We start from the raw sequence: 230,686 nt of genomic DNA, 5'->3' as shown, positions 1-230,686 counted from the left end.
GGCAATGACAATGGTTTGTGCGCAAGTTTTAGGAAACGACACCACGATATCTTTCGCGGGAACGCAGGGGAATTTTGAACTGAATGTTTTTAAACCTGTTATGGCGTACAACTTTCTGCAATCTGCACAATTGTTAGGCGATGCGTGTATTTCATTCAATGATCATTGTGCGGTTGGAATTGAACCGAACGAACCGAGAATTAAAGAACTTGTTGAGAAATCTTTAATGTTAGTAACCGCTTTGAACACGCATATCGGATACGAAAACGCGGCAAAAATCGCGAAAACAGCCCATAAGAACGGAACAACTTTAAAAGAAGAATCTGTAAATCTAGGCCTGCTAACTGCAGAACAGTTTGATGAGTGGGTGAAACCGGAGGAAATGGTTTAGTCTGGATTTCTAGATAATAGACTGACAGATGATAGACATTTAATGCAAAAACTCTGGAAAAATTTTTCCAGAGTTTTTTTTGATATGAAAATGAAAGAAATTTATAATCCAAGTCCTAAGCCGATCACCAAAGCTTTATCGTTTTTGAAGTTGTTCTTCTCGAAGAAATTGCTGAAATCCTTCTTCACAAATAAACTCCAGCTGTTATAAGAAAAAGTCAGTTGAGCTCCGTAAATAAAAGGATTTAGCTGATAATTCTCCCGGTTTCGAAAATCTTCGCCACTACCGCGAACAATATTATTGGTCGACATTTTTACACCACCATAAGCATTCGCAGCAATTCTAAACCCATCGGAATAGCTTCGGTACTGAATATCCATTCCGACATTTTTCATTTTAGAAAAATTATATTGGAAGCCGATCGGCACCATCAAATATCCGGTTCTGAGTTTATTTTTATCAATGTTTCCGGGGTAATCGGCCACGTAAACATTTGCACCAGGATCTTTTGCGAAATATTTATTATTATCCAAACGAAGCGTTCTCCAGGAAAATCCAATTCCAGACGTAAATCCCCACGGACTCGTTCTGCTGAACTGGTAATTGTATTTCAAACCGACTTCCAGATTACTGTTATAACCAATGTTTTTATCGAGTTCATTATCCGGCAGATCATCCGTAAGCATCATAATTCCGTACGTAAAATAACCGCTGAGTTCGTTGGTGGCACGAAACTTTTTCAGGAGATTGGCTTTTAACTCTTCATCGGAACTAACATCAGAATTCAATAAAGAATATCTCACCTGCTTCTGAATCACTGAATCCAGATCGAAACCTAAAGCTTCAATTCTCTCGTCGATTTTCGCCGAATAGCGATCGGCGATTTCTGCCTTTTGTTTATCGAAGTCACTTTTTTCTAAATTTTTTGTGGAAAGATTTTGCAGTTCTGCTTCCATGAGCTTTTTTTCTTCCTGAATAAGCACATTTATTTTTGCTGCGTATTCTTCTACTTTCTCCTTAACGATCGGACTTACCTCGGTATTTTCTTTCGATTGAAGATTAATTTTCAGTCTTTTCTGTGCGATGACAGCGGTAGTTACGAGGCACAGAAATCCCGCCATGATAATTTTCTTGATCATATTTTTAGTTTTAAAAGTTGAGAAATGGTTTATTTAGAATTCAGGTCAATAGTCGCGACATTACTGCCGTCTTTTGAGTTTTCGATCACATCTTTGTGTTCCACAGAAAATAAAAGGGTAGAAGCGTCGACATATTTTTTTCTTTTCTTCGGAATTTTCACGGAATCTGTGGCAGCAAGAATTTGGGTATTTACAATTAAATCATCCCGCGTTTCAGAAGCGATCTGTTCTTTTGTTTCTATTTGCAAACGCGATTGAACTTGTTCCGGGAACGAAGTTGGTTTAGTGTTTTCGATTTTTTCAGAAGAAACCAGATTTTTATTATTAGTATTGAAATGTTCAAATTTTTCAGACTTCAAGGGAGATATTTCTTTCGTACTACTCTTTTCTATAATTTTATTTTGAGGTTGAATTTCAGTTTTAACAATTTCCGGCTCGATCGTTTTTTCTTTATTAAAGAAAAGAACCAGACTTAAACTTGCCAGTAAAAGGAAGCAGGCAGCAACCAAAAGCCAATTCATCTTTGGTTTTGTTGGAAGAGTATTCACTGTTTTGATTTCAATTTCAGACCACAGATCTCTCGTGGGCGTAATTTCCCGCGCTTCGATCTGTTTTTTGATCTGTTCCTCCAGATTATATTTGGATTCGTTCATCACTCAAATTTTGTTGTTGCTGTAAATAGATCTTTCTCAATTTTTCCTTTGCCCGAAAAAGTTGTGTTTTGCTTACAGAAATAGAGATATTCAATGTTTCCGAAATTTCCTGATGCGAGTAATCTTCCAAAACATAAAGGTTAAAAACCATTTTATAAGCCTCGGGAAGCTGATCTAAAAGTTCTTGCGCATCGAAATCAAATGCGATAATTTCCTCTTGAATTTCTTCTAAAAAGGCCGGATTTACTTCATCCAGATAAAAAACCGTCTTGTGACTTTTAATAAAATTAAGACATTCATTCACCACAATTCTCCTTGCCCAACTTTCCAGATTACCTTCGCTGCGGAAAGTGTTGATGCTTTTAAATATTTTACAAAAAGCTTTAATAACACAGTCTTCAGCCTGATAAAGATCCGAAATATAGCGCCGACTCACACTCAGAAATTTTGTTACATTCTGTTCGTAAAAGATTTTCTGCGCAGTCGCATCCTGTTTGATCAGGAGACTTAGCAAATCATCTTTTTTATTTCCGAACAGCAGGTTCATATAATTTCTATTTCTATTTTAAAGACAAGGATAGTATGAAAAGGTTACAGTTTGATATTCTTTTTTAGAATAATAAATCGCAAATGACTGATAATGAGATTAAAAAACATCTTCTTCTTTGGAAATGAATGTTACTTTTGGATCTGTTTTAAATTTCGACAGAACTGGCAAAGAAATCTTCTAATTCCTGCAAAGTTTCTGGGGTCGTAATAATATCTTTCACGATTTCGCCTTTATCCAGCAAAACAATTCTGGTACTCACTTCCGTGGTATGCGCTAAATCATGACTGGAAATTAAGAAGGTGACCTGTTCGTTTGACCAGTTTTTAATGAGTTTTTTCAGTTTGATTTGAGAGGAAGGATCTAAGTTCGCAAAAGGTTCATCTAAAACAATAATTTCCGGAGTTCCAATTAAAGCGCCTACAATACCGACTTTTTTCTGATTTCCTTTTGACAGATCCCGAATGTATTTTTTACTATTAAGAATTTCCCCATTGAAAAAGTCGTGAAATTGTTTTAAAAATTCATCAACATTAGCTCCGTTTTCTCCGCGAAGTTCCCCTAAAAAGTAAAAGTATTCTTCCGGAGTTAAATATCCGATCAGAAAAGTATCGTCAATAAACGCAGAAACTTTCTTTTTCCAGTTTTCATTTTCGTGTACTTTGTTGCCATCGATTTTTATAAAACCAGTGGTAGGTTCTATCAAATCTAATAAAATGCTGAAAAGTGTCGTTTTCCCTGCGCCGTTATTTCCTACGAGACCAAAACTTTCGCCTTTCGGAATCTCCAAATTTTCGATGTTAAGCACTTTTTTTACGCCGTAAACTTTTGATATATTTTGTATTGAAATCATTTTTTACTTTTTTAGGAAATTAATTGATGTAATTTTTTTATACAGCAAAAGAGTCAAAAGTTTTTCTTTTAACTAAGTCAATCAAAAGTTTGCAAGAGGATTGATAAAACATACTTCCTATTTTGCATTCTTTTGATAATCTTTTACTCGAGTATTTTTTGCATTTTTTGCGGTGAAATAATTTTAATTATTTAGACTTTTTTGAAAGCATCAAGCGTTGAATATTTCTCAGTTTTGTAAACTTTAACAATAATATCAAAAACTTTATCTCTCAGCATAAAACCAATGATTCCCAAAACCGCCAAACTTCCAACTGCTGGATAAATCCCAAAGAAATATTTGACTATTGCAAAAACGCCCATTGGTAGAATCATTTGCGGAAGAATGATCAACATTATTTTTAAATTAAAGTTATTTCCGCCCCCGCCGAAAGATTTACCTTTGGAATTTAAGTCGATGGGTTTTTTATTGAAGGCTCCGGCTAAAAGCGTGATATAAGAATTTACCCCTAAATTATAAAGTCCGGCCGCGAGAATCGTTAAATAAAATTCTAAACTAATGAAAAGATAAGCAGAAGCTAAAATGATAGAAGCACAAATGGCGATCACGATCAGCGCCCATTTCCCTTTTAAATATTCTTTGTACGGAACATTTTGCGTTATCATCAACGGATAGTAGGAACTGTCCCAACTTGGAACGCGTTGCCCAAACATCAGCATGAATCCACCCGTGACGAAGATTCCCATAAACACTCCCATAAAACTACTATCATAACCTTTGCTGAAAGTAAGAAGTCCATAGAATAGAAAGAAAACACTTGCAATAAGCGCAGATTTTGCGGCTTTACTTCTTTTTAATAATCGAATATCATTGTTAATAAAAGTGCCCATTACGCCGTATCGGTTTAGAAATGCGATGTTTTCGGTTTTACCTTCTGCGACTTTTAATTCTAAACCTTTGTCCAGATAAAAATTCTTATAGATTTCCTGATAGGCGAAATAAGCCAATAAGATTGCTAAAATCACCGGAATTAAAAATACGCCTTCATATTGATAAAAACTGTAGAATACGTTCTGCGAATAATAAGAAAGTTCGATGACATTATAATATTCCAAACCGGCAAAAACAGCCATTAAACCAAAGATTGTATAGGCAAAAATTTCTCTGCCGTTCAGCAAAATGTTGAGGAAATTATTAAAGTAAAAGATCGCAAAAATTCCGGTCGTGAACATGATCAAGTTCACAGTAGAAAATCCACCATGGAAGATCAGTAAAGCCGCAAAAGGCAGAAGGAAAAGCAAATTACCCCAGTTAAAAAAATTGAAAAGAACTTTGAGAAGCGTGTAGTTGATCAGTTTTTTCTTCGTAATTCCCAAAGTGAGAAAGGGCTTAATGTTTTGCGTTGGCATTTGTTGTATAAAATACCTCAGTAACAGATCGAATGTCCAATAATAGATGAAATACTTGCAGAAGAGTAAAAGTGGATCAGTGTGTAATTTCTGCCTGGCGTAAAAATAAAGTAAAAAAGTCGCTGCGACAAAGATCGCACTGAAGTATGCCATTCCAAAGAACATCATAATCTTCATTATCAGATTGGTGCTGAACTGTGGATTACGAATGAAGTTTTTGAATTCGAACTGGAGGAGTCTGCGGTACATTTCGTCTTCGTTTTTAGATGAGTCTAAAAATAAGAAAAAAGTTACAGAATTTACTTCATCAGTTCCTTTGCCTGAGAAACGGCAGCTTCCGTAATTTTACTTCCCGAAAGTAATTGTGCGATCTCCTGTAATTTATCTTCGGTGTTCAACGGAATAATGGTGGACTGCGTTTTACCGGAAACTTCGCGTTTTATAACTTTATAATTGTTGTTTCCTTTTGCAGCAACTTGTGCGAGATGGGTAATAACGATAAGTTGCAGGTTTTCTGCCATTTCCTTCATTACATTTCCCATTTCTTCGGCTACTTTACCGGAAACTCCAGTGTCAATTTCATCCAGAATTAAGGTTGGTAGCTCTGCATTTTCCGCCATTAGTTTTTTAATAGAAAGCATTACTCTGGATCTTTCACCGCCTGAAATTGCTGTTTGAATAGGTTTTAAAGGAAACCCAGAATTTGCCTGAAATAGAAGCTGAATATCTTCTTTTCCGAAATTGTTGAAGACAGGAACTTCTGAAAGCTGAATTTCAATTTTAGCTTTTTCTAAACCTAACTGTTTCAGTAGTTTCTCAGTTTTCTTAACAAAATCGGGAATTGATTTTTTACGGTTCGTGGATAATTCTGTGGCTAGTTTATGTAAACTTACTTCAGATAAAGTGATCTTTTTTTCAAGAACCGCAATAGTATTTTCCAGTTCTGCAAAACCTGTTTGTTCGCTTTGAATCTGATCGCGGATCTCTCGTAATTCTGCTACAGAATCAACTTTATGTTTCAGAAATAAAGAATTGATCGTACTTAGTTGTGTATTTAGATCGAGAAGCATTTCGGGATTCGTCTCCATTTTCTCGGCTTCATCCTGAAGTTCAAAAAGAAGGTCTTTCAATTCTAAAAAATTCTCCTCAAACCTTTGATTCATCCTCGAAAATTCGTGAGATAAAGCAGCAACTTTCGACAGTTTGTTTTTCACATCAAGCATAGAATCGAGCACGCCAATTTCTTCCTGATCCATCTTGTTGAAGATCAACGACAAATTTTCCGTAATAGATTCGGCGTTTTCCTGACGATTGAGTTGATTTTGAAGATCCTCAAGATCCATCTCATCCAGATCCGCTTCTAATAATTCCTCTAAAAGAAAGTTTTTATAATCGTTTTCCTTATTTCCTTCTAAGAGTTGTTTTTTGAAACCTTCAACTTCCCTCAAATCTTTTTTGTATTCGGAGAATTCCTTTTGATATTTGAGGATCAGCGTTTTATTCTTTGATAAACCATCGATGATTCGAAATTGATATTCTTCATCAAAAAGATTAGAGGTTTCAAACTGGGAATGAATATCGATGAGTTTTGAAGATAACGTTTTCAGCACTTCTAAAGTGACGGGAACATCATTTACAAAAGCCCTGGATTTCCCTGTCGGGAGGATTTCTCTGCGGATAATGGTTTGATTTTCAAAGTCTAGATCGTTCTCTTCAAAGAAAGTTTTAAAATGGTCATGCAACGTAAATTCTGCTTCAACAACACTTTTAGAATCTGCTTTCTGGATCGATTTTGTATCTGCTCTCTCGCCCAAAATTAACCGCAAAGCTCCGAGAATAATAGATTTCCCGGCACCTGTTTCACCAGTAATTACTTGTAAACCTTGGTTCAAAGTAATTTCCAGGGAATCGATAAGTGCGAAATTTTGAATAAAAATTCTTGAAAGCATACTTGGAAAGACGAATTACGAAATTAGAATAACGAATTGAAGTCTGCAAATTTAGGACTTTAAAAGGGAAATCGAAAATGAGATTTCAGATGCGTTGATGACGTGGCTTGCAGAACTATTTCCACTTATTCCACTTGGAGTCGATATCTTTCGGAGACAAAGTAATAAGCAGCGATTTTAAATCGGCCATATTCACGTTCGCATTGTTTCCTGTATTGAAAATATCAAAAATTTCCTGCTTTTTCGTATCAATAAAAATATTGACCGGATAATTCATCTGGAAATTGTTTTCGTACGTTTTCAACTGCAAAACTGCATCGGCAATAATCTTTTTTCCTGCACCTTGATCCTGTTTTCCTAAATTGTCTAAACCGGCGCGGTGGTAGGTGTAATAGAGATTTCTAAGCGTGTTCTGTTCAGGTTTCAACATATTGTCGATCAAAGCGCCACGTGTTTTCGGCCCTTCGATTACAGACCAGCCAGGGAAACTTTGATTCTGGGAGTTATTAGAAATTTTCTGGGCTTTTTCAAACCACTGTTGACCGCCTTTTACTTTGAAACTGTCTGCATCGTAGCCTAAAATGGTGTACACATAAAAACTAATGACATCGATCAAGTTTTTTCCGGAAAACTGTCTTTCGTTAAAAACAAGGTTCTCATTTTCTGCATAATCAAAAGAGAAATTGGTGTCGTTAAGGTTTAAAAGTGGCGTGTCGTACGAAGTATTAAAAACGGGACGAACCGCCTGTATAACGATACTCCCTTTGTAATTATTACCGGCTTTTTCGAATAGTACGATGGCGAAATTGCATTTTATCTTTTCGAAATTCTGAAGTTTTTTTCCCGTCCAGCTTGTATTGTTGATAAAATCCCGCAGATTTTTTTCTAAAGTTTTGTAAACCTGATTGTTGCTTCCGCCTAATTGCTGTGCGTTAACCTGAACCGTTGCCAAAAGTTCCTGCGAAAAGCTCAGTTGAAAAGTGAAAATAAGGAGGAATATTGTAAAAAGTTTCTTCATGTTTGATGTAAAGTTTGAAAACGGAAATTTAGGAATATTATTTCAAAATCTGTTCTTCCACAAAATTTAAAATGTCCTTTGCCACTTCATTTTTTGATTTCAAAGCAAATTCTTTCGTTTCTGTTTTCGTAATGATTTTAATTTTGTTGGTATCGCTCTTAAATCCGGCACCTTCATCCCTTAAAGAATTTAAAACGATCATATCGAGATTCTTTTTCTCCAGTTTGCCTTTTGCATTTTCTTCTTCGTTTTGCGTTTCGAGGGCGAAGCCTACCAAAAACTGATGGCTTTTTTTCTCGCCCATCGTTTTCAGAATATCAGGATTTTTAACGAGTTCAATCGTTAGGGAATCATCACTTTTTTTAATTTTTTCTTTTGCAATTTCTTTTGGAGCATAATCTGCAACCGCCGCACTTGCTATTGCGATATCAACATTTTGGTAGTGTTTGAAAACTTCGTCGAACATTTCTTTCGCGGAGGCAACTCTATGAACTGTAATGTTTTGATTGTTCGTAATCTGCGAACTTGGACCGGAAATCAAGATCACTTTTGCACCACGGTTTGCCGCTTCTTCTGCTAAGGAAAAGCCCATTTTTCCAGAGGAATGATTTCCAATAAAACGAACGGGATCAATTGCTTCGTAGGTTGGTCCCGCTGTAATGAGGACTGTTTTGCCCACCCAGCTTTTAGATGGGTGATCGGTATTGAAAAACGCTTCTATCTTTTCCGCTATGGTTTCCGGTTCTGCCATTCGACCCTGTCCCGATAATCCGCTTGCAAGCTCGCCACTTTCAGCAGGAATAATAAAATGTCCGAAATCCTCCGCCATTTCTAAATTCTGTCTTGTTGTAGGATGTTGATACATATCTAAATCCATCGCAGGAACAATAAAAACGGGGCATTTTGCCGACATATAAGTCGCGATGACCAAATTATCACACATTCCATGAACAATCTTCGCTAACGAGTTCGCAGTACAAGGTGCGATTACCATTAAGTCTGCCCAAAGTGCAAATTCAACATGATTATTCCAGCTGCCATTTTCTGAATAAAAATCGGAGTAAACCGGATTTTTAGAAAGCGTAGAAAGCGTTAGTTTGGAGACGAAATTTTCTGCAGAAGGCGTCATCAAAACTTGAACTTCCGCGCCTTTTTTTATAAGGTTCCTTATCAAAAAATTAATTTTGTAAGCAGCGATTCCGCCGGAAATGCAGATGAGAATTTTTTTACCTTCAAGGGTCATTTCTGTTCGGTTTTAATGTGTAACGAATTTAGTTAAAATTTTAGAAAGATGAATTGTAGAAAGATCAATGAGCAACGTAGAGAATTTTTAAAAAACAAAAATCACAAAAGCCTGAACTTTTGTGATCTTTATATTTTCGTAAAAACCAGCTAACTAGTTTCTTTCGTCGGTATTTCTAAAATAAATCTCTCCATCTAACCATTCCTGGATAGCGATAGAAGTTGGTTTCGGAAGTTTTTCGTAATGTTTTGAGATTTCGATCTGCTCTCTGTTTTCGAAAACTTCTTCCAAAGTCGAATTATGCACTGCAAATTCGTCCAATTTATTATGAAGTTCTGTGCGAATTTCTGCATTGATCTGCTCCGCTCTTTTCCCCATAATTACGATGGCTTCGTAGATAGAACCCACTTTTTCTTCGATTTTATCTTTGTCGTACGTTATTGTACTTAATTCCGCTTTAGAATCTTTAACGCTCATATTCAGTGAATTATTATATTGATAAGTTTGCAAATATACGGGTTATTTTTGGATTTGGAAAGTCGCCGCAGGTGGAGGCGTTGCAATTGCTGCACTGTCTCTTCTGATCTGATCGCTGTTTTGCTCGGCACTCTTCTGATCTTTTTCCGCATTCAATTTCGCTTCTTCCGATTTCTGCAGCGTCATAAGGTCTTTTTTACGCTCTTCTACTTTTTTCTCAAGAATCAAAAAATCTGCTTTTTCTTTTGCAAGTTTATTTCGTAAATCAAGAGCTGTTTTAGCATTTTCCGTGTCTGGCATTTCTCTTTCGACTTGTTTTGTGAAAGATATTGCATTTTCGATCCTATCCTTTTTCAATTCGTAAACAGAATTTGTAGCAAGTTCATATCTGGATCTTAAGATATAATCATAAATTTTCGGACGAAGTTTCGTACTCGGAAAATCATTTAAAACATTTTCAAAAGAAACATTCGCAGCTTTATAGTCGGCGATTTTATAGTATTGTTTTGAATTTTCGTAGGCCTTAAACTCTAGTTTATAACTCAACTCTTCAATCAGCTCATTAATATTTTTAGACTTTTCTGAATCCGGATAAGTATTCAAAAAATTCTGTAGTTCGTTAATTGCAAGTTCTGTATTGGTTTGATCAAGGTTGTAATCCATAGAACCTTCGTAAAAACATAATGCCGACATGTACGAAGCATCTTCTGCCCGCTTATCTTGTGGAAAAGTCACTGCAAAGTTTTTAAATTGATGGCCGGCTAACTTGTAGTTTTTGTCGTAATAATTAGCATAGGCAGAATTGTAAACTACGTTCGGAGCATCGTCGGTTCCTGCTACCAGATTAGAAAGTCGTTCGTAAAGGACAAGTGCGTCGCTCCACTTTTTCTTTTCGAATTTTTCGTTGGCAACTTTCAAGATATAATCTTTATCTGCACTTTTCATTGCTAAATCTTGCTGTCTGTTACACGCAGACAAGAGGAGAAATGCAAGAATTACTATCAAATATTTTTTCATAAATCTATTATAGCAGAAAGATAAGTTTCTATCATTTTCCGCGGTTCAGTTTGCAAAAATATAACTTTTTTATCAATAGATTTTTTTTTATGATTATTTAACTAATAAATTAAGAGGAAATCGGTTTTTCACATGAAGATTCATTCCATTTTAATAAGCGGTGTAACCAATAACAGAAAATACCGTCACTAAAAGATTGGCTTGAATTTTCTTTTCAGCTTCCTGCAAATAATTTTCTTCTTTGCCCGAAACGTACAATTCATAAAAATTCTTGTTTCGGATCACAAATAAAGAAGAACCTACGATTACGGTTAAAATATCTTCCGGCTTTGGCGTATTGGTGAACACTCCGGAAGCAACGCCTTTCTTAATAACTTCATCTATTTTGGTTGTGAAAGTGGTGTAAAATTCCAGCAGATCATCCTTCAAATGTTCGGTATGACGAAGTTCCTGCGTAACAAAACCATGAAAATAATTATATTTAAATAATTGATTTACAACGTATTTTACCAGTTCTTTCATTTGCATCTCCGGTTTACCGTCTTTTATTATTTCTGCAAATTCTGCAAAACTTTCTCTGGTTTTCTGGACTCTGTAACGATACAAATAAGACATCATTTTCTCCTTGGAACCGAAGTAATAAGAAATCATCGCCACATTAATATTGGCGTTCGTCGAAATATCACGGATGGAAGTTCCTTCAAAGCCCTTCTTCGCAATTAATTTCTCCGCGACATCCAAAATATGGATTTGCTTTTCGGAAAATTTCTTCTTCATTCGTGTTATTTTTAGTAAAGTTAAGAAAATTTTAACACAATTTAAAACAAATGTTTAATCATCTGTATTCAATTTTTGATACTTTTGGGTATGAATTTTTTCGATTTTCATCATCATCACCGGAACAAAGAATTCGGCATTTACAATTTGAAATTTGAAGAAGAGATTCCTAAGAGTTTTTTTTCTGCCGGAATTCATCCTGATTCTATTGCCGATGATATCGATGAACAATTTAGGTGGTTGAAGTCTATTTCAAAACTCGAAAAGTGCCTAGCAATAGGCGAATGCGGTTTAGATGGTCGTATAGATGTGGAGGAGAAACTGCAGGAGGAAGTTTTTGAAAGACAGATTTATTTAGCAAATGAAATTAATAAACCTGTAATTATTCATTGTGTACGAAGGTTCTCTCGCCTACATTATTTTCAAAAACTTTCGACAGTTCCGATGATTGTGCACGGTTTCAATAAAAGAAAAACAATCGGCGAGGATTTGTTAATAAATGATTTTTATTTAAGTTTTGGACAATCCGTTTTGTATAATGTAAATTTGCAGGATTTTCTGAAATCATTTCCTCTGGAAAAAATGTTTTTAGAAACTGACTCTGCGGAATTTAATATCGAAGATTTATATGAAAAAGTCGCTTCAATAAAAAATATAGAAATTGCAGATTTAACTCAGAAAATTAAAGAAAACCTCCAAAATTTGAAAATTTCAATCTAAAATGGATAAAAACTGGCTTGAACGTACAGAACTTCTTATCAAGGAGAAGGGCCTCGAAAAACTTCAGAATGCCAATTTACTCATTATTGGTTTGGGTGGCGTTGGATCTTTTGCTGCAGAATTTTTAGGGAGAGCCGGAGTCGGAAAAATGACCATTGTTGATGGCGATACTGTAGATATTACGAATATTAACCGGCAACTTCCCGCACTTCACTCCACCATTGGACAATCGAAAGTGGAGCTTGTAGCAGAAAGACTTCTGGACATTAATCCAGCTCTGGAGTTGATTAAGATCAACGAATTTCTGAATCCCGAAAGAATGGCAGAAGTTATTGATTCTCAAAAATTTGATTATATATTAGATTGCATCGACAGTGTTTCGCCTAAGGTTGAATTGTTGAAAATGGCGAAGCGCAAGAGGGTTAAGGTGATTAGTTGCATGGGCGCCGGCGGAAAAGTAAATCCTGCGAAAGTAATGGTACGCGACATCAGCAAAACGTATAATTGTTTTCTCGCGAAACAGGTGCGAAAACGGCTAAAAAAAGAGAAAATAGATAAGGGAATTAGGTGTGTATTTTCAAATGAAATTCAAAGTGAAGGCAGTTTAAAAATGACCGATGGATCGAATTATAAGAGATCTTTCTACGGTACGATCAGTTATATTCCGGCAATTTTCGGACTTTACGCAGCTGCGGAAGTAATCGCTTATCTTACTAAGGAAACAGTAGTCGATTAAAAAATGCTTTCAATTAAGATTGGAAAAATAGCTATCAAAAAAATCAAAGAAGTTTTGAATCAAAAATATCCGACACGGGAAAAACTCAAACAGAAAAAAGAAATTGATTTTCTTTTCGGAAAGGGGAGATGGCAAACCTGCGGGAATTTGCGCATCATTTCCGTTGATTTAGATAAAAAACCTTCAGAAGATTTTATCATTCCTAATCAAAGATTTGGCGTTTCGGTTTCGAAAAAGTTTTTTAAAAAAGCCGCGGACAGGAATAGGATCAAAAGACTGCTTCGTGAACTTTACCGCTTGAACAGAGATTTGTTTACAGACTATTTCGGAACAAATTCAATATCCATGATCTTTTGGGTTTCCGCCGAAAAACCAAGTGATTACAAATCGCTGGAAGAAAACTTCATCACCCTCTGTAAGTCAAAAAAATAATTTACTAAAAATATCTGCGTACTTTTTGTAAATTTGACTGAATTCATCATCAAATAATTACAAGAATGTTAGATCAAATTCCCTATTTACCTTACGCAATAAGTGCTTTTATTGGAATTGGACTTGCTGCAGCTACAGGTTTCAGAATTTTTCTGCCCATGTTCGTAGTGAGTTTAGCTTCTTTTATGGGTTGGATTCCAATGAATGAAAGTTTTCAGTGGTTGTCGGGTCTCCCTACACTAATCGCAACAGGAATTGCAATGATCGTCGAAATTCTGGCGTACTATATTCCATTTGTGGATCATCTTCTAGACACGATCTCAATTCCGGTGGCCACTGTTGCGGGCTCGGTGATGTTTGCGAGTCAGTTTGCTGATATTGGGACTTTTCCACAATGGGCGTTAGCCTTAATTGCAGGTGGAGGAACGGCTGCCGCAATAAGTTCTGGATTTGCCGGAACGCGCGCTGCATCAACGGCAACTACCGGTGGATTCGGTAATTCGATCGTCGCTACTACCGAAACTGCCGGAGCAGGAATCATGTCGGTTCTGGCATTGGCGGCGCCCATAATCGCTTTTATCGCAGCGGTCATATTAATGATTACGGTGCTGATTTTAGGACGAAAAATATGGCGAAAATTCCGTAATTTTAATTCTGGCAAATCTTCGAAAGTTATCGATGTAGAAGCTGTTGATACCAGATATTTGGAATAAAAAAAACGCTCAATAAAGAGCGTTTTGAATTAATTATTTTTGCGAAGTTCTTTAATTTCCTGAATTTTATCTTTGAAAATTGAAGTTTTCTTAGGATGCTTTGTTATTAAAGTTTCATAGGCTTTGATCGCCTTGGCGTAAAGTTTCTGTTCCACATAAAGATTGGCTAAAGTTTCCGTCATCAAATGTGAAATGTTCGAACCTTTTTCTTTTACTACGAAATCCGATTCCTCTTTCAATTTAGAGATCCGTGGTTCCTTCTCTATAAATTTTGCGATGACTGTATTTTTGACCTCAACTTTTGAAACTGGAGTTTCTTCAATAACAGGTTCTATTCTTTCAATTTTTAACCAATTTTGCCAGGTATTAATGAAATTTGGAACATTGCTGTCTGGGGCAATAGCTTCAAGTTCGGCAACTTTTTGAATTTTCACGGCAGGTTTTTCTCCTTTCTTAGATTCGATGGCTGATACATTTTGGGTGAAAAAAGAAGCATTGAAAACCGGTCTTTCTTCCGCTTTTTCTGTGCTTTGTTTCTGATCAGAAGTCTGGTCGAAATGCTCTGCAGCGTTACTGTTAGAAATTGACTTATCTTCTGTTTTAGTTTCAGGTTTTTTATCAATAAGCGAATCCGGAGTATTACCAGAAAACTGCATGGGTTTCCAGGAGGTGTTTTGAGGAGCAGAATCTTGTTTAACAGTTTCCTCTTTTAATTGAGGTTTATTCTCAATTTGTACATCGGGTTTAAGGGTTTTTTCTGATAATTCTTTTTCCTCGGAAATTGTTTCTACAGGTTTTTCGGCAGGAGGAATAATTTCTTTTAAAAGATCAACCGAAAAATTTTGAGTCTGTGAGAAATTGACATCGTGATTCTCTACACGTTCCACTTCCTGAACTTTTTCTTTTTTTGAAGCTTTTACTTTAGCTTCTACTTCAGCGATCAGGCGCTGCATTTCAGTTTCCTGTTTATTCGGTTGTGGTTTTGGAGCTTCGTATTTTGTTGATTCAGTAATGTTTGGCGTAATTTTAACGTCCGGTAGAAATTCTTCAAGTCCATGAAAACTTATTTTAGAGGAATCGATCTTTGGTTCTTCCTCTTCAATTTTCAATTCATTGATAACAGTTTCTTTACTAAAGCTTTCTGCGTCTTTCGATTCAATAAAAATTTCAGCTTCAGAATTTTCAGCTTTAACCTCAGGCAAAAATTCTGCAACTTCATGAAAACTTTTTTCAGAAAGGTCTTCAATCAAAGGCTCGTCTTTTAAAATTTCATTTCCCTTGATGATTTTTTCTGGCGTAAATGTTTCTGCATCTTGCGCTTCTTGAAAATCCACTCTTTTTGGACTGTCAATTTCAACCTCAGGCAAAAATTCTGGAATTTCGTGAAAACTTTTTTCGGAAAGATCTTCAATAACAGGCTCTTCTTCGGAAATTTTATCTTCGTTGATGACGATTTCGCGGCTAAAAGTTTCCGCATCTTTTGCTTCAGTGAAATTTGATTCTTCTGAACTTTCCGAGGGTTTTGAAGCTTTCACCTCATCTTTTAGTGAATTACGGGTAACGATCGTTCCAGATTCTAAGGTAGATTCCAGATCAATGTTTTCAGTTTCTCTTTCCAGAAAATCTTCTTCCCCTTCAAACAAAATTCTATTCAAAACGCCTTCTACAAAAACAGGTTTTACAGTTGGTTTTGGAATAAATTCTACTTCATTAAAAATGTTTGGAATGGATTCTTCCTCATCATTTGAAACAGTCCCCTCATTAGAAATTACTGGAATTTCCTCCGTCTCGATAATTTCTGTTTTCTTGTTGATGAGTTGATATAATATTTTCTTATCCGTAGTGTAAGCTGCGGTTACCGACAATTCTTTTTGATAATTCTCCGGATCAAAAAGGTGAGTTCCGTATAAATGTATCGCCCGGATATTCTGTAAATAAGGATGTTTTTTTATCTCAGAATTCAGCAGCGCTAAATCTTGATTTTGAATGATCTCCGGGTTCTTTATTAAGTCTAAAATTCTTGCGTTCATTTTACCAGTTGGCTACAATATCGTTAAAAATTTTGTTGATGATTCTTTCGTTCACCACTTTCACCTGTGTTGCTTCGATGGTGTTAATATCGAGATCACTGCTAAAAACAGCTTCGTCGGAATAATTCCTGTCGAAATTTTTTTCAGGTTCAATCTTGTTTTCGTAATGCACTTTTACAGTGATCGTTAATTTGTTCTGGGCTGCCTGAATATTTCCGCCAGGCGCATTTACAGCAGTCGAAATAGTAGTTGGCGAAATCACATAATCCGTAATTTCCCCTTCAATTAAAATATCCGGAGTTTCTGTAGATCCTTTCAACGTGGTGCGTTGCAGAAATCTATTTTGAATATCGGTGGAAAACTGTTGCGCCAGATTGGGATTCATTAATGCCGAATTATTAGGAAAATCCCTGATCTGAATTGTTTTGGTTTCAGGGCTTAAAGAGGAACCTGTAAAACTGTAGCAAGAAGTTAGAAGAGCCAGGGAAAAAGAGCCAAGGACAAAGAGCGCAAAGAGGCGCAACTTTTCAATCCTAAATCTTACATCTAAAATATGAAATCTTTTCATTAGTCCTCTAAATTATATTGTTTGATCTTTCTGTAAAGCGTTCTTTGAGAAATCCCCAATTCATCTGCCGCCTTGTTTCGTCTGCCTTTGTGTTTGTCTAAGGCTTTAACAATCAGTTCTCTTTCATTGTTTTGAAGAGAAAGAGAATCCGGTTTTGTTTCCTCGATCTCAATATCTTCAACATCTTCGTATTCTTCATTTGAATTAGAGATGTTCGCGGAATTTTGATTCCCGCTTTCGAAATAGAGCAAAGAGTTGGCTTTCTGGTTTTGGGTTTCTGGAGTAAAAACGCGGTTAATTAGATTTTTTTCCTGATTGCTTAAATCTCCGTTTTCCCGATTTTTGATGAGTTCTGAAGTTAAGGATTTTAAATCATTAAGGTCATTCCGCATATCGAAAAGGATCTTGTACATGATATCTCTTTCGGAATGAAATTCGTTGGAAGACACGGCGTTTCCTTTCTGAACAACAGCCGGAAGCTGCGTTTGCATCGGAATATATTCTCCTAATTTAGTAGAATTTACGGTTCTTTCCTGCTCAACTACCGTCACCTGTTCGACAAGGTTTCTCAGCTGGCGAATATTTCCGGGAAAAGGATAGTTTTCCAAATAATGCACGGCATCTGGGGTAAGAACTAATTCGGGCATTCTGTATTTTTCCGCAAAATCGATGGCGAACTTTCGGAAAAGCAAATGAATGTCTCCTTTTCTCTCGCGCAATGCAGGCATATCTATTTGCACCGTGTTCAAACGGTAATATAAATCCTCGCGAAATCTGCCGTCGTTAATGGCATTCATCATATTTACATTAGTTGCTGCTACGATGCGGACGTTGGTTTTCTGAATTTGAGAAGAACCTACTTTAAAAAATTCTCCACTTTCCAGAACCCGAAGTAAACGAACCTGAGTTTGCAAAGGCAATTCGCCCACTTCATCTAAAAATATAGTTCCGCCATCTGCGACTTCGAAATAGCCTTTTCGGGTAGAAGTTGCGCCTGTGAACGCACCTTTTTCATGTCCGAAAAGTTCAGAATCTATCGTTCCTTCGGGGATTGCCCCACAGTTTACCACGATGTAAGGTTGATGTTTCCGGCGGGATTCGCCGTGAATGATCTTCGGAATAAATTCTTTTCCCACACCACTCTCGCCCATCACCAAAACAGAAATGTCCGTCGGCGCGACTTGAATGGCTTTTAGCAGCGCACGGTTGAGCACCGGATAATTCCCGATAATTCCAAAGCGCGTTTTTATAGATTGTAAGTCTGTCATTTTTAATTTGTATAAGGTACACGGCGGCGAGTACACTGTGTTTTTACTTAAATATTTTCTAAACTTTTTGGGAGCATTAACAAAAATGAAAGTGATTTGTTCCAGATCAAAGTATCATATTCTAAGCCCAATTTTCTTATATTTTGATAATAATCCTGATGATTTTGATAATACATTTTTTCACTTTGTAAAAACCAGGCCTTTTCGCCTAGTTTTTCTGCAATAAACCACTTCTCTAAAAGTCTTGCCAGTCTTCCGTTGCCATCATTCATTGGATGAATTTTTACGAAAGCTAAGTGGAGCAGTGACGCATAAAAAAACACTTCGTCAATTTCGAGATCTTCCGAAAGCAAAATATTGAGTTCGCGGAAAAACTCTTCCATTTCATTTTGAACTAGGAAAGGTGATGCTGCAACATATTCAATTTGTCCATCCGTTGTTAAAACATACATCTTGGTATTGCGGTAAACTCCCTGCAGATGAGATTTTAAAATATTTTCCGTCAAAATTTGATGAGCTTCAAGCAATTTTTTTTCGGTCAGTTTATTTTCTTTTGCGAAACTGTAAGCTGCATAAAGGTCATCAATTTTCTTTGTATAATCGGGCTGATATTCAATTCCGAAATTTTTATGTTTGATGTAACTGTCTAAATCGATTTCTTCACCTTCGATCTTGCTCGAAAAAACGGAAGAAACAGAAGTATAAAAGCTGAAACTTGCCGTTGATATTGGAGCGTCTTTTAATAAACTAAAACCACCAAACCGATCTTTTGTTTCCAGAAAATATGCTGGAAATAGTTCAGATTTTATGGATTTAAAGTTGATCATTCTAATTTTCTATAAAAAATACTTTCGATTATCGCTTTAATTGCAGCCCGACTTGAACGGTGCTCTTTTTATACGAAGCGAAGCGCAGTGTAAAAAAGCTGGAGTGGAAGGCGGAAATGTCTGCCCAAATAAATCCTAAACCGTTTGCCCCAAAAGCGTTCCCTGCGTATTCCCGTGAACAAATACAGTCACAATATCGCCTAATTTTTGGCCCTCTAATTTATCGAAAACGCAAACTGCATTTTGGGAATTACGTCCTTTCCACTGGTTTTCGTTTTTTCTGGAGGTTCCTTCAATTAGAACTTCGTGATTTCTACCGACATAACCCACCATTCTTTTGCGGGAAAGTTCCCCTTGTAGCGCGATCACTTCCGCCAGTCTTCTTTGTTTAACATCTGCCGGAATATCATCTTCCATTTTTTTATGAGCCGGAGTTCCCGGTCTTTCAGAATAGGAAAACATGTAGCCGTAATCGTATTCAACTTCGCGCATTAAGCTTAAAGTTTGCTGATGATCTTCTTCGGTCTCGCCACAGAATCCGATGATCATATCCTGGGAAAATGAAATTTCGGGAACGATTTCTTTCCCTTTTTTTATTAGATCTAAATATTCCTGTCGCGTGTGTTGCCGGTTCATTTTCACCAACATTGCGTCGCTGCCGCTCTGTACAGGAAGATGCACGTAATTACAAATATTTTCGTGTTTTGCGATCATGCGGAAAACTTCTTCCGTCATTTCATGTGGATTATTCGTAGAAAAACGAATTCTCATTTGCGGAACTGCCGAAGCAACCATGTCGAGAAGATGAGAAAAGGTGACCGCGGTTAACCGCTGCATTTCTGTGGCATTTTTGAAATCTTTTTTTGGTCCACCGCCATACCAAAGATAGGAATCAACATTTTGGCCAAGAAGCGTAATTTCTTTATATCCACTTTCCCACAAATTCATACATTCCTGAATAATTGAATGCGGATCACGGCTTCTTTCGCGGCCACGAGTAAAGGGAACTACGCAAAAAGTACACATGTTATCGCAACCTCGAGTAATGGTAACAAAAGCTGTAACACCGTTTCCGCCTAAACGGACCGGATTGATATCAGCATACGTTTCTTCTTTGGAAAGTATAACGTTAATGGCATCTCGTCCATCGTCGGTTTCTTTTAATAAATTGGGTAGATCACGGTAGGCATCAGGACCAACAACCAGATCGACGAGTTGTTCTTCCTCTAAAAATTTAGTTTTTAAACGTTCCGCCATACAGCCCAAAACGCCAACCGTAAGATTCGGTTTTTCTTTCTTTAAATTTTTAAATTGAGAAAGTCGCATTCTCACCGTTTGTTCGGCTTTTTCCCGGATTGAACAGGTATTGAGCAGAATCAGATCTGCTTCTTCGGGCTTCGTGGTTGTGTTATAACCTTGCTCATTTAAAATTGAAGCAACAATCTCGGAATCTGAAAAGTTCATTTGACAACCATAACTTTCTAAGAAAAGTTTCTTAGAATTAGCTGGTTTTTCTGCGATGGCGAAAGCTTCGCCCTGTTTGGTCTCGTCTATATATTTTTCTTGCACGGAATTCGATTTAAATTTCAAGATTAAAATCGAGCTTTTCAGCAATGATCGTTAAACTTTGAAAAGTTGAGGTGCAAAGATACAAATTCTATGACAGAATGGCAGAGAGAATTGAGCTCAAATTATTTGAGAAATCTTTTTTTTGGAGGATGCGGTAAATCAATGCAGGCGATGAAAAGAATTGAAATATTATAAAATTATAAAGGGTCAGTAATCGCATTAATGGTTAATCGATAGCGGTAATCTACGGGTTTTCCATTGATGGTTGCGGCTTTCCACCTTTTTTTTGTGCTTTTAATTCCGGCGACGATCTGATTGTCGAATTGCACCATGGATGATGATTTGATAACAACAAAGTTTTCAATTTTGGATTCCTTAGTAATGATAAAATCGACGATCACACTAAATTTATCATTCCAGCTAAATCGTCTTACATCGATCCTGTTGATGATACCTTTTCTAAATTCTTCTGCGCCATTTCCCTTATAATCGCCATATATTGGAGAGGTAAAGTTTGGAGTATAACCTTCCGTATAATTTTCAAATAAATCAGCTGGAAACACGCTGAACTCAGCAACTGCATCAACCGGAGTTCCATCGACCAATGCCGGATTCCAGTTTTTTTGATATTGCGCAACTTCTCGCGCAAGATCGTAGGCACATTTGTTTTTGGCAATATTATGGTCGTTATGATCCTTGATAAAACTCACAGAACTGTCTTTATTAATGAGTAATTTAAGCTGGTAAAATTCCGCTTTTTCTGAGCACGACTTTAATTTTTTTGCCGTGATGATGTCATGAAAATCTTTATAATAGGCTTCGTATCCGCCAACGTAAGGAACTTGATAGCGCGGAAAATGTTCCAGAATTTGAGCAGAAACGAAGAAGGGAACAATTATAAATAGAAAATATATTTTTTTCATAAGGAAGAAAATTAGGAATTATTCTGCACTGAAACTAGGCGGCATTTTGAATCTTTGTCGGATGGGATGACCATGAATTCGCTAATGTACAGCACTTATATTATTTTTATTAAATATAAAAAAAACTTTGTAATCATTACAAAGTTTAATTTTTTTAAAGGTCAAAATTTTCGTTGTAGAATTAACTTTCTGCCGCAATCTGGGAAATATAGATTCACCGTTACAACTTGCAGAAATCCATTGTGAATTCATCTTACGCAACTCCAGTTCCAGCTGAAGCAATTCATTGAATTGAATTTTGATTAAAGTTTCTAATTTTTCAATCCCGATCAAATGGTATAAATCATCTTTAGTCCTTAAAATTTACAACACTTCAATCTGGTTTCTGAGCAGATCTTCGAACTCATCCCGCGTTCTGATCAAATGCGCTTTACCATCCAGAAATAAAACTTCTGCAGGTTTTAATCTCGAATTAAAGTTAGAGCTCATTTCGAAACCATAAGCTCCGGCATTTCTAAAGACTAAAATATCACCTTCGCGAACTTCATTTATTTTTCTATCCCAGGCAAAAGTGTCTGTTTCGCAGATGTTTCCAACTACAGTATAAATTCGTTCATTTCCTTTAGGGTTAGAAAGATTTTCGATAATGTGATAAGAATCGTAAAACATAGGACGAATCAAATGATTGAAGCCCGAATTGATCCCGGCAAAAGTTGTAGCCGTTGTTTGTTTAATGACATTTGTTTTTACGAGAAAGTGACCACTTCCACTCACCAAAAATTTACCAGGCTCAAACCAAAGTTCAAATTTTTTACCCGAAGATTCCGAAAATTCCGCGACCGCTTTCTCTACTTTTTTACCGAGAACTTTTACATCGGTTTCTAAATCGCCATCCTGATAAGGAACTTTGAAGCCGCTTCCCATATCCAGATATTTTAAGTTCGGGAAATGTTCTGCCAGATCAAACATAATTTCTAAACCCTGCAGAAAAACGTCGGGATCTTTTATTTCGCTTCCGGTGTGCATGTGCAACCCTTCAACATTAAGATCTGTAGTTTTCATTACGCGTTCGATATGTCGCATCTGGTGAATTGAAATCCCGAATTTGGAATCGATATGCCCTGTAGAAATTTTGTGATTTCCGCCCGCATAAATGTGTGGATTAATTCTTACGAAAATCGGATAAGAATGACCGTATTTATTTCCGAACTGTTCTAAGATCGAAATATTATCGATGTTGATATGAACTTTCAAAGACATTGCTTCTTCAATTTCCGCCAGATCAACGCAGTTTGGAGTAAAAAGAATCCTTTTTGGCTCAAAACCTGCCTTCAAACCCAATTTGACTTCGTTAATAGAAACACAGTCTAAACTTCCACCCAAACGGTTTACATATTTTAAAATATTGATGTTGGAAAGTGCCTTGCAAGCATAGAAAAAGCGCGTACTTTTATGGAAGGAAGAAGTTAGTTTTTCATACTGCATTTTGATAGATTCAGCATTGTAAACATAGGTTGGAGTTCCGAACTGGTCGGCGATTTTTAGCAGATCTTTATTGGTCATTTTATTATTATTTAAAATTAAAAAAAGCACGCTCGAAATGAGCGTGCTTGATATTTGGTTATCTAAAATTACAGCTCTTAATCCACAAAAATTACCTTAGAGAAAAACTTTTTCCCTTTAGCAGTAATTTGTTTTATTGATGTAAGAGCGGTCATATTGTATCGGTCTTCGAAATTTTTTTCAAAAATAATTTATTTTATTTAAATCGGCAATACTTATTTTGATGGCGAAGAAATGATTTCAAAATCTTCTCTCAAAAGTGCTAACTTTAAATCGTTTTGCAAATCTTGCGGAACTGAATCTATGTCAATTTTCAATTTTGAAAGTTTAGAAATGGTATTTATTTGAGTGTGAAGATCGTAAAAACCAAATGCAGTTAAATGTCCTTTTTCAAAGATCAAAAATGATTTTTCCCCCAGACTTCTTCCCTCAGAAAGCCAAAGTTCATTGCGGTCCTTCAGGTCGATCGTCTTTTTCAACTCTTCAACATCAGCGTACTTTTTTTGAGCGTTGATGAAGCTTATAGCCTTTAATCCCTGTGTAAAGGATTTGAATTTAAGAAGTGCTTTATCGTCTTTTTGGTTGGAAATTTTATCTGCAAAATACTTCCCGTTCGTATGATACAAGCCGAACTGAAGGTGATCACGTTTATGAACGCCCTTTGTTTTCATAATGAGTTTTGCCAAAATATCATTTCCGGTCAGGTCATAATGAATTTGTTCTACATCATCCTGAATCTGCTTCCATTTTTTGGATTTAGAATTGAAAAGTATTTTCGAAAACTTACTCAAATCATCTACAAAATCAAAGAAAATTATTTTACCGGCTGCATTTTGAAAGTAGATAATTCCCCTTTCAAAGGGCAGATCCTGAGTCAGCTGCTTCACTTTATTCAGATAGGTTTTAGAATTGATCTCCTCGTGATGCTGTTGAATGATCTCGGAATCTTTATCCTTAATCATTAATAATTTAAAAAGTTCTAAAGTTGCTCGGGCATCGCCAGAAGCACGGTGCTGATCTACTAAAGGAATGCCCAAAGATTTTACGAGTTTACCCAAGGAATAACTTTCCGCTTCCGGGATCAGTTTTTTGGCTAAAGGGATCGTGTCTATCGTATTGATCTTGAATTCATAACCCAGTCTTTTAAATTCCTGACGAAGCATACGGTAATCAAATTCAATATTATGACCGACTAAAGTGGTACTGTTGGTCATTTCTACAACTCTTTTTGCAATTTCTGGAAATTTCGGGGCGCCCTTCACCATTTTCGGAGATATGTTGGTAAGTCGCTGCACAAAGGGAGTGATGTCACTTTCGGGGTTCACCAACGTAATGAATTGGTCGACAATTTCGTGACCATCGTATTTATAAATCGCAATTTCAATAATACTTTCCTTCCTGAAACCGGCGCCGTTACTTTCTATATCAATTACTGAATACATTTTTTCTTGTTCTGTCATTAATCAACCTGCATCTTTAGAAAAATTATTATTTTCTGCCACCCAGACCGAACATTCCTAATACAAATTTTGCACCTTCTCTCGCCAGCGTTGTTGTAAACGTTCTTCCGGCTTTTGATTTCATTACCGATTCAAAAACACCGGGTTCTTCTTTTACAGTTCTGGCTTTTACCGTTGGAGCTGCATTTTGTACCGCCTGTTCCATTCTGCTTGTGAGCATTTCGTAGGCAGAATCTTTGTTCATTGGTTCTTCATATTTCGCGACCAGTGCAGAACGACTCGTTAGATCCGCAACTTCGGCATCATTCAAAACATCCATTCTGGATTCTGGAGAAATTAAAAAGGTATGAACTAAAGGAGTCGGAATTCCTTTTTCGTCTAACGCCGTAATAAACGCTTCGCCAATTCCCAGATTCTGGATCAATTCGTTGGCTTTATAATATTCGGTAATTGGATAATTTTCTACCGCTTTTGAAATTTCTTTTCGGTCTTTCGCCGTAAATCCACGAAGTGCGTGCTGAACTTTCAAGCCTAACTGAGACAAAACATTTTCGGGAACATCGCCCGGAATCTGAGTGACAAAATAAATACCGACTCCTTTGGAACGGATCAGTTTCACCATTGTTTCGATCTGATTTAGTAAAGTTTTGCTGGCCTCATTAAAAATTAAATGGGCTTCGTCGATGAACAACACCAATTTCGGTTTCCCGGAATCTCCTTCTTCCGGAAAAGTCATATAAATTTCCGCAAAAAGAGAAAGCATAAACGTTGAAAATAATTGAGGTTTGCTTTGAATATCTGCAACGCGCAGAATATTTACGACTCCTTTTCCGTCTCTCTGCATCAATAGATCTTTCACATCAAAACTTGGTTCACCAAAGAACGACGCTGCACCCTGCTGTTCTAAAGCGACAATTGAGCGAAGAATTGCGCCTAAAGACGCTGGTGAAATCGAACCGTAATTATTAGACAAATCTGCTTTTCCCTGTGCGTTATCGGTTACGTATTGCAGGACTTTTTTCAAATCTTCAAGATCGATGAGCGGTAAACCTTTATCATCGCAATATTTAAAAACGATGGACATAATGCTTTGCTGGGTATCGTTTAAATCTAAAATTTTAGACAGCAAAAGCGGACCGAATTCGGTAACAGTCGCCCGCAACTTTACGCCTTTTTCTCCGGAGATCGTCATCAATTCCACCGGGAAAGGTTGAGGTTGATATGGCAATTTTGTTTTGCCATAACGCTCGGTGATAATAGAATTTTCTACGCCCGGTTCTGCAATTCCAGAAAAATCACCTTTAATATCTAAAACGAGGGAAGGAATGCCTTTGTGCGATAACTGCTCAGCAAACACCTGCAGCGTCTTGGTTTTTCCGGTTCCTGTTGCTCCGGCAATTAAACCGTGGCGGTTAATGGTTTTCAATGGAATGGTCACATCTACTTCTGTCACTACTTCGCCATCTAACATTGCTTTTCCTAACGTAATAAAATCCCCTTTTGGCGTATATCTCGTAGAAAGTTCCTTAATGAATTTCGCTTTATCTGCCATTTTATAAAATATTTGAAAGGTTAAAGGTAAAAAATATTGCCACATTTCTAATTGACGGCTAAAAATTTTTTGCTGAATTGCTGATGAATGTCATTTTCAATGAAGACAAAATTGTCTTAATTTTGAATGATAAATGAGAGCCATCTTTTCAATCATATTATCCGCTATAATTTTTACAGCAAGTTTTCAAAACTCGCTTTTTATGATTGATTATGAGATTAACCGAAATTTTTACGAGATCCATTGCATCAATAAAGCCAAGCCAGAAATGGATTGTCACGGGAAATGCCAGATGCAAAAAGAAAGTGAAAAAACTTCAAACCCATTTAATCTGGTGAAGTATTCTTTTGAGTTCAATATTTTACCTTCTAAAACTGCAGATTTTTCTTTTAGGAAAGAAGAAACTCTGATTTTTGCTGCTGCGGATTTTTATTTTCGGAATCATGATATTTCGGAAGTTTTTCTGGATATTCTACCACATCCGCCCCGAGTTTAATTTGATTCTTTAAAATCATTTCTTCTTTTTCTTTAATGAAATGGAAGCAATAAACTTTGTCTTTTCTCAAAGATGAAGAACAACTTTCAAATTATAATTTAAAACAAAAACAATGAAATTTTCATTCAAAACTATAGTTGCCGTTCTGGCAATGGCGTTCCTGATCATATCATGCAGAACTTCAGATTCCGACGAACCAAAGATCCCAATCAATCCGAATACGGAACTAGAAGGACTCAAAAAAATTAAAGAAATTACAAACGATACGCACGTGATTGAGCTCTTTTCTAAATCAGGAACTATTAATTTAGGATACAATGATCTGAAGTTAAGGATCAAAAATAAAGCGACGAATCAATATGAACGTAACGCAAATATATCCTGGACTCCGCTCATGCACATGACAATGATGTCGCATTCCTGTCCGAGATCATCAATAGAAAAAGTGGGAACAGACGGAACGCTTTACTCAGGATACATCGTATTTCAGATGCCCGGAAATTCCGATGAATATTGGGATCTAAAAATCGATTATGCGATCGGTGGGACTAATTACACTGCTACAAGTCTTATAAATGTTCCCGTTGAAAATAAAAAAACTGTCAATTCTTTTCTCGGAACCGATAATGTTAAATATGTCGTGGCTTACATTGAGCCGAAAGCGCCGAAAGTTGCCATTAATGATATGGTTTTAGGGTTGTGGAAAATGGATGATATGATGAATTTTTCTGTCGTTGATGGTTACACCGTAAAAGTTGATCCAAGAATGCCTGGAATGGGAAATCACAGTTCGCCAAATAATACAGATGCGAAACAAGCAGCTGCCGGAAAATTATACACCGGAAAACTGGCTCTTACGATGACCGGTTACTGGAAAATTAATCTTCAGATCGCAAAACCGGATGGCATTGTTGTAGGTGGGGAAACCGTTACAGAAACTAATCTTGCAAGCAGTTTGTTTTTCGAAATCGATTTCTGATCATCTCAAACCAATACTTAAGCTAACTTTTTTTAAGAAGTTAGCTTCTTATTCTTTTCAGATGCTTTTCTTTCAGTTTTAAAGGTTGAAAAGGAGCATCCAATCTCAAAAAATATTTAAAATGAAACGAATCATTTTTCTAGGTTTCCTCGTTCTTATCTCTGTAAAAAATTATGCTCAGATAAGTTCAGTTGATACCACGAAATTCCAGCATATTCAGGAAGTTATTGTAATCGGAACGGCTAAAATTTCACCCAAAGAAGACAAACCGTTGGGTTCTATTGATGAATATCTGCAAAAATCTGCGAAAGTCGATATGATAAAACGGGGCGCTTACGCCTGGGAACCGCTCATTAATGGTTTACCTACCGAAAGAACTTTGGTCACGATCGACGGGATGCGAATTTTTGGCGCCTGTACCGACAAGATGGATCCAATTACTTCTTATGTCGAAGTTTCTAATCTTAAAGAGGCCACCATTACTTCGGGTCAGGAAGGTTCCTGCCACGGAAGTACGATCGGTGGCGCGATTGATTTAAAAAGAAACAAAGCACTATTTGGAGAACGAAATTGGAACTTCAATATAAACAGCGGGTTTGAAACCGTGAATAATCAAAAGATTTTCGGAGCTGGAACTACTTTTAAAACGGAAAAATTTTATACGGATGTTAATTTTATGTCCAGGGATGCCGATAATTACAAAGCGGGTGATCATGTAGAAATTCCTTTTTCGCAGTTTAGAAAAATCAATATTTCAGCAATTTCTGGAGTGAAGCTGGGCGAAAACAAATTAGTAGAAGGTTCGGTTATTTACGACAAAGCCAATGATGTTGGTTATCCTGCGTTACCAATGGATGTTTCTTTGGCTGAAGCATTAATTACTTCTTTAAAATTTCAATTATTGCCGGAAAATAATTATCTTAAAAGTTGGGAAACGAAAGTGTATTTCAACACGATCATGCACAGAATGGACGATACCAAAAGACCCAACATTCCTATTCATATGGATATGCCGGGTTGGAGCAAAACTTTCGGCTATTATTCTCATTTAAAAGCGGCGATTAATCAACATCGCTTGCTACTGAATATTAATGGATTTTACAATAAATCCCGCGCAGAAATGACGATGTATCCGCAAGATATCAACGAGAATGTAATGTTTATGCTGACCTGGCCCGATGTAAGAACCCTCGCTCAGGCAATTTATTTAGAAGATCAGATTGAGCTGACTCCGAATTCTAGTCTGAAAATATCAGGTTCTGCAACCTATCATCAAAATAAAGTAGAAAGTGAATTTGGTTTAAACAGTTTGCAGATCTTTTATCCAGAGATGAAAGCGGAAAAATCCAGAGTCTTAAAAAGTTTTGCTGCTAACTATGAATGGAATAAAAATTCCGTTCAGGCTGGTTTCGGTTTGGGTTACGGCGATCGTGCGCCTTCAGTTTACGAAGGATATGGTTTCTATTTATTCAACAGTTTCGAAAGATATGATTACATCGGAAATCCCAATTTAAAAAATGAATCTTCCTTAGAAGCTAATGCTTTTATTGCGGTCAAAAAGAAAAAATTCAACGCGAAGATTTCGTCCTCCTATTTCCATATTTCTGATTATATCGTAGGTAAAATATTAGATGATCTCGTTCCGATGACCATTGGTGCGACTGGCGTTAAAGGTTACACTGCACTCGATTATGCAACGGTTTTCAACGTGAGTTTATCCACAGAACTTCAATTAGCAAAACCTTTAAAATGGACTACTCAATTAGTTTATACGCGTGGGAAGGATAATGAAAACAAAAATCTTCCTTTTATGAGTCCTTTCAGTTATCAAACTTCTTTACGGTTTGAGAAAAATAAATTCTCCACCGATTTATCTCTTCTAGGAAATACAAGACATAAAGAGTTTGCGGCCATTTACGGCGAATCTTCAACACCAGATTATTTTATTATGAATGCAGGTTTGGGTTATCTCTTCAACGTGAACAAAAGCAGGATTCTGGCGAAAGTTGGCGTAGAAAATCTCTTCGATCGTTTTTATACGACGTATTCAGACTGGAATAAAATTCCCAGACCGGGACGGAATTTCTATGTCAATTTAAATTTTAACTGGTAAATGTGAGAATGATTCTATGCGAAATGTTAGCTTTCAGGAGTTTAGACTCAAGTAAATTTTCAGTAAATTTGTTAGATATCAAAATAAATAAATATGAACAGAATAGATATTCTCACGAAAATTATTGAGGAGCAAAATAAAGTGATCGAAAGTTTGCAACAATCAGTAGACCGCTACAAAATCGCATCAGATATTGATGAAGAAAGTACGCACCAACCCGAAGATTTTTCTAATCAATCGGTCGCAAAAGATATGCAACTGCGTTTCGAAAAAATGATGACCGAGGCTGAGCAGAATCTCAGTTTTCTGGAAAAAGAGAAAGAACTTTCGCATACGGAAATTGAGAAAGGCAGCTTGATAGAAACCGATAAAAACTTTCTGTTTGTGGGTATTTCGGTTCCTGTTTTCACAGTTGACGAAAAAGAAGTAATGTCCTTTTCGGAAAAGGCTCCGATTTTTGAAGAAATGAAAGGTAAAACTTCCGGTGATAAAGTAAAAGTAGGCGATGATTCTTTTAAAATTCAGTCCATCAATTAGTCGGCGATTAATGCATTTGTGTGATTCTGGTTACATAGTTTCTATTTTTAAAGGGTTAATTTTGCCATAAATATTTTCATGGAATTATTAGGATACTTTTCAGCAATAATTATTGGTCTCGTGATGGGCTTAATTGGCGGTGGAGGAAGTATTTTAAGCGTGCCGATCTTCGTGTATATTTTTGGCTTTGATGCTGTTACGGCGACTTCGCTGTCTTTATTTGTAGTTGGTGTTACGAGCGTTGTGGGTTCAGCCGGATTTATCAGACAGAAACAAATCGATTTTAAAACGGCTTTTATATTCGGGATTCCCTCCATTTTAGGAGTTCTGTTTTCCCGAAGACTGGTTGTGCCTTATTTACCGCACTATATTATTAACCGATGGGGAATCGTATTTACAAAAGATATGTTTCTGCTTCTTCTTTTTTCGATTTTAATGTTGATCGCTTCTTACAAAATGATCAGAAAAATTGAAAGACCAAGATTAAAAAAAGATGACGAGATTAATTATACGATCCTTATTTCCCAAGGTCTTTTAGTAGGAATTATAACAGGATTAATAGGAGCCGGCGGTGGATTTTTGATCGTTCCGGCTTTGGTAATGCTTTTAGGTTTAAACATGAAGAAGGCGGTTGCAACTTCACTTTTCATTATATCGATGAACTCCATAATTGGTTTTTTGAGCACGATGCAAATGGTAAAACAGGATTGGGGATTTTTATTAAAGTTTAGTGCGCTTTCCGTGATCGGAATTTTTATAGGAATCAGAATTGCCAAAGAAATGGATGGCCGTAAACTTAAACCTCTTTTTGGGTGGCTCGTTCTGGGAATGGGTTTATTTATAATCGTTAAAGAAATATTTTTAAAACAACAATTTTAATTATGAAAAATTTATATATCGCAGTTTTCGCTCTATTTGTGTTGAATTCCTGCAGCAAGACTGAGAATGATTCGTCTAAGTCTCCGGAAGTCACCAAAACTTCCCCGACCGAAATAAGTCAGGTTCAGGAACCGATGAAAATGAAGAATGACAAAGGCGAAGAAATTAGCGTCACTTACTTTGCAGAAGGTGACGTGGTTGCCGTTAAAATTCAGAAAAATGGAGAAGAAGAGCAGAAGCTTTCCGCGAAAACCAGTAACAATGCTGGAAATCCCATATTCACTAATGACAATTATATGTGGGAAATGACACAGGAAGGGAAAGGCGGTAAACTGTCTGGTAAAGATGGTATTGCAGAAGAATATAAATAAATTCAATTGATGCCTATCAATCTCATTGATTCAGTAACTAGGAGAAATGGCCTTTTGAAATTTTAAATCACGAAATTTGACAAAATTGTTAAATCACAAATAATGAAAATAGAACAAATATATACAGGATGTCTTGCGCAGGGAGCTTATTATATCTTCTCCGGCAACGAAGCGGCGATCATTGATCCGCTTCGGGAGACAAAACCGTATATCGATCGGCTCGAAAAAGATGAGGTGAAACTCAAATATATTTTTGAGACCCACTTTCACGCAGATTTTGTGTCCGGACATGTAGATCTGTCCAAAAAAACGGGTGCTCAAATTGTTTATGGTCCTACCGCAAATCCAGAGTTCGAAGCCATTATTGCAAAAGACAATCAGATCTTCGAAATAGGAAAGATCAAAATTAAAGTCCTTCATACGCCCGGTCATACCATGGAAAGTTCCACCTATCTTTTAATTGATGAAGATGGTAAGGAAACCGCAATTTTTTCTGGCGATACTTTATTCTTGGGAGATGTCGGAAGACCGGATCTGGCTCAGAAATCTGCTCACATGACGCAGGAAGACTTAGCAGGTTTGCTTTATGAAAGTTTACAAAGCAAAATTTTGCCCCTTGCCGATGAAATTACCGTTTATCCCGCACACGGAGCCGGTTCCGCCTGTGGAAAAAATATGCAGAAGGAAACGGTAGATACTTTAGGAAATCAAAAGAAAACAAATTATGCTCTAAATCAGCCCAACAAAGAATCTTTTGTAAGAGAAGTTTTGGACGGACTTTCCGCGCCACCGCAATATTTTGGAATGAACGTGGCCATGAACAAAGGGGGTATTGCAAGTTTTGATGAGGTGATGGAGAAAGGAAATAAACCGGTTTCTGTAAACGATTTTGAAGCCGTTGCAGAAAATACCGGAGCCTTGATCTTAGACACAAGAAATGCTGAAGATTTCTACAAAGGTTATGTTCCAAACTCCATTAACATTGGTTTGAAAGGTGATTTTGCACCATGGGTCGGCGCGATGATCGTAGATGTTCAACAGCCGATTTTATTGGTTGCCGATTTAGGAACAGAAGAAGAGGTGATTACCAGACTTTCCCGCGTTGGCTTCGATCACGTGGTCGGCTTTTTAGACGGAGGATTTCAAAGCTGGAAAAATTCGGATAAAGAAGTTGATACAGTGAACAGGATCTCTGCGGAAGAATTTGCAGATCAGTATAATAAAAACTCGAAAGTGATCGATGTTAGAAAAGAATCAGAATACGAAGCAGAACATGTAAATGATGCTTACCGACGACCACTTGCCGACATTAATGAATGGATAAAAACGCTGAATAACGAAGAACACTTTTTTGTGCATTGTGCCGGCGGTTATCGAAGTATGATCGCATCCAGCATTTTGAATTCGCGTGGAATTAGAAACTTTACCGAAATTGAAGGTGGATTCGGTAAAATTAAAGAAACTACTATTCCGAAAAGTAATTTTGTTTGTCAGAGTAAACTTTAAAAACAATAAAAAATGAAATATTTCCTTAGTTTATTAATGATTGCGATGTTATTTGGTTCGTGCGCAACCGCAAATCCTGCTGAAAATTATACGCAACCGAACTTAAAAGAGATTGTAAATAATCCCGAAACTACTTTGGTAGATGTTCGCATTCCCGAACAGTTCGGAGAAAAGACAGCACCAAATGCCGTTAATATTCCACTAGCCACTATCGAAGATAATATCGACTTTTTCAAAAAGCAAAAAAAGGTCGTTATATTTTGTAACAGCGGTGCACAGGCGACAAAAGCGGTAGAAATTTTAAAGAAAAATGGCGTTGAAAATGTGTATTACGGAAAGACCTTAAAAAATATTGAAGCCATTCAAAATCAAAAATAAAAAAAGATGAATATATTAGATAAAATCGAATTCAGTTCTGAAAAAGCAAATGTTTGCCCGATTAAAAAAAGGGAAAAACTTAAATATTTTGCAGTGGCTTTAGGAAAAGGCGGCGTTTTGAAAAAACATACTGCTCCGGTTCCCGCGACATTGGTAGTCTTAAAAGGAGAAATAAATTTTGTGATTCAGGGTGAAACCATTAATATGAAACCATTCGATATTTACGAAATTCCCGTAAATGTTGAGCATGAAGTTATTGGAGTTTCTGATGAAAATTTATTTTCGGTAGCGCAGGAACTGTAATGAAAGAAGTGCTTTCTTGTGGAACTGTTTCCAGCCAGGCCGATCTGGACCAAAATTATTGGGACCACCAGTGGGAAAAGAAAGAAACCGGTTGGGATATCGGTTATTCTTCTCCGGCAATTGAGGAATATATGCTTCAATATGAAAATAAAGAAGCCAAAATTTTAATTCCGGGTTGTGGTAACGCTTACGAAGCTGAATTTCTCTGGGATCTCGGATTTAGAAATATTACGGTGCTGGATTTTGCCCCGACTGCCGTTGAGCTCTTAACAGAGAAGTACAAAGAAAAGGAAGGGGTTTCTGTGATCTGCGAAGATTTTTTTATCCATCAGGGAAAATATGATCTGGTGATCGAGCAAACTTTCTTCTGTGCGATCCCAACATTATTAAGAAATCAGTACGCAGAAAAAATGCATGATCTACTGACGGAAAATGGTCGGATCATTGGCGTAACTTTCAACAGGAATTTCGAGCAGAAAGGGCCGCCTTTCGGTGGGAGTATTCCCGAATATCACTTCATTTTCAAAAAACGTTTTGACATTCAGAAAATGGAAGAATGTTACAACAGTATCGAAAACAGAAGAGGCAGCGAGATTTTTATCAATCTCAAAAAACGATAAAATGAAAGCATTTATAACGAAACATCAGCTAGGAATTATCGGAATATTCGCCGGTGGATTATTAGGATTTGCCTACTATCATTTTATTGGGTGCGAAAGCGGTACCTGTGCAATCACTTCAAAACCGCTCAATTCTTCCGCTTATGGAATGGTAATGGGATATTTGATGTTTTCAATGTTTAAAAAACCTAAAGAAAAAAGCAATGTTTGATTTTATAAAAAAATTGTTAGGTAAGGAAGTGGTCAATTATAAAGAACTACAAAATCGGGGAGCGCAAATCATTGATGTAAGAACGCCTGCCGAATTTAGTAATGGAAATATTAGAAACTCCAAAAATATTCCTTTACAAGAACTTGCAGCGGAAATGAAGAAGCTGGATTTAAAGAAACCCATTATTACGTGTTGTGCAAGTGGAATGAGAAGCGCTTCGGCAAGGTCAATTTTGAAAGAGAATGGTTTCGAAGCGTATAATGGCGGTGGTTGGAGCGCTCTTCAAAATAAATTAAACTAATGAATGATTTGCTAAAAAACTGGAATTTAAGAAGAGTCATCTACTTAGCAGGTGGTATTTTCTTTGTCCTTATTGCTGTAAATGACAGAAGTTGGTGGATGATCCCATTCGGACTTTATTTTATCGCAATGGCAGTTTTCAGATTTGGCTGTGCCTCCGGAAATTGTGAGGTTCCCATTTCAAAAGACGAATCCAAAGTCCGGAACTAATTGTTTAGGTGTCTAAATTTTAACGAAATAACTTTTTAATATGTCTCAAAAATTTCAAGAATTAATCAATTCCGAGCGACCTGTTCTGGTTGATTTTTTTGCAACCTGGTGTGGTCCGTGCAAAGTACAGTCTTCTGTTCTTAATACTGTTAAGGAAAATATTGGTGAATTAGCCAGAATTATAAAAATTGACATCGATCAATATCCGGCAATTGCTTCCGAATACGGAGTTCGTGGAGTACCAACTCTAGCGGTTTTTAAAAATAGCGAATTGCTTTGGAAGGAAAGTGGAGTTCACGATGTAAATACTTTAACAAAGCTCCTGACCGATTTTTCTAAAGCGTAATTTTACGTTATTTCAAAAGTGTCACGATCATTCAAGAACTGGAATTTTTGTCTGAATTCATTCAGCTTTTCCATATTTAATTCTGCGGAAACAATATTTTTCGATGTTTCGGAAACATTACTTCCATCTGGAAAAAAGCAATACGAACTTTCGGGATAGTGCAGATTATTTCCATCTGTGCCGATTCTGTTCAGGCCGAAAACATAAGCTTGATTTTCAATAGCGCGAGCCTTTAATAAAGTCGTCCAGGCGTCGATCCTGCTTTCCGGCCAGTTTGCCACATACAAAATAGCATCATAATCGTCATTATTTCGAGAAAAAACAGGGAAACGCAGATCGTAACAGACCTGCAGCAGAATTCGCCAGCCTTTGTAATTTACGATCACTCTTTCTGTTCCTGCAGTGTATTTTTTGTCCTCCCCAGAGAAAGAAAATAAGTGGCGCTTGTCATATTGATGATATGTTCCGTCGGGAAGTACAAAATAAAAACGGTTGAAGAATTGATCATTTTCACAAACAGAAGCACTACCCGCAATGGCGGTATTCATTTTTTTAGAGAAAGTTTTCATCCAGTTTAGGGTTTCCTCTCCGCGATCTGCAATTTCTTCCGGCTTCATGTAAAATCCTGTCGAAAACATTTCTGGTAAAAGAATGAGGTCCGATGTGCTGTCTTCTAGTTCTTTATCAATTCGATCGAAATTTATGCTTTTATCTTTCCACAGGATATCAAAATTTAAACCCTCAATTTTTAAAATGTTTTTCATAATTTTTCGTAATACATGATTAAATATACAAATTTTCTCTTAAAGGAGTTGCGTAAATGCAAAATTTGGTCTTATCTTTGCTTAGTGGAAACTATAACGTTAAAAACAAAATAAGATTATGAAAAAGTTACTTTTAGTGTGCTCAATGTTCTTTTTAGGACAAATGGCTTTTGGACAAGCATGGAGTGGAAAAGGAGATCAGAAAATACAGGTTGGTTTCAACGGTTGGGGTTATGGAACCGGTATTACTGCTACTTACGATTACGGTTTATCTAAAATTATTTCGGTTGGAGCAGGAGCAAATTTCTTCTTCGATCATAATAACGATAAATACGCTAACGATGATTTCGGAGTATTTGGTCGTTTGAATTTTCACTTACAGGATCCTTTAGGTCTGCCTTCAAACTGGGATATATATCCAGGTATTGATTTAGGTCTTTTGGGTGACAGCGGAACTTATTTTGGAGCGCACGTTGGAGTAAGATATTTCTTCAATCAGAATTTTGGTATTTATCTTGAAGCAGGTAACAACGGAAGCTTAGGTGTTTCGTTCAACTTGTAAGATTTACAATATATAAGACAAAAGGTTCTCATTTGAGAGCCTTTTTTTTTGTTGGCATACTTTCGATAATTCGTATCTTCGCAAATCTTAAATAATTTAAACATTTTCAATGACATTAATACAGTTATTTCAATTTATATTGAGCATCTCAATTCTCGTTATCCTTCATGAATTGGGGCATTTTATACCCGCGAAACTTTTTAAGACTAAAGTAGAAAAATTCTACCTTTTTTTTGATCCCTGGTTTTCTATTGCGAAGAAAAAAATTGGTGATACAGAATATGGAATTGGATGGCTGCCGTTTGGTGGCTATGTGAAAATTGCCGGAATGGTTGACGAAAGTATGGATACTGAACAACTTAGTAAACCTCCTGAACCTTGGGAATTTCGTAGCAAACCAGCTTGGCAGCGACTAATTATTATGTTGGGAGGAGTTACTGTAAACTTCTTTTTAGCCTGGTTCATTTATTCCGCTTTAAGTTATTTTAAAGGAGAAACCTTTCATGAAAACGCCAAATTCGAAAATGGTGTTTCTGTTTCAGAACCCGGTAGAAAAATGGGTCTGAAGAATGGTGATGTCGTTTTAAGAATTGATGGTAAGCCCGCTGACCGTTTAGAAACCTCTACGATTAATATGCTTTTTGCTAATGAAGCAACCGTAATCCGGGATGGAAAAGAAGTGACCTTTCCTGTAAATGAAGATGGCGTTGCGGCGGTTTTAGCACAGAATGAAGCCAAAGCTTATTTCGGGCCACGTTTTCCAGCTGTTATTGATAGTCTAACTGCTGACGGAGCTGCAAAGGGCGCCGGATTATTGAAGGGCGATAAGATCGTTGGAATCAACGGGAAACCCATTCGGTTCTTTGATGAGCTACAGACAGAAATCGCTCAGTATAAAAATAAAGATATTGTTGTAGATGTAGAAAGAAGCAATGCGCCTGTTCTGGATGGGGAAAATAATAATGAGTTAAAAAAAGTTAACTTAAAAGTAAGTGCAGATGGTAAACTTGGGTTTTTAGCAGATACCTCAATTGCTCAAAAAGAATTTGAAAAAACACAGGTTACGAAACATTATACTTTTGCTCAGGCAATTCCACGTGGATTAACAAGAACAATTGATGTTTTGACCATGCAGATCAAACAATTTAAAATTGTTTTCAATACCAAAACGGAAGGTTACAAGAAAGTTTCAGGACCAATAGGAATTATTAAGCAAATGCCGGAAACCATCAACTGGGAGTTTTTCTGGAGCTTTACAGCCATGTTTTCTGTATGGTTGGCTTTCCTTAACTTAATTCCAATTCCGGGATTAGACGGTGGTCACGTAGTTTTCACGCTGTGGGAAATGATCACAGGTAAACCTGTTCCACAAAAAGTTTTAGAAAGTGCACAGATGATCGGAGTTATTTTCTTACTGGGATTAATGGTCATAATCTTCGGAAACGACATCCTGAAATGGATTACAGGAAAATTTTAGAAAATTTCTCCTAAAAGTTTTGGCAAGAATAAAAAAGTTTTTATATTTGCAGACGCTTAGCGCAAAGAGCAACACTCCTCTTTAGCTCAGTTGGTTAGAGCATCTGACTGTTAATCAGAGGGTCCTTGGTTCGAGCCCAAGAAGAGGAGCAAAACCATCACAGAAATGTGGTGGTTTTTTTATGTTTGAATTTCAAGTATAACTTATATTATAACTTTCAGCTAAACAATGATTTGAATGCTTTTTTGGGGATTTTTAAATATTGATTTCAAATTTTTTGATGCTCCATTTTCAGTATAAAGAAGAAATATTTTATTCTAAAGTTTTAATGAGATGTTTTTTTTTGCGTTTGAAAAAGGAAGTTTTTAGAATAGACGCGATCGTAATAATTAAATTTTTTCATCAAATCTAAATTTTGAGTTTGAAAAGAATTTTCGATCCTTCCCTAATAGCAAAAAACCACCGCTATTAAAAGTGATGGTTTTTTAAATTATGTTTTTAAACTTACTTTTTCTTCTTCGCCTTCGCAATATTTACAATCACTTCAACTGCTTTTGCCATTGATTCCAATGCAACATATTCATAAGGTCCGTGGAAGTTCATACCGCCCGCGAAAATGTTCGGACAAGGTAATCCCATATAAGAAAGTTGCGCTCCGTCTGTACCACCGCGAATGGCCTTAATATTGGGTTCAATATTCGCCTCTTTCATCGCCTGTTCTGCAATGTCCACAATATGCATTTTCCCTTCAAATTGCTGCTTCATATTGCGGTATTGCTCTTTAATTTCAATTTCAGCAATTCCATCCCCGTATTTTTTATTGAAAGCTGCAACTTGATCAGTGATGTGTTTTTTTCTTGCTTCGAATTTATCATTGTCGTGATCCCGGATAATATATTGGATCTTTGCTTCAGAAACATCGGATTTTAAATCAGTCAAGTGGTAGAATCCTTCAAACTCTCGGGTAGTAGAAGGAGTTTCGTTTTCCGGAAGCATTTTTATAAATTCTGATGCGAGTAAAGAAGCATTCACCATCTTTCCGTACGCATAACCCGGATGAACACTAAGTCCGTGAATTTTCACTACAGCTCCTGCGGCGTTGAAATTTTCATATTCCAATTCTCCCACCTCGCTGCCATCCATCGTATAAGCCCATTCGGCACCAAATTTTTTCACATCGAATTTGTGCGCGCCTCTTCCAATTTCTTCATCTGGGGTAAATCCAATCGCAATTCTTCCGTGTTTAATTTCTGGATGAGCCAATAAAAATTCTGCAGCAGTAACGATCTCAGCAAGACCGGCTTTATCGTCGGCGCCTAATAAACTCGTTCCATCAGTTGTAATCAGTGTTTTACCTACATGATCTTTTAAAGTTTCAAATTTCGAGGGTGAAAGCGTAAAGCCGGTTTCTTTATTAAGAATTAGATCCTGTCCATCGTAATCCTCCCAAATTTGAGGATTAACATTTTTTCCGTTGAAGTCTGGTGAGGTGTCGTAATGGGAAATAAATCCAACCACAGGTTCATCGTCGTTTTCTATATTTGAAGGAACATAAGCGTAGATATATCCATGATCATCCATTGAAACATCACTTAAACCCAAAGTTTTTAATTCTTCGAAAATATATTTTGCAATGTCCCATTGTTGTGGTGTAGATGGTGTAGATTCACTTTCTGGATCGCTTGTAGAATAAATTTTTACATAATTTAGAAAGCGGTTTTGTAATTTCAGTTTCCAGTCGGAATTAAAATCTATGGTAGTCATAAAGTAGTATTTTTAACAAAGTTAAAATTTTAGCTTGAGGATAAGGCAAGGATTTCGGAATTATTTTTGAAGTTTCTAAGAGTGTTTAAGTCTTAAGTGAATGGAAATCAATAATTTATAATTTAAAGACTTTTTTTTAAAGTTTTGTTATATTTGATAAAATCAAAATCAAGAAATGTTTTTAACCGAATGTCCACGAGATGCCATGCAGGGTTGGGGTGAATTTATTCCCACTACCAAGAAGATTGATTACATTAATTCCTTAATGGCGGTCGGTTTTGATGTTCTGGATTGTGGCAGTTTTGTGTCGCCAAAATCCATTCCTCAGATGGCTGATTCCGGGAAAGTGATCGATGAGATCGACAAAGGAATTTCCAATACAAAAATATCGGTGATCGTAGCCAATTACCGCGGTGCTGAAAAAGCTTTGCAGCATGCGCAAGTTGATATTTTGGGATTTCCGTTTTCAATATCCGAAACTTTTCAGCATCGGAATACCAATAAGAGTCAGGAAGAAGCATTCAAAGCTATTCAGAAGATCAACGAAATTTTAAAAACTGATGGCAGAGCTTTGAATATCTATTTTTCCATGGCGTTTGGTAATCCTTATGGCGAAATGTGGAAATGGCAGGACGTTGATTTCTGGGCAAAACGTTTCAACGAAATTGGCGTTAAAAACATACTACTCTCCGACACTTCCGGGACTGGAAGTTTAGAACAGATCGAACTTTTGTTTGACAAGATCCCCGCGAAATATCCGGGAGTTGATTTCGGTGCCCATTTTCATAATCGGTACGAAGACTCGTACTCTAAATTAAAAGCGGCATACGACAATGGTTGTAGACGATTTGACTCTGCAATCAAAGGAATTGGCGGCTGTCCCATGGCAAAAGATGAACTGGTGGGAAATATGCCGACAGAACAGGTCATCAATTTTATGGCGGTCGAAAAGATTGATCATTCTCTTAATTTACTCAACTTTGAGAGTTCCTACAATCGCGCTAAAGATATTTTTCATTTCTAATAAGTAAAGCATCATAGAATTAAATTAAGATTATCAATAATTTAGGCAAAATGATATTAATTTAATAACGTGTCGTTGGACGAAATTTAAATATTATAGTATTATAGCTTTAATTGATTGCATATTTCATAATTTTATCTCTATCTTTGATGATAAATAAAATTGTAGGTTATGACTTCAATAATTACTTATTTAGGAGATTTTAAAATAGTTTCTCAACACGGGAAATCTGGCGCCGAAATTACCACGTGCGCACCTTTGAGAGAAGGCGGAACTTCAGAATATTTCTCTCCCTCCGACATTTTTGGAATCTCGTATGGGCAATCGATGTTAATGGCAGTTGCAGTTTTAGGAAAATCAAAAGGAATCGACATTACAGGTGCAACATGCGAATTAAAAAAATCCACCTATCCTGAACCCAAAAGAATCGGAACCATCTTTTGTATCGTGCGAATTCCAGGAACATTTACAGACGAAGAAAAGAAATTTATTGAGGAAACTGCTTTGAACTGCCCGGTAGCATTATCAATGCATCCAAGTATTCAAAAAACGATAATGTTTGAGTTCGAGGACAAAGTTTTTAAGCTTTGATTTGAGGAAATATATTTAGAACATTCCCAATTCAAAACGGGCTTCTTCGCTCATCATATCCTTGTTCCAGGAAGGTTCGAAGGTAAGTTCCAGATCCACTTCTTTCACATCTTCAACCGTTGTTACTTTTTCACGAACTTCTGCCGGTAAACTTTCTGCTACAGGACAATTAGGAGTTGTTAGAGTCATAATAACTTTCACTGCACCTTCTTCAGAGATCTGTACATCATAGATCAGACCGAGTTCATAAATATCAACCGGAATTTCGGGATCGTAAACTGTTTTTAGAGCTTTTATAATATTTTCGCCGATAACAGCAATTTGATCGTCAGTATATGCCATAATTTAAAATTGGAGATTGGTAAAATTGAAATGTCTATTTTGAATTATTATCAATAAAGACTTTGATTTTCAGGTTTCTACCATCAAATTTCTATTCACTTTTTTCAAGCAGATCTTCCTGACGCATGCGCCGGAAAACATTTGCCAAAGTTAAGACATCTTTTTCACAATATTGAACAATTCTAAATAAGTCTTTTTCTATATAGTAAATCGATGCGACCATTGAGCCGTCAATATCATCTTTCGGAGTTGGAATTCCAAAAACGTTTGCCAGTAATTCTAAGGAGACAAAGGATTTGTAATCTCCAAACTTCCAGAGTTCCATGGTATCGAGATGTGGAATTTCCCAAGGTTTTTTTCCAAACATTTGAAAAGGCAAAGGTGGATGCATTCCGTTAATTAAAAAACGTCTCGCAATCCAGGGAAAATCGAATTCCTTGCCGTTGTGCGCACAAAGAATAACATCGCGCAGTTTCGGTCGGTTAAAAATTTCTCCAAATTCTTCCAGAAGCTTTTTTTCATCATGTCCAGAAAAACTCTTGATCATCAACTTTTCGCTTTTTTCGATGATCCCTACCGAAATACAGATAATTCGACCAAATTCTGCCATGATTCCGCCTCTTTCTGCATAAAATTCCTCCGCACTAAATTCTTCCTTTCGCTGCATGCGGGTTTTTTTGTCCCAGAGCTTTTGAGTAGGTTCGTCCACTTCTTCCCAGTTTCCAAATTGTGGAACGGTTTCGATATCCAGAAATAAAACTTTTTCTAAAGGAACATTTTGAAGCATAATTTAATAATTTTATGAGGATGGAAAATAGTGATTACAATTTAACCTACGGGAAAACCATTTTTTACTTGTTTTGAAGGTGTTAGAAGCGTTACCTCCTTTTGGTCGCCATACAAACCAAGGACAAGACATTCGCTGAAAAAATTGGCGATCTGTTTTTTTGGAAAATTGACGACGGCCAAAATTTGAGTTCCGATCAATTCTTCTTTTGTATACAGTTTGGTGATTTGTGCCGAGGTTTTTTTTATTCCTAGATCACCGAAATCGATTTCTAATTGGTAAGAAGGATTTCTGGCTTCAGGAAAATCCGAAACACTTAATACCGTGCCGCTTCGGATATCGATTTTATCGAAATCCTGCCATGTTATTTCAGGTTTAATGATCATCACTTATAAAATATCAGTTTTTTGTAGACACGATATAATCGAAAACAGCTGAATGCTGCTCCTCGTTTAATTTCGCTTTTGGCGCCATTTCATTCATAATTCCAACCCAATCACGTGCAGAATGCTCGCTCGGATTTGGCAAGTCATGACATTTACCGCAAGAGTTATCGTAAATCGTTTTTCCTAATGCAAGGCGTTCTGCGGTATTCATTTTTGTTCCTTCCACAACCGCGGGGTTTGGAGTGCAGGAGGTTAAAAAGATAAATCCTGTTATTGCTGTTGCAGATGTAAATAGGTTTCTTAAATTTTTTTCTTTGCCGTAAAAAAGTCCCTTCATCATTTTTAAAAATAGTTTTACTCAAAAATAATCAAATTTATTTTGAAATTGTTCATGTTCGATTTACAGTGCCACTTTGATTTTAGGAATGTGCTTATTTAAAGTTCAACTTTAGGATCTGAAATCGAATTGAGTTCCTAAAAAGATTTGTATTTTTGAGTTTATGGAAAATTATTCTACCCAAGATTTGTTAACAGGAATAAAGTCCGGCGATAAACGCATGATCGGCAAGGCGATTACTTTGGTAGAAAGTAAAAAAGCGGAACATCGGAAACAGGCAGAAGAGTTGCTGAAGGACATTATGCCGTTGACTGGAAATTCTGTAAGAATAGGAATAACAGGCGTTCCCGGTGCCGGAAAATCCACTTTCATCGAAAATTTTGGCAAACTTCTTCTCGAAAAAGGAAAAAAAGTGGCTGTTTTAGCTATTGATCCAAGTTCTTCGCTGAATAAAGGCAGTATTTTAGGCGACAAAACCCGAATGGAGGAACTTGCTAAAGAAAAAAATGCTTTTATAAGACCTTCGCCAACTTCTGGATTTTTGGGCGGTGTTGCGAATACGACTTTCGAAACTTTACTGATTTGCGAAGCCGCAGGTTTTGATTTTATTCTTATTGAAACTGTTGGAGTGGGACAGAGCGAAGTTCTGGTTTCTGATATTACAGATGTTTTTCTGTTTTTAAAAATTATCGGCGGTGGCGACGAATTACAGGGGATCAAACGTGGAATTATGGAAATGGTAGATGTTATTTTTATTAATAAAGTAGAAGACGACAATACCATTAAAGCTAAAAATACAAAAGTCGAGTTATTAAGAGCACTTCACTTCCTGCCATCAAAGGAAAAAAACTGGAAGGTTCCTGTTTTGCTTGGTTCTGCCCTAAAAAATATGGGTTTGGATGAGGTTTACGAGAAGATCGATGATTTCATCAAATTAAAATTACAAAATGGAACCTTTGATGAAGTTCGGCAATATCAAGCAGAAAAACGCTTTGATTACTGGGTTCAGGAATATATCCTTCAAAAAACAAAAGAAGAAAAATCCAGCGAAAACTTTTACAAACTTCACAAAAAAAATGCTTCTGACCTGAAATCTAATCCAAGTTCGGAAGCAAAAATATTTGTAGAAAAATTGCTGAAGAAATGATTTACTTTTTCACCGGCATGTTTTCCATAATATAACCATCGTAGGAAATTGGCTGTCTGTCATTAGCGTCAATGGATAAGTAGGATTTGCCATTTTTATAAACTTCGAGAATGATCTTGCGAATATTCTGTTGGTCTTTCGGAAGGATCGTATAAACGGAACTTCCTTTTCTTCCACTTTTTTCATCAATACTAAAATCCTTTGAAGTGACGCGGAAAGAATTTTTTGTCGTATCATAACTGGGATTGAACATTCGACCGAAATATGGCAATACCAATTTTACTTCATTTTTTTTGATCTCCATCGTATAGCCATAATCCAGATTCAACATTTGCGATGCGCTGGAGTTTGGGAGAGAATTCATCACATTTACCACATCAATATTCGTTGGATTTGCCCGTTGTGCCATAAACGTGAATTCGCCACTTTGTAATAATGAAGTTACTTTTGCCGGAGCAATATTGGTCTGCGTGCTACAGGAATTAAAAGTGATCAAAAAAAGACTTGAAGTTATGATTTTGAATATATTTTTCATCTTGAATTTTTTAATGGTATTGCAAAAATTATGCTATTGAATACAGGGTTTATTTTAATTGGAATAAAAATTGATTTATGAGGAGAAATCGAAATTTTACAGCTATGAAAAATGTTAACAGATTATTAGGAGCCTGCGCAATATCTTTTGCAATGGTATCATGTACTACGAATCCAATCACGGGTAGATCATCGTTACAACTTGCCAACAATCAGGAAATCTCTGCGATGGCACTTCAACAATATAGACAGACTTTATCTGCATCGAAAGTTATTAAAGGAACTACCGCTGCCAAAAGCATACAAAATGTAGGTCTTCGGATAAAAAATGCCGCGAATAATTACTACAGGAGTATTGGTAGAGAAGGCGATCTTACCAACTATCAGTGGGAATTTAATTTGATAGACGACAAGCAGGTTAACGCATGGTGTATGCCGGGTGGAAAAGTTGCAGTTTATACAGGAATTTTACCTATCACAAAAAACGACACTGGTTTAGCGGTGGTTATGGGACATGAGATTTCCCACGCACTTGCGGGTCACGGAAACGAAAGAATTTCTCAGGCGATGGTTGCACAATATGGTGGAGCGATTTTGGGAAGCACTATTTCAAACGGGCAAATGGCGTCGATCTTTCAACAGGTTTATCCGATAGGAGCACAGGTTGCTTTATTAAAATATGGTCGAAATCAAGAGTTAGAAGCGGATGAGATGGGATTGTATTTAATGTCGATGGCAGGTTACGATCCTAGAGAAGCACAACCGTTCTGGCAAAGAATGGAGGCATCGTCAAAAGGCGGAACTCCACCAGAATTTCTTTCTACTCACCCAAGTCCTGCAAGCAGGAGAGCTGATTTAGAAAAAGATATGCCGAAAGCACTGGAGTATTACAAAGCTTCTGGAGGTAAAATCTAAGCTTCAACAATATAAATTACTAACCTTCCCAAAATTTGCTTAAATTTGGGAAGGTTTTTTTAATGATACAACTATGAAAAATTTAACATTTATTGGTTTTCTACTTTTAGGACTGGCATTTTTACTCTATTATTTACAACCTCAGTTTTCTGCGGTGAAACTTTTTGAGCCGATGACTCTAATGGGAATTCTGGCCGGAATTGGTATTGGATTAATAATCGGTGGAATTGTAGGTTATTCAAGTAAAGGTTCTGCAGTTCGGGAAGATCAGAAAAGAAAAGAACTTAAACAGCTTAGAAGAGAAAAAGAAGATTTAGAAAAGCAAGCGGCAGAGTTGGCTAAACAACAAACTGTAACTTACATACCGGAAGAAAATAAAGATCCTCAGAACTATTAATTCTGAGGATTTCTTTTATATCAATGTAAATAGCGTTTAGAATTTATAACCTAAACCGAGCATAAATAAACTTGATCTGTTGTCGTAATTAATTTCCTGATTAGATCCAGCAACAGTATTAACGAATTTTCTTTGGTCTTTCGAAAAAGCACCTTCGTATTTTGCAGAAATAATTAATTTTTTGATCTCACTTTGTGCTCCAATTTGGTAGCCTAAAGTAAATTCTTTTGCATTAACTTTCTGTACAAAACTGTCGAAATTATCATCTTTCGCAAGATTGAAACTTGCAACCGGTCCAACATAAGCACTTAGCATATCGCCCAGCAAATTGTATCCCAACAAAACAGGAACATCAACTCGACTTGTTTTTGCTTTAATGGTGGTTACTTCAGAATTGGTGTCGTTTGAAAGCGTTACTTCATTGCTGAAATTAGTGTAATAAATTTCAGGCATCACATATAAAGCAGACGGCACGTCTATCTTCATAGATAAGCCTGCGTTGAAGCCTGTGATATTTTTTCCGTTTTGTTCCACTGCATTTGCGATTCCAGTTTTAAAATTTTGCCAGGTTGCAGAACTGGTCGGAATTATTACGTTTGCTTTTGCAGCAAAAGAGATTTGTGCAGAAGCACTAATAGTTGCGGACAATAAAACAATGCTAAGAATTTTATTCATTAGAATGGGGTTTAGTAATAATATTATCGATTGAGGTCTTTTTGGTTTCGAGAAAATATTCCCGTAATTCTTTAAATAATTCTGATGAATAAACGAAATCGATGAGGTTTTTATTGCCTGCATTGATCAGGATGTCTTTGTTGCCTTCCCATTCCTTGATTCCCATTCGAAGATAAAGAATCTTTTCGCCGATGGTCATTACGGAGTTCATATCGTGGGAATTAATTATGGTGGTTGTATTATACTCCTGAGTAATTTCTAAGAGCAGATCATCAATAATATTAGAGGTGTAAGGATCTAGACCTGAGTTAGGTTCATCACAAAAAAGATATTTTGGATTGTTCACGATCGCCCTTGCTATCGCAACTCTTTTCTGCATTCCACCCGAAATTTCAGACGGATATTTTCTGTTGGCTTTTTCCAGATGAACTCTGCCGATAACTTCAAACGCTCTTCTTTTCTTTTCCCGAAAGGAAAGGTTTGTAAACATATCCAGGGGAAAAGTGATGTTTTCTTCCACGGTCATAGAGTCAAATAGCGCACTTCCCTGAAATACAGTTCCAATTTCAGAACGGAGCTGCTGTTTATCATCACGGTTCATTTTATTAATATCCCTGCCATCAAAAAGAATTTCTCCGGAGGTTGGCTGATAAACATTGAGCAAACTCTTCAGAAAAACTGTTTTTCCCGAGCCACTTTGTCCAATGATGAGGTTTACTTTTCCGGTTTCGAAAGTAGTTGTAATGCCTTTCAAAACTTCCACAGAGCCATCGAAACTTTTCTTTAAATCTTTTACTTCTATCATTAGCTAAGGAACATTTGGGTTAATATTAAGTTCATAATAATAATGGCAACAATGGTCCAAACTACTGCTTGGGTGCTTGCACGACCAACTTCTAACGAACCACCTTTTACATTATACCCGAAATAAGCCGGAATGGTAGCAATTAAAAATGCAAATGCTGCAGTCTTAAAAAATGCGTACCAAATAAAATGCGACGGCATGTACATTTGAATACCTGTGATATAATCGGCTTTACTCCAGCTTCCGGTTGCAATTCCTGCAAGGTAACCACCCCAAATTCCGAAAACAATACTAATCGCAATAAGCAAGGGATTAAAAATAACACTTGCTATGATTTTAGGCAGTATCAGAAAATTTGGCGAGTTTACGCCCATAATATCTAACGCATCAATCTGTTCCGTAACCCGCATTGTACCGATACTCGATGCAATATACGATCCCACTTTTCCGGCTAAAATTACCGAAATAATTGTAGGAGCAAATTCTAAAATCAGTACCACCTTGGTGGCATAACCAATAAAGGAATTAGGAATAGGAAAGGATGAGGCGCTAAAGTTATTGAACATTTGTATCGCAACAACCGCCCCAACAAATGTTGAGGTGAAAAGAACCAATCCGAAAGAGTTAACTCCCAGATCGTAAATTTCGCGCATAAATAGCTTACCGAATACAGACCTTTTCTGCGGTCTCTTCAAGGTCTTAGATAATAGGATGAAGTATGCTCCTATCTCGCTAAAAAGTCTTTTTAACATTCTGCTAAATTAGTGTTTTATTTTTTTCTATCTTTTTTTAATTGGCATTTTTATCACCACCGATAACTAAAAAGATGGTCTTCAAAATAATGATGAAATCCAGACTTAAACTCCAGTTCTTTACATAAAAAGCATCTGCCAAAATTCTTTTCTGCATTTTAATGTCCATGTTTCCTGTATCGCCCCGAAGACCGTTTACCTGGGCAAGTCCCGTGATTCCTGGCTTTACCAAACTTCTAACAGAATATCTTCCTATTTTTAGTTTGTAAAAATCATCAACCAGAAGCATGTGCGGTCTTGGACCAACTACAGACATTTCGCCTTTCAACACATTAAGGAACTGTGGCATTTCGTCTAAACTGGTTTTTCTTAAAAATCTGCCTATTTTTGTGATCCTTTTGTCATTTTCGGTTGTTGTTTTCTTGGTGCAGTCATCGTTTACATTCATGGTACGAAACTTTACGCAATTAAAAACCTGATCGTGAAAACCATATCTTTTCTGTAAAAAAAAGACAGGACCTTTGCCGTCTAATTTTATTAAAACGGCAATTAAAGGAAAAAGCCAAGAACAGATCAGTAACAGGATTACAGTAGAGAATAAAATGTCAACCGTCCTTTTAATGGTGATGTTGGTCAAATAATCCAGTGGGAATTTAGCCCGGACCAAAACAGGTTGCATCTCGATATAGCCTAGATCGTACCGAAAGAAATTGTTTTTTACGATGCTTGGGATTAATGATATCCGCACTTTATGGATCTCCGCAAAACGGTAAATTTCCTGTTCTTCGTCTTTGTCAAATCGGTGCGAGGATAAATACATGGTGTGAATTCCTTTGTCTTTCCAGAATTCAATTAATTTTTCTGTATTAAATAAGCAGTCTGTGGGATATTCAAATATTTTAAAACCGTAATCTTTTCTTTCTGTCAGAATGTTTTTGAGGAGTTCTGTGGAAGAATCTTCGCTCAGAAACATGATATTTCTGTAATTTATACCAAGAGTTCTTAAATATTTTAAAGTAAAGAAGACGATGGATTTTATCAGAAACAATAATATAAAAAGAAAAATCGCAATTAGAAAGCGGTCTTGCTTCAAAAAATCATTTTTACTAACTTTTGCAAGTAAAATTACGCCAAATATAAAAATGAAAATATGTGTAACAAGACGCTCCAGATAAATGGTGTAGGTTAAATTCCGCGCTACAGAATATAATTTTGTACGACCACTTAGCAAGATCCAAAAGAAAGCGAGAAGAATTAACGAAAGACCGTTTTGTTCCCAAATCTCCTGCTCATATTTAAATTCATTATTTCTAACAAAAAAAAACAGAAATACTCCGGCAATAACCAAAACGTCAAGCAAAATAAAAGTGGCTTTGAAATACCTGGAATATCGAATTTTTTGCATAAAGCCGAATTATATAAGAAGTAAATTTAACATAATTTACGGAATATTCAAATATTTGTGCGTTTGGACCGATGCCTGCCATTTCGGGTTCGCCAAAATAAAATCGGTAATTTTAGGATACATTTCATCGCGTTTGCTCCATTCGCTTTGTAAATAAAGCCTGCAGTTTTCGGAAACTTTCGCAGCCTGTTCTTCTGCAAATTTAAAATCGTTATTGTTGAAAATGATCATCTTTAACTCGCTGGCTTTGGAATAGATCGTGTCTTTTGGCAACCCGGTTTTTTTCGGAGAAAGCGTGATCCAGTCCAGCGTTCCGCTCATTTCGTAGGCACCAGAAGTTTCGATGTGAATTTCGCAACCCAGTTGTTTTAATCTCATTGTTAAGAAATCGAGGTTCCACATCAAAGGTTCACCGCCGGTTAACACAATGGTTTTGCAATGACTTGCTGCAGTGGTTGCAATTTCTTCTGCAGATAGTAGAGGATGAAGGTTTGGATCCCAGCTTTCTTTCACGTCGCACCAATGGCAACCCACATCGCAACCGCCTAGTCTTATGAAATATGCAGCTTTTCCCGTGTGTGCGCCTTCGCCTTGTATCGTGTAAAAATGCTCCATCACCGGGAGCATTTTACCTTCTTGCAATAGAATATTTTCTTTTTCTTTAGTCATTATATACGGAAGTTTTATAAGCTAAAATCGTATTTTTCAGCAACATTGCTCTTGTCATCGGTCCAACACCGCCAGGAACTGGAGTAATTGCTTCTGCTCTGTCTTTGCAGCTTTCAAAATCTACGTCGCCCATTAGTTTGTAGCCTTTTTCTGTGTTATCTTCGACTCTTGTAATTCCAACATCAATAACGATTGCTCCTTTTTTAATCATATCTCCTTTTAAGAAATTAGGATCACCAAGAGCTGTTATTACGATATCAGCATTACGCGTAAAATCCTCAATATGAGGAGTGTAGGAGTGCGTTAAAGTAACCGTTGAATTTCCGGGGAAATCTTTTCTTCCCATTAAAATACTCATCGGTTTTCCTACGATTCTGCTTCTGCCGATAATTACGCAATGTTTTCCTTTCGTATCGATTTGATATCTTTCTAAAAGGGTCAATATTCCAAATGGAGTTGCGGGTAAAAATGTGTCCATTTCCAGAGCCATTTTTCCGAAATTTTCCGGGTGAAAGCCATCTACATCTTTCCTCGGATCAATTGCCATAATGATCTTTTCCTGATCGATTTGCTTCGGTAAAGGCAACTGAACGATAAACCCATCTACGTCTTTCGCTTTATTCAGTTCGTCGATCTTTTCTAAAAGTTCTGCCTCCGAAACGGTACTCGAAAATTTTACCAGAGAAGATTTAAAACCAACTTCTTTGCAGTCTTTTATTTTATTATTAACGTATGAAACGCTGGCGCCATTATTACCGACCAAAATAGCCACTAAATGCGGCGGTCTTCTTTTTCCTGCAACGATCTTATCAACATCGACGCGGATTTCTTGCTTAATTTCTTTCGAAACCTTCAATCCATCAAGAATTTTTGCCATTTTACTTTTACTTTAGATTTATTTAGGATTTACTTTTTATTTTTAAAATAATTCATCAAACCATTGGTCGATGAATCGTGGGAAGCTATTTCTTCGTTACTTTCAATTTCCGAAAGGATTTTTCCGGCCAGAACTTTTCCCAGTTCCACGCCAAACTGATCAAAACTGAAAATATTCCAGATCACGCCTTGAACAAAGATTTTATGTTCATATAATGCAATTAATTGCCCCAGTGAAAAGGGATTTAATTCGTCGATCAATAAAGAATTCGTGGGTGTATTTCCATGGAAAACTTTATAGTTGACCAATCTCTCGACTTCTTCTGTAGAAAGTCCAGCTTTTTCTAATTCTAATCTTGCTTCCTCTTCTGTCTTCCCAAAAGCCAGTGCTTCTGTTTGTGCAAAAAAGTTCGCCATTAATTTTTCCTGATGGTCCGAAACCTTGTTGCAGGATTTTACATAAGCGATAAAATCAGCCGGAATTAATTCTGTTCCCTGATGAATGAGCTGATAAAAGGCGTGTTGACCGTTTGTTCCGGGTTCTCCCCAAATAGTTGGCCCCGTTTTATATTCCACAAAATGACCATTTCTATCCACACACTTTCCATTACTTTCCATATCGCCCTGTTGAAGATATGCTGGGAAACGATCTAAATATTGAGAGTAGGGCAGAATTGCATAAGTTCCGGCATCGAAGAAATTACGATACCAAATTCCAAGAAGCGCCATTAAAACAGGAACATTTTCTTTAAAATCTGCGGTTTTAAAATGATGATCGGTTTCATTTCCACCTTTTAGCATCTGCTCAAAATTCTCATACCCAACAGCCAGAACAATGCTTAATCCGATAGCGCTCCACAAAGAATATCGTCCGCCGACCCAATCCCAGAATTCGAAAATATTTTCCTCCGCAATCCCGAAATTTTTCACCGCTTCGGTATTGGTAGAAAGCGCGACGAAATGTTTTGAGACATCTTGCTGACTTCCACTTTTCAAGAACCAATCTTTTGCAGAAGCTGCGTTGGTCATTGTTTCCTGCGTAGTAAATGTTTTGGAGGCAACAATGAAGAGCGTAGCTTCTGGATTTAGATCTTTTAAAACTTCAGCAATGTGATTTCCATCAACATTAGAAACGAAATGAACATTAAGACGTGTTTTAAAATGTTTCAAAGCCGAGCAAACCATAACTGGTCCTAAATCAGAACCTCCAATTCCAATATTTACAACATCAGTAATTTCCTCGTCGGAAAATCCTTTATGCGCGCCGGAAATAATTTTCTCGGAGAAGGTTTTCATTTGATTCATAACTTTCCGGATCCCAGGTTTTATATTCTGCCCGTCAACCAGAATTTCTTTATCAGAAAAATCTCTCAAAGCCGTGTGTAAAACTGCGCGATCCTCTGTTTCGTTGATTTTATCTCCCGCAAACATTTTTCCGATCGCTGCCTTAACTTCGCATTCTTCTGCTAAATTTTGCAGTAGATCGAAAGTTTTTTGATCTATTAAATTCTTGGAATAGTCGAAAAGATAATTTTCTCTTTGAACAGAAAACTGCTTAAAACGGTCAGCATTATATTGAAAAAGCGTCCGAAGTTCGAAATCATTTTGTGCAAAATGGTCATTCAAAGCTTTCCAGGCTGCAGTTTGGGTAGGATTTATCTTAGGCAACATTTTTTGAGATTTTAAATTTCAGATCTTAACTTTTATGTGAAATTAAAACCGCTGCAAATTTACGGAAAAATGAGGGGATGGAAAACTTTGTGGTCAATACATTTTTGAGTGAATAAAAATGATTATTTTTCAAGAGAAATTTTAAACATATTAACAGGTCATTAAATGAAATTATTGAATGATATTTTTCAGAATAAAGAAATTGCTGATTACAATAAATTTGTGAATTCGTTGCAAATTACTACTGCAAAAGCGGTTATCATTCAAAATAAATAAAACAACAAAAAACCTCCGAGATAATTTCGAAGGTTTGATTTTATATAAACATCAATTTAAGGTTGTTGCTTGGAATCGTTGATTAAAGCATTTCCCTTTCTTTTCCTAAAAAAATAAAGAACAATTCCTCCGATCAAAACAAGCGGCCAGATCTGAAGTAGTCCTAAAATAATTTTCTGGATCAAATAAAATCCTTCTACAAGAGCATTTTTAGCATCATAAAAGATATTATATTTAAATTGATCATCAATATTTTGCGTGTTGGTCACTGCAATTTGAGCAACTCTGGCTTGTGGTTCTTTTAAAAAAATTTGTACCGTACTATATTCAACCTGATCTTTTATATCGAAATTTGCAATTTGTTGGTAATTACTTTCACTTTGATTATCGTCGGTCATTTTAACTTTGTTCTTATTCAGATTTAGTTTTGAAATATTTTTCCCGGTATTTGCATTTCTCTCAGCTTCAAGTTTCGACAGCTTAATGTTGGCGGTAACATCTTCTGCGAGAATAACGCGGGAGTTGAGAAACACTTTCTTATCATTAATGATTTTCAGAAATTCGCCCAGCTTCATATTTGGAACGCGGACTTCCATTTTATTTTCAGTTTGAAATTTCCGAACTATCATGGCATTCTCATCAGAAATAGTAAAAGTTTCCTCCGAAATAATTTGGGAATGCAACTGGCTGGAAGTTACAAAGCCGCCAAGATCCTTTAAAGATTTCTCCATAAAAATAGTTGCATCGTAAACGTCCTTTACTTCCATATTTACTTCCGCAGATTTAATGAACTGTTTGTCTTTGATCTGCAGATCAGCTACGGAAGAAATACTGTCAGCTGTTGGTGAAGATTCTGTTTTCATGGAACTTACCTGATCGTACGAACCTGTGCTTTCTCCTTTTTTGCAGGATAAGACAGATGTTAAAAGAAGTAATGAAAATGTGGTGGTAAGAAATTGTGATTTCATAACGGAATAATTTAAGGGGTTTATTCCATCAAATTTCCTTCTGAATTCTTTGTAAAGCTTGTAGATTCGTTTTTTACTTCTTGTAAAAGTAGTTTTGCGGTGTAAACTGCTGTAAAATAGATATTTAGATGATTTACTCTTTTTCCTGCAAGATTATTTTCTTGGTGATTTTGTACTTTTTGCGCACTTTCGTTTTGCTTTCTTCGCCTAAAAGTTTGCCCCACGGTTCTAGATCTTCGATCCTTTCAAAGATAATTTTCAGAATCGCTAAAAAAGGAATACTTAAAAACATTCCGGATATTCCCCACAATTCTTCACCGACCAAAAGACCGATAAATGTGAACAGTGCATTGATCTTCACTTTTGAACCTACCACCAATGGAAGCGTAATATTAGCATCGATCAAATGAATTGTAATGTAGCCGAAGAGTACCAAAAGCGTATGATTCCCGCCAGTTGCAAAGGATATTAAACACGCCATTAAACCTGAAAAGAGAATGCCGATGTAAGGAATTACATTGAGTAAACCCGTTAAAACGCCTAATAAAATCGCGTATTTTACACCGAGAACGGACAATAAAACAGTACTTAAAATGCTTACAATAAGAATCTGAATCAAAAGTCCGGAAATATATTCTTTAATTATTTTTTGAATTTCTAAAATGGCGTCGTTGACTTTGGAAAAATGTCTTTCGTTAAAAACAGAAGTGATAAAACCATATAAAATGCGACGATAGTTTAAAAGAAAGATAAAAAACAAAGCACTAAATACAAAAAATGCCATGGTTGAAGAAAACATCGCCACGGTGAAACCTAGAATGATTCCGGTGGACGAGAGCAAGTTTTCCAGAGCCTGATTAATGTAACTCATCTGTTTATCGAAGTTTACATGAAAGTTTTTGGAAACCCAAATTTGCAGTTCGTTAAAGGATTTTGAAACCTGCGTTTTCAGTACCGGAAAATCACTCGCAAAATCGCTCAGTTGTGTGCTGAAAAAATAAATAAGTCCAGACAGAAAAATCAACATGATCAGCAGGGAGGAAAAGGTAGAAATTGTTCTCGAAAATTTAAATTTTCTCTCTAAATAATTAGCAAACGGAAGAAATAAAAGTGCCATTAGAAAAGAAAAGAAAAGCGGTGCTAAAACGCCTTTACCAACTTTCGCTAAATATCCGATCGCCAAAATACTTACAAGAATTAGTGCAAGTCTGACCACAAAAGGAAGTTTCATTTCTTTCATAAAACAAAGTAACAATAAAAATGTTTTTGGAAAAGAAAAACGCTTCAAATATTTGAAACGTTTTTATCATTTTATTTTTCGATTGCCAGATCGATCACCTCGCTCATCCGGCTTACGTAATTAATTTTCAGATTCTTTAGATAATCCTTCTTAATTTCTTCCACATCTTTTCTGTTGGCTTCACAAAGAATAATTTCTTTGATTCCGGCACGTGCTGCAGCGAGTAATTTTTCTTTAATTCCACCTACAGGAAGCACTTTTCCACGTAAAGTAATTTCACCCGTCATCGCAAGATGAGATCTTACTTTTTTATTTTTGAAACTCGAAACGATAGAAGTCAGCATTGCAATTCCGGCAGAAGGTCCATCTTTCGGGGTTGCGCCTTCGGGAACGTGAACGTGAATATTATTTTTCTGAATATCTTCAGAAGGAATGCCGAGCTCTTCATGTTTTGCCTTAATGTATTCTACAGCGATCGTGGCAGATTCTTTCATTACATTTCCGAGATTTCCCGTCATCGTAAGATTTCCTTTGCCTTCGCTTAAAATACTTTCGATAAACAAAATGTCTCCACCAACCGAAGTCCAGGCTAAACCGGTAACAACGCCGGGAACACCTGTGATTTCCGATAAACTCTTCATTCTTGGAACACCTAAGATCTCATCAATTTTATTGACTGTTATTTTCGGATCGTATGTTTTTTCCATGGCAGTTTGCAAAGCGATCCATCTTGCAACAGAGGCGATTTGTTTTTCTAAGCCACGAACACCACTTTCAGAAGTATGCGCATCGACAATATGTTTGAGCTCTGCGTTTCCCAGTTTGAAAGATTTCGCGTCCAACCCGTTTTCTTCCTGCTGTTTTTTGATGAGATGGCGTTTTGCGATCTCTACTTTTTCCTCTAAAGTATAGCCTGCAATTTCGATGATCTCCATTCGGTCCAAAAGTGGTCGCTGTACGGTTGATAGGGAATTAGCAGTAGCAATGAACATTACTTTCGATAAATCATAGCCCATTTCTAAAAAGTTGTCATAGAAGGAATTGTTCTGTTCAGGATCCAAAACTTCGAGCAAAGCTGAACTTGGATCACCGTGAATTCCTGTTGCGATTTTATCGATCTCATCTAAAACGATCACCGGATTTGAGGTTCCGGATTTTTTAATGGATTGTAGAATTCGTCCAGCCATCGCTCCGATATACGTTTTCCGGTGTCCGCGAATTTCGGATTCGTCGTGTAATCCACCTAAAGAAACCCGAACGTATTTTCTACCTAATGCATCAGCAATTGATTTACCAAGCGAGGTTTTACCAACTCCCGGAGGACCAACCAAACAAAGGATCGGGGATTTCATATTGTTTTTCAGTTTTAGAACTGCCATGTGTTCCAAAATTCTTTTCTTAATATCTTCTAATCCAAAATGTGCTTTGTCTAAAACTTTTTCGGCTTTATGAATGTCAAAAACATCTTTAGAATATCTTTCCCAGGGTAAATCGGTAAAGAAATCTAAATAATTTCGCTGAACATTATAATCTGGAGAATTTGGATTTTGGCGTTGTAGGCGGTTGATCTCTTTTTTGAAATGCTCCTCAACTTCCTCATTCCATTTTACCTTCTTTGCTTTTTCTAAAAGTTCCTCAACATCGGATTCGGGACCGCCACCCAATTCATCCTGAATTGTTCTCATCTGCTGATTCAAGAAATATTCCCGTTGGCTTTTGTCTAATTCTTTATTCGTCTTTTGATGGATCTGGTTTCGCAATTCTAATTTTCGGAAATCGTCGTGCATCAATTCATAACATTTCTGTGCACGAATCATGAGGTTTTTTTCTTCCAGTAATTTTTGTTTGTTCGAGGAGGAAAAGTTGGCGTTCGTACAGATAAAATTCAGCAGATCTTCCGGATCATTCATATTATTGATGGCGAAATTTGCCGCACTCGGAATATTTGGATCAAGCTCAATAATTTTTAAGGCCAGATCTTTAATGTTTTCTAAAAGCGCATTGTATTCATCTGTTTTTTTAGAGGTAACATCTTTCAGTTTTGTGATCTCCGCTTTGAAATAAGGTTTCGTATCAGTGAAATTTTTAATTTTAAACCTTTGGAAGCCTCTTGTGATCGCAGTGACATTACCTTCCGGAAGTTTGATGATCTTAATGATCTTCGCTAAAGTTCCTGTAAGATAAAGGTCTTTTTCTGTAGGATTTTCGATGGCGGAATTATTCTGGCTTAAGATGCCGATAAACTCATTGTTTTTCTGAGCTTCTTCTAATAGTTGGATCGACATTTCTCTTCCGGCAGTGATTGGAATTACTACTTTGGGAAACATCACCATATTTCTTACCGGTAAAATGGGAAACGTTTTTTGATCCTTGCTTTTGGATTCGTCGAGGATGTCGGCAATGTTAATTTCTTCGGCTACAATACTGAATCCATCATCCATAATTTCGTCAAATGCAATATCTTCAAATTCTGTCATAATATTTTTGGAATGACAAATTGTCATTTAAATTAATTAGTTAATCAACAAATCGCGTGATTTGCTTTAAAAGTGCTTTCAATAAAAAGTTCTTTTTAATTTCGCAAGCACTATGCCAACGAAATATTTAGACAAAATTTCCATTATCTGTAAATAATTCTGTTTAAAACCTTTAAAATTTTTCTCAATCTGTTAAAAATGTGTATTTTCGCACACTGATAAAATTATACAAAAAATGGCAGTTTTAGGAGAGATTAGAAACAGACCTTGGCTTTTAATGGGAATTATCGCAGTTGCGATGTTGGCATTTGTCGTGAATCCCGATAGTTTAGAAAAACTATTTGGTGCAAAACAGGGTGTTTACGGAAAAGTGAACGGTGATGAAATTACAAAAGAAGATTTCGACGATCAACTTTTTTTGCTTCAACAACAGGCACAACAACAAGGTCAACCTGCAAAAGGATTAGAGGAACAAGCATGGCAAATGGTTGTGCAATCCAAACTGATCGAACAGCAGTTTGATAAAATGGGGCTTACTTTAACCGACGATATGTTCTGGAATCAGATCCAGTTCGATCCTATGTTTGCTCAGAATAAGGAAAACTTTGATGCGAAAGGCAACTTTAAAGTTCAGGAAATTAAAAAGCAGATCGAAGAACTACAGTCAAGTGGCAATGCAGAAATGTATAACAACTGGTTGAAAACAAGAAAAGCCATACAATACAGAATGATGGCCCGACAGTTATTTGCAAATGTTTCTACTGGAATTACCGTGAGTAAGAAAGAAGCGGAAGAAATGATGAAGCAGAAAGATCAGGTTGCGGATATCGATTTTGTTAAAGTTGATTACAACGCATATGCAAAAAAAAATCCTGTAAAAATTTCTACTCAGGATTTAACAGATTATATTAAGAAGCATCCCGTAATGTACAAAAGAGATGCAAGTAGAAATATCGGTTTGGTTTATTTTCCTGCAGCTCCGAGTTTAGAGGATGATGCAACTGCTCAAAAAGACATTAACAAATTATTCTCTGAAGGTAGTGAAGTGAGTGGCGGAAAAGAAAATTTCCAGAACACGACGAACGATTCTATGTTTGTGGCTTTGAATTCCGATATGCCTTACAATGCACAGTATTTTTCGGCAAGTCAATTACCTGCTGCGATAAAAGACAAGGTGGCTGCTTCAAGTGTTGGAACGACTTTCGGTCCTTATAAAGAACAGAATTTTTATGTTGTTTCTAAACTTTTAGATAAAAAACCTTCAGATTCTACACTTTCCCGTCATATTTTAGTTTCCTATAAAGGAAATCAGGCTGCGGGAGATGCAACAAGAACTAAAGAAGCTGCAAAAAAATTAGCGGATTCGATTAGTACTGTTGTAAAAGCTGATCCTGCTAAGTTTACAGAATTCTTAAAATACTCATCTGATCCAGGTTCTGCTGCACAAGGTGGAAGTGTGGGCTGGACCACTCCTGCAACACCATTTGTTCCGGAATATTTAAGTTTTCTTGCCAACAACGGAAAAGGAGCAACTGCAGTTGTTGAAACGCAGTACGGATTTCATGTTATTAATATTGAAGATAAAAAATCCGGCGCAATGACTTATAAAGTTGCGAACTTGGTGAAAGCGATCAAACCTTCTGATAAAACAGAGAATGAGATCTACACCAAAGCGACCAAATTTATTCAGCAGGTTCAGGGGAAATCATTCAACGATTTTTCAAACGTAGCTAAGAAAAGCAATTACTCATTCTCTAATCCAAAAGAAGTAAGCCGATTCCAGGGTCAATTGCCAGGTTTAGCAACAGATAAAGATGAAGAAATTATCGCCTGGGCTTTTGATAAGAAAAGAGAAAAAGGTGATACCGATATTTTCACTGTAGACGGAACTGGAGACAGAATCGTTGCCTTCTTAAACGGAGTGCAGGATGCAGGAACAGCAGATCCGGAAGCTGTTAGAGATCAAATTGAACCGATTATCAAAAATAAGATTTTAGCAAAACAAATTACAGATAAAATTTCTGCTGCAAATGCTACTAGTTTAGATGCGATCGCTAAATTGTTTGCTACTACAAAACAATCTGCACAGGTTAATCTTTTGAGTCCACAAGTTGCGGGTGCGATGGAGCCGAAAGTTGCAGGTGCTGCATTTGGTGTTGCGAAAGGAAAAGTTTCTAATCCTGTAGAAGGAATGACAGGCGTTTACGTTTTGGTGAAAAAATCTGAAACCACCAACAAACAGCCCGGAGATGTGAAACAGATCACGCAGGCAATTGCAAGTCAGAATTCTCAGCAATTCGGTCAGTCATTGCTAAAAAGTCTTCAGGATAATGCTAATATTAAAGATTACAGAATCGAAGTCTATAATAAAGCTGCACAACAGCAATAGAATTAATTCCGATTTATATACAAAAAGCGACTTCAACAGGTCGCTTTTTGTGTTTTCAGATCTTACATAATTTAATGATGTTTATTTAAAATGTATTATATTTGTTCCTTAAAAATTACAGAAAAGTGAAGTTCACAAAAGAAATAAAGGCAGGATTAATAGCCCTTTTAGCGATTATAGGATTTGTAATATTGTTTCAGTTTATGAAGGGCAAAAGTCTTTTTACGAGCGATAATGCATTTTATGCAAAGTTTGATAACGTTGAAGGCCTGGCTGCTTCAAATCCGGTATCTATTAATGGATTAAAGGTTGGGCAGGTTGACAAAATAATTCCAATTACGGCAAGTGACGGCAAGATTCATTTCGTCGTTAAGGTAATGATTGACGATGGTTTTGAATTCTCGAAAAAATCAACAATAGAAATTTTTGAACCTGGTCTAATGTCCGGTAAAGAGATGCGTGTAAATCTGGCTTACGGTCAGCCTATGGCTAAAGACGGTGATACATTACAAGGATCTTTCACACTATCAATGCTGAATAATATCTCTTCGCAAGTTGGTCCGGTAAAAGACCAGTTGCAGGTTGTTTTAAAGCGGGTTGATTCCTTAACGAGCAACGCAAATCAAATTTTGAATGATCAGAACAGAGAAGAAATTCGTTCTTTACTGATCAATTTGAATAGAACTGTTGCTTCTTTCGAAGGAACTTCTAAACAAACAAATGCGCTTTTAGCGAACAGTGATCCTAAACTTCAGAAGGTTTTAGATAATGCTAATCTTGCGACCATAAGCGCCAGAACAGCTATCGATAAATATGGAAAAGTTGCTGATGATGTCGATGTTCAGAAATTGAATACGACGATCGATAAACTAAGCATGACTGCAGACAAATTAAACGGCGTGATTTCCGGAGTGCAGAATGGGGAAGGAAGTCTGGGTAAATTGACTCAGGATGACCAACTTTATAATAATCTGAATACCGCTTCAGACAATCTGAATAAATTGATCGAGGATTTGAAAACAAATCCTAAACGCTATCTTAACTTCTCTGTTTTTGGAAAGAATATAAAAGACTAAAACCTTTGCAATATGCAATATATTGACAATATAATCTTCTTTATTGCCCTGATCGTAGGGTTTGGACTTTTTTTTAAAAGTTTAAAAGAGATTTACCGAAATATTAAACTCGGAAAAGCAATTGACCGAACAGATCAACCTGCCGTCAGATGGAAAACCATGGGAAAGGTGGCGCTGGGACAAAGTAAAATGGTCAAACGACCCATTGCCGGATTTTTGCACATCTTAGTTTACGTCGGTTTTATTATCATCAATTTCGAATTATTAGAAATTGTAATTGATGGTATTTTTGGAACACACCGATTTTTAGCGGGTATTCTGGGAAGCGGTTTCTACAGTTTTTTTACTGCGACTTTAGAGATTTTAGCGATCCTGGTAGTTATAGCAGTTGTTCTCTTCTTTATCCGACGAAACTTTTACGGGATCAAAAGATTCCAGATGAAAGAGTTATTCGGCTGGCCGAAACACGATGCGAACTGGATCCTGATCATTGAGTTTGCTTTAATGGCAGCATTCCTAATGATGAATGCCTCTGATTGGGCTTTACAGCAAAAAGGAGATTTTCCCGCGCATGGCAGTTTTCCGATTTCAACAACTCTATTGGGTCCGCTATTACAAAATTTCAGTTCTGGTACTCTGGTTATTCTGGAAAGAGGAGCTTGGTGGTTTCATATTTTAGGAATTTTGTTCTTCATGAACTATTTGTATTATTCAAAACATTTACACATCATTCTAGCCTTCCCGAATACGTGGTTTGCCAATTTGAAACCGAAAGGACAATTCAATAATTTAGATTCAGTTACGAAAGAAATTAAGTTGATGATGGATCCGAATGCCGATCCTTACGCTGCAGCACCAGAAGCTGATCCAAATGCAGTTCCCGATAAATTTGGAGCGAGCGATATTTTCGACCTCAATCAACATCAGTTATTAAGTGCTTATTCCTGCACGGAATGTGGAAGATGTACTGCTGTTTGTCCGGCGAATATTACAGGAAAAAAATTATCTCCACGTAAAATTATGATGGATACAAGAGACCGCATGGAGGAAGTAGGAAAAAACATCAATAAAAATGGAAAATTTGTCGATGATGGTAAAAAATTACTCGATGATCATATTCAGAAAGAAGAGCTTTGGGCATGTACCACTTGTAATGCCTGTGTAGAAGCTTGTCCGATCTTGATCGATCCACTTTCTATCATTGTAGAAATGCGCAGATTCCTGGTCATGGAACAATCTTCTGCACCAAGTGAATTAAATGTGATGATGGCAAATGTGGAAAATAATGCCGCTCCTTGGGCTTATAACCAAGCGGACCGTTTGAACTGGGCTAACGAAAATTAATATAACAAGGTAATAATCTAGCAATGTAACTGTTTTTGATAAAATGCTGCATTGATAAACTGGTAAAGTATAAAATGGATTTCACTATAAAAACAATGGCAGAATATGCTGCCGAAGGAAAAGCGCCCGAAGTTTTATTTTTCGTGGGATGCGCCGGAAGTTTCGACGACAGAGCGAAAAAAATTACGAAAGCATTCTGTAAAATTTTAAATAAAGTAGGCATCGAATTTGCCGTTCTTGGTAAAGAGGAATCCTGCAACGGTGATCCTGCAAAGCGTGCTGGGAACGAATTTGTTTTCCAGATGATGGCGCTTACGAACATCGAGATCATGAATGGTTATGGCGTTAAGAAAATTGTAACGACCTGTCCGCATTGTTTCAACATCATTAAAAATGAATATCCAGGTCTGGGTGGAAATTACGAAGTTCTTCATCATACCCAATTCCTGAAAAAATTGATGGAAGAAGGCCGTCTGAAAATAGAAGGCGGAACTTTCAAAGGAAAAAAAATAACCTTCCACGATCCGTGTTATCTCGGACGAGGAAATGGCGAATATGAAGCACCAAGACAGCTTCTGGAAAAATTAGATGCCGAACTGGTAGAAATGAAACGCTGCAAATCTAACGGATTGTGTTGTGGAGCCGGTGGTGCGCAAATGTTTAAAGAACCTGAACCTGGTAACAAAGACATTAATGTGGAGAGAACGGAGGAAGCGCTGAGTATGAGTCCAAACATCATTGCAACAGGTTGTCCGTTTTGTAATACCATGTTGACCGATGGCGTGAAACATTTTAATAATACAGAAGTTGCGGTAAAAGATATTGCCGAACTGTTAGCAGAAGCAGAAGATTTGTAATGAGAAAAAATATGCTTTACTTTCTAATGATTGCAGGCGTTTTATTATTCGTTCTTAATATTTGGTCTGCTGATTTTGATACCACGAAAATAAATTTTTGGAGCGCAGGAGCGAGTTTGCTTCTGGTCGTTTTAGGATTTATTGAATTAAAAAAGTTACAGAAAAATGAAAATTGAAGAATCAACAATAGTAGAAACAAATGATTACCGCGTAATTATTTATCCGGCATCAAGACCGTTTACTTCCAAAGAAAGCAAAGTAATTACCGAAAAATTATACGACTTTCTCGCAACCTGGGCTGCTCACGGGAAACCGCTTTCTTCTTCATTTAAAATTGAAAAAAATCAGTTTATCGTAGTTTGTGTAGATGAAGACAAAGAAGCCGCTTCAGGATGTTCTATCGATTCTTTAGGACAGATTATGCGCCAGATTGATGCGGAGTTTGAATTAGGTTTATTTGACCGAATGAAAGCCAGCTTTGTAGAAAATGGCGAGATTAAAACAATGAAATTACAGGATTTCAGAAAAGGTCTAAAAGAAGGAACGATTACAAACAATATCGAAGTTTTCGACTTTTCTAAAAATTCTTACGTTGCTTTTCTAAGTGATTTCTTACTTCCTTTGAGAAGAAGCTGGGCTGGAATTTATGTTGATTAGTTTCCATAAAAATTAAATTCTTTGTTTTGATGAAAAGGTATTAAGCCTTTAAAAATGATTTTCTGTAACAGTGTAGATCGAGAAATAGATGGCAGAAAAAATACTTTTTTTAACAACAGCGCATCATTACAACGATGACAGGATCTTTTTTCATCAGGTAAAAGAACTTAAAACTCAAGGCTACGAAGTTAAGATCTGCAGTTTATCTTCCGAGTTCAAAGGATTTATTGAAGGAATTGAAATTGAATCATATTCTATACTCCATCAATCAAACCAAGAGAAAAGTCAGGTCTTCCAAAACGTGATCAATTCTTTCGGACCGGACTGCATTATTTGCTCCGAACCTCTTGCAGTAATCGCTTCCAACAAATTCAAAAATAAAAGTACAAGTTTAATTTACGATATTACAGAATGGTATCCTTCCACAAGAATGGTGCAGAGTTATAATTCTGTTTTTAAACTCAACAAGGCTTTTAAATTTTTTCTTATTAATTTGTATGCAGGATTTCTAAGCACTCATTTTATTTTTGGGGAACGATCGAAAAAATTTCCATTAGCATATCTTTTTCCTTTCAAGAAAAAACTGATGTTGCCTTATTTCCCAGATGATAACTATATTACAAAAAGCATCAAGAAATTAGAAGATAACAAACTTACCGTTTGCTACACCGGACAAATATCAAAAGAAAAGGGAATCGAGAATTTCTTTAATGCGATCGACAGTTTGCGCTCAAAAAAGCCAGAATTAAAAATTTCAATTCTCATCGTTGGATCCTCAAGAAATCGGGAAGATGAACAATATTTTTCCAGTCTGCTGAATAAATATTCCTGGGAAGATATTACAATTGCTCAACCGAGTTCTTTTGAACATTTTACTGAATCTTTTAAAAACGCCGACGTTTGTTTTGACTTGAGAGATGCGAGTTTCGAAAATAACAACTGTTTGCCAATTAAGTTGTTTTATTATATTGCTGCTGGAAAACCAGTTATTTACACGGATCTCAAAGCCATCAGACAATTTATAGATGTTTCTCCATTTGGATTTTTGGTCGATCCGGAAAATTCAGATTCTATATCAGATCTGCTTATCAATTACTTTGATAATCCAGAAACCTACGATAACCACGCAAAGAATGCCCGAAAAGAATATAAGAAAAAATACAATTGGGGGATTATTAGCGATTCTTTTCTTACATTCATAAACCAATCTATTTATAAGAATTAAAATGAAACAACTTACCGTTGTTCAAACGTTTGTTTCCCGGTTTCTCATCCTGTTTCTAAGCTTCGGTTTGGTGATTTATTCCACAAATATGTGGGGAAGTGAAGGCAAAGGATCCATATCGATCGTTATTGCAAACTCTGCGATTATTGGATTTTTCAGTAATATATTTGCAGGAAGCAGTATTTCTTATTTCGCCTCTAAATATAAAACGGAAAAGGTTTTACTCTACGCTTATCTTTGGTCAATCGTTGTTGGAATAACAGTTCCGCTGGTTTTTAGTTTTTACATTAATGAAGACTACTTATATTACTTGATTGGAATCTCGATTTTTTCTGCTCTACTTTCCGCAAATATTAATTTATTCATCGGCAGAAAAAACATTCAAATGTTTAATCTATACACGATTCTACAGCAAGCGGTTCACATTATTTTTATTTTGGCGATTGTTTATTTACTGAAAATTACCGATGTCACCACCTACTTTATCGCGCAGATCAGCTGTTATGCCTTGCTTTTTTTAATCAGTTCTTATCATCTTTTATCGAATTGTGATTTCTCCGATATTGGTTTTTCTAAGGTAGTTTTGTTAGATATGTTTGAGTATGGCTGGAAATCGCAACTCAGTGCTTTCATACAGTTTTTAAATTATCGACTTTCCTTTTATTTTTTAGAGTATTTTCAAGGTTTGGCTTACGTTGGAATATTTTCGATTGGAGTTACTTTTTCTGAAGCGATCTGGACTTTAAGCAGAAGTCTCGCCGTGATTCTTTACTCAGAAGTCATCAATCAGGAATGTCCGGAAAAAGCAATTCAAAAAACAAAGACATCGCTCAAAATAACGTTTTTAATCACGTTACTATTCATGATCGTGATTCTCATCATTCCTTCTCAGGTATATGTACTGATTTTCGGGAAAGATTTTTATCAGACGAAGGAAATTATATTTTTACTTTTCCCGGGAATAATGGCAATCGCAGTGAGTAATATTATTGGTTATTACTTCAGCGGAATAAATAAACTGGGAATTTTGAATCTCAAGTCCATTGCTGGATTAATTATTACGGTGGCCTTTTCATTTTACGCGATTCCACGCTGGGGAATTTACGGAGCTTGTGTTGTAACGACCATTTCCTATTGTTTTTCTTCCGGAATTCTTTTCTGGAAATTTTATCAAACGACCGAGTTTCGGGTAAAGGACTATTTAACTTCTCGGGAAGAACTCAATTTTTATTATCGAAAATTATTTAAAAAGTGATTTCATTATTAAGCTATATGACGCTTCTTTTTTATTTCTCTTAAAAATTTAAAATAAATTATCTTTGCATTCATGAAAAATGTATTTTTCTATCTTATACTAAGTTCTTTTGCGTTTCTGTCCTGCAGAAATGATGAAATTCCTGTGCAGCAAATTGATCAGATTCTCAATATTTATATCGATTCTGCGGGGCAGGATCTTTTAAACAGTAAAATCCCGGGTTCCTACACTAATATTCGATGGAATGATATTAATGGTTTTAAAGATGATGCTCCTGTTAGTTTCAATAATAGAAAAGATGCTGATACCATTAATTATTTAGAATATCTTGCGGGTGCAAGGCGAATTGCAATTGATTCGGCTGGAAATTCTAAAACCTATGAATCGAAAATTGATCTTTTTTTGACCAGAAGGATCAATGATTCTACGAATTCAGTTTCAAAAGAATTAATGATAATTCATTACACTCAAACTCCGGAATTGTTTCAGGTTTCCAAGGTTTGGTATAATAATGTACTTGAATTTACAAAAGTTCAAGGCCAACCCAACATCGTGAAGATCACGAAATAATCATTAAATTTACATTTTAAAATCAAGAGTCAACGTTTTTAATGAACGTTTGACTTATAAATATTTTACATAATATGTTACAAGTTCAGTTTTTGCGCGATAATAAAGAGCGCGTTTTAGAAGGTTTAGCAAAAAGAGGTTTCAAACATAATGATCTGGTTGACAAAGCCATTTCATTAGATGACGAAAGAAAAAAATACCAGTTCGAATTAGACCAGAATTTATCGGAGATGAATAAGATTTCCAAAGAAATTGGTATTCTAATGCGAGAAGGTAAAAAAGAAGAAGCAGAATCTGCAAAGTCTAAAACAGCTGAGTTTAAAGAAAATTCTCAGGATCTTCAGCAAAAATTGAAAACTTCAGAGGCGCAACTTTTAGAAGTTATGTATCAAATTCCAAATATTCCATACGAGAAAGTAAAAGCCGGAACAACTGCAGAAGAAAATGAAATCATCTACCAATCCCATGACGTTGAAGGGTTAGGAGAAGGAGCGATTCCACATTGGGAACTGGCAAAAAAATACAATTTGATCGATTTTGAATTGGGTGTAAAAATCGCCGGTGCAGGTTTTCCTGTTTATTTTGGGAAGGGAGCGAGATTACAAAGAGCTTTGGTGCAATATTTTTTAGATAAGAATGTTGATGCAGGTTATCTGGAAGTGAATCCGCCGCACGTTGTGAATGAAGCTTCCGGTTATGGAACCGGACAATTGCCCGATAAAGAAGGTCAAATGTACTATATCAACGAAGATAAATTGTTTTTGATTCCGACGGCAGAAGTTCCCGTTACGAATTTATACCGCGATGTTTTGTTAGATGAAAAAGATCTGCCCATTAGAAATACAGCATTTTCGCAATGTTACAGAAGAGAAGCCGGAAGTTACGGCGCTCATGTTCGTGGTTTGAACAGACTGCATCAATTTGAAAAGGTAGAGATCGTTCGTTTGGAAAGACCTGAGAATTCTTACGCAGCTTTGGAAGGAATGGTAGAACACGTAAAATCTATTTTAGTTGATCTGGAATTGCCTTTCCGTATTTTGAGATTGTGTGGTGGAGATACCGGTTTCGCCGCAGCAATGACCTACGATTTTGAAGTTTGGAGTGCCGCTCAGGAAAAATGGTTAGAAGTTTCTTCAGTTTCAAATTTCGAAACCTTTCAGGCAACGCGGTTGAAATGCAGATTTAAAAGTGAAGGAAAAACCCAGCTTGTTCATACTTTAAACGGTTCTGCGATGGCTTTACCGAGAATTATGGCCGCGTTGTTAGAGAACAATCAAACGGAAGATGGAATTAAAATTCCGGCAAAGATCGCAGAATATGCGAAATTTGATCTGATCAATTAAGCAACATCTTAGAAAAAATTGAAAACCACCGAAGTTCGGTGGTTTTTTCTTATTCTGTCGTGATAATTATCTTCTTGTCCTTGTTCGTTAATGCTTTTCCATCGCCCAGTAAATCATTACTCCGAACATTGATCTGAATGGTTTTATTATCGATCTGTTTCACGAAATCATGTTTTCCAACGATACTTTTAATGGGTTTTTGAAACTTCATGGTACTGGTGAAATTCATGTTGAACATTTTCATCATGCCAATCATTCCCTGCGCCATTTGCTTGCCGTAAACTTCCAAAGAATCGCTTTTACTCGTTGGAGTAGAAGATTTTTCATTCTCCGTATTTTTTGCGATGTCTTTTAATAAATCTGTATTATTGAATTTATCGGTGTCGATGGTGAGAACATTGCCATTCCAAGTAGCGACATTTTGTAGCGGTAAACTTTTGAGTTGCTTGCTTTGTGAAAACAGCTTGGTGATTTCACCGGGTAAAAGTTTATCGTATTTTAAAGATAAGCCGTAAACTTCGCCTTTATCTTTGTTCAACTTCATGAACATTTTTTTCAAAACTTTCACTGAATCCTGGTTCAAAGTTACTTTCTGATCTTTTTGGAGATCGTATAAACTTTTCCAGTCGGTAGAAAGATTGATGAATTCCTTCGATTTGGTGAGAACGTCGGTTTTATTTCCCATCATGCTCATCATTCCAAGCATGCTTTTATCGAGGAGAATATTCGATTCCATGCTCGTTGCGGAATCTTTAAAATAGGTGGTTTCTGTATTGATAGAACAGGATTGTAAAGCGAAAGTTGCCAACAAGATCCAAAGGCCAAATTTTTTGATCATCTCTTAATTTATTTAAGGGTTTGATTTAATTTGGAGACCAAAGTTAATTATGGATATCAAGGAAGAGCTTTTACTAATGGCAGGTCGCGTGATCTCCCATCTGATGTTTTTTCGAATTATTGTGAATGATCTGTAATGAATCATGCGGCGGCGAAATGTAAGGTATTCCCAGTTCCAGTCCGCGAATTATAAATAGTCCACCTAAAAGGATCATCATGACTGGAACGAACTTTAAAATTTTAATTCTAAAAGCCGTGGTCATTAAATTTCCTACAAGAACAATGGCAAACATGAAAGGTAAAGTTCCCAAACCAAAAAGTGCCATGAATGTTGCGCTTTGCCAAATTCCGCCAGAAGCTAAACTTGCGGTTAACGCCATATAAACCATTCCGCACGGTAAAAATCCATTAAGAATTCCGGTGCTGAAACGGGAGCGATAATCTGCTTTTTGGAGAAGACGGCCCAAACTCATTTTTACTTTCAACAAAAATTTAGACATAAAAGGAATTTTCGAGGCGAAGTCTTTTCCACCAAAAGAAAATACCGCCATCAAAATTAGAAGAATTCCAACGCCAATCGTTAAATATTGCTGAAAACCAGCCATTTGAAAACCTTTCCCCACAATACCAAGTACGGCGCCTAAAAAGGAGTAAGTAACAATTCTGCCGAACTGATAGGTTAGATTTTGAAGGTAATAATTGGTTGCCTGTTTTTTAGTTAAACCCAAAGAAAGCGCGATAGGACCGCACATTCCGATGCAGTGAAACCCGGAAGCGAAACCTAAAGCGAGTGCCGAAAAAATGAGTGCTATTTCCATTGAACGTCGTAATCGAGTTGATACGGTTTTTTATTAGATTTCCATTTTAATTTCAAAGTATAAGATCCTGCAGAAAGAACTTTAGCGGGAATTTGAAAGGCATTTTTACCGTCGAGTGTAATTGATTTATTGATGTCCAGGTTAGCATCATTCGTCCGGAACATTTGAAAATCTACTTTCGACTGATCTGGTTCGATACTTTTCGGGAATGTAATTGTAATTCCCTGAGCGCGTTGATCATAGTTCGGTTTTTCTGCCAAAAGATCTGCGTTTTTCTTCGCATCTATAACATCTTGATATTGTAACTCTTCATTGTAATAGTGATCCGTAACCAGTTCAGCACCTTGCTGCCCATTCGGGAAGATTAAAATCATAAACAAAATGAAAGCGATAAATGAGCCGAGTGCGAGAACGATCCCGTGACCCCATGTAAATTTTTTGAACATTATTTTTAAAATTGCAGTTTGAAAGGTCCTTCGAAATAAGTTTTAAACGTGTCTAAAAGTTCACCTTTATCATCATAAACGCCAATACTGATGTTTTGTTTGGAGAGTTTGATCTCTTTTTCCGGGAAACTAATATTCACCGTTCCTTTTGTAATTTCGCCTTTCTTAATTTTTATTTTGTTGGATTCGCTTAAAGTAACTTCGGCATGTTGCGGCTCCAGTACTTTAATCGTGATTATTGCGTCTTTATTGCTTTTATTTAAAAACGTATAACTGTAGGTATTGGTGATCTTAGCATCTCTTACAAAGAAAGATGAACCTGCAGGTTTGATGAATTTTGCTTCAACATCACTTCTGTTGTAAAGTAGAAATCCTAAGAATCCTATCATTAATAATAAAACCACAGTGTACGCTTTGGTTCTGTTCGTATAGGTAAAAGGCAATTCTTTTTCGATCTCATCTTCCGTCGCATATCTGATCAATCCTGGTGGAAGTCCGGTTTTCACCATTACTTCGTCACAGGCATCAATACATGCGGTACAGTTTACACATTCAAGCTGTTGTCCGTCTCTAATGTCAATTCCAGTTGGGCAAACAACAACACATTGGTTACAATCGATACAATCGCCCTTTCCGTTGGCTTTTCGATCTTCGCCTTTTCTCCATTTTGAGCGGTTTTCTCCTCTTTTAAAATCGTAATAAACATTTATAGTTTGTTTATCGATCAGCACACCCTGCAATCTTCCGTATGGACAAACCAACGTACAAACCTGCTCTCTAAACCAAGCAAAGGTGAAGTAAAATGAGGCGGTGAAAATGATCATCACCAGGAAACTTGAGAAGTTGGTGAAAGGACCTTCTTTGATCATTTCGAAAACTTCATTATAACCAACAATGTACATGAACATCCAGTGGGTAATGATCAAAGAAATAATAACGAAGATGGACCATTTCAAAGCACGTTTCCATATTTTTTCTGCGTTCCATTCCTGGCGGTCGAGCTTCATTTGTTTATTTCGGTCACCTTCGATCATGTAATCGATCTTGCGAAAAACCATTTCGAGGAAGATCGTTTGTGGACAGATCCAGCCGCAAAAAATTCTACCAAAAACTACGGTAAACAGAATAATGAAAACGATCGAAGTAATTGCCCCTAAGGCAAGGATAAAGAAATCTTGTGGATAAAAGGGTTGTCCGAAAATGTAAAAATGCCTTTCAACAACATTGATAAGGAGAAAAGGATTGCCATTGATCTTAATGAAGGGAATCACGAAAAACAATACTAAAAGAAAATACGCAACTAAAGATCTGTAATTGGTGTACTTTCCTTTTGGTTTCCGTGGAAAGATCCACTTTCGTTTCCCGGATTGATCCATAGTCCCAACAGAATCTCTAAAAGTTTCTGCATCTACCACCTGTCCTTGTCCCCCTCTGAAATTATTATCTAAATCCGCCATTTGTTACAACACTTTTTAAACAAAAAACATAATCCCTATTCTTGTAATTTACCAGAATAACGGATTATGTTTTCAAAATTATTATTGTTTTTTAATTTTATTTCTCCCAGTTTGCAGGTGTTCCTTGTGGAGCAGCCCCGCCTTGTGCTTGAGTAATTGGATTTTGTTCCTGATTAATATGATAAACATAAGCAGATACATTCTGAATGTCGAATCCGGTTAGAACTCCGTTTTTCCCCCATGCCTGCATGGCTGGATTGTTTGGACTTCCGTTCTCAACCATATAGAAAACATTTTTGAATAAAGTTTTTTCTGGTTGATTGATCCAGTCATTATCAGTAAGGTTAGGTCCAATTCCACCTTTACCACCATCGCTGTGACAAGATACACAGTTCGTTTTAAATACTTCTTCACCTGCTGCAATATTGTCCGGAGAATACATCGCGTCTGCTATTGTTGGTGGAGGAGTGTTCTTAACATATTCTGCGATACTTGCAGTTTGCGCTTTGTACTCTTCATCATACTCTTTGATTGGATGTGCGAAATCGGTCAGCCAGTAAGAAAGCATATAAACGATACAGTACGCTACACCGAAGTAGAATAAACCAAGCCACCATTTCGGCAACTGATTATCCAACTCCATAATCCCATCGAAACCATGATCAATAAGCAGGTCTTTTTCTGTACTTGCCGGTTGTTTTTTAAATGCACCTTCATATAAAGATTTAAGAAAAGGTACTTTCTTAGCTTCTAAGTACGACGCTTTTTCAACGTCGGTTAAACTCTTGAATTTTTCATTTTCAATTAAATCTCCAATGGTATTTTGAATGAGTGCCAAAATTGAACTTATTACTACCGTCCCCCAAAAATAAGGCGAAGATAAGAATGAGCTATTCTGAATGAACATGAAATACATAATGAAAATAATCACAAGTATTATGGCAATCGTTACGTAAACGGGAGTTCTTTGTTTCATTTTATTTAGTTTTTATATAAAATTACAAGTTTCTATCATCGATGTCATCATTCAAAGGAGCGTTTGCTTCTTCTTCATAATGCTTTTTGGGACGAGAAAAAACCCAAATTACAATACCTAAGAAAAAGATAAGAAAAAAGATCATAGACAAAGTTTGCAGGAGGCCTACATTTTCGCCATTAGCCAGAATATCTTTTATATTTTGAGGTATCATAACTGTTATTTTTTTAGTTTAGTTCGTACTTGCAGTTTTAATTTCGGTTGTTTTAATATCAGTTCCCAGTCTCTGCAAGTAAGAAATAAGTGCTATAATCTCTTTTTTCTCTAGCGGAACAAAGTCTGCACCCTGTTGCGCTTTCCTTTCTGCGTATGCTGCTTTAACGTCAGCTGCTTCAGAATAAATTTGTTTCACAATAAAACTTGCCTGGTTATCTGCCCAACTGTCTGCTGAATCAATCTGTGCCTGAGTGTAAGGAACATCAAACGTATTTTTCATCAGTTTGATTTTATCCACCATTTGGCTTCTGTCTAAGTCCCTGGCGATTAACCATGGGTATCTAGGCATAATGGAACCTGCCGATGTTACTCTTGGATTCAGCATGTGCTTGTAGTGCCATGAACTTGGATTCTTACCACCTTCTCTATGTAAATCCGGTCCAGTTCTTTTAGAACCCCAAAGGAATGGTCGGTCATAAACAAACTCTCCAGCTTTGGAATATTGTCCATTCTTTCCGTTAAATCGTACGATCTCATCCCGGAATGGTCGGATCATCTGGCTATGACATGCATTACAACCTTCTCTAATGTAGAGATCCCGTCCTTCTAATTCAAGTGGAGAATAAGGTTTTACTGCAGCGATTGTAGGTACGTTTTCCTTAATAGTCAGCGTTGGAACAATTTCTACAAATCCACCAATCGCTACTGCAATAAATGACAGTACTGTTAAAAGCATTGGAGTTCTCTCCAACCAAAGGTGAAAACCTTCGCCTTCTTTTCTTTTCTTTGTGATCGCAGCCAATGCAGGTGCTTCTGCAGGAACATTCTTTTGGAAAGATCCGCTTCTTACCGTTGCAACTACGTTTACACACATTAAGATGGCTCCGGAGATATATAATAATCCACCCACAAACCTCATTTGATAATAAGGAATAATTGCAGTTACGGTATCTAACCAGTTTTTGTAAAGTAATGTTCCATCTGGATTAAACTGTTTCCACATTAATCCCTGTGTAAATCCAGCGATATATAAAGGAACGGCGTAGAAAATAATTCCTAAAGTTCCTAACCAGAAATGCCAGTTCGCTAATTTTACAGACCATAATTTGGTTCTCCACATGATTGGAAGAAGATAATAGATCATCCCAAAAGTCATAAAACCATTCCAGCCTAAAGCTCCAATGTGAACGTGACCAATAACCCAATCGGTGTAGTGACCAATTTTATTTAAAGTTTTTGTTGCCAATAAAGGTCCTTCAAAAGTAGCCATTCCGTAACAGGTAATTGCCACTACGAAGAATTTTAATACCGGATTCTCCCGCACTTTATCCCACGCTCCTCTTAAAGTAAGAAGTCCGTTAAGCATTCCACCCCAAGATGGTGCGATCAACATAATGGAAAATCCTGTTGCTAATGCTTGAGCCCAACCCGGAATTGCAGTGTACTGCAAGTGGTGAGGTCCTGCCCAGATATATACGAAGATCAAAGACCAAAAGTGAATGATCGATAATTTATAAGAAAATACTGGTCGGTCTGCAGCTTTTGGTAAGAAGTAATACATCAAACCCAAAACAGGTGTCGTCAATACAAATGCTACGGCATTGTGACCGTACCACCATTGTACTAAAGCATCTTTTACTCCTGCATAAGCAGAATAAGATTTCCAGCCGGTAAATGATAATGGAACTTCTAAGTTGTTAAAAATATGAAGCATTGCGATCGCAACCCAGGTTCCTAAGTAGAACCAAATTGCAACGTATAAATGTCGTACTCTTCTAATGAAAATGGTACCGATCATGTTTGCTCCGAAAATAACCCAAACAACCGTGATTAAAATATCAATTGGCCATTCGTGTTCTGCATATTCTTTAGAGGTGTTTATCCCCATTAAGAAAGTGATAATGGTAACAACGATCATAAACTGCCATCCCCAAAAATGAATCCACGATAGCGTATCGCTCCACATTCTCGTTTTTAGTAGTCGCTGCAAAGAGTAATAAGCTCCCGCAAAGAAACCATTACAAACGAATGCAAAAATTACCAAACTCGTGTGAACCATTCTAATACGCCCGAAACCGAAAGCTCCGTGAGTATTGATAAGTCCCTGTAGATTTCCGCTTCTTAAACTAACAATCGTTGCATCGTCAGTTCCAAAAAAATATTCAGGTAGTTCCGGATAAAATAAAAGTAAGGCAGCTGTTAATCCCATTAAGAAACCGAGAAGTCCGAAAACTACGGTCGCGTAAAGGAATGCACGTACGATACTGTTATCATAACTAAATTTCTGTGTTTCCATATTAATTAATCACTTTTTTCTTCTGTAGGTATATCTAATTTTTTGTCTGTCTCAGGTTTTTCTTTAATAATTTCCGAGTCCAGAAGTATGCGGACAGCAGGCGATTCGTCATCTTCAAACTGTCCATTTCTTGCACTTACTATAAAAATGATCAGAAAAACAACAGCCAGTAAAACGCTGCAGAGAATCATTAAGTACAGTATATCCATGTCTGTGCAAATTTATTATAAAATTGACCCAAATTTACTTAAAAAATATGATATTCATCATTAAATGTTAAATAACGTTAATTTGAAATAGGTCTAAATAAGAGTAAACAGTCTTAATACTTGAACTTGAAATATTTAGTGCTTCGCCACCACGTTGCAACCGAGGTAAAAGCAACCACACTTATAGAACTTATAGGCATTAGGATCGCAGCAAAAAGTGGCGACATATGTCCTGTTACCGCAAAGCCAAGTCCTATAATATTGTACATAAAGCTAATGGCAAAGGTCATTTTCACAATCGTCATTGCATCTTTACAAAATTTCAGGTATTTCTCAAAATCCACTAATTTTTCTCCAGCCATGATCACATCAGAAGACGGCGTAAAAGAATTCGTATCATCTGCAACGGCAATTCCAACATTACTCTGCTTTAAAGCGCCAGCATCATTTAATCCATCCCCGAACATGGCGACTTTTTGGTTTTGATCCTGTAAGTTTTTGATATAATTCAATTTATCCTCCGGACTTTGATTGAAAGCCATGCCCGTAATATTCGGAATCATGCTTTTCAACTTAGATTCCTCCGATGAATTGTCGCCGCTCAAAATATGAATTTTATATTCATAAAGTGTTTTAAATAAAGTATTTAAATCTTCCCGATATTCATTTTGAAAAATATATTTCCCCAAATAAACATCGTTATTACTAAGATGAACGGCAGTTTCTAAGTTTTTAGAATCCAGTCCTACCAATTTCGCAGAACCTATTTTATATCTTTTTCCACGAACGTCCGCTTCATAACCTTTCCCCGGGATTTCCTTAAAGTTTTCAATCGGAAAATTTTCATCTTCAATTTCAAGAAAATCGTAAAGAGATTTCGATAGCGGATGATTTGAATTTTTGAGTAGACTTTTAATGGTTTTCAGATCAAATTCTGAAATTTCAGTTCCTTCAAAATTGATATTCGATTTCTTGTGGTGCGTGATCGTTCCTGTTTTATCAAAAGCCAGGGTATTGATTTTGGATATTTTTTCGATAGTTAAAGTGTCCTTCACGTAAAATTTATTACGACCCAGGATCCGCATTACATGTCCAAACGTAAAAGGAGCAGAAAGCGCCAAAGCGCATGGACAGGCAATAATTAAAATTGCTGCAACCACTTGGAACATTTTCTCGAAATCGATCTGAGCCCAGTAAATCCCTGCAATTAAGGTAATTCCTAAAATAATAAAGGTGAAATATTTCGAGATCTCATTTGTCAAAGTATCAAGTCCGGTTTCGTATTTCTTGAAGGCTTCCTTGTTCCAAAGCTGGGTTAAGTAACTTTGATTCACTGTTTTAATAACTTCCAGTTCCAGTGCCGAGCCAACCTGTTTTCCACCCGCAAAAATTTTATCGCCCGCTTTTTTGGGGATTGAGGCGCTTTCGCCTGTAATAAAACTGTTGTCTATATTTCCTTCACCATTAATAAGAATTGCATCTACAGGAATAATTTCCTGATTCCGAACCATAATTCGGTCTCCAATTTTTAGATCTGAAAGTAAAATATTATCCTGTTTTCCATTGAAATCAACTTTCGTTACTGCGATTGGATAAAAAGATTTATAATCACGGTCGTAAGAAAGCGCGCTGTAAGTTCTCTTCTGGAATAATTTCCCTAAAAGCATAAAAAACAAAAGTCCGCACAAGGTGTCGAAATATCCTTGTCCGTAATCGGTTAAAACTTCGTAAATACTTCTGCCGTAGAGCATTAATACTCCCAGAACAATCGGAACATCAATGTTGACGATTTTATTTTTCAGGCCAAACCACGCTGATTTAAAATAGTCAGAAGCCGAATAGAAAACCACGGGAGTTGCCAGCAAAAACATGATGAAGCGGAAAAGCGGTTTGTATTTATCCATCCAAAAATCGCTCGTACCCATGAGCTGTCCTGCATATTCCGGATAGGAAAAAAACATTCCGTTCCCGAAAGCAAATCCAGCAATGGCGAGTTTGATGACTAACGTTTTGTCGAAAACCTCTTCTTTTTTATCTGCGGTTTCAAGATTGATGACCGGCTTGTAACCGAGATTGGTTAAGAATTTCGCCAGATCGCTCAATTTCAATTCATTATGATTGAAAGAGATCTGAACGTTCTTCCGGGTAAAGTTGACCTGCGAATAATTAATGTTATCATTCAAAGTATGAAGACTTTCCAGAAGCCAGATACAGGATGAACAATGGATCACGGGAATTTTTAAAGTAACAAGACTTGTATTGCCTTCTGAGAAATCGGTAACGTTATTGAAAATTTCGGGAGTATCCAGGTAATCGAATTGAGAAATATTATCATCGTTCGGTTTAATTCCAGACCGTTTATTGAGTTCGTAAAAGTTTCCTAAATTGTTAATATTCAGTATTTCGAACACCGATTTGCAGCCGTTACAGCAAAATATTTTCTCATCGAACGAAATTCGCTCTTTGTCTATATCCTGACCGCAATGAAAACAATTTTCTGCCACTTTTCCTAGAATTCAACCAGCAAAATTATGACAAATAAATTTGTGTTAAGGTTTTAAATACGCTATTTTTGCTGATAAATGTCATAAATAATGTCCTTAGAAAAACAAAACCTGATCGAAGAAAGTCTGCAGAAAGTTTTTAACGAAGATTCCTTCAAGATTACCCTATCAGACGAAGATTTTCAAAAATATCTTGCTGCAAAACAAATCCTTAAATTTCATAAAGGCGAAACTATTTTCGAGGATGGAGATACGCCAAAAGGTGTTTTTTTTATTAACAAAGGCACGGCGAAACTTTCGAAGCAGGGAGTTTACGGAAAAGAGCAGATCCTGCGCTTTATTAAAGAAGGCGATCTGATCGGTTACCGCTCTTTACTTTGTGGAGAAAATCTACAGGCAAAAGGAGAAGCAATGACGGAAGTGGAAACTACTTTTTTACCCGCAGAACTTTTTCTTCATCTTTTAGAAGTGGATCCGAAACTATCCTTCGTAATGCTGCAGAAAATTGCTTTCGAATTAGGCGAGTCTTCAAATACCGTTACTTTTTTAGCTCAGAAAACCGTTCGCGAAAGACTGGCAGAAATTTTACTTCTTTTGGAACAGAAATTAGGAACTGATCCGGAAGGATTTATCAAAATTTCTTTAACGCGGGAAGAAATCGCCAACATTATTGGAACTGCTACTGAAAGTGCGATCCGCTTAATTTCAGAATTTAAACAAGATGGTTTAATCGAAGTTGAAGGACGCAACATTAAAATTGTTCACCACGAAAAACTGAGGAAACTGGGTCATATTTTGAATTAATAATTTGAAATTCAAATACTCAAAAACACAAATACTCATCAATTATTACTCATTACCAATTACTTATAAAAAATGTCAGTACATTCTGAAATTAAAAAGATCACGACCGAGACTTTGCGGAAAATGAAATTCGACAAAGAAAAGATCACCATGCTTACTGCCTACGATTTCACCACCGCAAAGATGGTTGATGCAGGCGGAGTTGATGCGATTTTGGTCGGAGATTCGGCCTCTAATGTGATGGCGGGTTTCGAAACCACTTTACCGATCACGCTTGATCAAATGATTTATCACGCACAATGCGTTGTTCGTGGTGTTGACCGTGCTTTAGTTGTGGTAGATTTGCCTTTCGGAAGTTACCAGTCGAACCCGGAAAAAGCGCTGGAATCTTCGGTGAGAATTATGAAGGAATCGCAAGCGCACGCCATCAAACTGGAAGGTGGAAGTGAAGTTGAAGAATCAATCAGAAAAATTGTGAACGCCGGAATTCCTGTGATGGGACATTTAGGTTTAACGCCACAGTCGATCTTCCAGTTTGGAACATACAGAGTTCGTGCGAAGGAAGACGATGAAGCTGAAAAATTATTAAAAGACGCCAAATTGTTAGAAGAATTAGGATGTTTCGCTTTGGTTTTAGAGAAAATTCCTGCAAAATTAGCCAAAATGGTTTCCGAAAGTATTTCTATTCCAACTATTGGAATTGGAGCCGGCCCGGATTGCGACGGTCAAGTTCTTGTTTATCACGATATGGTGGGAATGAACAAAGACTTCACGCCAAAATTTTTAAGAAGATATCTTGATCTGTATACAGAAATTACCGGCGCAGTTTCTCAATATGTGAAAGACGTTAAATCTGCTGATTTCCCAAATGACAAAGAAAGTTATTAAGTTTCTACTTTTATTAACTGTTTTCGGTCTTTTCCAGTCGTGTGTTTCTCATCAAACACAATTTGGAACAAAGACAGAAATTCACGATCCACAAGATTCGGTAAAAAGTCTGGAAAGAATTAAGCTTATAAAAAGTTTAGATTATTCTGCCTTTAAGCAAGGGAAATTCAGCACGGAAAAAACTGCTGTAAATTATCGTTTCTTAAGTCCCCAGAAAATAGACTGTGATAAAAAATATCCTTTCGTTGTTTTTCATGGTTCAGGTGCAATTGGAACTGATAACCGCTCCCAAATGGGTGTTCTTTCTAAAATGTGGCTTCTTCCGGAAAATAGAAAAAAATATCCTGCTTTCGTTCTTTCTCCTCAATTCCCGGTTCGCTCTTCTAATTATCATCTGGATGAAAAAAGAGGAGTTCAGGTTTCGGAATCGAACGACTACCTGGATCTGCTTTTAAAATCCGTAGATTCACTGGCAAACTCAGAAAATATTGATCGGTCCAGAATTTATGTAATGGGATTTTCGATGGGTGGTGCTACAACTTCAAATGCAATCTCTAAACATCCGGATTTGTTTGCCGCAGCAATTAATATTTCTGGAATTTCACAATTTGATGCGACAGAAAAACTTACGGAGTTGCCGATTTGGATGGTGCACGGAAGTTTAGATACCGATAATTTTCCGCAAAGTAACTTTAGGTTTTATGATGAAATGAAGGACAAAGGCACTGCCTTTTTATGGGAATACAAAGATAAATATCACAATAATATACTGTCTGCAGAACTCGTAGACGAAATACCAAAATGGCTTTTTAATCAAAGAAAAAAATAATGAGAACAAATACACAAACAATTCAGGGAATTTTATCTATCGCCGCATTACTTTGTCTGGTCGTAGGATTTTTTAATTTATTCAGTCCGGAGATCAACGATCTACTTTACAACAAATTATTTTATTTTTTGATAGGAGTAAGTTTCTTTTTTCAGGCTCCGACTTTAGCCAATAAAAATTTATTGTACCCAATGTATGCTGCAGCAGCTTTATGCATAATTGGTGCGTTTCTGCCGAAAGATTCCCAATTCGCCATGATCAAAACGATCGGGCTTTTTGCTGGAGTAATTCTTTCGATCTTTAACAGGCCGAAAGTGGTGCGAAAATAATCTACAACGCTAATTTTAAAAGAGGATTTAAATAGAAACTCTCAAGTAATGGATATATGAAAAGCCCCGGATTTGGGGCTTTTCTGTTTATATGTAGAAAATTATTATAATCGTACCCGAACCCAAACAGGTAAAGCCTTTAAAACAATGGCAATCATTGACCACCGCTTTGTTACATACGCATATTCCTTTTTGTTTTTGATGATCTTATAGATCTGTCGTCCGGCTTTTTCGGGAGACGATGCCCAAAACATTTTCTTGCCCTGGGTCATTTTTGTTGCGACAAAACCCGGTCTTACATCTGTTACATAAACGGATTTTTGCAATCGTCTGGCTCGCTGGGCTTTTTGTCTTAATCCTTCTAAATAAGTCATTTGATAAGACTTTGCGGCGTGATATGCAGGTGCAACGCGACTTCCGAAAAGTCCGGAGACCGAAGTGATCGCTATAAAATGTCCGTGTCCCTGATTTTCGAAGAATCGGTAGGTGTGATCCGCGATTTCTGTAAAAGCCAAAACATTTAATTTGTTGGCATTATTTTCTGCGGTAAATCCGCGATTTCTGTTTAGGTTTCCAATACCAGCGCTTAAAACCAAAAGATCTAATCCACCTAATAATTCGATAAGTTCCATTATTTTTGTGGAAGGCTGATTTTCTAAACAATCCAAATATTGAACTTCTAAATTTTTTTGTTCAGAATTTTTTAAGTCTTTGATAAAATCATTTTCAATGCCCGTGATACAAACTTTGTAGTCATTTGAAAGAAGAAATTGGCGAGTTCATAACCAATCCCCGAAGTTCCGCCAATTATAATTGCTTTTTTCATCACACTAAACTAAGGTTTTATGAAAAGAACTCCAATAAAAGAAACAAAAAATTGCAAAATCTTTTGACTTTGTAATTTAAATTTTAGCGATATTTTCTGCTTCGAATTTAGTAATTGCCAGATTGCAGGATCTCTTCAAAATAATTCGAGAGTAAAACCCGTTCCGCTTTCGTGAGGTTGGCTTTCGGATGTTTGCCAATGTAAGCAGGCAAAGGCATCGAATAATCTTTCACCGCTTTTGCAGAATTTGTTAGCATGCTTTTCTTCAGATCTTTATTTAAGTTTCCCCACTCTGAAAGGTTAAGATGTTCGCGACCTTCGTTAATGTGATTTTTAATAATCCATGCAACTGGCGCTACATAAGCATAATCTGGATAAACAGTTTCGTTGGTGTGACAGTCGTAGCAACCTTTTTTTAAAATTTCCTTAACATTTCCGGGCGTTCCATAAACATTTATAAAATTCACTTTTCGGTTTATAGGTTTGTTAATTCTGTTCACGGGAATAAACTGAATTACCGCAATTACGATCAAAAACCAATAGAGGATGGTTGAAAAAGTTTTCATCAGGGTTTTTTTGTTAGTTCTGTCGGAGATGAAACTGCGGGTAATTCTTCTGAAGTTTTTGCCTCAGTTGAAGGAGTGATTTGCAGCTCAGTTGCAAGATTCCAGGTTTCCCTGATCTCCCACAAGGGACGAATTTCTATTATTTTGTCGTACAAATAAACGTCTTCCGCAAAGGTTTGGGTCGCGAAATCGGAAGCATCCCAAATTCCATTCTCATTGTTATCTACCAAAATTCTCGGTCGATATTTTCCGGGTTTTAACGAATTAAAAGTGATCGTATTTTCCTTTCCGTATCTGGAATAAGCCACATTTCCACCTTCATTTAAAAGTTGAAGCCAGAATTTTTCAGCCGGCGCATTTTCCAGCGTTAAAATTAATTTCCCGTAATTTTCGGTTTTATCACTTTCAAAATCAAAGCGATACGATTTCAAAGTGGAGTCGTAAAAAGACAAAACGCTTTCTTTTGGAACAGTTAAGGAATATTTTTTACCTTCTTTAAAATTTGATGTAATATAAATTTGATAAGGATTTTTCTCGGAGATCTTTGCGGTAAATTCCTGCTGAATGCTGTCGGAAGTTAAAGACCATTTTTCGGGTTGAATCTTATCGATAAAATAATTAGAAGTGATCACAAAATCGTCATTCGGAGCCAGCAAATTTCCTTTAGCATTGGAAACGGTCATTTCATTTTTCGCGTTGTACCGGTAAAAAACGGAAACCGTGTCTTGTTTTACACCGTCATCATAACTGAATTTGAGATTCTCGCTCGTATCAATTCCTAAATTTTGTTGCTTGGCATCGAACCAAATATTGATAGAGTCCGATTTTGGTGCGTGAGTAACTTTATAATCCTTCAATTTTTCGTTGATTGAAAGTACTTTTACCTCGGCCGGATTCCCTTCATACGTCATTAAAATTCCACCCGGAACTTCTTTCATTTCGATATATTTCAAGGCTTTTTTAGACGGAAAAAGATTAATATTTAAGCCGGAAATACTTTTATCTAAAGTAATTTTATCTTTTTGGAAACCTACTTTTTCTTTTCCGGCATCGAAAACAGAATTGGCATTGGTATCTTCAAAAGCTAAGATCCGATAATCACCCGGCGAAAGGTAATTCAACTCAAAATAACCATCGGGATCTGCCTTCGTAATATAATAAGGTTTCTGGCGGTAATCCATCGAATCTTTATCTTGAAAAAGTCCGACCACCATATTGGATTCTGCAGTTTTCAGATCTTTGTCCCCAACTAAACTTTTTAACTCTCCGCTAATAAAAAGTTGATCGATCTTTTCGCCAGTGGAGAAAGCGAAATTGTAATATTGGAGCGCATTACCTTCATTATTATCTACGATTGCATTACCGAAATTGAAATTATAAGTCGTATTTGCCTGCAAAGTGTCCTCCCATTTGATAAGCAAATATTTATTCGCCATCCCGGAAGGAAGGATCTTGGTGATTTTTTTTAGTGGCGGCGAAATGATCAGTTGTTTGTTAATGTCTTTCAAACTAATATACTCATCAAAATCAATCCGCAGTTCTTTAATATCTCGGGGAACATTAACTCTTGTTGTATCGATGTTGCTGCTGATGACTTTTGGCGGAATGGTATCTTTTGTTCCTCCAACAGGCGATCCAACACGAGCGCAGGAAAATAACAGCGCCGTGATGATGAAAAGAAAAAAAATTTTCTTCATTGATAAGTTTTAAGCAAAATTAAGCAAATTATTCGCTGTAGGAATCATTGTTTTCTTTTGAGGTGTCTTTTCCGCCAGCGTTTTTTAAACTGTCGTTTTTATTCATTTCTTTTTGAAATTTTTCAGTTTCATAAGGGAAATTTTCAAACAGGCCAGAGAGTGCCAGTGCAGAATAAACACGACCCGAATATTTGTTACCGATGGCGATGATCGTAACATTGGACTTTAATAAATGCGCAAAAACAGAATTCGTTCCGTGCCACCAACCGTTGTGATAAGTAAGTTTTTCGCCGTTATCGAAAATTTTCATGCGGAAGCCGATGCCGTAATTATTAATTCCAGGCCTTTCATTACTATAAGGTTCAAAGATCTTTTCCTGCAGATCACTTCTGAGAAAATTCTTTGCAAAAAGCGCTTTGGAAAAATTGAGCAGATCCCGTGGCGTCGTGTAGACATTTTTATCTCCATAAATTAGATCCAAACGGTCGTACGGATAAACCTTTGGTCCACGCTGATAAAAAGATTTTGCTGCAGTTGCCATATCTTTTTCCTGAAAAATATAGGTATTCTTCATCTTCAAGGGACGAAAAACAATCTGCTGCATCGCTTCCGGAAAAGGAGTTTTTGTAACTTTTTCGATCAACAAAGCCAGGAGCGCATAGTTCGTGTTGCAGTACATAAAGCCGGTATCGGTTTCCCGCGCAAGTTCCGGTTTGTAACGAATAAGCAAATTCATAATATCCTGATTGGTCAGGTATTTCTTGCTGTATTCCGCGGGTGCCGGTTTAATTTTCTCGATGACATATTCGTATTTCGGCAAACCACTTCTCTGGGAAAGCAACGTAAAAACGGTGACTTTGGGATAAGGAAAATGTGGAAAGTATTTGGTTAGCGGATCATCCATTTTCAGTTTTCCGCCTTCGATCAATTTCATCGTTGCCATAGCCGTTAACGTTTTCGAAATCGAAGCTACGTGTAGTGCAACCGTGTCATTTATTGGCACTTGTTCATTGTCCTGCGCAAAACCCCGATAACTTTCGTAAAGGATTTTATCGCCTTTTGCTACTAAAAAACCGCCCCATAAATCACCTTTTTCCCAAACGTTTTTATAATAATTATCGATCACAGAAACAATCGAGTCTTCATTATCCAGTTGATTGTCTTTTCTTTTGAAAATATCATCAAGATCAATGTTGCTGTAATTGGGTAAAGTGGTTTGAAGTTCTTCTTTGGTTTTATTTTCTTTTTTACAGGAAAATAGGGTGAAACTAAAAATAAGGAGAAAAAGAGCGCTGTTTAAAAATTTCATTTAAAGGATTTTGGGCTGAAAAATCTCCGCAATATAAGGGATTCTTCCAAAATTCTATAAGCACGAAATCATAAACATTTGTTAAGACTGCGAAAAATCAGTTAGGATTTTATCAACAATTACCTGAGCCAATTTTTCTTTGCTTTGCGTAGTCCAGCCAGCAATATGGGGCGTGAGAATAGCTTTTTCTGAATTTAAAAGATATTGGAGATCTTCGTTTTCAGCTTCCAGATTTTCGAAAGAGGCTTTTTCATATTCTAAAACATCCAGACAGGCACCTTTAATTTGACTCGTTTTTAAAGCGGTTACTAAATCGGCAGTTTTTACATTTTTTCCTCTCGCAGTATTAATGAAGTAGAAATTATTTTTCATTTTTGAAATAAATGCTGCATCGATTAGATTATGAGTCTCTTTGGTGATCGGGAGATGAATGCTGAGAATATCTGCCTCGTTTTGAAGCGTTTTCAAGGAAACCTGTGTTCCAAATTCATCGGAAAGGTCGGGCAGAATGTCATAGAAAATAACGTTCACTCCAAAACCAGAAAGTCTTTTTGCGACGGCTTTTCCCATGTTTCCATAGCCAATAATTCCAAACGTTTTCCCGAGAAGTTCGTCGCCGCGATTTTCTTCACGTTTCCAGATTCCGTTTTTAACTTCATTGGAAGCGATAAAAAGACGATTCATTAGGATTAGAAGCATTCCCAGAACATGTTCGGCAACAGAATCGCGGTTGCCTTCGGGAGAACTGATGAGTTTAATTCCGGATCGTTCCGCAAATTCAACATCTATATTTTCCATGCCGGCGCCAACTCTTGCGATAAATTTTAGATTGCTTCCGTGCTCGATAAAATTTTGATTGATCGGAATTCGGCTCCTTATTATAATACCGTCATAATCTGAAATCTTCTCTAAAACTTCATTATAAGTTGAAATAAAATCTTCTTCCAGCGAAAAACCTTTCGCAGAAAGTTGTTCTGTAATTAAAGGATGATTTTTATCGAGGAGAAGGATTTTCATTTTATTTAAATTTGAGAAAATTAGCTGCCGAATAATTTTTTCAGTTCAATAGAATCTGCAGCTTTCATTCTTCCCGAAAGGATCAAGGAAAGTTCTTTTCTACGCAAAGCCGCGTCGAATCGTGTTTTTTCTTCTTCAGTTTCCGGTACCATTTTCGGAATTGGAATTGGACGGTTGAACTCATCAACAGCTACGAAAGTGTAAATTCCCGAATTGGTATGAATTTTTTTCTGATTTATCGGATCATCTAACCAAACATCTACATAAACCTCCATAGAAGTTGAAAAGGCGCGTGAAACTTTACTTTCAAGAACCACAATTCCACCTTCCGGAATTGGATGATCAAAAGAAACATGATTTACAGAAGCAGTTACAACACGTCTTTCGCAGTGTCTTGCTGCAGAAATTGAGGCGCAACGGTCCATTTTTGCCAAAAGTTCTCCACCAAAAAGATTTCTTAAAGAATTGGTCTCGTTCGGCAGAACAATATTCGTCATTACTGTTAACGATTCTGCTGCTTTTTTGCTTTTTTCCATTTAGAGTTTGAATATTTTTTGGAGCTCCATTTTTTAACAGGAGTTTTTGTGGGAGTGACTAAAGATTTTATTGAATCTGTTCGTAGAGAATCAATAATTGAATTGGGTATAAGAGCAGAATCCTTCTTTATAGAGTCCTGTTTTATTTTTAGCACGGATTTTTTATCAAGATCATCACCGAAGCTTTTTTTACCGAAAATTTTCTCTGGTTGTGTTATTCCAAAATAGGTTAGAGTCAGAATGCCAATAACTAAAGGAATCAGCCAGTAAACCGACTTATTGAAAGTGTAGGTTTTCTCATCATTCTCGGAATTTCTTTTGGTATTTTTAATTTCAGAGATCGTAATTTCTTCCAGACCGTAGAAATCCGGCGAAAGGTTTTCGGTTCTGATGCCGGTGAAATGTATTTTGCTGTCATCAAGAAAAAAAGTTCCAAGATTTTCAACAGAAACTTTACCGTCTTTTTCCAGCGTGGAATTCCAGAAAGTAACCTGTTTTTTAATTTTAATTTCGGCTTCCAGTTCCGTGATGCTTTTTTGCGCCGAAATAAATTTGATAAGATCTGTTCCTTTTCCTTCCGCATCATTGCGAAAAGCGACTTCTTTTCCTGGGGGCAAAATACTTTTCCCTGTTTTATCAACTGTAGCGTTCGTTGTTTTCAGGTAGAAAGTTCCAAAACCTGGAACTAAAACGCTGCCCTGTTTATTCAGAAATTCGAGAAGAAGGAAAGGAAAATTCATATTGTGGCAAATTTATGTTTTTTGTGCATTTAATCAAAATAAAAAAGACTGCTCAAAAAGCAGTCTTAAATACCAATTATTATAAACACTGAGCTTCAATTACTGAAATTTAAAACTTACCCCAAACATAAAGTTTGTTCCAGCCTGCGAAAAATAAAATGGATCGTCCGCGTAAACGAAACCGTTATTCACATATTTTTTATTGAAAAAATTATTGACTAAAAATTTAAAATCTACTTCTATCTTTTTTAGATTTAAAGTATATCTCGCATTAAAATCGGTGAGGAAATAATCTGCTAATTTTAGATTCTCGGTATTGGTGTTATCTAAATATTGACTTCCAACGTATTGGTTTTGAACTCCTAAACTGAAATCTTTGGTAGGGGAATAATTAATCAAAGCATTAGCAATAACATTGGGTGAAAAGGAAATAGGTGTTTTTCCTAAATTTTTTATTCCGGCTGGAGTTTCATTTTTAAAGTCCGTATTTTCATTCTTGCTTAAAGTCAAATTACCGGATAGATTCCATTGGTCAGATAATTTCGCTAAAGCGCCAACTTCGACTCCCATTCGGTAACTTTTGCCGGAATTTACCCTGATAAATTCGCCAATGTCATTGATCTGTCCATTTAAAACGAGTTGATTCACGTAATTCATGTAATATAAATTGGTGGTGAAAGAAAGCGCACCAATGGTTTTTTCCAGCCCTGCTTCAAAATCGTGCAGTTTTTCCGGTTGTGTATCGGGATTTGCGAAGAGGTCGTCGCGATTTGGTTCGCGATGTGCATGTGCGTAAGAAATAAATAATTTTCCGGAATTGATCTTATAATTAAGTCCGAATTTAGGATTGAAAAAAAGCCAGTTCTTATTCAGGTCGGCACCTTCACCATCGCCTTGCTGACTGATCTTAGTGTCGTAATTAATGTTTCTTAGCTGTAAATCACCGTAAAATTCAAACTTATTAACACTGATTATTGCTTTTGCGAATGTGGCCAATTCGTTTTTTACCGAATTATTTCTATAATATTCGTGCTCAAAAATATTCGGATAAAATACGCCTGAAACATTTCCGTAATGCTTTCCATCATATTGATTTGCCACGATTCCAAAATTCAGATCCAGATCTGTAAATTTTCCATACAATGTGGAAACTCCACCATAAAAATCATTGTCCAGCCATTTTTTTCTAATGAAATCTGTCCGTTTAATAGTTTGATTCGCAATGAATAGATCGGGTAAATTGTATTTTGAAAATTTCGCATCCTGTTTGTAATTTTCGTAATAACCTTTCCCTTTCGTGTAGTGAAAAGTTGTTTCTAAATTCCAGTGATCACTGAAATTTTGTTCCCAAAGCAACTGATAATGATTTTGCCGGTAATTATCGGTTTCTTTATCGTAAAACCCGACAATGTTTTCGAAATCTGCATCATAGATCGCACCCGAAAAATTATATTTCGGATTGGTTTCCCAGGTATTTCTATCAATCGCATTCCAGGCTTGGTATGTTGTTTCTTTGCCACCGAAAGCCATTAAGCGAATTTTGGTTTTGTTTTCTTCAAAAAGAGCTGAGAAATTATAAGAATCAAGATCAGAAAAAGCACGGTCGATATAACCATCAGAATGGATCTTTGTGTAACGGCCCATTACTGAAAGCCGGTCTTTCCAGAATTTTCCGCTGCCAATTTCTGCGGAATATTTATAAGTGTTGAAGGAGCCGTAAGAATTATCGGATCTAACATAGAATTTTTTCTCGGGATCTTTCGAGATCACGTTTACACTTGCTCCGAAAGCGGAAACTCCATTTGAGGATGTCCCAACACCGCGCTGAATTATAATCTGGGAGGCGGAACTTGCCAGATCGGGAACATCGACAAAGAAAGTGCCCTGACTTTCGGAATCGTTGTACGGCACGCCATTCATCATCACATTAATTCCATTTCCACCAACGCCTCGTATTCTGAATCCTGTGTAACCAACGCCGTTACCAGCATCGGAAGTGGAAATTACAGAGATCTGATTCTTTAACAAGATTGGCAGATCCTGACCGAGATTTTTCTGACCCAGATCCTTTTCAACGTTGATGATTTCTTTGGAAAGCGGTAAGCGTTTCGTGAAATTGACACTTTCAATTTCCTGAATTTTTAAAGTATCCTGCACCGACTGTGCAAAATAAAATGGACCTGCGAGAAGTCCAAAAACAATAAATCCTTTCATTCTTTTAATTTTTAAGATTAATTGAATAAAAGGGGTGAGTTTGATTAGTAATAAGCAATTGGCAATAATAAATAACCATTGCTGATTACTCATTATTTATTCCTTATTTTAATTTCCCTAAACAGCATTATCTGTTCCAGGTTCATTGGGTATAATCTCAGCTTTTCACAGCACCCCTTAAATTTCTGAGGGCAATATTACAAAATATTTTGCTAATATCGCTTGTTGTCAGAATCGATGTAGAAATAGTTTTTACCATCGTCGGTAACTTCAAAAAGTCTTGCTAATTTCCAGCTGAAATTTCGTTTGATATCGCTGTATTCAAAAGGAATAATTACAGTATTATTAACGTCGATGACGCCAAACCGATTATCGCGAACTGCGATGATCATTGGGTTTTTTAGATCATCTCCTTCCATAATATGAAGATATTCATACTGCGGATAAATTGTGAACTGTCGGTAATCGCCTGGATTTTCGAATTTTGAATCTTCAATAATTCCGTACGCTTTATTCAAAACATATCCATGGAAAAGTTGGGCCTTAAATTCGGAAGGACATTTTCCTACATCACCTTCTTTGAACAGATAAACGCGTTTTCCTGCTTCGTTAATTCTAAAGTCCAAATCATTATAGCGGACAGAAGCGTATTTGTTGGAACCGTATTTTTGTACTTTAGGATTGGTTGAATTCAAAAGATTGCAGTCTTCAGTAAAAAATCCAACATTGCTGTATTCAGGTTTGATAATAACTTTGCCTTTCTGATTGATGAAACCAAATTTACCATCGACTTTTTGAGGAATCAGCGCAGAAACTGAATCATTGATTTTGATAAGATCGGGATTTTCCTTTAAAGAAATCGGGGTTAAAGAGAGCGCTTTTTTAGGAGCGGTCTTTTTCTGAGCGGATAAAGTAAGGGAAAGACTTACAAATAATAAAACGAAAGCATTGGTCATGAAGTTCTTTTTACAAAATTTCTGCCAAAAGTAAGAATTTAAATATTTCTGAAAATAAAGAAGAGAATGATCGCAACTGCAATCACATAGATCGCAGTTCCTCCGAACAAGAACTTTCGAATTTTTGGGAAAGAATATTTTAAACCAAACCATTCAAATAATATTCCTACAAAAACATACGGTATCGCAATAATAAAGAGAGGGTTATAAGAGAATGCCTGTCGGAATTCACCGTGAAGGGCAGTGTGTAAAGCGCGCTGACTTCCACAACCGGGACAATCTAAACCTGTAACAAATTTAAAAGGGCATTTTAACAGAAAACTGTTAGATTCTGGGTTAAAAAAGTAATAAAAAAGAAGTCCGCCGACTGCTATGACGACGATCAAAAATAATAAGTAGGTTTTATTTCTGTTGTGCACTAGTTGTTATAAAATCCGGCGAAAACACCTAGTGTTGCCATAATTACTATTGCAACAACTCCTAAGACACCAAGTGCTATACTTACAAGTACTAAGGTTTTTGCTGTTCGGGACGAATTTTCTGCACCTGCAATGTCACCACGGTAAAATTTGGATTCTACGCCTGCGGAATAAATAATACTGATGATTCCTAAAATCTGACAACAGAAAATGGTCACCAGAATAGATTCTACCAACCATGTTTTTGGTGGAATTCCGTTTTGATTTTGATTCATGTTCGCATTTTGACCGATCGTCTCCATTAATTATTTTTTTATAAAAATAGTAAAAAATAGATGATGAGCATTATATTTATTTCAATTCTAAATGATTTTAGTCAATTTTTCACTTAAAAATTTTGTAATTTTGAGTTCCTTAAATTTTCATTAAAAATAAACAGATATGACGTTTGATCTTGACATGATTAAAAAAGTGTACGAGCTTTACCCTGAGAAAGTTGCGAAAGCACGTGAAGCGGTAGGCAAACCTCTTACGCTCTCAGAAAAAATTCTATATACCCATCTTTGGGAGGGCAATGCATCTCAATCTTACGAAAGAGGAAATTCTTACGTAGATTTCGCTCCAGACAGAGTTGCGATGCAGGATGCAACGGCGCAAATGGCTCTTTTGCAGTTTATGCAAGCCGGAAAATCCAAAGTTGCTGTTCCTTCCACCGCTCACGCCGATCACTTGATTCAGGCCAGAGTTGGTGCAGAAGCAGATTTGCAGGAGGGAATTAATAAAAATTCTGAAGTATTTAATTTCTTGAGTTCTGTTTGTGATAAATACGGTATTGGTTTTTGGAAACCGGGTGCTGGTATTATTCACCAGGTTGTTTTAGAAAATTACGCATTTCCGGGTGGAATGATGATTGGGACCGATTCCCACACTGTAAATGCAGGTGGTTTAGGAATGGTTGCAATTGGTGTTGGTGGTGCAGATGCTGTAGATGTTATGGCGGGAATGGCATGGGAACTTAAAATGCCGAAATTGATCGGTATAAAATTAACAGGAAGATTAAACGGCTGGACTGCCGCGAAAGATATTATTCTGAAAGTTGCAGGAATTTTAACTGTAAAGGGAGGAACTGGGTGTATCGTAGAATATTTTGGTGATGGTGCAAAATCTCTTTCTGCCACAGGAAAAGGAACTATTTGTAACATGGGAGCTGAAATTGGAGCCACAACTTCAACGTTTGGTTATGATGATTCTATGCGAAGATATTTAGCCGCAACCGGAAGACAGGATGTAGTTGATGCTGCAGATCTGATCGCCGAGCATTTGACTGGAGATGACGAGGTTTATGCAAATCCAGAAATGTATTTCGATCAGGTGATTGAAATTAATCTGGATGAATTAACGCCTCATTTAAACGGACCTTTTACGCCGGATTTAGCAACGCCAGTAGGAGAATTTCATGATAAAGCCATTGCAAACGGATGGCCAATTGAAGTAGAGTGGGCCTTGATCGGTTCCTGTACAAACTCCTCTTACGAAGATTTATCCAGAGCAGCCTCTATTGTTGATGATGCTTTTGCTAAAGGTGTAAAACCAAAAGCAATTTTAGGAATCAATCCAGGCTCTGAGCAGGTTAAATTTACTGCGGAACGGGATGGTTTCTTAGATTCATTTAGAAAATTTGAATCTGCAAGAATTTTTACTAATGCTTGTGGACCATGTATCGGACAGTGGGATAGAGAAGGTGCGGACAAAGGCGAGAAAAACTCCATTATTCACTCCTTCAACAGAAACTTTGCAAAGAGAGCCGATGGAAATCCAAATACCCACGCTTTTGTAGCATCACCGGAAATGGTAGCTGCAGTGGCAATATCCGGGAGATTAGATTTTAATCCAATTACCGATACATTGACCAACCAAAACGGAGAAGAAGTTAGATTGAACGAACCGGTAGGAATTGAATTGCCGCCAAGAGGTTTTGCGGTAGATGACAATGGTTATCAAGCGCCGTCTCATGATGGTTCTACAGTTCAAATTGCGGTAAACCCAACATCGGATCGACTTCAACTCTTAACACCTTTCCAACCTTGGGACGGAAAAAACATTATCGGGGCGAAAGTACTTATCAAAGCTTTCGGAAAATGTACAACCGACCATATTTCTATGGCAGGACCGTGGTTGAAATACCGTGGTCATTTAGATAATATTTCTAACAACATGTTGATCGGCGCCATAAACGCTTACAATATGGAAACCAATACCGTAAAAAATCTTCTAACAGGAGAATATGGCGAAGTTCCTGCTGTAGCAAGAGCGTACAAAGCTGCCGGAATTCCTACAATTGTTGTGGGTGATCAAAATTATGGGGAAGGTTCTTCCAGAGAACATGCTGCAATGGAGCCCAGACATCTTGGTGTAATGGCCGTTTTGGTAAAATCTTTCGCTCGAATTCACGAAACGAATTTGAAAAAACAGGGAATGCTTGGTTTGACTTTCGCCGATGAAACAGACTACGATAAATTCCGGGAAGATGATGTTGTTAATTTCTTAGATTTAGATCAGTTCGCGCCAGGTAAACAATTAACGGTAGAATTGGTACATTCCGATGGAACAAAAGATATCATTTTAACAAACCATACTTACAATTCGCAGCAAATTGCCTGGTTTGTCGCAGGTTCTGCTTTAAACTTAATCGCAGCCGAAGCAGCAAGAAACGCTTAATTAACTCAGATTAATTGATTAGAAACCGCTCAAGAAATTGGACGGTTTTTTATTTGCACGTTCAGTTATCCTTAATTTTTTAAAATTTTGATTATTTGATGTAACAATTAGCGGTTTAAGTTGTCTTATTCATTCATCTACATACTTTATGAAATATAAATCTACCTCCGTCATTATTGCTTTATTTTTCTTCCAAATGTCGTTTTCCCAAGAAAAAACGCAGTCTGAAACTATGGAAAAAGATATTGAAGGAGTAACCATTACCAAATTTAAAAAAGCCGTTGAGCAGAAAGCTGACCGTACTATTTTTGATTTTTCCGAACAGCCGAGTTTAAATTCCGGAACTGTGATGGAAGGCATGAAAAAACTGCCCGGTCTAATTGTTTCCGATGTTGCAGGAATGCTTTATCAAGGAAAACAACTGGCTGTTTATATGGACGGAAGACCGCTGAATATCTCGAGCAATGAACTGAATTCTTTTCTGGAAGGAATGCCCGCAAATTCGGTGGAGCGGGTTGAGATCATCACGCAGCCAGGTGCAGAATTTCCTGCAACTTCGGGTGGTGCAATTATGAATATTATTACCAACAAGAATTCTAAAAAGTATTTAACGGCGACCTATTCCGGAAATTACAGTTTTACGAATGACGATAAGTACCGCAGCCGAACAGGAAGTTCTATTAATTTAAATGCGAGAAATAAATATTTTGGATGGCAAATAAACGCGGGACAAAATTATCGTGAAAGTTTGATGAATTCTAATCAGGACAATCTGGCTTTTATCAATTCAGACCGGATCAATCGTGGTATTTTTGCTAAAAGTGCTGTGACTATAGATTTAGGATTAGATCGTTTGCTTTTGAACTACGATTTTTATAAAAATGGGGGTGACACCAATAATATAAGTTCCGGATTTTCAAAGGATGAACCTTATTTGCTCAATTCCTATTTAGATTCAGAAAATTATAGAAATGAAGCCGTTGCAACGTATCAGAAAAAATTTACCGATAAGGCTAAGAAATTAGATTTCAAAGCCTCTTATTCTCAGGCTGATTCCCAGTTTAATCAGGAAGATGCGGGAGAGTCGCAAAATGTTTTAGATAATTCGTCGGTGATGAGAGTTTCTAATTTCAAAATAGATTATTCGCAGCCTTTGAAAATTTTAGATGATGGCAAAGTTAGTTTTGGTGGCCTTTATGAAAAACAAAATTATAAAACCGCAAGTTTCAATGAACTCAATTTAGATTATCAAAAATTAAATGCGGCCGCGTATTTAGAATTTCAGGCGAGTTTAAAAAATATTGATTTCATTTTAGGAACGCGTGCTGAAGATTATGATATTTCGGGAACAGCTTACAATGAAGATAAAAATAAGTATGAAGATCTTATAAGTTTTAAAAAGTTTAAATTTTTTCCCAACGCGAGTGTACAGTATAACTTCGCGAAGCAGGTTTATTTTGCCTTGAATTACAACAAGAAAATTTCTTTACCGAGTATTTCCGTTTTAAACCCGAATAACACGACGTATGAAGGACCAAATTCCCAATCTGCCGGAAATCCAAATTTACAGCCCACCATTTTCGATAATTTCGAAGCCAAGTTAAGTGCAGTAGATTACGTATTTATTGGCTACAATGTGAGTGTTGCGAAAAATCAGGTGGTTCAAAAAATCAGCAGAGTCGGCGATGTTATCATCAATTCTCAGGACAATGTTTCTGAATTAAAAATTCATAATTTCAATGTTGGTTTTCCTATTCCGTTCGCCATTTTTAATACGCCTCTAAAAGAACTGATGAAATTTAATATGAATCCCGACAAACTGAATTTCGTATATATTTATTCAGCTTATCAACTGCATCAATTACCCAATATTAGTACGAAAGGTTTTTGGGTCTTCAATTTTATGGCGCAGATCATCTTGCCAAAAGATATTAAGTTCGTGGCGAATTATAATTACCTGACTCCCAATGGAAATTATTACTATTTTGTGGCAGATAAACCCTTCAATAATACTTTGAATTTAAATATTTCGAAAAAATTTATGAGTGAAAGATTAAACGTGTCGCTCTTCGCCGACGATATCTTTAACACGCAGCAAACAGCTCTTCATTCTGTTTCAGATATTCCAAACGTTTATTTGACAAGTAAAAATGATACCCGAAAATTTGGGATTTCTTTGAATTATAAAATTCCGACCAAAAATAAAAACGCGAAAATAGATTCGAATTTGTTGGATAAGGACAAAAAAGAAGATTCTAACGCAATTCCAGTAATTCAATAACATAAAATAAGGTTTCTAAATATTTAGAAACCTTTTTTATTTAGTCTTCACAAGCTTTCCAGACCGCATCATTCTGCGGAACGTCTGCCGTAATCCTTACATTATGGTTGGTTACAGGATGTAAAAACTCTAATTTTCTGGCATGAAGATGAATTCCACCGTCTGGATTGGATCGCGGTGATCCGTATTTTAAATCGCCTTTAATCGGAACGCCAATTTTTGATAATTGTGCGCGAATTTGATGATGGCGACCCGTTTCCAGATCAACTTCCAGCAATTGGAAATTATCTAAAGTTTTGATGATCTCATAATTCAGAATAGCTTCTTTAGCGCCTTCTGTTACCTTCGGGAAAACAGTTGCTTTATTGTTTTTCTCGTTTTTTTGAAGGTAATGAATCAGGCGTTGTGTTTGCGGAATTTCTGCTTTTGGAACAACGGCCCAATAGGTTTTTTTGATTTCGCGGTTCTTCACCATTTGCGTTAAACGGGAAAGCGCTTTCGATGTCTTCGCGTAAATCACCAAGCCCGAAGTTGGGCGATCGATGCGGTGAACCAAACCCAGAAAAACATTTCCGGGTTTATGGTCTCGTACTTTAATAAAGTTTTTGAGTAAATCAAGCAATGATAAATCACCGGTTTTATCACCCTGAACAAGTTGTCCGGCTTTTTTATTGATGACTAAAAGGTGATTGTCTTCGAAAACGATTTGTTCCTGCATATTTGATTTTTACCAACTGCAAATTTAAGCTAAAAAAGAACGATACAAAAAAGATGGAACGGTATTAAGAAGGGAGATAAGTCTCCAGAAATTTCCGTTGCGAATCAAACGCAATATCTTCTAAGTTGAGATCTCCTTTTTTAAGCCAAACCGTTTCAGAAATTTCAGAAATCTCCAGATTTACCTTAAATTTCTCAGTAAGGATGTACTCGTAAAAAAGATCTATGGTATTGTACGGAATATTTTTATACTCGTAAACATTAGGCAAACTTGCGAGATATTTCAACTTAGAAACATCGACCTTAATCTTCATTTCCTCAAAAAGTTCCCGAACGCACGTTTCCTCTGCACTTTCTTTCGGGTCTACAAATCCTCCCGCAAGATCTAATTTGCCTTTCTTGGGCTCCTGATTTCTTCGGGTGAACAAAATTTCGTCTTCAAATTTAATTACAACAGCTACCGCTCCGGCTACATTGTGAAAAAGCACGTAATCGCAATTGGAACAGGACCATTTTTTTTCGCCATCCCAAATTAAAGTTTCGTGCCCGCATTTCGGACAAAATTTAAGAAGTTCCATTCATACTAACTCTATTTCGTGGATGATAATTAAGAATCACATCGCGCAGTTCTTCATTCTTCAAATGCGTGTAAATTTCGGTTGTAGTGATGCTAGAATGGCCTAACATTTCTTGAATATAACGCAGATCTGCCCCGTTTTGTAAAAGATGCGTTGCAAATGAATGTCGGAAGGTGTGAGGAGAAATTTTCTTATTGATACCGGCTTTTTCTGTAAGTTCTTTAATGATGATAAAAACAATCACCCGTGACATTGCAGATCCGCGGCTGTTCAAAAATAAAATATCTTCACACTTTTTATTAATTTTATATTTCGAACGTACATTGTTGATGTAGTCCCTAATTAAATTAGAAGTATAAGTTGCCAAAGGAACGAAACGTGTTTTATCACCTTTCCCTTCGACTTTTAAATAAGATTCTTTGAAGTTGATATTAGAAATTTTCAAGTCGATGAGTTCAGAAACCCTTAATCCACAACCGTAAAGAACTTCGATCATGCATTGGTTCCGTTGCCCCAGATCGGTCGTAACATTAATGGCTTTTATGATTCTTTCAACATCCTCAAAACTTAAAGTATCGGGAAGATAAAGTCCTAGTTTTGGGCCTTCTAATAAAGCAGCAGGATTATCAGTACGAACTTCGTCTTCTAATAAATATTTAAAAAAAGACTTGATAGACGAAATCCATCTTGCCTGTGATCGCTCACTGAATTTTTTCTTCGAAAGCTGGAAAAGATATTCCTGTATGTTTTCGTAGGTAATCGCGAGTGGGCCTGTATCCTGGAGATCAAATTCTGCGTAATCGCGGAGTTTTCTAATATCCCTTAAATAGGCGTCTAGTGTGTTGTCTGAGAAATTCCTCTCAAATTTTAAGAAGTTTTCAAAATCTGTAATTTTTTCGTTCCAGGTCATCATTTGTGTGTGTGTTTTAAATCAATTCTTCTTTCGAGATTTTCAAAAGAACAATTCCGTGGTTTTTTAAGAAGTCAATTCCGTCATTGTCGGAATATTCATCTATATAAACCACTTTTTTTATGCCGGCTTGCAAAACTAACTTGCTGCAGTCTTTGCAAGGCGATAAAGTTAAATACAGTGTTGCATCTCTTGCAGACTGTGTAGAACCCGCCAACTTTAAGATCGCATTGGCTTCTGCGTGCAGTACGAACCACTGGGTTTTTCCTGTTTCATCTTCGCAGCAATTGTCGAATCCCGAAGGAGTTCCGTTGTATCCATCGGATATGATCATCCGGTCTTTTACAATGAGCGCTCCAACTTTTTTTCTTTTACAGTACGATAGTTTTGCCCATTCCATCGCCATTTTTAAGTAAGCCTTATCAAATTTAGTTGGTTCCAAATATTTTATTTCTTTTTCTTTATTATTTTCTTTTCTGAACCTGAATGAAAGCTGTTAAAAATTAGGTTTTCTTTTTTCTAAAAAAGCCAGAACACCTTCTTTTTTATCCTCCATTTCAAACAGTTCACCGAAAGATTTTATTTCTGTTTCAAATCCGCTTTCCTTATCATATTCGTTTACGGCAATGATTGCCTTCGAAACTCCCATGGGAGAATTCTTAGAAATTAGAAGCGCCACTTCTTTTGTTTTCGGTAGAAGTTCTTCTAAACTAAAAACTTCGTTCACCAAGCCAATTTCTTTTGCTCGTTGTCCGGAAATCATTTTTGCCGAAAAGATCATCTCATTTGCTAAGCCTTTCCCGACTAGTTTTGGCAGTCTCTGAGTTCCGCCGTATCCCGGAATTAATCCTAAAGTAACTTCCGGCAGTCCCAGCTTTGCATTTTCGGAAGCGTACCGAATGTGGCATGCCATGGCTAATTCTAATCCACCACCTAAAGCAAAACCATTTACAGCAGCGATTACAGGTTTACTTAAGTTTTCTATTTTATTAAATAAAATATTTTGACCATTTCTCGATAACTCTTCAGCAGCTGACGTTCCAAAGTCCGAAAACTCCTTAATATCTGCACCTGCTACAAAAGATTTTTCTCCGCTTCCCGTTAAAATAACAACCCGTACTTCTTTATTGGAATCTAAATCTTCGAAAGCACTACTTAATTCCTGAATTGTTGCGGCATTAAGCGCATTAAGACTTTGCGGTCTGCTGATTGTAATTATGGCTGTTTTCTCTTCAATCTGAAGAATAATATTTTCGTAATTCATTTTTCTATTTTGATATTTTTACGATGCAAAGTTGCAAATTACCACTTTTTTCTGAATATGGTAATCGATTGATATAATATTACGGTGTTTAGGATATTGATTATTTAAATTTAGCCCTCATTACTTGCAGAATGTGTCATCATATTAGCGTCGATATTAACTTGTAATCCTATCGCGATTTTCATTCCGAGCTCAATATTCGCACGGAAGAAATGACAAAGCTGACGGTTGATGATCTCATCTTTTTTTGGACCTGAAATTTCATTCATCGAATCGATGATGTTGCTAATCAGGTGACTGCGTTGTTCTTGATTCATCGCCTTCGTGTAAAGTAATCCGGGTTGCGTGTAGTGATCATCATCATTTTCATTCCGGTTAAAATTCGCCACACTGGTGCTGTCTAAATCGTATTCAAAGTTTTTGTAGGCAGAATCGGGTTCGATATCCGCAAAACTGTTCGGATAATAATTTGGCGCATCTTTATAAATACTCGAATCGGCCATTGCACCATCTCTCTGAAAATTATTAATTTCGAAAGGACAACGATTCACTTCCAGCAGATGTGCATTTACGCCAACTCTGTAGCGGTGAGCATCTGGATAAGAAAATAATCTCCCCTGCAACATTTTATCAGGCGAGAAACTAATTCCTGAGATTAAATTAGCCGGCGAAAAAGTTGCCTGCTCTACGTGAGCAAAGAAATTATTCGGAATTTCATTCAGTTCCATTTCTCCGACTTCAATTAAAGGAAATTCATCCTGAAACCAAACTTTCGTAACATCAAAAGGATTCCAGCGGAATTCCTGGGCTTGCTCTTCCGTCATGACCTGAATATACATCGTCCATTTCGGGAAATCTCCCTTCGAAATGGCTTCAACTAAATCTTCCTGCGCAAAATCTGGATTTTCACCTTTCATTTTCACCGCGTCTTCATTAGAGAAATTTTTGATGCCCTGTTTTGTTTTGAAATGAAACTTTACCCAAACGCGTTCATTATCTGCGTTGATCAGGGAGAAGGTGTGCGAACCAAATCCGTGCATGTGTCTGTAGCCATGAGGCGTTCCACGGTCCGACATTAAAATTAAAACCTGATGCAGCGATTCTGGATTAAAACTCCAAAAGTCCCACTTCATGGTGCTGCTTTTCAAATTTGTTTTTGGAACGCGTTTCTGCGTATGAATAAAATCGGGAAATTTCTTAGCATCTTTAATAAAGAATACGGGCGTATTATTTCCGACCAGATCCCAGTTTCCTTCTTCTGTATAAAATTTTAACGCGAATCCACGTGGATCTCTTTCAGTATCTGCGCTGCCTTTTTCCCCACCAACGGTAGAGAATCTAGCGAACATTTTGCACTCATTTCCAACTTTTGAAAATATTTTTGCTTTCGTGTATTTTGAGATATCGTGCGTGACTGTTAATTTTCCGTAAGCGCCACTTCCTTTTGCATGTACAATTCTTTCGGGGATTCTCTCTCTTACAAAATGGGCTAAGTTTTCCTGCAAAATAAAATCCTGCAGAAGAACTGGACCTCTTGGACCAACTGTTTGTGAATCCTGATGTTCGAAATAGGGCGCGCCGGAGCCGGAAGTGAGTTTTTTATTAGGCATTGATGTGTATTTTCTACTACAAATTTAAGAATTAAGACTGTGAAAAAGCTTTTTACGCGAGTGAAAATCAATATAACATAGTATATTTGTAATAGATAAAATTAATTAAATGAACATTCAACAACTAGAGTATCTAATTGCGGTTGATAAATATAAACATTTCGGTAAAGCAGCACAGGCATGTTTTATTACACAGCCCACGCTGAGCGCCATGATACAAAAATTTGAGGATGAGCTGGATGTGAAGATATTCGACAGAACCACGCATCCAATTCGTACCACAGATGTGGGAGCGCAAATTATTGATGAGGCTAAAAGAGTCATCGATTCTGTAAATGAATTAAAAAATAAAGCCAGCCTTTTAAACAATGTTTTAGCCGGAAAACTTAATCTGGGAATAATCCCTACTGTTTCAAGTTTCATCTTACCTTCCGAAATTTTTGATTTTTTAAAGGAAAATCCAAAAATTGAATTGAATGTGAAGGAAATGACCACCGATAATATCATCAAATCATTAAAGTCTGGTGAATTAGATGCAGGAATTATTTCTACGCCTTACGATTCAGCGAGCGAATTTTATCAGGATTTTCTTTTTAATGAAGAGTTGATGATCTATTCCTCAGATACCGATTCTAAGAAAGACTCTTTCGTTATTCCCGAAGAGATCGACACCAACAAGGTTTGGCTTTTGGAAGAAGGGAATTGTTTAAAAACTCAGTTTGAAAATATTTGTCACTTAAAAGAAAATTCTTTAAAGCCGAAAAATCTGGAGTTTTTAGCGTCCAATATCAATACGCTTATTCAAATGGTGGATAAAGTTGGTGGAATTACGATCCTTCCCGAGCTGGCAATTCCTCAATTATCAGAAATTCAAAAAAATAAAATTTCGAGATTTAGAAAGCCATTTCCTTTTAGAGAGATTAGTTTAATTTACTACAAACCAACGTATAAACAGAAGATTTTGAGCGAGATGGCAACTTCGATCAAAAATTCTCTGAAAGAAAAATTAAATTTTAATAAAATTCCAGAAGATTTTGTGAGCATCAAACCACAATGATTTTTATTACCTGTATAAATTTTGCGGTTCGGTAAATACTCTTTAAATTTGCAACCGAATAACTTCACGAGGAAAATTTTGAACTGATTGCAACCTCCAAAAAAAATGCTAAAACAGAATTTCTATTTTAGTTTCTTTTGTAATCACTTCGTTTTTCTTTAAAAATTAATTTTTTAAAAAACAAAAGAAATATGTCATATTTATTTACGTCTGAATCTGTTTCAGAAGGACATCCTGATAAAATTGCGGATCAAATTTCCGATGCGCTTATCGATAATTTTTTAGCGAATGATCCTAACTCAAAGGTAGCTTGTGAGACTTTAGTGACCACAGGACAAGTTGTTTTGGCGGGAGAAGTAAAGTCAAGCGCTTATCTTGATGTACAGGATATCGCGAGAAAAGTCATCAACGGTATTGGATATACGAAAGGCGAATATATGTTTGCGGGTGATTCTTGTGGCGTAATTTCTGCCATTCACGAGCAGTCTGCAGATATTAATCAAGGCGTTGACCGAAAAGGCGATACCGATGATTTCGAAACCAGAGCAAACAATCAGGGAGCTGGTGATCAGGGAATGATGTTCGGTTACGCGACCAACGAAACTGACAACTACATGCCTTTGGCACTGGATTTAGCGCATACTATTCTTAAGGAGTTAGCAATTTTAAGAAGAGAAAATGATGCCGTTAAATATCTTCGTCCTGATGCAAAATCTCAGGTTACTATTGAATATTCAGATGATCATAAGCCGGTAAGAATTGATTCTATCGTAGTTTCTACGCAACATGACGAATTCGGAAGCGATGAAGCAATGTTGGCGAAAATTAGAAAAGACATGATCGAGATCTTAATTCCGAAAGTAAAAGCCAAACAGAAAAAAGAAATTCAGGATCTTTTTAATAATCAGATCAAATATCACGTTAATCCAACCGGAAAATTTGTGATCGGCGGTCCACATGGAGATACCGGCTTAACAGGTAGAAAAATAATTGTAGATACCTATGGTGGAAAAGGAGCTCACGGTGGTGGCGCTTTCTCCGGAAAAGATCCTTCAAAAGTGGACAGAAGTGCAGCTTATGCAGTTCGTCACATGGCAAAAAATTTAGTGGCTGCCGGAGTTGCAGATGAAATTCTGGTTCAGGTTTCTTACGCGATCGGTGTTGCTCAACCTTGTGGTTTATACATTAATACCTATGGAACTTCAAAACTCGATATTAACGATGGCGAACTGGCGGAAAGAATTCAGAAAATTTTCGATCTAAGACCTTACGCGATCGAGCAAAATTTAAAACTGCGGAATCCAATTTATCAAGAAACGGCTTCTTACGGACACATGGGAAGAGAACCTTACATTGCCGATAAAACCTTTAGAAAGGCAAATGGCGAAGATCTGGTTATTAAAGATCTGGAATTTTTTACCTGGGAAAAACTCGACAAGGTCGATGAGATCAAGAAGGAATTTGGAATATAATTTTTAAAATATTTAAACTGCTTTATCCGAAAATGATAAAGCAGTTTTTTTTAACTTTACCCGCATAATAATTTACACCTTATGAAGAAGATATTCATTTTTTCAATTTTTTTAATAATGACGTCGGCGAGTTTTGCAAAAGCGCAGTTAACGATGCACAAAATGATTCATGCAGGATACGTCTATCAAAATCAAAGTTTCGCTGAATTGGGTGGAAGATTGCTTTTTCTGAATACAGATGACGTTATTTACAGGCTTGGAGCATCAGCTTTAATAGGAGCCGCAAACAGCGAGTTTGCGATCATGCCGAAAGTACAGGGAGATGTTTTAATTAATTTCGAAAGAAATGTTGATCTCTATCATGCCTACTATTTCTTAGCAGGAGCCGAGGTTACAACGAAATATGTTGCGCCAAAGATCGGGGTGAGTTTATTTGGAATTATTGACTTAACAGGTGGTTACGCTTTCTCCCTTGATAAAAATGGAATTAATGGAAAAGAACTAAAAGGTCTCAATATTAATTTTACTGTTAATATACCGCTTGTTGTGTTGCATGATTTAGCGAAATAATAAAGTTTCTTTAAATATTTAAAAAATTTTAACAGAGTGTTAACTTTTTTCTTACTTTTACCAACTCAACCAAACAAAATCTATCGATAAAAAACTTTACTTCCTATTAAACCGAAAACTAGAACCTGAATAAACTATTTAGTTAGCAAATCGGGTGAAAAACAGAAGTGAGTTATGACAACACAAACAGATAGCTGGTTGATCTCTGAATACCGGAACGGAAACGAAAGAACGTTACCGATTCTAATTCAAAGACATCAAAAAGATCTTTTTTCCTTTATTTTTTATAAATTGATGGATGAAGATTTAGCAAACGATATTTTTCAGGATACATTTATGAAGATTATTGTGACTTTAAAAGAAGGTCGCTATAACGAAGAAGGTAAATTTATTCTCTGGGCAAAACGAATTGCATATAATTTAATTATCGACCATTTCCGGTTGAAATCGAAACATATTAAAGTTTCTGAAACAACTTATGAAAACGACGAATTTTCTATCTTCGATCTGATTTCAGAAAAAGAAGAGAATATTGAAGAGCGTTTGATCAGTCAGCAGATTCAGGAAGATTTGATGAAGATGTTAGTATTTCTGCCAGAAAATCAACAAGAGGTCATTAAACTAAGATTTTTCGATGGATTGAGTTTTAAAGAAATTGCCGATCAAACCGATACAAGTATCAATACAACACTCGGTAGAGTGCGATATGCACTTATCAATCTTCGAAAAATAATGCAGGAACATCAGATTATTTTAACGAGGTCATAATAATTGAAAAAAAGTTTCGTTTTTAGGGAAATAAAACGTTTCGCCTATGAAAAAAAATGACACTTTAAACGAAAACCTTTTGAAACCAAAGAGACAGACAATCGATTTTCTATTAAGCTATTCAAAAAGCATCACTATTTTGAAAACAAAGCGTAAAAACCAGATTGTATCCCAGAATTAATCTTAAATGATTTAAATTTGTGCTGTATGAAAATTCAGCACATTTTTTTTGACCTCGACAATACCCTTTGGGACCATCGCAGAAATGCTTACCTCACTTTAAAAGAACTTTTTAAAAGAGAAGCAGTTTCCAGCAAATATAACCTCGATTTTGAGGAATTCCACACCGAATATTTTACCATCAACGAACGGCTTTGGGAACAGATCCGCGACGGCGAGATCGATAAAGATTATCTCCGGAAGCACCGTTTTTACGATACTTTTCTCTTTTTTGGAATTGATGATTTTGACCTGGCGCAATCTTTTGAAGATAATTTCCTGGATGAGATTCTGAATTACAACGATCTGGTCGAGGGCGCTTTCGAGATCTTAGAATATCTTTCCGAAAAGGACTATCAGTTGCACATTCTTTCTAATGGCTTCAAGGAAGTCACCTTTCGGAAATGTGAACTTTCGGGTATTAAAAATTATTTCCAGACCATTACAAGTGCCGATGAGATCAATATTCGCAAACCAAGAGCAGAAATTTACGACTATGCTTTAAAAAAAGCCAATGCAAAAATCGAAGAATCCATCATGATCGGTGATGACTGGATTGCCGATGTTGAAGGCGGAAAATCATTTGGTTTAAAAGTCGTTTTCTTTGATGTCTTCAATGATAATTTTGCCGCAGAAGACGTAACAGTCATTAAAAAGCTGATCGAACTGAAAGAGATCCTATAAAAAAACCTTCTCGATCGGAGAAGGTTTAGTAAATGTTTCTCAGCGATTACACGCCCAAACTTTCGCGAACTCTCTGAAGCGTTTCTTTAGCAATCGCTTTAGTTTTTACAGCGCCTTCCTGTAATTTTTCTTCCAGTTCTGGCAAATTATTCATGTAATAAGAAAACAGCTCTCTTTCTTTCGCAAATCTGGTTAGGATTAAATTTTGTAATTCTGTTTTTGCGTGTCCGTAACCAAAATTTCCGGCAAGATATTTCTGTCGCAATAGTTGTGTCTGTTCAGCATCAGCGATGAGTTCGTACAAAGCAAAAACTTTATCGGTTTCGGGATCTTTTGCTTCTTCTAAAGATTTGGAATCGGTGTCAATTCCCATGACCTGCTTTTTCAACTCTTTCTCCGGCAAGAAAATGTTGATAATATTTCCCCGTGATTTCGACATTTTCTGCCCGTCGGTTCCGGGAACATATTTTGTATCTTCCTGTAATTCAGCTTGCGGAAGCACAAAAACTTCACCCATCTGATTGTTAAATCTCGCGCCCATATCCCGCGCCATTTCCAGATGTTGCAACTGATCTTTTCCGACAGGAACGACTTCGGCATTGTACAATAAAATATCAGCAGCCATTAAAACCGGGTACGTAAATAATCCAGCATTTACATCCTCTAAACGGTCGGCTTTATCTTTAAAAGAATGTGCCAAAGTTAATCGTTGGTAAGGAAAGAAACAGGATAAATACCAGGAAAGTTCACATACTTCAGCAATATCGCTTTGTCTGTAGAAGAACGTTTTTTCGGTGTCTAAACCGCAGGCGAGCCAGGCTGCTGCAATTTCGTAGGTGTTTTGTTTAAGCTCTTCGGCATTTTTAATTTGCGTTAAAGAATGCAGATTTGCGATAAATAAAAATGATTCGTTCTCCGGTTTTTTAGAAAGTTCGATGGCAGGAATAATGGCGCCGAGGAGATTTCCTAAATGGGGCGTTCCTGTTGCCTGGATTCCGGTAAGTATTCTGGACATGTTGTAATCTGATTTCGACAAAAATACAAAAGAAATGTTTGTTTGCCAACGTTCGAGACTTTCTTTACGTAACTTTTTTTGCTTTGGTCAGCGTTTCTATGATCTTTCTTTGCCGGCGGTTCTTCTTTTGAATATCGAAAAGGCTTTTAATTAAAAACCCAAATAACACCAGTGCGACGAAAGCCGTGATCCAGTCGTAAAGGCGAAAATCATTCGTAATTGCCGCGGTATCCTGCTGTTCTTCTAATTTCTGAGTGTTCAGATATCTGTTAAGTGATTTCAATTCATTCTGTTCCAAAGTTTTTTGAATGTCGAGATATTTAGAATTGTAAGTCTGAAATTTTTCAAACTGATCGAGTGCTAAATTAGTATTTGCAAGAAGTTTATAAAGCCCTTCATTCAGGACCAGATCTCCAATGGGTAACGCCATTTCTTCCGCGCGGGAAAGAACCAGTAGCGCAGCATTATAGTCCTGTGTTAGAAACAAACTTTCTCCTATTCCTTTCAATGCGTAGGCTTCTAAGCTTTTTGCCTTGGCAATTTTTGCATACTTCTCCGACTTCTCAAAATATTCTGAAGCTTGATTTAATTGGGACAGATCAATATAACTGTAGCCGATATTATAGTAAATGATGCTTAAGTTGGCTGAAGATTTTTTATCGATCTCCAACTTCTGAAAATTTGCAGCGGCCATTTTAAACTTTTCTAAAGCCAAGTCGGGATTCGACTGATTTCTGTAGATCATGCCACGAACCGCATAATTAAATCCAGCATTAAAGAGCCTGTCTTTATCATTGGTAGCAAGTTTTTCAGTTAATTTCAATGATTGATCCAGCGTTTCCAGCGCCTTATCGTACAGTTCCATTTGTTGATATTGCACTGCGACCGAATTAAGGATCTTGATCTTCGTCGTAGGTAAAGCTTCTTTGTTGATGAGGTCTGCAGCCTTTAATATATAGAAAAGAGAACTGTCGTTATTCCTTTTAGAAATATAAGCGTTAGAGATCAACATGTAAAGATGCGCAACTTCATCTACTTTCTTTTCACCTTTTAGCAGTTTTAAAGCAATGGAAATAGTTTCATCCGGCTGTTCGTAAATAATAGACTTTGCGCGGGTTTTTAGAGAATCAGTGTTTTTCTGAGCTGTAAAACAACCAGACCAAAAGAAGAGCAACAGGAAAGAAAACTGAAGTAATCTCATTTTTAGGAATTTCTTAAAGTCTGCATATATTCCTGAGGAGACATGCCGGTTATTGTTTTAAAAACATTTGTAAAAGCGCTGTGGGATGTAAAACCGCCGATTTCTGCAATATAACTTATTTTATACTGAAGGTAAGTTTTGTCTGTAGATAACAAATTGATTACGTGCTTAATACGCAATTCGTTAATATAGGTATTGAAGTTTTTATATTTATAATTATTGATGATTTCAGACAGGTATTTGGTGTTGGTTCCTAACTGTGCAGATAGATTTGCCAACGACATATTATTATCCAGATAATTTTTGGACTTTTCAAATTCCTGCAGGCGCTCCAGAATTTCCCGCTCCGTTTCTTTCGGAATAAGAAGTGATTTTTTAGACAGGTCTTTTTCCTTTTTCTCTTCTTTTTGATTTTCCGGAGCAATTTTTATCGATCGAAAAAACTTTATTTGTCGCGCTAAAGTCTTTGCTTTTTGAATTTCCCTACCATATAAAAAACCGGCAATCATCAATACTAAAAAAGAAATTCCAACGATGTAAAGAAATTGGGTTTTCTCTTTTTCGCTTAGTAATTGAGCATTCTCCGTAGTAAGTTCTGTATTGAGTTGAATGAGTTCCCGGCGGGATTCTTTTTTATTTTCGTTTAATAATTTAGAACTTTCAGCAAATTTTTTCTTGTACAGTTCATATTCCTCATTTTTTTTGATGACCAGATAATTTTTTGTCAAGTCGGAATAAATGCTGCTTTTTAACGGTTCAAAACTGGTGTTTTCGATAGGTGATAAAGCATCCTGCAAACATGCTATGGCTTGATCATACTTTTGTTCTTCAAAAAATAAATTCCCCCGAAATTGCTGAGTTAAAGAACGAAGGTAAACAGCTCTTGGAAGTTTTTTCAAGTTTTCTATGAGATTATTCGCCATGTTCCAGGCCTCCTTCATTTTTCCCTTTTCTGAAAGAATGGAAGCAGCATATAAAATATTTTCATTTAGAATCAGGGACGAAGCATTGCCGGACTTTTTTGCAAATGCTGAACTTTGGTCCAGACTTTTTTGGGCTTGATCTAATTTTTTTAGAATGATGAAGTTGGCGGCTTCCAGTTGAAAAAGTTGAGCGTATAAAAAATCGTCTTCTTTGGGATTTCTGGATTTCTGTTTGCCAGAAGTCAGCGGTGATATTATTTTTGAAGTCTGCTCGTAAAGATTGAGTCGGTAAAATTCCCGCGCAATCATTAAGTTCCGAAGTAAATTTTGATCGGTATTCCGCAGATCGGTTTTTTCGAAAGCAATGCGTACCGATTCCAAATAGTCACCTTTTCGCAAATAAGCTTTGGCTAAAATATCATTCACGATCAATTGATGATCAGCATCGCGAATTTCTTTGGCGGCGTGAATAGCAACGTCTGGATTTTCATATAATTTCTGAAAGCTATTTTCTACACGCATATCAAAGTCTGAAGGACTTTGTGCCGACAGAAAATTTAAGCTTACAAAAAGAATGAAGACGATTCTTAATAGATTACGCATCATACAAAAATACTCATTTTCGAAAACAAATTATTTTAAATATTGAGTTTAAAAAGGTTTTTATCATAAGAAATTAACTTATTCCTTCCGAAAATGATCTTAATTCACGTTAAAACCTATGGAAAAACATTTCTTGATATTAGTTTAAAGTATTGATTATCAATTGTTATAGAATTTAATGTTATTAAAATTCACGAAATATGCAACTCCAATCTTTTGAGTGGGATCGATAATGTTTTAGATTTGAAAGAATCAAAAAATTATAAAAAGATTATGAAAAATTTTTACTTTGCAGCTCTTTTCTTTGTAGGGTTGAACATTACGCAGGCACAGGTTTATGACACAGGTGAATATGCACAGATGACCGATGTTTCAAATGATGGTGTCGCTGTAGGAAATGTGTATAATGCTTACCATGTAAAATGGACTGAAGCTGAAGGTTCAGTAAATATTGGAGAATTGACCAGTGGCGATTTTATTTCTGGCTGGACAAATGTTTCCTCAGACGGAAAATATATTTCGGGAACGATGACCAATCCTGCAAGTGGATTAGATGAAATGGGACGCTACAATGTCCTTACAAACACATGGAGTTTTCTTGGTGGTCTTGGAGCAGTTTCATCTCCCACATTAAGTACTGCCTGGGGAATGGCAGACGATGGATCAGCTGTAGTTGGTTTGGGATACGTGAGCGTTTCTGTAGGACATGCAATTAAGTGGTCGCAAGCGACAGGAACAGTTGATCTTGGAAGTACAGTGCCCGACAGAAGCTCGCGTGCGAATTCTATTAATGCAGACGGCACTGTGGTTGTTGGATGGCAGGATAATGATTATGGAGACAGAGAAGGTGTTTATTGGAAAAATGGGGTGCAGATCGCATTAAAAGATAACAACGACTTGCCTACAGGTGAAGCTGTTGCCGTAACGCCAGATGGTAACACAATTGCTGGATTTACATTGGATAATCCTTTTGTTTGGAATGCTACAACTGGGTATACAAAAATAACGCATCCAAATCCTGATTTTAGTGGTGGAGCTGCAGGGATTACCGATGATGGTAAAACGGTAGTTGGATATTTCCGGCCTTTTGGTCCCGCGCTTTTAGGGGAAGGTTTTATTTATACAGCAGAAATGGGACGTGTTAATCTTAACGAGTACGTTGCAAGTTTAGGTATAGATAATATGGGAATGACTTTTTCTCTACCTCTGGGAATCTCACCCAATGGAAAATATATCGTAGGAATCGGTGTGTCAAATGATGAACCAAGAGGTTTCGTTATTAAACTTCCATCTGCTTTAGGAACAAGTGCTGTGAATGCTACGAAAGTTGCGGCTTATCCAAATCCGGTGCAGGATATTTTACATTTAACGAATTCTGATAAAATTTCCAGTGTAGAAATTTATAACATGGTGGGTCAAAAATTAATGACTGCCGACAAAGTTTCTAAAGATGGTTTAAATGTTTCTACCTTACCAAAAGGTGCATACATCGTAACTGTGAAAACAGCAACTACAACAGAAAGTATCAAGTTAATTAAGAAATAAGCTAACTTATTTATAATAGAAAATATCCGCCAATTTGATTGGCGGATATTTTTATTTGGTTTGAATGATTTCTTAGGGAATGTTGATCTTTTTGCCACCGAATTTCGGTTCTACGCCAAACAAAAAATCCCAGAATACTTTTACGCGCGCTAAATATTCCCGAAGATTGGTTTTTAAACCTGCGTACTGGTTCACATCTTTTGCATTGTAGCCATAAGCGTTGATTCCGTTTTGCTGAGCCAGATAAACGGCTCTTTCATTATGAAAACGCTGAGAAATAATGATAAAAGACTTTTGTCCGAAAATTTCTTTTGCTCTCACAACAGAGTCTAAAGTACGAAATCCTGCAAAATCTTCATAGATTTTTTCTGCTGGAATTCCCTGTTTGATGAGTTCCATTTTCATGTCTTCTGGTTCATTGTAATCTTTTCGCGAATTGTCGCCGCTCACAATGATGTTTTTGATTTTACCTGCTTTATAAAGTTCAACTGCCGCAGTAATTCTGTTGAAGAAGTAGGCATTTGGCTTTCCACTTTGTAGGGTTTTGCTTGTTCCTAATAAAAGTCCTGTCTTTTCTTGTGGAAGTGTATTGAGATTTGAAGTGACCTGATCTTCAGAAGCACTGTCGATCGTGAAATTACACCAGTAGGTGATGATTGCGACAATTGCAAAAAGAATGAGACCGAGTATTACTAATTTTTGTAAACGTTTCATAAATTTCTGATGATGAAATAATTGGTATTTGAAGCGATTACCTGCAGCCCGGCTTGAATGAAGCTCATTTTTGCACCGGCAAAAGCGCTGGCAAAAATAGCGGGAATGGAAGACGGAAAAAGCTGCCCAAATAAAAATTAAAAATCGAAACCGTGCGGGAATGCTTTCTTGCGGAAAATGAGTAAAAGTGCCGCTCCAACGGTAATCGCAGAATCAGCAACATTGAAAATGTACTTGAAAAATTCGATATGTTGTCCACCGATTATCGGCCAGGTTTCTGGTACGTTCCAGTCTACTAAAGGGAAATGCAGCATATCTACAACGCATCCTTTCATAAAAGTCGAATAGCCGCTTCCCAATGCAACAACTTTTGAAACTCCGCCATATTCGATCCATCTTCCAATGCTTTCGTCGTAAACAGTTCCGCTGTTAAAGAGCATTCCGTAGAACATTCCGTCGATCAAATTTCCGATCGCACCGGCAAAAATCATCGACATTGGAAGGAGCAAATAATTACTCGCACCTTCTTTCAGCCATTTGCTGAAGAGGTAAACCATGCCGCCAATTAAAACAACGCGGATAATTACGAGAAAATATTTCCCGATCAAACCCCCAAAATGAAAGCCATAAGCCATGCCCGGATTTTCGACAAAAGTTAGTTTAAAGCCAGGAAAAACATCTGCACTTTCGCCTAAATTAAAATGAGTTTTAATATAAAATTTAGATAATTGATCGATCAAAAGAACGATAAAGGTGATAAATACTATTTTCTTCATTACAGATCCGTCTTTGGTTTGTCTTTAAAGTTTCTTGCAGGTTTATCTTTTTTTACCGCAGTTTTTGTTAAAAAGGGTTGGGTTTTACTATTTCTTGTATGAAATTTTTCATATCTGATCCCCATGTCTTTCATCACATCTTTTAATGCGTTGAGTTCCATTTGGTTTTTTGGGTGTACAATTAATGCTTCCATTTTAATTATTTTTTAGAAAGTTCGTTAAGGCGTTTTTGGTCTTCTTTGGATAGATCCTGCAAACCGTTTTGCCCCATTTTGCTTAGCAGTCCGTCGATTTCGATTTCGCGGTCTTTTTTTTCGGAATTAAACCGGTCGTCCATCGTATAATTTCTTTCTTTATTTGGGATGATCTTTTCTTTAATTTCTTTTCGAAAAAAATAGATAAAAATAACCGCAACTGCAAAAAGAATATATAATACGTTCATGTGATTTTATGATAAGATATACAAAGTAAAATGTACAAACTATGATTTACTTAAGAAGAAAATATCATATTTTGTACATTGATTACGGAGACATTATACTTTATATAGTTGTCTGTGTTGTCATTTTATCGCTGCATATTTTTTGCCTCGATGCTTAAAGTTGCGTGTGGAACAGCTCTTAAACGGTCTTTACCAATCAATTTTCCTGTAACTCTACAGATCCCGTAAGTTTTGTTTTGAATGCGGATCAAAGCGTTTTTTAGTTCGCGTAAAAATTTCTCCTGTCTTCCCGCTAAAATCGCGTTCTGTTCTTTGCTCAGTGTTTCTGCACCTTCTTCAAAAGCTTTAAAGGTGGGCGAAGTATCATCGGTTCCGTTATTTTGATCGTTGATGAAACTCTCGCGAACTAAAAACAGATCTCTTTCTGCTTTTTCTATTTTCGCCTGGATTAATTCTTTGAATTCTACCAGATCGCTGTCGCTGTATCTTTGTCTTCCTTCGTCCATAGTTTTGTTTCTTTTGTTAATTAGAAAATAATGAGAGCTTATGATAACATCTCTTTCCCAAAACTTCCCATTTTATTAATATATACTTTAAATTTTTTCTCCTCGATTTCGATTTCCTCAAAATTCGAAAGTGAATTTACAATTTCTATTTGATCCGACAATACTTCTTCTGAAATATAGGTCTTATTGTTCAAAATTTCTTTTTCGAAGGGCGAATTTTCTTCCAATTGAATTGAAATTCTGTCAGTTAGCTCAAAATCTTTATCCTTTCTTAAATTTTGAATTCTATTGATGAATTCTCGGGAGATTCCTTCTGCTTTTAATTCGTGGGTTAAAGTTAAATCGAGTGCTACAGTCATTTTTCCTTCATTCGCAACCGTCCAACCCGGAATATCTTTCGTGAAGATTTCTACATCGTCCAAAGAAATTTCATGTCCCTGAATCTGCATTTTTCCTTCTTTTTCTAAAGTCGAGATCTGTTCTGCAGTAAAATTGGTGATTTCACCTGCAACTACTTTCATATCTTTTCCAAGTCGCGCTCCCAAAGTTTTGAAATTGGGTTTGATCTGTTTAATGATAAGATGAGAGGCTTCATCTGCATTAATCAACTGAAGTTCCTTTACATTAACTTCCTGTTTGATCAACTCCGAAACTGCCACGATCTGTTCTTTCGTTTTAGCGTCCATCACCGGAATCATCACTTTTTGCAAAGGTTGACGAACGCGGATGTTTTCTTTTTTTCTTAATGAAAATACCATCGACGTAATTTGTTGCGCCAAATGCGTTTTTTCTACCAGATCCTGATCGATCAAACTTTCGTCTGCTTTCGGGAAATCGGTTAAGTGAATCGATTCTGCGGTGTTTTTGCCTGTGATTTTATTCAAATCCTGGTACAATTGATCCATAAAGAATGGCGCAATCGGAGCTGCAATTTTCGCAATCGTTTCTAAACACGTATATAAAGTTTGATAAGCAGAAATTTTATCATCTGAGTAATCTCCTTTCCAGAATCTTCTGCGGCAAAGTCTTACATACCAGTTGCTTAAGTTGTCGTTCACGAAATTATTAATGGCTCTTGCCACTTTCGTTGGTTCGTAATCATTGTAAAATTCGGTAACTTCTTTCACTAATAGATTCAATTCAGATAGAACCCAGCGGTCAATTTCCGGACGGTTTTCTATATCTTTTTCTGAATAAGTAAAACTGTCAACGTTGGCATACAAAGCAAAAAACGAATAAGTATTGTATAAAGTTCCAAAGAATTTACGACGAACTTCATCAATTCCTTCTAAGTCAAATTTTAAATTTTCCCAGGGATTTGCGTTAGAGATCATGTACCAACGCGTTGCATCAGGACCATATTTATCCAAAGTCGTGAAAGGATCAACTGCATTTCCTAGACGTTTCGACATTTTCTGGCCGTTTTTATCCAAAACCAAACCGTTCGACATTACATTTTTATAAGCAACAGAATCAAAAACCGCGGTTCCGATCGCATGAAGCGTATAAAACCAACCACGAGTTTGATCAACACCTTCCGCGATAAAATCTGCAGGGAAAGCTTTTCTTTCGTCGATCATTTCCTTGTTTTCGAATGGATAATGCAACTGCGCATAAGGCATCGAGCCTGAATCAAACCAAACATCGATCAGGTCTAATTCTCTGTTCATCGGTTTTCCGGAAGGAGAAACCAAAATAATTTCATCAACAATGTTTTTATGCAGATCGATTTTCGCATAATTTTCTTTGGACATATTTCCGGATTCAAATTCCGCGAAAGGATTTTCGGTCATAAAACCTGCATCCATGGATTTCTGAATCTCGTTCATTAATTCTTCTACAGAACCAATGATGATTTCTTCTTTCAGATCTTCCGTACGCCAAATTGGCAACGGAATTCCCCAATATCTGGAGCGGGAAAGATTCCAGTCATTGACGTTAACGAGCCAGTTTGCGAATCGACCTTCACCCGTAGATTTTGGCTTCCAGTTGATGGTTTCGTTTAATTCTACCAAACGGTCTTTTACCGCCGTCATTTTAACAAACCAGGAATCCAGCGGATAATACAAAACTGGTTTATCGGTTCTCCAGCAATGCGGATAACTGTGAACGTATTTTTCTACCTTAAAAGCTTTGTTTTCTGTTTTTAAAAGAATCGCCAAATCGACATCCCAGGATTTCTCGGGCGCAGTTCCGGTTTCGTAATATTCGTTTTTAATATATTTTCCGGCAAAAAGTTCCGGTACATTTTCTCCTTTCAAGAATTTCCCCTGCAAATCAACGAGTGGAACGAGATTGTCGTTTTCGTCTTTGATGAGCATTGGCGGAATTCCGTTTTCTTTTCCAACACGCGCATCATCTGCACCAAAAGTAGGCGCGATGTGTACGATTCCTGTTCCGTCTTCTGTAGTAACGAAATCTCCGATGATTACACGGAATGCTTTGTCTGCATTTTCAGCAGGCGAAAACCAGGGAATTAATTGTTCGTATTCGCTTCCGGCTAAATCAGCTCCTGTAAATTCTTGTAAGATTTGATATGGAATATTTTTTTCGTCGGCTTTATAATTTCCAAAATCTTCTTCAGTTCCGACAAAATATTTTTTACCAAAATTTTTCTCCAGAAGAACTTTAGCTAAAATAACATTGATCGGCTCAAAAGTATATTGGTTAAATGTTTTCACCAAAACATATTCGATATCTCTTCCAACTGCTAAAGCCGTATTTGAAGGTAAAGTCCAGGGAGTTGTCGTCCACGCAAGAAAATAAATATTAGCTTGCGTGGTGTCAAACTCTTCCCAATGCAAAGCGCCGCCACAAGTTGCACCTGCGATTTCCTCACTATCGATTTTAGAATCACCGTAAGCAATAGCTGATAATTTTTTCCAGGTTTCGCTCGCGTTTTCCTGTGCTTGTTTTAATTTAAATTGTGCAACAACGGTCGTGTCAGAAACATCACGATACGTTCCGGGCTGATTCAATTCGTGCGAAGACAAGCCTGTTCCAGCTGCAGGGGAATAAGGCTGAATTGTGTAACCTTTGTATAATAAGTCTTTGGTGTATAATTGCTTTAAAAGCCACCAAACCGTCTCCATGTATTTCGGTTCGTAGGTGATATATGGATCTTCCAAATCAACCCAATAACCAATTTTTTCGGTTAGATCATTCCAAACATCGGTGTAACGCATTACGGCGTTTCGACAAGCCTGGTTATAATCTTCAACAGAAATTTTCTTACCGATATCTTCTTTTGTAATTCCTAATTCTTTCTCAACTCCCAATTCTATTGGTAAACCGTGCGTGTCCCAACCAGCTTTTCGAAAAACCTGTTTTCCTTGCTGCGTTTGGTAGCGACAGAAAATATCTTTCAAAGCTCTCGCCATGACGTGATGAATTCCGGGCATTCCGTTTGCAGAAGGCGGACCTTCATAGAATACATATTCGGGTTGTCCGTTACGAATTTCTACAGATTTTTTAAAAGTTTCGTTTTGATTCCAAAACTGCGTAATATTCTCGGCAACCGCCGCTAAGTCTAGATTTTTATATTCGGTAAACTTCTTCATTTTCAATCAGTTTAACAGGTTTTATCCTGATTAATTTAAGTTTGCGAATATAAGGAATTTTCGGGAAATTTTGGAGCGTTCAGGAACTCAGATTTTTGAGCGCAGGAATTTTTAAAACCACCATGGTTCCGAGCGGTTTTTCATCTTCCTGCAGATCGTGATAGGTGATTTGATAAGACGTGGATCCGAAATAATTTTTGAGCATTCCGTTGGCGATTTTCGTTCCCATCGAAGGTCTGGTTCTGGATGTTGATCGTAATCGCTCGGCTTCTTTTCGACCGATACCATTATCGGTAATTCGAATTTCGACAGAATCACTGTTTCCAAGGATTTCGATATGGATCTTTTTGTTTTTTACAGAGGCAACTCCGTGTAGAATAGCATTTTCTATAAAGGGTTGTAAAACCATTGGCGGTAATTTTATAGATTCGGGATCAATCTTTGGATCAATTGTGATGCTGAAATCAATTGCATTATTGAAACGCAAATTTTCTATATCCAAATAAACCTGAAGCGTTTGCAATTCTTCTTCAAGCGTAAATTCTTTCATCGTGGTTGCGGTGAGAATCGTGCGGATTATTTTAGAAAATTTTGTGAGATAATTCGCTGCAATCCGCGGTTCATTTTCAAGAACATAAAATTTGATGGAGTTTAAAGCATTAAATATAAAATGGGGATTCATTTGACTTTCTAATACTGAAAGTTTGAGGTCCGAGATCTCCTGCAGATATTTTATTTTTTCGTTTTCAATGGTTAGACGCTTTTGGTTTTCGAGATTCACGATGTCTTTTAAAACTTCATTTTTCTTCATCTCGGTGATAAGGTTTCTGTGAAAAGAAGCTCTTTCTCTAAAATTGATCCTTTGTCGATGACCCAACGCAAAAGAAAACGCAAGATTTTCTATAAAAAATCCTGCAAAATATATAAAATCTCCCAGCTTTCTGCTGATGTTGATCCAGGGCAATTCCCTAACAGATCTCATTCCAATGATGGAGCAGAAAAAGAGAACAATTCCACCGAACAAAATGTAATATTTCAGTTTATTTTTAACCTTCAACAATACATAAAATGAGATCAGGGTTTGGATCGCGATCACATAAATAAATCCATTTTTAAACGTTGAAAAAAAATAGTCAATATTCCATAGTCGTAAAATCAGGAAACTTAAAACAGCGATCATCAACAGTATAGAAATTGGAATAATGATCAGCCGATACCAAAAACGGCTGGTTTTTGCAACCTTTAAAAAACTGGTAAAAAAATAAAAATAAATACAGTTAAAAATAATGGTAAAAAAAGTTTTCGAGAAGTGATCGAAACCAAGAAAGTCATTAAACTCTTTTAGAAAACCACTTTCGATTAAGGTCATGTACGCTAAAAGGGAGAAAAAAGTGTAAGAGCTGTAAAGTAAATATGATTTGTCGCGGTTTTGTAAGAACATGACTAAATGATAGGTCGACAACAAAAGCAAACCGCCCAATGCAGAGTATAAAATACTGTTATAGGTATCGCGCTCGATAATTGTACGAAATATAGAGAACATTATAAAGTAATTTTTTATCTATAAAATATTTTTAAATGAATGTCCCAGGAAAAAAATCAGATCTTACTTTTGTTTCGGACTGAATTGCTGCAGGATAAGATACGAAAGAAATCCCAAAGCTAAGGACGAGATCGTGGCAAGAATTAAACTTCCGATGATATACTGGATAAGGTTATTTTTAATAAAATCCATATCTAAAGTTTGATTTTCGAAATGCGTCGTGCCACCCACAAAAGGCGCGCCGATAATCATTGAAAGGAAAACAATAAAAGGAATTAAAAGCGGAAAACTCACTTGTGATCCGATGTAGGAAAGAAATTTATTCAATTTGAAAACAGAAGCTAAAAACAGAATGGCCACCGTATGAAATCCCCAAAGTGGAGTGATTCCCACAAAAACTCCAAGCGCAATCGATTTTGCTTTTACTTCATTACTGCCATCGACCTCTAAAATGTTTTCTTTTAAAAATCGTTTGAAACCTTTTTTGCGAAAATAACGGTAAAAAATTTTCTGACTTTGGATGATATTTCGAATGAAATTTTTCAAATCCTCTCTTCTTTAATTCAAAGATAAGGGATTAATATTTTAAAATTTATTATAATATTAAGGAGTAAAATGTTAGTAAAAACGAAGTATTAAAAAAAAACTTCTACTTTTGCAAAAATTTCGAGGATGTCAAAAAATTTAGTGATCGTAGAATCGCCTGCAAAAGCAAAAACTATTCAGAAGTATTTGGGAAAGGATTTCGAGGTGAAATCAAGTTTCGGTCACATCCGGGATTTGCCAAAAAAAGGAATGGGAATCGACTTGCAAACCTTCACGCCGGATTATGAAGTTTCTGCAGATAAAAAGAAACTTGTTACCGAACTGAAAGCGGCGGTGAAAAAAGCCGACATGGTTTGGCTCGCTTCCGATGAAGATCGCGAGGGTGAAGCTATCGCCTGGCATTTGGCGCAGGAATTAAAATTAAACGACGACAATACTAAACGCATCGTTTTTCACGAAATTACGAAGAATGCGATTTTAAAAGCAATCGAAAATCCCCGAAAAATTGATCAGAACCTTGTTGATGCACAACAGGCGAGAAGAATTTTAGACAGAGTTGTTGGTTTTGAAATGTCACCCGTTCTCTGGAAAAAAGTGAAAACCGGTCTTTCTGCAGGTCGGGTACAATCTGTTGCAGTTCGGTTGGTTGTAGAAAGAGAACTGGAAATCAGAGGTTTTCAACCAAAATCCTCCTATAAAGTGGAAGGCGTTTTCTTAAATAATGCTGATCAGGAAATCGCAGCAAAACTCAAAAAAGATTTTGTAGAAGAATCGGAAGCTGAAGAATTCTTAAAACTTTCCAAAGAAACCGAATTCAAAGTCCTTAATGTAGAAACAAAACCTGGAACCAGAACTGCTTCTGCACCTTTTACAACATCTACTTTACAACAGGAAGCGAGTAACAGATTAGGTTACGGCGTAACTGGAACGATGAGAGTTGCACAACGTTTGTACGAGGAAGGTTTCATTACTTATATGAGAACCGACTCTGTAAATCTTTCGCAAGATGCCATTAATGGGGCGAAAGATCAGATCATTTCAGAATTTGGGGAGGAGTATTCTAATCCACGAAATTATAAAACTAAATCTGCTTCTGCACAGGAAGCTCACGAGGCGATCCGTCCCACAGATTTTTCGATGAAAAGTATTGGTGATGCACAACTTAACAAGCTGTACCAGTTAATTTATAAAAGAACTTTAGCCTCGCAAATGACGAATGCTAAAATTGAGAAAACAGTTATTGAAATTGGTAACGCTAAACTTCCACAACATTTTGAAGCACAGGGTGAAGTTATTGTTTTTGATGGTTTCTTAAAGGTGTACGGAATTGTAAAAGCGGAAGATGATGACGAAGAAAACAACGAAAAATTACTACCAAAAGTTTCTGTTGGTGAAGCTTTAGATTATAAAAAAATAGAAGCGACGCAGAAATTTACGCGTCCTTCTGCAAGATATACAGAGGCTGGTTTAGTAAAAAAACTGGAAGAACTCGGTATCGGAAGACCGTCTACGTACGCACCAACGATCCAAACAATTCAGAATCGGGAGTATGTTGATAAGAAAGAAATTATTCCGCACGAAAGAGAGATCATGAAAATGACTCTGGATAAAAGCGATCTTAAAAAAGAAATTTTAGTAGAGAAGTTTGGCGGTGATAAAAACAAATTTGTACCAACGGATATTGGCGAAGTCGTAAATGATTTCTTAACCCAAAATTTTGCAGAGATTCTGGATTACGGATTTACGGCGAAAGTAGAGGCCGATTTTGATAATATTGCGAACGGTGGTGAAAAATGGAAAGATGTTTTACAAGGTTTCTATAAAGATTTCCACCCGAAAATTGAAGATGTTGAAGAAAATGCAGACCGTGCAAATGGAGAACGAATTTTAGGAGTCGATCCAAAAACAGGCAAAAATTTGCTGGTAAGAATCGGAAGGTTTGGACCAATGGTTCAAATTGGAGAACAGGATGATGAAGAAAAACCCATCTTCGCAAGTTTAATGGCGTCGCAGAACATTGCAACCATTACTTTAGAGGAAGCTCTGGAGTTATTTAAAATTCCTTTTGATCTGACGAATTTTGAAGATCAAACAGTAACCATCGGAGTGGGTAGATTTGGGCCGTACGTGAAATGGGGAGAAACGTTTATCAGTATTCCGCGCGGTGAAGATCCACTTTCAATTACGCAGGAAAGAGCAGAAGAGATCATCAATGAAAAGAAAATCGCAGATGCGCCAATTGCTACTTATAAAGACGAACCGGTAACGAAAGGAACGGGGAGATTTGGTCCTTTCATTAAATATCAGTCTATTTTTATTAATGTTCCAAAGAGATATGATTTCGATAATTTATCTCAAAACGACATTAATGAATTAATTGAGGCCAAGCTAGAAAAAGAAGCGAATCGCTATATTCAGCAGTGGGAAACTGAAAAAATTTCTATTGAAAACGCCAGATGGGGTCCGATCGTAAAATTTGGAAAAAACATTTTTAAAATTCCAAAAACAAACAAAGACGAAAAATATACCGTCGAAGAATTGGCAGATGTTTCTTTGGATGAGGTGAAAAAATGGATCACAGCCCAGGATAAAAATGCCTTTAAAGAAAAAGTAAAAAAAGCACCCGCGAAAAAAACTGCAGCTAAGAAAATGCCTGCTAAAAAGGCACCGGCGAAGAAAGCGGTTGCGAAGAAGAAGTAAATAATTAAATCATCAATATTAACCTGAAAAGTGCAAGCTTTTCAGGTTTTTTTTTGTCTTATCCGACGAAATTCTTTCCCAATAATCCGTATTTGTAGATTTTTGATGCTGAAAAACGACAGGTTTTTGACGATTTTGAGAGCAAATAATGTTAAATAATGAAATATTTTTCTTCGTTGTTAAGAATTTTAAAAATGATATCGTAAATCTTATGATTTGATTCTAAGGTAATTAGATGTTCGGAATACAGTATCTATACTATATTAACGTTCTGTAACATAAAATATTTATCATATTTTTAAAAAAATTCTCTAAACCGTAATCATAAATTGATATATTTACAAACTCACAAATGAAAAGTCCTAACACACACAAGATGAAAAAAAGATTTACAAAATATTAATTGTATAATTTTTTTTCCTATGATAAAAATTCATTTGTTCGTAATTTGCTTGTTAGCAAATCTCGCGTATTCCCAAACTCCGAATAACGCAAAAGCTCCCAATAGTTACATTTACGATTTGGATGTTGCAAATTCCAACGATTACAGCGGAATTGAAATTCCCGTGGTTAAGGCTTACGAAATGTGGTCCAACTACGAATATTTAAAATCCAACGGCGCCTCGAATCCCATTCCGGCCGGAATACAAAGCGCGTCGATTTTTTGGGAAGATGTTCCCGGCATGATCACAAGCGTAGCGATGGTTCCGGATTCCGATCCCTCTAAATCAAAAATTAAAGTTCGAATTAATAAAGGAAAAGGCAAAGGAAATGCGGTTGTTGCTTTTAAAGTAGATGGAATCATTTTCTGGAGCTGGCATATTTGGGTGACCGATAATCCGGCAAATGGAGTAACGTACAGCCAGGGTATAGAAACCGACATCAATGGAAACCTCATTAATACCCAATACATGGACCGAAATTTGGGTGCAACGAGCAACACTTTTTTAGGTGACCAATGGCAAAAATCTGGTGGACTCATGTACGAATGGGGTCGAAAAGATCCGTTCCCTCCTTTGGTTTATAAAGATGCGGACTTTTACCAGATTTCTGGAGAAGTAGGCGTTTTAAGACACAAACAAATTGATCCTGTAAATACAATTCCCGTTGAATTGAGACCTTTCGACGAAATTGAAAAAAACATGCAGTATGCGGTAAATAATCCTTTAACTTATATCATTAATACAGATGCAAACGGCAACTGGTTTTCCAGCAGCAGATATAAAGTCGCAGGAGTTAGTCCCAATTATATGACGTGGGATCTTTGGTCCGATAATGCAAAAGGTGGAAACAGCAACGGAAGCAGTTCTAACACGACATTGAGAAAAGAAAGTCTTTCTTATGAATTAAAGTCTGAACTTGATCCTTGTCCAAACGGGTGGCGCGTTCCTTCTTACTACGGTAGAGAAACTCAAAATAATAACTTAGCCTTTTTCGGTAGAAAAAATAGTGGGGTAAACGATGATACTACTACTGGTTACAGACAACTTTTCCCTGATAGTGTTAATCCGATGTTAGATGGAATTAAAGTTTATCCAGGCCTTGGTATGGATTTCACCAATGCTAAAGGTGGTACCAGAAACTTAGGAATAATACCTGTTTCAGGTGGATATGTTTATTATCCTAATCCAGCAGCTCCTACAGCTCCGGTTGGCGTAACTTTTCAGGATAATGCTGCGAATGGCGGTTTATGGAGTTCTACTTTTGCTTACGATGGCGCACGAATTTTCTCGATGATTTCGGATCCGGTTCGTAACAATACGAGTGTTGGACTTCACGCGATCTATATTAATCAAACAAATCCGACGAAATCCGGGAATGCCGTAAAATGCATGAAAGATCCAAATCTTGCTCAGATCGGCGATTTTGCTACGCAATATTTCAAAGTGAATGAAGAAGATTTTAGAGCTGGTTTAGATAATCCAAATTCTTATGTCCTCGTTGATGAAACGCATGTATCAATCCCTGTAAATAAAGCATTTTCGGTGTACAACCAGTTGCTTTCTGATCACGGAATGATTGGTTCTAATAATTTAGTAGCTAAGGTTTTGTGGTCTACCAATCCTAATTTAGTCGCTAATCTCCAAATGAATAAGCACCCGAAAGATGGCAAGCTTTCTTTTATTGAAGTTGATATTAATCCGGGACAAAAAGGGAATGCAGTAATTTCTCTTCATGCCAATACGCAGAATAGTCCGCCACTTTGGAGCTGGCATATTTGGGCAACCGACAGTGATCCTGCAGAAAATGCTGTTGCTTACACGACAGAAACACCGCTACCGGCTGCCTTCAATTTCATCAATCCTACAGCGAGCAAAATGCCGGCTTTAAAAACGGTTTTTATGGATAGAAATTTGGGCGCTGAAAAAAGTGACATCGCATCGGGTTATGCAAATGGTTTACATTATCAATGGGGAAGAAAAGATCCGATCCCTTCATTTGTGAGTAACCATTCACAATTGCTTTATGTGTTCTCCGACAATATTCAAATTGCAACACCAAGTGAATACTTAAAAGGATTTCTTATTAATTATGAGGATATCAACGGGAAACAATATGGAAGTAAATACACCGATTCTTACGGACAATATGGCTCTACCAATCCGGTAGCTTACAAAAGAGTTCAGGAAAACATTCTTTATTCTGTTAGAAATCCGCTACGTTTTCTTTATCAAAGCTCAGCTGGAGCGATTTACGATGGCGGAAACCATTACAACAATGATCTTTCAAAAGTTAATGACTGGGTTTCTAATGAGAGAGGGCAGGCAGAAGACCGATGGGGACATGGCGATAAGAAATCACCCTTCGATCCTTGTCCGGAAGGATGGAGAGTTCCCGATGTTTCTTTCACGAATCTTTACACAGGCTCGAAAGGAACTTCACCCTGGTACAACGGTTATAATGCTGATGCATATGGGAAAGCGGGTGTAATTCAGGATCAGTGGCATGACCTTACTAATTTCTACGGTGGAACAGTTGATGGAAATAATGGATGGAAATTCGAAAGCCCAACTTTCAATATCGGTAATTTTCCAAAAGATGGAATTAGAGGGGAATTAAGTGGGAAAACAGTAGAACTGGCTCGCTCCGGAGTATGGACTGCTTCGTTAGCAGACATGCATACTGGTTTTGCATTAGGACTACAGTTTCAGGGAAATAAAATGCAAACGGCTACCGGCGTTTATCCACAAGCTGGAATGAGTGTTAGATGTGCGAAAGATGAGAGCAGGCTTTTAGGAACTACCGCTCCAAAAAATACGGCACCAGCAGTTTTACAGAAAAATTCAAAACAAATTGTTCCACTGCCTGAAAACAATGAGTTAAAAATTTATCCAAATCCTTTTAAAGATGAATTTTCAATCAACAATACGAACTCCAAAAATTATGAGATCTACGATTTTAGCGGGAAATTAGTACTGAAAGGAACAGTGCAGGATGGAAGAGTTAACGCAACCAGCGTTCAAAAAGGAATCTATATTTTAAAGATCTTCATGAATGACGGTTCTGTAGTAAGTAAAAAACTGATTAAGCAATAGTTTACTTAGTTGTGATGGAGGGAGCACAATCGTTTTGATTGTGCTTTTTTTTGTTACTTTTGCTCAAAATCATTTCCTCTTAACGGATCAAAATATAAAAATGAATATCGAAGACATTCTCCTTCCTCCGAAAGAAATTAAAACTGAAAAATGGCAACTTGGAAACATCATTTCCGCAGAAATTCCCGAAAATGGAATTGCCTTAATTTTTTGTTCAGATTATCGTGGCTTAAAAAACGGAGAAGCAGAAATTCTGGATTTTAAAAGGGTTCGAAAAGCATTGTATCAACTGTCGAAACTGGATTTCGAATTGCCGATTTGTGATCTGGGAGATCTTATTTCAGGAAAATCGCACGAGGATACGCATTATATTTTACAGGAGATCCTCTCGATGTGTCATTATAAAAACACCATTCCCGTGGTTGTGGGCGGAAGTAATGATTTGGCTTTATCTCTTTTTTCAGCCTTAAATTTTCATCAGAAAAACATTAATTATACGCAGATCTCCAATATCATTTCATTATTAAATGATGGTGAAGAAATTACGGAAAAGAATTTCCTCTCCAAGATCTTAAGTTCCAAAGAATTCACTATAAAAAATTACCATCATCTTGGTTATCAGAAACATTTAAATGAACTGGATTCGGTAAAACTGATGAAGGAAGTAGAATTTGACATTATTAGGTTGGCCGAAATGATGAATTCTACGGAAAGAACAGAACCTTTTTTCCGGAGAGCTCATCTGGTGACTTTAAACTGTGATGCGGTAGAAAGTTCCGGCGACGGTTTTTCTGCTAATCCACAGGTAAACGGTTTAAACAAAAGGGAAATTTGTGCTTATATGAAAGAGATCGGCTTAAGTGAAAACCTTAAATCGGTCGGAATTTTCAACTTCAATGCTCATTCAGAAGAATTTTTGAACCATCAACTTTTGGCGCAAATCATCTGGCATTTGATTGAAGGAATTAATATTCAGAAATCCCATCCTGTAGAAAGATCGTATGAAACTTTCTGGGTGATGATCGATGATGGTCAATATGCTTTTAAACGCGATACATTTAGTAATTTGTGGTATTTTGGGGATGACGAGAATGCCGCGAATTTAATCCCCTGTGCAAAATGGGAATACGAAGAAGCGAAAAAAGGTTTTCTAAATCCGCGCCTGCTGAAAAATTAATTTTTTACCGACTTTTAAAAACTACCAAAATTATTTTTCAGACATAATCAGCAGAATGAAAAGCGCTTTATCTAAAATTTTTAATAATCCTTTTTTGTTGATCGGTATCACGGCGATCCTGAAATTGCCCTTGTTTCTGACCAAAAATATACAGGAGGATTCCTTCATTACCTGGCGTGTTGCACGGAATCTCTTAAATTATGGCGTGATCGGTTTTAATGGGGAGGAAAGGATTTCGGCATCTACGACCCATTTGTATGTTTTGGTTTCGGCTTTTTTCCAGTTTATTTTTGGAGTGCATTTTATTTATCCTTTGCTTATTTTTAGTGGGATTCTTTTTGCCATCGGATCATTGTGGCTTGCAAAAATCCTGTTTCCTGCTGATGTTTTAAAACGAGGTTTTTTCGTTATTTTCCTGAACATGCTTCCGCCCGCACTCACTGCATCCGGTTTGGGGATGGAATATGGAATTTTATTTTTTCTCTATAACGGACTTATTTATTTCGGTATTTATAAAGGGAAAAACTGGGCTTACCTGATCTTTCCTATCTTATTACTTTGGACGAGGATCGACACCGTTATTTTTCTGGGCGTGTTCTTTCTGGCAGATATGATCATTAAAAAGAAGATCAATTATATCTATATTTTAGGTGGAGTTTTAGGTTTGGTGAGTGTGGTATCTTTTAATTATTTATATTTCGGGGAGTTGGTCAATCATACCATCACGGCAAAGAAGATCGCGTATAAAAATCTCATTCAGAATAATGATTTTTCGCATTTTCTTTATCAGTGGGCTTATTACGGCGGACTCATTAAGAAATATTCAATTTATACATTTTTGATTTTTATTGGATCTTTGATGATTCTGGGATTCTGTATTTTCAAAATTAGTAAAGACAAAAACCGTATTCCATATAAAACTCGATGGATCCTAATTTCCGTGCTCGTTTTTGCCTTATTAAAGATCACTGTTTTTGCTTATTTTAAAGCTTATTTCGATTGGTATTATTGGTTGCCAAGGGTTTTTATGTTGGCCGTAATTCTGTTTTATATTTTTGAATTCATTAAAGTTAGAAACCGATTTGTATATCCGGTAGTTTTTCTTGGTGTTTTTGCGTTGTACGCTTTTCAACTGCTTCAGTCCTACACGATCGGTTATATGGAAGAACGCCAGAGAATGCAGATCGCAGCAGATATTAACGGGGATAAAATCTCTATGCAAAATTCCATTATGCTTGAACCTGCGGGAATAATTCCATTCTACACCAATCTTTACACTTACGATGAGGTTGGTTTGGTGAATAAAAAAATTACCGAGGAAATGCTTAAAGATGAAAAGTACTGGTGGATCAATTCTGTAAAGAAATATCAACCGGATTATCTTCTATCCATCGCGCAAAAACCCGGTTTAGAAAGTCGTTTTTATGCCATTAAACCAGAAGATATTTCTACGTTCGAAAAAGAATATCAACTTGTGAAAGTTTATCAGATAGCAAAAATTCATAATAATGCCCCGGAAATTTTAAGATGGATCTATAAAATAAGACCCATCGGAAAAGATTATTACCTTTATAAACTGGTGCATAAATTACCGCTGAATGATTAAAATCTCTATTATCGTTCCTGTTTACAATGTTGAAAAATACCTGAGAAAATGTTTAAATTCTCTGGTAAATCAAACTTTGCAGCAAATCGAGATCATAGTGATCAATGATGGGAGTACAGATGATTCTCAAACGGTCATTAATGAATTTCAGGAACAATTCCCTTTAAAAATTAAAGCATTTATAAAAGAAAACGGGGGTTTAAGCGATGCAAGAAATTTTGGTTTAGACCGAGCAGAGGGTGAATTTATCGGGTTCGTCGATAGCGATGATCATGTTTCGGAAATTATGTTTGAGGAAATGTACGATCTGGCGCAGAAACATTCCGCAGAGATTGTCATCTGCAATCTTCAGAAAGTAGATGCAGCTGGAAAGGTTACTCAAAAACTCCCTCAAATTCCAAACTTGCCGGAGAAAATTTTGCTGAAAGATCATTTTTCTCTTTTTTCCGACATCAGTTATTTTGCGTGTAATAAAATTTTCAGGAAAGAATTATTTCGAGATTTAAGATTCAAGAAAGGAGTTCATTTTGAAGATATTCAGTTAATTCCACAATTGGTTTTAGAATCTAAGATCATTGCTCAGACTCAAAATTATCATTATCAATATTTAGAGAGAGAAGATTCCATCTCAAAAACACATACCGAAAAAGGACTTGATATTTTGAAAGCTGTTGAAGATGTGGAAGTTGCCTTTAAAAAATCAATATATTCTTCTAAAAAAGCCGAATTTAAAAACTTTCTGATTTTAGAAGGAGTTTATACTTTTCTGGCTTATCTTGCTTTTGTAAAAGATGAGGAGACTTATATTAAGATGTCTTTAACCTTAAGAAAATTCATCGCAGAAAATAACATTTCAAGTTTAGAAATTTGGTCTTACAAACGCTTTGGAATGAATTATCTGTTATCTTTGTCTGTAAGAAAAAAAATTTATTACTCACTTTATTTCTTAAAGCAGGAGAAACTGTTGCGGAAATTAGTTTAAAATATAAATGAATTAATGCCGGTTCTCCACCCCATTTTTATTGTGATTTTTCTCTTTCTTGCGTTTGCGAGTTATTGGGAAATTTTTCGGTTAGAAAAAAAGCAAAGCATTTTTGTGTGGATCACTGCGGTAATGATCATTGTTGCGGTAGGTTTTCGGATCGATGTAGGTGCCGATTATCCCGTTTACAGAATGCTTTTCTCCGGTTTTGCAGTGTACACTTCTTACGGCGATGTTTTAGATAAAGCGCTTTTCCGCCCCAACACTGAGGAGATCGAATGGATATTTGTATTGATCAATAAACTGGTCTTCGATTTTGGATTTCCTTTTTACATTGTCACTTTGATCATGGCGGTGATCACCGTTACATTAAAGTTCACCACCATTTACAAAAACGTGGCATTTCCTACGATAGCTCTGCTGTTTTACTTCATGCCCATCATGTTTTTCGAAGATTCTGGACAAATGCGGCAAGGGTTAGGAATTGCAGTATGTGTCGCCTCTTTCAAATTTATCAAAGAACGAAATCTGCCTTTATTTTTACTGTGTATTTATATTGCATTGGGTTTCCATAAAACTTCAATCGTTTTTTTGCCAGCCTATTGGATCGTAAAAATACCGCTTAACAGAAAAAGAATATTCTGGATTTTGGTCGTTGCAGTCCTTTCCTCACCTCTGGAACTTTACCGGTTCGGAAGCGCCTTTTTTGGGGCAATTGCTCCACAGGACATTTCGGGTGCATATACCGGTTATATGGATGATAAATATTATGGAACTCAGGTAGAAACGGGCTTAAATGATATTGTAAAAATAATATTTATCTATATTTTGATCCGGTATGATAAAGAGGGTTGCGAAGAAGTTTGGTGGTACGAATACATGCGCAATCTGGCGGTTTTTGGTATGGCCATGTTTTATTTCTTCAGGTCTAATGAGATTTTTGCAGTTCGGCTTCCGGGCGCCTATATGTTTTTTGTCACCATGTTTTGTTTAAGTAATTTGGTTTATGCCGTTAAAGATCGAAAAAGACAAATTCTCTATTTAGGTTTTATGGCGTATTTTGTTGCCATGTTTTTCTATTTTGGAAGCGGTAATGGTCATCGTGGTGGATTTACGATCGATAGATATGATAACGCACTTTGGTAAGTACAAATGAATGAAATAAAAGAAATAATCACAGATATTGGGATCCCGCAGTTTTATTTGAAATTGGCGCTGGGAATGGTGTGTTCCTTTTTATTGACTTTTTTATCAATTCCCACCATCGTAAAAATATCGAAAAGAAAAAATTTAATGGATGAGCCGGGGCTAAGAAGTTCACATCTTCGGAAGATCCCAAATTTGGGCGGAATTGCCATTTTTTATTCGTTGGCGGTTTGTGCTTCTATTTTCGCTTTCGAACTTTTCGACTTGTATAAATTTCTGTTCGCCTCGCTGGTAATCTTACTGTACATCGGCGTGATGGATGATATTGTGGTGATGCGGGCTTACAAAAAACTTTTGGCTCAAATCGTTGTAACGGCGCTTATGGTCATTGGTTCTGATGTTCGGATCCGGAGCTTTTTTGGATTATTCGCGGTTTATGAACTGTCTTATTTTTTCAGTGTTGTAGTGAGTATTTTTACATTTATTGTATTAATTAATGCCTTTAATTTAATTGATGGGATCGACGGGTTAGCGGGCGGATATTCTATCATTTGCAGTGCTTTATTTGGCATCAGTTATTTTCGTTTGGGAGAATATAATTATCCTTTGGTGATCCTTTCGGGCGTGATAATCGGTTCTGTGGTTGGATTTTTATACTATAATCTTTCAAATTACCGAACCAACAAAGTTTTTATGGGCGACACCGGTTCTATGATTTTGGGGTTTCTACTGGCATTTACAGCCATTTGCTTCATCGATATTTTTATTGATAAACACAACCCGGAAGTTCCAAGATATTTCCTTCAATCCGCACCCGCAATTGCGATGGCGATTCTTATTTTGCCGCTTATAGATACGCTTAATGTATTTATGATCCGCATTGTGCAGCGTAAGTCGCCGTTTGTCGCAGATAAGAATCATATTCATCATTCCTTATTAAATCTGGGATTAAGTCACAAGCGATCCACTTTTTATATCATTCTGTATTATCTTTTTATAGTCGCAGTCGCTAATTATTTTCGACATATTAATGTGAATTTATTACTTTTGATTATTGTCACGTTAGGATTTATTGGCGCGTATATTCCAAGATTTATTCTATTAACCAGAAAAAAAGCTAATTAATTATTTGTTATTTTTGCAAACCACACTAAAACTGATGAAAATATATAAAATTCTACTTCTTTTAATACTGTCACTCGTATTAAGTTCCTGTATTTCTACGAAAGATGTGCGATATATGCAACCCAACGAAAATCTTGTGATCAACGAAGAAGGTTTGGTTCCTTACAACATTCCAATTTATAGAGTTACGAAAAACGATATGCTTAATTTGAATATTGTAACCACGCCGAAAGGTGACGCTGCACAATTCTACTCGGCACTTAACGCCTCGGCAGAAGGAGCAGGAGCGAGCACCGCTGCCGTAAGTTCCTCCTCCGGAACCACTATTGGACAAGGTGGTAATTCAAGTTTTTATTTTAACGGCTTAAAGGTCGATTCCAAAGGCGATATCAACATTATGGGAATTGGTTTTGTGAAAGCTGAAGGCAGAACGATTGAAGATATTACGCTGGAAATTCAAAATCGTGTAAACGAAAACTTTCTAGAAGGTAAATCTGAAGTTCGCTTAAACACCGATGGAATCACTTACTATATTTTAGGAGATGTTGAAACCGTGGAAATAAGCGGTGAGAAGAAAGCGCATAAAAATACCATAACCATTACCGAAGCACTTGCTATAAATGGCGGTTTGAACCGAACTGTTGACCGCACAAATGTGGTGATTCACAGAAAGCTGCCGGAAGGAATAAAAATCGCAAAAATAGATCTAACACGGGAAGATGTGATGAATTCTCCCTACTATTGGGTACAAAATGGGGACGAGATCTTTTTGAACACTCGGGCCAAAAACTTGAATGGTTTAGGAAAAGATCCAATCCAAACACTCACGACCGGAGTTTCTGTAATTACGACCGCGATATCCATTTACTTAATTTTAACAAGACTCTAAGATGATTCCGGAAAAAGAAAACAAGTCTAAATCCAGTTCGGATCAAGGTGAAAAAGTGGGATCTTTTGCATTTTTCGATCTTGAACACTTTCTGCGAAGAGTCCTTAAAAACTGGTATTGGTTTGTATTGATGGCAATTTTGGGATACGGAATTTCCTGGGTTTACAGCAAATATTACGCACAGCGTATTTACGCTTCAAACTTATCATTAAGCATTTCGAATAATACAGCAAGTTATTTTACGCCAAATCAATCCATCAACTTTATTTGGGGACAAAATGGAAATCAGGATGGGATTTATCTAAAGAAGATGCTCCTTTCACGCTCGCACAACGAATATTTGGTTAAACAGCTGGATCTTTATGTGAATTATTCCACAAAAGGACTCATCAAACAAACTTATCTGGATAAATATGATTCGCCTATTTTTTTAGAGATCGATGAATCTCACCCGCAACAGGTTAATTATTCCATTACGCTAATGCCAAAGGGCGGTGATCGGTATGAAGTTGTTCTTCCGGAACAAGGGGAATCAAGATCACTATATTCTTTTATTACCGAAAACTTTACGAGTGCTGCGCCTTACAACCGGCCGATAAACAAAATAATTGCCGTCAACGAATGGTATATTTCTCCTAATTTAAAGTTTAAACTGGTAAAAAATCCACAACCGACACCGATCGTTTTAGACAATATTATTCTTGATCTTTCGACTGTTAATCAAACCGTTAACAATTTGGTTTCCAGTATTGGCGTTGATTTCGATAAAGAGATCAACACCATTATGATCATCACCAAAAGTGGCTATAATCTAAATGGAACTGTTAATTTCCTGAATACCTCTGTTGATGAGCTTGAGAAAAAAAGATTGATCGACAGAAATACGGTCGATAAAAACACCGAAAAATACCTTTTCGATAATCTGGCCCAGATCCGGAGGAAATTAGATTCCAGCGCAACCGTTTTAAATCATATGAAAGTTTCCGAAGGATTGTATGATATTAAAGACCGCGACGAGAAAGCTTTGTCACGAATAAAAGATCTGGAAAGTAAGAAAGCCGACATCATCACGAAGATCAACTCACTGAATAACATTAAAAATACGTTAGCTTCTCAAAATTTAGACCGCATGATCAGTATGAATGCTGCGGGAATTGAAGATGGAGTTTTTAGCGCAACGGTTTCAGAACTAAAGGCACTTTACGCAAAAAGAAGAGAACTGGCTTTAATTTACACGCCGAATTCTGAGCCAATGAAGGAAATCAACCGCCTGATCAATGAAGCCAGAGGAAATTCAACAGGTTCTATAAAAAATTATTACACGGCTTATTTAAGTCAAATAACAAAGATCGATCACGAAATTGCGGGCGAAAGTGTGGACCTGGTTTCTTATCCGGAAAAAGAAAGAAGATATCTGGATGCAGAACGCGGTTATAACATGATCGAAGCAACTTACAACAGTTTGCTTTCCAAACAGAATGAAACCCAGATCCGCGTTGCAACCAATAAGTCCGATATTACCGTTATTGACCCCGCCAAAAATCTTGGACAAGGTCCAATTGCGCCAGACGTGCAAAAAACAAAATATTCCATTATTGGTGGATTGTTGCTTTTACCACTTTTGGTTCTAGGAATTTCTGAAGCTTTAGACAGCAGAATCAGAAACATTAAAGAACTGCTGCAGGCTACCAAAATTCCGCTACTCGGCGTTGTTGGTAAAAACACGCACGATAACAATTTAACGGTGTTAGAACAGCCTCGCTCTTCCATTTCCGAAGCGTTCAGGGGAATTCGCGCCAATCTTAGGTTCTTACACAAAGAAGATGATCAGTCGAAAGTCATTTTAGTTACATCATCCGTTGGTGGCGAAGGTAAAACGTATGTCTCCATAAACATTGCTTCAGTTTTGGGCTTAAGTGGTAAAAAAACGATCCTGCTTGGAATGGATTTACGGAAACCTAAAATTTTTGGAGATTTTAAGATCGATAATAAATACGGGATTTCTAATTTCCTGACAGGGGAAGTGGACATGGAAAAAATCATCAATACCACGAGAATTCCTAATCTTCATGTGGCGACGTCAGGACCAATTCCGCCAAATCCTTCAGAATTATTAATGAGCGAAAGGAATATTCAGTTTATAATGGATCTGAAAAAGATTTATGATTTTATTATTATAGATTCGCCACCCGTAGGACTGGTAGCCGATTCCTTTGAATTGATGAAATACTCTGACGCAAGTGTCTATGTGGTGAGACACGAGTATACCGAAAAATACATGATGAAAATGATTACCGAAAAATATCACAATCACGAAATCGAGCATTTGGGCTTAGTTTATAACGATTTCCAGGCGAAACAGGGTTATGGATATGGGTACGGCTATGGTTACGGTTATGGCTATGGTTACGGGTATTTTGATGAAGACAAAAATTACCAGGAACCAACGCTGATAAAAGTTAGAAATAAATTAAGAAAAATATTCGGAAACAGTTGATTTTAGAACCCTCGGAAAGGAGGGTTTTATTTTAGCTAAATCATAAAAAGATTTTATTATCGTTTTTAAATCAAAAAATTATGCTTTTTTGAGGTTATTTAACTATAAATTAAGAATTTCCTTAAAGTAAAAATGTTTTATATTTGCAAAATTATTTATGAAAATTGAGGTCCAGCTATTCATGCAAAAGAAGATTATTTATTCCTTGCTCGCGTTTATTTTTATTTCGGTTTCCTATAAAGGGCAACGTCACGAAGTAGGGGTGCAATTGGGCATGAGTAATCTGGTAGGAGATATTGGGAGAACCAATTACATTTTACAAAAACCGGTGATCAACAACATCGCAGACTACGGGATTCCGTTGTATGTTGGAGCATTGTACCGAATGAACTTTAATCCTTACCAAACCGTTCGATTAAACGTTGGATACAGTCATATTCAGTTTTTAGATGCTTACGCGAAAGAAACGTACCGGCGCAACAGGAAATTATCCGGAACAAATTCTATCATCGAGGCAGATTTAATTTTCGAATATAATTTTTTCCCTGTTAACGATGAGCAAAAAAGTTTGCTAAGTCCTTACATTTTTGGTGGAGTAGGTGGTTTGCTTGCGAATACGACTCAGGTTAATTTAGAAAATGATTTTAACAGAGATGGTGGTGGCAACGCAATAGCGCCAACCAACAGCGAGGATTTTTTAACCACTCCGACTTACGTGGCAGGAAAACAATTTACGATGGCGATCCCGTTTGGTGTGGGTTTAAAATATAAATTCAATTACAACTGGGCGCTTTTTGGTGAATTTATGTTCCGCCCGACTTTTTCGGATTCTATCGATTATAGTATGATAGATGATAAAAGTGTGAAACAGACTTATAATAAAGATATTGTCGTAGACGGAACTACGAAATCACTATTACAGGATACTCCTTATAAAGAAGTTGCAGACGCACGTGCTGCAGAATTTCTACAAAACCGACAGATCGGAAATATTAATTCAAAAGATTGGGTAAACTCAGTAACGCTGGGACTTACATACTCATTCGGTAGACCACCTTGTTATTGTGGACAGTAAAATGCAGTCGATAAAAGATAAATTAAATTTGGATCAGCTTCCCAAACATGTTGCCATCATTATGGATGGGAACGGAAGATGGGCTAAATCGCGCGGAGAAGAACGTACTTTCGGTCACAAAAACGCCATCAAAGCAGTTCGCGATGTGGTAAATGCCTGTAACGAAATTCATATTCCATACCTTACCCTTTACACTTTTTCCTCAGAAAACTGGAACCGCCCAGACGATGAAGTAAGTACTTTAATGAGTCTTATTTCTGAAACTTTACTTTTAGAAGCAGAAGAAATTTTTTCTAAAGGTTTAAGAATGCATGTTATCGGGGATCTTGATAAATTACCCGAATTGGTTAGGGATCAGATGTTACAACTGGCTGAAATTACAAAGGATAATACGCAGGGCAATTTAATTTTAGCCTTAAGTTATGGCTCGCAGAATGAGATTCTGAATGCTGTAAAGCAAATTAGTGCAAAAGTAAAATCCGGTGAACTGCTAGAAGAAGAGATCAACGAAAAAGTATTTGAAGATCATTTGTATACCAAAGATTTTCCGCCGGTAGATTTATTGATCAGAACCAGCGGCGAAGTTAGAATTAGTAATTTCCTGCTTTGGCAAATTGCCTATTCTGAGCTGCAGTTTTTAGATATTCTTTGGCCGGATTTCGGAAGAGAGGATCTATTTAAGTGCATCTACGATTATCAGAATAAAGAAAGGAGATTCGGCAAAACAAGTGAACAGCTCGACGAAAATATATAAAAGAAAAGTTAGCAAGATAAAAAATGAAGTTTAAATTCTTACCCATCATCATGTTTGTGGCTTCGGCACATTTCTATGGTCAAATTACTCCCGAGCAAAATAATCAGGATAATGCCCCGGTTTACGCACAAAACGAAGCTGGAACTTATATCCTAAAAGACATTGTTGTAGATGGTGTAAAAAAATATACGCCGGCTCAGATTTTAAGATTTACAGGTCTTAATAAAAATGAAAGCGTTGAAATTCCAGGTCAGAAGATTAGCAACGCCATTAAAAAGCTTTGGGAAACACAATCTTTCTCTGAAGTAGAAGTATATATTCAAAGTATTGAAGGTGACCAGATCGTGTTGCGCTTCAATTTGCAGGATCTGAAAGAATTAGGGAAAGTACAATTCACCGGAAAAGGTGTTGGAAAATCTAAGAGCGAAAAATTAGCCAAAGACAACAACCTAAAGCCCGGTACCAAAATTACCGAGAATTTAGTTTCTACCCTTAAAACCAATATTCCGAAAGAGTATGTGAAAAAAGGTTTTGCTGATGCTAAAGTGACCATTCAGGATAAAGTAAATGCAGAAGATCCTAATTTAGTAGACTGGACAATTAATGTAAGCAAAGGCAAAAAAGTAAAGATCAGTCATATCGAGTTTGAAGGGAACGAAAATGTTTCTGATTCCAAACTTCGTAAAAAAGCATTTAAAGATACAAAGCAGAAAACTTTTGGTATCAAAGGGATTTTAAAACCTTCTAAGTTCATTGAGGAAAAATATGAAGGTGACAAAGAAAACCTTGTTAACTATTACCGTTCTTTAGGATTTCGTGATGCACGAATTGTTTCGGATTCAGTTTGGAGAAATCCTAAAAACGATTATGAGATCAACGTAAAATTGAACGAAGGGAAAAAATATTACATCGGAGACATTAACTTTTTAGGAAATGCTGCTTTCTCAACAGAATATCTGCAGAAGATTTTAGGCTATAAAACCGGTGATATTTATGATGCAGTTGGTTTTAATAAAAAGGTTGGCGAAGATGGCGGAAAGGAAGATGATTCCGATCTAAAATCGATCTACATGAACAATGGATATCTATTCTCTAACGTAACGCCAATTGAAAAAGGAGTTAAAGGAGATTCGATTAATCTGGAGATCCGGATCAACGAAGGTGAAAAAGCAACCTGGAACCGGGTAACGTGGAGTGGAAATACAACGACGCATGATCATGTAATTCTTCGGTCCCTAAGAACAAAACCCGGAAGTCTATTTGCAAAAAGCGATATTAAAAGAACGTATTTTGATTTAGCTGGAATGCAGTTTTTTGATCCACAGCAGGTTGGTCAAAATATTGTACCAAATGCTCAGGATAATACGGTAGATATTCACTGGACCTTGGTCGAAAAAGGATCTTCTCAGGTTCAGCTTCAGGCTGGTTACGGTGGCGGTTCTTTTATTGGAACTTTAGGATTAACATTTAATAATTTCTCGCTTCGGAACTTTTTGAAATTTAAAGATTTTAAACCGGTTCCTCAAGGTGACGGACAAACGCTTTCGGTTCAGGCTCAAGCCGGACAATATTTTCAGAATTACGGGATTTCCTTTACAGAGCCATGGTTATTTGGTACGAAACCAACGGCACTTTCTGTAAGTGTTAACCAATCTTTAGTTCGCTATAGCGATAATTTTGGAGCAACTCAAAAATTAAATATATTTTCTGCAAGTGCAGGTTTGAACAGATTGTTAAGATGGCCTGATGATTATTTCTCCCTTTACACGGGAATCCAGTTTCAGAGTTACGACTTCGAAAATTATCCGTTCCAGTTCGGGAATACAACCGAATTAAATGGATCTGCGAAAAATTTCAGTTTTAATATTGGTTTAAGTAGAAATTCAGCGGGTCTGGATCCTATTTTCCCGACACAAGGTTCTAATTTAGAAGCCTCTGTAAAATTCACGCCTCCTTACTCTCTATTTAGTTCCAAAGACTATTCAACGCTGGAGCCAGTTGAAAAATACAAACTGCTAGAATTCTATAAAGTAAAATTAAAAGCCGATATTTACAATACAGTTGTTGGAAAAATGGTTTTAAGAAGTGTTGCAGAAATGGGCTTTCTTAACGGATATAACAAAGAACTTGGCGCACCGCCATTTGAAAGATTTTATGTAGGTGGAACAGGTCTTATTGGTGGCCGGTATGATGGTCGCGAATTAGTTCCTTTAAGAGGGTATGAAAATTCCACTTCTACAGGAGGTATGCTTCAGGACATCACACCTTATGGTGGAGCAACGATTTATAATAGATTTGCTTTGGAACTTAGATATCCAATATCTATGAATCAAACGGCAAAAATCTATGCTCTTTCATTCCTGGAAGGTGGTAACGCCTGGAATTCTTTTGGATCTTACAATCCTTTCCAGCTAAAAAGATCTGCCGGTGTAGGAATTAGAGTTTACATGGGTGCATTTGGTCTTATTGGATTTGATTTCGCTTATGGTTTCGATAAAACAATTCAGGGTACAGAACCAGCAGGATGGCAAACACACTTCCTGATGAACCAATCATTATAATACGATAACAATGAAAAAGTTTAAATTATTTTCAATACTCTTTTTATTGCTGGCAGGTCTTGTTAGCGCTCAGAAGATTGGAGTAGTGGATACCAATTATATTTTAAGTAAACTGCCACAATATAAAGATGCGGAAGATCGCTTAAATGTTCAGATCGCAAATTGGCAGGCCGAAATTCAGATATTGCAATCAGATTTCGAGAAAAAGAAATCTTTGCTGGAGAATGAAAGAGTTCTTTTGGTTGGCGATCAGTTAAAGCAGCGCCAGAAAGAAGTTGATGATCTAGATAAAAAGATCAAAACCATGATCAATAATCGTTTTGGTTCTATGGGTGAGATTAATAATGCAAGATCGAACTTAACCAAACCTTTTCAAGATCAAATATGGAATGCCATTAAGACCGTGTCCGAGAAGAATAGTTTAGGCATCATTCTTGATAAAAGCAATAACATTAGTGTGATTTTCCTCGAAAAAAGATACGATTATACTGATAAAGTCTTAGATTTGCTGCTGAAAAATTCAGTAAATAAAAAGACTGAATCACCAAACAGATCGGGTAGAAGCTCGGAAGAGATCAGAAATGAAAAGATCAAATTACTCCAGGAAAATGGAGGGATCCGGACACAAGACAATCAAATTAAAAGAAAGAAAAATTAAATTTTAAAATCAATAAATCAATTTATCCCTTATTATGAAAAAATTAAGTGTATTATTTGCAGCAATAATGATGTTTGTAACCGTAGGTGTTGCCAACGCTCAAAAAGTTGCTTCTATGGATTACGAAGCAGTATTAGCTGCAATGCCAGAAACAAAGAAAATGACTTCAGATTTAGATACTTTCAGCAAGACTAAAGGTGACGAACTTAACAAGCAGGCAGAAGCTTTTCAAAAAGAAGTTCAGCAGTACCAAGCAGACGGTGCTAAAATGACTGAAGCGCAAAGAACAGCAAAAGAAGCTGAATTGCAGAAAAAACAACAGAATTTACAAGGATTGCAGCAAACTGCTCAGAATGACTTGTCACAAAGAAGAGACGCAGCTGTTAAACCAATTATCGAAAAACTTAACAATGCAGTAGCCAAAGTTGCTAAAGCAAACAGTTACGAGTTCGTTATTGATTCAACTGCTTTAATCTACAAAGGTGGTGCAGATGCAACTCCACTAGTGAAAAAAGAATTAGGTCTTTAAGAATTAATCTTTATAAACAAAACCATCTCGACCATTCGGGATGGTTTTTTTAATTTTATATAATGGAAAAAGAACTGTCAAGCCTCGTAAAAGTTCGCTTTAGCGACTGCGATCCAATCGGACATCTGAACAATGTAAAGTATTTGGAGTACATGTTGAATGCCCGTGAAGATCACGTAGAAAACGGATATGGATTTACGTATGAAGAATATACGCGCAGAACAGGTTGTACCTGGATTACGGTGCAGAATGAAATCGCCTATTTAAGAGAAGTGCGTTATAATGCCAAGGTCCTGATTTCCAGTAAAACCATAGAACTCGGCGACCGGCTTTCTAAAGTTGAGATTTTAATGAAGAGCGAAGATGGCAAGATCATTCACAGTATTTTGTGGCTCACGGTGATCTATTTCAATATGAAAACCCGCGCTTCTGCTTCGCAACCGGAAGACACCAAAGATCTCTTTCGAAAATTTTTGGTAGATTTAGAAGAAAAAGATTTTCAAAGCAGAGTTTTGAATTTCAGAAAATACAATAAATCAGCGAGCAAATTATGAAGAAGATATTAATCATCGGCGGTAACGGTCAATTGGGAAACTGTTTCAGAAAAATTGCTACCGATTATGATGACCGTTTCGAATTCGATTTTACAGATTCAACAACTTTAAATATTACGGATTCTGATCAAGTCTCTGGATATTTTTATGATACAAAACCCGATTTCTGTATCAATGCTTCTGCTTATACCGCAGTTGATTTGGCAGAAACTGAGCCTGAAAAAGCATTTGCTGTAAATGCAGATGGAGTTGCAAATCTTGCTGAAATCTGCGCAGAATATAAAACCACGTTAATTCATATATCTACCGATTATGTTTTTGATGGTGACACCAACATTTCCTATTCCGAAGATAACTTTACGAATCCGCAAGGCGTTTACGGAGCTTCTAAAAGAAAAGGCGAGGAGCTTGCGATGGATTTAAATGCGAAAACAATCATTCTGCGAACTTCCTGGCTTTATTCAGAATTCAATAAAAATTTTGTGAAAACTATGTTGAATCTTTTCGCGTTGAAAGATGAAATGGGAATTGTAAATGACCAGTTTGGGCAGCCAACCAATGCGAATGATCTGGCAGAAGCAGTAATGCAAATTATAGAAAACGATCGTAAAACTTACGGAATTTTCCACTTCTCAAATTATCCCGAAACCACCTGGTTTCATTTTGCTCAGAAGATCGCTGAATTATCCGGATTTAAAATTAAACTTAATGCCATTACCACTGCTGAATTTCCAACCGCTGCTAAACGCCCTCATCGCAGCACCATGTCTTTAGATAAAATTGAAGACTCTTACGGAATAGAGCCTAAACACTGGGAAAATTCTCTCCAGGAATGCATCGAAATTTTACAGAAACAATGAAAAAAATAATCGCACTCTCCATCTTATTCTTCGGCCAGCTATTTTTTGCCCAGAATGTAGTTCTGAACAAAGTGGTAAAGTCAAATACCAATTCCGACAAGTTTTTTTATAAAATTGAGCCGAAAAACGCGACTGCCGAATATTTAGGTGAACTTGAAGTTCAGGGATTTTCCGGCGATGATGTAAAAGTCTTCGGTATGGTTTACAAAAAAGCCAAAGAAATCGGAGCCAACGCTTTCTCTTATCATCCTTTTGAAACCATCGACGGGAATGTTCAGAAGTTCGATTATGCACATTATCGCCTAAATCTGTACTATTTAGAAGCGGCGCAGTTTCCGAAAGAAGACAATATCATCTACCTTATTTCTTCGCCTTACAAAAAGCAGACGATCGGCGTTAATAAAGAAAACATTGTTTTCCAGCCTCGAACGTACACGAAAAAACAATTGGCGACGGGCGAAATTTATACCATTTCTACGAAGAAACTTTTAGGATCATCCATCAAAGTTGCGGCTCAGGAAAATCAGCCCGTGCAATATTTCCAGTTCTCCGCTTTTTCAGTGAATTCAAATCCTTACGGAACCGCCGGGATTAATTTAAAATCAGGCGATATCACAAGATTAGAGCAGTCGTACGGACAATTCCTTACCACGATTTACGAAGAGTTGAAATAGTTTTTAGGAGCGCAAAATTTACTTTGTATCTCTACATGATCACCCGCTTTCCGTCCCGTTTTTTCAAACGGGACTGCAATCGGGGCTAGAATCCAGGGAGTTTTTTCTTCAAAAGCTTCCCACAGAAAAATCTTCAACAGAACTTGTCGGCTCTCGAGCCCCAGAACCTCAAATAAAAATCCCTCAATTTTGTATCTTTGAAATATGAAAACAGATATTTTAGCAATTGGTGCGCATCCAGATGATGTAGAGCTTGGTTGTGGCGGAACGTTAGCCAAATTAATAAGTGACGGTAAAATAGTTGCTGTAGTCGATTTAACACAGGGAGAACTTGGTACCCGCGGTACCAATATCACCAGATCCGAAGAATCTGCAGAGGCCTCAAAAATATTAGGTTTCTCTTCGCGGGAAAATTTGAAAATGAAAGATGGTTTTTTATTGAATAATGAAGAACATCAAATGCAGATCGTAAAAATGATCCGTAAATATCAACCCGAGATTATTTTGGCAAACGCCATCGATGACCGCCATCCGGATCATGCAAAAGCTTCCAAATTAGTTTCTGATGCGTGTTTTCTTTCAGGATTAATAAAAATAGAAACGGTTTCCGACGGAGAGAACCAGAAACCCTGGCGACCAAAACAGGTTTTTCATTACATTCAATGGAAAAACGTCGCGCCAGATTTCGTGATCGACATCTCCGATTTTATGGAAAAGAAAATTGAAGCTTGTCTTGCGTATAAAACACAGTTCTATGATCCCGACTCGCAAGAGCCAATGACTCCAATTGCGACAAAAGATTTCCTCGAAAGTCTTACTTATAGAGCTCAGGACTTAGGCAGACTCTCTGGTGTAGCCTTCGCGGAGGGCTTTACGACAGAAAAGTTACTTGCTTTCAAAAATTTTGACGGAATAATTTTGTAATATTTGTAAAAATACTATATTTGCAATCTCAAACGGTGGTTGTAGTTCAGTTGGTTAGAACGTCGGTTTGTGGTACCGAAGGTCGTGGGTTCGAGACCCATCATCCACCCAAGTTAAAACGCATTGATTTTCAATGCGTTTTTTCGTTTCTTACTTTAGGATTTGGGGATTTATTTCTTCTGTTCTTTAAACAGCATAAAAAAAAGCACCCAATGGAGTGCTTTATATTTTTGCTAAACTTCTTCTTCAGAATCTATAGTAAATGATTTGGTTTTAAAATCTTTATCATGTCGGTCAGAAATTACATCTTCTCCTTTATTTTCGATTATAAAATCTGTGGACTCTTTAAACATTTCTTCAAAAGTTTTAAAATCTTCCTTGTAAAGATAAATTTTATGTTTTTCGAAAGATGCTTCTCCATTCTCGCCGAAATTCTTTTTACTCTCGGTAATGGTAAGATAATAATCGCCTGCTTTCGTCTCGCGCACGTCAAAGAAATAGGTTCTTCTTCCTGCTTTTAACACCTTTGTGAAAATTTCGTTTTCATGGCGTTCCTTGTAATCACTCATTTGTACTATTTTTTGAAATCTTGTTTAACAAATATAAAAGATTTCTTCGTAATGCAAAATTTATTTTTACGTTTTGGCTATTAAAATTGAATTATCGATAACAAATCTGCATTTATCACCAATTAAAGATTTTCTATTTCCGTGAGATTCAATATTTTATCTGCACGTTTTGCACTGCTTTCTCTATGAGTAATAATGATCGAGCTGCTTTTCTGGATCTCATTTTCAATATTTTGAAGAATGTTTTCCTCCGTTTCGGTATCCAGTGCAGAAAGAGAATCATCAAAAATAAGGATCTTCGGCTCTTTAATTAAAGCTCTTGCAATACAGATCCTTTGTTTTTGACCGCCGGAAAGCATTACGCCTCTTTCGCCAACCATCGTTTTATACTGTTCTTTAAATTCAATAATATTTTTGTGAACATCTGCTTTTTTAGCAACTTCTTCGACTAATTTTAAAGAAGGTTTATCAATAGCAAAACCGATATTGTTTTCGATGGTGTCGGAGAATAGAAAACTTTCCTGAGGAATATAACCGATAAATTTTCGGTAGTTGATTAAATTGTGCTCTTTCAAATTTTTACCGTCGATAAGGATTTCACCTTCTGTAGGATCAATTAACCGACAAAGCAAAAGAGCAATGGTTGATTTTCCACTTCCGGTTTTCCCCATGATCGCGAGTGATTTTCCGGCTTCTATTTTAAAACTGAGCTTGTCTAACGCTTTGATTCCCGTATTCGGATAAACGTAAGAAACATTTATAAATTCAATATCTCCTTTAATAGGATAATTTTCGTGGTTATTATTGATGATGTCTGTCTTCATATCCAAAAATTCATTGATCCTGGACATCGACGCTTCTGCACGTTGATTAATCGACGTGACCCAACCTAACATGGAAAAAGGAAAAATCAGAATATTGATGTAAAGAAAGAAATCTGCGATTTTTCCTACGGTTAGTTCATTGTTCATGTATTTTGTGCCGCCGATAAAAAGAATCACCACATTTAATAAACCGATCACAAAGATGATAATGGTAAAGAAGTAGGCCTCTGTTTTTGCCAGATCTAAAGCCTTGTCCTGATAATCTTTTACTTTTGTACCATAATTATTTTCAATATATTTTTCTTTAGCAAAAAATTTCACGACCCGAATTCCGGAAAAGCTGTCCTGTACAAAGGTGGAGATCGCAGACTGGCTTTTCTGCATTATTTTTGATTTCTTATTGATGATGGAACTTACCTTGTAAATTCCGTAAGAAAGGATCGGCAAGGGTAAAAGAGACCAAATGGTCATAGTAACATCGGTTCGCAACATGTAAATACACGTGATTACCAGAAGTATGACAAGATTTGCGATATACATTACGCCCGGTCCTAAATACATTCTAACCGCAACAACATCTTCGCTCAAACGGTTCATTAAATCCCCGATGGTCGTTTTTTTGAAATCGGTTAAAGACAATTCCTGATAGTGACTGTAAATTTTATTCTTTAATTCATACTCGATTCTTCGCGAAGAAACAATGATGGTTTGGCGCATCATAAAGGTAAAAAAACCTGTTAATAAAGAAGATCCAACAATAATCGCAACATAAATAAGAACCTGCTTATTAAAGCCAAGACTTGTCGTTCTGGAGATCTCGTCTACCGATTTCCCCACAAACTGTACTTTGAAGATATTAAAAAAATTACTCGCTATTATAAAAAGGAATCCCCAAAACAAAAGAATTCGGTGTTTCCAGAAATAAGGATTAAGCGTTTTGAGTGCGTTCATATTTTTCGATCGGTTTCAGCTGAAATTTGCCTGAATTATTAAGATGCAAAAGTAATAAATTGAAAATTGATTTTTAGATTTTATGATCGGAAGACCGTAAAAACAAAACTCATTTCTAAAAAAATGTTATCTTTGCACCCACAAAAAGTTCTTTGAAATGTTAGGAAGAAGACAAATTCGCGAAAAAATAGTAGGATCATTGTATTCTTACTATCAAAACCCTATAAAGTTCGATGTTTTAGAGAAAAATATGTTCTCGGAAATCGAGAAAATCTATCACCTCTACATTTATCAGCTCAATTTTCTGGTCGCTTTAAAAGCTTTGGCAGAAAAACAAATGGAAATCGGTAAGAATAAATACATCAAAACCGAGGACAATGTAAATCCCAATCAAAAATTTATCAACAATCAGATCCTGCTGAAATTAGAGGAAAATACGGAACGACTTTCGTTTACCTCTAAACATCAGGAATTGAAATGGGATATTAATGATGACTTGCTGGTAAAGACTTTCCAAAGAATGACTGCGGGAAAAAGATATCAGGATTTCATGAAGGAAGATGGATATTCGTTTGAAGAAGACCAAAAATTTATTGGTAAATTATTTTTGAGATATATTGCCGAGAACGACGATTTTCACGAACATTTAGAAGAAAAGGAAATGAGTTGGGCCGATGATTTTCACATCGCAAACTCAATGATGCAGAAAACAATTGGTTTCCTGAAAGAAAGTGAACCGAGTCACACTTTAATTAAAATGATTAAGGATGAAGATGACCGGGAATTTGCACGCAGATTACTGAAAGAATCCCTGAATCACTGGGAAGAAACAGAAAAGAAGATCGGATCAATGCTGGACAACTGGGACCTGGACCGGATTTCACTGCTCGATAAAATAATTTTAATTGCGGCTATTTCGGAAATTCAATATTTTCCTTTAACGCCGGGAAGAGTTATTATTAATGAGTACATCGAGATTTCGAAAGTCTTTTCAACCGACCGTTCCAACATTTTCATCAACGGAATTTTAGATAAGTACACCAAAGATTTAAATAGAAATTAATACAAAATTTTATGAAAAATTTAATCAAATTATTGCCTTTAGTTGCAGCATTAAGTTTAGTATCTTGTAAAAAAGATCAATCAGCAGATCAGTTAGTTGTTAACGAAGAAACGGGCGCAACTTCGGATTCTTCCGTGACTGGCGAAACAGCTTTAGCTCCCAATGCAACTATTGACTCCAATGAAAACTTAGTTAAAGACGCGCAGTCTAAACCATTAACAACGGTTGCGCTTTCGGAATCAAGTTTTGATTTCGGGAAGATCAAAAAAGGAGATCACAAAGAACACACGTACGAAATCACCAATACCGGAAAAAATCCTTTGATCATTTCACAGGTAAAACCAGGTTGTGGCTGTACCGTTCCGGATTATACAAAAGATCCTATTTTACCGGGACAAAAGGGGAAAATTACTTTGAAGTTTGATTCAACCAATTTCGATGGAATGGTTAGCAAACAGGCAGAAGTTTACGCCAATGTTGAAAAAGCACCAATGGTGATCACATTTTCGGCAGATATTCAACCCTAAACCTATAATTTTAAACTACAATAATGATAGCAATATTTTTACAGGCTGCTGCGGCCGGAGCTGAAAGTTCTTTAATGCCTACAATGTTGATGATGGGCTTAATGTTCGTCGGATTTTATTTTCTGATGATTCGCCCTCAAATGAAAAAATCGAAACAGGAAAAAAATTTCCAGTCCGAATTGAAAGTAGGAAGCAGAATAGTTACCACTTCTGGGATGCACGGTAGAATTGCACAAATTATGGAAGATGGAATCATTATTGAAACGCTTTCCGGAAAGTTGAAATTTGAAAAAGCAGCGATCTCCAGAGACTTTACGCAACAAAGATTTCCAGACGCCGCGACGGACGAAAAGAAATAATATTGCACAGCAATATCTTAAAAGCAACCATTACGGTTGCTTTTTTTAGCTAAAAATCAAGATGAGTAAACTCGCCACAAAGATCCTGAAAATAGTCACCAAAGGATAAACCTGTGCGTAACTTTGAATTGGAATATCGGAATCCAAATAATTAGTACTGAAGGAAAGTGCAGCAGGATCCGTGTAACTTCCGCTCATAATTCCCACGAGTTGCAGATAGTTGATCTTCATAATAAACCGACCAACGATCACCATTGTTATTAAGGGAATAAAGGTAATCGCAGAGCCGTAAAGCAGCCAGTTCCAGCCATTGTATTTTACGAAATTCTCGTAGAATCCGTCGCCGGCGTGAATTCCCACCGCGGCAAAAAATAAGCAGATCCCAAAATCTTTCATAAAATAAATTGCGCCGTTGTTAATGTAGGAATGGATGAAGGAAATTCCGCCGTATCTAGAGATTAAAAGTGCAACGATCAAAGGTCCGGCTGCGAATCCTAACTTTATGGGAACGGGTAAACTCGGGATCATAATAGGAATTGACCCGAGAATTACGCCGAGAAGTAAACCTCCGAAAAGAGAAAGGAAATCGGGTTCCAGTAGTTTCTTTTCAGAATTCCCAATAATCTTTTCAACTTCTTCAATGGCTTCTTTCGAACCAATGACTCTTAATTTATCACCATAAAATAATTCCAGAGAAGGTCTTGGTAAAATTTCACGACCGGCGCGGAAAACTCTTGTCACTTTTAAATCATAAGTGTTGAAAAGATCGAGCTGAGAGAGGGTTTTATGAATGACAGAAGATTTGGTAACGAAAATATTTTTTTTATGGAGGTCGGAATCGGATTCGATAAAAAGATCTTTGGATTCCCGGCCGAGTTGTGCGATAAATGCATCTAGATCTTTTTCGAAACCTACAACCATCAAAACATCGCGATCGCGCAGTTGGTGATCCAATGTTGGGGATTTTACGACCACACTTCCGCTATGTTTTAATCTTGAAATTACGATCTGTGGTCCGAAATCTTTTAGGATCTGATGAAGAGTTTTACCAAAAAAATCTGGATTTGTAACACGCATCTTTTTATGAACCAAAGGCATTTCGCTATCGATCTTTGATTTACGGAATTTTTTCATTTCTTCATCCGGATCTATTTTCAGTAATAATTTCGAAAGGATAATTGAGACGATTATTCCAAAAACTCCAAGCGGATAAGTAATCGCGTATCCGATCGCAGGATCATCAAATACTTTATCAGGAAATGTATTTTTAATTTCTTCGATCGTGTTTTTAGCAGCTCCTAAACCTGGAGTGTTGGTAACAGAACCGCTCATGATCCCGACGATATCTTCAATTTTGAGACCTGTTAAATGATAAAGAATAATCGCGATAAAGCCACCGAAGAGAACTGATGAAACGGCAAGAAGATTAAACTTTAAACCATCATTTTTAAAAGAGGAAAAAAAGGAAGGTCCAACTTGAAGACCGATTCCATAAACAAATAATATCAATCCAAAATCCCGAATGAAATCTAAAATTCCGGGCTGAATTCGATATCCAAAATGTCCCAAAATTAATCCTGTGAACATGATCGCAGAAACTCCAAAAGTGATCTTGCCGAGTTTCAGGCGTCCAAAAAAAATGCCGGTTGAAATGGCGAGCATTATGGCGACGATAGAATTTGTGACAGTGGGATTTTCTACAGGAAGAAGAAGGACTTTTAACCAATCAAACATTTAACTAAGTTTTGAACAAAATTAATCTTATTAAATTCCAAAAGGGTTTAAAAGATTGTGAAGTTTGTCAGACTTAATCCTTTATTCTGTCTCTAGTTATTTCGCAGAAGCTGGAATCCAATACTGCAGTTTAAACAGTTCTTTTTCTCGCAGAAATTTTTGTAATGAAAAAGTAGGGCCTGAGTTTCCAGTGCATTTTCAACTTTTACGTTTAAAGAAATCCAGCCATCGACAATGGTGTTTTTTTCCGGAGAAATCTTTCGATAAAAATTAATGATCTCCCCGGCTATATTTTCATCGAAATTTTTGTGATAGGTATACTTTAATGGCAAAATCGCATTGATTAAAATTAGATCAACGAAATCCTTCGTTAAAAACTTTTCACCTTCCACCGGGGATATTTTGCCGAAATTAAAACGGTTATTCCAGAATTCGCTTGCTTTAACCGTTTCGAAAATTTTATAAATCTCCTCAACTTTTTTTGCCGCCATTAACTTTGAAAACAAACTTTGATTCAGATGATACAATGACGCCAGTTGCGAAAGCCGGATAGTAGGGAAGTTGGGTGGACGCAGTTTTGAAAATTTAGGAGTAAAGCGAACATCTGGAAGTTGATATTTTACAATTAGAAAGTCAAATTCCCGTCTCCAGATCTTCGTTTGCTCTTCCTGAGGTTTTTCCAGCCAACTGCTCATTCCAAAGAAAAGCGCTTCTAGTTGTGTTTGATTTTGACGAACTTTATTAACAACAGAAAAATCCAGACTTTCGGCGATCTGCTTAAATATCTGTGCGTTTACCTTTAAACCAAAAGCATAAGCCAGGTTTTGAAAAAGCACAGCTTCGTAATTATTTTTATTGAGGTGGAGCGCTTCTTCGATCTCGATTGATTTCTCGTCTAATTTTTTTAGCAGATTCTCTTCAAAGAAATTGAAAGGGATCTTTTTAACATCGAACAGGTTTGAACAGGGAATGAACTGATTTTCTTTGAGTAAAGATTCATATTTCCACAGCAGATTCTCGTCAATATAGTCTTTCAATTCAAGCGTGGGAATGTTTTTGTTATTCAGTTCTTCAACTTCAACATCATGAATAAAAACAGCGTGCAGGATCAGATTTTCAAATTCAGGATTGCCGGAATGTTGATGAAAAATATAATCGGAGGATCTAACGTGAAGCTCAATGTTTCCTGCTAAAACAAAATTTCCTGTTTTAATTTTACCGAAAAGAAAATCGGGACCGGAATCAAAATTCCACTTTCCAAAATCCAAAATTTCCAGATCATTTCCCGCCACATCTTTAAAATCAAAACTTTTGAAAATCTTGAAATTCCAGAGATATTGGAGGAGTTTTTCGTTCATGATTATTTCACGCTAGTTTCACGCAAAGGCGCAAAAGTTTTCGCAAAGATGAATTCAAAGAAATTATTCATTAGCGATGTCATAATATAGAAATCATATATGAATTAGAGATTATTTACAATTCTGTGGATGCCATGTTTTAGAATAACATTATTAAAATTGATTAGTAATCCTAACTTTAAATTTGAAAGTCTTAAATAAGTCAAGGTTTGAGCGAAATGTACAGGTGCTAAAGTTTCGATAGATTTCAATTCTATCAGCACTTTATTTTCTACTAGTAAATCAATTCTGAATCCTATGTCCTGCTGAATTTCTTTATAAATGAATGGCATTGGAATTTGTTGCTCTACTAAAAGATTGTTTTCTCTTAGATCATATGCAAGTGCAGTTTCATATACTGATTCAAGCAGTCCAGCACCAATATTTTTATGGAGTTGAATTGCTACACCAATAATTTTATAAGAAATTTCATTTTCAGTCATTTACAACATAATCTGAATTGCGGACTTTGCGCAGATCTTTGCGTCTTTGCGTGAAACAAAGTAACGAAGCAATTACGAGATAAAAACCGTGAAAAGACTATTTTTTGAAGTTGGCCAAAGTGTTTTCGTACATCTTTTCGTAGAGTGGAAGAATGTTTTTCAGATCAAATCTAAGCGCCTGTTCTTTTGCATTTTTTTTCATTTGAGCAAGAAGATTTTCGTCGCTTAACAGCTTGATCGTGTAGTTGCTCATGGCTTCTACATTCCCAATTTCCGCTAAAAATCCGGTTTCTCCCTGAATATTTACTTCTGGAATTCCACCCGCATTTGAGCTGATCACTGGAGTTTCCGCAGCCATTGCTTCTAAAGCGGCTAAACCAAAACTTTCCTGCTCTGATGGTAAGAGAAACACATCTGAAAGCTGCAGAACTTTGTAAAGATCATTGACTTTGCCTAACAAACGAACTTTATTAATTAAATCTGGGTGTTCTTCTAAGAACTGATTCACGACTTCCATATCCGGACCTTCGCCGATAATGATAAGTTTACAGTTGATTTTTTTCTGAACGTTTTTAAAAATTTCCAGAACTTCATCAACCCTTTTCACTGGTCGAAGATTGGAGACGTGAATTAATATTTTTTCATCCGGAGTCGCAAATTGGTTTCGTTGGCAAGCCGATTTATTGATGAACTCAGAGTTATCGATAAAATTGGTAATCACTTCAATATCCTTTTTAATATGAAAAAATTGAAGCGTATCTTTTTTCAAACTTTCAGAAACTGAAGTGATGGTATCTGATTGGTTGATAGAGAATTCTACCGCATGTTTATAACTAGGGTGTTGACCAACCAGAGTGATATCGGTTCCGTGAAGTGTTGTGACCAAAGGAATATCTTTTCCTTCTTCCTTCAGCATTTGTTTCGCTGTGAAGGCAGCATAAGCATAAGGAATTGCGTAATGAGCATGCAGAATATCCAGTTTATATAAATTAACAACCCGGAAGATCATTGAAGAAAGTGCAATGTCGTAAGGTTGATATTGAAAAAGCGGATACGTTTGAACGTTGACTTTATGGAAAAATATATTGGGATTGGTAATGTCTAATCTCGCGGGTAAGGCTGAACTGATAAAATGTACTTCGTAGCCTTTATTGGCAAGAGCCATACCCAATTCTGTAGCAACGATGCCACTTCCGCCGTAAGTTGGATAACAGAGAATTCCGATTTTCATAGGTTTAAATATTTTTAAAATTGAAATTACTCAATTGAAGTTTTTGTATTGTCTTTAAAATTAATTTTAGAGGAAGCATTCAAATTGATTCCCATTCCGGCTTTTAAATCATTATTGACTAAAACTGGAAGTTTTCCGGAAATTCTTGTTCGCCCGTTTAGTGCTTTTGCCGTTGCAGTCATTGAATCATCATTGTTCTCGAAAGAAACTAAAACGGTAGAAACTTTAGAAATGTCAATATCTTTTAGAGCATAAGCCGAGCCAAAAACGTTTAAAATAATGTTTTGATTTTTGCTTAAATCAGCCAGTACTTTTTTACTTTCTGAAGAAATTTTGTAAGGTTTGTAGGCTGTAGAATTATCTTTGTGAAAACCAATGATTACTTTTGAATTAGAGGGAATTGTAGATATTTCAGACACTTTCTTTACGATTACCGTCGTATTTAAATTTAACTGATCCAGGAAAGTTTGATAAGGCGCTTCCTCCAAAGGAACATAATAGTAAGTTTCCTTACAATCTAATGGCAACAGTTTTTTCTCATCTTTCAATAAAGTTAAGGCATTGCTGTATAAGTTTTGAACTAAAGTTTTATGTGAATCGTTATTGAGATCTTCATTAATGTTTTCAGGATTTCTCGGTTCATATTTCGTCAAACCTAAAAAATATTTGGTGAGAAGAATTTTCTTTACGCTTTCTTCAACACGATCTTGAGAAATTTCTTTCTGATCAATCGCTAATTGAATTAAGCGTTTTCCTTCCTTTACACCATCAGAAAAAAGCATAATATCATTTCCTGCTTCAAAGGCGAGCGCATCTAATTCTCCCGGTTTGTAACGTTTCGCAACTGCTCCCATGTTTAAAGCATCAGTAATGATCAGACCTTTATAGCCATATTTTTCTTTTAAAAGTCCCGTAATGATATTTTTAGAAACCGAAGCAGGAACTCCTTTTCCACTTTCTAAAGCAGGGACATATAAATGAGCCACCATCACGCCACCAATTCCTTTATCCATTAAAGCTTTAAAAGGCGCTAACTCAATTTCCGTAAGTCTTTTCAAATTGTGAGAAACTACAGGAAGATCTAAGTGCGAATCAGTATTTGTGTCGCCATGTCCGGGAAAATGTTTGATGGCTGCTAAAATATTATTATCCTGTAAACCATTAGAATAAGCGAGTCCGGAACTCACCACATTTGAAACCTCTGAACCGAAACTTCTATTCCCAATAATCGGATTATCAGGATTGGTATTTACATCAACCACAGGTGCGAAATCCCAGTTAATTCCCATTCGCTTACAGTCTTCGGCAATTTTAGCTGCCATTTCTGTAATCAAATTCTTATCCTGAATTGCGCCCAAAGTCATTGCCCAGGGAAATTTATGTGCCGTTGCAATTCTTTGAAAAACTCCCCATTCAGCGTCCATTCCGATCATTAGCGGAACTTTTGATTTGGTTTGAAATTCGTTGACCAAATTTATTTCTTTTACCGCGTCGTCCTGCATTAAAATTAAACCTCCGATTTGTTCGTTGACTACAATATTCCTTACATTATTAATGAAGTCGTCGCCTTTGTTTGTATACAATGCAACAATAAATAATTGACCTAATTTTTGGTCTTGCGTCAAGGAATTGTACGTTTCATCTACCCAGTTGCGGGCTGCTTTCAATTCCGCTTTACTTAAGTTTTTTGGTTGATACTGGGCGGTAGTTTGTAAAGAAAACAGGAGAAATAATATAAGAAGGATTTGACTTTTGATGTTTTTCATTATCTAAATTATGATGGATAACAAAAATACAATTTTTAATTTGTAGATTTTGAATTTAATGGCATGCATCTTGAAATAATCAGAAACAATTAATCTTTTAAAAATTTATAAAATGAAAAAATATTTTACAGTATTGCTTATGGCACTTTTTGCATTTGGAGCAGTAAGTTGCAGAGATAATGAAGTTGTGAATACAGACACCTATTCTAAAATGACGGATATTACAGCGAACTTTAATGCCGGAAATTCTTATTCTGTATCTCAGGGTTTAAGCATTAACAGTACCGATGTTGTTCTTGTTTACAGACAATCTGGTGTTGATAATGGGAATCCCATCTGGCAACAAATTCCGAGAACTTTATTTTTAACTGAAGGAGAATTGGATTTCGATTTTGATTTTACTCAAAATGATGTGGTTATAAAAGCTGGTGGAACAATTAACTTTTCTACACAAACCCAAACTTTTATCACGGATTATTTGACTAATCAAAGGTTCAGAATTGTATTAGTTCCTGCATCACAAGGTAAAAATGCACAAGTTGATTACAGCGATTATAACAGCGTGATCAAATTTTATAACATTCCAGACAGAAAATAATAAGTTTTGATCTTAATAACAGAAAGTCCAGTGAAATTCGCTGGACTTTTTTTATTCAATTAAAAATCATGTGGCGAAAACTTTAATTACGTTCAGAATTTCTTACATTTAAAATTCAATATAAAAATTACTATTATGAGTGTTCACATTGCTGCAAAAAAAGGAGAAATTGCGAAAACCGTTTTACAACCCGGAGATCCTTTGCGCGCAAAATATATCGCCGATAACTTTTTGGAAGAGGTGAAATTGGTCAGCCAGACAAGAAATATTTTCTACTTCACCGGGAAATATAAAGGAAAAGAAATTTCGGTAGGAGCGAGTGGAATGGGAATCCCAAGCATAGGAATTTATTCCTACGAATTATTTACAGAGTTTGATGTGGAGACCATTATTCGGATTGGAACTTGCGGAGCATACACGGCTGATCTAAAGCTTTTTGATCTATTGAATGTTGAATTTTCTGCCAGTGAATCTACCTATGCAAAGTATGCCTGGGGAATTGAAGGCGATCTGATTTCTCATCAGGGTAAAGCTTTTGATTTAATTAATCAAACTGGAGAGGAATTAGGTTTAGAAATCAAACCAACTTACATTCACACCAGCGACATTTTTTATAGAAAGGAAACCAGTCTTCCCGAAGTTGCAGCAAAGTATAACTGTTCTGCTGTAGAAATGGAAGCTTTTGCACTGTTTGCAAATGCGCAACATTTAGGAAAAAATGCGGCTACTATTCTTACCGTTTCAGATATTATTCCGACCCATGAATTTATTTCGGCGGATGAAAGGGAAATAGCTTTAAAACCGATGATCGAGTTGGCGTTAGAAACCGCCTTGAAATTTTAAGAATTATTATCTTCAAAAAAATAACGCTGGGATTAATCTCAGCGTTATTTATTTTCTTCTTCTTTATCTAAAAGATGACCAAAATAATCTTTTTTCACCTTTAAATATCCTGCACTTTCTTCAGTGGAATGTATTTGTAAAGGAATTCTTTTGTTTAGCTTAATGTTGCTGTTCTCTACAACTTTTATCTTTTCAGGATTGTTGGTGAGCAAATTAATATCTGTCACGCCCAAAATATTGAGAATATCGATGGCTACAGAAAAATTTCTGTCATCTGCAGGAAGACCGAGTTCCAAATTCGCTTCTACCGTGTCGAAACCTTTTTCCTGTAATGAATATGCTTTTAATTTGTTGATGATTCCAATATTTCTGCCTTCCTGACGAAGATATACGATCATTCCTCCATTTTCGTGCATAAATTTCATAGAAGCATCTAACTGTTGTCCGCACTCACATTTCCGAGAGTGGAAAACCTCTCCTGTAATACATTCAGAATGAAAACGAACATTAACTGGTTGTGAAAAATCTGTATTTTCAGCGATAATTGCCATGTGGGGCATCCAATCACTTTCCTCTTCAGAAAAGGCGATCATCCGGAAATTTCCGTGCTCAGTGGGAACATTGGCTTCCGCTTGAATTTTCAACATTTGTAAAAATTAGTTTTTAAAGGTAGAGAGTGAATCTTTAGGAATATTGCTGTTGAGCAGCGAAATGTTTGTTTTTATGCGTACCAGATAACGGTTCAAAACTTCATCTTCGTCTTCATTCAGATATTTTCTGAGTTGCTGCAGTTTTTTGTAAGAGCTTTCGAATTTTTTTTCAGAATTTTGAAGTCCTTTTGAATTAAATTCGGCCATTGCTCCAATATAATCCTTAAGTTGATATTTTAAGTTGACAACTTCTTTATTAACAGCGTCACTTTTAAATTTAGGAAATGTCGCAATTAGATTTGTGATTTCTGAGGAATAAAAAATCAGGTTCTTTCTTTCACTCAGAGAATAGGTAAAATTTTGACTTGGTTCCCCCGAAACGGTGGCGCTAACCGGTGAAAGATTTATTTTTTCTACGGAACAGGATAGCGCAAAAAGGAACATTAAAATATAACTAAATTTTAGTTTGATCATTTTTCACATTTTGATAAAGGACCGGATTAAGACTGTCATCATTATACATTTTCATCTGCTTATAGATTTTCATCTTAATTCTACCGTTCTCAATATCAAAAAGCAACTGATTTATTGCTTCTGTCAAGTCTATCTTTTGTTCAAGTAAAACATTTAGTTTTTCTGAACATTTTTCTCTATGCGCTTCGCTCGCCGACACTCTGTTGGCTTCCAGTGACATATGATAAATTTTTAATGCTAAAATCGACAACCGGTCAAAAGCCCAGGCTAAGGTTTCGGTATTAATTTTAGCATCAGCATTTGGAGTTACATTTACAAATTTCTGCCAAAACCAACTATCTATGAACTCCACCAGATCAGTTCTTTGCTGATTGGAGGAGTCTATTGTTCTTTTGATTTTCAGAGCAGAATTGGGCTCTATGTTGGTGTCCCGAATAATATCTTCCAAATGCCATTGAACGGTATCAATCCAATTCTTTGCATACAAAAGCTGTTCCAAACTACCATTAGAGTAAGGGTTTTTTATGGGTGTATTAACATTATCAAAAAGATGATATTCTTTAATCGATTGGTTGAATATTTCCCAAGCAGTATCTGTAATGCTCATAAAAAGACAAGTTTAGTTCGTTGGCGTATTGTTGTTGTTCGTAGTTGTAGTTGTAGTTGTAGGGTTGTGAGGCGGAGGAGTAACTACAGGTTCTTCCGGAGATTTTTTATCTTCTTCTTTAACCGCATCTTTAAATTCTTTAATTCCAGAACCTAAACCTCTCATCATTTCAGGGATTTTTCTTCCTCCAAAAAGAATAAGTAAAATGATTGCAACGATTAATAAATGTTGCCATGAAAGTGCGAGTATCGCTAATGTTTGCATATTGTTGTTTTTACAAAGTTAATTTATATTTATTAATTGATCCAACCTAATGGATCTACTGGATTCGTTCCGTTCCAGATCTGAAAGTCTAAGGTGTACGTTCCGTCAAAATCTGCTCCTACAGCTCCAATCGACGTTCCTGCTGAAACTTGTTGGTTTGCTGAAACCATCGTGTTTGCAAGATTTGCATAAATGGTAAAGTAATCACCATGTTTTACAAAAACCATTTTAGTTCCGTCTCCGGAAGCAACTACACGTGAAACCGTTCCGGGCGCGACACATTTTGCAATGGTGCCTTTCTGAACCGCGATCTTGATCCCGTTATTTTCTTCCACAATATTTTTAAAAACAGGGTGTGGTTGTCTTCCAAATCGGTGCGTAATAGTTCCATACGCGGGCATTCCCATTTTTCCGCGATTGGCGGCGAAGTTATTTCCTACAGCGGCTGTAACGCCGTAACTGGTCATCGCTTTGGTTTCCGCTGCCTTCTTTTCATCATTACTCTTTTTCGTAAGACTTGCTTCGGCTTCTCTTGCGTCTGCTGCTTTTTCTGCTGCTGCCTTTGCATTTGCCGCTGCTATTCGTGCGTCGTTTGCGGCTGATATTCTTCGTGCTTCAGCTTTTTCTGCATCGGCTGCTTTCTTAGAATCTTCTGTTTTTTTAGAATCTGCCAACGCTGCAATTTTAGCACGTTCTGCTTCTTCGGCTGCTTTTTTATCAGAAATATCTTTTAGCCTTTTTGCTTCGTCATCCGCTTTCCTTTTTTCTAAAGCGAGCGTTTCTAAACGTGCTTTGTTTTCAGCTTCAATTTTTGCTTTTTCCCGGTCTGCAACAATTTTTGCCAAACGTATTTTTTCTGCTTCTATTTTTCTATTGGCCTCTTCCTTCGCTTTTGCTATTCTTATTTCGTCCGCGATAATCGAACGAATCTGACCTTCTAACTGCTTAGATTCCGTTTGCTTCTGCTTTAATTCTGCCGTCAGCTGAACTTCATTTTTCTTGAAGTCCTGAAGAAGATTTTCTTTCTGTTTCTTCTCCGCTTCTATGGTTAGCAAATCTTTTTGCTGGTTAGAAAGTATGGTTTCTTTATCTTTTGCTGATTTCTTCTTTAAAGCCACATTCTGAAGAAGTTCTCTGGCCACATCTGAAATTTCAGCTGCTTTTTTATCCTGATAATCGGAGTAATCCTTAAGATATTGAACTCTTCTTAACGCCTCACCGATATTTTTAGAGGACAAAATAAAGGTCACTTTATTCTGAACACCTTTATTTTTATAGGCTTTCACAAGAACTTCTGCATAGTTTTTACGTAAAACTGATAATTCTTTGTTCTGACGGTTGATCTCTAACTGACGCAGATAAATATCATCTTCAATAAGTCTTTTTTCTTTTTGAGTGTTGGTGTAAACCTTTTCACGAAGCTGGATTTTTTTGTTAACTTCATTCAAATAAGCGACAGAAAGTTTAGATTCAGTTTGGGTTTTTGCCAGATTCGCATTAATGGATGCAATTTGTTTTTTAAGTTCTACATTCTGCTTTTGAAGTTGTTCTTTTTTTTGTGAGAATAAAATCCCGCACAATAAAACTCCTATTAAAAAGCTTAATTTCTTAATCATTTGATCTCAGTTTTCGTATAATTATTGGGAACGGAGTACGGAGTATCCATTTTCGAACTCTCAAATCTCGTGTTTTCCAATAAAATTTGGCTTGTTTTTGTACCTTTTATTATTATTTTAACGTTTTTTGGCAATTTGATATCTTCAAAGCCTGTCCAATTAGAATACGAGATTTCTAGCTGGTTGGATTTATCTTTATTTTCTAAAATAACCTGATTCAAATCAAACTCGGGAGAATAATCCATGATCACGCTATATTCTGAAATTTCGCCCTGGCTTTCAAACTTCAAATTTTTTGAGGAACTTAATCGATATCCCTGCGCATTTTTTGTAAGAACAAAGTCTTTATCATTAATGGGCACGAAAGTGCGGCCAATCAATAAACTCTGCAACGAATTAAAATCAATGAAATTAACATTCAGTAAATTATTCAAGTACGAAAAATCGGATTCTATGTAAGTCTTATTCCACTTTTCATAGCCTTTAATTCCTTCCGGAGTTGCAATTCCACGTCCTACATTCAGGATAACCGCAACCATATTCATCCAGACTTTTTGCCCGTTTTCAATATAAATCGTAGCATCCAGAGTTGGAATGAAGCTGCCGTTTTCTACATTAACTTTAGAATTAATTTTCAGTTGCTGAAAGTTCGGCTTCTCTTTAATTTTATTGAAGAACGCAGTGTTTCCTAAAATGGGATTATTCGTCCCGACAGGATTTGTACCGGTTTTCGTTTTACAGGATACTACCAAAATCAGAGCAAGGAATAAAAGGATATATTTTTTCATATTTTTTTACTTCGGGCAAACTTTACAATATTAACGCCAAACCACACAAAATGTTTCTGTGTGGTTTGCGTAAAAAAGCTTGTTGTTGTCTTATTAATTACCGTTTTTGTTCGACAGGAAATCTAAGACAGAAAAATCACCCAGAGAAATTTCTCTTGCTACGCCAAAATATTGGGCAGAGTTACCGATCATTGAGTTGCTTAAATTACCATGGTCGATGGTGGTGTTCTCTTGAATTAATGAATTGTCGATGTTCGAATTAATAACCTTCGTGTTGTTGCCAATAGAAACTCCGGGTCCGATCTTCGAGTTAGACAGTTCTACGTTTTCACCAATAAAACACGGTGGAATAATTAAACAGTTTTCAATTTTAGCTGAAGCCGGATAATCCGCAACATTCTCTCTTTCGTACTCTAAAACCTTTGAATTCGTTTCTACTGTTGCGTTTTTATTACCACAATCCATCCAGTCATCTACCTTTCCAAGGGAGAATTTTGCACCTTTCTGACGAAGATTTTCCAGCGCGGTTGTCAGTTGATACTCACCACCTTGCTTAATATCATTATCCATGATATAATTAATTTCCGCCATCAATTTTTCTGCTGAATTAAAATAATAAATTCCAATAATAGCAAGGTCGGAAACGAAGGTCGTCGGTTTTTCAACAAAATCTGTAATAAATCCGGAGTCGTCTAACTTTACTACGCCAAAAGCGGAGGGATCATCCACTTTTTTCACCCAAATTACCCCATCTGCATTGGTATCCAGAATAAAATCTGCTTTAAATAAAGTGTCGGCAAAAGCGACAACAACATCACCTTGCATCGATGCTTCTGCACATTTAATTGCATGAGCGGTTCCGAGCGGTTCGTCCTGAGTATAAACAGTTCCTTCTGCTCCCAATTTTTCAGCGATCTTAATTAAAGAGGCTTCCACTTCAGGTCCGAAATCACCAATAATAAAGGCAATTTCATCAATTTTTTCTCCCGCAACTTTGGTAATATCTTCCACCAAACGCTGTACAATTGGTTTACCTGCGATCGGAATTAAAGGTTTTGGAACAGTTAAAGTATGAGGTCTTAATCTGGAACCTCGTCCAGCCATAGGAACAATAATTTTCATAATTTCTTAAATATTTTCTGCTAAAAAATTAGCAATTTATTTTTTATATTTTTATTTCGAAGTGCTGCCAAATCCACCTTCTCCGCGTGATGTTTCAGCTAAGACAGAAACTTCAACTAATTCTGCGGTTTCATATTTTGCGATCACCATTTGTGCAATTCGGTCACCACTGGCAATACTAAAATCCGTCGCCGACAAATTTACTAAAATAACGCCAACTTCTCCTCTGTAATCTGCATCGATGGTTCCGGGAGCATTAAGAACGGTAATTCCATTTTTTATGGCTAAACCACTTCTCGGTCTGATCTGAGCTTCAACTCCTGCCGGAAGTTCAAGAAATAAACCCGTAGGAATTAATCTTCTTTCCAGTGATTTCAAAGTAATGCTTGCCTCAAGATTGGCGTAAAGATCCATTCCTGCCGAAAGTTCTGTCTGGTATTTTGGTAAGGGATGTTCGGATTTATTGATGATTTTTATCTGCATATTAAGTTTGTCTAATTTTTCTTAAAGTATCTTTTTCAAAGTAAAAAACAATGGCTAAAAATACCACTAATAATAAATTTCCTATAATTAAATTGCCATTCAGAACATAATAAGAAACTACTGAAAACAGGATGCTTAAACCCAAATATCCAATAATTTTTTTCATGTGATAAGGAACGGGATAAAAATATTGGCCAAGGAAATAGGAAACGATCATCATGGTGAGATAGCTGAAAAATGTGGCCCAGGTTGAAGCCCAATATCCATAAACCGGAATAAAATATAAGTTGATTCCAATCGTTACCGCAGCTCCAAGAACTGAGAGATATGCTCCAAATATAGTTTTGTCGGAAAGTTTGTACCAAACCGACATATTCAAATAAATTCCTAAAAATACCGCTGCCATTAAAACGATTGGTACAATTGGAATTCCTTCATTATAAGCCGGATTTGAGAGGTAAAGTTTCGCCAGCCAGTTCAGATTAACACATAACGCAAGCAGAATAATACAATTTACAATCACGAATAAATCCATCAACTTGGCGTATGATCGACCGGAGTTTTCGTTTTTTGCATGCGAGAAAAAGAAAGGTTCAATTCCTAATAAATAAGCTTGTCGGAATAGCGTTAAGAAAGTCACGATTTTACAAACTGCGCCATAAATAGCCATTTGTTCGGTATTCGTTCCGTCAGGTAAAAGATATTTTAAAAACTGCCGATCCATGGTTTCATTGATGACTCCAGCCAGACCTGCGATGGTGATTGGCCAGGAATAAGCCATCATTTTTTTCCAAAGTTGCCAGTCAAAAGCCGCGATCCGCACCGATTTTATTTCCTGAGCAAGCAATAAGAAAGTTACCGCACTTGCTGCTAAATTAGCGACGAAGACATATCCAATTCCGAAATTCTTATTGTAAGATAAACCTAAAATGCCTTCGTTTCCAAGCTTTGGTAAGATCACTATGAAGAAAACGACCAGCACAAAATTGATGACACCGTTGATGATTTTGATGATCGCAAACTTTTTCGGGCGACCCGTTTTTCTTAAGATCACAAAAGGCATTGTAGAAAGTCCATCTAAACCCAAAACGAAAAGCATCATCGTTAAAAGATTAATCTGATCAGGCGTTTTGAAGGCGATTGCTAAATCCTGCCGAAAGATATAAGCAAACAGCATAAAAAGAACAGAAGCCACCACCACGCTTATCGTAGCAGTCGAAATTAATTTTTTTGTGTCTTCTTCTTTTTCTGCAAAACGGAAAAATGTAGTTTCCATTCCGTGAGAGAGTAAAACGATGATGATCCCCGCAACCGAATAAAAATCAATAAACGGCGCCAAATAAGAAGGACCAAAAGCGTGGGTGACAAAAGGACTGATGATAAAAGGAAACAGCCGAATGATAACGGTGCTTAATCCATAAATCGCCGTTTGTCCCAATAATTTTTTATACAAAATCTCTGAATTTCTGCAAATATAAATAAATAGATTTGAGATTTGAAATCAACAAGAATTAACAAATGCTTTTTTACCACAAATGTTCGAATCAAATTTTCGGAATACATTAGTTATGGAAAAATTAAAATTAGTGTATTCGTGGTTTCAATTCACCATCTAAATTTCAACAGCTTTTGAATAAAAAAGGAATAAGTGTTTTCCGCTTTAAAATATTAAATTTGTGAAACTTGATTGCCAAAAGCCAATCTCAATTTTCAATCTACTAAATCTCATTCTCCATAAAATGAAAATTCTAATTAAAAACGCCAAGATCGTTAATGAAAATCAAATTTTTGAAAGCGATCTTCTTATCGAAAATGATTTAATTTCTAAAATTGAGAAAAATATTTCGGAAGAAAATGTGGATGAAATTATTGATGCTACAGGAAAATATCTTTTACCCGGAATTATTGATGATCAAGTTCATTTTCGCGAACCGGGTTTAACCTGGAAAGGCGATATCGAAAGTGAATCAAGAGCTGCGATTGCAGGTGGAATTACGAGTTTTATGGAACAACCGAATACGGTACCAAATGCCGTTACTCAAGTATTATTAGAAGATAAATATAAAATTGCCGCGGAAAAATCATTTGCCAATTATTCCTTTTTAATGGGCGGAACGAATGATAACCTCGAGGAAGTCTTAAAAACCAATCCCCGAAATGTGGCTGGAATTAAATTATTTCTCGGTTCCTCCACCGGGAATATGCTGATTGATAATCCCGAAACTTTAGAAAAGATTTTCCGCAGCACCAAAATGCTAATCGCCGTTCATTGCGAAGATGAAGCGACCATCAGAAAAAATACAGAGATCTTTAAAGAAAAATATGGCGACGATATTCCGGTGGAGTGTCATCATTTAATTCGAAGCGAAGAAGCGTGTTATATTTCTTCTTCAAAAGCAATTGAGTTGGCGAAGAAAACGGGAGCGAGATTGCACGTTTTCCATCTATCAACCGCAAAAGAAATGGACTTGTTCAGAAATGATATTCCTTTAAAAGATAAAATGATCACTGCCGAAGTTTGCGTTCATCATCTCACTTTTACGAATGAAGATTACCAAACAAAAGGAAATTTCATCAAATGGAATCCTGCCGTAAAAACTCAAAAAGACAAAGACGGATTGTGGGAAGCTTTGTTGGATGACCGAATTGATGTCATCGCAACCGATCACGCGCCACATAAATTGGACGAAAAATCTCAGAAATATTTGAAAGCGCCTTCTGGAGGTCCATTGGTTCAGCACGCTTTAAACGTGATGCTGGAAAACTTTAAAAATGAAAAGATTTCTTTAGAGAAAATCGTGGAGAAAATGTGCCATAATCCGGCAATTCTTTTTCAAATTGAAAAACGTGGCTACATTAAAGAAGGTTTTAAAGCAGATCTCGTTTTAATTGATTTAAATGGAAGTTACACCGTTTCAAAAGAAAATATTTTGGCAAAATGCGGTTGGAGTCCTTTTGAAGGAACTGAATTTCATTCTAAAATTACACACACATTCGTGAATGGTTTCCTGGCTTTTTCAGATGGAAAAGTTTCAGACGAAAAACACGGTGAAAGATTGCTTTTTGATAGATAATTCACTCCCAAATCCAAAAACGTTGACTTATTTTCGGAATCAAATCTAAAAAGGTTGAGATATTTTCGGAATCAAATTCAAAAAAGTTGTAATTTTTTTTGTCATTCTAACATTGAAATTCTAAATCATCTATACCATTTTACCAATAAATCCGTCTAATCCTTTAAATAAATAATTTATGTTTAAAAAACTCTCCCTAGCAATTTTCATGTTGCTCTTTTCTCTGCAAACTTTTGCACAAAATAAATATGAGTGGAAAGAAGCGACCTCAAACGGTTACACCTATAAATATGTGACCAATGATCCGATGAGCGCCAGATTTTACACTTTGAAAAATGGCTTGACCGTTATTTTAAGTCCAACCAAAAAAGATCCCAGAATTCAGGCGTATGTTGCTGTGAAAGCGGGAAGCAAAACCGATCCGAGAACCAATACAGGTTTGGCGCATTATCTAGAACACATGGTTTTTAAAGGAACCGATAAATATGGTTCTCTGGACTGGGCGAAAGAAAAACCGGAATTAGATAAGATCGATGGGCTTTACGAGCAGTACAATAAAACCAAAGATGATGCGCAAAGAAAAGCGATCTACAAAAAAATTGATTCCGTTTCCGGAGTTGCAAGTAAATTTGCGATTGCGAATGAGTATGATAAAATGATGACTTCAATGGGAGCTCAAGGAACAAATGCCTTCACAAGTTTTGAGCAAACGGTTTATACCGATGATGTTCCGAGCAGTTCTTTGAATAAATATTTAGCGGTTCAGGGAGAACGTTTTCGCAATCCTGTTTTAAGAATTTTCCATACTGAGCTGGAGGCAGTTTACGAAGAAAAAAACAGAAGTTTAGACAGTGATAACAGCAAAGTTTTCGAAACTTTATTTGCAGACTTATTTAAAAATCACAACTACGGTCAGCAAACAACCATCGGAACGGTGGAAGATCTAAAGAATCCTTCTCTAATTGAGATCCGAAAATATTTCAACAATTATTATGTTCCCAACAATATGGGAATCATTTTATCGGGAGATTTTGATCCGGATGTTGTCATCGCGCAGATCGACAAAGATTTTGGGTACATGAAAAACAAACCCGTTTCGAAATATACCTTCACACCAGAAGTTGCCATCACGGCACCCATCGTCAAAGAAATCACCGGTCCGGATGCAGAAAATTTAACTATCGGTTTCCGATTACCCGGAAATAAAGACAAAGATGTTTTGATCGCTGATTTAGTAGGTCAAATCCTGACTAATGGTAAAGCAGGTTTAATGGATCTGAACCTGGTTAAAAAACAAAAATTATTACGCGCTTCCGCAGAAACTTTTACTTTGATCGATTACGGTGTTTTGTACATTAGTGCAGCTCCAACGAACGGACAAAGTTTAGATGAAGTAAAAACTTTAGTTTTAGGCGAGATCGATAATTTAAAGAAAGGAAATTTCGATGAAGATTTAATTACCTCGATCATTAATAACATCAAGAAAAATAAAATTTACGAATCCGAAAAATATGATGATCGCGCAGGTTCTTTGATGGATGCGTTCACTTCCGAGTTAAACTGGAGAGATCAGGTTGCTTATGTAAATGATCTTTCTAAGATTTCTAAAGCTGATATCGTCGCTTTTGCCAATAAATATTTGGGTGAAAATTATGTGGCGATCTTGAAGAGAAAAGGAGAATCTCCCGCTTCTCAGAAAATTGAAAAACCACAGATCACTCCGGTTGAAACAAACGCCGACAAACAATCTGCCTTTGTAAAAATGGTTGATGAAATGCCAAACAATCCTTCGACACCCGTATTTTTAGATTACAAAAAAGACATTCAGAAATCATTGTTAGGAAAAGCAGAAGTGCTTTACGTTCCTAATACCGACAATGAGATCTTCCGTTTGAAATACCGTTACAAGATCGGTTCTTTAAATGATTTGAAACAGCCACTTGCGGCGCAGTATCTTCAGTTTTTAGGAACCGATAAAATGTCTTCCGAAGAAATTTCGAAAGCGTTTTACAAGATCGCCTGCAATTTTACGGTTTCGACTGGCGAAGAGTACACGACTGTTTCCATCGAAGGTTTACAGGAAAATTTCGACAAAGCTGTGAAATTATACGAAGATCTTATTCAAAATGTAAAAGCAGATGATGTTGCTTTAAAAAGTTTGAAAGAAAGAATGGCAAAAGCACGTAAAGATGTAAAAGCCAGTAAATCTGCGATTCTGCAGGGATTAACAAGTTATGCTTTGTACGGTGAGAAAAATAAATTCAATAATGTTTTGAGTAATTCCGAGTTAGAAGCGACGACTTCTGCAGAATTGGTCAACCGAATTAAAAACCTCAATAACTACGAACAAACTGCTATTTATTACGGTCCAGCTTCCTTGAAAGAGTTAGACAGCAAACTGAAAACACTGCATAAAGTTCCGGCAAAATTCGCGGTAACAGATTCTACCAGAGTTTTCAAACAAACTGCACAAACCAAAAATAAAGTATTGTTTACCGATTACGACATGGTTCAAGCCGAAACGCGCTGGATCAGAAATACCGAAAATTACGATCCGAACAAAAACACCGTTGTAAAAGTTTTCAATAATTATTTTGGGGGCGGAATGGGTTCCATCGTTTTTCAGACCATCCGTGAAAGTAAAGCTTTGGCGTATTCCACTTACGGAGTTTACGTTCAGCCTCAGAAAAAAGATCAGGAATATTACATGATGAGCTATGTGGGAAGTCAGGCCGATAAATTCAATGACGCAACGACAGCGATGACTGAATTGTTGACCAAAATGCCTGATCTATCTCAGAATTTAATCCTGGCAAAAACGCAGGTGAAGAAAGATATTCAGACGGAAAGAATTACGCAGGATAATATTATTTTCAACTATTTGGCGGCGAAAGAATTAGGCTTGAATGAAGATCCACGAAAAAACATTTACAGCACTGTAGATAACATTAAAATGCACGATCTGAAAACTTTCCACGACACTAATTTCTCCGGAAAACCTTACACTTACGCGATTGTAGCGTCAGAAAAAAGAGTTCCGATGAAAGACCTGGAAAAATTGGGTGAGGTGAAGAAAATTTCTTTAGAAGAACTTTTCGGGTACTAAATTTTAAAAAATAATTGATACAGAAAACTGCTCCGTGATTGGAGCAGTTTTTTTAGATGTCGTTTAAAAAGTTTTGTAGGGTTTGCTCGATATCGGTAGGGATATATTCACTGAAATCCGTTCGGTTATATTCCACACCTTGAGCATAATTAAAATAATCCACTTCTAATTTTTGAAGGAGAAAGTAATCATAGGTGTATTTACCCTTATTTGATATAGGATTATATTTTATAATTTTTTTTTCATTTTTTATAATAACAAAATAATCCATATGATCATAATAATTATCAAAATTTGGATGAATAAAATGGTATTTTGATGAAATTTTGAAATCAGGTGTTATATTAGTAATATTTACGATAAAATCTGTATTATCGCCCTTTATATTCATATTACACCTTTTGCAAGCTACATTTAAATTGTCTGGTTCAAACATATAATCATGAAATTTTTTTTTGGGTAAAATATGTTCAATATCAATAACCATATAAAATTCACCATAAAAATTTTTACGACAATAGCAGCATTCGTAATTATTCTTGGTAAGATAATATTCTTTTAATTTTCTTTTTATGTCTTTAATAGCCTCATTATTCCAAATATCTCCACCTTCTTCTTTGCAATTCAAAATAATTTGCAATTCAATATCTGTATACATAACAATTAATTATCTTTAAATTTCCCTGCCAATTCAATTATACCGTTTAAAGCTTCAATTTGCTTTGTGTCATAAGAGTTATTAATAAATTCCCCAACAACTTCTTCAAATTCATAAAACTTTATTTTCTTTTCAGCTAATAGGTTAAATTCCGCGATAATTTTTTCTGATACAAACCTGTTTTCTGGTGTGGTAACATCAAAGTAGTTTTCATAGATTTCTTCAACATTAAGTAAATCACTTTTTTGCCTTATGAAATTATTAAATCCATTTCCCTTATAAATATTTGTAGATGGAACATTAACTTCCGCACCGTTAATAATTAGAGGAGAGTGGGTCGCAATTACAATTTTTGGTTCAAACAAATAGAATAAATCAAGTAACTGATTTACATATTCAATTTGCCATTTTGGATGTAAACTATTTTCGGGTTCGTCAATTAAAATCACAGAATTCTCATTGATATGAGCACTAATAAATATCAGCGAAGCAATTATTGATAATTCACCTGAGCTGGCACTATTTAACTCAAATCTTTGATCATCCTTAATTAAAATAATCTCAATGTTATTTAAAATTTTTAATTTTCGTAACCTATTTTCGAAATTAAGTATTTTAAGGAAAAATATATTTCTTAGATTCTCAAATTCGTTATTATCATAAAATTTTAAAATAAAAATATTTTCATTCTCAATTAGAAAGTCATCATACGCTCTATTTAAAAAATATAGTAGATCTTCTTTTTCATCACTATTAAATAAATCAGATTCAATAATTCGCTCTCTAAAATCCAAATCTAGTTTATTTATCTTGAATTCAATTCGAGGAGCGAAATTTATATATTCAAATACATTTCTTAAACGATTAAATGCTTTGAAATTTTCATTTTCTAATATTCTTAAAACATCTTTAATTGAGTCTCTAACAATATTTTTTCCTTTAGAATTTCTTAATATTTTTGCATTTGAACCTCTGATTGTAAATTTATCAAAAATTGTGTTTGCTATAGCAATTACGGTCCTCTGGTTGCTAATGTGTACTTTAGCAATTTCATTGAGATATGAGCTTTTACCACTTCCATTCACTCCCACTAGAATATTTACATCTTCTAATTTATTTACGTAGGTCAAAAGTTCATTTTCAAAATTCATAAATACCATTGTTTTAAAATTAATTCTAAATCACTACAATTTATAATGAGATTATATCAGCAATCCAATAATGGAAGGCCTTTGAAATCCTCACACATTTGCACCCGCTAAAATACTCAAAAAACCTCCTCAACCAACCATCACAATCCTTCTATATTACGAAATATAGCCAATCCACAGAAAATCTTTAGAATTAACTGAAATTTTGACCTCATATTTTACCACTTCAGCAACAATATTCGAAATCACAATAAGTCTAAAATTTTTATTGTAGAAAAAAACAAGATCTAACCTAATTAAGATTTCATCCGAAAACTTCCGCCACAAAAATCCTTCATGATCTTTTTTCACAACAATCATTTCTAAAAAATATTTGTGACTTTATGTTTAAAAAAATATCCTTCCTGTATTTAAAACATTGTCCCTCCAACCACAGAAAAAAAATGTTCATTTTAATTTGATATTCAATACATTTTATAAAATTTCTTGAGACGATAAATTAATCTTAAATTTAAATCAAAATTAAAATATGAATTTGTACACGCAACCAATGCTCAAAGAAGATGCATTAAAAGATAAAGTAGCCATCGTAACCGGTGGCGGAAGCGGGCTTGGAAAAGCAATGACCAAATATTTTCTGCAACTTGGCGCAAAAGTCGTCATCACTTCCCGTAATCTAGAAAAATTGCAAGCAACTGCAAAAGAACTAGAAGAGGAAACTGGTGGAAAAGTTTTGTGCGTTGCGTGTGACGTGAGAAATTGGGATGAGGTTGAAGCCATGAAAGACGCAGCGATCAAAGAATTCGGACAAATCGATATTCTCTTAAATAACGCTGCCGGAAATTTTATTTCACCCACAGAACGATTAACGCACTCCGCGTTCGATTCTATTTTAGACATTGTTTTAAAAGGCACCAAAAACTGCACACTTTCCATCGGGAAATACTGGATCGACAATAAAGTTCCCGGAACAGTTTTAAATATTGTCACCACTTACGCCTGGACAGGTTCTGCGTACGTTGTTCCGTCCGCTTGTGCAAAAGCCGGCGTTCTGGCAATGACCAGAAGTTTAGCTGTAGAGTGGGCAAAATATAATATTCGTTTCAACGCGATCGCACCCGGACCGTTTCCAACAAAAGGAGCCTGGGAAAGATTGCTACCCGGAGATCTCGCAGAAAAATTTGATATGACTAAAAAAGTCCCTTTAAGAAGAGTTGGTGATCATCAGGAACTGGCGAATCTTGCTGCTTATTTAGTTTCGGATTATTCAGCTTACATGAATGGTGAAGTCGTAACCATCGATGGTGGCGAATGGTTGCAGGGAGCAGGAGAATTCAATATGCTCGAAGAAATTCCGCAGGAAATGTGGGATATGCTGGAATCGATGATCAAGGCAAAGAAATCTAAATAGTCTTAAACAAAATAACATTTAAACCCAACATTTGTAACAATGTTGGGTTTATTTTTACTTATCCCTAAAATCATCCACATGAACTTCAAACTATTTAAACCGCTTTTAACTTTAGCGGTGGCAATTTCCGTAAATCTCTCGGCGCAAACTGCAGCACCTAAATACAGTTACACTGAAGCGTTCAAACCGTTTTTTTATCAAAATAATGGAACTGAAACCCGTTCAGCAAGCGGACAACCCGGTCATAATTATTGGCAAAACAGTGCAGATTATGTTTTGAATGCAACTTTAAATGATTCAAAAAACGAAATTTCCGGTTCAGCAGAAATTGTGTATACGAATAACAGTTATGATAATTTGAGTTTTTTATGGCTGCAGCTGGATCAAAATTTATTTAAAAAGAATTCGCGTGGTAATGCCGTAGTTCCTATGATGGGAAGTAGAAATGGAGCACACGGTCAGGAATTCGATGGCGGTTATACCATAAAATCAGTCGAAATACTTTCTGCAAACGGTAAAAATTTTAAGATAAATCCAACTTACACGGTTTCAGATACCCGAATGCAGATCGATCTGCCCCAGGATTTAAAAGCAAATGGCGGTGTGGTGAAATTCATCATTAATTATTCCTTCGTTTCTCCAAACTATGGTTCAGACAGGATGGGAGTAGAAGCGACAAAAAATGGAAAAATATTTACGATCGCACAATGGTTTCCGCGGATGTGTGTTTATGATGACATCAGCGGGTGGAATACTTTGCCTTATCTGGGAGCAGGTGAGTTTTTCCTCGAATACGGAAATATTACCGCGAACTTAACCGTTCCAGCCAATCAATATGTAGTTGCTTCAGGAGAATTATTAAATGCAAAAGAAGTTTATACGAACGAACAAAATAAGAAATGGGATCAGGCGAGAAATAGCGATAAAACAGTGATTATTCGTTCCGCTTCTGAAGCAAATGCCGCCGAAAAAAATTCTTCCGCAACCAAAACGTGGAAATTTAAAATTGAAAACACCCGTGATTTTGCCTGGACTTCGTCGTCTGCATTTATTCTGGATGCAGCGAAAATTGATTTACCAAGCGGAAAAAAATCATTAGCAATTTCTGCCTATCCTGTTGAAAGTGATGGGAATGCAGCCTGGGGAAGATCAACTGAATATACCAAATCATCCATTGAACATTACTCAAAAAGATGGTATGAATATACCTATCCAAATGCGGTAAATGTCGCCGGAAATGAGGGTGGAATGGAATATCCCGGAATCGTTTTCTGTCACATGAATTCGAAAGGTGCCGATCTTTGGGGCGTTACCGATCATGAATTCGGGCATAACTGGTTTCCAATGATCGTGGGGTCTAACGAAAGAATGTTCGCCTGGATGGATGAAGGTTTCAATACTTTTATCAATTCTATTTCTGAAAAAGATTTTAATAAAGGAGAATACTATCAACCAAAATCTGCGCAAAGTATGGCACCTGCTTTTAACAGTGACCAAATGGAACCTATTATGACCGCACCTGATAATTTAAAAGAAAGAAATTTAGGCTTTCTGGGATATTATAAACCGGGAGCAGGCTTAACGATGTTGCGCGAAAATATTCTGGGCGAAGAGCGTTTCGATAAAGCTTTTCGAGAATATATTAAAAGATGGGCTTTCAAACATCCAACTCCGGAAGATTTTTTTAGAACCATAGAGAATGTTTCCGGCGAAGAACTGAACTGGTTCTGGAGAGGTTGGTTTGTTAACAAGTGGAAGATTGATCAAGCTGTAACGAACGTAAAATATGTAAATGGTGATTTTAAGAAAGGTGCAGTCATCAAAATTGAAAATATTGGGCAACTTCCGATACCGGTAAATTTGGATATTACCTTTAAAGACGGAACCAAGCAGAATATGAAACTTCCTGTGGAGATCTGGAAAAGAAATTCCGAATGGTCTTTTGAAGCGCCAACTACAAAAGAAATTATTTCTGTTCAGTTAGATCCAAAAGGAACTTTGCCTGATGCCAATGTTGCTGATAATACTTTTACAATGGGAAATGCAGTCCTTGACAAAATTGATCTTAAAGATTTTGTCGGGAACTTCTCCAGTAAGCAACTGCCTTTGAAAATTGTGACTACTGCTGAAAATAATTCTTTGATGCTGCAGGCAACCGGTCAACCAAAAATTCCTCTGGAATATGAAGGAAATGATAAGTTTGCTTTTTCTGCAGCTGGAATTGAATTTCAGTTTTCTAAAGATCGAAAAAGCGTAACGCTGAATCAAGGTGGTCAAAAATATGAATTTACGAAAGATTAAATTTTCATTATAATTGTTAAAAACTTCTTCAATTATTGGGGAAGTTTTTTTTGTAAAAAATATTCAAGGTCGGAACTTGATCTGAATGTGATCTAATTTTTTATTTAGATGTCGTAATTGTCTTGAAATTAATAATATTAAGATACTTGGAGATATAAAGTTCATCAAATTAAAAGCCCTGAATATCGATTGATATTCAGGGTTTTTTAAAATAATTGATTCGGTCTTAATTACATTCCCGGCCAAACACCTTCGTAAGCACCGCCACCGTAATTGATTTTCTCAGCGCTGATAACGAATGAGATAAGCATACTGTTGCTGTCGATCGCATCGAAATCTACTTCATGTTGAATTACGTAACCGTTTTCCCAGTTTAGTTTGATCAACGTTCCTTCTTCGTGCGATTTATTGAAAGTTACTTCGCCAACGGTTGGTTTGTATTTACCGTTCAATAAAGATTCGATGATGTCGGACTTGTCAGTCGCTTCGATGGTTACTTTAATGATTGCGTTGCTCGGATCAGAAGCTACCCGTCCTGAAACATCGGTAGATCTCGCTACGCTGTAGTTCAGTTTTAATACTTTGGATTCTTCGCCGTTGTTGAATTTTAAGACTGCTCTTGAATTGTTTGCTGCCATGATTTCTGAAATTTATTTGTTAATATTTTGTTTGATGATTTTGAAATTGATTTGAAGTGAAAGTGTTTTTACTTCAATTTTCTTTCGTTTCTGTAATTCAAAGATAAAACCGTTTTTCTTTTAAAAACTATCTTTTTCAAAAAGTTGAAAAATTGTAGTAGTTCTACTACAAGTCGGTTAGAGGGGGATTTTATTGATGTTTTCCGTTGTAATCCTTGCTATTAGGAATATTCTCTGTAGTCAGTTTCTTATAAGCCTCCAGAATTTTCGTTTTTAGAGCATTATTATTTGCGAAAACTTCAAATATTGTAGTAGTTTTACTACAACTTCGGTACTCTTTTTAAAGTAAATTTGTGTAGTTATCTGGTCGATCATCTTTTATTTTGAAGATTACCTATTTAGTAGACTGTGAAGTTGAAACTTTTAAACGCTTTCAATTATTCAAAACTTTTAAATGGTTTCTTTTTTTAAATAAACTAAAGCATAACAATCACCAGGAATATCATTAACCCTCAGAAACCTTACGATATGGAAAAGAATGGAAACTCAGAAGCAGTATTTTTCAAACCCCAAAAGTTTACGCCGGAAAATAATGCAGATGGAATAAAAAATAACCATCAGGCCGGAATTAACCGTCTGGTGAAACTTTCTGTCGTCATCAATGGGAAGATCATTAAACATTACAAGCATTTTAAACTCACCCAAAGCGCTAAAAAGCACCATAGTTTTGAATTAACTTTGTCCCACGATGCTTTAGGAGAAAGACAAAATCACCAGCTGGAACAGGCGAATCAGTTTTTAGGAAACCGACTCACCGTGAAAATTATGCACAAAGACATTGCAGACAGTCCGGAGCGGGTTTTCGTAGGGGTGATCACGGGCGTAAGTTTCAGTCAGGACAGTCATTCTTTAGGAAACATTATTTTAAAAGGCTTCAGTCCCACCATTTTACTGGATGCAGCGCCACATACCCAGAGTTTTGGCGGTGAAGGTCCCGTGAATATGGGAATTATTGCAGACAGTGTTATTAAACAGGGAATCGGAACCGCTTACGATATTAGGGTTGATGCTAAATCTACCTCTCAAATCTTGTACAGTGCGCAATACGATGAAACGCATTACAACTACCTCGCAAGAATGGCAGAAGCTTACGGCGAACAGTTCTTCTACGATGGCGAAGTTTTACATTTTGGATCCATGCCTCCTCAAAATAAAGCCATCGAACTCACCTACGGCAGCAATGTTTCTGATATTAATGTCGAATTAAAAGCCGTTCACATTAAACCCAATTTTTACGGATACAACAGCAGTTCGAATGCAAAGTTAACCTCCGGAGAAACACCCATCAAACATAAAAGTGATCTGGCGAAAACGTCTTATCAAAATAACAGCGGCATTTTTAAAACCCCTTCTCTACAAGTCGCACCGATCAAAGCAACTACAGATATGGATGTGGTGAATTCGCAGACCAGTGCATCGGGAAGTAAAGCCGTAGAAGTGCTCACGATCTCGGGCGGAACCACGGTTCCTTTTCTTTATCCGGGATGTGTGGCAGATCTGAAAATGCGCAAAGTAGATTCTAACCAGACCAGTTACTTCACCAGAGTCATGATGACCGAAGTGACTCACGATATTGATACGCTCGGACATTACACCGGAACTTTTGAAGCGATTGCTTCAGATACCGGCTACATGCCGAAACCGGATTTTGTTTTACCAATTGCGCAGCCTCAAATCGCCACCGTTATTTCAAACACTGATCCATCAGGGCAAGGACGAGTAACTGTTCGCTTTGATTGGCAAATGCATGACACGACGAATTTCATCCGAATGATGAGTCCCGATGCGGGTGGTACAGATCAGGTTTCTCAGAACAGGGGTTATGTTGCTATTCCGGAAGTTGGGGATCAGGTCATGGTTGGTTTTGTACACAATCATCCGGACCGCCCTTTTGTGATGGGCGGAATGTTTCATGGGGGAGTTGGACTTGGTGGTGGAATCAATAATCACATGCGCTCTATCCAAACAAAAAGCGGTATCAAGGTTTTGATGAATGATAATGAGAAAAGTGTAACGATTTTGGATCCAAGCGGGAATACTTATTTTATGGATGGTGCTGGGAATATTACTGTTACTGCGCCTAAGAATATGACTTTTAATGCGGGAGAGAACATAAAGATGAATGCAGGTGTTGATATCTCCTCAATTGCAGGAAGCAATATTTTTTCTACTGCCAATGTAAATATTGTTTCTAACGCAGGCGTAAATATGATTGATACTGCTGGGAGAGATTTAATGCAAAGCGCGACTGGAAACATACACGAATCTTCTGATATGAGAAACGAAATTTCTGAAAACGAAAGAAATATCCAGGCGAAGAAAAGCGATTCCTATGCAGAGAAAGTAACTGTTGTAAGTACCAAAGAAAATATGATTTTACAAAGTGAAAAAACGGTAAAATCTCAGAGTGGCGAAGAAGGAAATTCTCATTAAACGTTTTTATTATGGCAATCATTAAGAAAGCGAAAAACATTAATATTCAGGTAGCGAATAATTACAATTCGATAGCCAAAGTTTCTCATGAGCAATCTGAAGAAGTGATTATTGAAGCTACCAAGCAGAATTTAGAATTATCCAGTCAGAAACGTGCTATTTTGCAAGGGTATGGGAAGGAAGGTGACAGAGAATCTGCTGATAAAAAAAATCTTATTGACAGAGGCGTCGTAAAAAAAGGTTATTGGATTAATGAAAATGGAAATACAGTCATTATTAACAGCACTGGAAACAGAGGATATGATTGGTTTTCTGCAGACAGTCCTTCAGAACAGACAATGAGACAAAACGGGATGTCCAGTTATGATATTTTTAATATAAATCTTACAAAATCTTACACAGAAACTTATCTAAAAGCTGAACTTAAAAGTACTTTATTTAGTTTTTCGGATATTGAAGATGGTTTTGGAGAAAATGGGCGAAAGCTAGCCAATCACTTTTTTGTGGGGAATGGAAGTCCATTCACATTCATTGAGGGCTCAAATCCATCAAATGAAGTAAGAGATTCCTCAAGATTTAAAGATGCGTTTATTGAAGGTTTGAAATCTGAATTGAAAAAAAGATATTTAGAAAAAAAATACATTAACGAAAGTGCAACAAAAATTTATCAATTTTCTACTAATTTGCCTTATTATTCTCCGCTAGAAGGAATGGATCCGTGGTTGAACGAAGTAGCAACATTTGTAGGAGGAATTCAAGGTTGTATCGCAAGTTATAAATTATATCAATACGAAATAAGTAAAGAAATAGAGGTGGAAATAGAGAAAGTTACATTTTTGGATACATTTGGAGCTGGATGGGAAGATGGTGGAGCAGAAGGTGTTATGAAACAATGGATACCTGGTTTGGTTGCCATGTTTTGCCTACAGCACTTCAAAAATATTACCGATAAATCTAAGTATCAGCCTTTTACTATATTAATAGATATAGCCTTATGAAAATAAAAACAATGCTAGCTTTTATAATATTATTAATCAATTTTAGCTGCATCAAAACTAAGAAACTAGAACCTATGGAAATAAGATTCACTTCTATAAATGATGTCTACGGAAATTACATATTCAATTTCGAAGATAATATTGCAGGAATAAAAAAAATAAATGATTTTGCTGTGGAAAATATCAATTCATCAAAACAAACAAGTGATTCAGTAAACATACACATATCTGAATTGTCTAAAGAAGAAGCTCAGGATTTGTTAGCAAATCAAAGCCTTCCAACAATGGCAACAAATGTTATTTTTTACAAAGCGTTAGATGATTTTGGTGGACAACCAGATCAAAAAGATGTTTTGATAAAATATATATTAGACGAAAATACTTTCGAGATTAAAAATATAAATATTCCCAATAGTGATATTGAAAAAGATATCATTTTTAAAGAAAAAAACAAAAGTGAAGAATCTTTGTCGCTAATAATTAATTTAAGTAATATTTCGATATCAGATTTGAAGACGATTGTGAAAAAAGTTGACCAGATAGGTTTGCAAAAGAAAGTGGAAAATTTTCAGTACAAAATCGAGGATAAAACAGGAATTTTTTTATTCAGCATTGAATTTCGGAAAATGGGAGAATACTTACGTTTAAGCTTTCCAAGGTAAATAAAGTTTGAATCAATACAAAACAGTGTAAAAATGGCAACAGCGGGAGTAGAGTTTAAAGTAAAAGATCCTATCGAACGAAAAGGAATTGAACCAACACAGGTGAAAAGTATACAGCTTTTAACTAGTTTACATAATGGATCTAAAAATACTGGCAATATCAAAGAATACCAGTGGGGTATGATCTATGGGAGAACCTATAATTTTAAAGTTAATGCTTACACTAATGGCAAACCAAATGATTTAAAAAAAATAAAATGGAAATTTAAATATCACAGTTTGTCACGGGATAAATGGATAATCGTTAATTCGACCGTAACTGGAGATTCCTACAGTATAGTAATGAATGAAAAAGATATGTGCGGAAGAATAATTCATGTGATGGCATATATTAATGATTATACAAATGAAGGGTATTTGAAAACATGGTTTCATAATAGGTTTAGGTGGTTTGATAGGAGAATCGTTCATCAACAAGCTGATGATCGGGCAAAAGATCCATGGAAAATTGATCAGCACTCATCCTCTCTATGCGGAATGGCAGCTTTATATTACACTTTAATAAAAAGAGACCCTAGTCTATATTTAAAAATAACAAAAGAATTATTTAGGACTGGAGAATGTTTGTTAAATAATTTTATTATAAAGCCACATGAGGAAGCATTAACTATGTATGATATGAATCCTGCTAGTTCAGATTTTGCAACTGTAAACATGCCTTATGTAGACTGGATAGTATTGGCAACTACAAGAAGTAGAGAAGCTTATTTATACGATAAACTAGTGTATAAAGGTATAGAAAAAGGAAAAATTGACATGTTAAAAGCTGTTAATTGGCCAGAAATGATGAAAAAAATGACACTAAAAGTTGCCGGTTATTCCAGTGCAAATATGATAGGATTAAGTAAAGTATTAATTCAGCAAAAGAAAAGACCGATCGGCGGAAAAATATATGATAAATTTTCTAATTCAGATCTACAACATCTTTTGGATATACAAAATAAATATCAGCAAGGACATAAAATTATGTTGATGATTGATTCTAATATGTTAGAAAATATTACAAGTTATTCTTATTCGGATATTTTTAATAATTCACATTGGGTCGTATATGAAGGAGGTTTAAATTTCTTTGATAATAAAAATAGTATTACAACAGATTTAGATGAAGCGGTTGATGTGTCTTTTAAAATATACACCTGGGGTTGTGATCCTAACAATTTTTATAATGATGAAAAAGGGAAACTACCTCAAAAAAAATATACTTTACTAAATCCTAATTTTAAAATCTCTACCAACAGTTTTAAATCAACTTTTTATGGATATATTGAAGCTTTTTAAAATCCTCTTACTATTAATTTTTGTCGTATCCTGCAAAGATAGAGTCAAAAATGTAGATGAAAATAATTTTGCTTATATAGATATTATAGGATATAACGACACAGCAAAAAAAGCAAATCTCATATTTTACGAAAAAAATTCACAATTTAGTGTTGTTGTGAGTCAGAATGATGACTTCGCTATTTCTACATATACTGTCATGAATACTACGGATAAAGCTCTTAGTTTAAAACTAAATTTTGAGAATAAAAAAAACATTAATTATGATATGAAATTAGTAATAGATGACAAATATTATTATGATTTTAAAAATACTTTTATTAAAAAAGATACCCTTAAAAAACCTAATGTTTTTGGAAATGATATATATATTTTTAAAAGTATGAAATCAGAAGTAAATGATTCTTTGATGTATTTTAAAAATTATGAAATAAGAGAAGAAAAGTCGATTAAATTACCCTTCAGACTTGCAAGAATAATAGAAATTGGTGATAAGTAAATAAATTTGTTAAGAATCAGGAAAAGAGATGTTTACTAGAAAAAATATCTATAAATTATTTAAATCAAACTATTATGGATATATTGAAGTTCATTAAAAAGTATTTTATTTTTACATTAATATTTTTTATTTTTTCGTGTGATAATAATTCGAGAAAAGACATCAAAAGTGAGATCTGGGTTTGGGACTGGAATAATAAACCAATGCCTAAAAGTATTTCATTATTAAGTTATAATAAAAACAAATTTATAGGATACAAAGCAGATCAAGTGAGAACTATATACGATATACTAAACAAAAGTAAATATTTAATAATAAAATTTAAATCAGAACAAAATCAGCTATCAACCGGTAATAAATATGAATTAAAGATTAATGATACAATTTATTATAAAATTAATGATTTTAAAACCAGACCTATAAATCAAGGCGGAGATATAGATGTAAAAGTGAATAACAAGTACACTGAAATAGGCGATGACGATATTCTTAAATTAAACTTAGGGTTTAAAATAAAAGAAACAATTGTCTGCAAAATGATATTTTGCTTAGTATGGTTATTTTGAAAAGCGTTATTGATGGGAATATTACAATATCTGCATAATTTTACTAAAATTTTAAAATTTGTTTTTTGTCTATTAATTTTTAAGTATGAAGAATTTACTATACGATTTAAGTAAAAATTAAATGAAAGACTTATTAAAATATTTCCCAACAAATACCTACCATTTGGAAGAGAAATCTATACTGAAAATTGGTGATCAAGAATATGAAACAAGTATTTCTTACAATTTATTTATAGAAAATGAGGATCAAGAAGAAGATTTTGAAGTAAGTATTGACAGAACAAATTTCAAGGTTAATGAAAAAAAAATTGACATCAAGTTTTTAAGCATCGCCAACCAATACATGGAAGCACTTTTTCCTTTGCATTGTGTAGTGGAAAACTTTAGATTAAAGATTGTAAATCTTACAGAGATTCACAAGCGGATAAAGAAAAAAGATGTTCTGTTAGAAAATAAATACAGCGGAGAAGGTTTGTCAAATATTCAAAATCAGTTTAAAAACGTTACAGAAACAGATGAAAAACTATCGGAATTTATAAAACACCTTCCTTTTATGAAAATATCGAATTTTGGAATGCAGAAATTCGAGAAGAAAAAAGATTATTTTTTAACATGGAATATTTTGTCAGTAGGATTTTCAAAATGGAAAGGTGCGATGATTTACAATAAAGATGAAAACAAGATAATTTTCGAGCCAAAAATAGAAAATGCACAAGAAATCATGAACGACATTATTCGCTATGTTCACAAAAATGAATATCCCTTAGATTTCGAAGAGGACAATGTAGGGTTGTTCGCAGATTTTAAACAGGAAATCATTTATACAGGAGAAACTGGCAGGATAAAATCGGCAGCCACAGAAGTAACAATTGAGGTGGAAAATAAATTTTTCTACGAGCAAAAAATTATCCTTTCAAATAAATAAAATTATGGCAGAACCTATTCCACATATAGTTCAGAGCGGAGAAAACATGATGGATATCGCCAAAAAACTGGGACTGAAAGATTGGCATCAACTAAAGGAATACCATGATTCCGTTTCGGATCAAAAAACGACTGAAATGCCTTTCGCGGGATCTACAATCATGGTTCCTCCTCAAGATGAAATTTATGAAATGAATGGAGAAGAGCCACCCTTGGATCCCGTAGAAGAAGAAAAAGAAGCCGAAAAGAAGCAGGAAGAAGAAAAAAAGAAGGAAGAGGAAGAAAAAAAGCAAGAAGAACTTTCAAAAGGCGAACATGACAGAAAATATTTCGTTGTTCATGGAGCAAAATGCGTTTGTGATAAAGCAGTAAATCCTATGCAGACGGCAGATTTGCAGGTTACTTCGCATAAATCTATTGTGTTAAATGATCAATCCAAGAAATATTTAGCAACCGAAGACGATAAGACTTTTATTCCACCTGCCGCAACTTTTGGACAATGCAAATTGCAACCAACCACTGGCGGATATTTACCCTGTTCACTTACAACCGCACCAAAATGGACTAAAACTTATGAAAGTACGCAGGTTTTAGGTAAAAAAACACTCACAGAAATTTCTGAACTTCAATGTATGATTGGTGGTAAAATCACTATCTATAAACACGGTCAAACTGACAGTGTGAGCAATGCGCATGCAGACAACACGGATCCATTAGAACTGGCGGCGGTAAATCCTGCGGTAGAAATGCCGAAGAAAAAAGAAGAATATCCCGTTGTAACCTCTATAGCCATTACAGAAATAGAAGATAGAGAAGGTTTTAAAGAAAAGGATTCCAAAGATAAACCGTCAATTTATTTACGAAAAAACGAAGAAGCTACTTTCAAAGCTAATCTAAAAAGCGGAAACAATCAATTGACATCCTGGATGATTTACAGCGATCATCAGGGAAGCAAAGAAAATCGACTTTTACTTAGAGAGCAGATAGGAACAGAATTTTCGCAGAGTTTCGGCGATTTAGGTATTTTTCGGGTAGAAGGATATGGAAAACCGAAAACCCCAGAATATGAAAAAGGTAAATATGATAAATGTGATCCTTCCTGCTCCATAGATGTGGAAGTGGTAGAAAACAAACTTTTAGATTTGCAAGTGAGTTCGAATGAATTCTCTTCAAGAATTGACCCTTCAAAAAATTTAAAATTTCGGAAAGGTGTCCCGTCTGTAATAAAAGCGAAATTTTCTATCCCAAGACTAACCGCAGATGAAAAAGCAAGATTGACAATGTCCCTTTTGGATGGCGATGGAAATACACTTACGGATTTTATCACAAGTGGATCTACTCTCACATTTACCCCAAAAAACTCAAAAGCTACCTATACAGTTGTTGCGCAATTTACCACAGAAACGGGTGAGGTTATCGAAAAAAAATTAACCGGTGAAAGTGAAGGGAATGTAGTTTTGGCAATAAGTCACGGTTCGGAAGTAGTAAGACCGGGAACAGCGATGAGTTTTCAGGTAAGCAAAATGCGTTACAGTTTTGATACGCAGCAATCTGAATACAGTTTAACGCCCGAAGAATCTTCCGAAATAAAATGGAATTTAGACGGTGCTTTAGTTGGGACGGGAAACAGCCTTACAATTCCTGGAAATAAATTGACGACACCCGGAAAACACGTGGTGGAAGCTTACAGCAAAACAGCAAACGCCACTGGAAAAGGTGCAAAAAAAGAAGATGACGACTGGCATTTTGAGGTGAAGGAAAATGATGTGGTTAGTTTTAAATTGAGTGGAAATCCTAAAGTTGGCAAATCAATTACGGCAACTGTTGATAAAATGGTTTTTGCAGATCTGCAAGCAAATGAAGTAATCCAATGGATTGCACCATTAATGAAGGGAACCGGAAAATCAGTGACAGTAACCCCGAAAGTAGCCGGAAAATTCTCCGTAACCTGTAAAATAAATAACCAAAAAGGAACAACGCAGGAAATTGATGTTTTAGAGGCAAAAATCATGAATGGTTTTTGGCATGATCTGCAGGGTAATGAAATAAGCAAAGCAACCTGGGGACAGAAAGTACTTTTCAGCATTGGTGGGGAAAACCTAAAAGGGGAAAATATTAAAGCGAAGATTATAGATAAGGATACGGTTTCAGGGAACGATTTTGCGTCAGATAAAAGTTTTGCGTTTGGAGACTCTGCATATTCCAATTTTGCGTTGCAGTTAGACAAAAAAGTGCAGGACAATACCACGTCAAGCCTTACTCCAGATGCGTCACTTTTTGTAAAGGCGCAGATTGTGAATATCGATAAAATTCAAAAAGAGGTTCCCGCAAAAAAAGGAGCGCAACAATATTTAAATGTCTCATCTTCACACAACGTTTACAGAGCACTAATTGGTGATTCCAACGGCAAACAACGGCATAATCCCGTAGATTATGACATGAAAAGTTTTGTTTACGCCAATACTACTTTTCCAAAAGGCTCAAAGTTAACCGTTAAAATTTTTGAGAAATTATCCTGGCACGAAAAGGACAAGGAAGCTACTGAATTAAAAAATACAGGAACTGTAAAAGAAGACGGAACTCTGGTAACTTCAGTTGATTGGGGAAAACTAAAAGACGCCAAGCAAAATAAGAAAACTAAAACCTACTACCCGGAAATTTTTGATTCTGAAAATAATTTACTTTTTGATGGAAGTGATATAGAAACCATGTGCAATGCGGTATTGATCCCGCAAAGTATTCTTAAAAAACAGGTGGGTTATACGGGTGCTGTTTTGGTGGGAAGTGAAGATGCTCCGAAAATTGAAAATGAAAATGGTGTTTGTGAATGCGAAGCAAGGGTTAGAGCATTCTTACGATTAATTATGGTTAAAGAATCTGAGCAAATGGCTATCAAAAATGGCTACTCACCTTATGAAATAAATGTTGGAGGTAAATCTTTTATAAAAGATTATAAAAAAGATTATACTACACACCCCCGGATTCTCGTATCTTCAGCAAATTCTACAGCTGCAGGAGCATACCAATTTTTAGGTTGGAAGTATGATGAAATGAATGGTTATGAAATTGATGAAAAAACTTACAAGAAAACGGGAAAATATACAGAGGAGAAAGATTATATCAAAAAATATAAAATTGTTGATTTCTCTCCTTTATCACAGGACAGATTGTGTATAGCAAATATTAAGCATTACAGGTCCGGAATTATGAAAGCATTAATTAATAATGATATTAACAAAGCTTTAGATGTTGCGAGTTATGAATGGGCAAGCTTACCACATAATGACCCTAATTATAAAACAGGCACAGAATGGAGATATGAAGGACAACATGGTCAAACATTGGTAGAGGCAAGAGCAAATTACGAAAATTTTTTAAAGGAAGAGCTTAAAGGAACAACTAAATACCTACAAATTAAAAGTGGCTTTCTAAAAGAATTTGGATATGAATGCTGTAGTAGTGCACCAAATAATGCTACGCCAAAACCACTTAAAAAAGGTTATGATATTGATAAAGCTGTTAGTTATATAATTGCTAATGCTAAAACTAAGAAACCATATGGAGATTGTGCACTCTATGTTAGAAGGGCAATAAATGCAGGAGGCATTTCTGGATCATGGGGTGATGCGTATCAATACATAAATGCCTTCCCAAAAATAGGCTTTACTGATTTAGGAAAAATTACCGATTTTAAAAAGGGAGACATTGTAGTATTTAATAAAACTGGTGACCGTAAGTGGGGACACATTTCAATGTGGACAGGAAGCCAGTGGATTTCAGATTTTAAACAAAGTTCAATAATAGTTCATAAAGATTATAATGATAAAGATTATCATATTTTCAGATGGCAATAAAATAAAATTTTATGAAGCTTACATTTTTTAGATTAATTCTAATACTTACTTTATTTGCTAATTGTAAACAAAAAAATGCCGATCATTCTAATAATGAAGAAAAATCGAAACAAAAGAATTCAATTATTTCTAATAATGATGAAAGAGGTATTGAGTTTTTAACAGATTTTTATGCAAAATACTATGGTGAAAATTTAGACAGAAAAGGTATTGAAAACTATGTTTCATCTCGCATTTTAAAAAGAATCGATAGTTTGTCGGAAGGAGATAATCTCGTTTTAGATTATAATCCTTTTATTAAAGCACAAGACTATGACTGGAAAATAATTAAAAAGACATTGATAATTACACCATTAAAAAATAAAAATGAATTTAGAGCAAGTTTTTTATTATTTGGAAAAAAAAATGAGGAAAGAACAAAGATAGATTTTTTATTAAAAGAGGATGAGAATCACAAGTTATTAATTTACAGTATACTAAATGATAAATATTTAAATTTTAATAGAAAAGATGTAGTTGTTAATATTAATAATACAGAAAGGTCCAATTACTCGTCAAGTAAGTATTCAATAATTGGTACATGGAAATATCTATGCGATGATGCTCGAGATATGAAGATAGAAAATGACAAAGAAATATTTTTAGTAGTTCAAGGAAATCAAATTGCTGTAAATATGATTAAATTAGATAAAAGTACAAACAGTGAATATTATTATAGATTAGATAAAAAACCATTAAATATGGGGAGTGGTGGTAATTCTTTACCTTGGAACACTTTTTTGAATGATACAGAAATTGCAAAAATTAGAGTTTTAAATAATAACCAAATAGAGTTTAGTTGGTTAGGTTTTTATAATAGTAAAACAAACGAAAGAGAAATGACAGATTGTGAATTTACTATGAATAGTGGAGAAAACCCTGTCATTTTAAATAGATGTGAATGATAATTATTTAAAAAAAGGCTTTTAAACTATAAATTTGCCGAACTCTTAAATGTAGTAAATGTGCGGGCGCACAGATTATATCCGGGGCAAATTAAAAGATGCCAAACAAAATAAAAAGGTAATAATAGTTCCAATTTCATCTATATGCTATCGAAACATATCTGCTGTACATTGAAATGAAATTATCTGTCTGAAGTAAATATATAGACACGAAACACTTTTAAGTAAAATCTATTAGAATGAAAATAATTATTGGGTATATCCTTTTATTATCTTTTTTATGTTGCAAAAAACTAAATTCCTCAACATCGCAGTTAATTAAGCGTCCTTCAATAATTAGTAAAGACTCTACAAAAAAGGCTAATGAATTTAAATTTTCTATTTTGCTATTGAATAAAGATGAAGAAGATAGACCATCGAAATTAAAAATTGAAATCAAGAGAAATAATAAAATCATACAAAATATAATTTTTATTCCTGAAACTTGGTTTTCAACTAAAGGTTCTTTTAAGATTAGTCGAATTAACTACTACGAAAATAATACAAAAATTCAAGAAGGAGTTGAAAATTATCATGACTTTATTATTGACGACTTCAATTTTGATAATCTTGAAGATTTCGCAATTCTGTATGATTACGGTGGAAATGCAGGCCCAATATATTCATATTATTTTAAAAATTGTAAAGGAAAATTCGAGCTGGTTAAAGATTTCCCTTTAAATCAAGATTCTTTTCCAAAAAATATTGATACGGCAAATAGAACTTTAACGACTATAAGACCATTTGATTGTTGTAAGATAGAAACTAATATCTTTCATTTGAAAAAAAATAAATCATGGGAGTTATTATCATCTAAACAAGAAGATATGAAATAATTGAAGCGAAATGGAATTAAAAAAATAATTCAGAAAGTGGCATCTTCAAAACCCCCCGCTTTGCAGATTGCTCCAATCCGTGCGACGACGGATAAAGATGTGGTGAATTCGCAGACCAATGCATCGGGAAGTAAAGCAGTCGAAGTTTTCACCGTTTCGGGAGGAACAACAGTTCCCTTTTTATATCCGGGATGTGTGGCAGATTTGAAAATGCGCAAAGTAGATTCCAACCAAACCAGTTACTTTACTCGCGTCATGATGACTGAGGTCACTCATGAAATTGATACGCTCGGACATTACACCGGAACTTTTGAAGCTATTGCTTCTGATACTGGCTATATGCCGAAACCGGATTTTGTTTTACCCATCGCTCAACCACAAATCGCCACCGTTATTTCAAATACCGACCCTTCAGGACAAGGACGCGTGACCGTTCGTTTCGATTGGCAAATGCATGACACGACGAATTTCATCCGAATGATGTCTCCAGATGCGGGTGGTACAGATCAGGTTTCTCAAAACAGAGGTTATGTTGCGATCCCGGAAGTTGGTGATCAGGTAATGGTGGGTTTTGTACATAATCATCCGGACCGCCCTTTTGTGATGGGCGGCATGTTTCATGGGGGAGTTGGACTTGGCGGTGGAGCACAGAATCACATGCGATCCATTCAAACGAAGAGTGGGATTAAAGTTTTGATGAACGATAATGAGAAAAGCGTGACGATTTTGGATCCAAGCGGGAATACTTATTTTATGGATGGAGCGGGGAATATTACGGTGACAGCGCCTAAGAATATTAGTTTTCAAGCAGGAGAGAACGTAGTCATTAATGCTGGAAATAATATCGTCGCCTCTGCACAGAAAAATGTGAGCATTTTGGCTGGGGAAGATATAACTGAAACAGCTAATGATAATTATAATCTAACAGCCAGTAATATTATAGAAACTGCGGTTGAAGGGAGAAGTTCCATAGCAAAAAACATTATGGAAAATATGGAATCTGGTTCTTATATCAGCACTAAAAATGCTATAAATGTAGAAAGTGCAAAAGAAGTAAATATTAACAGTGGTAAACAAGTAAAAATGCAGTAAGATGGGTGGAGAAACTGGAAATATTGTAAGAAATGTCTTTGGGAAATCTTACAAGGAAGCAGAAACCATTTTAAAGGATGCTTCTAATGGATCTCTAGATTTTAAATCTCCGAATGAGAATACATTTTACGGAAAACAAGGGGGAAAAAGACTTGATGAATATAAACCTAAAAAAGAATCATTACCCATAAGGGTAGTACTTGTAAAATGCTATGAAGATTTTGATTGCAAGAAAGAATTAAAAAAAATAGAAAAAAATAAAAAGTATTTTTATAAAGTTATACAGTATAATAGAAATCCAACAAAAGCTGAACTTAAAAGTTTGAGATGGGGAATACAGTTTGACAGCGGTACCATAGATAGTGCACCTCAAGCAAATGGTGTTGATAAAATATCTTATTTCGTTTCTGAATCCAAAAAGGTATCAAAAGTTACAGCATATGCGTATTTCAAAACTCCTATTAAAAGTGCAAGTGCTGAAACTTTTGTTGATCCTAAGATCGCAGTTCTTTTTATTGGAGGAGCAGGAGATAAAAGAAAATATTCGGGACAAGGCCCAAATCATAATATTGTTTACGCTCAAAAACCATTCGATAAATTATTCGCAGCAAAACCTAATTACCAATCAATATATTTGGGCTATTATGAGGTTTATCCAGAGACTGATATCACCAAATATGTAGAATCTAAAATTCAAAAAGGTGACCTTTTATATATAGTGGGACATAGTTTAGGAGGATGGAATGCAGCCCACTTATCCAAAGTATTATCCGAAAAAGGATATGATGTTGAAATGTTAATTACTTTAGATCCGGTAGGAAAAGATTTAATAATAAATGGTTCCTCAGAAATATATTTTAAAACTCCTGAACCAAAAGCAAAATTTTGGATCAATATATTTGTTAGTGCTGAAAATTATGGCTTTTCTGACTTTATAGCTGATATGGGCGTACAATGGAAGCCTAAAAGTCCCAAACCAAATATTTCACATACCACAAAGCATAGTCATCTAGATGCAGATTTAATTTTCACAGATAAAATGAGTAACGGTAAATCTGCATCTGATATGATTTCTGAATCTATAAATAGTAAATTGAAATGAAAATAATATTTTTATTATTAATTCTTAGCTTTATTTCATGCCACAATGAGAAGAGCGAAAATGAGATAAAATTAAATGGTATTACCTACTTGGCAGAAACGAATGAAATATCCTTGGAGATAGCAACTCAAGAGAATTTCGCGGACGTAAATAAATCTTTAACTTTTGGATTAGAGTGTGTTGCCGACGAAAAATATTTTAAAGAAAAAACTGCTGATGAACAAAGTAAAAATAAAGTGAATGATTTTATCACATTGGTACAAGTGAAAAATGATGTTTATAATTTCGCTGTGGGTAAGGGTATATATGAAAAAATTAAAAATAATAAATGCTTTCATTGCAGATTTACACGACCTGATTATCTATTTTCTAAATCATATAAATCGAAAGTATTCGACGTTAAATGAGTTATTAAAGATAGATATAATTATAATAAATTCTTAAAGCATTAATCTTGCCTCCCAATTTTTATTACATTTTTAAATTTAAAAATAATAGAGTTAAATTATGATCAACGCAGTAAAACCCTTTCAAAAATATTCTTCTTCAAATCATATTTTTAAAGTTGAGAATTTATTAAATGTTCATTTCTGCGATACAAACTTTTTTCAATCTACATTTGATTTGCATCTTAAAGAAAATAAAATTGATGATTTAAAAAAAAATTGGATCATTGAAAAAACGGAAGATAGCGTTTCATTGAGGGAGAAACCTTTTCTGAAGATTGTATTCGAGCTGGAACGCAGCACTTATCCTCTCGAAATTACTGTAGATGAAAAAGGTGTTTTTCTAAAAGCCAACGATCACAAAAAAACGGTTGAAAACTGGAAATTAAAAACAGAAAGTCTGAAAGAAAGTTATAATAATGCCGATGCATTCCTAAATCAATATTTGTCGGCACTAGAAAGTGAAGAATTTTTTTATAAGAATAAGTTAAAAGAGCCATTTTGGAATTTATTTTTTTTTGCTCCTTCCTATATGGATAATGGAGTGGTCAATAAGGAAAAAATCACATGGTTTATTAAAAGTTTGGGCGAAGTGGAATGTCAAGGTAGTATTCAGGCAGAAAGAAGAGATTACGGATTCGAGTCTGTTTTTAAATCTGAATTCAATTTACCTGAAATATTGAGTTTAGAATTGATCAAGAAATATAAGCGTACTGCAAAGGATTACAAAGTTCTTTTAACTATTAATATGAACTATAATTCTACTAAAAAATATTATTTTGCCAGAAGTGCAGAATTTTCAATTTGTGAGGGGGACAAAATGCTTTATCAGGAAAATTGCCTTATCAAATAACAGTAAAGTATAAACTATGGCAAAAAAAGGATTTATAATAGTTGAAGGAGCTACTGCTTTTTGCAGCAATTCTGTTGCTAACAATTCTAAGGCTACAGCAGTGCCAATGCAGGTGAAAAGTCAGAAAAAAAAATTGGGCAAAAATAAATATTTTGCTCAAACTAAACCTATCGCTACTTATTTGGATGATACAGCCGATAGCTTTGGTGGTGGTACAGGATTTAACCAATGTAAAGGACCAGACGGAAAACCTTATCCCTGCAAAGCAAAATGCAACCTGAAATATAAAGATTATTATGAGAATGTAGAATTTAATAAAAGCATGAGAATCCTATTGGACGTCTCAACTGCCATCTGCCCAGGATATGGAGTTCCGGGAACAGTTTCTTTTGCTACAACTGGTCAATCGAATAATATCTCACAAATAGACGTGAAGGAAGCTGATGAGTTTTCTGTAGCCAATTTATCACCACAATGGGAAACTTTTTCTGCAACAGAAACTTCTACAACATCCGTCGCTTCCATATCCATGTCTGCACCATTAATGGCAGATAAAATTGCTGGAACTTATTTCTATTTAAAGTTGCCAAATCATAATTTTTCGATATTATCCTCACCATTTAGTTTTCTATCAAAAAACTTAACACTAACCGCAAAATTCAAAGGAGATTCTTCAAAAATTATTTGGGCTATTTTTAAAGGTGAAGGCACAAAAGATAAGGTGAAAACTTTCACTGGATTGGGCAGTGTTTTCAATCAGGATCTGGAGAAAATATTTGAAGATCAAAAGGAAGGAAAATATAGAATAGAAGCGTACGGAAAAAAAGCCGGGGACAATAAATGCGCAATTATAATAGAAGTAGTTAGCGATTTTGTAAAAAATATAAAATCACCTGGATCTTCATCGTTAATTAATATTCCAGTCCCATTTTCTGTAGAACTCAAATTAGAAGGTTCTCAAGATAAAATGAAAACACTCAATTTGAGTGAGATGAATTCTTTTTTTTCTAAAACTAAATTATATTGGAGAGTAAAACAAGGAAGCAGAACAATATATAACAATAGCAATTCTACAAATTCTCAAATTTTAGATGTTAAGAATATTGGAAATCAAATTATAGTTAATTTTAAAAACGCAGGAAAATATACAATAGAAGCTTTCACAGATCCAAATGATCCAAAACCAGAATCTGTAGATGTAAAAATTGAAAACACTTTAGGAATAATGGGTGTGAAGGGAGATGCTGGACTTTTAAGATATAACGACGCTTTGAAAGTAGAAGTTTCTGAATTTAATGTAAAATATCTGCCCAATTCCGGCAAAACAGTTCATTGGTATCTGAAAAAAGAAGGAGTAGGCCGAATTTCAGCTTTTGAAACTTCAGCATCTTTCACTTCTTCAACGATTAATAAGTCAGTCGGCAGTTTATTGGTTTACGATGCTAAATTTACCAACGCACAATATTTTGGAAAATTCGTGTTGGAAGCTTATGCAAATCCCATCGCAGCTGGAAAACAACCCTCTTTTTCTGGCGCGGATTGTTTTCATTTTGAAGTGATAAGAAATACGCTGGATAAATTTACTTTACCTGCAGCTATTATTCCTAAAGGAACAAAAATAAAGTATGCAGCTGATGCAAGAATTTCCAAATTGATCGGCAATGAAGCTATAATAGTAGATCTTCCCCCAAATGTTATCGAAAATAAAGACGGCACTTTGACTTTTGAGAAATTGGGAGAGTACAGTTTGGTTGCTTATTTAACTGGAGATTACACCGATGACAAAAAAATTCTCACAAAAATAAAAGTTTCAGATCCAGTTGTAAAAAGAGCACTTTGGGCATACAATACTGGTGTGAAACGAACGGAATCCGGTTTTGCAGAAGAAACTTATGGTTTTTTAGAAATTGAAGGATTACAAAACCAAGCTTTAAAAGTGAAAATATGGGTGAAAGGAGACGGGGATGGTTTTTACAAAGAGAAAGAAAAATATTTGCTGGAAGAAAAATCGGTAACTTTAGATAACGAAGGCAAAGTTTCTTTTCTAATAGAAACTACAGAAGAATACAAAACCAAATTAAAAACAGCCGTTCCCCGAACTCCTGAAAATCCGAATCCAAAATACCGCCTCATTTTCACTATTGAATTACAGGCGAATTCTTCCGCAGATATTATTTTACCAAGTAAAGTAGGGATTACAGGAACACGTCCTGTAGTAATAGATGATGCCACAACATATTTAGAGGTTTTGGATGCTAATGAAGAATTATCGATAACTTCTGAACAAAAAATAGTATCCATCATGTTTTCTACAGAAGATGGAAAAGCCATTCAACGAGCTCAGACTTTCTACGGAAAAACGCATAAAATTTGGGTGCATACTGTAAATATGGCAGATGAAACTTTGAAAATAGATGTATTTAAAGAAGTGCCGAAAGAAGGATTGAATGAAACCAATCATATTGTTTACACCCATGAAAGCAAAGAAAGTTTTAAAGAAGAAAAAGTAGGAAAAGACGGTTTATTAGAAGTTTCTTTTACCCCAAAAGTAGAATGGAAAGATCCACCAAAAAATTTCGATTACTACATTGCACAAGTTTCCAGATTATTGGTAGATCCGCAAGATGATACCAAACATATTTGGAATTCTGAAAAAGTTCAGCTGACTATTAATAATACCCTAAATGCATCTTTGGTCCGGACGGAAGATATGGAGAAATTAGGTATAAAAGCATATAAAGAAGATGGTACAGCTTTCACCCAAGATGAAATGCTGGAGCTTCGCAAACAATTCATTTTCTATGAAAGTGGATGTTTAAAGGTCTCTCAATTAGAAACGCCTGAAGTTATTGACAATGATGTTGTTCCTGTTGTCGTGGAAATGGCGGAGGTTAGGAAGCAGAAAACGTGTTATTGCGACCGTCCTTTTTTAGAGACAGAAGTCAGGGATTTGGTAAAACATATGCGAGGCAAAGAGGAAATATGGGAATCTACAAAAATGGATCGTGAAAGCTTTGAAGATTTGACATACGAATTAAATAAAATGTTCAAGCATTATAATATTAATAAATGTATTCAGAAGATTGCTTTTCTCGCAAACGTATATTCTGAAACTAGTTTTTTTCGAACAGCAGGTGAAGAAACAAGTTCAGAGGCATCTAGTGGTTATAAATATAAAGGTAGAGGAATAATTCAACTAACTGGGAACGGGAGCGACCCTGTAGCATATAAAAATTATGATGAAACAGTACCAGAAAACATTGTAGACAATCCCGAATTGATAGCTACTAAACTTCATTTGGCTGTAGATAGTGGCGGATGGTTTTGGGATGAATATAAGAAAATTCCTAAATGGAATGAAAATCCTGAAAAAACATATTCTCAAGCTGAAAAAGATGCAATGAAATTTAAGAGGGATTATTTTAAGAAAGCATTAGGAAAAAGTTTAAATGAAGCTTCTTTACTAATGGAAGAAGATGAGGAACGTTATTATTTTTTAATTTGTAAAATATTAAACGGTTATTCACTAATACATAAATTGGAGGTAAATCCTAATGGTTGGGATCATAGAAAGAGTGGTCTTTCTAAACTTAAAACATGGTTTAAATATAATAAAAATGTTTGTCACGGAGAAGTTACTGTTTTGCCTAATCTTTCAGGAAAAGCTCCATGGATAAAATTTGCTCTTGAAGAGTTAAAAAAATATGGTGGTATTAGACAAACCGAATCTCCATTAAAAGAAAAAGTAGTTGAATATTTTAGAATTTCAAAAGCTACATGGTACGATCACACAGGTTATTGGTGCGGTGCATTTATAAAGTGGTGCTTCTCTCAAACACAAGATTATAGTTATGTATTTGATAGTTACAACTCTGTCACAGCATACAATTGGTTGCCAAAAACCCAAAGCCAAAATCTAAATTCAAAGCTAAATGGTTGTGCAGATTTAGACTATATAGAGAGTATTGAAGATGTTTTTGTTGGTGCAATAGTAGTTTTTAATTATAGTCATGTGGCATTTGTAATTGGGGAATCAGAAGATGGTACAACAATCTATTATCTAGGAGGAAATCAATCTGATAAAGCAGCTGATGATGGTCCAGGCAAAAGAACAATTTGCATTGGTAAAATTTTAAAAACGGGGATTAATAAAAAGTTTTGGCTATCTAAACCTAAGTCCTATTTACCATCAAGCGAGGAGAAAAAACTTCCTAAACTTAGTGTTACAGCATATGAATTAGATAACTTAAGTACAAGATAAAAAAAGTTAATTATGAAAAAAAAATTTTTATTTGGACTATTACTTATAATAATTAATAATAGTTGTGCTCAGGAAAATAAAAATGAAATAACTATTAAAAAACAAGAAAAAAACATGAATATTGAGAATATTTTAAAAATTCAGCTTTTAAGTGGAAAATCAGGTTTGTTTGATGATACTGCTGATGGAGAAACATATTTCTTTGAAGAAAAAGATCTTGAAGCAACTATTCCCTTAATAGATTCTACACTCAAAAGTTCTGGTTTTAAATTTTTACCAAATGATCTTTTTAATAAAAAAATTAACTCCATTTTTGGCAGAACTATAGACATTAATTCACCTTCAAAGTATTTATATTTTACCACTTTGGATAATTGCAATCGAAATTTAGTTTTCTACACAAATGATCAGACAGTACAAATAAACCCACCTTCATATTACATTATAAAAGATCACAATTTTATAACTGAATTATATGCTATACCAGAAATTATTGACTACCAAAAAGATTACCCGAATATTGCTTCTGTAGAAGAAAGTGTTAAAACTGATATAATTCGAAATGAGACTAAAATCCATTTATATTTATGGAGAGAATTTGAAAAAGAAAAAGAGCCATCTTATAATTTAAAAGCAAAGCGCAAAAAAAATATCCAAACAGTTGTCGCTCGTAATATGTATTTATTTAATGACAGTCGGGCTCAATTTAAATGGCTAATATTAAATGATCAATACTTTATGGAAAGTTTAGTCAAAACATTTGGATACACAGATGATCCTGAACTTCTACAATGGGTAATAGAGAAAACAAAGTTTGATAAAAATAATCCACAGGATTACGGTAAATTATTTTGGATGAAACAATGTGATGAAACATTAAAAATTCATGCAAATACATTTAAAGTTTTACAAAAATTATATACACCAGAAATAGCGAATCAAATGTCTAATGATATTAGATTTACTTTAAATAATATTAAGGATTACATTGAATATCTTGCTTCGCAGGAATCAAATAAATTGACCAAAACAGAAAAAATAAAAGTAATCGCTAATATTGTTTATTTTGCTGAACAGTATAGATATGATAAAAGATTTTTATCCGGTCTTGGAGATAATTCTAAAATGATGGGACAATTACGTAATTTGTTAAACAAAGAAGATATTGATATTTTAAAAAATAATAACTATTTTAATTTGCCGAAATTTAAAGAATGGTGGGACAATGCAGATTATGATGAATATATTTCTGATCCAAACCAAGTTTGGGGAAGAGATAATGAGCCAATGACCATCGGTGAATGGCGTAAACAAAAAGGTTGAAAATAATTATAAAAGCATAATCTGAAAAAGATTATGCTTTTTTTAATTATTCGTCTACAGATGATGCAAAAAAACAAGTGATTCCGTAATTAATTAGCCATTAAAAACCATTTAATTTACTGATTGTTAGTTAATTATATATGATATTGCTTTCTTATTTCTGCCAGTTTACGTATTTTTATGGTGTAAACCTTGCATATTTTAGTTATGATTTCCAAACAAAAATCGTCTCCACAGGCAAATTTCTTCTTCTATCTTGAAGATACGCTTAACAAAAATCATCCATTGTTTATTTTGAGCAATCGTATTGATTGGCAACTCTTTGAGGATACTTTTGCCCCACTATATTGCGCTGATAATGGTCGTCCTGCAAAGCCAATTCGGTTAATGGTTGGGTTGTTAATTTTAAAACATCTTCGCAATGTTTCCGATGAAAGTGTGGTAGAACAATGGACGGAAAATTTGTATTACCAGTATTTTTGCGGACTTCAACAATTTTCCACAGATTCGCCATGTGCTTCGAGCGATTTGACTCATTTTCGTAAGAGAATTGGGGAAGAAGGGATAGAATTGATCTTTAAAGAAAGCATTCGGATCAATGGAAAAGATAGTGATGATTCGGATGTAAGTGTGGATACAACCGTTCAGGAAAAAAATATTACATTTCCAACGGACAGTAAGTTGCATAAAAAGATCATCAAAAAATGTCTGGATATTTCTAAAAAAGAAAGCATTACGCTACGCCAAACTTATACCCGAACACTTAAAAAATTGAGTGTGGATCAGCGGTTTCGAAATCATCCAAAAAACAAAGGCAAGGCAAGAAAAGCAGATAGAAAAGTAAGAACAATTGCCGGTAGATTGGTGCGTGAACTGCAAAGACATCTGGGTGAAAGTTCTGTTTACCAAAGATTTTTTGATTTATTTGCACGTGTGTTAGCGCAGAAAAGAAATTCAAAATCCAAAGTTTATTCTCTTCATGAACCAGATGTGGTTTGTATCTCTAAAGGCAAAGAACATAAAAAATTTGAGTTTGGTAATAAAGTATCAGTGGTAATCACCAGAAATACAGGGGTTTTGCTGGGAGCATTAGGATTTAGGAATGAGTTTGATGGACATACATTACAGCCAGCATTAGAGCAGGTAGAAAAACTTACCGGAAAAGCTCCCAAAACTGCTGCAGTAGACAGGGGATATCGTGGAAACGTAAAAATTGGGGAGACGAGCATTCTTATTCCCAAACCATTTAATGATAAAAAGCAAACGCAATACGAACAGAAAAAACTCAAAAAAGCACACAAGCAAAGAGCGGCAATCGAGCCAATCATAGGACATTTAAAAACAGATCACCGCTTGCGAACAAATTTCTACAAGGGAATTGTTGGTGACAACATCAATATTTTATTAGCAGCAGCGGCATTCAACTTCAAAAGAATGATGAATAAATGGAAAGTTTCCATTTGTCAATTTTTAAACATAATAATTTTTCAAATAATTCTTGTTGAGAACCAGTTTTCAAAAAAATTATCCTACTCAAAATATTGAAAAACTAAAAATAGGCGGTTGTTAAGTGTTGACTAGGTACACTCAAAAGTAGAGTTTTTTGTTAATAATTTATTGTTGTCGTTGTTGAAATTTTGTTGGAATGTGGGAAACTCATTTGCGTTATGTTGATTGAGTTTTCCATATTTCAATAAAAAGTCCCTTGGTGTGAGATATTGTAACGCACTATGCGGTCTCTCATTATTGTACATCCACATCCATATTTCTGCATAATTTCTCATTTGTCTGATGTTCTCAAAAAGGTAAACACTTAAAAACTCTGTCCGGAACGTTCTGTTAAACCTCTCAATCAATGAATTTTGGGTAGGTTTCCCTGGTTGAATGAAGCCTAGTTCGATATTCTCTTTGCGGCAATAATCTTTCATTTTTTCTGCAATAAATTCCGGTCCGTTGTCCACTCTTATTTTTTCTGGTTTTCCACGCCATTCAATTAATTGTTTCAATTGCGAGATTACTTTTGCCGAGGGCAAGCTGCTGTCAATAGTTATATTCAAAATCTCTCTGTTAAAATCATCAATGATATTAAGAGTTCGCACGCTTTTACCATTTTCCAAACTGTCATGCATAAAATCCATGCTCCAGGTTACATTTGCATAAATTGGGCGAACCAGTGGTTGTTTTATCCGTGCTGGAAGCCGCTTCTTTCTTTTGCTTCGCAAATTTAATCTCATCGACTTATAAATCCGGTAAACCCTTTTGTGATTCCATCCAAAGCCTAAGTTTTTCAACCGATTGTGCATCATCCAAAACCCCCACGTTTGATTAGAATCCGCAAGTAAAATAAGTTCTGCACGGATCTCATCATCTGAACTTTTAAATACCTGACGATAATAATAAACTGAACTTCTTAAACTGAACACTTTACACGCCTTGCGCAAACTCATGTTATGAATCTCTTTCGAATATTCCACTAACTCACGCTTCTCACAAGGCGTTAGAGCTTTTTTTCGATCACATCTTTTAAAACGACAATCTCCAAAGTTTGCTCAGCTACAATCTTTTTATATTGCGAAAGTTGCTTTTCCATCTCTTTCATTTTTGAAAGTTGCTGAACTTCTAAACCACCATATTTGCTCTTCCACTTGTAAAAGGTTGGCTGGCTTATTCCGTGATCGCGGCAAATCTCATTTACCGTTTTTCCTTGATTTTGTTCAGATAATATCTTGATGATCTGAACTTCTGAAAATTTACTGTTCTTCATATTCTTCCCAAATTTAAAAACTATACTTTTAATCGTTCCTGTTTTTGGGGAAGATTACATATTTAGATATTTATTATTCAGACAAAATTGGAGTGAATAATTATTTTAAACTAGTCACGATCGTCGCTGTCAGTGGAGGTCTGTCTGCTTCGCTGGTTTAAGTTATTTTTTGTAAAATACTTAAACATCGAGATTTTTTCTTGAGGAATATGTTGATTTGAAACATATACCTTCAAATATCTATTAAAGTAATAGCAACTCAAAATATCCAATTTCGATAGATTATTGATGAGTTTCTCACCTAAACTTTTCCTTTAAATGTTCTATAAAATAAAAACGCTCTGATAATCAGAGCGTTTAACCTTAATTTGTAGACCCACAGGGATTCGAACCCCAACTGACGGTACCAAAAACCGAAGTGCTACCGTTACACCATGGGTCTATGTTTATTTTGGTGGTGCAAATCTAAAAAATTTTTTGGTATCTAACAATTATTTTTCGAAAATAAATTTTAAAAAGAACTTTAAGGGTTTTCTGGTGTCTGTTTTTTCATATAATTTCCGTATTTTTGAGGAAATAAATATTTACAAATGAGTAGTATCGAAGATAAGAAAAAAGCACTGGCTTTGGTGCTTGACAAGCTAGATAAAACCTATGGTAAAGGCACCGTAATGACTTTGGGCGACGCATCCGTTGATACCACGATCGAAGTAATTCCGTCTGGATCATTGGGAATTGACTTGGCCTTAGGAGTTGGTGGTTACCCAAGAGGAAGAGTGATAGAAATTTATGGACCGGAATCCTCAGGTAAAACAACCTTAACTCTACATGCAATTGCAGAAGCACAAAAATTAGGCGGTATCGCTGCATTTATCGATGCTGAGCATGCCTTCGACCGTAGTTATGCAGCTAAACTGGGAATTAAATTAGAAGATCTGATCATTTCTCAGCCAGATAATGGAGAACAGGCTTTGGAAATCGCAGATAATTTGATCCGTTCCGGCGCAGTTGATATCGTAGTGATAGACTCTGTTGCAGCGTTAACGCCAAAAGCAGAGATTGAAGGGGAAATGGGTGATTCTAAAATGGGTCTTCATGCGCGACTAATGTCGCAAGCCTTGAGAAAATTAACAGGAACAATTTCGAAAACAAAATGTACCGTAATTTTCATTAATCAGTTGCGAGAGAAAATTGGCGTAATGTTCGGAAATCCAGAAACCACAACGGGTGGGAATGCCCTGAAGTTTTATGCTTCGGTAAGGATTGATATCAGAAAAGCGAGCGCACCGATTAAAACAGGTGATGAAGCCGTAGGAAGCCGCGTAAAAGTAAAGATTGTAAAAAATAAAGTAGCACCTCCATTTAAAATGGCCGAATTTGACATTATGTACGGTGAAGGTATTTCTAAAACCGGAGAGATCTTAGATGCTGCCGTTGATATGGGAATCGTGAAGAAAAGTGGTTCCTGGTTCAGTTATGCAGAAACCAAATTGGGACAAGGTCGTGATGCGGTTAGAGATATGTTGAAAGACAATCCTGAACTTTCTGACGAACTTGAAGGTAAAATTAGAGAAGAGATTAAAAATAAAAAAGGATAAAATATCAGTAAAATATTTTTGGACTTTAAATTTAAAGACAGCGACTGCGCTGTCTTTTTTATTTATTATTGAGTAAGATCGCGGATCGTTATTTTTTTCAGCCATAACTCCATATTATCCTCCGGCATTAAATTAAATTTTTTCCGCAGATTATATTTCCGACTTCGAATGGTATGAACTGATTTAAAGGTGTAAACAGAAATGTCTTTAGTATTAAAACCCAGGTAAATATAAGCGCAAAGAGTTAATTCTGTAAGGCGCATTTTTGGCGAAACCGTTTCCAGACTTGCCACAAAATTAGGATACACTTCCTGAAATCTGCTAAAAAACTCCGGGCTGTTATCTTTTGCGAGCTGCGCAACTTCTTCAAAAGATTCATTTACTTTTAGTTGTAAGACTTGTGTTTCTTCGGATTTTTCAGAAAGCAGATTCTCTTTTTCCAGTAATAGTCTTTCACTTTCTATAACAGCTTTCTTATTGCGCTTTTTAGATCGGTCAAAAAGATAAAAGGTGACCGCGAATAGAAATAGAGAAATGCCACCAATGAGATACATTTTTAACCGGCTGTTTTTTTGAGTGATTTCACTGTTTAATTTCTCTTGATTTAAAACTTCACCCACGACAAAGTTCCGTTCCTGAATCAAGTTGTTGTTGATCAGCGTGCTCAATTCATCATATTTCTTCTGATATATATTGGCTTCCCCAATAGTGCCGTTTTTATAATATAAGGTCGCGATCGCTTTATAAACTAAGGCCTCGAGTTGTTTAAACTCACTAACCGCCGCTTTGTCTAATGCTTCAAAATAGTATTTCAACGCTTCGGAGTCGTTATTCGCAGAAGCAAAGATTGCCGCCTTGCCCATAAGTGCATCAAGTTCGAAAGGATGGTTTTTTTTAGTTAATAAAATCAACGCCTTATCATAATAATAATTCGCAGAATCCACATTTTTATTTTTAAAATGATACGCTCCTAAGCCTATAAAGCAAGAAGATTTTTCAATGTAAGAATCTTCCAAATATATTTTCGATAAAATGGCTTTGTCCTTATTTAGGTAATAATAAACGGAATCTTCGATATTCATCGAATTATAAAGGATGCTTAGATTATCATAATTAGTAGCTTCAGAAAGAGAATCAATAACACTCTTCTTTGTTATCTTATTTAAAATTTTTAAGGTTTCATGATAATTGGAGATTGCAAGAGGATAAAGTTCCAGATCGCGGTAGTTGTCGGCAATCGATCCAACAATACGAAAGTTTTGCCGATGGTCGCTACTCAGGTATTTAGAATATGACTGCGCTTTTTTTAGATATCGCGTGCTCTCCATATAATTTCCGACAGCAGAAAAGCAATTTGCGATGTAGTAATTTCCGTAACATAATCCTTTATCGTAGTTGATAATGCCGGACTTCTGAAGAATAGTGTTAGATACTTTTAATAATTCACCGCGCTTCAGCTCCATAAAGTGCTGGTTGGCAACTTCGATCAAAGAATCAATGTTCTTTTTTTCTCTAACTGAGCTTTGCGCAATTAAAAGATTTAATGCAATTAGGAAGAAAAAAGAAAGGACTTTTTTATAGAAACAGATCTTTTTGAAGTTCACTTTATTTGAGGTATTATTAATCCTAAGTGGACCTTAAAATTACAACTTTTTAATTACTCGATATAATACTGCTTTCATTTCTCGAAAAAAAATATTGAATAAATTTAGACCAAAAAAATAACGTTATTAAAAAACCCACTACTCTTGCAAGTGTGGGTTAATTATCTGTCATCATTTGTGTGCCTTTCTATTTAAATCTTTCAATTTTTATTGGCAGTGCAAATGAACAAAATCTTTTAGAGATTAAGAAAATAACAAGGTATTATCTAGGTATTACGTTGTATAAGTAGTTGCTAATTAGTTATTTATAATATTTATTAATTTGATTTGTTCCTAAATCGATGTTTTGTAAATCAAAGATAATGTGGTCAGATTTTCAGGATGATAATAGATTTTAGAGGTAAAATCAACAGTAAGAATGCTTTTTTAAATATATCAGTTGATTGCTATAAAGCGAGATAAATTACTTTAACCCTTCTTTCATTTTAAAAATTCTGATGAAGAATCGCACTCAAATTTTTTTATTTCATTTAACTGAAATTGATCATGACCGACCAATATATTGACAATCTGTCACTTTCTCGTCGTTGGTGTTTTATTTGAGAACGCTAGTACATAACTTAAAAATCAATTAACATGACAAAAGGAAATATTAATGTATCGGTGGAAAATATTTTTCCCTTAATCAAGAAGTTTCTCTACAGCGATCACGAAATATTTTTGCGTGAACTGATTTCTAATGCAACAGATGCGACTTTAAAGTTGAAACATTTGACGAGCATTGGGGAAATTAAAACCGATTATGGTCAACCTAAAATTGAGGTTAAAATTGATAAAGAAGCCAAAACTTTAACCATCATTGATCAGGGAATTGGGATGACGGGCGATGAAGTTGAAAAGTATATCAATCAGATCGCTTTTTCCGGGGCGGAAGAGTTTTTAGAAAAATACAAGGATACTTCGAAAGATTCCGGAATTATTGGTCATTTCGGTCTTGGATTTTACTCCGCATTTATGGTGGCTGAAAAAGTGGAGATCGTTACCAAATCTTATAAAGATGAACCAGCGGTTCGTTGGATCTGTGATGGAAGTCCGGAATATACTTTGGAAGAAACTACAGATAAAACCGATAGAGGAACTGAAATTATACTTCATATTGCAGAAGATTCTACGGAGTTTTTGGAGGAATCTAAAATCCGTGAATTACTGTTGAAGTATAATAAATTCATGCCTGTTCCGATTAAATTTGGAACGAAAACTGAAACACTTCCTTTGGCTGAAGATGCTGCTGCAGACGCGAAAGCGGAAACGGTAGAAGTTGATAATATCATCAATAATCCAACTCCAGCCTGGACCAAATCTCCAAGTGACTTAAGTGATGCAGATTATAAAGAATTCTACCATGAATTGTATCCAATGCAATTTGAGGAGCCTTTATTTAATATTCATTTGAATGTTGATTATCCGTTCAATTTAACTGGAATTCTCTATTTCCCGAAATTGACGAACGGTTTAAATATCGAGAAAGATAAAATTCAGTTGTACCAGAATCAGGTTTATGTAACCGATGAGGTGAAAGGAATTGTACCCGATTTCTTAATGTTATTGCGTGGTGTGATCGATTCTCCGGATATTCCGTTGAATGTTTCACGTTCTTATTTGCAAGCTGACGGTGCGGTGAAGAAAATTTCTTCTTACATCACTAAAAAAGTAGCCGATAAAATGGTTTCTCTATTTAATGAAAACCGCGAAGATTATGAGAAAAAATGGAACGACATTAAGATCGTAATTGAATACGGAATGATTTCCGAAGATAAATTCTTTGATAAATCAGACAAATTTGCCTTGTATCCAACAACAGATGGCAAAAATTATTTATGGTCTGAATTGGAAGAAAAAGTGAAACCAATGCAAACTGACAAAGACGGAAACTTTGTAATTCTTTACGCAACAAATGCTGATGAACAACACAGTTATATTCAGTCTGCGAAAGATAAAGGATATGAAGTTTTACTTTTGGATTCTCCGATTGTTCCGCATTTAATTCAGAAATTAGAAACTTCGAAAGATAAAATTTCTTTCGCCAGAGTTGATGCAGATCACGTGAATAACCTGATCAAAAAAGAAGATACGGCGATTTCTAAATTGAATGAAGAGGAAAAAGAATCTTTAAAGAAAAATATCGAAGAAGCGGTGAATGACAAAAGATTCTCTGTTCAGGTTGAAGATTTAGAAAGTACTGAAGCTCCATTTATGATCACGCAGCCAGAATTTATGCGCAGAATGAAAGACATGCAGGCAACCGGTGGCGGTGGCGGAATGTTTGGAATGAGCGGTTTCCCGGAAATGTATAATCTGGTCGTGAATTCTAATAGTGAACTGGCTGCAGAAATTCTGAAGAATGAAGATTCAGAGGAGAAAAATTCTAAAATCAAATATGCTTTAGACTTAGCAAAATTGTCTCAAAATTTATTGAAAGGAAAAGATCTGACTGAATTTATTCAGAGAAGTTATCAGCAGTTAAGTAAGTAGATTAAAGATAAGACGATAAAGAGAAAATCTTTTCTTATTTTTTAGTATAACCTTGTCAGGGTTTCAAACCCTGACAAGGTTTTTTTTGTGACCGATTCAAAAATTGTTGAAGCCTTGTTCATCTGTTTTCATCACCCCTTTTCTAAATTCTCACTTTGTGAGATTATGCTTTTACAGTTCTTCCAAGGGATTCCAAAACACCTCTTTAAAATTCTGAATTTTCCCATCCTTCACTTCCACACCTTCCGCTCCTAATTTTCCCACGAAATCTCTTTGACAACTCGCTGTAATTCTTCCGGAAGCATTACAAACCCGATGCGCGGGAAAATCGTCATCATAATTTCGCAGAGCATTTCCAACATTTCGAGCATGATTAGGATAGCCAACCGCTTTTGCGATGGCGCCATAACTCGTGACTCTTCCGCGTGGAATTAAGTTGATCACCTCGAAAACCTGTTTTTTGAATAGTTCGTTCACTTGATCTATTTATGCTAATTTTGTGAATTGGAATTTACAAATATATAAATGCATGAAAAAGAAATTCTTTATTATTCTTAATAAATTCAATAAGAAGCTTTTTCCAAAGCTTGGTGGACAAGATCCTTTGAAAATGAATAAATTTCAAAAAGTAATATTGGCTTATCGTTATTACGTGGTGATTAATTCTCTGGATTGAGAGATCGTAATTTCTGAAAAATTTGAAAAAAAACAAAAAGTAATTTCAGCCGGGATGGAAGCGGCATCCTTTTTTGTCCCGACTCAAGTCGGGACAAAAAAGATACAGCGGACAGCGCGACCGCTTTTCCGAAAAATGCAAAATCTTGTTGCTGCAAAAAAAAGACCCTTCCAATTACTGCAAGGGTTTTGTATTTATAAAAGTGACAATTATAAAGTTACTTCTTTTTAAATAATTTACTTAAATTCGGTTTGATACCAATTGAAATCGGTACTGAATTAAATTTCTCATTCTGTATATTACTGAAACCGTGCTGATAACTTACTTCTGCAAATAAATTAACAGCGCCAATATTGTATTCGATACCGCCACCTGCTTCTGCAATCGCCATAGTATTACTTTTGTTTTTCATGTTCACCTCTAAAGTTGCAGCGTTTACGCTTGCTTGTGGAGTTAAAATAAAACCGCCGCCACCGCCTGCAAAGCCGTAAAAAGCCCATTTATCTACAATTTTTCGGTAACCTAATGCCACGTTTAACAAATAAGTGGTCGATCTTCCTTTTTGCACCTTATATGTATACCCTTCATCGGCAACAATTTGGTTAAATTGATAAGCATGTAAACTTAATTTTGGGTACAGAAATAAGCCACCATTTCCCAAGCCTATGTTTAAGCCTAAACTTGTTGAAAATTTTGGTGCAAAATAATCTGCGGTTTTACCGACTGGTATTGAGAGACCGAATCCATTTGAACTGTAAAGTTTGTCTGGTCGGCTGCTCTGCGCGTTGACATTTATAGTGATTATAGTGACTAATAAAAAAATAGGTTTTAATAATTTCATTTTGTAGGTATTGTAAATATGCATTTAAAAGAATCGATAATAATGATTATTCGAACTGCAAAAATACTGCTTTCATAAGATGAATTGATCATTCCAAAAAAAAAAATATTAATAATTATATGTCTAAGATACTATTTGAATTTTATCAAAAATATTTCCCCAACCTTAAAGGGAGTATTTTCAAAAAAAATTTCTTTCTCTTCAAAAATAAAGACCCTCTCAATCTAAAAAAGTTGAAAGGGTTAAATTTCTATAATGTAAGATCCTAAAAATCTAATTTCCGGCTCTAATAGCTTAGCTCTTAATTAAGAATTCTCCAGAATATAAGAGAACATCAAAGGTGCACAAATAGTTGCATCGCTTTCAACGATAAACTTCGGTGTAGTAATGTCCAGTTTTCCCCAGGTGATTTTCTCGTTCGGAACAGCGCCTGAGTAAGAACCATAAGAAGTCGTAGAATCAGAGATCTGACAGAAATAAGACCAGAAAGGAATATCCGTCATCTCCAAATCCTGATACAACATCGGAACTACACAAATAGGGAAATCTCCGGCGATGCCACCTCCAACCTGGAAGAAACCAACTCCTTTTCCGCCTGAATTTTTCGGATACCAGTCTGCTAAAAACATCATATATTCAATCCCGGATTTTACGGTAGAAGGTTGTAATTCACCTTTAATACAGTAACTGGAGAAAATATTTCCCATGGTAGAATCTTCCCAGCCCGGAACCACAATTGGCAAGTTTTTTTCTGCGGCAGCCAACATCCAGGAATTCTCTTTCGGGATTTCATAGTATTGCTCCAAAACTCCTGATAAAAGCATTTTGTACATATATTCGTGCGGGAAGTATCGTTCGCCTTTAGCTTCGGCATCCTTCCAGATATCCACAATGTGTTTCTGCAATCTTCGGAACGCTTCCTCTTCAGGAATACAAGTGTCTGTAACTCTGTTCAAACCTTTTTCCAACAAAGCCCACTCTTCCTGTGGCGTCAAATCTCTGTAATTTGGCACGCGAACGTAGTGCGAATGCGCAACCAAATTCATTAAATCCTCTTCTAAGTTTGCACCCGTACAGGAAATAATATCCACTTTATCCTGACGGATCATTTCAGCCAAAATTTTTCCGATCTCTGCGGTAGACATTGCTCCAGCCAAAGTGATCATCATTTTTCCGCCATCTTTCAAGTGTGCCACATACCCTTTGGAAGCGTCTACTAAAGCGGCCGAGTTAAAATGTAAATAATATTTTTCGAGAAATTCCGTAATCGGTTTATTCATAATTTTTTGATTTTAGCAAAGGTAAGGAATTTTAAGAATTTTTTCAGGAGCAAAAAGATTTGGCATTTGTTCGAAAACCCGTCCAGCTTTCCGCTATACCTGTCTGTCGACAGGCAGGTCTTTTTCTCCTCGTTTCTCGTCAAAAAAGGATACCGCTGCAAAACGAGGAACGAGTTTAGACGATTCCATTGAAAAAAATTATAGTCAGAGAGTCAATCTGGGCTAAGATAAAAAGTGTTTTTTCTTACCAGGAAAAAATGTTTTATAAACTAAAAACCGTGTCAAGGTTTTAAACCTTGACACGGTTGATTGTCTTCTAAATTAAAATGATTTTTTTAGACAAGTGCTTTTATTTGTACAAGAATAAAGCTATTGTTCTCCTCTGAACTTTCGATTCTCTTTTTTCTGCGAAAGTTCTTTCTTCGCTTTAATCCGCTTTTCAATTTTCGATCTTGAAGGTTTTGTAGGTTTACGTGCTTTCGGAATAAAGAGCGACTTTTCTACAAGTTCTAAAATCTTATCTGTCGCTATTTTTTTGTTTTGCAATTGGGTTCGACTTTCAGAAACGGTTAGTTGTAGAATTCCCTCGAGATTGATTCGATTTTTAAGTTTGGAAGAGATCATCTCTTTTCCTTCCATTGAAAAGCATTCGCTTTCTGCTACATTCCACATGACAGTTACCGAAGTTTCCACTTTATTCACGTTTTGTCCACCTGCACCAGAAGAGCGGGATGTTTTGTAAGTGAGTTCTTTGCTGAAGTCTTTCATGGAAATAGAAAGGTTAAATATAAAAGGAAAATTTTCAAGAGCCAAGTAAAAAGTAAAAAGAGCCAAGTAGAAAGACCCATTTTAAAAATCGGATAAAAGTTGCAAGCTGATTATCCCTTATCTTTTTCGACTAATTTTTGTAAATTTTTGCGATCGATCTTCCCATTGGGAATTCGTGGGAATTGTTCGATAGAAATAATTTCTTTTGGTTGGTGGTTTTTAGTTGGATAGATCATTTTTTCTAATTGCTTTTTAATGAATTCGTTCTCTTCACCTTCGATGATCAGAACTAATTTTTGTCCGAGTAATTCATCATTAATTCCTAAAAATACCACTTCATTTGGAATCTCTTTTTTGACAAGATTTTCCAGTTCTTCCGGATAAATTTTTAATCCACCAGAATTGATCACATGGTCAATTCTGCCTAAAAATCGGAACTCTTGATTGTGATCCTGAGTCTTGTCAGAATATTTAATTTCAACTAAGTCATTTGTTTTTAAAACTTCTGGATTTAAGTTTGGCGCAAAAATTTGTAGACAGTTTCTATCATCCAGAGAAATCTCAACATCATCTAAGACTTTGAAATATTCTTCTGCAACCGGATAAATCTGTTTCAACGCGATGTGAGAAAGGGTTTCCGACATGCCGTAGGTTTCAAAGACTTGTGATTGAGATTTTGAATTTTTGAGGCTTTGATCAATTTTAGTTTTTAAAGTTTCTGAAACAGCGGCACCGCCAATAATCAGGTTTTTAATAAGGTGGAGTTTCTCTAAAGAATTTTCAACCTGTAAAGGGGACATTGCACAAAAATCGATGTTATCTTTTAAATCATCGACTGGTTTCGTCGAAGGTGTCAATACAACTAGATTTAATTTTCTTTCACTGGCTCTAACCACCATCATTTTCCCGGAAATATATTCTACAGGAAGACAGAGTAGGGCAGAATCCCCTTCGTGTAATTCTAAAATATCGCAAGTCATTTTTGCAGAATGGCGCATTCTTTCTTTTTCAATATCGAAAATTTTCGGAGTTCCTGTGGAACCTGAAGATTGAACTTTTACCGTTTTGGATTCGCTGAACCATTCCTGTATAAAGATCAGAACTTTTTCTTCAAAATCTGTTTGAGGAGAAATACCGTCAAAGGAAAAATTAGAAAAGTCGATCTTCATATTGGTACAAATTTTTGTTCTTCGCAGTCTTTGCGTGAGGTTGCAGGCGGAAATCTTTTTTCTGCGACGAAGGAGCAGAAAAAAATTGGGAGACGAAGACCGGCCCTCATCCGCTTGCTATGTCTTTCTACTTAAAGACTGACTTGATTAGCGGATGAGGGACACGCCCAAATTTACATTCTGTTTACCGTTCCGATCCCCAGTAATTCCAATCCTTTTTTAATTGTTTTTCCAGTTAATTCTGATAATTCGAGTCGGAAGTTCTTTGCATTTTCATCTTCCTGACTCAGTATTGGATTGTTCTGATAGAACGAATTATAGGATTTTACAACTTCGTAAATATAATTTGCAACCAAAGCGGGAGAAAGTGTTTCTGCAGCTCTGGAAATCACCTCTTTGAAGTTGGAAAGGTTCATGACCAGTTCCTTTTCGGAAGCATTCATTTCGTAAACCAAAATATCTTTTTCCTGATAGTCTGCTTTAGCCAGTAAAGATTGAATCCGGGCATAAGTGTATTGAATAAATGGTCCGGTATTTCCGGAAAAATCGATACTTTCTGCCGGGTTGAAGAGCATTTTTTTACGCGGATCTACTTTAAGCATAAAATATTTTAAGGCTCCCAAACCAACGGTTTCGTAAGATTTCTCTTTTTCAGATTCAGACAGAGTCTCGAGTTTACCGAGTTCCTGCGCTTTGTCTTTGGCAGTTACGTACATTTCCTGCATTAAATCGTCTGCATCAACTACTGTTCCTTCCCGGGATTTCATTTTTCCCTCCGGTAATTCGACCATACCGTAAGATAGATGATAAAGATTTTCTGCCCAGGAATAACCTAGTTTTTTAAGGATCTTGATCAGCACATCGAAATGGTAATCCTGTTCATTACCAACGGTATAAATTAATTTCTGAATATTATTTTCCTCGAATCTTTGTACTGCTGTTCCTAAATCCTGCGTCATGTAAACGGAAGTTCCATCGCCCCGAAGTAAAAGTTTGTGATCTAAACCTTCTTCAGTAAGATCGCACCAGACAGAGCCATCTTCTTTGCGGTAGAGTTTCCCACTAATTAAACCCTGCTGAATGAGATCTTTTCCTAAGAGATAAGTATTGCTCTCATACTGAACCTGATCGAAATCTACTCCTAATCTCGTATATGTTTCGGCAAAACCTGCGTAAACCCAACCGTTCATTTCTGTCCAGAGATTTCGTACTTTTTCGTCGCCTTTTTCCCAGTCGAAAAGCATTTTTTGAGCCTCTAAAATACTTGGTGCCTGTTTTTTTGCTACTTCCTCGTCATATCCCTGTGCAACTAATTCTGCGATCTCTTTTTTGTACTCTTTATCGAAGGCAACGTAGTAATTTCCCACTAGCTTATCGCCTTTCAAATGTGTAGATTCCGGAGTTTCATTTGTTCCGGATTTTTCCCAGGCAAGCATCGATTTGCAGATATGGATACCGCGATCGTTGATGATTTGTGTTTTTATAACGTTGTAACCGTCTTCTTTTAAAATTTCTGCGACAGAATATCCCAAAAGGTTATTTCTGATATGGCCAAGATGTAAAGGTTTATTTGTGTTTGGTGACGAATATTCGACCATTACCGTTTTGTTCTTTTCGTCTTTAACATCAAAATCACCTTTAACAGAATTGAAATTATTCAGGAAGAAACTATTTTTGATCGTTAAATTCAGAAAGCCTTTTACAACCTTATATTTTTCTACAAAATCCGCCTGGGTCATCAGCGCGTCACCGAGTTCTACAGCGATCAGATCCGGACTCTTTTTTAAGATTTTAACCAACGGAAAAGTGACGATGGTAAAGTCTCCTTCAAATTCAGTTCTGTTTTGCTGAACATCTAAAGTTACTTTGTTGCTTTGATTTACGTCGTCGATTTGATAGAGGCTCGTAATAATTTCGGAAATTTTATGCGCTATGATGTCCTTAATATTCATTGTTTAATTTTGAATTACAAATATACGGAAATAAAAAAACCACTCCGAGGAGTGGTTTAAAATAATAACTTAAAATTCTTAGAATTTATCCCAGAAAATTTTCGTTGTGTATTTGTCGCCTCCGATTGCAGTCGCAGCTGCATTAACGTTAGCAGTGTTAGTACTGTATTCGTTGTTAGAATAAGTAATTCTGTAAACCAGACCCGTTGCACCAGCTGGAGCTGTTAACTGTGGATAATCTAGTCTTCTAAAGAAATACCATGCCTGTAAAGGTTTGTTGTTCATTGCAAACCAGGCTTGAGTTCCAATTGATTGCTTGTAGTTAGCAGCATCATATGGATTAGCAGCTAAATAGGTCGCTGCCATAGCAGGGTCTACACCCCACTGATCCATTGAAGAAAGTACTGCATCACCATACCAAGTAGCAGCGGTTCCACCTACGCTAAATCCTTTTGCAGCAGCTTCTGCCAACATGAATTTAACTTCAACAGATTCCAGCAATTCCCCAGGGTAATCTGCTTTCTTGATCGTTTCTGTTACGTGTGAAAAGTTTGCATAAGAAGCCAAACTACCATAAGGTCCACCAACAAAAGTTCCGTCAGCAAGTGGAGTAAAGTATTTTGGAATTCTTGGATCTGACTTCGCTTTTAGAGCATTCAAATAAACATCAGAAGGAATAAAGTCATTTCTACCGCTCTGTACTAAGTTTTGGTAAATAGGGTTAGATACCAATCCATTCATATAAGGGAAAGAGAAATTATCAGCAGGACTTGTAATAACTCCGGCCGCTACTGCAGATTCTACTAAAGTTTTAGCTTTTGCAGCATCTGCATCGCTTAGATTAAGACCCATTCTTAACTTAAGAGAATTTGCTAGTTTTTTCCATTGTGCCATATCGCCGCTATAAAAAGCGTCGTTGTCATAACCATCTACTCCCGTATCGATTGTAAGCAAAACTGCATTCAATCTAGAAGCAAGATCAGTATAGATCGTCGCAGCATCGTCATATTTAGGTTGCAAAACTGAAGCACCTGCTTCATTTTTCAATGCTTCAGAGTACGGTACATTTCCGAAACTATCAACTAAATTCACCCATGCATAGATGGAAAGAATTTCGATAATTGCCTGCTTGTTCTTTTTTGTTTTAGCCGCATCAGTAGGAGAAAGCGTTGCACTTTCTGACTCAGCATTTAAAAAGATACCTGCCTGCTTTAATGGACCCAATACATCTCTGTACATCGTGTTAAAGTGATTTTGCGGCTGATTTCTTGTGATGAAGTTATAATTTGTTTCATCAATATACTGAGTTTCAGTCCACTGTTGCGTAAAGAATCTCGAAATATTTAAGTTCACACTTGGAGTTACCGAATAGTCAGCTAAATCCTTTTCAGCAGATACGACTAAGTTTCTAGAAGGAATTATCTCTGGCTTCTTAGGATCAATGTTGAGCTCTGTTATATCCCTCTCACATGAGGAGAAGATACTGGCTGTAAGAAAGAGCGAGCCAGCTATATATAATATTTTTTTCATTTTTAAAAAATTTATAATGTTAGAATTTTAGAGTTACGTTAAATCCGATATCTCTTGTTGTTGGCAAAGCACCAATCGAGTTCCCTCTTGATCTTAAACCACCTATAACTCCAGCTTCTGGATCTACGTATGGTGTGTTTTTGTGAATGATCCATAAGTTTCTACCTACTAAAGCTAAGGTTACTTCTTTTACGCTTGTACCCGAAAGGATGCTTTTTGGTAAAGTATAGCCAATGCTTGCTTCTCTCAATTTCACATAAGATGTGTCATAAACAAATTCGCTGTTTGGCGCGTTGTTATAACCGTTTGGCTGATAAGAATAGTAGTTATTTGCATTTCTAGCTCTCACTAAAGTACCATTTGCCAATTTTCTTAATCCACCTAGAGGAGTTACATTCGGAGATCCGTTTGCATATACCCCTGGTAAAATAACGTTCAAAGGATCACGATATTGTATGTCTGTTGTGTTAGCATACAAACCACCGGACTGTCCGTACAACATATCGGTAGAGAATGTACTTCCGCCTTGCTGAACATCAATTAAGAAACTCACATTAATACCTTTGTAAGTCATGCTGTTTCTAACACCTCCTGTCCATTCTGGAGTTACATTACCAATAGCTTTTTTATCGGATTTGGCCCAAAGTCCACCTCCTAAACCAGCTGCGTTAGGTGAAGTTACAACTCTTTGACCATTCGCATCATATACATAATCAGTTCCGTACAAAGCACCAAAGGCTTCACCAACTGTTGCAGTTAATTGCACTCCACCTTGGAAACCTGCAAGAACATAATTGTCAACACCATTAAGGTCTACAACTTCATTCTTATTTTTCGCCCAGTTGGCTGAAATGTCCCAAGTGAAATTCTCTGATTTGAATGGAGTACCAGTTAAAGATACCTCAATACCTTTGTTGTCAATTCTACCAGCATTAAATGCAGTTGCGGAATATCCTGTAGATACTGAGATCGGCAACTGGATAAGTTGATTGATAGTTTTTGTGTTGTAAACTGTTACATCTAATCCAAGTCTTCTTTTGAAGAATTGCATTTCCATTCCTAATTCAACTTCCTTAGATCTTTCTGGCTTTAATTCTGATTCTGCTCTTGAATTTGGAGTGTCAAATAAAACAGTTCCATCATAATTGGCACCACTAGAATAAGTGTTTCTTAATTGGTATGGATCTGCTGTATTACCTACTTCAGCGTAATTTCCTCTGATCTTCCAGAAACTCAACCAATCTTGATTGATCAACGATGATAACACTACTGAACCAGCGATAGATCCATAACCGTAAGTATTATTATCTTTTGGAAGAGTAGATGATTTATCAACTCGGTATGTTCCATCAACAAAGAACGTATCCATATAACCTAATGAGGCAGTTCCATATACGCCTGAAGTTAATGTAGTTGTTACAGATTCTTTTGTTGGTAGGATTGGAGCAATTGAGTTGCTGATCGCATAAAGACCTGGTACAACTAAACCACCTTCCGTAGAAGCATAGTCACCTTCGTTTCTGTTTCTTCTAACATTACCACCAACGATACCTGATAATTTCAAGCTTTCAGTGATGTCAAAGTTATAGGTACCAAATAAATCATAATTTAATTCGGATCTGTGAAGATTGTATTTTGAATATCCAGAGGAAACAGATTGATTAGATGAACCAAAATTTTGTGGCACACTACCTTCTGCTACTCTCTGCTCTATTAAACTATTTAAATCATCATAAGACATTTTAGCAACAACGCTAAAGTTTTTAGAAAACTTATAATTCACATTAGCAACACTAAAGCTTCTTGTTCTTCTATCGCTGTTGAAACTTTCGAATCTTTGATAGAACGGGTTATTCCAGTAAGCCGGTGTAGCATCTTCTGGACTATTTCTGTTCCAAGAGATATTTTGACCTGAATTGTTGTAAGCCGAACGTAGTGCGTTAATATCACTGTCTACATTCCACCATTGTCTAAAAGTTGACATTAAGTTGTCTGAGTATCCAGTTTCATTTCTACCCGTCGTATTCTGTAATGTTAGAGTAGAGTATAAATCTGCAGATAATTTATCAGTAAAATCAAAACTAAACTTTGTAGAGATGGTATTTTTCTTCAAATCGGAGTTAGGAAGAATTCCACTTTGCAATTGGTTGGTGTAATTTAACAAGAAGTTAGATTTATCGCCAGCCTTTTGTATTGAAATGGTGTTCGTATAACTTGTAGATTTATCAAAGAAATCTGCAGGAGTGCTTTTAGCAGCTAAGTAAGGTTTCTTTTGTCCGAAGTTTACAGAGTTTGGATCGAATGAATCCCAGAAGAAAATTGGGTGTCCATCATATTTTGGTCCTAAAGACGCATCATCATTATAGTTCGTGTATTCGTCACCAAATGTGAACTGTGGCGCATAACCACCACCATACATTGTTTGGTATGTTGGGAACGTAGACTTATCAATAAAGCCCATGTTGGCTCCACTTGAGATCGTTACACCCCATTCTTTATCACTTTTACCTCTACCGGTTTTGGTAACAATTAGAATTACACCGTTAGATCCTCTTTCTCCGTATAAAGCAGATGCTGCTGCACCTTTCAATACGTTAATGGATTCGATATCCGCCTGATTAATATCAGAAAGTGCGTTACCATAATCAAATGTAGGAACGTAACCAGCACCATTATTGCCAATATTTCCATTATTAACTGGTGAACCATCAATTACGATTAACGGGCCTCCACCTTTTAGAGATTTGTAACCTCTAATTACTAAAGTAGAAGAACCACCAAAGTTATTGTTGGTATTTACCTGCAAACCTGCAACTTTCCCCGACATTTGAGCAGCGATATTCCCAGTGTTGGTTGTCCCATTACTAAGATCATCTCCTTTGATCTCTTGTGTAGAATACGTTAGAGATTTTTTTTCTCTTTTAATACCCAAAGCCGTTACTACGACACCTTCGATATTCTGCGTTCTTGCAGTATCAACTTTCTGTGCATTTACTAAAGCAAAAGACGAAGTTAAAACTATAGCTAGAACGCTTGTTGTTAGTTTCTTCATATCAAATTAAATTTTTCATTAGCACAAAAATGCAAACTTTAATTAATATGACCAAATAATTTGTTAAAAAATTCTTAATTCTTTTGTAATTTTGGCAGGTAAATAATTAACACTTATAATTAAATGTAAAATAATGGTATTGCTAAAGAGTTGGTCAAATCGATATATAGAAGCAGGTTGCGATGAAGTTGGTCGCGGATGTCTCTCGGGACCGGTCGTTGCAGCAGCAGTAATTCTACCTGAAGATTTTAACCAAAATTTGGTTAATGATTCTAAAAAATTAACATTTAAGACCCGATTACACCTCGATGATTACATAAAAACTAATGTAAAGGACTATGCAATTGCCGAAATTTCTCCTGCTTTTATAGATGAGCATAATATTTTGAATGCAAGTATCCACGCAATGCATTTAGCTCTTGATCAGTTAATGGTGAGACCGGAGCTTCTTTTAATTGATGGAAATAGATTTCATGCCTATAATTTCATTCCGCATGAATGTATAATAAAAGGAGATGCCAAAATACTTTCGATTGCGTGCGCTTCGATACTGGCGAAGAATTATCGGGATCAATTAATGATCAAGCTTCATGACGATTTTCCAGAATACGGCTGGAATACCAATATGGGTTACGCCACCAAGAAGCATCAGGAAGCTCTGAATAAATTTGGCCCAACCATTCATCACCGGGTTTCGTTCCGCTTAGATTATTCACAACCGCCAAAAGCTGAGCGTAATTCTGTAGATGCTTTAATTGACTTGATTCCATAAAAAAAACGGAAGCGATCATCTTCCGTTTTTTTAACTATTTATTTGAGTTTATTTTTTCTTAGTGCTTTCGTTCTTCTGAACTTTTTGTTGCTCCTGCGCTTTCTCCATCATTTCCCGCATTCTCTTCTGGAATTTACCTTCAGGTTTTGGTCCCTTCGTTTTATTGACCTGAATTTGAGCGTGAATTTTCTTCTCATCCAGAATCCAGTATTTGATCACCAAAATAATCAGGATGTTAATAGCATTCGATACAAAATAATACCAAGAAAGTCCGGATGCTGATGTATTTAGGAAAAATAAGAACGTAATAGGGAAGATGTACATCAACACTTTCATATTCGGCATTCCTTCCTGCGTTGGTTGCTGTATATTTCCTGCAGTCATAATGGTGTATATTAAAATTACTACCGTACACGCAATTGCAAAAATACTTAAGTGATCCTGTAAAAACGGAATATGAAAAGGCAGTTTGATCACATCATCATAAGCCGTTAAATCTTTAGCGAACCAAAAACTTTTCCCTCTCAAATCGATCATATTGGGAAAGAAGCGGAAGAGCGCATAGAAAATGGGGACCTGAATTAATCCCGGCAAACAGCCCGCCATTTGATTTACGCCGGCCTTTCGATAAACAGCCATGGTTTCCTGCTGTTTTTTCATGGCATCTGCACCTTTATTTTTTTCGTTGACCGCATCAATTTCGGGACGAATCACCTTCATCATCGCACTCAGTTTATGCTGCTTGAACATTACCGGCGATAAAATAATTTTAACAATAATCGTCATTAAGAAAATTACCCAACCTGCAGCCAATCCCCAACTTGAAATTAAATTATACATCGGGATGAAAAACCATCTGTTCAGCGTACCGATAAAGGACCAGCCTAAAGGAAGCAATTCATCAAAATTCTTATCGTAAGATTTTAACAAAGGAAGATCCAACGGCATGAAATACCATTTGAAATCTTGATTCAATTCATTATTTACCAGATCAACCTGTCCATCAAAATTAAATTTTTTCAAAAATTCGCCTTCTTCAATCATATCCTGCGAACCTTTTGCGTTCTTGAAACCATTTTTCGGTTCAATAACAGCAGAGAAAAACTGTTGTTTTACGGCAAGCCAGTTTAGATTTTCATCCGGTTCATCCATCGTGGTTCTACCGTCGTAATCAAAACTTTTATAATTATTAAAGGTATAATTGAATTCGGTGTGTGTTTGTTCCTGAGAGCGGCCTTTTTCCATACCACGAACGCTGTAATCCCAGATAAAGTCTGCTTTTTGATTAGAAACTAACTGACCTAGACCTTCCGTTTTCACATTAAAATCGACCGTATATTTATCGAGCAAAGTATAAATAAACTGAATCACAGCGCCATTTACAGTTGCCTGCATGGTTACTGAATTTCCATTCTGCGTTGGGCTGAAAACTAAATCTTTCGTGTTAAAGATTTTGTCTGATTTATCCTTGAACTGAAAACCGTACGCTGAATTATTTTTATCGAAAATCAAAAGTTGTTTATCGTTGATATCGGTTTTCTTGTTGTAAGCTTTGTATTCGTTAAGTCGAACCGTAGAAATTTGTCCGCCCAAAGTACTAATCGCCACCGTTAATTCCTTATTCTTCAACTCAACTTGCTGTATAGAAGCGGTCTTAACACTATCGTTTAAATTGGTAACAATGGCAGGTTTTGTTTTATTGACGGGTGCAACCTGAGTAATTTTACCTTTGTTTTCAGCGTCTTTCAACTGTTGATCTTTCGCCTGCTTGTTTTGGAAATAAAACATGGCGCCAATCAGAATCATTGAAAACAGGGCGAAACTAATGAGTTGGTTTTTATCTAAACCGTTATTTTGCTGCATTTTAATTTATTTGAAATTTAAATCTCGAAGTTCAAAACCATTCATTTTTTAGCTTCTTAATTTTAGGTGGCAAAAATACTGAAATTTTTGGCAATGAAGAATTTTTTGGAAGTTCATTTAAAGACAAAGGAGATAAAAAACATTTTGTCTTTTATCTCCTTCTTTTTATTTTTTCGTCGAAGCTTTAATTAAGGCCTTAAACAAAGGATGCGGCGAGGCAACCGTACTTTTGTATTCGGGGTGATATTGAACGCCGATATAAAAAGGATGATCTTTTAGTTCGATTGTTTCTACCAGGTCCGTTTCGGGATTAAAACCGGTTGGGATCAAACCGTTTTTTTCAAATTCTTCTCTAAATTCCGAATTGAATTCGTACCGGTGACGGTGTCTTTCGGAAATATTTTTTGTTCCATAGATCTCATTCAGTTTAGATCCTGTTTTCAAAGAACATTTCCAGGCTCCTAATCTCATTGTTCCTCCTTTGTCGACTACATTTTTCTGCTCTTCCATTAAAGAAATCACTGGTTCGGGTGTCGATGTATCAAACTCCATAGAGTTGGCTTTTTTGTAACCGAGTACGTTTCTAGCAAATTCAATTGTCATGATCTGCATTCCTAAACAAATTCCTAAAAGTGGAATGTTATTTTCTCTGGCATATTTCGCAGCTGCGATCTTTCCTTCAATTCCACGATCACCAAATCCCGGTGCGATCAACATTCCGTCGATTCCGGCAAAGGTTTCTTCAATATTTCCTTCATCGAGTTCACCGCTGTAAACCCAGCGTACTTTTACTTCGGTTTCTAGATCGGCACCTGCATGAATAAAAGATTCTGCGATCGATTTATAAGAATCCTGCAGGGAAACATATTTTCCAACCAAGGCTATTTCTACCTTTTTCTTTGGATTCTGATATTTTTTAAGGAAGGTTTTCCAGTCTTTCAGATCAGCTTGTTTGTCCGATTTAAGGTCTAAAGTTTTCAGAACTACATCATCAAAATCCTGTTTCTGTAAATAAAGAGGAACTTCGTAAATCGTATCGAGGTCTTTACATTCGATCACGTTTTCTAAAGCTACATTACAAAACTGCGCCAGTTTCGCTCTTTGTTCTTTCGGAATGTTATGTTCTGTTCTACATACCAAAACATCAGCCTGAATTCCGGATTCCATGAGCTGGCGAACAGAATGTTGAGAAGGTTTTGTTTTCAATTCTCCGCTCGATGCTAGATAAGGCAGTAAAGTCAAATGAATCACCATCGAATTATGTTCTCCTAATTCCCATTTCAGTTGACGAACACTTTCTATATAGGGAAGAGATTCAATATCTCCGACAGTTCCACCAATTTCGGTGATGATGATATCGTAGTTTTGTTTAGCCAGAATTTTGATACGACGCTTAATTTCGTTCGTAATATGTGGAATGACCTGTACGGTTTTCCCCAAAAACTCTCCTTTGCGTTCTTTTTCGATAACGGTTTGATAAATTTTACCGGTCGTTACGTTGTTGTTTTGGGAAGTTTTAGAATTTAGAAATCTTTCGTAGTGGCCCAGATCCAGATCGGTTTCTGCACCATCTTCTGTTACGTAACATTCGCCGTGTTCATAGGGATTTAGGGTTCCCGGATCAATATTAATGTAAGGGTCAAGTTTTTGGATGGTGACATTAAATCCTCTCGATTTTAGCAGCAAGCCAAGTGAAGCCGAGACGATTCCTTTGCCTAAAGAAGAAGTTACACCGCCGGTTACGAAGATGAATTTCGTGTTCTTTTTACTCATTAGTTTAGGTTTGTGCAAAGTTAATGGATTTTGAAAGAGGGCGCAAATAAAGGGGAACTAATATTTTTTGGTAGCCGGGAACCTGCTTTCCGCTATATCTTTTACTCCGCTGCGCTGCGAAAAAGGATGCCGCTGCAATCAGGGCTCATAGAGATTTAAAATAAGATATATAAAGATTCAAAAATTGAAATTGTGACCTTATACAAGTTCAGGTTAATAGAGAATTAAAATCTTTAATAGTAGTTCTGCAACTGGGAGTCGGAAAAAATTTTTTAATATAAGTAGTTCGTTCCCATCTTTTTCTGATCTCTAAATAAGTTTAACAGCATATTACTTTTGCTGCAAATGCGGTTTAGGAAAAAATAGTCAGTTTTCCTCTGCGATGCATCATGATCAAATATAGAATAGATCTTTTATGTGATTTCTTATAAAATTAGTAGATTTGAGTACGACAACTAAAAAAACTTTAATGATTTCAATTTATCAGTTAAAACCCAAATTTCAGCAACTACTTAATCCCGTTTTAATCTTTTTGCATAACCATAAAGTGACTGCAAATCAAATTACTATTGCTTCGATTATATTATCATTAATAATTGGACTATTATTTTGGAATGCCGATTCCGATAAATGGTTTTTCCTGAGCTTACCAATTGGACTCCTGCTGCGAATGGCTTTAAACGCTTTGGATGGAATGATGGCTCGAAAATTTAACCAAATGAGTAGATTGGGCGAGGTCCTAAACGAAGTGGGAGATATCGTATCTGATGTTATTATCTTTATTCCACTATTGAAATTTCAACCAGAAAGTCTGTACTTGATTGTGTTTTTTATCGTCTTAAGTGTTATTAACGAATTTGCTGGATTAATGGGTAAAGTTGTCGGCAAAAATCGTCGATATGATGGACCCATGGGGAAAAGTGATCGGGCTCTACTGGTAAGCATTTATGGTATTATCGCCTTTTTTGGCGTCAATATTTCCAGTTATTCAATCTATATCTTTGGGGCGGTTATTTTGCTATTGCTTCTAAGTACATTCACAAGACTTAAGAAAGCACTGAATGCAGCCTGATAATAACAATCTTGTAAACAAATTTGCTGATGTTCCGCTGCGAATAAAAACCTGGGTGTTTATAATTCTGGCTTTTGTAGCTGGGATTTCCCATCCAATTGCCATGAAAATTTTCGTCGCCTGGACCGGTTTTCAGGTGTTTTTTGAGTTTTTGAGAATGTTTAAAGTTCAAAGATATCAAGTAGTCGTTCCTATGATTTTGGCTGTTGTTCAATTCCTTTTATTGTATTTATTTAATTTTGAGAATTATTTTCTTTACGCTCTAGCTTTCGCATTGGCTTTTATTTTATTTTTCTTGTTTATAAAAGTTTCCATGAAACAATTGGTAGGAATTAGTATTGGTTTAGCGATCGCACTTTTAATTTTTCCTCATTTAGCATTCATTAGAGAAATGGATTTTGGTGTAAAAGCATTAATTTTCTTAGTAGTAATTACGGAGGTCAATGATGTTTTTCAGTACTTAATGGGAAAATTCTTTGGCAAACATAAAATCACGCCGAACATCAGTCCGAACAAAACCTGGGAAGGGTTTATTGGTGGAGTTATACTTACGGTAGTATTAAGTAACATCTTGGGATACTTTCTCTTACCATCGACAGTTTTGACTAATACCATTTTAGGATTAATTCTGGGAATTTCAGGTTTTTTCGGAGATGTGTTGATGTCTTTCCTAAAAAGAAAAACAAATATAAAAGACACGGGAAATCTTCTTCCTGGACATGGCGGTTTGCTCGATAGAATGGATAGTCTAATTTTTAATGCACTCCTCTTTTTCTGGGTTTTACCTTTACTTCTTACTAATTAAAACCATGGAGACTCCATTTAATAACGCTTTCATTTTATCCGGCGGAGGTACAAGGCTCATGATTTATCTCGGAATGTTTGCCGCCTTGGAGAAATTAAATCAAAAACCAGATGTTTTAATTGCGACTTGTGGTGGAGCTTTCGCGGCAACAGTCATTAATGCTTTTCCTGACAATGAATCCCGCAAAGAATATTTAAAGTCGCAAGAATATTTTAATTTTGTAACCAAAGTTCAACTCACTACGGAGAGCAAACTTGCGAGGATCGGACTTCTTTCTTTGCGTAAAATTCGGGAAAAGAGAAATGCACCTTTTATAGAAAACGTCATTGCAAGATATTTGGCGGAGATGACACAGGATTTATCCGTTTACTTTCCTTATCTGGAAAACACCAGCTTCTCCAAAGAAATTCCAACGCTGATTATAGGTTCGGAAGTACTATTTGATCCTAAAAATATTGGACAGGAAAGAAATGATCAAAAACTATATCGAAAAATCGTTTTCACAGATTCGACGACAGCGGACAAAATTGATCTGGAAAAAGTCGTTATAACATCTGAAAATTTTAGGAATAGTGCCATTTCTTCTGAAATAGAATTGAAAACCAACCTGTCGATGCTCACCAGTGCCAGGATTTCTGTTTCAGATATGTTTTATGTAGCTCCTGTTTTTCTCGAGAATAAATATTATGCTGGTGGAGCCATCGATTTAATTCCAATCGAATTAGCACAACAAATAGCAAAGACCGTAATTATTGAGGAGAAGCAATCCTATAGTTTAGTAGAAGAGGCTTTTGTTCGTGCCGTCTTAGGATACAGTGGAAATAAGCGGTTAGCTGAGATTCAACATCAAAAGCCAGATTTTCAAATTGATACGAGCAATATTAAAAAAGAATTGGAAGGACATTATATAAAGAAGACCATCAACTGGAAAAAACTGCAGGTTTCCTTCTGTTTTCCAAATTCGTACGAGCAGTTTCGAAAAGATATGGATCTGCAGTGGAGGTATGGATTTCAACAAACCATGAACAGTATTCCAAAAAAAGAATCAAATTAAGAATCATTTTAAATTAATCTTTAATGAATATTTTAAATTAATAATGACCGTTTTTATTGCAGGCGGCACTTCAGGAATCGGATATTCCCTGGCAAAACATTATAGTTCCAAAGGTTACCGCGTGGGTATTTGCGGCAGAAATGTTACCAGAGTTCCGGATAATAGAGAGGTTATAATACAAATTTATGAGGCTGATGTTTCGGTCATTTCTTCTGTTTTTTTAGCAGTAGACTCATTTCTTAGTGAAAAGGAAGATCTCGATCTTTTTATTAATTGTGCCGGAAGTTACGCCGAAGATGTTGCAGGCCAGATTTCATATGAAGAAGCCGAGCAAATGCTAAAAACAAATATTTTAGGAGCCATCAACTGTTTTGAAGTTGCACGAACCACCATGAAAAATCAGAAGTCGGGTCAAATTGCGGTGATCGCCTCCGTTTCCGGTATTTTGGATTATGAACACTCTAGTCTTTATACCAAAACCAAACGCTCGGTCATTCAGATTGCAGACGCTTACCATCGCGCGTTAAAGCCTTTCGGGATTTGCGTGACCACGATTGCTCCTGGTTATATTGACACCCAAAAATTGAGAGAATTAAATAAAGACGATCTAACAAAAAAGCCATTTCTGATCGATATTGATTCTGCAACAAAAATAATTTCGTCTGCTATTGGAGATCAAAAAAAATTGGTAATTTTTCCAACAAAAATGAAATGGATGATGAAATCCTTATCTCTTCTTCCTTCGCCTTTACTTAACCTGATCATGTATAGAAAAGCCAAATGGATGAAAAACGACTAGATTTTAAAAACAAAATAACAGCATTTATTTTATGTGCCGTCGTTTTTATGGTGGTTTATAATTTTTCCGCGTGGTATACGTCCACTTTAAATTTTGTTCCCTCTTTTGTTTTCAGTTTTGAACAGCATGTTCCTTTTGTTCCGCTGACAATTGTTCCTTATTTAACAAGTGGGATATTCTTTTGTTCCATTTTTTTCTTCTGCAAAACCGGAGATGAACTGACTACTTTAACCAAGCGCATGCTTTTTATAATTATCCCTGCGGGAATTTGTTTTGTACTTTTTCCTTTAAAATTTTCTTTCATAAAACCAGAGCCAAACAGTTCGATTTTTCAATTCTTCTTTCAGTTTTTAAAAAAGGTTGATTCTCCTTACAATCAAGCACCTTCCTTACACGTCGCTTTTGCTTTTCTTTTTTGGACGGTCTTTCGAAATCTTAAAAGTTATTGGCGACCAGTTTTTGCTTTCTGGCTTATTTTATTGTCGCTCTCTACCCTTACTACCTATCAGCATCATTTTATAGATATTATTTCCGGCGCTATTTTAGCCCAAATCAGTTTTCTAATTTTTCCTGTTCAGAAAAATAATTTTCAAAGGAACTTTAAAGTTGCCAATTATTATTTTTTAACTGGATGGATCACTGTTTTATTAATTTTATTATTGAATCAGTTTTACACCCATTTCTGGCTCATTTTGCTTTGGGTGTCATTGATAATGTTCCTGATTGGTTATCAGTATCAAAAAAATAATATTTATTTTTTAAAAGACCCATCTGGGAATATTCCTTATTATAAAAAAGTTTTCTATTTACCCTATTTAGCAATGTATTGGTTTTTCTGGAAGTTTTTAAGAAAATATACATCGCCGACTGAAATTTCTCCCCGGATTTTTATTTCCTCAAAACTGGATAACAAAGAGGTTCAAAATTTTAATTTTAAGGAAAAAACCTTCGTTTATGACTTATCTGCGGAGTTGGAAGAAAACATTTTAATTAAAGAAAGGGCTCAGTATTTCTGTGTTCCTTTTTTAGATATTGGTTCCTTAGACCGGTCAGAAACTGAAAAATTAGTTTTAGAAATTGCAAAAAATTACAGTCAGCTTTCGGCAGATGGAAGGATACTTATTCATTGTACGATGGGATTTACCAGAAGTGCAGCCGTGGGCATTTTGGTAGTCAAAAAAATTCTATCTTTACCTTTAGAAGATGCAATAACAATAGTAATAAACGCAAACCAGCACACTGTAACACCCAAATATTTGCAGGAATTTTTAAAAACAATTGATTTATGAATACTGGACATTTTAATAGTTTTGATCAAAGCGAAATTTTTTATCGCGAATGGAATTTTCAGCCTACCCAAAAGAGTATCATTATTATTCATCGGGGGCATGAGCATTCTGGAAGGTTAAGCGATATCGCCGAATCAGCACAGTTTTCTACATTTAATATTTTTGCTTTTGATCTGCGTGGACATGGGCATACCAAAACGGAAACATCTTCTTTTTTCATGGACTATGTAAGAGATTTAGATTCTTTTGGAAAGTTTTTAGAAACAAAGTACCATCTCAAAATGTCCGATATTTTTGTTCTTGCAAATAGTATTGGTGGCGTTGTAGCTTCAGCTTGGGCGCACGATTACGCACCGAATATTGCCGGAATGGCCTTACTTGCACCTGCTTTTAGAATTAACCTAATTGTCCCTTTCGCAAATGAGATGATTACGCTTGGTACGAAACTGAAAAAAGGATTGGTCATTAAAAGCTACGTTAAGGCAGAAATGCTCACCCACGATATAGAAGAGCAAAAAGCCTATGATACAGATCCGCTAATCACGAGATCGATCGATGCAGAATTACTAATAGATTTAGCGAAAGCCGGCAAACGACTGGTGGAAGATGCGGCGGCGATCGATACCCCAACCCTGATCCTGTCTGCCGAAAAGGATAAAGTTGTTTTTAATAAAGATCAAAAAATATTTTTTGATAAATTAGAGACCAAGTTGAAAAAAATTGAAGTCTTACCAGACTGTTTTCATGGGATCTTATTCGAGACCGGAAAAGAAATGGTATACGATAAGATTAGAGCTTTCGCAGAAGAATGTTTAAATCAACCTCAAAAAGAAGCCAGTTTAAAACCTGACCAGTTTTCTGTTAAAGAGCATGATGATCTTCAAAACAAAGTGGGTAATAATCTGAATTACAAATTCCAAAAATGGTCTCTTGGTAAGATTGGGAAAGTAAGTGATGGGATGGCAATTGGAATCAAACATGGATTCGATTCTGGAATTTCATTAAACTATGTCTATCATAATCAACCAAAAGGTAAGTTAGGCTTTGGTAAAATGATGGATAAGAATTACCTCGAAGCCATAGGCTGGAAAGGAATTAGAATCCGAAAACAACATTTACTACAACTTCTGGAAAAGGATATTGAAAATTTACAGAAAGAAGGTCGCAAGATTAAAATTCTGGATGTCGCTGGCGGTACTGGAAATTACCTTTTTGATATCAAAGATAAATATCCATCTGCAGAAATTGTAATTAATGAATTTATAAAGGAAAATATTACGGTCGGAGAAAAAGTGATTGATGAGAAAAAATATCAAAATGTAAGATTTACCAATTTTGATTGTTTTGATCCTGAAACGTATAAGAAAGTCAATTTTGAACCCAATATTATTATTGTTTCTGGCATTTTAGAGCTTTTTGGCGATAATGAATTGGCAAGTAAAGCACTCACTGGCATTAGATCAATTGCGGAGCAGAATTCTCACGTCGTTTATACTGGACAGCCGTGGCATCCGCAATTGAAAATGATTGCTTACGTTCTAAATAGTCACCAAAAGAAAAATTGGGTCATGAGACGACGTTCTCAAAAAGAACTGGATCGACTGATGGCTTATAACAAGATACAGAAAGAGAATATGCTGATCGATGATTTCGGTATTTTTACGGTAACTTCTGCAAAAGTGAATGCTTAGTTAATTTATGATTTCTGCATTTGCATTTAAAAATTTTAGAGCCTGGAACGTGTTGGTATTTAATCCAACGCAGTTTCAGGCTTTATCTTTTGTTGCTTTGAACTACAGAAAACCTGCCGTTGTCCTCTTGTGGCGAGAATATTTGACTTAAGGACTAAGCTGCATCTTTTGCTTCTTCAAAGTAATTGGATATTGTGGCAAGGAGATGTTAACACTGTCAAATATATTTTCAGCGTTCAAATCGTAGAGCAAAAAATACCAGTTGTCTGTTGAATTCTATATCATTTACATTGATTTTAAAAATAATATTTCAATACATTTAACTTTTTTAATATAAAATAATCGAATGCTAAAACACCTGAAAATATGAGACTAAAATCAATTCTTTATGTACCTGCTTTTATATTATTAACCTCTTGCTCCACTTCAAATATTGCAGTTTCTGAAAATCTAAAACAGAATTCGACGGTAATGGAGGTGAAAGGAAACGCCGGTCTTTTAATTAATCAAAAAATTTCTTTTGGTAATTTTTACACTTCTTCCATTAAAAGAGGTTGGACCAACAGAACGGAGCTAAGTGTTCTGGGAATAAAACATGAAAAAGCAAAACAACCAATTGAATTTACCCAATTTGGTTTAAATGATTCTTCTGCAGAAATTGTAGGATCCAGTAACTTCGATAACGACATGTTTAAATTATTCAAAGGTTTGCAAAATTATGCAGATCATTTGTGGAATGGTTATTTTGGTGTCATTATGCCGAAAAACAATGGTCCGGTTTGGGAAGTTCTTATACAAAATGACAATTCTGGTTCTTCACTTAAATCAGACACTGATAATGGGATTGCCATGGATGAAGAAGGCAATACGATAAAGATTACAGGCACAAAACAGCTTGCTGAGAAAAAATTTTTGACGGACGATAGTAAAACGTTCGGATATGAGCTTTTTCGGAATGGAATTTCGATTGGTGCAGTGTCAGTTATTGGAAACGGTAAGGTTTGGATAAAGGAATCCCTTAGTGATGATGATCAATTGATCGTCGCCTCACTTGCTTCTATACTAATCACCAAGGAAAATTTAAATCAACGTAAAAGTCAAGATTAATTTCTTATAAAATAACTCTTTTATAATTAGCTCCCTGATTTTTTAAATCGAGGGAGTTTTTTATAATTTTTAGGTTCTTCTCCTAAACTTTAATTATTTCATTTTAATGGGAAAAGAAAAACTGCAGGTATTTTTAGACGCGATGGAAGTGGAAACCTGAAATGTGTCGTGCGCGAAGCGGACGGCGAAATGAGGAATTGTAGCGGACAGCGGGACGGGATTGGTGAGAAGAGAAAATCTTGATGCTCCTGATCATAAAACTATTCGTTATTCAAAAATTTTCAGGAAATTCGCAACATGGCAAAAGTGAAAACAGCATACGTCTGTCAAAATTGTGGAACAAATTATCCGCAGTGGTTAGGACAATGCAAGAATTGTGGCGAATGGAATACTTTGGTAGAGGAGATCGTTGAGAAATCGCCCGCGAAAAGCTATACGGATAAATCGAAACAGCACATCATCAATATTATAGAGGTTGAAACCTTTGAAGAACCTCGAATTATAAGTCCGTCAGAAGAATTAAATCGTGTGCTCGGTGGTGGAATTGTTTTGGGTTCTGTAACTTTAATTGGTGGCGAACCGGGAATTGGAAAATCGACTTTGTTGCTGCAACTGGCTTTGAAAATGAAGAAGAAAATTCTTTATGTTTCGGGTGAGGAAAGTGCTTCCCAAATAAAAATGCGCGCGGACCGTTTGACGGAATTGCAAAATCCGAACTGTTTTCTTTTTACAGAAACTTCTGTGGAAAAGATTCTTCACGAAGCTAAAAAATTGCAACCTGATTTTGTGATTGTCGATTCGATTCAAACGCTTCAAAGTCAAACGATTGAAAGTTCGCCCGGAACCGTTTCCCAAATTCGGGAATGTTCCAACGAGATCATTAAATATGCGAAAGAAACAAACACGCCGGTTTTTCTGGTTGGTCATATTACAAAAGACGGACAAATCGCAGGTCCGAAAGTTTTAGAACACATGGTAGATGTTGTTTTGAATTTTGACGGCGATAGAAATCATTTATTCAGATTACTGCGAGCGAGTAAAAATCGTTTTGGTTCTACCGCAGAAATTGGGATCTACGAAATGGTTTCTCAAGGTTTGAAAGAAATTAAAAATCCCTCGGAAATATTAATCACCAAGAAGTTCGAAGAACTTTCCGGGAATTCTGTCGCAGTGACTTTGGAAGGAAACCGCCCGATGTTGATTGAAATTCAGGCTTTGGTAAGTTCCGCAGTTTATGGAACGCCGCAAAGAAGTTGTACGGGATTTGACTCCAAACGACTCAACATGCTTCTGGCAGTTTTAGAAAAAAGGGCCGGTTTTCAGTTGGGTGCGAAAGATGTTTTCCTTAATATTACTGGTGGAATAAAAACGGGAGATCCAGCTTTGGATTTGGCCGTGGTCGCTTCAATTCTTTCTTCCAATGAAGATATTGCGATTTCTGAACATTTCTGTTTCGCGGGAGAAATTGGTTTGAGCGGAGAAATTCGTCCGATCCCGCAAATTGAACAAAGGATTTCAGAGGCGGAGAAATTAGGATATGAAAAGATATTTGTCTCTAATTTGAATAAAATTCCAAAGAAGAAATTTGGAATTATTATAGAAGAAGTGAGCAAGATCGAGGATTTTCATGAGAGATTGTTTTAGAAATGGACAGTTAGACTAAAAGAATATACTTATTGTATGTCTTTAATTCATATCTTTGTTCAAAGTAAATGAAATGAAAGTGATCTCATTAAAAATAGACGATTCGATTTTTCTGGAAACAGAAAACATTCTGAAAAACCATAAAAAACCCCGAAACCGTTACATTAACGAG

Annotated in this window: 210 protein-coding genes, 3 tRNA genes and 2 pseudogenes (2 of these 215 only partly in view); 108 read left to right on the top strand and 107 right to left on the bottom strand. The window is 36.0% G+C overall.

The genetic code is table 11. The features are described 5' to 3' along the window. Positions 1-391 carry the 3' end of a class II fumarate hydratase gene (gene fumC / locus ACZ9HT_RS01900; RefSeq protein ID WP_476038739.1) on the top strand. Its footprint begins 992 nt before the window's first position, so the window shows 391 of its 1,383 coding nt (coding positions 993-1,383); its start codon lies off the left edge, out of view; its stop codon occupies positions 389-391. A 101-nt stretch (positions 392-492) separates the two neighbouring features. Here fumC and ACZ9HT_RS01895 read toward each other — a convergent pair whose 3' ends face one another. The 11 genes from ACZ9HT_RS01895 to ACZ9HT_RS01845 all read right to left on the bottom strand — a co-directional run bounded on the left by ACZ9HT_RS01895 (position 493) and on the right by ACZ9HT_RS01845 (position 11,473). Further along, entirely contained in the window at positions 493-1,530 is a 1,038-nt protein-coding gene (locus ACZ9HT_RS01895) for an outer membrane beta-barrel protein (protein ID WP_476038738.1), read from the bottom strand. A gap of 29 nt (positions 1,531-1,559) precedes the next feature. After that, entirely contained in the window at positions 1,560-2,183 is a 624-nt protein-coding gene (locus tag ACZ9HT_RS01890) for a hypothetical protein (RefSeq protein ID WP_476038737.1), read from the bottom strand. Beyond that, the gene (locus tag ACZ9HT_RS01885; RefSeq protein ID WP_476038736.1) at positions 2,164-2,730 is read right to left on the bottom strand and encodes an RNA polymerase sigma factor; all 567 of its coding nucleotides are present in this window, start codon (positions 2,728-2,730) and stop codon (positions 2,164-2,166) included. The genes ACZ9HT_RS01890 and ACZ9HT_RS01885 overlap by 20 nt, the downstream gene beginning before the upstream one ends. Before the next feature lie 148 nt (positions 2,731-2,878). Continuing rightward, a complete protein-coding gene (locus ACZ9HT_RS01880) occupies positions 2,879-3,583 on the bottom strand; it encodes an ABC transporter ATP-binding protein (RefSeq protein ID WP_476038735.1) in 705 nt (234 codons plus the stop codon). 191 nt (positions 3,584-3,774) lie between these two features. Beyond that, positions 3,775-5,241: a DUF5687 family protein gene (locus tag ACZ9HT_RS01875; RefSeq protein ID WP_476038734.1), complete on the bottom strand. Its 1,467-nt coding sequence runs from the start codon at positions 5,239-5,241 to the stop codon at positions 3,775-3,777. 50 nt (positions 5,242-5,291) lie between these two features. Further along, positions 5,292-6,941: a DNA repair protein RecN gene (locus tag ACZ9HT_RS01870; protein WP_476038733.1), complete on the bottom strand. Its 1,650-nt coding sequence runs from the start codon at positions 6,939-6,941 to the stop codon at positions 5,292-5,294. A 115-nt stretch (positions 6,942-7,056) separates the two neighbouring features. Then, positions 7,057-7,959, bottom strand: a complete 903-nt coding sequence (porD, locus tag ACZ9HT_RS01865; RefSeq protein WP_476038732.1) for a type IX secretion system protein PorD — start codon at positions 7,957-7,959, stop codon at positions 7,057-7,059. A 37-nt stretch (positions 7,960-7,996) separates the two neighbouring features. Then, positions 7,997-9,202 carry a bifunctional phosphopantothenoylcysteine decarboxylase/phosphopantothenate--cysteine ligase CoaBC gene (gene coaBC / locus ACZ9HT_RS01860; RefSeq protein WP_476038731.1) on the bottom strand — a complete coding sequence of 402 codons (1,206 nt, stop codon included), beginning with the start codon at positions 9,200-9,202 and terminating at the stop codon, positions 7,997-7,999. Positions 9,203-9,355: 153 nt separating this feature from the next. Next, the gene (locus tag ACZ9HT_RS01855; protein WP_476038730.1) at positions 9,356-9,679 is read right to left on the bottom strand and encodes a DNA-directed RNA polymerase subunit omega; all 324 of its coding nucleotides are present in this window, start codon (positions 9,677-9,679) and stop codon (positions 9,356-9,358) included. 42 nt (positions 9,680-9,721) lie between these two features. Then, on the bottom strand, positions 9,722-10,696 hold the full coding sequence (locus tag ACZ9HT_RS01850; RefSeq protein ID WP_476038729.1) for an outer membrane protein assembly factor BamD: 975 nt from the start codon (positions 10,694-10,696) through the stop codon (positions 9,722-9,724). A 150-nt stretch (positions 10,697-10,846) separates the two neighbouring features. Further along, positions 10,847-11,473, bottom strand: coding sequence for a TetR/AcrR family transcriptional regulator (locus ACZ9HT_RS01845; RefSeq protein ID WP_476038728.1), 627 nt, complete (start codon positions 11,471-11,473; stop codon positions 10,847-10,849). Positions 11,474-11,563: 90 nt separating this feature from the next. Here ACZ9HT_RS01845 and ACZ9HT_RS01840 point away from each other — a divergent pair, with 90 nt between their 5' ends. The 4 genes from ACZ9HT_RS01840 to ACZ9HT_RS01825 all read left to right on the top strand — a co-directional run bounded on the left by ACZ9HT_RS01840 (position 11,564) and on the right by ACZ9HT_RS01825 (position 14,074). Continuing rightward, a complete protein-coding gene (locus tag ACZ9HT_RS01840) occupies positions 11,564-12,193 on the top strand; it encodes a TatD family hydrolase (protein ID WP_476038727.1) in 630 nt (209 codons plus the stop codon). 1 nt (position 12,194) lies between these two features. Further along, positions 12,195-12,929, top strand: a complete 735-nt coding sequence (locus ACZ9HT_RS01835) for a tRNA threonylcarbamoyladenosine dehydratase (protein WP_476038726.1) — start codon at positions 12,195-12,197, stop codon at positions 12,927-12,929. Between the two features lie 54 nt (positions 12,930-12,983). Next, a complete protein-coding gene (gene rnpA / locus ACZ9HT_RS01830) occupies positions 12,984-13,361 on the top strand; it encodes a ribonuclease P protein component (protein WP_476039195.1) in 378 nt (125 codons plus the stop codon). A gap of 65 nt (positions 13,362-13,426) precedes the next feature. Beyond that, the gene (locus ACZ9HT_RS01825) at positions 13,427-14,074 is read left to right on the top strand and encodes a DUF4126 domain-containing protein (protein WP_476038725.1); all 648 of its coding nucleotides are present in this window, start codon (positions 13,427-13,429) and stop codon (positions 14,072-14,074) included. A 29-nt stretch (positions 14,075-14,103) separates the two neighbouring features. Here the strand turns inward: ACZ9HT_RS01825 and ACZ9HT_RS01820 are convergent, their stop codons facing one another. From ACZ9HT_RS01820 to ACZ9HT_RS01780, 9 genes are all read right to left on the bottom strand, one after another. Then, on the bottom strand, positions 14,104-16,104 hold the full coding sequence (locus tag ACZ9HT_RS01820) for a hypothetical protein (RefSeq protein ID WP_476038724.1): 2,001 nt from the start codon (positions 16,102-16,104) through the stop codon (positions 14,104-14,106). A 1-nt stretch (position 16,105) separates the two neighbouring features. Further along, the gene (gene lptE, locus ACZ9HT_RS01815; RefSeq protein WP_476038723.1) at positions 16,106-16,672 is read right to left on the bottom strand and encodes an LPS assembly lipoprotein LptE; all 567 of its coding nucleotides are present in this window, start codon (positions 16,670-16,672) and stop codon (positions 16,106-16,108) included. Next, positions 16,672-17,940, bottom strand: a complete 1,269-nt coding sequence (locus ACZ9HT_RS01810) for a sigma-54 interaction domain-containing protein (RefSeq protein WP_476038722.1) — start codon at positions 17,938-17,940, stop codon at positions 16,672-16,674. Before ACZ9HT_RS01810 ends, lptE begins: the two co-directional genes overlap by 1 nt. A gap of 47 nt (positions 17,941-17,987) precedes the next feature. After that, positions 17,988-18,767: a Fic family protein gene (locus tag ACZ9HT_RS01805; protein ID WP_476038721.1), complete on the bottom strand. Its 780-nt coding sequence runs from the start codon at positions 18,765-18,767 to the stop codon at positions 17,988-17,990. A gap of 135 nt (positions 18,768-18,902) precedes the next feature. Further along, a complete protein-coding gene (gene miaB, locus ACZ9HT_RS01800) occupies positions 18,903-20,336 on the bottom strand; it encodes a tRNA (N6-isopentenyl adenosine(37)-C2)-methylthiotransferase MiaB (protein WP_476038720.1) in 1,434 nt (477 codons plus the stop codon). A gap of 197 nt (positions 20,337-20,533) precedes the next feature. After that, positions 20,534-21,259: an energy transducer TonB gene (locus tag ACZ9HT_RS01795; protein WP_476038719.1), complete on the bottom strand. Its 726-nt coding sequence runs from the start codon at positions 21,257-21,259 to the stop codon at positions 20,534-20,536. Between the two features lie 363 nt (positions 21,260-21,622). Then, on the bottom strand, positions 21,623-22,822 hold the full coding sequence (gene lysA / locus ACZ9HT_RS01790) for a diaminopimelate decarboxylase (protein WP_476038718.1): 1,200 nt from the start codon (positions 22,820-22,822) through the stop codon (positions 21,623-21,625). Between the two features lie 215 nt (positions 22,823-23,037). Next, the gene (locus ACZ9HT_RS01785; RefSeq protein ID WP_476038717.1) at positions 23,038-24,264 is read right to left on the bottom strand and encodes a 3'-5' exonuclease; all 1,227 of its coding nucleotides are present in this window, start codon (positions 24,262-24,264) and stop codon (positions 23,038-23,040) included. Between the two features lie 46 nt (positions 24,265-24,310). After that, a complete protein-coding gene (locus tag ACZ9HT_RS01780; RefSeq protein ID WP_476038716.1) occupies positions 24,311-25,834 on the bottom strand; it encodes a helicase HerA-like domain-containing protein in 1,524 nt (507 codons plus the stop codon). Between the two features lie 202 nt (positions 25,835-26,036). Here ACZ9HT_RS01780 and ACZ9HT_RS01775 point away from each other — a divergent pair, with 202 nt between their 5' ends. The 14 genes from ACZ9HT_RS01775 to ACZ9HT_RS01710 all read left to right on the top strand — a co-directional run bounded on the left by ACZ9HT_RS01775 (position 26,037) and on the right by ACZ9HT_RS01710 (position 35,083). After that, positions 26,037-26,330: a hypothetical protein gene (locus ACZ9HT_RS01775; protein WP_476038715.1), complete on the top strand. Its 294-nt coding sequence runs from the start codon at positions 26,037-26,039 to the stop codon at positions 26,328-26,330. Positions 26,331-26,442: 112 nt separating this feature from the next. Next, positions 26,443-27,309, top strand: a complete 867-nt coding sequence (locus tag ACZ9HT_RS01770) for a hypothetical protein (RefSeq protein WP_476038714.1) — start codon at positions 26,443-26,445, stop codon at positions 27,307-27,309. Positions 27,310-27,430: 121 nt separating this feature from the next. After that, a complete protein-coding gene (locus ACZ9HT_RS01765; RefSeq protein ID WP_476038713.1) occupies positions 27,431-29,422 on the top strand; it encodes a TonB-dependent receptor plug domain-containing protein in 1,992 nt (663 codons plus the stop codon). A 93-nt stretch (positions 29,423-29,515) separates the two neighbouring features. After that, complete coding sequence (locus ACZ9HT_RS01760; RefSeq protein ID WP_476038712.1) at positions 29,516-29,959, top strand: hypothetical protein; 444 nt, start codon at positions 29,516-29,518, stop codon at positions 29,957-29,959. A 78-nt stretch (positions 29,960-30,037) separates the two neighbouring features. Beyond that, positions 30,038-30,838, top strand: a complete 801-nt coding sequence (locus tag ACZ9HT_RS01755; protein ID WP_476038711.1) for a sulfite exporter TauE/SafE family protein — start codon at positions 30,038-30,040, stop codon at positions 30,836-30,838. A 2-nt stretch (positions 30,839-30,840) separates the two neighbouring features. Continuing rightward, entirely contained in the window at positions 30,841-31,209 is a 369-nt protein-coding gene (locus ACZ9HT_RS01750; RefSeq protein WP_476038710.1) for a hypothetical protein, read from the top strand. Between the two features lie 102 nt (positions 31,210-31,311). Then, positions 31,312-32,715 carry an MBL fold metallo-hydrolase gene (locus tag ACZ9HT_RS01745; protein WP_476038709.1) on the top strand — a complete coding sequence of 468 codons (1,404 nt, stop codon included), beginning with the start codon at positions 31,312-31,314 and terminating at the stop codon, positions 32,713-32,715. 12 nt (positions 32,716-32,727) lie between these two features. Continuing rightward, positions 32,728-33,093, top strand: a complete 366-nt coding sequence (locus ACZ9HT_RS01740) for a rhodanese-like domain-containing protein (RefSeq protein ID WP_476038708.1) — start codon at positions 32,728-32,730, stop codon at positions 33,091-33,093. Between the two features lie 6 nt (positions 33,094-33,099). Beyond that, positions 33,100-33,396 (top strand): cupin domain-containing protein, encoded by a 297-nt coding sequence (locus ACZ9HT_RS01735; RefSeq protein ID WP_476038707.1) that lies wholly within the window; start codon positions 33,100-33,102, stop codon positions 33,394-33,396. Further along, positions 33,396-34,016 carry a methyltransferase domain-containing protein gene (locus ACZ9HT_RS01730; RefSeq protein WP_476038706.1) on the top strand — a complete coding sequence of 207 codons (621 nt, stop codon included), beginning with the start codon at positions 33,396-33,398 and terminating at the stop codon, positions 34,014-34,016. The genes ACZ9HT_RS01735 and ACZ9HT_RS01730 overlap by 1 nt, the downstream gene beginning before the upstream one ends. Position 34,017: 1 nt before the next feature. Beyond that, complete coding sequence (locus ACZ9HT_RS01725; RefSeq protein ID WP_476038705.1) at positions 34,018-34,227, top strand: DUF6132 family protein; 210 nt, start codon at positions 34,018-34,020, stop codon at positions 34,225-34,227. Beyond that, entirely contained in the window at positions 34,220-34,528 is a 309-nt protein-coding gene (locus ACZ9HT_RS01720) for a rhodanese-like domain-containing protein (RefSeq protein ID WP_476038704.1), read from the top strand. The genes ACZ9HT_RS01725 and ACZ9HT_RS01720 overlap by 8 nt, the downstream gene beginning before the upstream one ends. Next, positions 34,528-34,737: a hypothetical protein gene (locus ACZ9HT_RS01715; protein ID WP_476038703.1), complete on the top strand. Its 210-nt coding sequence runs from the start codon at positions 34,528-34,530 to the stop codon at positions 34,735-34,737. The genes ACZ9HT_RS01720 and ACZ9HT_RS01715 overlap by 1 nt, the downstream gene beginning before the upstream one ends. A gap of 40 nt (positions 34,738-34,777) precedes the next feature. Further along, positions 34,778-35,083 carry a thioredoxin family protein gene (locus ACZ9HT_RS01710; protein WP_476038702.1) on the top strand — a complete coding sequence of 102 codons (306 nt, stop codon included), beginning with the start codon at positions 34,778-34,780 and terminating at the stop codon, positions 35,081-35,083. Between the two features lie 2 nt (positions 35,084-35,085). Here ACZ9HT_RS01710 and ACZ9HT_RS01705 read toward each other — a convergent pair whose 3' ends face one another. Further along, a complete protein-coding gene (locus ACZ9HT_RS01705) occupies positions 35,086-35,847 on the bottom strand; it encodes an amidohydrolase (protein WP_476038701.1) in 762 nt (253 codons plus the stop codon). A 118-nt stretch (positions 35,848-35,965) separates the two neighbouring features. Between ACZ9HT_RS01705 and ACZ9HT_RS01700 the strand changes: the two genes are divergently transcribed. The 3 genes from ACZ9HT_RS01700 (at position 35,966) to ACZ9HT_RS01690 (ending at position 38,035) form a co-directional block, all read left to right on the top strand. Continuing rightward, positions 35,966-36,409 carry a DUF6646 family protein gene (locus ACZ9HT_RS01700; protein WP_476038700.1) on the top strand — a complete coding sequence of 148 codons (444 nt, stop codon included), beginning with the start codon at positions 35,966-35,968 and terminating at the stop codon, positions 36,407-36,409. Between the two features lie 109 nt (positions 36,410-36,518). Then, positions 36,519-37,886, top strand: coding sequence for an RIP metalloprotease RseP (gene rseP, locus ACZ9HT_RS01695; protein ID WP_476038699.1), 1,368 nt, complete (start codon positions 36,519-36,521; stop codon positions 37,884-37,886). Positions 37,887-37,961: 75 nt separating this feature from the next. Further along, positions 37,962-38,035, top strand: a tRNA-Asn gene (locus ACZ9HT_RS01690). Between the two features lie 355 nt (positions 38,036-38,390). Here the strand turns inward: ACZ9HT_RS01690 and pepT are convergent. After that, positions 38,391-39,650, bottom strand: a complete 1,260-nt coding sequence (gene pepT / locus ACZ9HT_RS01685) for a peptidase T (RefSeq protein WP_476038698.1) — start codon at positions 39,648-39,650, stop codon at positions 38,391-38,393. Positions 39,651-39,825: 175 nt separating this feature from the next. On the opposite strand from pepT, the gene ACZ9HT_RS01680 reads away from it, so the two are divergent. Both ACZ9HT_RS01680 and ACZ9HT_RS01675 read left to right on the top strand, forming a co-directional pair. Further along, the gene (locus tag ACZ9HT_RS01680; protein ID WP_476038697.1) at positions 39,826-40,674 is read left to right on the top strand and encodes a beta/alpha barrel domain-containing protein; all 849 of its coding nucleotides are present in this window, start codon (positions 39,826-39,828) and stop codon (positions 40,672-40,674) included. Between the two features lie 171 nt (positions 40,675-40,845). After that, on the top strand, positions 40,846-41,265 hold the full coding sequence (locus ACZ9HT_RS01675; protein ID WP_476038696.1) for an OsmC family protein: 420 nt from the start codon (positions 40,846-40,848) through the stop codon (positions 41,263-41,265). Positions 41,266-41,280: 15 nt separating this feature from the next. Here the strand turns inward: ACZ9HT_RS01675 and ACZ9HT_RS01670 are convergent, their stop codons facing one another. The 4 genes from ACZ9HT_RS01670 to ACZ9HT_RS01655 all read right to left on the bottom strand — a co-directional run bounded on the left by ACZ9HT_RS01670 (position 41,281) and on the right by ACZ9HT_RS01655 (position 43,120). Beyond that, positions 41,281-41,607 (bottom strand): SUF system Fe-S cluster assembly protein, encoded by a 327-nt coding sequence (locus ACZ9HT_RS01670; protein ID WP_476038695.1) that lies wholly within the window; start codon positions 41,605-41,607, stop codon positions 41,281-41,283. Positions 41,608-41,698: 91 nt separating this feature from the next. Next, positions 41,699-42,394, bottom strand: coding sequence for a 3'-5' exonuclease (locus tag ACZ9HT_RS01665; RefSeq protein WP_476038694.1), 696 nt, complete (start codon positions 42,392-42,394; stop codon positions 41,699-41,701). 41 nt (positions 42,395-42,435) lie between these two features. Next, positions 42,436-42,780, bottom strand: a complete 345-nt coding sequence (locus tag ACZ9HT_RS01660; protein WP_476039194.1) for a tRNA-binding protein — start codon at positions 42,778-42,780, stop codon at positions 42,436-42,438. 13 nt (positions 42,781-42,793) lie between these two features. Next, complete coding sequence (locus ACZ9HT_RS01655) at positions 42,794-43,120, bottom strand: cytochrome C (protein WP_476038693.1); 327 nt, start codon at positions 43,118-43,120, stop codon at positions 42,794-42,796. 160 nt (positions 43,121-43,280) lie between these two features. Between ACZ9HT_RS01655 and meaB the strand changes: the two genes are divergently transcribed. Further along, positions 43,281-44,264 carry a methylmalonyl Co-A mutase-associated GTPase MeaB gene (gene meaB, locus ACZ9HT_RS01650; protein ID WP_476038692.1) on the top strand — a complete coding sequence of 328 codons (984 nt, stop codon included), beginning with the start codon at positions 43,281-43,283 and terminating at the stop codon, positions 44,262-44,264. A 1-nt stretch (position 44,265) separates the two neighbouring features. On the opposite strand, the gene ACZ9HT_RS01645 is transcribed toward meaB, so the two are convergent. Continuing rightward, positions 44,266-44,799, bottom strand: a complete 534-nt coding sequence (locus ACZ9HT_RS01645) for a DUF4251 domain-containing protein (protein ID WP_476038691.1) — start codon at positions 44,797-44,799, stop codon at positions 44,266-44,268. 104 nt (positions 44,800-44,903) lie between these two features. On the opposite strand from ACZ9HT_RS01645, the gene ACZ9HT_RS01640 reads away from it, so the two are divergent. Continuing rightward, positions 44,904-45,713: a M48 family metallopeptidase gene (locus ACZ9HT_RS01640; RefSeq protein WP_476038690.1), complete on the top strand. Its 810-nt coding sequence runs from the start codon at positions 44,904-44,906 to the stop codon at positions 45,711-45,713. A 73-nt stretch (positions 45,714-45,786) separates the two neighbouring features. Continuing rightward, on the top strand, positions 45,787-46,110 hold the full coding sequence (locus ACZ9HT_RS01635; protein ID WP_476038689.1) for a hypothetical protein: 324 nt from the start codon (positions 45,787-45,789) through the stop codon (positions 46,108-46,110). A gap of 36 nt (positions 46,111-46,146) precedes the next feature. Here ACZ9HT_RS01635 and ACZ9HT_RS01630 read toward each other — a convergent pair whose 3' ends face one another. From ACZ9HT_RS01630 to lon, 10 genes are all read right to left on the bottom strand, one after another. Further along, positions 46,147-46,785, bottom strand: a complete 639-nt coding sequence (locus ACZ9HT_RS01630) for an outer membrane beta-barrel protein (RefSeq protein ID WP_476038688.1) — start codon at positions 46,783-46,785, stop codon at positions 46,147-46,149. After that, positions 46,778-47,590 (bottom strand): ABC transporter ATP-binding protein, encoded by an 813-nt coding sequence (locus tag ACZ9HT_RS01625; RefSeq protein ID WP_476038687.1) that lies wholly within the window; start codon positions 47,588-47,590, stop codon positions 46,778-46,780. Before ACZ9HT_RS01625 ends, ACZ9HT_RS01630 begins: the two co-directional genes overlap by 8 nt. Then, positions 47,590-48,342, bottom strand: a complete 753-nt coding sequence (locus tag ACZ9HT_RS01620; RefSeq protein WP_476038686.1) for an MlaE family ABC transporter permease — start codon at positions 48,340-48,342, stop codon at positions 47,590-47,592. The genes ACZ9HT_RS01625 and ACZ9HT_RS01620 overlap by 1 nt, the downstream gene beginning before the upstream one ends. A gap of 37 nt (positions 48,343-48,379) precedes the next feature. After that, entirely contained in the window at positions 48,380-49,747 is a 1,368-nt protein-coding gene (locus ACZ9HT_RS01615) for an exopolysaccharide biosynthesis polyprenyl glycosylphosphotransferase (RefSeq protein WP_476038685.1), read from the bottom strand. 36 nt (positions 49,748-49,783) lie between these two features. Further along, entirely contained in the window at positions 49,784-50,416 is a 633-nt protein-coding gene (locus ACZ9HT_RS01610) for a 7-carboxy-7-deazaguanine synthase QueE (protein WP_476038684.1), read from the bottom strand. Continuing rightward, on the bottom strand, positions 50,409-51,293 hold the full coding sequence (locus tag ACZ9HT_RS01605; protein WP_476038683.1) for a bifunctional 5,10-methylenetetrahydrofolate dehydrogenase/5,10-methenyltetrahydrofolate cyclohydrolase: 885 nt from the start codon (positions 51,291-51,293) through the stop codon (positions 50,409-50,411). Before ACZ9HT_RS01605 ends, ACZ9HT_RS01610 begins: the two co-directional genes overlap by 8 nt. A 29-nt stretch (positions 51,294-51,322) precedes the next feature. Then, the gene (pgi, locus tag ACZ9HT_RS01600; protein ID WP_476038682.1) at positions 51,323-52,963 is read right to left on the bottom strand and encodes a glucose-6-phosphate isomerase; all 1,641 of its coding nucleotides are present in this window, start codon (positions 52,961-52,963) and stop codon (positions 51,323-51,325) included. 332 nt (positions 52,964-53,295) lie between these two features. Beyond that, positions 53,296-54,207 (bottom strand): DUF4349 domain-containing protein, encoded by a 912-nt coding sequence (locus tag ACZ9HT_RS01595; protein WP_476038681.1) that lies wholly within the window; start codon positions 54,205-54,207, stop codon positions 53,296-53,298. Between the two features lie 133 nt (positions 54,208-54,340). Further along, the gene (locus ACZ9HT_RS01590) at positions 54,341-55,438 is read right to left on the bottom strand and encodes an AI-2E family transporter (protein ID WP_476038680.1); all 1,098 of its coding nucleotides are present in this window, start codon (positions 55,436-55,438) and stop codon (positions 54,341-54,343) included. Positions 55,439-55,518: 80 nt separating this feature from the next. Beyond that, positions 55,519-57,924, bottom strand: coding sequence for an endopeptidase La (gene lon / locus ACZ9HT_RS01585; RefSeq protein ID WP_476038679.1), 2,406 nt, complete (start codon positions 57,922-57,924; stop codon positions 55,519-55,521). Positions 57,925-58,159: 235 nt separating this feature from the next. Between lon and ACZ9HT_RS01580 the strand changes: the two genes are divergently transcribed. The 10 genes from ACZ9HT_RS01580 to serS all read left to right on the top strand — a co-directional run bounded on the left by ACZ9HT_RS01580 (position 58,160) and on the right by serS (position 68,640). Beyond that, the gene (locus ACZ9HT_RS01580) at positions 58,160-60,313 is read left to right on the top strand and encodes a peptidylprolyl isomerase (RefSeq protein ID WP_476038678.1); all 2,154 of its coding nucleotides are present in this window, start codon (positions 58,160-58,162) and stop codon (positions 60,311-60,313) included. Between the two features lie 125 nt (positions 60,314-60,438). Continuing rightward, positions 60,439-61,389: an MlaD family protein gene (locus ACZ9HT_RS01575; protein ID WP_476038677.1), complete on the top strand. Its 951-nt coding sequence runs from the start codon at positions 60,439-60,441 to the stop codon at positions 61,387-61,389. A 12-nt stretch (positions 61,390-61,401) separates the two neighbouring features. Then, complete coding sequence (locus tag ACZ9HT_RS01570; RefSeq protein WP_476038676.1) at positions 61,402-62,733, top strand: 4Fe-4S dicluster domain-containing protein; 1,332 nt, start codon at positions 61,402-61,404, stop codon at positions 62,731-62,733. Positions 62,734-62,807: 74 nt separating this feature from the next. After that, complete coding sequence (locus ACZ9HT_RS01565) at positions 62,808-63,590, top strand: (Fe-S)-binding protein (protein ID WP_476038675.1); 783 nt, start codon at positions 62,808-62,810, stop codon at positions 63,588-63,590. Between the two features lie 11 nt (positions 63,591-63,601). Then, positions 63,602-63,766: a hypothetical protein gene (locus ACZ9HT_RS01560; protein ID WP_476038674.1), complete on the top strand. Its 165-nt coding sequence runs from the start codon at positions 63,602-63,604 to the stop codon at positions 63,764-63,766. Beyond that, positions 63,756-64,247, top strand: coding sequence for a hypothetical protein (locus ACZ9HT_RS01555; protein WP_476038673.1), 492 nt, complete (start codon positions 63,756-63,758; stop codon positions 64,245-64,247). Before ACZ9HT_RS01560 ends, ACZ9HT_RS01555 begins: the two co-directional genes overlap by 11 nt. A gap of 88 nt (positions 64,248-64,335) precedes the next feature. Then, the gene (locus ACZ9HT_RS01550) at positions 64,336-65,472 is read left to right on the top strand and encodes a glycosyltransferase (protein WP_476038672.1); all 1,137 of its coding nucleotides are present in this window, start codon (positions 64,336-64,338) and stop codon (positions 65,470-65,472) included. A 1-nt stretch (position 65,473) separates the two neighbouring features. Then, entirely contained in the window at positions 65,474-66,727 is a 1,254-nt protein-coding gene (locus ACZ9HT_RS01545; RefSeq protein ID WP_476038671.1) for an MATE family efflux transporter, read from the top strand. 72 nt (positions 66,728-66,799) lie between these two features. Further along, the gene (locus ACZ9HT_RS01540; RefSeq protein WP_476038670.1) at positions 66,800-67,297 is read left to right on the top strand and encodes a hypothetical protein; all 498 of its coding nucleotides are present in this window, start codon (positions 66,800-66,802) and stop codon (positions 67,295-67,297) included. 74 nt (positions 67,298-67,371) lie between these two features. Continuing rightward, positions 67,372-68,640, top strand: coding sequence for a serine--tRNA ligase (gene serS / locus ACZ9HT_RS01535; protein WP_476038669.1), 1,269 nt, complete (start codon positions 67,372-67,374; stop codon positions 68,638-68,640). 49 nt (positions 68,641-68,689) lie between these two features. Here the strand turns inward: serS and ACZ9HT_RS01530 are convergent, their stop codons facing one another. From ACZ9HT_RS01530 to ACZ9HT_RS01490, 9 genes are all read right to left on the bottom strand, one after another. Continuing rightward, positions 68,690-69,478 (bottom strand): hypothetical protein, encoded by a 789-nt coding sequence (locus tag ACZ9HT_RS01530; protein WP_476038668.1) that lies wholly within the window; start codon positions 69,476-69,478, stop codon positions 68,690-68,692. 73 nt (positions 69,479-69,551) lie between these two features. After that, positions 69,552-70,295 (bottom strand): sulfite exporter TauE/SafE family protein, encoded by a 744-nt coding sequence (locus ACZ9HT_RS01525; protein ID WP_476038667.1) that lies wholly within the window; start codon positions 70,293-70,295, stop codon positions 69,552-69,554. Further along, on the bottom strand, positions 70,286-70,741 hold the full coding sequence (locus tag ACZ9HT_RS01520; protein WP_476038666.1) for a FixH family protein: 456 nt from the start codon (positions 70,739-70,741) through the stop codon (positions 70,286-70,288). The genes ACZ9HT_RS01525 and ACZ9HT_RS01520 overlap by 10 nt, the downstream gene beginning before the upstream one ends. 5 nt (positions 70,742-70,746) lie before the next feature. Then, entirely contained in the window at positions 70,747-72,198 is a 1,452-nt protein-coding gene (gene ccoG / locus ACZ9HT_RS01515; protein WP_476038665.1) for a cytochrome c oxidase accessory protein CcoG, read from the bottom strand. A 97-nt stretch (positions 72,199-72,295) separates the two neighbouring features. After that, positions 72,296-73,174, bottom strand: a complete 879-nt coding sequence (locus ACZ9HT_RS01510) for a cbb3-type cytochrome c oxidase N-terminal domain-containing protein (protein ID WP_476038664.1) — start codon at positions 73,172-73,174, stop codon at positions 72,296-72,298. Between the two features lie 22 nt (positions 73,175-73,196). Then, the gene (locus ACZ9HT_RS01505) at positions 73,197-73,388 is read right to left on the bottom strand and encodes a cbb3-type cytochrome oxidase subunit 3 (protein ID WP_476038663.1); all 192 of its coding nucleotides are present in this window, start codon (positions 73,386-73,388) and stop codon (positions 73,197-73,199) included. 18 nt (positions 73,389-73,406) lie between these two features. Beyond that, complete coding sequence (ccoN, locus tag ACZ9HT_RS01500; protein WP_476038662.1) at positions 73,407-75,686, bottom strand: cytochrome-c oxidase, cbb3-type subunit I; 2,280 nt, start codon at positions 75,684-75,686, stop codon at positions 73,407-73,409. A gap of 5 nt (positions 75,687-75,691) precedes the next feature. Beyond that, positions 75,692-75,895: a cbb3-type cytochrome oxidase assembly protein CcoS gene (ccoS, locus tag ACZ9HT_RS01495; protein WP_476038661.1), complete on the bottom strand. Its 204-nt coding sequence runs from the start codon at positions 75,893-75,895 to the stop codon at positions 75,692-75,694. Positions 75,896-76,008: 113 nt separating this feature from the next. After that, positions 76,009-78,399, bottom strand: a complete 2,391-nt coding sequence (locus ACZ9HT_RS01490) for a heavy metal translocating P-type ATPase (RefSeq protein ID WP_476038660.1) — start codon at positions 78,397-78,399, stop codon at positions 76,009-76,011. A 90-nt stretch (positions 78,400-78,489) separates the two neighbouring features. On the opposite strand from ACZ9HT_RS01490, the gene ACZ9HT_RS01485 reads away from it, so the two are divergent. The 4 genes from ACZ9HT_RS01485 (at position 78,490) to ACZ9HT_RS01470 (ending at position 81,249) form a co-directional block, all read left to right on the top strand. Further along, on the top strand, positions 78,490-79,203 hold the full coding sequence (locus ACZ9HT_RS01485) for a Crp/Fnr family transcriptional regulator (RefSeq protein WP_476038659.1): 714 nt from the start codon (positions 78,490-78,492) through the stop codon (positions 79,201-79,203). Between the two features lie 72 nt (positions 79,204-79,275). Continuing rightward, complete coding sequence (panB, locus tag ACZ9HT_RS01480) at positions 79,276-80,091, top strand: 3-methyl-2-oxobutanoate hydroxymethyltransferase (protein ID WP_476038658.1); 816 nt, start codon at positions 79,276-79,278, stop codon at positions 80,089-80,091. Beyond that, entirely contained in the window at positions 80,072-80,920 is an 849-nt protein-coding gene (locus tag ACZ9HT_RS01475; protein WP_476038657.1) for a carboxylesterase family protein, read from the top strand. Before panB ends, ACZ9HT_RS01475 begins: the two co-directional genes overlap by 20 nt. Beyond that, the gene (locus ACZ9HT_RS01470) at positions 80,920-81,249 is read left to right on the top strand and encodes a hypothetical protein (RefSeq protein ID WP_476038656.1); all 330 of its coding nucleotides are present in this window, start codon (positions 80,920-80,922) and stop codon (positions 81,247-81,249) included. Before ACZ9HT_RS01475 ends, ACZ9HT_RS01470 begins: the two co-directional genes overlap by 1 nt. A gap of 104 nt (positions 81,250-81,353) precedes the next feature. On the opposite strand, the gene ACZ9HT_RS01465 is transcribed toward ACZ9HT_RS01470, so the two are convergent. From ACZ9HT_RS01465 to ACZ9HT_RS01415, 11 genes are all read right to left on the bottom strand, one after another. Further along, entirely contained in the window at positions 81,354-81,965 is a 612-nt protein-coding gene (locus ACZ9HT_RS01465; protein ID WP_476039193.1) for an SDR family NAD(P)-dependent oxidoreductase, read from the bottom strand. A gap of 217 nt (positions 81,966-82,182) precedes the next feature. Continuing rightward, positions 82,183-82,641, bottom strand: coding sequence for a heme-binding domain-containing protein (locus tag ACZ9HT_RS01460; RefSeq protein ID WP_476038655.1), 459 nt, complete (start codon positions 82,639-82,641; stop codon positions 82,183-82,185). Beyond that, positions 82,641-84,338, bottom strand: coding sequence for an Ig-like domain-containing domain (locus tag ACZ9HT_RS01455; RefSeq protein WP_476038654.1), 1,698 nt, complete (start codon positions 84,336-84,338; stop codon positions 82,641-82,643). Before ACZ9HT_RS01455 ends, ACZ9HT_RS01460 begins: the two co-directional genes overlap by 1 nt. A gap of 28 nt (positions 84,339-84,366) precedes the next feature. Then, positions 84,367-85,647 carry a serine hydrolase domain-containing protein gene (locus ACZ9HT_RS01450; RefSeq protein ID WP_476038653.1) on the bottom strand — a complete coding sequence of 427 codons (1,281 nt, stop codon included), beginning with the start codon at positions 85,645-85,647 and terminating at the stop codon, positions 84,367-84,369. Positions 85,648-85,728: 81 nt separating this feature from the next. After that, positions 85,729-86,664 carry a 2-hydroxyacid dehydrogenase gene (locus ACZ9HT_RS01445; protein ID WP_476038652.1) on the bottom strand — a complete coding sequence of 312 codons (936 nt, stop codon included), beginning with the start codon at positions 86,662-86,664 and terminating at the stop codon, positions 85,729-85,731. 20 nt (positions 86,665-86,684) lie between these two features. Next, on the bottom strand, positions 86,685-87,200 hold the full coding sequence (locus ACZ9HT_RS01440; RefSeq protein ID WP_476038651.1) for an acyl-CoA thioesterase: 516 nt from the start codon (positions 87,198-87,200) through the stop codon (positions 86,685-86,687). Then, positions 87,167-87,940: an HU domain-containing protein gene (locus tag ACZ9HT_RS01435; protein ID WP_476038650.1), complete on the bottom strand. Its 774-nt coding sequence runs from the start codon at positions 87,938-87,940 to the stop codon at positions 87,167-87,169. Before ACZ9HT_RS01435 ends, ACZ9HT_RS01440 begins: the two co-directional genes overlap by 34 nt. 99 nt (positions 87,941-88,039) lie before the next feature. Further along, complete coding sequence (locus ACZ9HT_RS01430) at positions 88,040-90,154, bottom strand: TonB-dependent receptor (RefSeq protein WP_476038649.1); 2,115 nt, start codon at positions 90,152-90,154, stop codon at positions 88,040-88,042. A gap of 212 nt (positions 90,155-90,366) precedes the next feature. Beyond that, the gene (locus ACZ9HT_RS01425) at positions 90,367-91,110 is read right to left on the bottom strand and encodes a WG repeat-containing protein (protein WP_476038648.1); all 744 of its coding nucleotides are present in this window, start codon (positions 91,108-91,110) and stop codon (positions 90,367-90,369) included. A 38-nt stretch (positions 91,111-91,148) separates the two neighbouring features. Beyond that, on the bottom strand, positions 91,149-91,529 hold the full coding sequence (locus ACZ9HT_RS01420) for a DUF2752 domain-containing protein (protein WP_476038647.1): 381 nt from the start codon (positions 91,527-91,529) through the stop codon (positions 91,149-91,151). Beyond that, positions 91,529-91,831, bottom strand: coding sequence for a CD225/dispanin family protein (locus tag ACZ9HT_RS01415; protein WP_476038646.1), 303 nt, complete (start codon positions 91,829-91,831; stop codon positions 91,529-91,531). The genes ACZ9HT_RS01420 and ACZ9HT_RS01415 overlap by 1 nt, the downstream gene beginning before the upstream one ends. 139 nt (positions 91,832-91,970) lie before the next feature. Here ACZ9HT_RS01415 and ACZ9HT_RS01410 point away from each other — a divergent pair, with 139 nt between their 5' ends. Both ACZ9HT_RS01410 and ACZ9HT_RS01405 read left to right on the top strand, forming a co-directional pair. Continuing rightward, a complete protein-coding gene (locus ACZ9HT_RS01410) occupies positions 91,971-94,247 on the top strand; it encodes an aconitate hydratase (RefSeq protein WP_476038645.1) in 2,277 nt (758 codons plus the stop codon). A 148-nt stretch (positions 94,248-94,395) separates the two neighbouring features. Continuing rightward, positions 94,396-96,528 carry an outer membrane beta-barrel protein gene (locus ACZ9HT_RS01405; RefSeq protein WP_476038644.1) on the top strand — a complete coding sequence of 711 codons (2,133 nt, stop codon included), beginning with the start codon at positions 94,396-94,398 and terminating at the stop codon, positions 96,526-96,528. Positions 96,529-96,568: 40 nt separating this feature from the next. On the opposite strand, the gene ACZ9HT_RS01400 is transcribed toward ACZ9HT_RS01405, so the two are convergent. From ACZ9HT_RS01400 to ACZ9HT_RS01375, 6 genes are all read right to left on the bottom strand, one after another. After that, positions 96,569-97,246: an RluA family pseudouridine synthase gene (locus tag ACZ9HT_RS01400; RefSeq protein ID WP_476038643.1), complete on the bottom strand. Its 678-nt coding sequence runs from the start codon at positions 97,244-97,246 to the stop codon at positions 96,569-96,571. A gap of 64 nt (positions 97,247-97,310) precedes the next feature. After that, a complete protein-coding gene (locus tag ACZ9HT_RS01395) occupies positions 97,311-97,823 on the bottom strand; it encodes an NUDIX domain-containing protein (protein ID WP_476038642.1) in 513 nt (170 codons plus the stop codon). Beyond that, entirely contained in the window at positions 97,810-98,733 is a 924-nt protein-coding gene (xerD, locus tag ACZ9HT_RS01390) for a site-specific tyrosine recombinase XerD (RefSeq protein WP_476039192.1), read from the bottom strand. The genes ACZ9HT_RS01395 and xerD overlap by 14 nt, the downstream gene beginning before the upstream one ends. Positions 98,734-98,749: 16 nt before the next feature. After that, complete coding sequence (locus ACZ9HT_RS01385) at positions 98,750-99,175, bottom strand: deoxycytidylate deaminase (RefSeq protein WP_476038641.1); 426 nt, start codon at positions 99,173-99,175, stop codon at positions 98,750-98,752. A gap of 54 nt (positions 99,176-99,229) precedes the next feature. Further along, positions 99,230-99,997, bottom strand: coding sequence for an enoyl-CoA hydratase-related protein (locus tag ACZ9HT_RS01380; RefSeq protein ID WP_476038640.1), 768 nt, complete (start codon positions 99,995-99,997; stop codon positions 99,230-99,232). 110 nt (positions 99,998-100,107) lie between these two features. Beyond that, positions 100,108-101,607, bottom strand: coding sequence for a catalase (locus ACZ9HT_RS01375; protein ID WP_476038639.1), 1,500 nt, complete (start codon positions 101,605-101,607; stop codon positions 100,108-100,110). 109 nt (positions 101,608-101,716) lie between these two features. Between ACZ9HT_RS01375 and ACZ9HT_RS01370 the strand changes: the two genes are divergently transcribed. The 5 genes from ACZ9HT_RS01370 (at position 101,717) to ACZ9HT_RS01350 (ending at position 106,377) form a co-directional block, all read left to right on the top strand. Further along, on the top strand, positions 101,717-102,664 hold the full coding sequence (locus tag ACZ9HT_RS01370; protein ID WP_476038638.1) for a LysR substrate-binding domain-containing protein: 948 nt from the start codon (positions 101,717-101,719) through the stop codon (positions 102,662-102,664). A 191-nt stretch (positions 102,665-102,855) separates the two neighbouring features. Beyond that, positions 102,856-104,136, top strand: a complete 1,281-nt coding sequence (gene metK / locus ACZ9HT_RS01365; protein ID WP_476038637.1) for a methionine adenosyltransferase — start codon at positions 102,856-102,858, stop codon at positions 104,134-104,136. Between the two features lie 81 nt (positions 104,137-104,217). Beyond that, positions 104,218-104,706, top strand: a complete 489-nt coding sequence (locus ACZ9HT_RS01360) for a hypothetical protein (protein WP_476038636.1) — start codon at positions 104,218-104,220, stop codon at positions 104,704-104,706. Between the two features lie 174 nt (positions 104,707-104,880). After that, the gene (locus tag ACZ9HT_RS01355) at positions 104,881-105,474 is read left to right on the top strand and encodes an RNA polymerase sigma factor (protein ID WP_476038635.1); all 594 of its coding nucleotides are present in this window, start codon (positions 104,881-104,883) and stop codon (positions 105,472-105,474) included. Positions 105,475-105,681: 207 nt separating this feature from the next. Then, positions 105,682-106,377 carry a YjjG family noncanonical pyrimidine nucleotidase gene (locus tag ACZ9HT_RS01350; RefSeq protein WP_476038634.1) on the top strand — a complete coding sequence of 232 codons (696 nt, stop codon included), beginning with the start codon at positions 105,682-105,684 and terminating at the stop codon, positions 106,375-106,377. A 46-nt stretch (positions 106,378-106,423) separates the two neighbouring features. Here ACZ9HT_RS01350 and trpS read toward each other — a convergent pair whose 3' ends face one another. The 3 genes from trpS to ACZ9HT_RS01335 form a co-directional block, all read right to left on the bottom strand. Further along, positions 106,424-107,392 carry a tryptophan--tRNA ligase gene (trpS, locus tag ACZ9HT_RS01345; protein ID WP_476038633.1) on the bottom strand — a complete coding sequence of 323 codons (969 nt, stop codon included), beginning with the start codon at positions 107,390-107,392 and terminating at the stop codon, positions 106,424-106,426. 64 nt (positions 107,393-107,456) lie between these two features. Continuing rightward, positions 107,457-108,593 (bottom strand): tetratricopeptide repeat protein, encoded by a 1,137-nt coding sequence (locus ACZ9HT_RS01340; protein WP_476038632.1) that lies wholly within the window; start codon positions 108,591-108,593, stop codon positions 107,457-107,459. Positions 108,594-108,595: 2 nt separating this feature from the next. Continuing rightward, positions 108,596-110,122 (bottom strand): helix-turn-helix domain-containing protein, encoded by a 1,527-nt coding sequence (locus ACZ9HT_RS01335; protein ID WP_476038631.1) that lies wholly within the window; start codon positions 110,120-110,122, stop codon positions 108,596-108,598. A gap of 270 nt (positions 110,123-110,392) precedes the next feature. Here ACZ9HT_RS01335 and ACZ9HT_RS01330 point away from each other — a divergent pair, with 270 nt between their 5' ends. After that, a complete protein-coding gene (locus ACZ9HT_RS01330; protein ID WP_476038630.1) occupies positions 110,393-111,664 on the top strand; it encodes a T9SS type A sorting domain-containing protein in 1,272 nt (423 codons plus the stop codon). 72 nt (positions 111,665-111,736) lie between these two features. On the opposite strand, the gene ACZ9HT_RS01325 is transcribed toward ACZ9HT_RS01330, so the two are convergent. The 8 genes from ACZ9HT_RS01325 to ACZ9HT_RS01290 all read right to left on the bottom strand — a co-directional run bounded on the left by ACZ9HT_RS01325 (position 111,737) and on the right by ACZ9HT_RS01290 (position 119,751). Next, a complete protein-coding gene (locus ACZ9HT_RS01325) occupies positions 111,737-112,378 on the bottom strand; it encodes a SanA/YdcF family protein (RefSeq protein ID WP_476038628.1) in 642 nt (213 codons plus the stop codon). A 137-nt stretch (positions 112,379-112,515) separates the two neighbouring features. Continuing rightward, positions 112,516-113,154 (bottom strand): lipoprotein signal peptidase, encoded by a 639-nt coding sequence (locus tag ACZ9HT_RS01320; RefSeq protein WP_476038627.1) that lies wholly within the window; start codon positions 113,152-113,154, stop codon positions 112,516-112,518. Then, positions 113,154-113,348, bottom strand: coding sequence for a DUF2683 family protein (locus ACZ9HT_RS01315; protein WP_476038626.1), 195 nt, complete (start codon positions 113,346-113,348; stop codon positions 113,154-113,156). The genes ACZ9HT_RS01320 and ACZ9HT_RS01315 overlap by 1 nt, the downstream gene beginning before the upstream one ends. Positions 113,349-113,353: 5 nt before the next feature. Then, positions 113,354-113,596 (bottom strand): DUF6576 domain-containing protein, encoded by a 243-nt coding sequence (locus tag ACZ9HT_RS01310; protein WP_476038625.1) that lies wholly within the window; start codon positions 113,594-113,596, stop codon positions 113,354-113,356. 125 nt (positions 113,597-113,721) lie between these two features. Then, positions 113,722-114,102: a TraR/DksA family transcriptional regulator gene (locus ACZ9HT_RS01305; protein ID WP_476038624.1), complete on the bottom strand. Its 381-nt coding sequence runs from the start codon at positions 114,100-114,102 to the stop codon at positions 113,722-113,724. A 38-nt stretch (positions 114,103-114,140) separates the two neighbouring features. Continuing rightward, a complete protein-coding gene (gene ileS / locus ACZ9HT_RS01300) occupies positions 114,141-117,662 on the bottom strand; it encodes an isoleucine--tRNA ligase (RefSeq protein WP_476038623.1) in 3,522 nt (1,173 codons plus the stop codon). 79 nt (positions 117,663-117,741) lie between these two features. Then, positions 117,742-119,205: a sensor histidine kinase gene (locus ACZ9HT_RS01295; RefSeq protein ID WP_476038622.1), complete on the bottom strand. Its 1,464-nt coding sequence runs from the start codon at positions 119,203-119,205 to the stop codon at positions 117,742-117,744. Between the two features lie 63 nt (positions 119,206-119,268). Then, positions 119,269-119,751, bottom strand: a complete 483-nt coding sequence (locus ACZ9HT_RS01290) for a DUF2062 domain-containing protein (RefSeq protein WP_476038621.1) — start codon at positions 119,749-119,751, stop codon at positions 119,269-119,271. 126 nt (positions 119,752-119,877) lie between these two features. On the opposite strand from ACZ9HT_RS01290, the gene topA reads away from it, so the two are divergent. The 19 genes from topA (at position 119,878) to ACZ9HT_RS01195 (ending at position 144,107) form a co-directional block, all read left to right on the top strand. Further along, on the top strand, positions 119,878-122,451 hold the full coding sequence (topA, locus tag ACZ9HT_RS01285) for a type I DNA topoisomerase (protein WP_476038620.1): 2,574 nt from the start codon (positions 119,878-119,880) through the stop codon (positions 122,449-122,451). A 422-nt stretch (positions 122,452-122,873) separates the two neighbouring features. After that, on the top strand, positions 122,874-125,987 hold the full coding sequence (locus ACZ9HT_RS01280) for a T9SS type A sorting domain-containing protein (RefSeq protein ID WP_476038619.1): 3,114 nt from the start codon (positions 122,874-122,876) through the stop codon (positions 125,985-125,987). 100 nt (positions 125,988-126,087) lie between these two features. Further along, positions 126,088-127,164: a formimidoylglutamase gene (locus tag ACZ9HT_RS01275; RefSeq protein ID WP_476038618.1), complete on the top strand. Its 1,077-nt coding sequence runs from the start codon at positions 126,088-126,090 to the stop codon at positions 127,162-127,164. Between the two features lie 55 nt (positions 127,165-127,219). Beyond that, a complete protein-coding gene (locus tag ACZ9HT_RS01270) occupies positions 127,220-128,770 on the top strand; it encodes a hypothetical protein (RefSeq protein ID WP_476038617.1) in 1,551 nt (516 codons plus the stop codon). Continuing rightward, on the top strand, positions 128,763-129,752 hold the full coding sequence (locus tag ACZ9HT_RS01265; RefSeq protein ID WP_476038616.1) for a glycosyltransferase family 2 protein: 990 nt from the start codon (positions 128,763-128,765) through the stop codon (positions 129,750-129,752). The genes ACZ9HT_RS01270 and ACZ9HT_RS01265 overlap by 8 nt, the downstream gene beginning before the upstream one ends. A 15-nt stretch (positions 129,753-129,767) precedes the next feature. Further along, positions 129,768-130,898: an EpsG family protein gene (locus tag ACZ9HT_RS01260; RefSeq protein WP_476038615.1), complete on the top strand. Its 1,131-nt coding sequence runs from the start codon at positions 129,768-129,770 to the stop codon at positions 130,896-130,898. A gap of 6 nt (positions 130,899-130,904) precedes the next feature. Beyond that, on the top strand, positions 130,905-132,023 hold the full coding sequence (locus ACZ9HT_RS01255) for a glycosyltransferase family 4 protein (protein WP_476038614.1): 1,119 nt from the start codon (positions 130,905-130,907) through the stop codon (positions 132,021-132,023). Between the two features lie 34 nt (positions 132,024-132,057). Then, on the top strand, positions 132,058-132,912 hold the full coding sequence (locus ACZ9HT_RS01250; RefSeq protein WP_476038613.1) for a polysaccharide biosynthesis/export family protein: 855 nt from the start codon (positions 132,058-132,060) through the stop codon (positions 132,910-132,912). A 1-nt stretch (position 132,913) separates the two neighbouring features. Next, on the top strand, positions 132,914-135,409 hold the full coding sequence (locus tag ACZ9HT_RS01245) for an exopolysaccharide transport family protein (protein WP_476038612.1): 2,496 nt from the start codon (positions 132,914-132,916) through the stop codon (positions 135,407-135,409). Positions 135,410-135,566: 157 nt separating this feature from the next. Next, on the top strand, positions 135,567-136,484 hold the full coding sequence (gene porG / locus ACZ9HT_RS01240; RefSeq protein ID WP_476038611.1) for a type IX secretion system protein PorG: 918 nt from the start codon (positions 135,567-135,569) through the stop codon (positions 136,482-136,484). Position 136,485: 1 nt separating this feature from the next. Continuing rightward, positions 136,486-137,238 (top strand): isoprenyl transferase, encoded by a 753-nt coding sequence (locus ACZ9HT_RS01235; RefSeq protein WP_476038610.1) that lies wholly within the window; start codon positions 136,486-136,488, stop codon positions 137,236-137,238. A 23-nt stretch (positions 137,239-137,261) separates the two neighbouring features. Next, positions 137,262-139,799, top strand: a complete 2,538-nt coding sequence (gene bamA, locus ACZ9HT_RS01230; RefSeq protein ID WP_476038609.1) for an outer membrane protein assembly factor BamA — start codon at positions 137,262-137,264, stop codon at positions 139,797-139,799. A 10-nt stretch (positions 139,800-139,809) separates the two neighbouring features. Further along, positions 139,810-140,457: an OmpH/Skp family outer membrane protein gene (locus tag ACZ9HT_RS01225; RefSeq protein ID WP_476038608.1), complete on the top strand. Its 648-nt coding sequence runs from the start codon at positions 139,810-139,812 to the stop codon at positions 140,455-140,457. Positions 140,458-140,491: 34 nt separating this feature from the next. After that, on the top strand, positions 140,492-140,986 hold the full coding sequence (locus ACZ9HT_RS01220; protein ID WP_476038607.1) for an OmpH/Skp family outer membrane protein: 495 nt from the start codon (positions 140,492-140,494) through the stop codon (positions 140,984-140,986). 62 nt (positions 140,987-141,048) lie between these two features. Beyond that, the gene (locus tag ACZ9HT_RS01215; RefSeq protein WP_476038606.1) at positions 141,049-141,540 is read left to right on the top strand and encodes an acyl-CoA thioesterase; all 492 of its coding nucleotides are present in this window, start codon (positions 141,049-141,051) and stop codon (positions 141,538-141,540) included. Then, complete coding sequence (rfbD, locus tag ACZ9HT_RS01210; protein WP_476038605.1) at positions 141,537-142,400, top strand: dTDP-4-dehydrorhamnose reductase; 864 nt, start codon at positions 141,537-141,539, stop codon at positions 142,398-142,400. Before ACZ9HT_RS01215 ends, rfbD begins: the two co-directional genes overlap by 4 nt. Next, positions 142,397-143,074: a hypothetical protein gene (locus tag ACZ9HT_RS01205; RefSeq protein WP_476038604.1), complete on the top strand. Its 678-nt coding sequence runs from the start codon at positions 142,397-142,399 to the stop codon at positions 143,072-143,074. The genes rfbD and ACZ9HT_RS01205 overlap by 4 nt, the downstream gene beginning before the upstream one ends. Positions 143,075-143,278: 204 nt before the next feature. Continuing rightward, a complete protein-coding gene (bshB1, locus tag ACZ9HT_RS01200) occupies positions 143,279-143,998 on the top strand; it encodes a bacillithiol biosynthesis deacetylase BshB1 (protein WP_476038603.1) in 720 nt (239 codons plus the stop codon). A gap of 35 nt (positions 143,999-144,033) precedes the next feature. Beyond that, a tRNA-His gene (locus ACZ9HT_RS01195) sits at positions 144,034-144,107 on the top strand. Positions 144,108-144,231: 124 nt separating this feature from the next. Here the strand turns inward: ACZ9HT_RS01195 and ACZ9HT_RS01190 are convergent. Together ACZ9HT_RS01190 and ACZ9HT_RS01185 are read right to left on the bottom strand one after the other, a co-directional pair. Further along, positions 144,232-144,567, bottom strand: a complete 336-nt coding sequence (locus ACZ9HT_RS01190) for a DUF3276 family protein (RefSeq protein ID WP_476038602.1) — start codon at positions 144,565-144,567, stop codon at positions 144,232-144,234. A gap of 122 nt (positions 144,568-144,689) precedes the next feature. After that, positions 144,690-146,342, bottom strand: coding sequence for an ABC transporter ATP-binding protein (locus ACZ9HT_RS01185; protein WP_476038601.1), 1,653 nt, complete (start codon positions 146,340-146,342; stop codon positions 144,690-144,692). A 157-nt stretch (positions 146,343-146,499) separates the two neighbouring features. Here ACZ9HT_RS01185 and nusB point away from each other — a divergent pair, with 157 nt between their 5' ends. Genes nusB through yajC form a run of 3 tightly spaced genes read left to right on the top strand, consistent with a single transcriptional unit; the run spans position 146,500 to position 148,291 of the window. Continuing rightward, the gene (nusB, locus tag ACZ9HT_RS01180; RefSeq protein ID WP_476038600.1) at positions 146,500-147,405 is read left to right on the top strand and encodes a transcription antitermination factor NusB; all 906 of its coding nucleotides are present in this window, start codon (positions 146,500-146,502) and stop codon (positions 147,403-147,405) included. 11 nt (positions 147,406-147,416) lie between these two features. Next, positions 147,417-147,932 carry a DUF1573 domain-containing protein gene (locus ACZ9HT_RS01175; protein WP_476038599.1) on the top strand — a complete coding sequence of 172 codons (516 nt, stop codon included), beginning with the start codon at positions 147,417-147,419 and terminating at the stop codon, positions 147,930-147,932. Positions 147,933-147,955: 23 nt separating this feature from the next. After that, positions 147,956-148,291: a preprotein translocase subunit YajC gene (gene yajC / locus ACZ9HT_RS01170; RefSeq protein ID WP_476038598.1), complete on the top strand. Its 336-nt coding sequence runs from the start codon at positions 147,956-147,958 to the stop codon at positions 148,289-148,291. Between the two features lie 45 nt (positions 148,292-148,336). Here yajC and ACZ9HT_RS01165 read toward each other — a convergent pair whose 3' ends face one another. From ACZ9HT_RS01165 to ACZ9HT_RS01145, 5 genes are all read right to left on the bottom strand, one after another. Continuing rightward, positions 148,337-150,025, bottom strand: coding sequence for a putative transporter (locus tag ACZ9HT_RS01165; RefSeq protein WP_476038597.1), 1,689 nt, complete (start codon positions 150,023-150,025; stop codon positions 148,337-148,339). Between the two features lie 92 nt (positions 150,026-150,117). Beyond that, a complete protein-coding gene (locus tag ACZ9HT_RS01160; RefSeq protein ID WP_476038596.1) occupies positions 150,118-151,383 on the bottom strand; it encodes a DUF2851 family protein in 1,266 nt (421 codons plus the stop codon). A 104-nt stretch (positions 151,384-151,487) separates the two neighbouring features. Continuing rightward, on the bottom strand, positions 151,488-151,865 hold the full coding sequence (locus ACZ9HT_RS01155; RefSeq protein ID WP_476038595.1) for a GxxExxY protein: 378 nt from the start codon (positions 151,863-151,865) through the stop codon (positions 151,488-151,490). Between the two features lie 97 nt (positions 151,866-151,962). After that, positions 151,963-153,096 carry an N-acetyl-alpha-D-glucosaminyl L-malate synthase BshA gene (gene bshA, locus ACZ9HT_RS01150; protein WP_476038594.1) on the bottom strand — a complete coding sequence of 378 codons (1,134 nt, stop codon included), beginning with the start codon at positions 153,094-153,096 and terminating at the stop codon, positions 151,963-151,965. A gap of 26 nt (positions 153,097-153,122) precedes the next feature. Beyond that, positions 153,123-154,862 carry a glycoside hydrolase family 3 protein gene (locus ACZ9HT_RS01145; protein WP_476038593.1) on the bottom strand — a complete coding sequence of 580 codons (1,740 nt, stop codon included), beginning with the start codon at positions 154,860-154,862 and terminating at the stop codon, positions 153,123-153,125. A gap of 112 nt (positions 154,863-154,974) precedes the next feature. Here ACZ9HT_RS01145 and ACZ9HT_RS01140 point away from each other — a divergent pair, with 112 nt between their 5' ends. Together ACZ9HT_RS01140 and deoD are read left to right on the top strand one after the other, a co-directional pair. Continuing rightward, positions 154,975-155,460: a hypothetical protein gene (locus ACZ9HT_RS01140; RefSeq protein ID WP_476038592.1), complete on the top strand. Its 486-nt coding sequence runs from the start codon at positions 154,975-154,977 to the stop codon at positions 155,458-155,460. 135 nt (positions 155,461-155,595) lie between these two features. Next, the gene (deoD, locus tag ACZ9HT_RS01135; RefSeq protein WP_476038591.1) at positions 155,596-156,303 is read left to right on the top strand and encodes a purine-nucleoside phosphorylase; all 708 of its coding nucleotides are present in this window, start codon (positions 155,596-155,598) and stop codon (positions 156,301-156,303) included. Between the two features lie 44 nt (positions 156,304-156,347). On the opposite strand, the gene ribA is transcribed toward deoD, so the two are convergent. The 9 genes and pseudogenes from ribA to ACZ9HT_RS01090 form a co-directional block, all read right to left on the bottom strand. Beyond that, positions 156,348-156,950, bottom strand: coding sequence for a GTP cyclohydrolase II (gene ribA, locus ACZ9HT_RS01130; RefSeq protein ID WP_476038590.1), 603 nt, complete (start codon positions 156,948-156,950; stop codon positions 156,348-156,350). Positions 156,951-156,959: 9 nt separating this feature from the next. After that, positions 156,960-157,427, bottom strand: coding sequence for a hypothetical protein (locus tag ACZ9HT_RS01125; RefSeq protein WP_476038589.1), 468 nt, complete (start codon positions 157,425-157,427; stop codon positions 156,960-156,962). After that, positions 157,408-158,034: a DUF4254 domain-containing protein gene (locus ACZ9HT_RS01120; protein ID WP_476038588.1), complete on the bottom strand. Its 627-nt coding sequence runs from the start codon at positions 158,032-158,034 to the stop codon at positions 157,408-157,410. The genes ACZ9HT_RS01125 and ACZ9HT_RS01120 overlap by 20 nt, the downstream gene beginning before the upstream one ends. Positions 158,035-158,124: 90 nt before the next feature. Next, positions 158,125-158,298: pseudogene (gene tatA, locus ACZ9HT_RS01115) on the bottom strand (twin-arginine translocase TatA/TatE family subunit); the annotation flags it as partial. 32 nt (positions 158,299-158,330) lie between these two features. After that, positions 158,331-159,914: a murein hydrolase activator EnvC family protein gene (locus tag ACZ9HT_RS01110; RefSeq protein ID WP_476038587.1), complete on the bottom strand. Its 1,584-nt coding sequence runs from the start codon at positions 159,912-159,914 to the stop codon at positions 158,331-158,333. After that, complete coding sequence (lolB1, locus tag ACZ9HT_RS01105) at positions 159,911-160,702, bottom strand: lipoprotein insertase outer membrane protein LolB1 (RefSeq protein ID WP_476038586.1); 792 nt, start codon at positions 160,700-160,702, stop codon at positions 159,911-159,913. The genes ACZ9HT_RS01110 and lolB1 overlap by 4 nt, the downstream gene beginning before the upstream one ends. 93 nt (positions 160,703-160,795) lie before the next feature. Next, entirely contained in the window at positions 160,796-161,824 is a 1,029-nt protein-coding gene (locus ACZ9HT_RS01100) for a sugar phosphate nucleotidyltransferase (RefSeq protein WP_476038585.1), read from the bottom strand. 51 nt (positions 161,825-161,875) lie between these two features. Continuing rightward, on the bottom strand, positions 161,876-162,307 hold the full coding sequence (gene dut / locus ACZ9HT_RS01095) for a dUTP diphosphatase (protein WP_476038584.1): 432 nt from the start codon (positions 162,305-162,307) through the stop codon (positions 161,876-161,878). Position 162,308: 1 nt separating this feature from the next. Then, a complete protein-coding gene (locus ACZ9HT_RS01090) occupies positions 162,309-163,760 on the bottom strand; it encodes an oligosaccharide flippase family protein (RefSeq protein WP_476038583.1) in 1,452 nt (483 codons plus the stop codon). A gap of 286 nt (positions 163,761-164,046) precedes the next feature. Between ACZ9HT_RS01090 and ACZ9HT_RS01085 the strand changes: the two genes are divergently transcribed. Next, positions 164,047-165,381 (top strand): dihydroorotase, encoded by a 1,335-nt coding sequence (locus ACZ9HT_RS01085; RefSeq protein ID WP_476038582.1) that lies wholly within the window; start codon positions 164,047-164,049, stop codon positions 165,379-165,381. A gap of 178 nt (positions 165,382-165,559) precedes the next feature. Beyond that, the gene (locus ACZ9HT_RS01080; protein ID WP_476038581.1) at positions 165,560-168,487 is read left to right on the top strand and encodes a M16 family metallopeptidase; all 2,928 of its coding nucleotides are present in this window, start codon (positions 165,560-165,562) and stop codon (positions 168,485-168,487) included. 52 nt (positions 168,488-168,539) lie between these two features. On the opposite strand, the gene ACZ9HT_RS01075 is transcribed toward ACZ9HT_RS01080, so the two are convergent. Further along, on the bottom strand, positions 168,540-169,145 hold the full coding sequence (locus ACZ9HT_RS01075; RefSeq protein WP_476038580.1) for an HNH endonuclease: 606 nt from the start codon (positions 169,143-169,145) through the stop codon (positions 168,540-168,542). Between the two features lie 5 nt (positions 169,146-169,150). Further along, positions 169,151-170,296: an AAA family ATPase gene (locus ACZ9HT_RS01070; protein ID WP_476038579.1), complete on the bottom strand. Its 1,146-nt coding sequence runs from the start codon at positions 170,294-170,296 to the stop codon at positions 169,151-169,153. Between the two features lie 529 nt (positions 170,297-170,825). On the opposite strand from ACZ9HT_RS01070, the gene ACZ9HT_RS01065 reads away from it, so the two are divergent. Then, on the top strand, positions 170,826-171,707 hold the full coding sequence (locus ACZ9HT_RS01065; protein ID WP_476038578.1) for an SDR family oxidoreductase: 882 nt from the start codon (positions 170,826-170,828) through the stop codon (positions 171,705-171,707). 78 nt (positions 171,708-171,785) lie between these two features. Then, the gene (locus ACZ9HT_RS01060; RefSeq protein WP_476038577.1) at positions 171,786-174,008 is read left to right on the top strand and encodes a M1 family metallopeptidase; all 2,223 of its coding nucleotides are present in this window, start codon (positions 171,786-171,788) and stop codon (positions 174,006-174,008) included. A gap of 230 nt (positions 174,009-174,238) precedes the next feature. Here ACZ9HT_RS01060 and tssD read toward each other — a convergent pair whose 3' ends face one another. Next, entirely contained in the window at positions 174,239-174,646 is a 408-nt protein-coding gene (gene tssD / locus ACZ9HT_RS01055) for a type VI secretion system tube protein TssD (protein WP_125025949.1), read from the bottom strand. A 528-nt stretch (positions 174,647-175,174) separates the two neighbouring features. Between tssD and ACZ9HT_RS01050 the strand changes: the two genes are divergently transcribed. From ACZ9HT_RS01050 to ACZ9HT_RS00970, 17 genes and pseudogenes are all read left to right on the top strand, one after another. Continuing rightward, the gene (locus ACZ9HT_RS01050) at positions 175,175-177,139 is read left to right on the top strand and encodes a type VI secretion system Vgr family protein (RefSeq protein ID WP_476038576.1); all 1,965 of its coding nucleotides are present in this window, start codon (positions 175,175-175,177) and stop codon (positions 177,137-177,139) included. Between the two features lie 11 nt (positions 177,140-177,150). Beyond that, the gene (locus ACZ9HT_RS01045) at positions 177,151-178,137 is read left to right on the top strand and encodes a hypothetical protein (protein WP_476038575.1); all 987 of its coding nucleotides are present in this window, start codon (positions 177,151-177,153) and stop codon (positions 178,135-178,137) included. Further along, positions 178,134-178,799, top strand: coding sequence for a hypothetical protein (locus ACZ9HT_RS01040; RefSeq protein WP_476038574.1), 666 nt, complete (start codon positions 178,134-178,136; stop codon positions 178,797-178,799). Before ACZ9HT_RS01045 ends, ACZ9HT_RS01040 begins: the two co-directional genes overlap by 4 nt. A gap of 33 nt (positions 178,800-178,832) precedes the next feature. Next, complete coding sequence (locus tag ACZ9HT_RS01035; RefSeq protein ID WP_476038573.1) at positions 178,833-180,140, top strand: hypothetical protein; 1,308 nt, start codon at positions 178,833-178,835, stop codon at positions 180,138-180,140. Beyond that, the gene (locus ACZ9HT_RS01030) at positions 180,118-180,639 is read left to right on the top strand and encodes a hypothetical protein (RefSeq protein ID WP_476038572.1); all 522 of its coding nucleotides are present in this window, start codon (positions 180,118-180,120) and stop codon (positions 180,637-180,639) included. Before ACZ9HT_RS01035 ends, ACZ9HT_RS01030 begins: the two co-directional genes overlap by 23 nt. Before the next feature lie 203 nt (positions 180,640-180,842). Continuing rightward, positions 180,843-181,205 carry a hypothetical protein gene (locus ACZ9HT_RS01025; RefSeq protein ID WP_476038571.1) on the top strand — a complete coding sequence of 121 codons (363 nt, stop codon included), beginning with the start codon at positions 180,843-180,845 and terminating at the stop codon, positions 181,203-181,205. A gap of 121 nt (positions 181,206-181,326) precedes the next feature. Further along, positions 181,327-182,130 (top strand): hypothetical protein, encoded by an 804-nt coding sequence (locus tag ACZ9HT_RS01020; protein WP_476038570.1) that lies wholly within the window; start codon positions 181,327-181,329, stop codon positions 182,128-182,130. 4 nt (positions 182,131-182,134) lie between these two features. Then, a complete protein-coding gene (locus ACZ9HT_RS01015; RefSeq protein WP_476038569.1) occupies positions 182,135-185,983 on the top strand; it encodes a PAAR-like protein in 3,849 nt (1,282 codons plus the stop codon). Between the two features lie 11 nt (positions 185,984-185,994). Further along, entirely contained in the window at positions 185,995-186,927 is a 933-nt protein-coding gene (locus ACZ9HT_RS01010) for a DUF3828 domain-containing protein (protein ID WP_476038568.1), read from the top strand. Between the two features lie 239 nt (positions 186,928-187,166). Then, positions 187,167-187,802: an XAC2610-related protein gene (locus ACZ9HT_RS01005; protein WP_476038567.1), complete on the top strand. Its 636-nt coding sequence runs from the start codon at positions 187,167-187,169 to the stop codon at positions 187,800-187,802. Between the two features lie 48 nt (positions 187,803-187,850). Then, positions 187,851-188,625, top strand: a pseudogene (locus ACZ9HT_RS01000) (phage baseplate assembly protein V); the annotation flags it as partial. Positions 188,626-188,895: 270 nt separating this feature from the next. Further along, complete coding sequence (locus ACZ9HT_RS00995) at positions 188,896-189,996, top strand: hypothetical protein (RefSeq protein ID WP_476038566.1); 1,101 nt, start codon at positions 188,896-188,898, stop codon at positions 189,994-189,996. Next, positions 189,993-190,403: a hypothetical protein gene (locus tag ACZ9HT_RS00990; protein ID WP_476038565.1), complete on the top strand. Its 411-nt coding sequence runs from the start codon at positions 189,993-189,995 to the stop codon at positions 190,401-190,403. The genes ACZ9HT_RS00995 and ACZ9HT_RS00990 overlap by 4 nt, the downstream gene beginning before the upstream one ends. Before the next feature lie 100 nt (positions 190,404-190,503). Next, positions 190,504-191,295 carry a hypothetical protein gene (locus tag ACZ9HT_RS00985; protein WP_476038564.1) on the top strand — a complete coding sequence of 264 codons (792 nt, stop codon included), beginning with the start codon at positions 190,504-190,506 and terminating at the stop codon, positions 191,293-191,295. A gap of 16 nt (positions 191,296-191,311) precedes the next feature. Next, positions 191,312-195,556, top strand: coding sequence for a hypothetical protein (locus ACZ9HT_RS00980; RefSeq protein WP_476038563.1), 4,245 nt, complete (start codon positions 191,312-191,314; stop codon positions 195,554-195,556). A gap of 12 nt (positions 195,557-195,568) precedes the next feature. Beyond that, on the top strand, positions 195,569-196,879 hold the full coding sequence (locus tag ACZ9HT_RS00975) for a hypothetical protein (RefSeq protein WP_476038562.1): 1,311 nt from the start codon (positions 195,569-195,571) through the stop codon (positions 196,877-196,879). A 207-nt stretch (positions 196,880-197,086) separates the two neighbouring features. Continuing rightward, the gene (locus ACZ9HT_RS00970; protein WP_476038561.1) at positions 197,087-198,424 is read left to right on the top strand and encodes an IS5 family transposase; all 1,338 of its coding nucleotides are present in this window, start codon (positions 197,087-197,089) and stop codon (positions 198,422-198,424) included. 32 nt (positions 198,425-198,456) lie between these two features. On the opposite strand, the gene ACZ9HT_RS00965 is transcribed toward ACZ9HT_RS00970, so the two are convergent. The 3 genes from ACZ9HT_RS00965 to ACZ9HT_RS00955 all read right to left on the bottom strand — a co-directional run bounded on the left by ACZ9HT_RS00965 (position 198,457) and on the right by ACZ9HT_RS00955 (position 200,085). Next, positions 198,457-199,353 carry an IS3 family transposase gene (locus tag ACZ9HT_RS00965; protein WP_476038560.1) on the bottom strand — a complete coding sequence of 299 codons (897 nt, stop codon included), beginning with the start codon at positions 199,351-199,353 and terminating at the stop codon, positions 198,457-198,459. 23 nt (positions 199,354-199,376) lie between these two features. Further along, positions 199,377-199,643, bottom strand: a complete 267-nt coding sequence (locus ACZ9HT_RS00960; RefSeq protein ID WP_476038559.1) for a transposase — start codon at positions 199,641-199,643, stop codon at positions 199,377-199,379. Between the two features lie 371 nt (positions 199,644-200,014). Next, positions 200,015-200,085 (bottom strand) — tRNA-Gln (locus ACZ9HT_RS00955). A 148-nt stretch (positions 200,086-200,233) separates the two neighbouring features. On the opposite strand from ACZ9HT_RS00955, the gene recA reads away from it, so the two are divergent. Next, on the top strand, positions 200,234-201,241 hold the full coding sequence (recA, locus tag ACZ9HT_RS00950) for a recombinase RecA (protein ID WP_476038558.1): 1,008 nt from the start codon (positions 200,234-200,236) through the stop codon (positions 201,239-201,241). Positions 201,242-201,306: 65 nt separating this feature from the next. On the opposite strand, the gene ACZ9HT_RS00945 is transcribed toward recA, so the two are convergent. Continuing rightward, entirely contained in the window at positions 201,307-202,845 is a 1,539-nt protein-coding gene (locus ACZ9HT_RS00945) for a tetratricopeptide repeat protein (protein WP_476038557.1), read from the bottom strand. A 636-nt stretch (positions 202,846-203,481) separates the two neighbouring features. Here ACZ9HT_RS00945 and htpG point away from each other — a divergent pair. Further along, positions 203,482-205,377 carry a molecular chaperone HtpG gene (gene htpG / locus ACZ9HT_RS00940; protein ID WP_476038556.1) on the top strand — a complete coding sequence of 632 codons (1,896 nt, stop codon included), beginning with the start codon at positions 203,482-203,484 and terminating at the stop codon, positions 205,375-205,377. Positions 205,378-205,548: 171 nt separating this feature from the next. Here htpG and ACZ9HT_RS00935 read toward each other — a convergent pair whose 3' ends face one another. After that, the gene (locus ACZ9HT_RS00935; protein ID WP_476038555.1) at positions 205,549-205,854 is read right to left on the bottom strand and encodes an MGMT family protein; all 306 of its coding nucleotides are present in this window, start codon (positions 205,852-205,854) and stop codon (positions 205,549-205,551) included. A 52-nt stretch (positions 205,855-205,906) separates the two neighbouring features. Here ACZ9HT_RS00935 and ACZ9HT_RS00930 point away from each other — a divergent pair, with 52 nt between their 5' ends. Continuing rightward, complete coding sequence (locus ACZ9HT_RS00930; RefSeq protein ID WP_476038554.1) at positions 205,907-206,053, top strand: hypothetical protein; 147 nt, start codon at positions 205,907-205,909, stop codon at positions 206,051-206,053. A 217-nt stretch (positions 206,054-206,270) separates the two neighbouring features. On the opposite strand, the gene ACZ9HT_RS00925 is transcribed toward ACZ9HT_RS00930, so the two are convergent. The 7 genes from ACZ9HT_RS00925 to ACZ9HT_RS00895 all read right to left on the bottom strand — a co-directional run bounded on the left by ACZ9HT_RS00925 (position 206,271) and on the right by ACZ9HT_RS00895 (position 216,645). Further along, positions 206,271-206,894, bottom strand: coding sequence for an autotransporter outer membrane beta-barrel domain-containing protein (locus tag ACZ9HT_RS00925; RefSeq protein ID WP_476038553.1), 624 nt, complete (start codon positions 206,892-206,894; stop codon positions 206,271-206,273). A gap of 305 nt (positions 206,895-207,199) precedes the next feature. Continuing rightward, positions 207,200-208,174, bottom strand: a complete 975-nt coding sequence (locus ACZ9HT_RS00920; protein ID WP_476038552.1) for a deoxyhypusine synthase family protein — start codon at positions 208,172-208,174, stop codon at positions 207,200-207,202. Between the two features lie 369 nt (positions 208,175-208,543). Then, positions 208,544-208,942, bottom strand: a complete 399-nt coding sequence (gene arfB, locus ACZ9HT_RS00915; protein WP_476038551.1) for an alternative ribosome rescue aminoacyl-tRNA hydrolase ArfB — start codon at positions 208,940-208,942, stop codon at positions 208,544-208,546. A 110-nt stretch (positions 208,943-209,052) separates the two neighbouring features. Further along, a complete protein-coding gene (locus ACZ9HT_RS00910) occupies positions 209,053-210,111 on the bottom strand; it encodes an AMP-binding protein (RefSeq protein WP_476038550.1) in 1,059 nt (352 codons plus the stop codon). A gap of 173 nt (positions 210,112-210,284) precedes the next feature. Further along, on the bottom strand, positions 210,285-212,063 hold the full coding sequence (gene argS, locus ACZ9HT_RS00905) for an arginine--tRNA ligase (protein WP_476038549.1): 1,779 nt from the start codon (positions 212,061-212,063) through the stop codon (positions 210,285-210,287). Between the two features lie 78 nt (positions 212,064-212,141). Then, entirely contained in the window at positions 212,142-213,593 is a 1,452-nt protein-coding gene (locus tag ACZ9HT_RS00900) for a SusD/RagB family nutrient-binding outer membrane lipoprotein (RefSeq protein ID WP_476038548.1), read from the bottom strand. A 19-nt stretch (positions 213,594-213,612) separates the two neighbouring features. Then, the gene (locus tag ACZ9HT_RS00895) at positions 213,613-216,645 is read right to left on the bottom strand and encodes a SusC/RagA family TonB-linked outer membrane protein (protein WP_476038547.1); all 3,033 of its coding nucleotides are present in this window, start codon (positions 216,643-216,645) and stop codon (positions 213,613-213,615) included. Positions 216,646-216,778: 133 nt separating this feature from the next. Between ACZ9HT_RS00895 and ACZ9HT_RS00890 the strand changes: the two genes are divergently transcribed. Further along, positions 216,779-217,417 carry a ribonuclease HII gene (locus ACZ9HT_RS00890; protein ID WP_476038546.1) on the top strand — a complete coding sequence of 213 codons (639 nt, stop codon included), beginning with the start codon at positions 216,779-216,781 and terminating at the stop codon, positions 217,415-217,417. A 48-nt stretch (positions 217,418-217,465) separates the two neighbouring features. On the opposite strand, the gene yidC is transcribed toward ACZ9HT_RS00890, so the two are convergent. Both yidC and ACZ9HT_RS00880 read right to left on the bottom strand, forming a co-directional pair. Beyond that, complete coding sequence (yidC, locus tag ACZ9HT_RS00885) at positions 217,466-219,280, bottom strand: membrane protein insertase YidC (RefSeq protein WP_476038545.1); 1,815 nt, start codon at positions 219,278-219,280, stop codon at positions 217,466-217,468. 165 nt (positions 219,281-219,445) lie between these two features. After that, positions 219,446-221,053, bottom strand: coding sequence for a CTP synthase (locus ACZ9HT_RS00880; RefSeq protein WP_476038544.1), 1,608 nt, complete (start codon positions 221,051-221,053; stop codon positions 219,446-219,448). Between the two features lie 469 nt (positions 221,054-221,522). Between ACZ9HT_RS00880 and ACZ9HT_RS00875 the strand changes: the two genes are divergently transcribed. The 10 genes from ACZ9HT_RS00875 to ACZ9HT_RS00830 all read left to right on the top strand — a co-directional run. Continuing rightward, the gene (locus ACZ9HT_RS00875; protein ID WP_476038543.1) at positions 221,523-222,125 is read left to right on the top strand and encodes a CDP-alcohol phosphatidyltransferase family protein; all 603 of its coding nucleotides are present in this window, start codon (positions 221,523-221,525) and stop codon (positions 222,123-222,125) included. Next, entirely contained in the window at positions 222,115-222,930 is an 816-nt protein-coding gene (locus tag ACZ9HT_RS00870) for a phosphatidate cytidylyltransferase (protein ID WP_476038542.1), read from the top strand. The genes ACZ9HT_RS00875 and ACZ9HT_RS00870 overlap by 11 nt, the downstream gene beginning before the upstream one ends. A 4-nt stretch (positions 222,931-222,934) precedes the next feature. Next, complete coding sequence (locus tag ACZ9HT_RS00865) at positions 222,935-223,984, top strand: patatin-like phospholipase family protein (RefSeq protein WP_476038541.1); 1,050 nt, start codon at positions 222,935-222,937, stop codon at positions 223,982-223,984. Positions 223,985-224,027: 43 nt separating this feature from the next. After that, positions 224,028-224,783: an SDR family NAD(P)-dependent oxidoreductase gene (locus ACZ9HT_RS00860; RefSeq protein ID WP_476038540.1), complete on the top strand. Its 756-nt coding sequence runs from the start codon at positions 224,028-224,030 to the stop codon at positions 224,781-224,783. After that, positions 224,765-226,072 carry a phosphatase PAP2 family protein gene (locus ACZ9HT_RS00855; RefSeq protein ID WP_476038539.1) on the top strand — a complete coding sequence of 436 codons (1,308 nt, stop codon included), beginning with the start codon at positions 224,765-224,767 and terminating at the stop codon, positions 226,070-226,072. The genes ACZ9HT_RS00860 and ACZ9HT_RS00855 overlap by 19 nt, the downstream gene beginning before the upstream one ends. Then, positions 226,069-227,763 (top strand): bifunctional alpha/beta hydrolase/class I SAM-dependent methyltransferase, encoded by a 1,695-nt coding sequence (locus tag ACZ9HT_RS00850; protein ID WP_476038538.1) that lies wholly within the window; start codon positions 226,069-226,071, stop codon positions 227,761-227,763. The genes ACZ9HT_RS00855 and ACZ9HT_RS00850 overlap by 4 nt, the downstream gene beginning before the upstream one ends. Before the next feature lie 7 nt (positions 227,764-227,770). Further along, positions 227,771-227,914 carry a hypothetical protein gene (locus ACZ9HT_RS00845; RefSeq protein ID WP_476038537.1) on the top strand — a complete coding sequence of 48 codons (144 nt, stop codon included), beginning with the start codon at positions 227,771-227,773 and terminating at the stop codon, positions 227,912-227,914. A 215-nt stretch (positions 227,915-228,129) separates the two neighbouring features. Further along, entirely contained in the window at positions 228,130-228,870 is a 741-nt protein-coding gene (locus tag ACZ9HT_RS00840) for a hypothetical protein (RefSeq protein WP_476038536.1), read from the top strand. 297 nt (positions 228,871-229,167) lie between these two features. Then, entirely contained in the window at positions 229,168-230,514 is a 1,347-nt protein-coding gene (gene radA, locus ACZ9HT_RS00835) for a DNA repair protein RadA (protein WP_476038535.1), read from the top strand. 73 nt (positions 230,515-230,587) lie between these two features. Continuing rightward, positions 230,588-230,686, top strand: partial view of a hypothetical protein gene (locus ACZ9HT_RS00830; protein WP_476038534.1) — the beginning only. 132 nt of this gene lie beyond the right edge of the window; only the first 99 of its 231 coding nucleotides appear in the window; the start codon lies at positions 230,588-230,590; its stop codon lies off the right edge, out of view.

This window comes from Chryseobacterium sp. UYP7, assembly GCF_056279225.1.
Note: the sequence above shows the minus strand (reverse complement) of the source record. Positions and strands in the feature narration are given on the sequence as shown.

Excerpts from the sequence above, each read along its gene's own strand:
- ACZ9HT_RS01725 (WP_476038705.1), top strand. The coding sequence starts at position 34,018 with ATGAAAGCATTTATAACGAAACATCAGCTAGGAATTATCGGAATATTC.
- ACZ9HT_RS00870 (WP_476038542.1), top strand. The coding sequence starts at position 222,115 with ATGCAGCCTGATAATAACAATCTTGTAAACAAATTTGCTGATGTTCCG.
- ACZ9HT_RS01040 (WP_476038574.1), top strand. The coding sequence starts at position 178,134 with ATGAAAATAAAAACAATGCTAGCTTTTATAATATTATTAATCAATTTT.
- ACZ9HT_RS01775 (WP_476038715.1), top strand. The coding sequence starts at position 26,037 with ATGATTGATTATGAGATTAACCGAAATTTTTACGAGATCCATTGCATC.
- pepT (WP_476038698.1), bottom strand. The coding sequence starts at position 39,650 with ATGACTACCATAGATTTTAATTCCGACTGGAAACTGAAATTACAAAAC.
- ACZ9HT_RS00920 (WP_476038552.1), bottom strand. The coding sequence starts at position 208,174 with ATGAATAAACCGATTACGGAATTTCTCGAAAAATATTATTTACATTTT.
- ACZ9HT_RS01670 (WP_476038695.1), bottom strand. The coding sequence starts at position 41,607 with ATGGCATATACTGACGATCAAATTGCTGTTATCGGCGAAAATATTATA.
- ACZ9HT_RS00910 (WP_476038550.1), bottom strand. The coding sequence starts at position 210,111 with ATGAAGATCGACTTTTCTAATTTTTCCTTTGACGGTATTTCTCCTCAA.
- ACZ9HT_RS01350 (WP_476038634.1), top strand. The coding sequence starts at position 105,682 with ATGAAAATTCAGCACATTTTTTTTGACCTCGACAATACCCTTTGGGAC.
- serS (WP_476038669.1), top strand. The coding sequence starts at position 67,372 with ATGTTACAAGTTCAGTTTTTGCGCGATAATAAAGAGCGCGTTTTAGAA.
- ACZ9HT_RS01320 (WP_476038627.1), bottom strand. The coding sequence starts at position 113,154 with ATGAAGAAAATAGTATTTATCACCTTTATCGTTCTTTTGATCGATCAA.
- coaBC (WP_476038731.1), bottom strand. The coding sequence starts at position 9,202 with ATGACCCTTGAAGGTAAAAAAATTCTCATCTGCATTTCCGGCGGAATC.
- ACZ9HT_RS01140 (WP_476038592.1), top strand. The coding sequence starts at position 154,975 with ATGAAAAAATATTTTACAGTATTGCTTATGGCACTTTTTGCATTTGGA.
- ACZ9HT_RS01030 (WP_476038572.1), top strand. The coding sequence starts at position 180,118 with ATGGATATATTGAAGCTTTTTAAAATCCTCTTACTATTAATTTTTGTC.
- ACZ9HT_RS01435 (WP_476038650.1), bottom strand. The coding sequence starts at position 87,940 with ATGAATTTTCCTTTCCTTCTTCTCGAATTTCTGAATAAACAGGGCAGC.
- ACZ9HT_RS01530 (WP_476038668.1), bottom strand. The coding sequence starts at position 69,478 with ATGATCAAAAAATTTGGCCTTTGGATCTTGTTGGCAACTTTCGCTTTA.
- ACZ9HT_RS01675 (WP_476038696.1), top strand. The coding sequence starts at position 40,846 with ATGACTTCAATAATTACTTATTTAGGAGATTTTAAAATAGTTTCTCAA.
- ACZ9HT_RS01275 (WP_476038618.1), top strand. The coding sequence starts at position 126,088 with ATGAATATCGAAGACATTCTCCTTCCTCCGAAAGAAATTAAAACTGAA.
- ACZ9HT_RS00995 (WP_476038566.1), top strand. The coding sequence starts at position 188,896 with ATGGGTGGAGAAACTGGAAATATTGTAAGAAATGTCTTTGGGAAATCT.
- ACZ9HT_RS01395 (WP_476038642.1), bottom strand. The coding sequence starts at position 97,823 with ATGGAACTTCTTAAATTTTGTCCGAAATGCGGGCACGAAACTTTAATT.
- ACZ9HT_RS01550 (WP_476038672.1), top strand. The coding sequence starts at position 64,336 with ATGGCAGAAAAAATACTTTTTTTAACAACAGCGCATCATTACAACGAT.
- ACZ9HT_RS00970 (WP_476038561.1), top strand. The coding sequence starts at position 197,087 with ATGATTTCCAAACAAAAATCGTCTCCACAGGCAAATTTCTTCTTCTAT.
- ACZ9HT_RS01630 (WP_476038688.1), bottom strand. The coding sequence starts at position 46,785 with ATGAATAAAATTCTTAGCATTGTTTTATTGTCCGCAACTATTAGTGCT.
- ACZ9HT_RS01315 (WP_476038626.1), bottom strand. The coding sequence starts at position 113,348 with ATGGAAGCATTAATTGTACACCCAAAAAACCAAATGGAACTCAACGCA.
- ACZ9HT_RS01325 (WP_476038628.1), bottom strand. The coding sequence starts at position 112,378 with ATGAAACGTTTACAAAAATTAGTAATACTCGGTCTCATTCTTTTTGCA.
- ACZ9HT_RS01205 (WP_476038604.1), top strand. The coding sequence starts at position 142,397 with ATGAAAAAAATAATCGCACTCTCCATCTTATTCTTCGGCCAGCTATTT.
- ACZ9HT_RS01050 (WP_476038576.1), top strand. The coding sequence starts at position 175,175 with ATGGAAAAGAATGGAAACTCAGAAGCAGTATTTTTCAAACCCCAAAAG.
- ACZ9HT_RS01765 (WP_476038713.1), top strand. The coding sequence starts at position 27,431 with ATGAAACGAATCATTTTTCTAGGTTTCCTCGTTCTTATCTCTGTAAAA.
- pgi (WP_476038682.1), bottom strand. The coding sequence starts at position 52,963 with ATGTTGCCTAAGATAAATCCTACCCAAACTGCAGCCTGGAAAGCTTTG.
- ACZ9HT_RS01710 (WP_476038702.1), top strand. The coding sequence starts at position 34,778 with ATGTCTCAAAAATTTCAAGAATTAATCAATTCCGAGCGACCTGTTCTG.
- ACZ9HT_RS01770 (WP_476038714.1), top strand. The coding sequence starts at position 26,443 with ATGAAATTTTCATTCAAAACTATAGTTGCCGTTCTGGCAATGGCGTTC.
- ACZ9HT_RS01810 (WP_476038722.1), bottom strand. The coding sequence starts at position 17,940 with ATGACAGACTTACAATCTATAAAAACGCGCTTTGGAATTATCGGGAAT.
- yidC (WP_476038545.1), bottom strand. The coding sequence starts at position 219,280 with ATGCAGCAAAATAACGGTTTAGATAAAAACCAACTCATTAGTTTCGCC.
- ACZ9HT_RS01085 (WP_476038582.1), top strand. The coding sequence starts at position 164,047 with ATGAAAATTCTAATTAAAAACGCCAAGATCGTTAATGAAAATCAAATT.
- ACZ9HT_RS00840 (WP_476038536.1), top strand. The coding sequence starts at position 228,130 with ATGAGACTAAAATCAATTCTTTATGTACCTGCTTTTATATTATTAACC.
- porD (WP_476038732.1), bottom strand. The coding sequence starts at position 7,959 with ATGAAGAAACTTTTTACAATATTCCTCCTTATTTTCACTTTTCAACTG.
- ACZ9HT_RS01425 (WP_476038648.1), bottom strand. The coding sequence starts at position 91,110 with ATGACCAATGCTTTCGTTTTATTATTTGTAAGTCTTTCCCTTACTTTA.
- ACZ9HT_RS01445 (WP_476038652.1), bottom strand. The coding sequence starts at position 86,664 with ATGAAAATCCTTCTCCTCGATAAAAATCATCCTTTAATTACAGAACAA.
- bamA (WP_476038609.1), top strand. The coding sequence starts at position 137,262 with ATGAAGTTTAAATTCTTACCCATCATCATGTTTGTGGCTTCGGCACAT.
- ACZ9HT_RS01475 (WP_476038657.1), top strand. The coding sequence starts at position 80,072 with ATGACAAAGAAAGTTATTAAGTTTCTACTTTTATTAACTGTTTTCGGT.
- ACZ9HT_RS01745 (WP_476038709.1), top strand. The coding sequence starts at position 31,312 with ATGAAAATAGAACAAATATATACAGGATGTCTTGCGCAGGGAGCTTAT.
- ACZ9HT_RS01665 (WP_476038694.1), bottom strand. The coding sequence starts at position 42,394 with ATGCTTCAAAATGTTCCTTTAGAAAAAGTTTTATTTCTGGATATCGAA.
- ACZ9HT_RS01850 (WP_476038729.1), bottom strand. The coding sequence starts at position 10,696 with ATGAAAAAATATTTGATAGTAATTCTTGCATTTCTCCTCTTGTCTGCG.
- ACZ9HT_RS01740 (WP_476038708.1), top strand. The coding sequence starts at position 32,728 with ATGAAATATTTCCTTAGTTTATTAATGATTGCGATGTTATTTGGTTCG.
- argS (WP_476038549.1), bottom strand. The coding sequence starts at position 212,063 with ATGAATATTAAGGACATCATAGCGCATAAAATTTCCGAAATTATTACG.
- ACZ9HT_RS01005 (WP_476038567.1), top strand. The coding sequence starts at position 187,167 with ATGAAAATAATTATTGGGTATATCCTTTTATTATCTTTTTTATGTTGC.
- bshA (WP_476038594.1), bottom strand. The coding sequence starts at position 153,096 with ATGAAAATCGGAATTCTCTGTTATCCAACTTACGGCGGAAGTGGCATC.
- ACZ9HT_RS01545 (WP_476038671.1), top strand. The coding sequence starts at position 65,474 with ATGAAACAACTTACCGTTGTTCAAACGTTTGTTTCCCGGTTTCTCATC.
- ACZ9HT_RS01175 (WP_476038599.1), top strand. The coding sequence starts at position 147,417 with ATGAAAAATTTAATCAAATTATTGCCTTTAGTTGCAGCATTAAGTTTA.
- ACZ9HT_RS01845 (WP_476038728.1), bottom strand. The coding sequence starts at position 11,473 with ATGAAGAAGAAATTTTCCGAAAAGCAAATCCATATTTTGGATGTCGCG.
- ACZ9HT_RS01855 (WP_476038730.1), bottom strand. The coding sequence starts at position 9,679 with ATGAGCGTTAAAGATTCTAAAGCGGAATTAAGTACAATAACGTACGAC.
- ACZ9HT_RS01570 (WP_476038676.1), top strand. The coding sequence starts at position 61,402 with ATGCAATATATTGACAATATAATCTTCTTTATTGCCCTGATCGTAGGG.
- tssD (WP_125025949.1), bottom strand. The coding sequence starts at position 174,646 with ATGGCAGCAAACAATTCAAGAGCAGTCTTAAAATTCAACAACGGCGAA.
- ACZ9HT_RS01640 (WP_476038690.1), top strand. The coding sequence starts at position 44,904 with ATGAAAAATGTTAACAGATTATTAGGAGCCTGCGCAATATCTTTTGCA.
- ACZ9HT_RS00860 (WP_476038540.1), top strand. The coding sequence starts at position 224,028 with ATGACCGTTTTTATTGCAGGCGGCACTTCAGGAATCGGATATTCCCTG.
- ACZ9HT_RS01305 (WP_476038624.1), bottom strand. The coding sequence starts at position 114,102 with ATGGACGAAGGAAGACAAAGATACAGCGACAGCGATCTGGTAGAATTC.
- ACZ9HT_RS01160 (WP_476038596.1), bottom strand. The coding sequence starts at position 151,383 with ATGAACGAAAAACTCCTCCAATATCTCTGGAATTTCAAGATTTTCAAA.
- rseP (WP_476038699.1), top strand. The coding sequence starts at position 36,519 with ATGACATTAATACAGTTATTTCAATTTATATTGAGCATCTCAATTCTC.
- recA (WP_476038558.1), top strand. The coding sequence starts at position 200,234 with ATGAGTAGTATCGAAGATAAGAAAAAAGCACTGGCTTTGGTGCTTGAC.
- ACZ9HT_RS01895 (WP_476038738.1), bottom strand. The coding sequence starts at position 1,530 with ATGATCAAGAAAATTATCATGGCGGGATTTCTGTGCCTCGTAACTACC.
- ACZ9HT_RS01555 (WP_476038673.1), top strand. The coding sequence starts at position 63,756 with ATGAAAATTGAAGAATCAACAATAGTAGAAACAAATGATTACCGCGTA.
- ileS (WP_476038623.1), bottom strand. The coding sequence starts at position 117,662 with ATGAAGAAGTTTACCGAATATAAAAATCTAGACTTAGCGGCGGTTGCC.
- ACZ9HT_RS00895 (WP_476038547.1), bottom strand. The coding sequence starts at position 216,645 with ATGAAGAAACTAACAACAAGCGTTCTAGCTATAGTTTTAACTTCGTCT.
- ACZ9HT_RS01625 (WP_476038687.1), bottom strand. The coding sequence starts at position 47,590 with ATGATAGAAGTAAAAGATTTAAAGAAAAGTTTCGATGGCTCTGTGGAA.
- ACZ9HT_RS01070 (WP_476038579.1), bottom strand. The coding sequence starts at position 170,296 with ATGAATTTTGAAAATGAACTTTTGACCTACGTAAATAAATTAGAAGAT.
- ACZ9HT_RS01620 (WP_476038686.1), bottom strand. The coding sequence starts at position 48,342 with ATGTTAAAAAGACTTTTTAGCGAGATAGGAGCATACTTCATCCTATTA.
- ACZ9HT_RS01185 (WP_476038601.1), bottom strand. The coding sequence starts at position 146,342 with ATGAACGCACTCAAAACGCTTAATCCTTATTTCTGGAAACACCGAATT.
- lptE (WP_476038723.1), bottom strand. The coding sequence starts at position 16,672 with ATGAAAAGATTTCATATTTTAGATGTAAGATTTAGGATTGAAAAGTTG.
- ACZ9HT_RS00850 (WP_476038538.1), top strand. The coding sequence starts at position 226,069 with ATGAATACTGGACATTTTAATAGTTTTGATCAAAGCGAAATTTTTTAT.
- ACZ9HT_RS01380 (WP_476038640.1), bottom strand. The coding sequence starts at position 99,997 with ATGAATTACGAAAATATTATTCTTCAGATTGAAGAGAAAACAGCCATA.
- porG (WP_476038611.1), top strand. The coding sequence starts at position 135,567 with ATGAAAATTGAGGTCCAGCTATTCATGCAAAAGAAGATTATTTATTCC.
- ACZ9HT_RS01510 (WP_476038664.1), bottom strand. The coding sequence starts at position 73,174 with ATGAAACAAAGAACTCCCGTTTACGTAACGATTGCCATAATACTTGTG.
- ACZ9HT_RS01255 (WP_476038614.1), top strand. The coding sequence starts at position 130,905 with ATGAATGAAATAAAAGAAATAATCACAGATATTGGGATCCCGCAGTTT.
- ACZ9HT_RS01735 (WP_476038707.1), top strand. The coding sequence starts at position 33,100 with ATGAATATATTAGATAAAATCGAATTCAGTTCTGAAAAAGCAAATGTT.
- panB (WP_476038658.1), top strand. The coding sequence starts at position 79,276 with ATGTCAGTACATTCTGAAATTAAAAAGATCACGACCGAGACTTTGCGG.
- ACZ9HT_RS01655 (WP_476038693.1), bottom strand. The coding sequence starts at position 43,120 with ATGATGAAGGGACTTTTTTACGGCAAAGAAAAAAATTTAAGAAACCTA.
- ACZ9HT_RS01885 (WP_476038736.1), bottom strand. The coding sequence starts at position 2,730 with ATGAACCTGCTGTTCGGAAATAAAAAAGATGATTTGCTAAGTCTCCTG.
- ACZ9HT_RS00930 (WP_476038554.1), top strand. The coding sequence starts at position 205,907 with ATGAAAAAGAAATTCTTTATTATTCTTAATAAATTCAATAAGAAGCTT.
- meaB (WP_476038692.1), top strand. The coding sequence starts at position 43,281 with ATGGAAAATTATTCTACCCAAGATTTGTTAACAGGAATAAAGTCCGGC.
- ACZ9HT_RS01560 (WP_476038674.1), top strand. The coding sequence starts at position 63,602 with ATGCTTTACTTTCTAATGATTGCAGGCGTTTTATTATTCGTTCTTAAT.
- ribA (WP_476038590.1), bottom strand. The coding sequence starts at position 156,950 with ATGTTGAAAATTCAAGCGGAAGCCAATGTTCCCACTGAGCACGGAAAT.
- ACZ9HT_RS01100 (WP_476038585.1), bottom strand. The coding sequence starts at position 161,824 with ATGAAAATTATTGTTCCTATGGCTGGACGAGGTTCCAGATTAAGACCT.
- ACZ9HT_RS01245 (WP_476038612.1), top strand. The coding sequence starts at position 132,914 with ATGATTCCGGAAAAAGAAAACAAGTCTAAATCCAGTTCGGATCAAGGT.
- ACZ9HT_RS01870 (WP_476038733.1), bottom strand. The coding sequence starts at position 6,941 with ATGCTTTCAAGAATTTTTATTCAAAATTTCGCACTTATCGATTCCCTG.
- ACZ9HT_RS01520 (WP_476038666.1), bottom strand. The coding sequence starts at position 70,741 with ATGTTCAAAAAATTTACATGGGGTCACGGGATCGTTCTCGCACTCGGC.
- ACZ9HT_RS01295 (WP_476038622.1), bottom strand. The coding sequence starts at position 119,205 with ATGTTCTCTATATTTCGTACAATTATCGAGCGCGATACCTATAACAGT.
- ccoG (WP_476038665.1), bottom strand. The coding sequence starts at position 72,198 with ATGGCGGATTTAGATAATAATTTCAGAGGGGGACAAGGACAGGTGGTA.
- deoD (WP_476038591.1), top strand. The coding sequence starts at position 155,596 with ATGAGTGTTCACATTGCTGCAAAAAAAGGAGAAATTGCGAAAACCGTT.
- ACZ9HT_RS00985 (WP_476038564.1), top strand. The coding sequence starts at position 190,504 with ATGATCAACGCAGTAAAACCCTTTCAAAAATATTCTTCTTCAAATCAT.
- ACZ9HT_RS01025 (WP_476038571.1), top strand. The coding sequence starts at position 180,843 with ATGCCTAAAAGTATTTCATTATTAAGTTATAATAAAAACAAATTTATA.
- ACZ9HT_RS01375 (WP_476038639.1), bottom strand. The coding sequence starts at position 101,607 with ATGCCTAATAAAAAACTCACTTCCGGCTCCGGCGCGCCCTATTTCGAA.
- ACZ9HT_RS01610 (WP_476038684.1), bottom strand. The coding sequence starts at position 50,416 with ATGACTAAAGAAAAAGAAAATATTCTATTGCAAGAAGGTAAAATGCTC.
- ACZ9HT_RS01125 (WP_476038589.1), bottom strand. The coding sequence starts at position 157,427 with ATGATCAAACTAAAATTTAGTTATATTTTAATGTTCCTTTTTGCGCTA.
- ACZ9HT_RS01035 (WP_476038573.1), top strand. The coding sequence starts at position 178,833 with ATGGCAACAGCGGGAGTAGAGTTTAAAGTAAAAGATCCTATCGAACGA.
- ACZ9HT_RS01825 (WP_476038725.1), top strand. The coding sequence starts at position 13,427 with ATGTTAGATCAAATTCCCTATTTACCTTACGCAATAAGTGCTTTTATT.
- ACZ9HT_RS00845 (WP_476038537.1), top strand. The coding sequence starts at position 227,771 with ATGATTTCTGCATTTGCATTTAAAAATTTTAGAGCCTGGAACGTGTTG.
- ACZ9HT_RS01060 (WP_476038577.1), top strand. The coding sequence starts at position 171,786 with ATGAACTTCAAACTATTTAAACCGCTTTTAACTTTAGCGGTGGCAATT.
- ACZ9HT_RS01680 (WP_476038697.1), top strand. The coding sequence starts at position 39,826 with ATGTTTTTAACCGAATGTCCACGAGATGCCATGCAGGGTTGGGGTGAA.
- ACZ9HT_RS01505 (WP_476038663.1), bottom strand. The coding sequence starts at position 73,388 with ATGATACCTCAAAATATAAAAGATATTCTGGCTAATGGCGAAAATGTA.
- ccoS (WP_476038661.1), bottom strand. The coding sequence starts at position 75,895 with ATGGATATACTGTACTTAATGATTCTCTGCAGCGTTTTACTGGCTGTT.
- ACZ9HT_RS01785 (WP_476038717.1), bottom strand. The coding sequence starts at position 24,264 with ATGTATTCAGTAATTGATATAGAAAGTAACGGCGCCGGTTTCAGGAAG.
- ACZ9HT_RS01310 (WP_476038625.1), bottom strand. The coding sequence starts at position 113,596 with ATGAACGTATTATATATTCTTTTTGCAGTTGCGGTTATTTTTATCTAT.
- ACZ9HT_RS01760 (WP_476038712.1), top strand. The coding sequence starts at position 29,516 with ATGAACAGAATAGATATTCTCACGAAAATTATTGAGGAGCAAAATAAA.
- ACZ9HT_RS01450 (WP_476038653.1), bottom strand. The coding sequence starts at position 85,647 with ATGAAATTTTTAAACAGCGCTCTTTTTCTCCTTATTTTTAGTTTCACC.
- ACZ9HT_RS00990 (WP_476038565.1), top strand. The coding sequence starts at position 189,993 with ATGAAAATAATATTTTTATTATTAATTCTTAGCTTTATTTCATGCCAC.
- ACZ9HT_RS00925 (WP_476038553.1), bottom strand. The coding sequence starts at position 206,894 with ATGAAATTATTAAAACCTATTTTTTTATTAGTCACTATAATCACTATA.
- ACZ9HT_RS01260 (WP_476038615.1), top strand. The coding sequence starts at position 129,768 with ATGCCGGTTCTCCACCCCATTTTTATTGTGATTTTTCTCTTTCTTGCG.
- ACZ9HT_RS01415 (WP_476038646.1), bottom strand. The coding sequence starts at position 91,831 with ATGGAGACGATCGGTCAAAATGCGAACATGAATCAAAATCAAAACGGA.
- ACZ9HT_RS01750 (WP_476038710.1), top strand. The coding sequence starts at position 30,841 with ATGAAAAATTTATATATCGCAGTTTTCGCTCTATTTGTGTTGAATTCC.
- ACZ9HT_RS01705 (WP_476038701.1), bottom strand. The coding sequence starts at position 35,847 with ATGAAAAACATTTTAAAAATTGAGGGTTTAAATTTTGATATCCTGTGG.
- ACZ9HT_RS01485 (WP_476038659.1), top strand. The coding sequence starts at position 78,490 with ATGTCCTTAGAAAAACAAAACCTGATCGAAGAAAGTCTGCAGAAAGTT.
- ACZ9HT_RS01220 (WP_476038607.1), top strand. The coding sequence starts at position 140,492 with ATGAAAAAATTAAGTGTATTATTTGCAGCAATAATGATGTTTGTAACC.
- ACZ9HT_RS01215 (WP_476038606.1), top strand. The coding sequence starts at position 141,049 with ATGGAAAAAGAACTGTCAAGCCTCGTAAAAGTTCGCTTTAGCGACTGC.
- lysA (WP_476038718.1), bottom strand. The coding sequence starts at position 22,822 with ATGACCAATAAAGATCTGCTAAAAATCGCCGACCAGTTCGGAACTCCA.
- ACZ9HT_RS01460 (WP_476038655.1), bottom strand. The coding sequence starts at position 82,641 with ATGAAAACTTTTTCAACCATCCTCTATTGGTTTTTGATCGTAATTGCG.
- ACZ9HT_RS00980 (WP_476038563.1), top strand. The coding sequence starts at position 191,312 with ATGGCAAAAAAAGGATTTATAATAGTTGAAGGAGCTACTGCTTTTTGC.
- ACZ9HT_RS01340 (WP_476038632.1), bottom strand. The coding sequence starts at position 108,593 with ATGAGATTACTTCAGTTTTCTTTCCTGTTGCTCTTCTTTTGGTCTGGT.
- ACZ9HT_RS01880 (WP_476038735.1), bottom strand. The coding sequence starts at position 3,583 with ATGATTTCAATACAAAATATATCAAAAGTTTACGGCGTAAAAAAAGTG.
- ACZ9HT_RS01540 (WP_476038670.1), top strand. The coding sequence starts at position 66,800 with ATGAAAAATGTATTTTTCTATCTTATACTAAGTTCTTTTGCGTTTCTG.
- ACZ9HT_RS01410 (WP_476038645.1), top strand. The coding sequence starts at position 91,971 with ATGACGTTTGATCTTGACATGATTAAAAAAGTGTACGAGCTTTACCCT.
- ACZ9HT_RS01580 (WP_476038678.1), top strand. The coding sequence starts at position 58,160 with ATGGCAGTTTTAGGAGAGATTAGAAACAGACCTTGGCTTTTAATGGGA.
- ACZ9HT_RS01010 (WP_476038568.1), top strand. The coding sequence starts at position 185,995 with ATGAAGCTTACATTTTTTAGATTAATTCTAATACTTACTTTATTTGCT.
- ACZ9HT_RS01280 (WP_476038619.1), top strand. The coding sequence starts at position 122,874 with ATGATAAAAATTCATTTGTTCGTAATTTGCTTGTTAGCAAATCTCGCG.
- ACZ9HT_RS01120 (WP_476038588.1), bottom strand. The coding sequence starts at position 158,034 with ATGAGCATTACAGATACTGCTTGGGAAATATTCAACCAATCGATTAAA.
- ccoN (WP_476038662.1), bottom strand. The coding sequence starts at position 75,686 with ATGGAAACACAGAAATTTAGTTATGATAACAGTATCGTACGTGCATTC.
- ACZ9HT_RS01235 (WP_476038610.1), top strand. The coding sequence starts at position 136,486 with ATGCAGTCGATAAAAGATAAATTAAATTTGGATCAGCTTCCCAAACAT.
- ACZ9HT_RS00880 (WP_476038544.1), bottom strand. The coding sequence starts at position 221,053 with ATGAGTAAAAAGAACACGAAATTCATCTTCGTAACCGGCGGTGTAACT.
- xerD (WP_476039192.1), bottom strand. The coding sequence starts at position 98,733 with ATGACCTGGAACGAAAAAATTACAGATTTTGAAAACTTCTTAAAATTT.
- ACZ9HT_RS01755 (WP_476038711.1), top strand. The coding sequence starts at position 30,038 with ATGGAATTATTAGGATACTTTTCAGCAATAATTATTGGTCTCGTGATG.
- ACZ9HT_RS01470 (WP_476038656.1), top strand. The coding sequence starts at position 80,920 with ATGAGAACAAATACACAAACAATTCAGGGAATTTTATCTATCGCCGCA.
- ACZ9HT_RS01720 (WP_476038704.1), top strand. The coding sequence starts at position 34,220 with ATGTTTGATTTTATAAAAAAATTGTTAGGTAAGGAAGTGGTCAATTAT.
- ACZ9HT_RS01430 (WP_476038649.1), bottom strand. The coding sequence starts at position 90,154 with ATGAAAGGATTTATTGTTTTTGGACTTCTCGCAGGTCCATTTTATTTT.
- ACZ9HT_RS01015 (WP_476038569.1), top strand. The coding sequence starts at position 182,135 with ATGGCAGAACCTATTCCACATATAGTTCAGAGCGGAGAAAACATGATG.
- bshB1 (WP_476038603.1), top strand. The coding sequence starts at position 143,279 with ATGAAAACAGATATTTTAGCAATTGGTGCGCATCCAGATGATGTAGAG.
- ACZ9HT_RS01075 (WP_476038580.1), bottom strand. The coding sequence starts at position 169,145 with ATGTATACAGATATTGAATTGCAAATTATTTTGAATTGCAAAGAAGAA.
- ACZ9HT_RS01110 (WP_476038587.1), bottom strand. The coding sequence starts at position 159,914 with ATGATTAAGAAATTAAGCTTTTTAATAGGAGTTTTATTGTGCGGGATT.
- ACZ9HT_RS01635 (WP_476038689.1), top strand. The coding sequence starts at position 45,787 with ATGAAAAATTTAACATTTATTGGTTTTCTACTTTTAGGACTGGCATTT.
- ACZ9HT_RS01190 (WP_476038602.1), bottom strand. The coding sequence starts at position 144,567 with ATGAGTGATTACAAGGAACGCCATGAAAACGAAATTTTCACAAAGGTG.
- ACZ9HT_RS01565 (WP_476038675.1), top strand. The coding sequence starts at position 62,808 with ATGGATTTCACTATAAAAACAATGGCAGAATATGCTGCCGAAGGAAAA.
- ACZ9HT_RS01645 (WP_476038691.1), bottom strand. The coding sequence starts at position 44,799 with ATGAAAAATATATTCAAAATCATAACTTCAAGTCTTTTTTTGATCACT.
- ACZ9HT_RS01165 (WP_476038597.1), bottom strand. The coding sequence starts at position 150,025 with ATGTTTGATTGGTTAAAAGTCCTTCTTCTTCCTGTAGAAAATCCCACT.
- htpG (WP_476038556.1), top strand. The coding sequence starts at position 203,482 with ATGACAAAAGGAAATATTAATGTATCGGTGGAAAATATTTTTCCCTTA.
- ACZ9HT_RS01265 (WP_476038616.1), top strand. The coding sequence starts at position 128,763 with ATGATTAAAATCTCTATTATCGTTCCTGTTTACAATGTTGAAAAATAC.
- ACZ9HT_RS01525 (WP_476038667.1), bottom strand. The coding sequence starts at position 70,295 with ATGGAAATAGCACTCATTTTTTCGGCACTCGCTTTAGGTTTCGCTTCC.
- dut (WP_476038584.1), bottom strand. The coding sequence starts at position 162,307 with ATGCAGATAAAAATCATCAATAAATCCGAACATCCCTTACCAAAATAC.
- ACZ9HT_RS01595 (WP_476038681.1), bottom strand. The coding sequence starts at position 54,207 with ATGAAATCACAATTTCTTACCACCACATTTTCATTACTTCTTTTAACA.
- lon (WP_476038679.1), bottom strand. The coding sequence starts at position 57,924 with ATGACAGAATTTGAAGATATTGCATTTGACGAAATTATGGATGATGGA.
- ACZ9HT_RS01780 (WP_476038716.1), bottom strand. The coding sequence starts at position 25,834 with ATGGCAGATAAAGCGAAATTCATTAAGGAACTTTCTACGAGATATACG.
- lolB1 (WP_476038586.1), bottom strand. The coding sequence starts at position 160,702 with ATGAAAAAATATATCCTTTTATTCCTTGCTCTGATTTTGGTAGTATCC.
- ACZ9HT_RS00855 (WP_476038539.1), top strand. The coding sequence starts at position 224,765 with ATGGATGAAAAACGACTAGATTTTAAAAACAAAATAACAGCATTTATT.
- ACZ9HT_RS01840 (WP_476038727.1), top strand. The coding sequence starts at position 11,564 with ATGAATTTTTTCGATTTTCATCATCATCACCGGAACAAAGAATTCGGC.
- ACZ9HT_RS01890 (WP_476038737.1), bottom strand. The coding sequence starts at position 2,183 with ATGAACGAATCCAAATATAATCTGGAGGAACAGATCAAAAAACAGATC.
- ACZ9HT_RS01405 (WP_476038644.1), top strand. The coding sequence starts at position 94,396 with ATGAAATATAAATCTACCTCCGTCATTATTGCTTTATTTTTCTTCCAA.
- ACZ9HT_RS01270 (WP_476038617.1), top strand. The coding sequence starts at position 127,220 with ATGAAAAGCGCTTTATCTAAAATTTTTAATAATCCTTTTTTGTTGATC.
- ACZ9HT_RS01155 (WP_476038595.1), bottom strand. The coding sequence starts at position 151,865 with ATGACTGAAAATGAAATTTCTTATAAAATTATTGGTGTAGCAATTCAA.
- ACZ9HT_RS01615 (WP_476038685.1), bottom strand. The coding sequence starts at position 49,747 with ATGCAAAAAATTCGATATTCCAGGTATTTCAAAGCCACTTTTATTTTG.
- ACZ9HT_RS01440 (WP_476038651.1), bottom strand. The coding sequence starts at position 87,200 with ATGGAAAAAAGCAAAAAAGCAGCAGAATCGTTAACAGTAATGACGAAT.
- nusB (WP_476038600.1), top strand. The coding sequence starts at position 146,500 with ATGTTAGGAAGAAGACAAATTCGCGAAAAAATAGTAGGATCATTGTAT.
- ACZ9HT_RS01355 (WP_476038635.1), top strand. The coding sequence starts at position 104,881 with ATGACAACACAAACAGATAGCTGGTTGATCTCTGAATACCGGAACGGA.
- ACZ9HT_RS01080 (WP_476038581.1), top strand. The coding sequence starts at position 165,560 with ATGTTTAAAAAACTCTCCCTAGCAATTTTCATGTTGCTCTTTTCTCTG.
- ACZ9HT_RS01590 (WP_476038680.1), bottom strand. The coding sequence starts at position 55,438 with ATGAAACTTCCTTTTGTGGTCAGACTTGCACTAATTCTTGTAAGTATT.
- ACZ9HT_RS01370 (WP_476038638.1), top strand. The coding sequence starts at position 101,717 with ATGAACATTCAACAACTAGAGTATCTAATTGCGGTTGATAAATATAAA.
- ACZ9HT_RS01875 (WP_476038734.1), bottom strand. The coding sequence starts at position 5,241 with ATGTACCGCAGACTCCTCCAGTTCGAATTCAAAAACTTCATTCGTAAT.
- ACZ9HT_RS01020 (WP_476038570.1), top strand. The coding sequence starts at position 181,327 with ATGAAAGACTTATTAAAATATTTCCCAACAAATACCTACCATTTGGAA.
- ACZ9HT_RS01660 (WP_476039194.1), bottom strand. The coding sequence starts at position 42,780 with ATGATCATTAAACCTGAAATAACATGGCAGGATTTCGATAAAATCGAT.
- radA (WP_476038535.1), top strand. The coding sequence starts at position 229,168 with ATGGCAAAAGTGAAAACAGCATACGTCTGTCAAAATTGTGGAACAAAT.
- ACZ9HT_RS00875 (WP_476038543.1), top strand. The coding sequence starts at position 221,523 with ATGATTTCAATTTATCAGTTAAAACCCAAATTTCAGCAACTACTTAAT.
- arfB (WP_476038551.1), bottom strand. The coding sequence starts at position 208,942 with ATGAAAGACTTCAGCAAAGAACTCACTTACAAAACATCCCGCTCTTCT.
- trpS (WP_476038633.1), bottom strand. The coding sequence starts at position 107,392 with ATGTCCAGAATACTTACCGGAATCCAGGCAACAGGAACGCCCCATTTA.
- ACZ9HT_RS01330 (WP_476038630.1), top strand. The coding sequence starts at position 110,393 with ATGAAAAATTTTTACTTTGCAGCTCTTTTCTTTGTAGGGTTGAACATT.
- ACZ9HT_RS01835 (WP_476038726.1), top strand. The coding sequence starts at position 12,195 with ATGGATAAAAACTGGCTTGAACGTACAGAACTTCTTATCAAGGAGAAG.
- ACZ9HT_RS01065 (WP_476038578.1), top strand. The coding sequence starts at position 170,826 with ATGAATTTGTACACGCAACCAATGCTCAAAGAAGATGCATTAAAAGAT.
- ACZ9HT_RS01335 (WP_476038631.1), bottom strand. The coding sequence starts at position 110,122 with ATGATGCGTAATCTATTAAGAATCGTCTTCATTCTTTTTGTAAGCTTA.
- ACZ9HT_RS01455 (WP_476038654.1), bottom strand. The coding sequence starts at position 84,338 with ATGAAGAAAATTTTTTTTCTTTTCATCATCACGGCGCTGTTATTTTCC.
- rfbD (WP_476038605.1), top strand. The coding sequence starts at position 141,537 with ATGAAGAAGATATTAATCATCGGCGGTAACGGTCAATTGGGAAACTGT.
- yajC (WP_476038598.1), top strand. The coding sequence starts at position 147,956 with ATGATAGCAATATTTTTACAGGCTGCTGCGGCCGGAGCTGAAAGTTCT.
- topA (WP_476038620.1), top strand. The coding sequence starts at position 119,878 with ATGTCAAAAAATTTAGTGATCGTAGAATCGCCTGCAAAAGCAAAAACT.
- ACZ9HT_RS01400 (WP_476038643.1), bottom strand. The coding sequence starts at position 97,246 with ATGCAGGAACAAATCGTTTTCGAAGACAATCACCTTTTAGTCATCAAT.
- ACZ9HT_RS00960 (WP_476038559.1), bottom strand. The coding sequence starts at position 199,643 with ATGAAGAACAGTAAATTTTCAGAAGTTCAGATCATCAAGATATTATCT.
- ACZ9HT_RS01730 (WP_476038706.1), top strand. The coding sequence starts at position 33,396 with ATGAAAGAAGTGCTTTCTTGTGGAACTGTTTCCAGCCAGGCCGATCTG.
- ACZ9HT_RS01700 (WP_476038700.1), top strand. The coding sequence starts at position 35,966 with ATGAAAAAGTTACTTTTAGTGTGCTCAATGTTCTTTTTAGGACAAATG.
- ACZ9HT_RS00900 (WP_476038548.1), bottom strand. The coding sequence starts at position 213,593 with ATGAAAAAAATATTATATATAGCTGGCTCGCTCTTTCTTACAGCCAGT.
- ACZ9HT_RS00890 (WP_476038546.1), top strand. The coding sequence starts at position 216,779 with ATGGTATTGCTAAAGAGTTGGTCAAATCGATATATAGAAGCAGGTTGC.
- ACZ9HT_RS01820 (WP_476038724.1), bottom strand. The coding sequence starts at position 16,104 with ATGAACGCAAGAATTTTAGACTTAATAAAGAACCCGGAGATCATTCAA.
- ACZ9HT_RS01805 (WP_476038721.1), bottom strand. The coding sequence starts at position 18,767 with ATGATCAACTTTAAATCCATAAAATCTGAACTATTTCCAGCATATTTT.
- metK (WP_476038637.1), top strand. The coding sequence starts at position 102,856 with ATGTCATATTTATTTACGTCTGAATCTGTTTCAGAAGGACATCCTGAT.
- ACZ9HT_RS01225 (WP_476038608.1), top strand. The coding sequence starts at position 139,810 with ATGAAAAAGTTTAAATTATTTTCAATACTCTTTTTATTGCTGGCAGGT.
- ACZ9HT_RS01145 (WP_476038593.1), bottom strand. The coding sequence starts at position 154,862 with ATGAAAAACATCAAAAGTCAAATCCTTCTTATATTATTTCTCCTGTTT.
- ACZ9HT_RS01605 (WP_476038683.1), bottom strand. The coding sequence starts at position 51,293 with ATGGCAAAAATTCTTGATGGATTGAAGGTTTCGAAAGAAATTAAGCAA.
- ACZ9HT_RS01715 (WP_476038703.1), top strand. The coding sequence starts at position 34,528 with ATGAATGATTTGCTAAAAAACTGGAATTTAAGAAGAGTCATCTACTTA.
- ACZ9HT_RS01795 (WP_476038719.1), bottom strand. The coding sequence starts at position 21,259 with ATGAAAAAAATATATTTTCTATTTATAATTGTTCCCTTCTTCGTTTCT.
- ACZ9HT_RS00975 (WP_476038562.1), top strand. The coding sequence starts at position 195,569 with ATGAAAAAAAAATTTTTATTTGGACTATTACTTATAATAATTAATAAT.
- ACZ9HT_RS01045 (WP_476038575.1), top strand. The coding sequence starts at position 177,151 with ATGGCAATCATTAAGAAAGCGAAAAACATTAATATTCAGGTAGCGAAT.
- ACZ9HT_RS00865 (WP_476038541.1), top strand. The coding sequence starts at position 222,935 with ATGGAGACTCCATTTAATAACGCTTTCATTTTATCCGGCGGAGGTACA.
- ACZ9HT_RS01250 (WP_476038613.1), top strand. The coding sequence starts at position 132,058 with ATGAAAATATATAAAATTCTACTTCTTTTAATACTGTCACTCGTATTA.
- ACZ9HT_RS01360 (WP_476038636.1), top strand. The coding sequence starts at position 104,218 with ATGAAGAAGATATTCATTTTTTCAATTTTTTTAATAATGACGTCGGCG.